Origin of the sequence: Spirochaeta cellobiosiphila DSM 17781 (genome assembly GCF_000426705.1) — a bacterium.
Classification (GTDB): domain Bacteria; phylum Spirochaetota; class Spirochaetia; order DSM-17781; family DSM-17781; genus Spirochaeta_E; species Spirochaeta_E cellobiosiphila.
In genome coordinates this window covers 230,825-461,510 of sequence record NZ_KE384554.1, presented here as the reverse complement: position 1 = coordinate 461,510, position 230,686 = coordinate 230,825, and the positions used below count along the sequence as shown (strand labels likewise).

199 protein-coding genes, 1 tRNA gene, 1 pseudogene and 1 other annotated feature (1 of these 202 only partly in view) are annotated in these 230,686 nt (G+C 36.4%); of the genes and pseudogenes, 116 read left to right on the top strand and 85 right to left on the bottom strand.

Annotated features, from left to right (window positions below):
* On the bottom strand, positions 1–118 hold the 5' portion of the coding sequence (locus K345_RS0108920; protein ID WP_028973866.1) for an extracellular solute-binding protein. 1,160 nt of this gene lie to the left of the window's left edge; 118 of the gene's 1,278 nt are visible here — the first part of the coding sequence; it begins with the start codon at positions 116–118; its stop codon lies beyond the left edge, outside the window.
* Between the two features lie 183 nt (positions 119–301).
* On the opposite strand from K345_RS0108920, the gene K345_RS0108915 reads away from it, so the two are divergent.
* Genes K345_RS0108915 through K345_RS0108905 form a run of 3 tightly spaced genes read left to right on the top strand, consistent with a single transcriptional unit; the run spans position 302 to position 3,711 of the window.
* Positions 302–1,216: an ArsR/SmtB family transcription factor gene (locus tag K345_RS0108915; protein WP_028973865.1), complete on the top strand. Its 915-nt coding sequence runs from the start codon at positions 302–304 to the stop codon at positions 1,214–1,216.
* A 1-nt stretch (position 1,217) separates the two neighbouring features.
* Positions 1,218–2,183: a glycoside hydrolase family 43 protein gene (locus tag K345_RS0108910; protein ID WP_053228174.1), complete on the top strand. Its 966-nt coding sequence runs from the start codon at positions 1,218–1,220 to the stop codon at positions 2,181–2,183.
* A 16-nt stretch (positions 2,184–2,199) separates the two neighbouring features.
* Positions 2,200–3,711, top strand: coding sequence for an alpha-N-arabinofuranosidase (locus tag K345_RS0108905; RefSeq protein WP_028973863.1), 1,512 nt, complete (start codon positions 2,200–2,202; stop codon positions 3,709–3,711).
* 56 nt (positions 3,712–3,767) lie between these two features.
* Here K345_RS0108905 and K345_RS20415 read toward each other — a convergent pair whose 3' ends face one another.
* From K345_RS20415 to K345_RS0108865, 8 genes are all read right to left on the bottom strand, one after another.
* Entirely contained in the window at positions 3,768–5,267 is a 1,500-nt protein-coding gene (locus K345_RS20415; protein ID WP_053228173.1) for an RICIN domain-containing protein, read from the bottom strand.
* 147 nt (positions 5,268–5,414) lie between these two features.
* Entirely contained in the window at positions 5,415–7,139 is a 1,725-nt protein-coding gene (locus tag K345_RS0108895) for a heparinase II/III family protein (protein ID WP_028973862.1), read from the bottom strand.
* Positions 7,139–8,656, bottom strand: coding sequence for an extracellular solute-binding protein (locus K345_RS0108890; RefSeq protein WP_037571668.1), 1,518 nt, complete (start codon positions 8,654–8,656; stop codon positions 7,139–7,141). The genes K345_RS0108895 and K345_RS0108890 overlap by 1 nt, the downstream gene beginning before the upstream one ends.
* Entirely contained in the window at positions 8,649–10,928 is a 2,280-nt protein-coding gene (locus K345_RS0108885) for an AraC family transcriptional regulator (protein WP_211227854.1), read from the bottom strand. Before K345_RS0108885 ends, K345_RS0108890 begins: the two co-directional genes overlap by 8 nt.
* 41 nt (positions 10,929–10,969) lie before the next feature.
* Positions 10,970–12,499 carry an extracellular solute-binding protein gene (locus K345_RS0108880; protein WP_028973859.1) on the bottom strand — a complete coding sequence of 510 codons (1,530 nt, stop codon included), beginning with the start codon at positions 12,497–12,499 and terminating at the stop codon, positions 10,970–10,972.
* A 37-nt stretch (positions 12,500–12,536) separates the two neighbouring features.
* The gene (locus tag K345_RS0108875; protein ID WP_211227853.1) at positions 12,537–13,433 is read right to left on the bottom strand and encodes a carbohydrate ABC transporter permease; all 897 of its coding nucleotides are present in this window, start codon (positions 13,431–13,433) and stop codon (positions 12,537–12,539) included.
* Between the two features lie 10 nt (positions 13,434–13,443).
* Positions 13,444–14,358, bottom strand: coding sequence for an ABC transporter permease (locus K345_RS0108870; protein WP_028973857.1), 915 nt, complete (start codon positions 14,356–14,358; stop codon positions 13,444–13,446).
* A 154-nt stretch (positions 14,359–14,512) separates the two neighbouring features.
* Positions 14,513–15,151: a hypothetical protein gene (locus tag K345_RS0108865; RefSeq protein WP_028973856.1), complete on the bottom strand. Its 639-nt coding sequence runs from the start codon at positions 15,149–15,151 to the stop codon at positions 14,513–14,515.
* Between the two features lie 247 nt (positions 15,152–15,398).
* Here K345_RS0108865 and K345_RS0108855 point away from each other — a divergent pair, with 247 nt between their 5' ends.
* Complete coding sequence (locus K345_RS0108855) at positions 15,399–15,911, top strand: hypothetical protein (protein ID WP_156888358.1); 513 nt, start codon at positions 15,399–15,401, stop codon at positions 15,909–15,911.
* On the opposite strand, the gene K345_RS0108850 is transcribed toward K345_RS0108855, so the two are convergent.
* The 7 genes from K345_RS0108850 to K345_RS0108820 all read right to left on the bottom strand — a co-directional run bounded on the left by K345_RS0108850 (position 15,897) and on the right by K345_RS0108820 (position 24,758).
* Complete coding sequence (locus K345_RS0108850) at positions 15,897–17,276, bottom strand: MATE family efflux transporter (protein ID WP_037571665.1); 1,380 nt, start codon at positions 17,274–17,276, stop codon at positions 15,897–15,899. The genes K345_RS0108855 and K345_RS0108850 overlap by 15 nt on opposite strands.
* Positions 17,277–17,416: 140 nt before the next feature.
* The gene (locus K345_RS0108845; protein ID WP_037571663.1) at positions 17,417–18,478 is read right to left on the bottom strand and encodes a lysozyme family protein; all 1,062 of its coding nucleotides are present in this window, start codon (positions 18,476–18,478) and stop codon (positions 17,417–17,419) included.
* Between the two features lie 82 nt (positions 18,479–18,560).
* A complete protein-coding gene (locus tag K345_RS0108840; RefSeq protein ID WP_028973851.1) occupies positions 18,561–19,979 on the bottom strand; it encodes a HAMP domain-containing sensor histidine kinase in 1,419 nt (472 codons plus the stop codon).
* Positions 19,972–20,658: a response regulator transcription factor gene (locus K345_RS0108835; protein WP_028973850.1), complete on the bottom strand. Its 687-nt coding sequence runs from the start codon at positions 20,656–20,658 to the stop codon at positions 19,972–19,974. The genes K345_RS0108840 and K345_RS0108835 overlap by 8 nt, the downstream gene beginning before the upstream one ends.
* Before the next feature lie 79 nt (positions 20,659–20,737).
* Complete coding sequence (locus K345_RS20410; RefSeq protein WP_053228171.1) at positions 20,738–22,018, bottom strand: family 8 glycosyl hydrolase; 1,281 nt, start codon at positions 22,016–22,018, stop codon at positions 20,738–20,740.
* A gap of 19 nt (positions 22,019–22,037) precedes the next feature.
* The gene (ptsP, locus tag K345_RS0108825; protein WP_028973849.1) at positions 22,038–24,404 is read right to left on the bottom strand and encodes a phosphoenolpyruvate--protein phosphotransferase; all 2,367 of its coding nucleotides are present in this window, start codon (positions 24,402–24,404) and stop codon (positions 22,038–22,040) included.
* Between the two features lie 153 nt (positions 24,405–24,557).
* Complete coding sequence (locus tag K345_RS0108820; RefSeq protein WP_028973848.1) at positions 24,558–24,758, bottom strand: YwbE family protein; 201 nt, start codon at positions 24,756–24,758, stop codon at positions 24,558–24,560.
* 110 nt (positions 24,759–24,868) lie between these two features.
* Here K345_RS0108820 and K345_RS20405 point away from each other — a divergent pair, with 110 nt between their 5' ends.
* The 3 genes from K345_RS20405 to K345_RS0108805 all read left to right on the top strand — a co-directional run bounded on the left by K345_RS20405 (position 24,869) and on the right by K345_RS0108805 (position 30,074).
* Positions 24,869–26,260, top strand: coding sequence for a histidine-type phosphatase (locus tag K345_RS20405; RefSeq protein WP_053228170.1), 1,392 nt, complete (start codon positions 24,869–24,871; stop codon positions 26,258–26,260).
* 179 nt (positions 26,261–26,439) lie between these two features.
* Complete coding sequence (locus K345_RS20400; protein WP_053228169.1) at positions 26,440–27,675, top strand: MFS transporter; 1,236 nt, start codon at positions 26,440–26,442, stop codon at positions 27,673–27,675.
* A 329-nt stretch (positions 27,676–28,004) separates the two neighbouring features.
* Positions 28,005–30,074, top strand: coding sequence for a methyl-accepting chemotaxis protein (locus K345_RS0108805; RefSeq protein ID WP_028973847.1), 2,070 nt, complete (start codon positions 28,005–28,007; stop codon positions 30,072–30,074).
* 51 nt (positions 30,075–30,125) lie between these two features.
* Here the strand turns inward: K345_RS0108805 and K345_RS0108800 are convergent, their stop codons facing one another.
* On the bottom strand, positions 30,126–30,668 hold the full coding sequence (locus K345_RS0108800; protein ID WP_028973846.1) for a TetR/AcrR family transcriptional regulator: 543 nt from the start codon (positions 30,666–30,668) through the stop codon (positions 30,126–30,128).
* 167 nt (positions 30,669–30,835) lie between these two features.
* Between K345_RS0108800 and K345_RS0108795 the strand changes: the two genes are divergently transcribed.
* From K345_RS0108795 to K345_RS22330, 6 genes are all read left to right on the top strand, one after another.
* Positions 30,836–31,411, top strand: a complete 576-nt coding sequence (locus tag K345_RS0108795; RefSeq protein ID WP_028973845.1) for an NAD(P)H-dependent oxidoreductase — start codon at positions 30,836–30,838, stop codon at positions 31,409–31,411.
* Positions 31,412–31,602: 191 nt separating this feature from the next.
* Complete coding sequence (locus K345_RS0108790) at positions 31,603–32,607, top strand: hypothetical protein (RefSeq protein WP_028973844.1); 1,005 nt, start codon at positions 31,603–31,605, stop codon at positions 32,605–32,607.
* Positions 32,608–32,681: 74 nt separating this feature from the next.
* The gene (locus K345_RS0108785) at positions 32,682–33,914 is read left to right on the top strand and encodes a S1C family serine protease (protein ID WP_028973843.1); all 1,233 of its coding nucleotides are present in this window, start codon (positions 32,682–32,684) and stop codon (positions 33,912–33,914) included.
* A 3-nt stretch (positions 33,915–33,917) separates the two neighbouring features.
* Positions 33,918–35,909: an excinuclease ABC subunit UvrB gene (gene uvrB, locus K345_RS0108780; RefSeq protein ID WP_028973842.1), complete on the top strand. Its 1,992-nt coding sequence runs from the start codon at positions 33,918–33,920 to the stop codon at positions 35,907–35,909.
* Positions 35,906–36,274 (top strand): SH3 domain-containing protein, encoded by a 369-nt coding sequence (locus K345_RS0108775; protein WP_028973841.1) that lies wholly within the window; start codon positions 35,906–35,908, stop codon positions 36,272–36,274. The genes uvrB and K345_RS0108775 overlap by 4 nt, the downstream gene beginning before the upstream one ends.
* Positions 36,275–37,747, top strand: coding sequence for a DUF445 family protein (locus tag K345_RS22330; protein WP_053228168.1), 1,473 nt, complete (start codon positions 36,275–36,277; stop codon positions 37,745–37,747).
* Between the two features lie 2 nt (positions 37,748–37,749).
* Here K345_RS22330 and K345_RS0108765 read toward each other — a convergent pair whose 3' ends face one another.
* The 3 genes from K345_RS0108765 to K345_RS0108755 form a co-directional block, all read right to left on the bottom strand.
* On the bottom strand, positions 37,750–38,649 hold the full coding sequence (locus K345_RS0108765) for a carbohydrate ABC transporter permease (RefSeq protein WP_028973840.1): 900 nt from the start codon (positions 38,647–38,649) through the stop codon (positions 37,750–37,752).
* Positions 38,649–39,578 (bottom strand): carbohydrate ABC transporter permease, encoded by a 930-nt coding sequence (locus K345_RS20390; protein ID WP_037571655.1) that lies wholly within the window; start codon positions 39,576–39,578, stop codon positions 38,649–38,651. The genes K345_RS0108765 and K345_RS20390 overlap by 1 nt, the downstream gene beginning before the upstream one ends.
* Positions 39,579–39,641: 63 nt before the next feature.
* Positions 39,642–40,988, bottom strand: a complete 1,347-nt coding sequence (locus K345_RS0108755; protein ID WP_028973839.1) for an ABC transporter substrate-binding protein — start codon at positions 40,986–40,988, stop codon at positions 39,642–39,644.
* A 155-nt stretch (positions 40,989–41,143) separates the two neighbouring features.
* Here K345_RS0108755 and K345_RS22325 point away from each other — a divergent pair, with 155 nt between their 5' ends.
* From K345_RS22325 to K345_RS0108730, 4 genes are all read left to right on the top strand, one after another.
* Positions 41,144–42,031, top strand: coding sequence for a hypothetical protein (locus tag K345_RS22325; protein ID WP_028973838.1), 888 nt, complete (start codon positions 41,144–41,146; stop codon positions 42,029–42,031).
* A 580-nt stretch (positions 42,032–42,611) separates the two neighbouring features.
* Positions 42,612–43,100 (top strand): GNAT family N-acetyltransferase, encoded by a 489-nt coding sequence (locus K345_RS0108745; RefSeq protein ID WP_028973837.1) that lies wholly within the window; start codon positions 42,612–42,614, stop codon positions 43,098–43,100.
* A gap of 265 nt (positions 43,101–43,365) precedes the next feature.
* Positions 43,366–44,352: a phosphotransferase enzyme family protein gene (locus tag K345_RS0108740; RefSeq protein WP_028973836.1), complete on the top strand. Its 987-nt coding sequence runs from the start codon at positions 43,366–43,368 to the stop codon at positions 44,350–44,352.
* Positions 44,353–44,591: 239 nt separating this feature from the next.
* Positions 44,592–44,915: a DUF2834 domain-containing protein gene (locus K345_RS0108730; protein ID WP_028973835.1), complete on the top strand. Its 324-nt coding sequence runs from the start codon at positions 44,592–44,594 to the stop codon at positions 44,913–44,915.
* A 35-nt stretch (positions 44,916–44,950) separates the two neighbouring features.
* Here the strand turns inward: K345_RS0108730 and K345_RS23650 are convergent, their stop codons facing one another.
* From K345_RS23650 to pdxS, 4 genes are all read right to left on the bottom strand, one after another.
* The gene (locus K345_RS23650; RefSeq protein ID WP_281169311.1) at positions 44,951–45,085 is read right to left on the bottom strand and encodes a hypothetical protein; all 135 of its coding nucleotides are present in this window, start codon (positions 45,083–45,085) and stop codon (positions 44,951–44,953) included.
* A 49-nt stretch (positions 45,086–45,134) separates the two neighbouring features.
* Complete coding sequence (locus tag K345_RS0108720; RefSeq protein ID WP_028973834.1) at positions 45,135–45,401, bottom strand: hypothetical protein; 267 nt, start codon at positions 45,399–45,401, stop codon at positions 45,135–45,137.
* 274 nt (positions 45,402–45,675) lie between these two features.
* Positions 45,676–46,290, bottom strand: a complete 615-nt coding sequence (gene pdxT / locus K345_RS0108710; RefSeq protein ID WP_245584612.1) for a pyridoxal 5'-phosphate synthase glutaminase subunit PdxT — start codon at positions 46,288–46,290, stop codon at positions 45,676–45,678.
* Complete coding sequence (gene pdxS, locus K345_RS0108705; RefSeq protein WP_028973832.1) at positions 46,256–47,161, bottom strand: pyridoxal 5'-phosphate synthase lyase subunit PdxS; 906 nt, start codon at positions 47,159–47,161, stop codon at positions 46,256–46,258. Before pdxS ends, pdxT begins: the two co-directional genes overlap by 35 nt.
* A 105-nt stretch (positions 47,162–47,266) precedes the next feature.
* Between pdxS and K345_RS0108700 the strand changes: the two genes are divergently transcribed.
* From K345_RS0108700 to K345_RS20380, 3 genes are read left to right on the top strand one after another with little or no spacing between them, the layout of a single operon-like run.
* Complete coding sequence (locus K345_RS0108700; protein ID WP_028973831.1) at positions 47,267–47,956, top strand: YggS family pyridoxal phosphate-dependent enzyme; 690 nt, start codon at positions 47,267–47,269, stop codon at positions 47,954–47,956.
* Positions 47,953–48,312: a hypothetical protein gene (locus tag K345_RS0108695; protein WP_028973830.1), complete on the top strand. Its 360-nt coding sequence runs from the start codon at positions 47,953–47,955 to the stop codon at positions 48,310–48,312. Before K345_RS0108700 ends, K345_RS0108695 begins: the two co-directional genes overlap by 4 nt.
* A 2-nt stretch (positions 48,313–48,314) precedes the next feature.
* A complete protein-coding gene (locus tag K345_RS20380) occupies positions 48,315–49,238 on the top strand; it encodes an RluA family pseudouridine synthase (protein ID WP_053228167.1) in 924 nt (307 codons plus the stop codon).
* Here the strand turns inward: K345_RS20380 and K345_RS0108685 are convergent.
* Together K345_RS0108685 and K345_RS20375 are read right to left on the bottom strand one after the other, a co-directional pair.
* The gene (locus K345_RS0108685) at positions 49,218–49,784 is read right to left on the bottom strand and encodes an MBL fold metallo-hydrolase (protein ID WP_028973829.1); all 567 of its coding nucleotides are present in this window, start codon (positions 49,782–49,784) and stop codon (positions 49,218–49,220) included. The two genes, K345_RS20380 and K345_RS0108685, sit on opposite strands and share 21 nt — an antisense overlap.
* A complete protein-coding gene (locus K345_RS20375) occupies positions 49,781–50,263 on the bottom strand; it encodes a pentapeptide repeat-containing protein (RefSeq protein WP_053228166.1) in 483 nt (160 codons plus the stop codon). Before K345_RS20375 ends, K345_RS0108685 begins: the two co-directional genes overlap by 4 nt.
* Positions 50,264–50,344: 81 nt before the next feature.
* Here K345_RS20375 and murI point away from each other — a divergent pair, with 81 nt between their 5' ends.
* The 8 genes from murI (at position 50,345) to cysN (ending at position 56,899) form a co-directional block, all read left to right on the top strand.
* The gene (murI, locus tag K345_RS20370) at positions 50,345–51,151 is read left to right on the top strand and encodes a glutamate racemase (RefSeq protein WP_053228165.1); all 807 of its coding nucleotides are present in this window, start codon (positions 50,345–50,347) and stop codon (positions 51,149–51,151) included.
* Positions 51,145–52,062, top strand: coding sequence for a ribosome small subunit-dependent GTPase A (gene rsgA, locus K345_RS0108670; protein ID WP_083963693.1), 918 nt, complete (start codon positions 51,145–51,147; stop codon positions 52,060–52,062). The genes murI and rsgA overlap by 7 nt, the downstream gene beginning before the upstream one ends.
* 12 nt (positions 52,063–52,074) lie before the next feature.
* Entirely contained in the window at positions 52,075–52,254 is a 180-nt protein-coding gene (locus K345_RS0108665) for a hypothetical protein (RefSeq protein ID WP_028973827.1), read from the top strand.
* Positions 52,244–52,858 (top strand): hypothetical protein, encoded by a 615-nt coding sequence (locus K345_RS0108660; RefSeq protein ID WP_028973826.1) that lies wholly within the window; start codon positions 52,244–52,246, stop codon positions 52,856–52,858. Before K345_RS0108665 ends, K345_RS0108660 begins: the two co-directional genes overlap by 11 nt.
* A 4-nt stretch (positions 52,859–52,862) precedes the next feature.
* Positions 52,863–53,255 (top strand): hypothetical protein, encoded by a 393-nt coding sequence (locus K345_RS0108655; RefSeq protein WP_028973825.1) that lies wholly within the window; start codon positions 52,863–52,865, stop codon positions 53,253–53,255.
* Positions 53,256–53,351: 96 nt separating this feature from the next.
* A complete protein-coding gene (cysD, locus tag K345_RS0108650) occupies positions 53,352–54,257 on the top strand; it encodes a sulfate adenylyltransferase subunit CysD (RefSeq protein ID WP_028973824.1) in 906 nt (301 codons plus the stop codon).
* Positions 54,258–55,037 carry a 3'(2'),5'-bisphosphate nucleotidase CysQ gene (gene cysQ, locus K345_RS0108645; RefSeq protein WP_028973823.1) on the top strand — a complete coding sequence of 260 codons (780 nt, stop codon included), beginning with the start codon at positions 54,258–54,260 and terminating at the stop codon, positions 55,035–55,037.
* Positions 55,034–56,899 carry a sulfate adenylyltransferase subunit CysN gene (gene cysN, locus K345_RS0108640; RefSeq protein ID WP_028973822.1) on the top strand — a complete coding sequence of 622 codons (1,866 nt, stop codon included), beginning with the start codon at positions 55,034–55,036 and terminating at the stop codon, positions 56,897–56,899. The genes cysQ and cysN overlap by 4 nt, the downstream gene beginning before the upstream one ends.
* Here the strand turns inward: cysN and hisA are convergent.
* The 11 genes from hisA to K345_RS0108585 are packed head-to-tail and all read right to left on the bottom strand — an operon-like array spanning position 56,868 to position 66,345.
* Positions 56,868–57,629, bottom strand: a complete 762-nt coding sequence (gene hisA / locus K345_RS0108635) for a phosphoribosylformimino-5-aminoimidazole carboxamide ribotide isomerase (RefSeq protein ID WP_028973821.1) — start codon at positions 57,627–57,629, stop codon at positions 56,868–56,870. The two genes, cysN and hisA, sit on opposite strands and share 32 nt — an antisense overlap.
* Positions 57,619–58,266 (bottom strand): HAD family hydrolase, encoded by a 648-nt coding sequence (locus K345_RS20365; protein WP_053228164.1) that lies wholly within the window; start codon positions 58,264–58,266, stop codon positions 57,619–57,621. The genes hisA and K345_RS20365 overlap by 11 nt, the downstream gene beginning before the upstream one ends.
* 5 nt (positions 58,267–58,271) lie before the next feature.
* A complete protein-coding gene (cyaB, locus tag K345_RS0108625) occupies positions 58,272–58,814 on the bottom strand; it encodes a class IV adenylate cyclase (protein ID WP_028973820.1) in 543 nt (180 codons plus the stop codon).
* Positions 58,815–58,866: 52 nt separating this feature from the next.
* Complete coding sequence (locus K345_RS0108620; protein ID WP_028973819.1) at positions 58,867–60,447, bottom strand: glucose-6-phosphate isomerase; 1,581 nt, start codon at positions 60,445–60,447, stop codon at positions 58,867–58,869.
* A 59-nt stretch (positions 60,448–60,506) separates the two neighbouring features.
* Positions 60,507–60,836: a thioredoxin family protein gene (locus K345_RS0108615; protein ID WP_028973818.1), complete on the bottom strand. Its 330-nt coding sequence runs from the start codon at positions 60,834–60,836 to the stop codon at positions 60,507–60,509.
* A 51-nt stretch (positions 60,837–60,887) separates the two neighbouring features.
* Complete coding sequence (locus K345_RS20360; RefSeq protein ID WP_037571651.1) at positions 60,888–61,508, bottom strand: HAD family hydrolase; 621 nt, start codon at positions 61,506–61,508, stop codon at positions 60,888–60,890.
* A 58-nt stretch (positions 61,509–61,566) separates the two neighbouring features.
* Positions 61,567–62,838 carry an argininosuccinate synthase gene (locus K345_RS0108605; RefSeq protein ID WP_028973817.1) on the bottom strand — a complete coding sequence of 424 codons (1,272 nt, stop codon included), beginning with the start codon at positions 62,836–62,838 and terminating at the stop codon, positions 61,567–61,569.
* Entirely contained in the window at positions 62,838–64,055 is a 1,218-nt protein-coding gene (locus tag K345_RS0108600; protein WP_028973816.1) for an aspartate aminotransferase family protein, read from the bottom strand. Before K345_RS0108600 ends, K345_RS0108605 begins: the two co-directional genes overlap by 1 nt.
* An 11-nt stretch (positions 64,056–64,066) precedes the next feature.
* Complete coding sequence (gene argB, locus K345_RS0108595) at positions 64,067–64,837, bottom strand: acetylglutamate kinase (RefSeq protein ID WP_028973815.1); 771 nt, start codon at positions 64,835–64,837, stop codon at positions 64,067–64,069.
* 2 nt (positions 64,838–64,839) lie between these two features.
* Positions 64,840–65,871 carry an N-acetyl-gamma-glutamyl-phosphate reductase gene (gene argC / locus K345_RS0108590; protein WP_028973814.1) on the bottom strand — a complete coding sequence of 344 codons (1,032 nt, stop codon included), beginning with the start codon at positions 65,869–65,871 and terminating at the stop codon, positions 64,840–64,842.
* A gap of 3 nt (positions 65,872–65,874) precedes the next feature.
* Positions 65,875–66,345 carry an arginine repressor gene (locus K345_RS0108585; protein ID WP_028973813.1) on the bottom strand — a complete coding sequence of 157 codons (471 nt, stop codon included), beginning with the start codon at positions 66,343–66,345 and terminating at the stop codon, positions 65,875–65,877.
* Positions 66,346–66,479: 134 nt separating this feature from the next.
* Between K345_RS0108585 and K345_RS0108580 the strand changes: the two genes are divergently transcribed.
* Positions 66,480–67,811, top strand: coding sequence for a flagellar assembly protein A (locus K345_RS0108580; RefSeq protein WP_028973812.1), 1,332 nt, complete (start codon positions 66,480–66,482; stop codon positions 67,809–67,811).
* A gap of 63 nt (positions 67,812–67,874) precedes the next feature.
* Positions 67,875–68,948 (top strand): tRNA 2-thiouridine(34) synthase MnmA, encoded by a 1,074-nt coding sequence (gene mnmA, locus K345_RS0108575; protein WP_028973811.1) that lies wholly within the window; start codon positions 67,875–67,877, stop codon positions 68,946–68,948.
* Here the strand turns inward: mnmA and K345_RS20355 are convergent.
* From K345_RS20355 to zwf, 10 genes are all read right to left on the bottom strand, one after another.
* Positions 68,922–69,668 carry an ABC transporter permease gene (locus K345_RS20355; protein ID WP_053228163.1) on the bottom strand — a complete coding sequence of 249 codons (747 nt, stop codon included), beginning with the start codon at positions 69,666–69,668 and terminating at the stop codon, positions 68,922–68,924. The two genes, mnmA and K345_RS20355, sit on opposite strands and share 27 nt — an antisense overlap.
* The gene (locus tag K345_RS0108565) at positions 69,661–70,404 is read right to left on the bottom strand and encodes an ABC transporter ATP-binding protein (protein ID WP_028973810.1); all 744 of its coding nucleotides are present in this window, start codon (positions 70,402–70,404) and stop codon (positions 69,661–69,663) included. Before K345_RS0108565 ends, K345_RS20355 begins: the two co-directional genes overlap by 8 nt.
* Positions 70,398–70,997 (bottom strand): UbiX family flavin prenyltransferase, encoded by a 600-nt coding sequence (locus K345_RS20350; RefSeq protein WP_037571649.1) that lies wholly within the window; start codon positions 70,995–70,997, stop codon positions 70,398–70,400. Before K345_RS20350 ends, K345_RS0108565 begins: the two co-directional genes overlap by 7 nt.
* Entirely contained in the window at positions 70,990–71,871 is an 882-nt protein-coding gene (locus tag K345_RS0108555; protein WP_053228162.1) for a 4-hydroxybenzoate octaprenyltransferase, read from the bottom strand. The genes K345_RS20350 and K345_RS0108555 overlap by 8 nt, the downstream gene beginning before the upstream one ends.
* Positions 71,864–73,312, bottom strand: coding sequence for a menaquinone biosynthesis decarboxylase (locus K345_RS0108550; RefSeq protein ID WP_028973808.1), 1,449 nt, complete (start codon positions 73,310–73,312; stop codon positions 71,864–71,866). Before K345_RS0108550 ends, K345_RS0108555 begins: the two co-directional genes overlap by 8 nt.
* Positions 73,313–73,314: 2 nt before the next feature.
* On the bottom strand, positions 73,315–74,178 hold the full coding sequence (locus K345_RS0108545) for an ABC transporter substrate-binding protein (RefSeq protein WP_028973807.1): 864 nt from the start codon (positions 74,176–74,178) through the stop codon (positions 73,315–73,317).
* Complete coding sequence (locus tag K345_RS0108540) at positions 74,175–75,416, bottom strand: aspartate aminotransferase family protein (RefSeq protein WP_028973806.1); 1,242 nt, start codon at positions 75,414–75,416, stop codon at positions 74,175–74,177. Before K345_RS0108540 ends, K345_RS0108545 begins: the two co-directional genes overlap by 4 nt.
* Positions 75,400–77,259: a peptidase U32 family protein gene (locus tag K345_RS0108535; protein WP_028973805.1), complete on the bottom strand. Its 1,860-nt coding sequence runs from the start codon at positions 77,257–77,259 to the stop codon at positions 75,400–75,402. The genes K345_RS0108540 and K345_RS0108535 overlap by 17 nt, the downstream gene beginning before the upstream one ends.
* A gap of 107 nt (positions 77,260–77,366) precedes the next feature.
* On the bottom strand, positions 77,367–78,353 hold the full coding sequence (locus K345_RS22320) for a glucose-6-phosphate dehydrogenase assembly protein OpcA (protein ID WP_028973804.1): 987 nt from the start codon (positions 78,351–78,353) through the stop codon (positions 77,367–77,369).
* Positions 78,350–79,837: a glucose-6-phosphate dehydrogenase gene (gene zwf / locus K345_RS0108525; protein ID WP_028973803.1), complete on the bottom strand. Its 1,488-nt coding sequence runs from the start codon at positions 79,835–79,837 to the stop codon at positions 78,350–78,352. The genes K345_RS22320 and zwf overlap by 4 nt, the downstream gene beginning before the upstream one ends.
* 180 nt (positions 79,838–80,017) lie before the next feature.
* Here zwf and K345_RS0108520 point away from each other — a divergent pair, with 180 nt between their 5' ends.
* Positions 80,018–80,752, top strand: coding sequence for a biotin--[acetyl-CoA-carboxylase] ligase (locus K345_RS0108520; RefSeq protein WP_028973802.1), 735 nt, complete (start codon positions 80,018–80,020; stop codon positions 80,750–80,752).
* Here the strand turns inward: K345_RS0108520 and K345_RS0108515 are convergent.
* Entirely contained in the window at positions 80,749–82,353 is a 1,605-nt protein-coding gene (locus K345_RS0108515; RefSeq protein ID WP_028973801.1) for a hypothetical protein, read from the bottom strand. The two genes, K345_RS0108520 and K345_RS0108515, sit on opposite strands and share 4 nt — an antisense overlap.
* 170 nt (positions 82,354–82,523) lie before the next feature.
* On the opposite strand from K345_RS0108515, the gene groL reads away from it, so the two are divergent.
* The 5 genes from groL (at position 82,524) to secF (ending at position 87,622) form a co-directional block, all read left to right on the top strand.
* Positions 82,524–84,176, top strand: coding sequence for a chaperonin GroEL (gene groL, locus K345_RS0108510; protein ID WP_028973800.1), 1,653 nt, complete (start codon positions 82,524–82,526; stop codon positions 84,174–84,176).
* 67 nt (positions 84,177–84,243) lie between these two features.
* Complete coding sequence (locus K345_RS0108505) at positions 84,244–84,537, top strand: hypothetical protein (protein WP_028973799.1); 294 nt, start codon at positions 84,244–84,246, stop codon at positions 84,535–84,537.
* Positions 84,538–84,618: 81 nt separating this feature from the next.
* Positions 84,619–84,963: a preprotein translocase subunit YajC gene (gene yajC, locus K345_RS20340; RefSeq protein ID WP_037571647.1), complete on the top strand. Its 345-nt coding sequence runs from the start codon at positions 84,619–84,621 to the stop codon at positions 84,961–84,963.
* 20 nt (positions 84,964–84,983) lie between these two features.
* The gene (gene secD, locus K345_RS0108495) at positions 84,984–86,732 is read left to right on the top strand and encodes a protein translocase subunit SecD (RefSeq protein ID WP_028973798.1); all 1,749 of its coding nucleotides are present in this window, start codon (positions 84,984–84,986) and stop codon (positions 86,730–86,732) included.
* Positions 86,729–87,622 (top strand): protein translocase subunit SecF, encoded by an 894-nt coding sequence (secF, locus tag K345_RS0108490; protein WP_037571645.1) that lies wholly within the window; start codon positions 86,729–86,731, stop codon positions 87,620–87,622. The genes secD and secF overlap by 4 nt, the downstream gene beginning before the upstream one ends.
* A gap of 53 nt (positions 87,623–87,675) precedes the next feature.
* Here the strand turns inward: secF and K345_RS0108485 are convergent, their stop codons facing one another.
* Entirely contained in the window at positions 87,676–88,134 is a 459-nt protein-coding gene (locus K345_RS0108485; protein WP_028973796.1) for a YehS family protein, read from the bottom strand.
* Between the two features lie 214 nt (positions 88,135–88,348).
* On the opposite strand from K345_RS0108485, the gene K345_RS0108480 reads away from it, so the two are divergent.
* Positions 88,349–90,568: an amino acid permease gene (locus tag K345_RS0108480; RefSeq protein ID WP_245584611.1), complete on the top strand. Its 2,220-nt coding sequence runs from the start codon at positions 88,349–88,351 to the stop codon at positions 90,566–90,568.
* 7 nt (positions 90,569–90,575) lie between these two features.
* Here the strand turns inward: K345_RS0108480 and K345_RS0108475 are convergent, their stop codons facing one another.
* The 3 genes from K345_RS0108475 to K345_RS20335 are packed head-to-tail and all read right to left on the bottom strand — an operon-like array spanning position 90,576 to position 92,670.
* Positions 90,576–91,484, bottom strand: a complete 909-nt coding sequence (locus K345_RS0108475; RefSeq protein WP_028973794.1) for a dihydroorotate dehydrogenase — start codon at positions 91,482–91,484, stop codon at positions 90,576–90,578.
* The gene (locus K345_RS0108470; RefSeq protein ID WP_037571643.1) at positions 91,475–92,230 is read right to left on the bottom strand and encodes a dihydroorotate dehydrogenase electron transfer subunit; all 756 of its coding nucleotides are present in this window, start codon (positions 92,228–92,230) and stop codon (positions 91,475–91,477) included. Before K345_RS0108470 ends, K345_RS0108475 begins: the two co-directional genes overlap by 10 nt.
* Complete coding sequence (locus tag K345_RS20335) at positions 92,230–92,670, bottom strand: metal-dependent transcriptional regulator (protein WP_037571641.1); 441 nt, start codon at positions 92,668–92,670, stop codon at positions 92,230–92,232. The genes K345_RS0108470 and K345_RS20335 overlap by 1 nt, the downstream gene beginning before the upstream one ends.
* Positions 92,671–92,850: 180 nt before the next feature.
* Here K345_RS20335 and K345_RS0108460 point away from each other — a divergent pair, with 180 nt between their 5' ends.
* The 9 genes from K345_RS0108460 to K345_RS0108420 are packed head-to-tail and all read left to right on the top strand — an operon-like array spanning position 92,851 to position 101,791.
* On the top strand, positions 92,851–93,279 hold the full coding sequence (locus tag K345_RS0108460) for an RrF2 family transcriptional regulator (protein WP_028973792.1): 429 nt from the start codon (positions 92,851–92,853) through the stop codon (positions 93,277–93,279).
* A gap of 3 nt (positions 93,280–93,282) precedes the next feature.
* Positions 93,283–94,050 (top strand): Fe-S cluster assembly ATPase SufC, encoded by a 768-nt coding sequence (gene sufC, locus K345_RS0108455; RefSeq protein ID WP_028973791.1) that lies wholly within the window; start codon positions 93,283–93,285, stop codon positions 94,048–94,050.
* 10 nt (positions 94,051–94,060) lie between these two features.
* Positions 94,061–95,488, top strand: a complete 1,428-nt coding sequence (gene sufB / locus K345_RS0108450; RefSeq protein WP_037571639.1) for a Fe-S cluster assembly protein SufB — start codon at positions 94,061–94,063, stop codon at positions 95,486–95,488.
* Between the two features lie 4 nt (positions 95,489–95,492).
* The gene (locus tag K345_RS0108445) at positions 95,493–96,791 is read left to right on the top strand and encodes a SufD family Fe-S cluster assembly protein (protein ID WP_028973789.1); all 1,299 of its coding nucleotides are present in this window, start codon (positions 95,493–95,495) and stop codon (positions 96,789–96,791) included.
* 2 nt (positions 96,792–96,793) lie between these two features.
* Positions 96,794–98,020 (top strand): cysteine desulfurase, encoded by a 1,227-nt coding sequence (locus K345_RS0108440; RefSeq protein ID WP_028973788.1) that lies wholly within the window; start codon positions 96,794–96,796, stop codon positions 98,018–98,020.
* Positions 98,017–98,454: a Fe-S cluster assembly sulfur transfer protein SufU gene (sufU, locus tag K345_RS0108435; protein WP_028973787.1), complete on the top strand. Its 438-nt coding sequence runs from the start codon at positions 98,017–98,019 to the stop codon at positions 98,452–98,454. The genes K345_RS0108440 and sufU overlap by 4 nt, the downstream gene beginning before the upstream one ends.
* Positions 98,447–98,761 (top strand): metal-sulfur cluster assembly factor, encoded by a 315-nt coding sequence (locus K345_RS0108430; protein WP_028973786.1) that lies wholly within the window; start codon positions 98,447–98,449, stop codon positions 98,759–98,761. The genes sufU and K345_RS0108430 overlap by 8 nt, the downstream gene beginning before the upstream one ends.
* A 54-nt stretch (positions 98,762–98,815) precedes the next feature.
* A complete protein-coding gene (locus K345_RS0108425; protein ID WP_169714787.1) occupies positions 98,816–99,139 on the top strand; it encodes an STAS domain-containing protein in 324 nt (107 codons plus the stop codon).
* Positions 99,140–99,142: 3 nt separating this feature from the next.
* The gene (locus tag K345_RS0108420) at positions 99,143–101,791 is read left to right on the top strand and encodes a SpoIIE family protein phosphatase (RefSeq protein WP_028973784.1); all 2,649 of its coding nucleotides are present in this window, start codon (positions 99,143–99,145) and stop codon (positions 101,789–101,791) included.
* On the opposite strand, the gene rlmD is transcribed toward K345_RS0108420, so the two are convergent.
* Positions 101,792–103,063 carry a 23S rRNA (uracil(1939)-C(5))-methyltransferase RlmD gene (gene rlmD / locus K345_RS20330; protein WP_083963691.1) on the bottom strand — a complete coding sequence of 424 codons (1,272 nt, stop codon included), beginning with the start codon at positions 103,061–103,063 and terminating at the stop codon, positions 101,792–101,794.
* Positions 103,064–103,345: 282 nt separating this feature from the next.
* Between rlmD and K345_RS20325 the strand changes: the two genes are divergently transcribed.
* From K345_RS20325 to K345_RS0108400, 3 genes are all read left to right on the top strand, one after another.
* Positions 103,346–104,152: a hypothetical protein gene (locus K345_RS20325; protein WP_037571635.1), complete on the top strand. Its 807-nt coding sequence runs from the start codon at positions 103,346–103,348 to the stop codon at positions 104,150–104,152.
* A gap of 93 nt (positions 104,153–104,245) precedes the next feature.
* Positions 104,246–104,505, top strand: a binding site (T-box leader).
* A gap of 55 nt (positions 104,506–104,560) precedes the next feature.
* Positions 104,561–106,315: a threonine--tRNA ligase gene (gene thrS / locus K345_RS0108405; protein WP_028973783.1), complete on the top strand. Its 1,755-nt coding sequence runs from the start codon at positions 104,561–104,563 to the stop codon at positions 106,313–106,315.
* Positions 106,315–107,817 carry a carboxypeptidase M32 gene (locus K345_RS0108400; protein WP_037571632.1) on the top strand — a complete coding sequence of 501 codons (1,503 nt, stop codon included), beginning with the start codon at positions 106,315–106,317 and terminating at the stop codon, positions 107,815–107,817. Before thrS ends, K345_RS0108400 begins: the two co-directional genes overlap by 1 nt.
* 23 nt (positions 107,818–107,840) lie before the next feature.
* Here the strand turns inward: K345_RS0108400 and K345_RS0108395 are convergent, their stop codons facing one another.
* From K345_RS0108395 to K345_RS0108385, 3 genes are all read right to left on the bottom strand, one after another.
* Entirely contained in the window at positions 107,841–108,632 is a 792-nt protein-coding gene (locus tag K345_RS0108395; RefSeq protein ID WP_028973781.1) for a CDP-alcohol phosphatidyltransferase family protein, read from the bottom strand.
* Positions 108,633–108,734: 102 nt separating this feature from the next.
* Complete coding sequence (nifJ, locus tag K345_RS0108390) at positions 108,735–112,262, bottom strand: pyruvate:ferredoxin (flavodoxin) oxidoreductase (protein ID WP_028973780.1); 3,528 nt, start codon at positions 112,260–112,262, stop codon at positions 108,735–108,737.
* A gap of 104 nt (positions 112,263–112,366) precedes the next feature.
* Positions 112,367–113,893 (bottom strand): glycosyltransferase family protein, encoded by a 1,527-nt coding sequence (locus K345_RS0108385; protein ID WP_028973779.1) that lies wholly within the window; start codon positions 113,891–113,893, stop codon positions 112,367–112,369.
* A 77-nt stretch (positions 113,894–113,970) separates the two neighbouring features.
* Here K345_RS0108385 and K345_RS0108380 point away from each other — a divergent pair, with 77 nt between their 5' ends.
* The 3 genes from K345_RS0108380 to K345_RS22315 are packed head-to-tail and all read left to right on the top strand — an operon-like array spanning position 113,971 to position 117,695.
* Positions 113,971–115,704 (top strand): sugar phosphorylase, encoded by a 1,734-nt coding sequence (locus tag K345_RS0108380; protein ID WP_028973778.1) that lies wholly within the window; start codon positions 113,971–113,973, stop codon positions 115,702–115,704.
* 33 nt (positions 115,705–115,737) lie between these two features.
* The gene (gene pyrF, locus K345_RS0108375) at positions 115,738–116,556 is read left to right on the top strand and encodes an orotidine-5'-phosphate decarboxylase (protein ID WP_053228160.1); all 819 of its coding nucleotides are present in this window, start codon (positions 115,738–115,740) and stop codon (positions 116,554–116,556) included.
* A gap of 2 nt (positions 116,557–116,558) precedes the next feature.
* Positions 116,559–117,695, top strand: coding sequence for a mechanosensitive ion channel family protein (locus tag K345_RS22315; RefSeq protein WP_053228159.1), 1,137 nt, complete (start codon positions 116,559–116,561; stop codon positions 117,693–117,695).
* Here the strand turns inward: K345_RS22315 and K345_RS0108365 are convergent.
* From K345_RS0108365 to K345_RS20310, 5 genes are read right to left on the bottom strand one after another with little or no spacing between them, the layout of a single operon-like run.
* On the bottom strand, positions 117,688–118,155 hold the full coding sequence (locus K345_RS0108365) for an RrF2 family transcriptional regulator (protein ID WP_028973776.1): 468 nt from the start codon (positions 118,153–118,155) through the stop codon (positions 117,688–117,690). The genes K345_RS22315 and K345_RS0108365 overlap by 8 nt on opposite strands.
* Before the next feature lie 55 nt (positions 118,156–118,210).
* Positions 118,211–119,389, bottom strand: a complete 1,179-nt coding sequence (locus K345_RS22310; protein ID WP_028973775.1) for a methyltransferase — start codon at positions 119,387–119,389, stop codon at positions 118,211–118,213.
* Between the two features lie 2 nt (positions 119,390–119,391).
* The gene (gene efp / locus K345_RS0108355; RefSeq protein ID WP_028973774.1) at positions 119,392–119,955 is read right to left on the bottom strand and encodes an elongation factor P; all 564 of its coding nucleotides are present in this window, start codon (positions 119,953–119,955) and stop codon (positions 119,392–119,394) included.
* Between the two features lie 29 nt (positions 119,956–119,984).
* On the bottom strand, positions 119,985–120,944 hold the full coding sequence (locus K345_RS0108350) for an amino acid--tRNA ligase-related protein (RefSeq protein WP_028973773.1): 960 nt from the start codon (positions 120,942–120,944) through the stop codon (positions 119,985–119,987).
* Entirely contained in the window at positions 120,937–121,950 is a 1,014-nt protein-coding gene (locus K345_RS20310) for a M48 family metallopeptidase (protein WP_053228158.1), read from the bottom strand. Before K345_RS20310 ends, K345_RS0108350 begins: the two co-directional genes overlap by 8 nt.
* A 70-nt stretch (positions 121,951–122,020) precedes the next feature.
* Between K345_RS20310 and K345_RS0108340 the strand changes: the two genes are divergently transcribed.
* The 3 genes from K345_RS0108340 to K345_RS0108330 are packed head-to-tail and all read left to right on the top strand — an operon-like array spanning position 122,021 to position 125,005.
* A complete protein-coding gene (locus K345_RS0108340; RefSeq protein WP_028973772.1) occupies positions 122,021–123,133 on the top strand; it encodes a class I SAM-dependent methyltransferase in 1,113 nt (370 codons plus the stop codon).
* The gene (locus K345_RS0108335) at positions 123,133–124,341 is read left to right on the top strand and encodes a hypothetical protein (protein ID WP_028973771.1); all 1,209 of its coding nucleotides are present in this window, start codon (positions 123,133–123,135) and stop codon (positions 124,339–124,341) included. Before K345_RS0108340 ends, K345_RS0108335 begins: the two co-directional genes overlap by 1 nt.
* Complete coding sequence (locus K345_RS0108330) at positions 124,334–125,005, top strand: hypothetical protein (RefSeq protein WP_028973770.1); 672 nt, start codon at positions 124,334–124,336, stop codon at positions 125,003–125,005. Before K345_RS0108335 ends, K345_RS0108330 begins: the two co-directional genes overlap by 8 nt.
* Here K345_RS0108330 and K345_RS0108325 read toward each other — a convergent pair.
* The 3 genes from K345_RS0108325 to K345_RS0108315 are packed head-to-tail and all read right to left on the bottom strand — an operon-like array spanning position 124,989 to position 127,945.
* Positions 124,989–125,912 carry a hypothetical protein gene (locus K345_RS0108325; protein ID WP_028973769.1) on the bottom strand — a complete coding sequence of 308 codons (924 nt, stop codon included), beginning with the start codon at positions 125,910–125,912 and terminating at the stop codon, positions 124,989–124,991. The genes K345_RS0108330 and K345_RS0108325 overlap by 17 nt on opposite strands.
* Positions 125,905–126,585: a metallophosphoesterase gene (locus tag K345_RS0108320; protein ID WP_028973768.1), complete on the bottom strand. Its 681-nt coding sequence runs from the start codon at positions 126,583–126,585 to the stop codon at positions 125,905–125,907. Before K345_RS0108320 ends, K345_RS0108325 begins: the two co-directional genes overlap by 8 nt.
* Before the next feature lie 10 nt (positions 126,586–126,595).
* Positions 126,596–127,945 (bottom strand): tetratricopeptide repeat protein, encoded by a 1,350-nt coding sequence (locus K345_RS0108315; protein ID WP_028973767.1) that lies wholly within the window; start codon positions 127,943–127,945, stop codon positions 126,596–126,598.
* An 88-nt stretch (positions 127,946–128,033) separates the two neighbouring features.
* Between K345_RS0108315 and K345_RS22305 the strand changes: the two genes are divergently transcribed.
* Together K345_RS22305 and K345_RS20300 are read left to right on the top strand one after the other, a co-directional pair.
* A complete protein-coding gene (locus K345_RS22305; protein ID WP_028973766.1) occupies positions 128,034–128,822 on the top strand; it encodes a tetratricopeptide repeat protein in 789 nt (262 codons plus the stop codon).
* 12 nt (positions 128,823–128,834) lie between these two features.
* Positions 128,835–130,655 carry a tetratricopeptide repeat protein gene (locus K345_RS20300; protein WP_053228157.1) on the top strand — a complete coding sequence of 607 codons (1,821 nt, stop codon included), beginning with the start codon at positions 128,835–128,837 and terminating at the stop codon, positions 130,653–130,655.
* On the opposite strand, the gene mutL is transcribed toward K345_RS20300, so the two are convergent.
* The 6 genes from mutL to K345_RS20290 all read right to left on the bottom strand — a co-directional run bounded on the left by mutL (position 130,647) and on the right by K345_RS20290 (position 142,653).
* Positions 130,647–132,374 (bottom strand): DNA mismatch repair endonuclease MutL, encoded by a 1,728-nt coding sequence (gene mutL / locus K345_RS0108300; RefSeq protein WP_053228156.1) that lies wholly within the window; start codon positions 132,372–132,374, stop codon positions 130,647–130,649. The genes K345_RS20300 and mutL overlap by 9 nt on opposite strands.
* Positions 132,374–134,644, bottom strand: coding sequence for a FecR family protein (locus K345_RS22300; protein WP_053228155.1), 2,271 nt, complete (start codon positions 134,642–134,644; stop codon positions 132,374–132,376). Before K345_RS22300 ends, mutL begins: the two co-directional genes overlap by 1 nt.
* Before the next feature lie 12 nt (positions 134,645–134,656).
* The gene (locus K345_RS0108290) at positions 134,657–136,057 is read right to left on the bottom strand and encodes a hypothetical protein (protein ID WP_028973764.1); all 1,401 of its coding nucleotides are present in this window, start codon (positions 136,055–136,057) and stop codon (positions 134,657–134,659) included.
* 51 nt (positions 136,058–136,108) lie between these two features.
* On the bottom strand, positions 136,109–140,566 hold the full coding sequence (locus K345_RS0108285) for a hypothetical protein (protein ID WP_028973763.1): 4,458 nt from the start codon (positions 140,564–140,566) through the stop codon (positions 136,109–136,111).
* A gap of 69 nt (positions 140,567–140,635) precedes the next feature.
* Positions 140,636–141,349 (bottom strand): late competence development ComFB family protein, encoded by a 714-nt coding sequence (locus tag K345_RS0108280; protein ID WP_028973762.1) that lies wholly within the window; start codon positions 141,347–141,349, stop codon positions 140,636–140,638.
* Positions 141,350–141,387: 38 nt separating this feature from the next.
* Positions 141,388–142,653 (bottom strand): HD domain-containing protein, encoded by a 1,266-nt coding sequence (locus K345_RS20290; protein WP_053228154.1) that lies wholly within the window; start codon positions 142,651–142,653, stop codon positions 141,388–141,390.
* Positions 142,654–142,697: 44 nt separating this feature from the next.
* Here K345_RS20290 and K345_RS0108270 point away from each other — a divergent pair, with 44 nt between their 5' ends.
* Positions 142,698–143,345, top strand: a complete 648-nt coding sequence (locus K345_RS0108270; protein WP_156888352.1) for a hypothetical protein — start codon at positions 142,698–142,700, stop codon at positions 143,343–143,345.
* On the opposite strand, the gene K345_RS0108265 is transcribed toward K345_RS0108270, so the two are convergent.
* From K345_RS0108265 to K345_RS0108255, 3 genes are read right to left on the bottom strand one after another with little or no spacing between them, the layout of a single operon-like run.
* Positions 143,342–143,890, bottom strand: a complete 549-nt coding sequence (locus K345_RS0108265; RefSeq protein ID WP_037571625.1) for an ATP-binding protein — start codon at positions 143,888–143,890, stop codon at positions 143,342–143,344. The two genes, K345_RS0108270 and K345_RS0108265, sit on opposite strands and share 4 nt — an antisense overlap.
* Before the next feature lie 12 nt (positions 143,891–143,902).
* Positions 143,903–144,238 carry an STAS domain-containing protein gene (locus K345_RS0108260; RefSeq protein ID WP_028973759.1) on the bottom strand — a complete coding sequence of 112 codons (336 nt, stop codon included), beginning with the start codon at positions 144,236–144,238 and terminating at the stop codon, positions 143,903–143,905.
* 28 nt (positions 144,239–144,266) lie between these two features.
* Positions 144,267–146,207 (bottom strand): GAF domain-containing SpoIIE family protein phosphatase, encoded by a 1,941-nt coding sequence (locus tag K345_RS0108255; protein ID WP_028973758.1) that lies wholly within the window; start codon positions 146,205–146,207, stop codon positions 144,267–144,269.
* Positions 146,208–146,351: 144 nt separating this feature from the next.
* Between K345_RS0108255 and K345_RS0108250 the strand changes: the two genes are divergently transcribed.
* Complete coding sequence (locus K345_RS0108250) at positions 146,352–149,297, top strand: hypothetical protein (RefSeq protein ID WP_028973757.1); 2,946 nt, start codon at positions 146,352–146,354, stop codon at positions 149,295–149,297.
* Between the two features lie 56 nt (positions 149,298–149,353).
* Positions 149,354–149,426: transfer RNA gene (locus K345_RS0108245), tRNA-Met, on the top strand.
* Positions 149,427–149,485: 59 nt separating this feature from the next.
* On the opposite strand, the gene K345_RS0108240 is transcribed toward K345_RS0108245, so the two are convergent.
* A complete protein-coding gene (locus K345_RS0108240) occupies positions 149,486–150,442 on the bottom strand; it encodes a GSCFA domain-containing protein (protein WP_028973756.1) in 957 nt (318 codons plus the stop codon).
* 101 nt (positions 150,443–150,543) lie between these two features.
* On the opposite strand from K345_RS0108240, the gene K345_RS0108235 reads away from it, so the two are divergent.
* The 10 genes and pseudogenes from K345_RS0108235 to K345_RS0108190 all read left to right on the top strand — a co-directional run bounded on the left by K345_RS0108235 (position 150,544) and on the right by K345_RS0108190 (position 160,882).
* A complete protein-coding gene (locus K345_RS0108235; protein WP_028973755.1) occupies positions 150,544–152,190 on the top strand; it encodes a DEAD/DEAH box helicase in 1,647 nt (548 codons plus the stop codon).
* Positions 152,191–152,239: 49 nt separating this feature from the next.
* Positions 152,240–152,785: a DJ-1 family glyoxalase III gene (locus K345_RS0108230; protein ID WP_028973754.1), complete on the top strand. Its 546-nt coding sequence runs from the start codon at positions 152,240–152,242 to the stop codon at positions 152,783–152,785.
* A 223-nt stretch (positions 152,786–153,008) separates the two neighbouring features.
* Positions 153,009–153,722 carry an HU family DNA-binding protein gene (locus K345_RS0108225; protein ID WP_028973753.1) on the top strand — a complete coding sequence of 238 codons (714 nt, stop codon included), beginning with the start codon at positions 153,009–153,011 and terminating at the stop codon, positions 153,720–153,722.
* Between the two features lie 252 nt (positions 153,723–153,974).
* Complete coding sequence (gene aroB / locus K345_RS0108220) at positions 153,975–155,081, top strand: 3-dehydroquinate synthase (protein ID WP_028973752.1); 1,107 nt, start codon at positions 153,975–153,977, stop codon at positions 155,079–155,081.
* A 51-nt stretch (positions 155,082–155,132) separates the two neighbouring features.
* On the top strand, positions 155,133–155,645 hold the full coding sequence (locus tag K345_RS22880; RefSeq protein WP_083963690.1) for a serine hydrolase: 513 nt from the start codon (positions 155,133–155,135) through the stop codon (positions 155,643–155,645).
* 192 nt (positions 155,646–155,837) lie between these two features.
* The gene (locus K345_RS0108210) at positions 155,838–156,635 is read left to right on the top strand and encodes a hypothetical protein (RefSeq protein ID WP_156888351.1); all 798 of its coding nucleotides are present in this window, start codon (positions 155,838–155,840) and stop codon (positions 156,633–156,635) included.
* 152 nt (positions 156,636–156,787) lie between these two features.
* Positions 156,788–157,861: a PQQ-dependent sugar dehydrogenase gene (locus K345_RS0108205; protein WP_037571622.1), complete on the top strand. Its 1,074-nt coding sequence runs from the start codon at positions 156,788–156,790 to the stop codon at positions 157,859–157,861.
* Between the two features lie 317 nt (positions 157,862–158,178).
* Positions 158,179–158,322: pseudogene (locus K345_RS23850) on the top strand (helix-turn-helix domain-containing protein); the annotation flags it as partial.
* 80 nt (positions 158,323–158,402) lie between these two features.
* A complete protein-coding gene (locus K345_RS20280) occupies positions 158,403–158,813 on the top strand; it encodes a hypothetical protein (protein WP_028973748.1) in 411 nt (136 codons plus the stop codon).
* 767 nt (positions 158,814–159,580) lie between these two features.
* A complete protein-coding gene (locus K345_RS0108190; RefSeq protein ID WP_028973746.1) occupies positions 159,581–160,882 on the top strand; it encodes a hypothetical protein in 1,302 nt (433 codons plus the stop codon).
* Between the two features lie 290 nt (positions 160,883–161,172).
* Here K345_RS0108190 and K345_RS23845 read toward each other — a convergent pair whose 3' ends face one another.
* Both K345_RS23845 and K345_RS0108185 read right to left on the bottom strand, forming a co-directional pair.
* Positions 161,173–161,319, bottom strand: coding sequence for an integrase core domain-containing protein (locus tag K345_RS23845; RefSeq protein ID WP_425423290.1), 147 nt, complete (start codon positions 161,317–161,319; stop codon positions 161,173–161,175).
* A gap of 260 nt (positions 161,320–161,579) precedes the next feature.
* Entirely contained in the window at positions 161,580–162,131 is a 552-nt protein-coding gene (locus tag K345_RS0108185; RefSeq protein WP_028973745.1) for a nitroreductase family protein, read from the bottom strand.
* A gap of 223 nt (positions 162,132–162,354) precedes the next feature.
* On the opposite strand from K345_RS0108185, the gene K345_RS0108180 reads away from it, so the two are divergent.
* The 6 genes from K345_RS0108180 (at position 162,355) to K345_RS20275 (ending at position 167,108) form a co-directional block, all read left to right on the top strand.
* A complete protein-coding gene (locus K345_RS0108180) occupies positions 162,355–162,924 on the top strand; it encodes a hypothetical protein (RefSeq protein ID WP_028973744.1) in 570 nt (189 codons plus the stop codon).
* 167 nt (positions 162,925–163,091) lie between these two features.
* Entirely contained in the window at positions 163,092–164,099 is a 1,008-nt protein-coding gene (locus K345_RS0108175) for a hypothetical protein (RefSeq protein ID WP_028973743.1), read from the top strand.
* Positions 164,100–164,261: 162 nt separating this feature from the next.
* Positions 164,262–164,738, top strand: a complete 477-nt coding sequence (locus K345_RS0108170) for a TrmO family methyltransferase domain-containing protein (RefSeq protein ID WP_028973742.1) — start codon at positions 164,262–164,264, stop codon at positions 164,736–164,738.
* Positions 164,739–164,753: 15 nt separating this feature from the next.
* Entirely contained in the window at positions 164,754–165,614 is an 861-nt protein-coding gene (locus K345_RS0108165; RefSeq protein WP_028973741.1) for an AraC family transcriptional regulator, read from the top strand.
* Entirely contained in the window at positions 165,583–166,017 is a 435-nt protein-coding gene (locus tag K345_RS0108160) for a DUF5655 domain-containing protein (protein WP_156888350.1), read from the top strand. The genes K345_RS0108165 and K345_RS0108160 overlap by 32 nt, the downstream gene beginning before the upstream one ends.
* Before the next feature lie 263 nt (positions 166,018–166,280).
* On the top strand, positions 166,281–167,108 hold the full coding sequence (locus K345_RS20275; RefSeq protein WP_053228153.1) for an SPFH domain-containing protein: 828 nt from the start codon (positions 166,281–166,283) through the stop codon (positions 167,106–167,108).
* An 89-nt stretch (positions 167,109–167,197) separates the two neighbouring features.
* On the opposite strand, the gene K345_RS0108150 is transcribed toward K345_RS20275, so the two are convergent.
* Positions 167,198–167,815, bottom strand: a complete 618-nt coding sequence (locus tag K345_RS0108150; protein ID WP_028973739.1) for a Pr6Pr family membrane protein — start codon at positions 167,813–167,815, stop codon at positions 167,198–167,200.
* Between the two features lie 230 nt (positions 167,816–168,045).
* Here K345_RS0108150 and K345_RS0108145 point away from each other — a divergent pair, with 230 nt between their 5' ends.
* From K345_RS0108145 to K345_RS0108125, 5 genes are all read left to right on the top strand, one after another.
* Positions 168,046–169,155 carry a DUF5700 domain-containing putative Zn-dependent protease gene (locus tag K345_RS0108145; RefSeq protein WP_028973738.1) on the top strand — a complete coding sequence of 370 codons (1,110 nt, stop codon included), beginning with the start codon at positions 168,046–168,048 and terminating at the stop codon, positions 169,153–169,155.
* 252 nt (positions 169,156–169,407) lie between these two features.
* A complete protein-coding gene (locus K345_RS0108140) occupies positions 169,408–169,635 on the top strand; it encodes a DUF6897 domain-containing protein (RefSeq protein ID WP_211227852.1) in 228 nt (75 codons plus the stop codon).
* A 356-nt stretch (positions 169,636–169,991) separates the two neighbouring features.
* A complete protein-coding gene (locus tag K345_RS0108135) occupies positions 169,992–170,201 on the top strand; it encodes a hypothetical protein (RefSeq protein ID WP_156888349.1) in 210 nt (69 codons plus the stop codon).
* A 136-nt stretch (positions 170,202–170,337) separates the two neighbouring features.
* Positions 170,338–174,348 (top strand): CheR family methyltransferase, encoded by a 4,011-nt coding sequence (locus K345_RS0108130; protein WP_028973735.1) that lies wholly within the window; start codon positions 170,338–170,340, stop codon positions 174,346–174,348.
* A 23-nt stretch (positions 174,349–174,371) separates the two neighbouring features.
* On the top strand, positions 174,372–175,568 hold the full coding sequence (locus K345_RS0108125; RefSeq protein WP_028973734.1) for a hybrid sensor histidine kinase/response regulator: 1,197 nt from the start codon (positions 174,372–174,374) through the stop codon (positions 175,566–175,568).
* Positions 175,569–175,619: 51 nt separating this feature from the next.
* On the opposite strand, the gene K345_RS0108120 is transcribed toward K345_RS0108125, so the two are convergent.
* Positions 175,620–176,960 carry an acetate kinase gene (locus K345_RS0108120; RefSeq protein ID WP_028973733.1) on the bottom strand — a complete coding sequence of 447 codons (1,341 nt, stop codon included), beginning with the start codon at positions 176,958–176,960 and terminating at the stop codon, positions 175,620–175,622.
* Positions 176,961–177,078: 118 nt separating this feature from the next.
* On the opposite strand from K345_RS0108120, the gene K345_RS0108115 reads away from it, so the two are divergent.
* Positions 177,079–178,257, top strand: a complete 1,179-nt coding sequence (locus tag K345_RS0108115) for a hypothetical protein (protein ID WP_028973732.1) — start codon at positions 177,079–177,081, stop codon at positions 178,255–178,257.
* On the opposite strand, the gene mgtE is transcribed toward K345_RS0108115, so the two are convergent.
* Together mgtE and murB are read right to left on the bottom strand one after the other, a co-directional pair.
* Entirely contained in the window at positions 178,254–179,594 is a 1,341-nt protein-coding gene (gene mgtE / locus K345_RS20270) for a magnesium transporter (RefSeq protein WP_053228152.1), read from the bottom strand. The genes K345_RS0108115 and mgtE overlap by 4 nt on opposite strands.
* A gap of 3 nt (positions 179,595–179,597) precedes the next feature.
* Complete coding sequence (gene murB / locus K345_RS0108105) at positions 179,598–180,485, bottom strand: UDP-N-acetylmuramate dehydrogenase (protein WP_037571614.1); 888 nt, start codon at positions 180,483–180,485, stop codon at positions 179,598–179,600.
* A 73-nt stretch (positions 180,486–180,558) separates the two neighbouring features.
* Here murB and cysS point away from each other — a divergent pair, with 73 nt between their 5' ends.
* The 9 genes from cysS (at position 180,559) to K345_RS0108060 (ending at position 194,992) form a co-directional block, all read left to right on the top strand.
* Entirely contained in the window at positions 180,559–181,968 is a 1,410-nt protein-coding gene (gene cysS, locus K345_RS0108100) for a cysteine--tRNA ligase (RefSeq protein WP_028973730.1), read from the top strand.
* Between the two features lie 28 nt (positions 181,969–181,996).
* The gene (locus K345_RS0108095; protein WP_037571612.1) at positions 181,997–182,515 is read left to right on the top strand and encodes an RNA polymerase sigma factor; all 519 of its coding nucleotides are present in this window, start codon (positions 181,997–181,999) and stop codon (positions 182,513–182,515) included.
* Positions 182,505–183,044: an anti-sigma factor family protein gene (locus K345_RS0108090; protein ID WP_028973728.1), complete on the top strand. Its 540-nt coding sequence runs from the start codon at positions 182,505–182,507 to the stop codon at positions 183,042–183,044. Before K345_RS0108095 ends, K345_RS0108090 begins: the two co-directional genes overlap by 11 nt.
* On the top strand, positions 183,041–183,505 hold the full coding sequence (locus K345_RS0108085; RefSeq protein ID WP_028973727.1) for a hypothetical protein: 465 nt from the start codon (positions 183,041–183,043) through the stop codon (positions 183,503–183,505). The genes K345_RS0108090 and K345_RS0108085 overlap by 4 nt, the downstream gene beginning before the upstream one ends.
* Positions 183,489–185,006: a transglutaminase-like domain-containing protein gene (locus K345_RS0108080; RefSeq protein WP_028973726.1), complete on the top strand. Its 1,518-nt coding sequence runs from the start codon at positions 183,489–183,491 to the stop codon at positions 185,004–185,006. Before K345_RS0108085 ends, K345_RS0108080 begins: the two co-directional genes overlap by 17 nt.
* Before the next feature lie 56 nt (positions 185,007–185,062).
* Positions 185,063–186,286, top strand: coding sequence for a Crp/Fnr family transcriptional regulator (locus tag K345_RS0108075; protein WP_028973725.1), 1,224 nt, complete (start codon positions 185,063–185,065; stop codon positions 186,284–186,286).
* The gene (locus K345_RS22290) at positions 186,219–191,063 is read left to right on the top strand and encodes a PAS domain S-box protein (protein ID WP_211227851.1); all 4,845 of its coding nucleotides are present in this window, start codon (positions 186,219–186,221) and stop codon (positions 191,061–191,063) included. Before K345_RS0108075 ends, K345_RS22290 begins: the two co-directional genes overlap by 68 nt.
* A complete protein-coding gene (locus tag K345_RS0108065) occupies positions 191,060–192,286 on the top strand; it encodes a hybrid sensor histidine kinase/response regulator (protein WP_028973724.1) in 1,227 nt (408 codons plus the stop codon). The genes K345_RS22290 and K345_RS0108065 overlap by 4 nt, the downstream gene beginning before the upstream one ends.
* Positions 192,287–192,349: 63 nt before the next feature.
* Complete coding sequence (locus K345_RS0108060) at positions 192,350–194,992, top strand: valine--tRNA ligase (protein WP_028973723.1); 2,643 nt, start codon at positions 192,350–192,352, stop codon at positions 194,990–194,992.
* 29 nt (positions 194,993–195,021) lie between these two features.
* Here K345_RS0108060 and K345_RS0108055 read toward each other — a convergent pair whose 3' ends face one another.
* Positions 195,022–195,786 carry a DUF6062 family protein gene (locus K345_RS0108055; RefSeq protein ID WP_028973722.1) on the bottom strand — a complete coding sequence of 255 codons (765 nt, stop codon included), beginning with the start codon at positions 195,784–195,786 and terminating at the stop codon, positions 195,022–195,024.
* A 62-nt stretch (positions 195,787–195,848) separates the two neighbouring features.
* Between K345_RS0108055 and K345_RS20260 the strand changes: the two genes are divergently transcribed.
* The 5 genes from K345_RS20260 (at position 195,849) to cmoB (ending at position 201,002) form a co-directional block, all read left to right on the top strand.
* Positions 195,849–197,624: a YgiQ family radical SAM protein gene (locus tag K345_RS20260; protein WP_211227850.1), complete on the top strand. Its 1,776-nt coding sequence runs from the start codon at positions 195,849–195,851 to the stop codon at positions 197,622–197,624.
* 1 nt (position 197,625) lies between these two features.
* Positions 197,626–198,546, top strand: a complete 921-nt coding sequence (locus tag K345_RS0108045; RefSeq protein ID WP_028973721.1) for an AEC family transporter — start codon at positions 197,626–197,628, stop codon at positions 198,544–198,546.
* A 68-nt stretch (positions 198,547–198,614) separates the two neighbouring features.
* Positions 198,615–199,229: a DUF6935 domain-containing protein gene (locus tag K345_RS0108040; protein WP_028973720.1), complete on the top strand. Its 615-nt coding sequence runs from the start codon at positions 198,615–198,617 to the stop codon at positions 199,227–199,229.
* 32 nt (positions 199,230–199,261) lie between these two features.
* The gene (cmoA, locus tag K345_RS0108035) at positions 199,262–200,005 is read left to right on the top strand and encodes a carboxy-S-adenosyl-L-methionine synthase CmoA (protein ID WP_053228149.1); all 744 of its coding nucleotides are present in this window, start codon (positions 199,262–199,264) and stop codon (positions 200,003–200,005) included.
* A gap of 4 nt (positions 200,006–200,009) precedes the next feature.
* The gene (gene cmoB, locus K345_RS0108030) at positions 200,010–201,002 is read left to right on the top strand and encodes a tRNA 5-methoxyuridine(34)/uridine 5-oxyacetic acid(34) synthase CmoB (RefSeq protein ID WP_053228148.1); all 993 of its coding nucleotides are present in this window, start codon (positions 200,010–200,012) and stop codon (positions 201,000–201,002) included.
* Positions 201,003–201,014: 12 nt separating this feature from the next.
* On the opposite strand, the gene K345_RS0108025 is transcribed toward cmoB, so the two are convergent.
* On the bottom strand, positions 201,015–203,489 hold the full coding sequence (locus K345_RS0108025) for an FAD-dependent oxidoreductase (RefSeq protein WP_028973717.1): 2,475 nt from the start codon (positions 203,487–203,489) through the stop codon (positions 201,015–201,017).
* A 124-nt stretch (positions 203,490–203,613) separates the two neighbouring features.
* Here K345_RS0108025 and K345_RS0108020 point away from each other — a divergent pair, with 124 nt between their 5' ends.
* Together K345_RS0108020 and K345_RS0108015 are read left to right on the top strand one after the other, a co-directional pair.
* Positions 203,614–204,210 carry a hypothetical protein gene (locus K345_RS0108020; protein WP_037571611.1) on the top strand — a complete coding sequence of 199 codons (597 nt, stop codon included), beginning with the start codon at positions 203,614–203,616 and terminating at the stop codon, positions 204,208–204,210.
* A 59-nt stretch (positions 204,211–204,269) separates the two neighbouring features.
* Positions 204,270–208,676, top strand: a complete 4,407-nt coding sequence (locus K345_RS0108015; RefSeq protein WP_037571610.1) for an acyl-CoA dehydratase activase — start codon at positions 204,270–204,272, stop codon at positions 208,674–208,676.
* Here K345_RS0108015 and glgX read toward each other — a convergent pair whose 3' ends face one another.
* Positions 208,677–210,794 (bottom strand): glycogen debranching protein GlgX, encoded by a 2,118-nt coding sequence (glgX, locus tag K345_RS20255; protein WP_037571608.1) that lies wholly within the window; start codon positions 210,792–210,794, stop codon positions 208,677–208,679. It abuts the gene before it with no gap.
* A 148-nt stretch (positions 210,795–210,942) separates the two neighbouring features.
* Here glgX and ileS point away from each other — a divergent pair, with 148 nt between their 5' ends.
* From ileS to K345_RS0107960, 10 genes are all read left to right on the top strand, one after another.
* Positions 210,943–214,062 (top strand): isoleucine--tRNA ligase, encoded by a 3,120-nt coding sequence (gene ileS / locus K345_RS0108005; RefSeq protein WP_028973714.1) that lies wholly within the window; start codon positions 210,943–210,945, stop codon positions 214,060–214,062.
* A gap of 3 nt (positions 214,063–214,065) precedes the next feature.
* On the top strand, positions 214,066–214,905 hold the full coding sequence (locus K345_RS0108000) for a hypothetical protein (protein WP_028973713.1): 840 nt from the start codon (positions 214,066–214,068) through the stop codon (positions 214,903–214,905).
* 11 nt (positions 214,906–214,916) lie between these two features.
* Entirely contained in the window at positions 214,917–215,528 is a 612-nt protein-coding gene (hisH, locus tag K345_RS0107995; protein ID WP_028973712.1) for an imidazole glycerol phosphate synthase subunit HisH, read from the top strand.
* Complete coding sequence (gene hisF, locus K345_RS0107990; protein ID WP_028973711.1) at positions 215,528–216,301, top strand: imidazole glycerol phosphate synthase subunit HisF; 774 nt, start codon at positions 215,528–215,530, stop codon at positions 216,299–216,301. The genes hisH and hisF overlap by 1 nt, the downstream gene beginning before the upstream one ends.
* Before the next feature lie 62 nt (positions 216,302–216,363).
* The gene (locus K345_RS20250; RefSeq protein ID WP_037571606.1) at positions 216,364–216,573 is read left to right on the top strand and encodes an FmdB family zinc ribbon protein; all 210 of its coding nucleotides are present in this window, start codon (positions 216,364–216,366) and stop codon (positions 216,571–216,573) included.
* Positions 216,574–216,674: 101 nt separating this feature from the next.
* On the top strand, positions 216,675–217,370 hold the full coding sequence (locus K345_RS0107980) for an ABC transporter ATP-binding protein (protein WP_028973710.1): 696 nt from the start codon (positions 216,675–216,677) through the stop codon (positions 217,368–217,370).
* On the top strand, positions 217,348–218,598 hold the full coding sequence (locus K345_RS0107975; protein WP_053228147.1) for an ABC transporter permease: 1,251 nt from the start codon (positions 217,348–217,350) through the stop codon (positions 218,596–218,598). Before K345_RS0107980 ends, K345_RS0107975 begins: the two co-directional genes overlap by 23 nt.
* A gap of 9 nt (positions 218,599–218,607) precedes the next feature.
* Positions 218,608–219,843: an ABC transporter permease gene (locus K345_RS0107970; RefSeq protein ID WP_028973708.1), complete on the top strand. Its 1,236-nt coding sequence runs from the start codon at positions 218,608–218,610 to the stop codon at positions 219,841–219,843.
* An 11-nt stretch (positions 219,844–219,854) separates the two neighbouring features.
* Positions 219,855–220,586, top strand: a complete 732-nt coding sequence (locus K345_RS0107965; protein WP_037571604.1) for an outer membrane lipoprotein-sorting protein — start codon at positions 219,855–219,857, stop codon at positions 220,584–220,586.
* The gene (locus K345_RS0107960; protein ID WP_028973706.1) at positions 220,580–221,560 is read left to right on the top strand and encodes a hypothetical protein; all 981 of its coding nucleotides are present in this window, start codon (positions 220,580–220,582) and stop codon (positions 221,558–221,560) included. Before K345_RS0107965 ends, K345_RS0107960 begins: the two co-directional genes overlap by 7 nt.
* 2 nt (positions 221,561–221,562) lie before the next feature.
* Here K345_RS0107960 and K345_RS0107955 read toward each other — a convergent pair whose 3' ends face one another.
* The gene (locus tag K345_RS0107955; protein WP_028973705.1) at positions 221,563–222,006 is read right to left on the bottom strand and encodes a DUF6882 domain-containing protein; all 444 of its coding nucleotides are present in this window, start codon (positions 222,004–222,006) and stop codon (positions 221,563–221,565) included.
* Between the two features lie 98 nt (positions 222,007–222,104).
* On the opposite strand from K345_RS0107955, the gene map reads away from it, so the two are divergent.
* On the top strand, positions 222,105–222,863 hold the full coding sequence (gene map / locus K345_RS0107950) for a type I methionyl aminopeptidase (protein WP_028973704.1): 759 nt from the start codon (positions 222,105–222,107) through the stop codon (positions 222,861–222,863).
* 567 nt (positions 222,864–223,430) lie between these two features.
* On the opposite strand, the gene K345_RS20245 is transcribed toward map, so the two are convergent.
* Positions 223,431–224,021, bottom strand: coding sequence for a Crp/Fnr family transcriptional regulator (locus K345_RS20245; RefSeq protein ID WP_169714784.1), 591 nt, complete (start codon positions 224,019–224,021; stop codon positions 223,431–223,433).
* A 70-nt stretch (positions 224,022–224,091) separates the two neighbouring features.
* On the opposite strand from K345_RS20245, the gene K345_RS0107925 reads away from it, so the two are divergent.
* The 7 genes from K345_RS0107925 (at position 224,092) to K345_RS0107895 (ending at position 230,570) form a co-directional block, all read left to right on the top strand.
* Entirely contained in the window at positions 224,092–225,309 is a 1,218-nt protein-coding gene (locus K345_RS0107925; RefSeq protein WP_156888346.1) for a DUF2322 family protein, read from the top strand.
* 4 nt (positions 225,310–225,313) lie between these two features.
* Positions 225,314–226,450 (top strand): pyridoxal phosphate-dependent aminotransferase, encoded by a 1,137-nt coding sequence (locus K345_RS0107920; RefSeq protein WP_028973701.1) that lies wholly within the window; start codon positions 225,314–225,316, stop codon positions 226,448–226,450.
* A 2-nt stretch (positions 226,451–226,452) separates the two neighbouring features.
* Positions 226,453–227,748, top strand: coding sequence for a diaminopimelate decarboxylase (lysA, locus tag K345_RS0107915; protein ID WP_028973700.1), 1,296 nt, complete (start codon positions 226,453–226,455; stop codon positions 227,746–227,748).
* Positions 227,745–228,797, top strand: coding sequence for a M20/M25/M40 family metallo-hydrolase (locus tag K345_RS0107910; protein WP_028973699.1), 1,053 nt, complete (start codon positions 227,745–227,747; stop codon positions 228,795–228,797). Before lysA ends, K345_RS0107910 begins: the two co-directional genes overlap by 4 nt.
* Positions 228,798–228,939: 142 nt before the next feature.
* The gene (locus tag K345_RS0107905) at positions 228,940–229,377 is read left to right on the top strand and encodes a MarR family winged helix-turn-helix transcriptional regulator (protein ID WP_037571601.1); all 438 of its coding nucleotides are present in this window, start codon (positions 228,940–228,942) and stop codon (positions 229,375–229,377) included.
* A gap of 66 nt (positions 229,378–229,443) precedes the next feature.
* Positions 229,444–229,878: an organic hydroperoxide resistance protein gene (locus K345_RS0107900; RefSeq protein ID WP_037571599.1), complete on the top strand. Its 435-nt coding sequence runs from the start codon at positions 229,444–229,446 to the stop codon at positions 229,876–229,878.
* Between the two features lie 140 nt (positions 229,879–230,018).
* Complete coding sequence (locus K345_RS0107895) at positions 230,019–230,570, top strand: GNAT family N-acetyltransferase (protein ID WP_053228145.1); 552 nt, start codon at positions 230,019–230,021, stop codon at positions 230,568–230,570.
* Positions 230,571–230,686 lie beyond the last annotated feature (116 nt).

The following is a 230,686-nucleotide window of genomic DNA, read 5'->3' as shown; positions in this document are numbered from 1 at the left end:
TATCTGTAACTTTCTTACCAGATTCATTTTCATTACCATTCTTTTGACATCCCGCAAATAGAATCATTACTCCTATGAGTAAAATCCTTAAAAGATTACAAATTGAACTCTTTATCATACATACTCTCCTTACAAGAACACTTTATGATGAGTTTTTTTTGTGGTCAACAGAAATCTAAACTAATATAGATATATCTAAATATAATCCCTATTTAATTACATAAAAGTCTTGTTCTAAAATTATATATGTACTAATTTATTAATATCTAAACTATAACTAGCAGAAATATAGGTGATAACTTTGATACATTTGAAAGATATTCGTGATGGCTCCATCATTTTTAAAGCATTAGGTTCTGATGTCAGACTGGAAATCCTGTCATTAATAGCAGAACACGGTCAGTTGAAAATAAATGATATAGCCACTCATTTGAATTTAACCAAGGGCGCCTTAACGAGTCATATTAAGCTACTCCAGGAGGCTAACCTCATTAATATTACAATGGCTACTGGCAAGAAAGGAACACAAAAGCTTTGTAGTCTCACTCATGAAACCTTAGTAGCTGATTTCAAACATTCTATAAAAAAAGATTCTGTTTATGAACTTGAACTTGATGTGGGGCATTATTTTAACTTTGATGTAACACCAACCTGTGGAATTGCCACAGTTGACCACGTTATTGGTTGTTTTGATGATAACAGATTTTTTACCCATCCTGATCGAATCAATGCAGGTATTTTATGGCTTGCTCAGGGATATGTAGAGTATCGGATCCCGAATTTTTTAAAACCAAAACAAGTCATTGAAGAATTGGAAATAAGTTTTGAATTAAGCTCAGAAGCTCCGGGTGTTAATGAGAACTATCCTTCAGATATTCATTTTCACATCAATGATGTCCTCCTTGGATTTTGGACCAGTCCCGGTGATTTTGGTGAACCTCGGGGCTTATTAACACCAAGTTGGTGGTATCAGGATCTCAATCAATTCGGGTTATTGAAAAGGTTAATCATTAATGATTCTGGTACATTTATTGATGGTTTAAAGATCTCAGATATTGATATCAGCCAAATAAATACAAATCATACAGCAGATATTTCATTAAAAATCGGTGTTCCTAATGAAGCGGTTAACTGTGGTGGATTAACATTATTTGGAAAAGGCTTTGGTAATTACAATCAGGGCATCCGAGTTCAAATCAAATGGAAGGAAATATAAGATGTTTACGATAAATGATTTAGTCATCGAAGGATTATCAAATCCATTTATCCCATTTCGTGCTGATCCCTGGATATATAAGCATAAAGATGGGTATTACTATTTTACAGGGACAGTCCCTGACTATGACTTAATTGAACTCAGAAGAAGTAAAACTCTGGCTGAGTTAGAACAGGCTCGTCCTGTCAATATCTGGCATAAGCATCCTACTGGAATGATGGGATCTCATATCTGGGCTCCGGAAATCCATTACCTGGATAATAAGTGGTATATCTATTTTGCTGCTGGTGATTCTAAAGATACATGGAACATTCATAAATATGTGTTAGAGAATAGTTCTGACAATCCTCTACAGGGAGAGTGGATAGAAAAAGGGAGAATTGATACAGGACAAACTCATTTTACCTTAGATGCCACTGTGTTTGAATGTAATAATAAAAGATATCTTGTTTGGGCTCAGAAACCTGATTCCACTCCAGATATTAGTAACCTTTATATTGCTGAAATGGAAAGCCCCTGGTGTATAAAAGGGGAACCCTTATTACTTAGTCAACCAGAGTTCTCATGGGAACAACATTTGCATGAAGTGAATGAAGGTCCTGCTGTTTTAATAAGAAATGGTAAAGTTTTCTTAACCTATTCTGCTAGCGGAACAGATCATCATTATTGTATGGGGATGCTCATTGCTAGTGTGACAGATGATTTACTTAATGTTGATTCATGGAAAAAGAGTTCGGATCCTGTCTTTAAGAGTTCAGAGGATAACCATATCTATGGTCCTGGACATAATAGTTTTACAAAGTCTGAAGATGATAGTGAGGATTATCTTGTCTACCATGCTCGTAATTATAAGAACACAGCCGGTGACCCTTTAGACGATCCTAATCGACATACAAGAATACAAAAAATACTCTGGGACGAGAAAGGATATCCCATTTTGGGGAAACCTATACCTGAGTCAAGATAAATTAAGGAGTGGTAAATTGAAAAACAAGGTAATAATTAATCTAGATGCACCTGGATCAACAATAAGCAGGCACATCTATGGTCATTTTGCTGAACATCTAGGTCGATGTATCTATGATGGTTTCTATGTTGGTCCAGATAGTCCTATTCCCAATAAAAATGGTATTCGTCTTGATATCGTGGAAGCTTTTAAAAAGCTGGGTATCCCTAATCTACGATGGCCCGGTGGATGCTTTGCTGATGAATATCACTGGGAAGATGGGATAGGCCCCAAAGAGACCCGTCCAGAAATGATTAACACCCATTGGGGTGGTGTCGTGGAAAACAACCATTTTGGTACGCATGAGTTTATGGAGCTCTGTGATCTACTAGGTACGGAACCATATATAACAGGCAATGTAGGTTCCGGCAGCGTTAGAGAGATGTCTCAATGGGTTGAATACATGACATTTGATGGTAAAAGTCCCATGTCAGAATTACGAAAGAAAAATGGGCGTGAACAACCATGGAAGATTAAATATTGGGGAGTCGGTAACGAAAACTGGGGATGCGGAGGAGGAATGAAGGCTGACTTCTATGCTGACCAGGCTAGAAGATATTCCACCTATTGTAGAAATTATGGGGATAATGAGTTGTATAAAATCATCTGTGGCCCTAATAGCGATGATTATCATTGGATGGAAGTGATGATGCAAAAGTTAGTTGCTTGTCCTTCTGGATTACCTGAAGACAGATTTTGCAAGGGAATATCATTACATTATTACACTATCAATGGTGATTGGGATAATAAAGGTCATGCCCTAGACTCGGATATCGGCTTATGGAAAGAACTCATGTTAAATAGCTGGAAATCCAATACACTGCTGGAGCGTCATAAAACAATAATGGATCATTACGATCCCCACAAAAAGATAGGTCTAATTTTCGATGAATGGGGTATCTGGCATAAAGTGGAAAAGGACACGAATCCAGGATTTCTTTATCAGCAGAATACAATTCGGGATGCACTAAGCGCTAGTCTTCATTTTGATATATTTCATAAACATAGCGATAGATTACACATGGCTAATTTAGCCCAGGCAGTGAATGTCTTACAGGCTCCTCTATTAACAAAGGATGACCAATTAGTATTAACTCCCACTTATCATGTAATGGAAATGAATAAGAATCACATGGATGCTACCAATTTGCCTATATTCTATGATGAGACGGAACATCAGGATTCTTATAAGGACCAAAAGTACTCAGACTTCTCCCTATCAGCATCCAGGAAGAAGGATCAGTATTTGGTTTCAATGACCAACCTTAATCCAGAAAAGAATAAGGATATAACTCTGGATCTACGGGGGGATCAGGTTAGGAATATATCTGGCAGGATATTGCATGGTGAAAAACTAAATAGTCATAATAGTTTTGAATCCCCATCTGTAGTAACTCCTCAGGAGTTTTCTGATTACAGTAGAGAAGGTTCTCTTCTGAATATAAAACTTCCAGCCCGATCCTTTATTACCTTGAGTATAAACGAATAAAAGACTCTGTTCTTATGGGCTGTTACAAAATATTTATGTAACAGCCCTTCTATGATTTAATAGGTACTGATGGTCCACAACTGATTCGTTGAACCATTAAAAGAACTTTGAATAAGTTGAGTTCCATTTTCTATGGAGTAATCAGGAACCGTAACATATAGAGAGCTATTTTTGTTTATGAGACCATAGGTCCCATCTCCTTGATCCTTTAATTGCCATTTCTGATTGTTACCACCATTAGAACTGTATTGTATCAAGCCTTTCCCTTCCATCGTTGATGAGGATGGAACATCCATCACTTTTCGGCTGTTAACATTCTCTAGATAAAAATAACCACCATTATCATAGACCAATTCCCAATGCTGATTTCCTAAGTCGTTATTATCGTATTGAGTGATAATTCCACTATCAGATGTTGATGCATTAAAGACTTCCATTACCTTTGAACTATTTACATTTGTAAAGGCTAGGGGATTATAGTCTCCTTCAACCTTTCCTGCACTGGTATTGATAACCAAATTATTACACCATTCAAGTGACATAGTGGTGGAAGTAGGAAATTCTAATGGTAACCAAACATAAGAAGATGTTAAATAGGGACCACTCCATGCACCAGCCCATCGGTCACCTGCATATATATATTCCGTTCCCTCAGTCCCTGCTACGGGAATAACATAGGTGGGTTGAGAATGGTATGTCGTAGAATCCCCAATATTTTTCATGGAGGACCAACCTGATGACAGGGATGTTGATACCGCGTACTTAGCCCGGTTTGGAGACCATCCTGTGCATCCTGAAGTTAACAAAAAGTAAGTGCCTTCGCGCTTGAAAAGTACAGGTGCCTCCCTCTGCTGTCCTTCAAATAACTTAGTTACTAAATAATCTATCTCCAAATAATCATCTGTTAGTTTATATAAGTGTAAATCCATGTTTTCATTGGAGGAGGAAATAAAATATCCAGTACCATCATCATCTACAAAAAGATTACAATCTCTGGACATGTATCCTGGTTTTCCATTATCCATCACATCAGTATCATCATAAGGTCTAAAGCTTCCATGATAGGTATAGGGACCTTCTACATTACTTGCACTAGCCACTGCTGTCCTCGCTTCTCCATAATGTTCTCCATTTTCCCAATGCATCCACATTACGAAGGTATCTGTACTAGCATTATATATAACTTTAGGTCTCTCAATATTCGTTCCTGTCAACTCTTCTTCCCCTCCAGAATTGAGAGCGGCGCCTCTATATTCCCAATTCATCAAATCCGTTGAACGATAACAGGATACTTCCTTGAAGGAATAATCACTATTACGATTTTCACCAAACCAATAATAGTAATTATCTACCTTTATAAATCCACCTCCGTGAGCATGAATAGGGGCTCCTTCTTCATCAGCCCATTGAAGGCCATTAATGATTCTTGATTTTGATCCACTAGTTTCAGATCTGGACTGGTCCACTTGCATCTCATTATTGAATAGATAATTACCATCACAAGCCAATATTAAGAAACTGACAAGTATGACAGAATAGAATCGTACAATGCTCATAGCATCTCCTTATTTTGAATAGAAATAAAAAGTCATGGCCATTGACTTGTCTTATTATCCCTCTATAGTGAAAAAGTTGAGAACTGTAATATTCTGATTTTTAGGTAATATTCTATGATACGGCTCTAAAATAGGCTTTGTCCTATTTTATTTCTCCCAATGGAATTGAATGAGAAAGGGATCTTCCTTTTCTGCTGTTTTCTTCTCATAATCGATAACCCAATATATTTCTTTGGAATCATTATGGCTTACATGTTCCTCTGAATGAACATGAATTTGTATGTTAGACAGCTCGGGAGATAATACTTCTAATAGTAAATTACCCCCGGATGTGGGAATGGTTACTACTTTCTCGTTCTGTATTGGTTGGAAAGGAGTGATAAATCTTTCCGTATAGTTATGACAATTAAGGTAAACGTCTTTGAGTGTCAGGACACTTTTATTGTAATCAAAATTAAAATATCGGGTGATAGATTTACCAGGAATTAGTTCATAAGCTTTGCTTAGATCCATCTTCAAGCTGATAGAACTTTCAGTGATATCATCTTCTAACCAAAGGCTCTTTATGTTAGGCCCCGAGCTTTGTTGTTTTCCTTCTATGATGGGTACATTATGACCTAAGGAGGACTTACAAAAGATGTCATATTGTCCTGTTCCAAAGTATTTTTTACTATATTTTCCTTGACCTATATCACATATCAATTGCCTGTTGTTGTCATTAATAATAAAGGAACCAATATCGTTGTGATTGTGAGGTTCATCATTATTCCCCCCTTTTGCTGCGAAGCCAAGGCCTGTATTGTCTTTTGTAATGGGGTAGATTACCCATTGTTGTTTTTGAGATATTAATCCATTTCCTTTTAAGTTTGAGGATGCAACATTGATATTATCCTTGTATTCTTTATACCATTTGAAATCTCGATAGGCCATTAGCCAACGGCCGTATGGATCTTCCTCAAGAAAAGCCATATCCTTAGGTGGCATGGATAATTGAGGATAACGATTCTTTAAATAATAAGTTAATCCAATACGGTAATGTTCATTAGGCAAAGAATCAGAAAAACTAAGTGTGACTTGGTCACCAATAAAACAGTATTCTTGAAACTTTGCAATCTTGAGGCATATCTCTTTAGATAATAAATCTAATTTAAATATAGGATTCTTCTTTAATTCCTCTGCAAAGGCAACAAAAAAGTAATATCCATATGACCAATAATAATAACCTTCAAGACTAATTCCATCAGGCATAAAACTATTCAGGTAAATATTCAGATTGGTTAAAATTCTATTTAGGGTTTTCTTAAGTAGATCTGGATCTTCAATAGAATACAAACTGATCAATCCTATAGAGGAAGAACAAACAGCATTCCAGTTATTAGGTAAAGATTCCCATTTCCATGAGGGCCTACTCTGATCTAGATAGACATGGAGAACACGCCTGTTTACTTCATTTTCAATTCTTTGCTGGAGAAATATGGGTAGTGTATTATGAAATAGTCTCTTGATCTCCAGTAAAGCTAAAGCGGTTTCACAATTAAAGAGATCAAGTAATTTGTCATGCTCGAAATCAGTTTGAGTCCCTCCTGAAGGTAGATGGGCAGGAAGAGCCCAGGTATATTCATTGCAAATATCCCATATGACATTCTCCAAGCTTTTTTCATAATCTTTTTTTTCTCGGGAATATAGTAGTAACAGGGCTAGCCCTGTTAATCTTCGTCTTTGGGCAAAATATTTTTTCTCATATTGGGCTCTATCCCCTGTCTCCTGATAAAGGATATAGTCCTGGTAACTTATATGACTTGACTGTTGATAGAACCCTTGTTTATCCAGTTCTTGATAGGGACTGAGTATAGAAGTACATAAATTCTGCATTACTGATATCCTTTATTTTTACAATAGTTGATCCATTGTTTTTTGTAATCCTCATGAATTTTGTCTAATCCTGCTTCTTTGGCTCTCTTTAAAAAATCACTTACTGATTGATCAACATCCTCTACAAAACCCGCCTCAATTGGGACGAGATATTGAGAAACTATTTGATAAAGAGCTGATCGTTCTGCTTCATAAGGAGAATAATCCTCTACAAATCCTGAGAATATATCTGGTTGTGCATAAGTGTCAAATTCTTTAAATAGCTTTAGTACTGTGTTATAACTTCTATCAAATAGCATTGATTGTGGATTTCTCCAAGCCCAGCTATTCATTGATTCACGGGTAAATCCATTAGTATCCTTATTGCCAAGCATTACATAATAACCTTCCTTGTCTATGGTGTAATGTTGATCTTGAATACCGTATTGGGTCAGTCTATTCCAGGATGAATTGAGTAAGAGTTCCTGATAAAACATAAGGGCTCTATCAGGATGTTTTGAGCTCTGAGGAATGGCCATGCCATTATGTATGGGACTTACTGGTTTTACCAGTTTATTATTTTGACTATAGGGATGATAACCAACTTTGATGCTTGAGTCTTCCCTTTTGAATAGAGTTGATATATTACTGAATTTCATTGGATTCTGACCATAAAGTATGGCCACACTATGTTGATTGAGAAAGGCTTCCTGTAAAGGGTTTTTATTAGATAGGGAACTCTTGGTCCAAAATCCTTTATCAGCCCATCTTTTAAACATTTTCATGTCTTCTCTAAATTCTGACGTTTCCCAATAACAATATAATTCATCAGGATTTGCATAATCGGCCACTAAACCATAGGGCATGTTTTTATCCACCCATGAATATTTCATTTCTAGAACACTCATGGCAGAAAAGAAGGGTCCGTAACCTGAGTCTATTACCATGGCTGCTGTAATCGGCTGTTCTGGAAGCTTTTGATGGATAGTGTCCAGATATTGTTCTATTGTCTTAAAATCTTCTGGGATAGGAAGGTTATATTTACTTCGTAAATCTTCTCTAAATAGAAAGCCCTCATTTACATATTCCTCCCAGATCGATGGGATTGTATAAATTTTATTATTAATTGCGACAGTTTTCCAATAATGGCTAGGTATGTATTCTAATAAATCAGAAGCATACATTGGTAAGAGATTATCCAACTCTAAAAAAGCACCATTCATTGCAAATTGACTAAAATATAACCAATCCGATGTAAATATTAAATCTATTGGTTCTCCTGAACTTAGTAGCAGTTGATATCTCTGCATATAATCTGACCATGTTGTGTACTGAAAATGAACAGTACAATTTAGTTTTTGTTGGGCCATTTCATTAAGTGTAGATTCAATTATTGGTAAATCCAGGGGAGGATCACCTACCATCTGAATGGTAAGATTAACCAAATCTAATTCCGAGGGCAGTTCTTTTGTCTCTTCTAATTTTCCATTACAACCAGTACAGATGAGAATCAGTAAAATGATAGACATTCTATACATGTAATTTATTCCTGATTACTGGATTGAATTGATTTTGAAATTGAAGGCGATAGGCACTGGGGGTTGCTCCATGTATTTTTTTAAATACTTTAAAAAAATAAGAGCTGCTGGAAAATCCCGTTTCTTCAGCAATCTCTGTTACTGTTTTTTCACTGTTTTCTAAAAGTTTTCGTGCTTCCTGCATTCTCACTTCAATTATTTTTTCCAATATAGTATAGCCTGTATGGGTTTTATAGACATGACTGATATAGGTAGAGGATTTACCAAGCTTGTCCGCAATGATTTCTATATAAAAATCATTCTGCCTAAAATCAGATAATATTATACTGTCTATCAGCTCTATCAAATCATCACTTTTGGATGCTTTCTTATCCTGAATAACTTTTAGAAGTTCATAAAAGCAATGTCTGAAAATATCAATAATATCAGTTATTGTTTCTTGTTCACTTATATTGGGAATGCTAATAACATGGGAATAATCATTAGTAAGAGCATTATTTTGTTGGATAACTCTGATAGCATCCTGGATAGAGAAGGTTAATTTAGGAATGGTAAGGTTAATGATATCGTCAGGATTATTGTGGGTAGATAAGTTTAATATCTCTTCTAATACACTAATCGCGTTATCTATTTTGCCAGTCATTAAATAATTAATTAATTGTTTTTCCTGTATAAGGGGATATGTATAGTCATGGAAGTTCTCTAAATAGATATCCTCCGTAAATAGTATGCAACCATGTCCATGGAATAGTCTATAAACAAAGGTCTTCAGTGATTCTTTATAAATAATATGTAGTTTATTAGAGTTTTTACATATTGTACTAATGCTATAGGAAGTCCCAAGGTTTAAATGGTTTTTATAAAAGTCGCGCAGAGATAAGAGAATATTACCTAAACTATCTCTTGTTACATCATTTACTTTACTATTAAGAATAAAAGCGATTCCATCTTTACCCATTTCTATTGAATAGGTATGTTGGAATTTACTAAGTTGTTTTTTTCCTTCTAATTGAATAATGTTCTTTATTTGACCTCGTTCCTGAGAACTCACATCTTGAATATATTTATTGTAGTTATCTATCTTCAAGAGAATGACTCTATAGTACCCAGTGCTCACAAATTCCAGCTTCCAGTGATCAAAAAATTCTTGTACATCCTCATCTGTTATTTCTTTTCGATGAAGTAATAGATCTCGGAATAAGACATCTTGAAGCTGTTTTGTGTTTCGATTATGTTCCAGTTGTAATTTATTCAAATTTATCATTATTTGGCTAATTGGTGAGTAGATTCGATGGGATAAAAAATAATCAACAATTAGTCCTATCAGAAGTAAAACACAAGCCATTAGTATGGTGAGGAATCTCATTCGTTTTATACTCAAAAAAATATTACCGGTAGAGGAGAACTTGAGATAGGTCCATCCATACTTGGGGGATTTAGTAGCTGTTATTAAATATTGAGAGTCAAAAACAGCTGTTATGGTAAACGGGGAAGTCGGTGATAGTTTTTTATACCAAGCCAGATCGGAGATCTTTTTGTTAAAAGGGTATAACTGACTACCTTCAACAATCTTATTTTGTGAATCGACAATTAAAACAGCACTATCCTGATCAAAATGAGCATCATACATAAATTGTCTGATCCAATCTGATCTTATATTTACAATGACTGCACTATTTAAGTGTTCTTTGTTAAGTAAGTCATAAACCAAAAAAGTGTAATATTGTTCTTCGATAGAGGATGTATTATGTAAGGTCATCACTCTTGGTATAGGAATATAACTTTGATAGTCTTGGTAATGTTTTAGCATTTCAATGATTTCTTTATCATCAAAGGACTCTAAATCCTGAATAGCATTTCTATAGATATTTCTTTTAGTGATAGAATTAATGTATATCTTTTTGTTAGATCCGTTATATATGTAGACCGAGTCAATAAATGGTATAGATAATCTATAATTGGATAGTTGTTCATCTGCTGCACGTAAAGATTCTGGACTCGGATTTTCATAATGCATGAGTTGACTGACATTAAGATCCCTATAAATCTGATTAGACAGGGTCACTGCTACTTCCAGCATAGAGTTGATCGATTGACTAGTATGAGTCAATCCTTCTATGTCTCTTTGAACTATCTGATCAAGAGTTACTTTTTCAAAGTTTTTATATAGAATCGTTGAGGTTGATAGTAAGGTTACAGCGAGAATAAGGGCTGTGTATACTAGTATTTTGACAAATAACTTCTTTCTATTATCTGACAATTCTTGTTGCATTAATAACATGATACACTGGCCCCTATCATCGGTCAAAGTTTTTATTGGATATTCATTTCATCGCAATAGGCATACCACTGGTTTAAATATTCAGACTGGATCTCTTCCATTCCGGCTGCTTTTGCTTCAACCATAAACTTATTTAGTCCAGCTTCGACATCCTCTACTAAACCAGCCTGTAAGGGAGCAAGATATTCTGCTATCACTTGTTCTAATGCCGTTTTCTGTGACTGATAAGGGGTATAGTCTTCGGCAAATCCATTATAAAGGTCAGGAGTGGAAAACTTATCAAATTCAGTAAAAATCGATTTTACTAGATCAAAACTAGGATCGAAGAGCATGTATTCTGGATTTCGCCAGGCCCAGGAATTCATAGACTCCCTTTTAAAGCCTGATGTTTCAGCGTTCCCTAGCATTTTGTAGTATCCATTATCATTGGTATAATGAACGCCCTCAATACCATAGTTTGTTAATCGATTATACTTTTTATCCATGACTAATTTTTCAAATAGGGCGACAGCTCTTCCTGGGTACTTACTGCTCACGGGAACGGCAAAACCATTGTGTGTAGGATGAACAGGATGTACGATTCTAGTGGCATAACTAAAGGGATAATATCCAACTTCCCAATCAGGATGATTCTTACCCATCACAATGACATCCTGACTATACTTAACTGGATTTATTCCTGATATTTTGGCGCCTAATTTTCCAGCTTGAAAAGCAGCTACGGGATCTTCTGTTGAGGATAAAATGCTTCTTGACCAATAACCATTATCAGCCCATTTCTTCCATCGTTTGAGGTCATTTAGATGTTCTTCTGATCCCCAATATTGATACATGACTCTGGGATTAGCATTATCTGACACAAGTCCATAATTATCCATGCTACGATCAGACCAGGGATGAAGCAATTCTGCTGTAATAGGATAGACCATTAAGAAGCCTTTGGGGCCTGTTCCTCCTTCTCCCAGAGGCATCATGGATGGCTCGTTTTCCGCTATGGCTTCTAGGTACATTTCAATAGTTTCGATTGAGTTTATTTCAGGAAGCTTATATTTTTTCCTCAAATCTTCACGATACTCAAAGCCATCATAGACATATTCTTTCCAGGTATTTGGCATTGTATAGATATGACCTGCCACTTTGACCGCATTCCAATAGTTTTCAGGTATAAACGTATTTAACTCAGGAGCCGCAATAGGGACGATATTTTCCAATTCCAAAAAGGCTCCACTACGGGCATATCTCTGGTAATCTGTCCATTCTGACGTAAATATCAAATCAATTTGCTGTCCAGAGGTTAGTAGTAATTTGTATTTTTGAGACCAGTCCGTCCAAGTTGTATAATTAAACTTAACTGTACAATTTAAGTCTTCCAAGGCGAGCTTATTGACTTCTTCTTCTATTAATTTTAGGTCTCCGGGGGCATTACCTAACATCCAGAATTGCAGTTCTACTTTCTTGGATAAGTCCAACTTTCCATTCTCTACATCACTGTGCTGTCCCCCACTGAAGACCCAGCTCACCATTATTGCAAATAATAGTGAAAACAAGAAAATCCTTTTCATATTCTACTCCTTTTTTATGTTTTCTGATTTCTCAGAATTAACCTTTAACCGCTCCTATAGTTAATCCTTTGACAAAATAACGTTGTACAAAGGGATATAGCAGTACAATTGGTCCTGTACAGATTACTGCCATAGCGAGACGAACTGATTCGGTAGGAACTTCCATACTGACAGAGGCCCCCGTTTGCGATAATTCTCTCATTGCTTGAGTATTGTTCAATGTGTTATATAGGAAAAACTGCAAGGAATATTTTGACGGGGTGGAAATGAACAATGAAGAATGAAACCAGTCATTCCAATAGGCCAGAGCTAAAAATAATCCAATAGTAGCCAGCCCGGGAGTGGCTAATTTGAGAACGATCTGTGTGAAAATAGTAAAATCATTAGCACCATCAATAATCGCGGCTTCAATAATGTCGTGAGGTACGGAAGTTTTAATGAAATTCTTCATTAAGATAATTAAAAATGGATTCATTAGAAGGGGCAGAATAAGAACCAGTCGATTATCTTGTAGCTGATAATATCTTGTGATCATTATGTACCAGGCGATGAGTCCCCCTTGGAATAGGGTTGTAAAATATATGAAAAAGGAAATCCTATTTCTATATTTACAATCGGGACGTTGAAGAACATATCCTGTCATCGCAATAATAAATAATCCTATAGAAGTTCCTACTGTAGTATTAAGTAAGGTGACTCCGTAAGCTTGAAGCACAGGACCGGGGATTTCAAAAATGAATTGATAGGCTTCAAGGGAAAACTTACCGGGTAAAATATTGTATCCGTATTGTAGTATGTAGTCATTATCTGTTAGAGATCCTGAAATGACTAGTAAAAAGGGGAGCAGACATAATAGGGCTGCAATGCCACAAACAATAATAGCTACGATTTGAATAATTAATTCAGATACAGGTTTCTTTATTTTTTTCTGCACAGGGGCACTCCTAAAATAATGCATAATCTTCATTTATATGTTTAATAATGCCATTAACAATCATGATGAGAGCAAAGCCAAAAAGGGATTGGTATAATCCAGCTGCAGAACCAAGACCAATATCAAATGTCTTAGCTACTGAGCGATAAACAAAAGTATCTATGACATCAGTAGTAGAAAATAAGACACCATTATTTCCTATAATATTAAAAAACAAATCAAATTGACCTCTCAGTATTCTACCTATACTAAGTAGTAGCAGGGTGATAAATGTGGGTTTTAAAGAGGGAAGGGTTATATAACGAATTTGTTGAAAAGCATTCGCTCCATCTATATTAGCCGCTTCATAGTATTCTTCTGGAATTCCTGATATAGCGGCTAAATAGATGACAGTTCCATATCCTAACCATTTCCATATATAAGCGGCAATAAGTCCAAATATCCAGAAGAGGGGAGTATTGAAGGCATCAAACCTTTCCATACCCCATTGAATAAGCAGACTATTAACGAGACCTTTTTCATAGTTTAACAAATTGTAGACAAACACTCCTAATATGACATAGGAAACAAAATAAGGTAGAAACATTAAGGATTGTGTTGTCCGTTTGACAAAGCGGTTTGCTATTTTTGATAATAATATAGCTGTTACAATCTGTAATGAATTTCCAAGCAGAATGAAGACAAGATTATAGAGAAAGGTATTACGGGTAATGCGGAATAAAGTACCAGATTCTAATAGGTATTTAAAATTTTCAAATCCAATGAAGGGGCTTCCGAAGATTCCTCCCCTAAAATTATATTTAGTAAATGCTAAATATATTCCAAACATCGGTAAGTAGGAATTAAGAATAAAAAAGAGACAAGCTGGAATAGCCATCAAATACAGCAGACCATGTTTTTTTAATTCATTCGTCTTATTTCTCATGGAACCCCCTCGTGAAGTTGAGTAAGATTACCACCTGTCTGAGAGTTGAAAAGACGAAAGATCGTGCAGCTTGTGTACTATCTTGCTATTTTATTATGTAAATTCCTATTATAACTGTAATTTACATGGTCTTTTTGTTAAATATTCTGTTAATTCAATGATTTTCATTAGTATTAATTAGTACATTAAATAAGTATCTTGTTAACATAAATCTATACCGGGCATATCCCACAAAGAATAAAATCATAAATAGAAAAGTCACGATAGCTAACATACTGTAGTATTTGAAAACAATTAAGGAAGCGATAGTAATGACTAGCATTGCTATACTTAGGTTCCCCATTAATTCCATAAGATATACATATCTACTATGTGAAACACTATTAAGGATAGCTTTATCATAAACCAAATCAGGAATAGACTTATGTGGGATCTCTTCCTCAGGTAGTTGTAGTGTTTTTATTAACTTTTCTTTATTAAGAGAATCAATATCCCTAATATTAAGCAAGGCTTTTGTAAATTTGCTCATAGAACTATTGGTACTGGAAAATATTTTTTTATCATCACCAAAGACTAAAACAGATAGCTGGCCATTTATTTGATTTTGAATAACTGCTAATGATTGTCCCAGTACATAAGAGGATAATAGAAGCACCATCCACTCATAAGAGCGTGTCCATACCAAGTATTGAAGAGGATCATAAATCTCTAGAAAGAAGTAGGATAATATAAAACCAGGTATTCCATAACTTAATATTCGTGTCACAAATGTATCTATTTCATTAAATCTCATAGCCTATGATTGTCTCCTTTAGATCATATAAAGTCAATATTATCCCTCTTCAAAGGTGGAAGCTTGGATACAGGATCATTTGACCTAATGTCTTATTCTTTTATATATCAAATTTACCAGAAGTCCAGTAGTATTCCCTACTTTGAGACCTCAATTGATGTATGGAAATATCATACCAATGGTTCCCTTTGCCCATTAATTAATAAAACATTTGTTATTTGCCTAAATAGACATAGACTTCTAATCCATGAGAATAGGATTCAGTTTGCTAGTATTATGGTTTAGTCTGCCAATATGTTATGCCTATAACACCCAGCTTCCCCCTGAAATTGAAAGCTATTATAAATCATTTAACTTTATCGTTTTATGGAGTACAGAAGAGGAAAGGTTTTATTTATCTCAGTTAGTGGATGATGATGGCGCTTCAACTCTTGTTCCTTTTCTTTCCAAACGCTATCAGGCTCTGATCAAAGCCCATCACATTATACAATCATCCATGTGTACAAAGTCTTCCCATACTTTTAGTGAAGGCTCTCATGAGATAATAAGTAAGAAGATTTTAATACTGACTTCTTCCCTCATATCACTTAAAATTGAAATGGGTATAGTTCATTCTGATATCATTCAGACTAATATTTCTCAATTCAGTATGCTTCCCTATATATCCGAACCTCATATCCAAAGAAAGGTAGGAGAACAAAATAATCTTATCCATGAATGGAAATTGATTAATGGACATTGGATTCTAAACATTTCCTGAATACAAGAGTTGTAATTTAAGACGGGCTTTTTTGTGACTACTTAGTAATCTTCTTAAGCAGAAGTAAAAGGCTGGAATAAGAAATAAATCTGCTAGTAACCAAGCCATAGGAGAAGCTATACACACAGCTGAGAACCCAAATATGGGCACAATATATAAACCCATGACAGCTCTTGCTATCATTTCGAATACTCCAGAGAATATGGAAAAAGTTCCAAACCCCATTCCCTGTATCATGAATCTAACGATATTAACTATCGCAAGTAGACAGAAGAAGGCACTCTGGAAGATAAGGAAGATATAGATTTCATTTAGAATAGTTATTTGAGAGGAATCAACAAATAGAGTTCCCAGATGTTTTCCAAACAAGATCATAAATACAAAAGCACCAATCGAATATACAAAACCAATTTGTAGACTTTCTCGTAAACCTTTCTTTAAGCGTTTCCATTTTTTGGCCCCTACATTTTGTCCGGCAAAGGTTGCCATCGTTGTCCCTAGTGCGTCAAAAGGGGCACAGAAAAAGATATTTATCTTACTGGCCGCTGTGACTGCTGCAACAATCTCCGAACCTAACGTGTTAATGGAAACCTGAAGAAGAACAGAGCCTATCGCTGTCACAGAGTACTGAAGCCCCATGGGTAGACCTGAATTAGTTAAATTTAATAATAAAGATTTGTCGAGTTGTCTATCTCGGTGTTCCGGTATAAGGATGGGGAATTTCTTTAGCATATATACTAAACAAGCTATTCCTGATATTCCCTGAGATACGATAGTGGCTATTGCCGCACCGGCAACACCCCATTGGAAGACAAGAATCAACAGGAGATCCAGAAAAATATTAATTATGGAAGCAACAACTAAAAACACGAGGGGAGTCTTGTTATCTCCTACAGCTCTCAATATGGAAGCTACAAGATTGAACAAAAGGATGAAAGGAATACCCATAAAAATAATACTGATATACTTGGATGCTTGATCGATAATATCATATGGTGTGAGCATGATTATTAATAATTGTTTACAGAATATAACTGTAATGATTGTGAATACAACAGCCACTGATGCCATAAGAATGACAGAGTTATAGATGTATTGACGCATTTTACTATAGTCGCCTGCACCAAAACATTGAGCCACAGGAATAGAGACTCCTGTACTAATTCCTACGCAGAACCCAATAATTAAAAAATTAACTGATCCTGTTGAGCCTACTGCTGCCAGTGCTCCTACACCAATTCCTTTTCCTACAATAATAGTATCAACCAAATTATAAAATTGCTGAAAAAGGTATCCCAATAATACGGGTAAAGCAAAATTGAGTATTAAGTTAAAAGTTTTTCCTTTTGTCAGATCTTTAGTCATTATCTCCCCGATTAAAACCAGCAGACTCTAATGGTTTTTGTCAAAATAAGGAATACTTTTATTCACAATTTTAGATAAATAAATTTGTAACGAATAAGCCCCTGATTCTTGATTGATCAGGGGACAGGGCAACATAAATATTAGTTAAAACAGGGTAAAACATCTTTTGTAAAATAAGGTTCTTCATTGGACCAAAAGATGTAATTAACTCCTAAAAAATCTCTGGCAAAAGCTTCAAGCATAGGAACGATGTTTTTATGAGTATTGATTATTTCCTTTGTTACTGAGTAAGTGCCTGTTTCTCCAAGATAATTACCATCTTGAACAGCTATCGAGAGAGGTACAGAATATTCATGTTCATGCATCATAGTAATGACATGATTCTGTTGTCCTTTTCTTGTTGGCATCAAATCGGGAGCTCCTAACCCTATACCATGAGCTTCTCCAAAGGCATATATTGAACGTAGATAACCTTCATCTTCCCAAGGTAGCCATTCTCCCGGCATAAAATTTGCATATTGAATGGTTGTGGATAGGGGAAAGGCTCTCTTGAGGGCAAGCATATTGGCTTTTATGGCCTCTACATAGGCTGTTGTTGAAAAGCTTGGATCCGATTCTTGTGATACACCAATACTGGTTTCTTGTAAATTAACCCCTTCTATGCGACCATCTAATGCTTTTCCCAAGGCTAAAAGAAGCTTGGCAAAACGTTGCCTAACTTTAGGATTCCAGCGTTTAGCTACCCAGCCTTCTTGTAGACCATTATCGTCATATTGACCTGTTATTCCATTATCATATTTTTTATTCAATAGATAATTAGGAATCGCCTTATAGCGGTTATAAAAAGTCGTATCTTGTATTTGAATGAAAAGCTTTTTTCCATATCCTTCCAGGTAAGCAAGATCCTCTTCAATGGGGGAAAAATCATAGATATCTTTTTCAGGTTCCAGTTCTTTCCAGGTATACATAATTTGAGCCCCTGCAAATCTAGGATTCTTAAGAAAAGGATGATTTCTTAGTATCTTTCTATCTCTGGCGAAATAGACAAAATTCTTTACCTCACTTTGGGGAATCTTATTAGGAACATTTTCATAGGCTTTGTAGGATCTGGCGTATTTTTCACTCGGATTTTCCCATTGCCCATAAGAGGAACAGAGGACAGTAAAAATTGTAAATAGTAAACAAAAATATTTCTTAGTCATTTTAACTCCTTTATTCATGATGAATAAAAAAAGCTTCTAAACAATTGTATCTTTGTTACTATTTTATTACCAAATGATGACATTAGGAGAAGGTGGGGAAATACAGGAGGAAACAAGTCCCTTCTGGCTTATTCTCTTCACAGATAATGGAATAGCCATAGGAATCTATGATTCGCTTGACAATGGCTAGTCCTAGGCCGGAATGTTTATTTTTTATGGTTTCACCAGGTCGATAACTGTAGAAACGATCAAATATTTTGTTCTTATCAGCAACACCAGGACCTTTATCACCTATTTTAAGTATTGTTTTTTCCTTATCCTGTTCATAAGTGATATGAATAGATCCGGGTTGGGGTGAAAAACTGGTGCCATTATCCAGTATATTGGTCATAATAGATATAAAGTCATTTTCTTTCATATTGATAGCTTTTTTGCAGTTACAGGAAAGCTGAATATCATAACTATTATATAGTTTAATGATTTGTAGCAGAATGAGATGAGGATAGATAGTCGATGATATGTGTTTATTCTCCTTCTCAGTTCCAAATAAACTATACTCCCGTATTTCATGTAACAATAATTCCATTCTTCCTGTTTCATTCTGTAGTATTTCAATAAGATGATCCTGATCTGTTATCGAGGTGGTGTGATCTTCCAATAGCTCCAGACTATTCCGGATACTAGCCAAAGGATTCTTCAACTCATGAAGGACATCCTCTGTAAAGGATATAATTTCTTCCCCTTTTTGATGGATAACACGAGATTTTCTTATAAAGGCTCTTGTTAGTTGTCCTAACTCATCTTTCTTTTTAGTTAGTCCCTGTATGTAAGGTTCTGAAGATAGTAGATGTGATTCTTGAATAGCTTTGCTTAAAATATTAAGGGGCTTAATAAGTTGTCTATAGTAAAGACAGGAAGATAAAAAAGCGAGGAGTCCACTAAATATAGTCAGTATAAAGAGTTCTCCTTTGGCTAGAAAATTATTGATTTGAATATCTGATTTATCAACAATCGTAAGGGCCATCAACCCCCTTGTGTGATCCTTCTTAAATGGTATCATTCCATAGAGGTAACGTCCTTTCAGAGTGCCTGTTTGTCTTTTGTTCTTAGTGATGGATTCTTTTAGTTGCTCTATTATCATAAAGGAAGACAGGGTAGGTCTAGAGGGTCCGCTAAAAAATCCTCTGATAAAAGAGGGGACCTTATCTAACTTTGGTTGATAGGTGAAAACATCATTTTTTATCCAATCACTATCTTCTTTTATATCCAGATTGAGTGGGTCAATGATTAATGTTCTTTGATAGGGGGCAATGACAGGGACACTAGCGTACGCTTTATAATAGTTTATTTCCTGTGCAGATAATAATCTTATGTATTGAGCTTGATAATTACTGGAGCGAATCACTGTAAAACCGTAGAGGGGAATGATTATAAGTAAAATATTAAGGGCAATAATGAATACAAACTTACTATTAAGATAGGTTTTCCATGTTTTAGACATATTTATATCCCACACCATATACGGATTCAATGTCATTATATTCGGGATAAACTCTTTCAATTTTTCTACGTATTCTGGTTATATGGGCATCTATATTGCGATCAGAAATAAAGGCATCATTGGGATAGGCGGCATTCATTAGTTGATCACGTGTAAACACAATTCCCTTATTGTCATATAAAGTAGTGAATATCCTGAATTCTGTAACCGTCAGATTGATTACCTTATTTCTATGCCTTAATTCATAGGACAGTTTATTTACTTGAAATGGGGAAGTCTCTTCTATGGGCATTATCCTACTTGATTCCATTAGTAGGGATCTTCGTAAACATACTTCTATTCTTACCAACAGTTCTTTTAGAGAAAAAGGTTTGATGACATAATCATCCCCTCCATTTTGTAAGGCCTCAATCTTGGACACCTCATCATTTCGACTTGATAAAAAGATGATAGGTGTACTTTGATTTTGGGAACGAAAAACTTTGCAAAAATTTATACCATCCATTAAAGGCATCATGATGTCCAGAATGATAAGGTTTGGCTTTTCCCTTGTGATATTAAGTATGGCCTCAGCGCCTGTGGAGTAAGTGACAACCTTATAGCCCTTCTTCTTTAAGGCTATAGTAAGAGTCCCTTGCAAACTTATATCGTCATCTATTATGGCAATTAATGTTTCCATTTCTAAATAGTATATCCGAATTATTGCGAGAATATGACATTCTTATGGCAAAACAAAAAGGAGTATCTAATCAGGAGGCTTAAGGCTTCGTCCAATGTCCTGTTATTGTGATCATGGCGAGAAGTTTAAGGGTATTGCCATAATAGTCTTCATCACTGATGCTTTTTTCATTTATATCCTGCCATAGGTCATCGAGCCATTGCTGATTAGACTCATCGATTGTAGCAGCCACAGCAAACATAGAGACAAATGCCATTGAGTCAAAACCACTTTTTCTTGAGTACTTACCATTCAGGCTATAGGTATCTGCAATATTTTCAGGAAGGCCATCACTAACTCTTTTGATCCATACGTTAAGGGGCATAAGGGCTTGAAAGGCCCTATCATCATCGTAAAGTAAATAATCAAGGGCAATACGCCAGGGATAGCGGGCTGCATTCCATGAATACAAGCCATCATCACTTCCTTCCAGGAACCAGGGATCCGCAGGTTGTGGATTCTCTGGAAGACCCACTATAAAATCCGGAATCAGATAAGTATCGCTACTATAGGAACTGCTAATGCTATCCATGATAGAATAGGTTGTGTCCCTTACAGCATACCAGCTGCTGTCACCTGTAAAATCACCAAAAGCCTTAAAATGGGAAACCATAAAATCTGAAGACCTGGTCGTATAAGCATACTGCCCTTCATCAACACGATTGACCCAGTCTCCAATACGAACAAAGTGATTGTCAGGATCAATATCCAGTTCCTTAATAGCAGAAATGACCTTGAGGGCTTCCTTCTTATAGTTGAATGGCCCCTCACTTCCCCATTTTCTGTCGGCTAAAAGAAGGGCATAGGCTATGTCGAGATCCCCGTCACTAGCACTATTGTATCCTCCCACATCATCACCTGCATCCTGACAATTACTCAATTGATTCCATGCCATAAGCCCTGGATTTGATCTTGCAGGATGGTCATGAAAGTAAGACACCATACCATCAAATATTTTCTGACTTTCAGGGTCAAAATCGGCCATCATGACAGAAATAAGCATACCGTAGCCATGGGCTTCTGAAATAGTTAAAGTTTCAGGAGCTGTTCCCCCTTCCACTTTGTTACCATCAGCAGAGACGTCAACAAGGTAGCGATTAGGTCCACATCCTTGTTTTAAGTAAAAAGATTTCCACTCTCTATAAAAGTTGAGGAGTTGAGCATCAAGCTTGGATTGTTCAAGGGATGGCTTAATAATAGAAGTAGGAACGAAAGGGCCGGAAATGGCCTCTGCTATCCTATCCTGGGGGATACTACCGGCACAGGCCATAAAGAAGGAAGAAAACAGGCAAATGATAAAAACTCTCTTAATACTATTCATGATATTTCACTATTATCCTTTATTCAAAAAGCTCATGGACTCTTTCTTCTATCTCCTGAGCTACAGATTTAACATAGGCATTCATTTCAGCACTATCTCTTATGGCCAGCATTCTATCATGGATTTCCTCTACTTTTGCCTGATCTAGAGCGGCGATGTATTTCCTGACCTTAATCAGATTGTCAGGAGAGACACTAATGGAAGAAATCTTAAGAGCTAGATAAAAGGGCAACATAGCTGGATCTGAAGCAGAATCCCCGCACACACTTATTTCCACGTCATACGTGGATAAGCGCTTAATCAAAGAATCGAGGGTTATTAAAACAGCGGGATGATGGATACAGTATAGGTCAATCAAATTGCCATTCGTTCTGTCTGCTCCTAATAGGTACATAACCAAATCATTGGTACCAATTGAGAAGAAATCTAATTCTTCAGCTAATCTTTCTGCTATAATGACAGCAGAAGGTAATTCAATCATAGCCCCTAATTTAGGGTTTCTGTTACAGTCGTATCCTTCCTGAACAAGACAATCAATAGCTTTCTTAATATGTTCCTTGGCTGAATGTATCTCTTCTACTCCGGATACCATAGGGAACATGATTCTAAGATCCCTTTCATAACCAGCACGTAACATCGCTCTAAGTTGATCTTGAAACATTTCTGGGTTGGATAAAGAAAAACGTATTCCCCTTACCCCTAAGAAAGGGTTCGCTTCATTTTGCTTGTTCCAGGATAATTCTTTATCTCCCCCAATATCAGCCGTTCTAAAATAGAGAGGTGCTTCTGGAAAAGTATCAGCAATACGGCTATAGATGGCATATTGGTCTTCCTCTCCCAGATAATCACTACGGATAATGTAGGGGAATTCACTTCGATAAAGACCTATTCCTTCTGCACATAAGGTTTTAGCTCTTTGCGCATCATGATAGAGATTGACATTAGCCCTGATCGCTGGAATAACATCTAATAAATGTTGTTCCAATCTTAAATGAACAGCTGATAATACAGAAACATCATCAATCTCCTGTTTTCGCTGCTTCTCATAGATTCTTAATTGTTGAATATGCTCAGGTTGGGGGTTGAACAGAATTTGACTGTTATAAGGGTCTAATGCCAATCTTGTCTTATCAGGTATTTTTAATAGACTGCTATCCAAAGTCAGCATTGTTGGGATTTCAAGTGACCTGGCTAGAATGGATAAGTGAGAGGTCATTCCTGAATCAATTAAGATAATGGCCCCCACATTTTGAGCTGCTAATGCTACCAGTTCAGAAGGGAACATCTCTTCGGCCAGGATGACTTTGTCCGAATACCTTAGCTCCGATACTGTTGAGTCTCCCCGCAAGTTACGAATCAGGCGGGCGCCTAAATCCTTTATATCCTGGGCTTTCTCCCTAATTCCCTTGTCTTCCAGGGATTGAAAGACCGACTCCAGCTCCTGCACTACATCACGAATGGCTTCTATAATGGGTTTTCCCTTTTCTGACTTTTCCTTAATTCTTCCATAAAACTGGGCATCAGATAGCATAAGAAGGTGGGCATCAAAGATAGCTGCAACAGCATTATCTAATTTTTCTGAAGCTTCCTGTTTTATTTGAATAAGTTGGGATTTTGTCGCTTTATAGGCTTCTTCCAGGTCTTCAACCTTTAGCTCTTTGTCTCCTTCCATATCTATATCCAGATTTGATTCCCACAGGATTGAATCCCCTTCAAAAAATCCACTGGATACTGTCTCGGCAAAGATTGGCGATTCAGGAATAGAGGAGGAGCTATCTTCGTCCATTTCGGGTAGGGGAGGTGGAAGTTCTAATTCCGCATTTGTATCATCAAAAAAATCTCTATAGGGATAGGGGCGACGTTGCTTGCCATAGAAACGTAAGCCTCTCCTATCCATATCTCTGGAGAAGGGGTCCCATCCCTTTTGATCAGGAAACCTCCCTCTCATTTGTAGTAAAAGGCCATTCTCAAAAATAAGGGATATTCTATGGGCAATACTATGAAAGGCTATGACCTTTCTTATATCGTTAAAGTCCGGTTCATTAGGAGCGTTAGTGTCAAATGATCCCAGGATAGCTCCAATTTTATTTCGTCCACGTTTTAGAACAGTCCCAACTTCGCCTTTATACGTTTTTTCTTTGCCTAACCAAAAGTTGTATATATGATCTTTTCGTTCTTTATTCTCAAAAGACTCGGGCCAAACGGTATAAATATCCTGAACATGGGAATGTAAATAAATGGTTATGGAATTAGCATTGAGGAACTTGGTCAGTATCTCTGCTACCTTTTTGGCTCTTTGTTCAAAAGGAACGGAAGGATTAATAGTAGCGGCCATTTCTTCGATAGCTTTAATTAGCTTAAGTACTTGCTGGTTGGGCTTTATCATTGTTCAAATATAGTCTAGGGGAGTATATTGAATCAAGTTTTTCCCGTTTCTTGTTTATTATTGTTTACTAAAGACCACTTTGACTCTACTTATAAAAGCATAATTCTTAAGTTTCTCTAGGCTAAGATATCCAAACCCTTTACCTCATCCATTCTAATCATCCTGTACAATAACTTGAACCCTTCCCACGTCCCCAGATTCTAATCGCACCTTTATTCCATGGGGATGGTAGGATGATTTTGTTAACAGATCCTTTACGATTCCCCTCGTTAGTTTTCCTGATCTCTGGTCTTGTTTTAGTACGATATCAACAAGTATTCCAGGTTTAATGTTGTCTCTATTTTGTCCATTCATACTCTTATGCTATCCTATATTTTGAGAATTGTGTTAATTAGATGCTAAAAAGTTGATCTCCTTTTCTAATCCCGCTAGGTTGAATTATCCAACAACAAAAAGGAATAATAATGAAAACAAAGCCTATTGCTTATGTCCTATTAATGCTTCTCTTACTGCAATCCTGTGCTACCAATAGTGATCATTGGACAAGCAATGATTCTTCTTCCCCTGAGTATTTAACTTCAAAAGCGCCCTATCCCTTCAAAGGAACAGAGTACACGCCGGTCCCCAGAGGGTATGAACCTGTCTTTATTGAATATGTAGGTCGCCATGGATCAAGACATTTATCCAGTGCTAAATATGATATTACTCTTTTAGAGTTATTAAATATTGCCAGTGAAGATAACGAGATTAGTGAAACAGGTAACGAATTGCGTCATGAAATCGCCCAACTTATCAAAATCGAAACAGGTAATTATGGAGAATTAACGAAGCAGGGGCGTTTAGAGCTACAGGGAATCGGATTAAGAATGTATCAGAATTTCCCAGAATTGTTGAAAGCCAAAGGGATGATTCGCACTGAGGCCACCTTCAAAAGCCGTGCCCAAGATAGCCGGGATAATTTTGTTAAAGGATTAAAGGAAGGGGGCAGTCAAATCATTACTGAGAATGTAGTTTATGGGGAAGAGGAAGACCCCTATTTAAGACCCTATGATATAGCACCCCGTTTCATGGAACATGAAGAAGGAGAGGGCTGGGAAGATCTATACAAAGCCTATGAAAAGAATCCTAAAGGCACACAGTATACTCACGAAGTTCTTACACAACTGTTTTCTCAAAGCTTCTACGATCGATTAGAAAGGGGAGAATTCCAGTTAAAAGATGAAAAAGGGCGAGTTAAATTAGACAATCCAGAATCTGCTGCCAGTAACCTGTACAACCTATATATCATATCCGCTAATCTAAGAGCCGAAAGTGATCTTAACTTCAGGAAGTACTTCACTGATGATCAATTGGAATGGTATGAAAGTGTTTTGGCTATCGAAGATTTCTATGCAAAAGGACCCTCTTTAAGTGATTCGGATATACAAATTAATATCATTGCCCCCCTTGTTAAAGACATGATCAATTCTGTTGATAATGATGCTTCATATGCTGGTGTCTTTCGATTTGCTCATGCTGAGACTATTATTCCCTTGGCTGCTTTCTTGGATATCAAAGGTGCTAATATTAGTTGTGATGATCCTAATCAAGTTATGGCATTGTGGGATATTAAGAATATTTCTCCTATGGCCGCCAATATTCAATGGATCATTTATAGCAATGATCAGGATAAGCTTGTGAAAATGACCTACAACGAAGTAGAAATCAATTTCCCTGAACAGATTAAACCAGTCTCTGGATATTATTATTCTTGGGAAGATGTTAAATCATATTATACTCAAAAGATAGAAAAACTAGGCTTTTCTATGACAGGTGAACTAACAGATGATATACAGATATTAAAAGAACAATATTAGATTCGTTTTTCCAACAACCACAGTCCAAGTCCGCTTGGGCTGTGAGTATTGGTCTATTGAAAAATCTTCCCTGTTTTCCCTATTCTTATTCCCTTGCCTTAAAATTTCCTTTATCCTTTCTCTGTTCTTGATCCCAATAGCCATGCATAAGGCTTATGAAGAAGTGGAGAGTTCAATTAATGAAAAATAGCTTAACAAAAACCTTCAAGGATAACAAAATCCTTCCTTTCCTTATGACCGTATTGTTGTTTGGATTGATATCTGGAATGTATACGGGTATTCTGAATAACTATCTTCATGAAGTATTGGGTATTGGAAAAACAGGTAGAGGCTTATTAGAATTCCCTCGTGAGATGCCCGGTCTTCTCATTTTTCTTGTTATGGCCTTATTGTACCGTTTTTCCGAACTAAACCTTGTTAAAATAGCTTTAATCTCCACTTTTATAGGAATGACTGGATTCTTTATTAAGGGAGATATCATGGTTATCGGTATTATCATGGTATGCTTTTGGAGTATAGGGGAACACTTAATGATGCCTGCACGTAAGGCCATTGCTCTGTTCTATGCAAATCCCGGTCAGGAAGGGGCTGCCCTAGGAACTTTGAGAGGATTTCTTAATGGTGGTCAAGCGGCAGGATATTATGTAGGCCCTGTGGTTATGCTTATTCTTACGTCTTTGGGTATTAATGAGGCCTTCTCCCGTTATCGTGTCATCTTTTTTATAGGTATGTTGCTGATTCTTTTAGCTTTCCTCATGACTTCCCTTATTAAAGAAACTCATAAATCCCTTCCTCGAAAACGTTTGTTTATTAGCAGGAAATATAAAAAATACTACTTATTGGAGATCTTTTTCGGTGCACGTAAACAAGTTTTTATTACCTTTGCTCCTTTTGTTTTAATACTACAATATGGAGCAAGTGCCGCTTACATATCCTTGTTGTATGGAATCTGGTCTATTGTGAATATGTTCTTAGCTCCTTTTATTGGCAAAATGCTAGATAAGGTAGGGTATAAGAATGTACTTATCTGGGATTCTCTAGCCCTCATTGTATTGTGTTTTCTCTATGGATTCTCAGGGCATTTATTTAGTAATCAGATGGCCTTGGTGATCACTAGTGTTGTTTTTGTTTTGGATTCTATTTCTTTTGCTATGGGAATGGCCCGTGACTTATACGCTAAGACAAAATCCGAGACAAATGAGGAATTTACAGTAACCCTGTCTACAGGCTTAAGTATGAATCACCTAGTTAGTATCATTATAGCTATTTTAGGGGGCTATCTATGGGAATTTATGGGTGTTGAATATTTGTTTAGTGCTGCGGCTCTTATAGGAGTGGGATCTTTTATTATCTCCATGACCTTGGAAGTTCCTGGCTCTATAACAAACATGAACAGGATATCTATGAAGCGGTAGAAGAATTATATGACCCTGATGACCACAGACAGATCAATCCTGGACTCCATTTGTACCTTTGAGGAAGCTCCTGTGCTCTCTTTTATGAAGTATTAGTAAATATTTATTATCTTAAATAAAACTACCTCACCAAGGGAATCTTTCATACCAGCTCAGTTAAGTCTTTTTATTATAGTGATATACTCATATAAAATCCGAATGAATCCAAGGTTTTGCTAAATCGTTATATTATAAAAAATTAATTGATGTTTTTCTTGTGTATCGATTACACTGATCAAATAAAAAAGTTATCAATAGCAAGTAAGAAAAACATCTATGTGAGGGAAATGATGAAACTTAAAGGTAAGATCCTTCTGCCTACAATAGGCATTGTGGTTACTGGTGTGTTAGCAGCTCTCGTTTTAATGATTAGTCTAATGACACAGGAAATTTATTCTAATCAGAAATTTGAATTGGAACAGCTTGCTGAAGTTAGTAGTGAACAGATCAATAACTGGTTGGTTCAGAGTCTGAATGCGGTTAAACTTATCGCCCATTCCTATGAGGTCAAGGAAGTGCTCCAAGCTCCCGATGATAGCAATGCCGTAATGGCTGTCAATGAAAGTCTGGATGATATAAGCCAGTTGTATAAGGAATATGACACGATTTCTATAGCTGATAGTACGGGGCATATCGTGAATGGGACTAGTAATCTCAATGTGTCTGATCGGGAATATTTTTCTAAAGCCATGGCTGGATATGCTGTCATATCCGATCCTTTACACAGCTTAAGTGATAATAATAGTATCATTAGCGTCTTGGCTTACCCTGTATTGATTGGAGAAAACAAAGTTCCTCTTGGTGTTGTGATTGTCAGTATATCCTTAACCACTTTATCAGATGAAATGGTTACAGATATCGACGTGGGCGAGCATGGTTATGCTTATCTGACGAACTCCGGCGGCCTTGTTGTGGCTCATCCTGATTCCTCCCAGATCAATCAGCTAGATATTATAGACTATGAATACGGACGGAAAATATTATCAGAACAAACAGGTTTTGAAGATTATCATCTAGAAGGTCAGCACCTACTTAGTAGTTATCATATAGTGCCTTCTTCCGATTGGATACTTGTAATCACTGCAGATTACAATGAAGTATTCAGGACTCTTCATTATTTACAATTATATATTATATCCATATTTGCAGCCATTCTCCTGGTTATGACCTTTGTCTTGTATTGGAGTGTGGAATCAATCATTAAGCGCTTAGCTGGGACCGTTAGCAGCTTAATGAAACTATCCGAAGGAGCAGGGGATTTAACTCAACGTATAGAAATCAAAGGATCAGATGAGATTGATCAAGTTGGACTTTATGTGAACAAAACAATGGAAAGTATGCAGTCGATTGTTAATTCCATAAAGGAAGAATGCCGTAATCTTATCGAGGTTAATCATGACTTAGCTTCTCATATGACAGAAACAGCAGCGGCTACACAGCAGATAAGTGTAAACATAACTAATATAGAACATAGGATTATTAACCAGGCCGCAGGTGTGGAGGAAATGGCTGCAACTATTGGTTCCATTACAGGAGGCATAGATAATTTAGATGAACAGATCGAAAATCAAATGTCTGATATTACTGAGTCTTCCAGTGCTATTGAAGAAATGACTGCTAATATTAATTCCGTGAATAGTACTCTGGAGATGAATGCCGCCAGTATGAAGGAGCTTCTTAGTGCCAGTTTGTCTGGGATGGAAGCTATAGAAAACTCAAGCTATATAGCTCAACAAATGCTTATTGATTCAGAAGGATTAGGTGAGGCCTCTGAAGTGATACAGAGCATTGCCGCACAAACCAACTTATTGGCTATGAATGCGGCTATTGAAGCAGCACATGCCGGCAATGCAGGTAATGGCTTTGCTGTTGTTGCTGAAGAGATTCGTAAATTAGCAGAAGACTCTAGTCTACAGGGCGGTCGTATTTCCCAGGTTCTCCTTTCCCTTCAGGAAAGTATCAAGAGTATAGGTGATGCTCTTAATGTAACGACAAGCCGTTTTGAAGTCGTCAATAAATTAAGTGAGCATGTGGCGAATCAGGAAAAATTGATTAATCAATCCATGGAAGAACAGGTCGTAGGAAGCGGACAGGTGTTAGAGTCTCTTATGCAGATCAAACAAAAAGGCTCTGTTGTTACCTCTTCCTCCAAAGCCATGGCAACGGGAGCAGAAGAAGTTCTAACTGAGATGAATCAGCTCAATAATGTAACCGAAGAGATCAAAGTAGGAACGAGTGAGATGGCTGCCGGTGCCTTACAGATTAATGAAGCCGTCCAGTTTGTCCAAACACTTGGAGAAAGTTCCCGTAATAGTTTAGATACTCTAGTCGCCAAGATAGACGGCTTTAAGACTGCCTAAATCGGGGAGAAGGAAAAGCTCATCTAATAAAGGAGCTTTTCCTTTCCTGTTTTACTCAAAGAGTTCATAGAATATGCTGGTGAGCTCTTCGTTAGTTTCTTCTTTGCCTGTTGTTATCCACCTTCTAATCATACTGGCCATGGTATTAACATAAACAGAGTTCGCATATTTCTTTGCCCTGTCAGATATGGTGCATATATCCTCTAGATAGGAGTTAATATGGAGTTTGTCTATATGGAATTCAAAGGAATAGAGAACATCTAATAGATCCTGTTTATAGAGAAGTTCTAGAAACTCCAGGTTTTCACTCCAAAACTCAAAATAGATGGCTATCCAATCGATCTCCTGAGATTCCCAAGCCAGATTTAAGTTCTCTATTTTGGCCTTGAACAAATCAAACATGTGATAAGAGAGAACATCCTCTTTTTTTTGAAAATGGGAGTAAAATGTATTCCTCACTAATCCCGCCTGCTTTGTTATCTGGGATATGGATATATTTTGAAACGATTCCTTTAACATAAGTGATAATAATGTGTCCCTTATTAACCTTATAGATCTTAGGGAATTTCTGTTGCTAGGTTCTTGCTTTAGCATTTATACCTCTTTGTTCAAATTCATACACTTAGACTCATTTGTATTAATACTTTTCTCTACATTGACCTGAAGTACTGGGGCGATTATATTCCTTTTGAAACATATGAACAACTGCTCAAAAATGCGCAGTTGACAAATAGAGATAAAATAACAAGAGAGGTTGTTAGATGAAGAGTACCATCGTGTTTGCTCACCCCTGGCATGGAAGCTTTAATAAGGGGATATTAGATCAAGTTGAGTCCCAATTACAAAAGAAAAAAAAGGACTATCAGCTTATTGATCTACATAAAGATAATTTTAATCCTGTACTGGCTGAAAGAGATCTAGCTTTGTTCTCAAAAGGCAAGTCAAAGGATGAATTAGTAAACAAATATCAAACCATGATAAAAGATTCTGATGAGTTGATTTTTATTTTCCCAATCTGGTGGTTTGAAATGCCGGCTATTGTAAAGGGATTTATAGATAAGGTTATGTTAAAAGACTACGCCTATATAGAAACTTCTGTGGGATTAAAAGGGTTATTGACCAATATTCGGAAAACAACGGTCATTACTACTTCTGAGTTTCCTACATGGTATTTAAAACTATTGGCTGGTAATGCGATCCAAAAGACTTTTATAGGCAGTACACTTAAGAGCCTTGGTTTGAAAAAGGTTAAATGGTTAAATAACCCTATGACCAGTAGTGGTTCAAAAGCCAGCAGAGAGAAATTTCTTCAACGAGTATCGAAACATTTATCTTAAAAAAGGACGAGAGGATATAAGCACTGTTTGTGAATGATAATAATCCTCCTGTTTAACCATGATAGGTTTTCCGGGGGGATAGTTTTAATATATAAATATAGTACGATTGAAGCCTAACATTATTGTTAAATTGCGTATATAACTGTATACTTTGTTATCTATTAATAAAATTAAAGTTAGGTAATAAAAGAATGAGTGATTGTCCAAAAACGAATATTCATGACTGGTTCCTTGAGGCTTCTTTAGAAATATCATTAAAACAGCTCTTGCTCTTATTCAGTATAGGAATAATTTTGATTGTTCTAGGGCTCTCTCTTCCTATTGGAGAACTATTCCAAATAGGATACTGGAGAGCTAATATTGTTAGATCCATTATCATTTTGATGGGTATTCTATTAGATGCTGTTGTTATCTATAAAAAATATATGGGCAATTACAAAGTCCTTATTGATAACAAAATCATACTTCTACAAGGTTTATTTAAAGGACAGACCCTACCTTGGGCTGACGTAACAGATGTAGTTCAATATCAGATTAATGATCAGCATTATCTGGGATTTGCCACCCAAAAGATGATGAATGAAGCAGGGGAGTCTGGTTTTCTCTCTTCTGTTAATGCCATAACCAGTGGTTATTCAGAATTATCTATTCCTCTTGACCATCTTAAGGGGATGGATAAACAGGATTTCGTCGATAGGGTTCAAACCTTCTTTAATAACTATCAATGCCATATCCATCAAAAAGACTTGTCTGTCCCTACTTTATCACCGGAGTATTCAAACTGGTTTAAAGGATTGGGATATTCCTTTTTAGGATCTCTTGTCTTCGGAGCCCTCTATGGTCTTATCCTCTTTTTGATTAATGTTAATGTTGTTTTCATTCCTTTTCTTGGTGTATACGTATGTCATTACTATCTATTCCGATCGATTAAAGAGAAAGATTATGGCGTTCTATCCCGAATGTGGATTGCCCTTATGGGGATCAATCAAATCATTTTAGCCAGGATGATAGGTTTATGGGGGAATCTGGCTTTGACATTGAATGTTCATAATATGGCCCATATATTTGTAGAATATTTCCTTTCCTATTTACCAAAATATGGAATGTCAGAACTGATATGGGGTGTTCTTTTACTAGCGACTGGAGTCTTTGGTTTCCTTACAGGTCCTTCTCTTTTAGATAGGAATAGAAAATAGAGTTTTTTGTTCTTCCTACTATCTCCTCTTCTCACAAATTTGCTAGTGTATTATAGTTAGAAAAGGAGGGGTGTATGCGATTGTATTCTCGTGGACAAGTTGTATTATTTTCGATCAGTAGTTTTTGCCTGGCTTTGCTTCTTGCGTTAGGATTCGGTGTTATTAAATTTCCAAAAGATAACAGTGAACCCCTCGATAATATAGATCCTATAGCTACTGTTAAGAATACAACAGAGATGCTTCCTGAAGATCCTCCTTTACTCCAGCCTACCAATAATGGTCTACAACAGTACTCCTCTGATGAGCGGGAGAATATTCAAGTGTATAATAGTCTGAATGCCGCTGTTGTTAATATTAATACAGAAGTTATTACTTATAATTGGTTTCTAGATCCTGTTCCTCAATCAGGGGGATCCGGGTCGGGTATTATTTTCGATAAAGAAGGCTATATCCTTACCAATCAACATGTTGTGGATAAGGCCTATAAAGTCTATGTCTCTATGGCTGATGGTCATCAATTTGATGGGAAAGTTATTGGTACTGATGCTGAAAATGATCTCGCTGTTATTAAGATCCAGGCAGAAGATGTTGACCTGGTAACTATCCCCTTAGGATCCTCTGAGCAATTGAAAGTGGGACAAAAGGTATTAGCCATAGGTAATCCCTTTGGTTATGAACGAACCCTGACTACGGGAATCGTCTCTGGTTTAGGACGACCACTCAAGAATGAGAAGGGCTTGGTCATGAGAGATATGATTCAGACTGATGCTTCCATTAATCCCGGTAATTCTGGTGGGCCTTTATTGAACTCCCTTGGTCAAATGATTGGTATCAACACAATGATCTATTCTCCTTCTGGTGGTTCCGTAGGTATTGGCTTTGCCGTACCTGTTAATACTGCTAGAAGAGTTATTCCTGATCTTATTAAGTTTGGTAAAGTTAACAGAGGCTGGATTGATATTATACCCGTACAATTGTTTTCCTCCTTAGTGCAATATGCTAAGCTTCCTACTTCAAAGGGAATTCTGGTTAGTCGGGTTACTCCCGGTGGTAATGCAGACAAGGTAGGGATCAAAGGAGGGGACAGAACACAAGCTGTTCGCTCTGGACAAACAGTTATTTATCTGGGGGGAGATATTATCACCCATATTGATGGAGATGAAGTTAAGAATCTTTATGACCTTTATGCGGCATTGGAAGATAATAAACCTGGTGAAACAATAAAAGTTGTTGTACTAAGAAACAAAAAATCATTAACTTTCAACGTGGTGCTATCAGAGCGTCCCGAACAATTTCAATGGGAGTAATTAATGCCTAAATTCGAAGTCGTCAGTGAATATTCTCCTTCTGGCGATCAAGGTCCTGCTATTGAGGAACTCACTAAAGGTGTCCTTGAAGGTAAACAGTATCAGACTTTAAGAGGCGTGACTGGATCAGGTAAGACTTTTACTATGGCTAATGTGATCGCCAGAGCGCAAAGACCAACTTTGGTCATTAGTCATAATAAGACATTAGCCGCCCAATTATACAGGGAGTTAAAAGAATTCTTCCCCCATAACGCGGTGAACTATTTTGTAAGTTATTATGATTACTATCAACCGGAAGCTTATGTTCCCAGTAAAGATCTCTATATAGAAAAAGATTCGTCCATCAATGACGAGATAGACCGAATGCGATTGGCTGCTACAGCTAACCTAATGACGAGAGAAGATGTAATCATCGTCTCCACCGTCAGTTGTATCTATGGTCTAGGTAACCCCAAGAGCTATTTTGATATGCGAATCACCCTTCACGTAGGGGATGAATTAGATTTAGATGATTTCAAACGTCATCTTGTAAGCCTACAGTACGAGCGTAATAACACCATCTTGGATAGAGCCGCTTTTAGAGTCCGGGGAGATATTATTGAGGTCTATCCTGCCTATGCAGAGGATGCTTTCCGTATTGATTTGGAGTTTGACGAGGTTGTCAACATCAAGCGCTTCGATCCTCTAACTATGGAAACATTGGAAAACCTTGATTCCTGTATTATTTATCCCGCCAAACACTTTGTTATGCCTGAAGACCAAATCCACAGCAGTTTGGAGATCATACGCCAGGAATTGAAAGATCAAGTGGATTACTTTACAGAGAAGAATATGATTGTCGAGGCTCAGCGTATCAAGAGCCGTACAGAATATGACCTGGAAATGATGGAAGAGATGGGATACTGTAGCGGTATCGAGAATTACTCCCGACATCTGGCCGGACGCCGGAAGGGAGAACGCCCTTCTGTTTTATTAGATTATTTTCCTGATAACTTCCTTACCATAATTGATGAAAGTCATGTAACTCTGGGACAGATCCGGGCAATGTATGAAGGGGATAAGAGCCGTAAAAGCAATCTTGTTAATTTCGGTTTCCGTTTACCTAGTGCCTTGGATAATAGGCCCTTATTCTATAAAGAATTTGAAGACCTTACTCAACAAACCATCTATGTTACAGCAACTCCTGGTAAAGAGGAGATGGATAAGGTAAATGGCCATGTTGTCGAACAGCTTATACGACCTACAGGGCTTCTTGATCCTGAAGTGGATGTTCGACCTACTGAAGGTCAGATTGAAGACCTTTATGGAGAGATCCAAAAACGAATTAAGTTGAATGAACGGGTACTCGTTACTACCCTTACAAAGAAAATGTCAGAAGACTTGAGTGATTATTTTCTCGGGATGGGAATGAAAGTCCGTTATCTCCATTCGGAGATCGAGACCATAGAGCGTGTTGAGATCCTAAAAGACCTTAGAGCGGGTATCTATGATTGTATAATAGGAATCAACTTATTACGGGAAGGCCTGGATTTACCTGAGGTATCCCTGGTCGCTATCCTTGATGCTGATAAGATTGGCTTCCTTCGTTCAACGACAGCTCTTATTCAAACAATTGGCCGGGCGGCCCGAAATCAGAATGGTCATGTTATTATGTATGCCGACCGTATGAGTCCGGCTATGGATGAGGCCATCTCTGAAACCAAAAGACGCCGTCAGGTTCAAATCGAGTATAATGAGAAACATGGCATTACTCCTACAACCATAAAGAAAGCTCTTCATGATATTCTCGAACGGGAAATAGAAGAGGATACTAAGGACACAGAAACTTCTATCGATGATATTAAAGATGGATATAATATTCTGGTTCCCAAGCAGCGTGCTGCCCTTGTGAAAGCCCTTGAGAAAGAAATGCTTGAACATGCTAAGAATCTGGAATTCGAAAAGGCTGCCAAAATACGAGATGAAATTAAAAAACTACAAGGAGCTGATAATTGAGGCTTTTCCTATCCTTATTTATTTTATTTGTATTGTTATCTTGTGATAAACCAGAACCAATCGGACAGATTGATTTACCAAGTAATCCCATACTAACAAAAGATTATGAATATGGGGTGATCAAATCAGCTTACCTAAGGGTCTTTGCAGAGCCCACACGGGATTCGGAAGTAGAGACCAGGTTACGACCGGGGTATGTTGTGAAGATTGTATCAACAACAGCCTGGCAGGAACGCTTAGATAATATTAATGCCCCTTGGCATAAAGTAGAATATAAAGATGTAAATGGCTGGGTCTTCGGGGCCTATGTGGATAAGTACGATTCTATCTTTCAGGCAGAAGCGGCCTCAGAGGCGACTCGATAGATGGAGTGGATAACTTACGTTCTTCCTCCTTTGTTAGGTGCTATCATTGGCTATGTTACTAATGCTTTAGCAATCAAAATGTTATTCAGACCTTTTACCAAGAAGAAAATATTTGGTATTCCCCTTCCTTTTACACCTGGTATCATCCCCAGACAAAGGGAAAGCCTGGCCCGTAATATTGGTAAGATGGTATCTGAAAAGCTATTAACAGAAGAAGTTTTATCCAAACACCTGGAGGGAGGAGGCTTTGAAGCTACGGTTCATGAACAGGTCAGTCAATTTACCACCCAGATCCTATCTACAGATTTAGGCCAATATCTACAGGGTAACGGTGATTGGTTTAAGGATTTCTTAACCCAAGCAGACACTCGTAAGTGGATAAGTGAAAGGATTAATATCCTCATTCAAAACTGGGAAGATGATAAAATAATTGATCTTCTCAAAGGTTTTGACCCTCATCAGGATTCACAGACTCTTACAAATACTCTTATCCATTCTAATATCTGGTATCAGATTACTGAGGTCATTAGGGATCGTGTCCTCCTCTGGATCAAAGAGGATTATCCCCTCGATAGAATCATTGGGGATGATAAATTCCATAAGGTTCAGTCCCTACTGGGCTTCCTTTGGGAACCTTTAGGTCATCTGGTTTTATATTTATTGAGTCAAGATAAAACCAGGCAGGACTTAGCCCTTCGGGGCCGTTTCTTCATCCAGGATGTTCTACAGAAATTAAACACTATGCAGAAGTTCTTCGTATCTGCAGCACAGTATGATAAGACCCTTCATGAAAGGATGCCCGATATCATTGAGGATTTCATCTCTCAAGCAGAGATGTTATTCAAGGATGGTGAACAAAAGTCTCTCTTCTTACAGAACATGAACAAATATTGGGAAGAATATAAAGGTAAGACCATAGCCCAGATTATTGGTAAAGACAAAGAGGACCTGGTTTCTATGGTTATGAATGCCCATGAAAGGATTCTTAATGCCATTACTTCAGAAGGTCCTCAGAATCAGTTATATAATATGGTTCACAGTGTTGTTAATAAATTAACAAGCACAGACATTAAAAGTCTGATTCATTTATTCTATGGCAAGGACTACCAAGTCTTGTCAGAACATCTTTCTCGTCGAATCACTACCATTTTAGCTGATAACCAAAATAAGGGTGGTTTCCATCTTGAATTAAAATCCTGGCTACCAAATACAGGATCTTTAAAAGAAACTGTGGATAATCAATTAACGAAGGGGGCTTTGTCTTTAGTACGTCAGAAAGCTCCCCAAGCCTTGGCCAGTCTTAATTTGCAAGCTCTTGTTGAAGATCGTATTAATACTTTGGATATAGAACAGGTAGAAGAACTTCTTCTAATTGTTATTAAAAAGCACCTCAGATATATCAATCTTTTCGGTGCTTTATTAGGGGGCGTCATTGGAGGATCCCAGGTTTTATTAAAACTACTGGGATACTAATTCTATTTACTTTCTGTTAGAGCAAAGCCCTTAATAAATTGTTCATGGAGTACAAGGAAGACCAGTAGGGGAGGAATCATGGTGATGATGACTCCTGCCATGACCACATTCCACTGTATTCCTTCCCCCACACCAATCAGTAGGTTAAGTCCTACTTGAACCATCTGCTGTTCTTCTCTGCGGATGATGACTCTCGGCCATAAGTATTGATTCCAGACATAGACAAATTGAATCACACTCAAAGCACCAATGGTATTCCAACTCATAGGAATGAGGACGTGCCAAAGGTATCGTAAGGGGCCGGCGCCGTCCATTCGGGCCGCGTCTCCTAAGGCTTTTGGAATAGAGAGAAAGTGTTGCCTAAAGAGAAAGGTTCCTGTTGCAGAGGCTAAGAAAGGAACAATAATAGCCAGATAACTATTATTCCAACCCAAGCCATATTCCAGAGGATGGACGAGATAATTCAGAGGATTAATGAGGTAAGTCATTAGTTCTGTCAATGAACCGGGTGGCTGCAGACTAATAAGATCAAACAGACCTACGATTAAGATTTCTGTAGGCATTAATAACGTGATGAGGATGAAGACAAATAGGGCATTTTGCAAGGGGAAGGAAAAATAGACCAAGACCAAAGCAGCTCCTAGGGACAAGATAGTTTTCCCTATAGTCACTATAAGGGCAATGATAAAGGTATTGCCCATAAACTGGGACATATTTGCCGAATCCCATACCCTTATTATGTTACGGAATAATTCCTTACCGGGCATAAGGCTAGGGCCTAATACATAAGCCTCCGATTGGGAAGCCTTAATAAGAGCATAGAGGATGGGGAATACTATAAAGAAACAGGCAACACTAAGAATGATATGAATAAAAAAGTGATTCAACTTATTATGCTTCATCATTCACCTCCATAATAAACTTTTGCAGAACCTAATCTGAACTGGAGAAAAGTCAGTCCTGCAATGATGATCAGAAGTATGACTCCCTGACTGGCGGCAAATCCAATATTACTGGATCCTCCGAATCCATCCTGGAATATCTTATAGATTAAGTTCGTCGTCACTCCTGTGTTATCAAAAACACCCGATCCAATAGGGCCTCCTTTTGTCAGGATGTCGACTAATCCAAATATCTCAAAGAAACTGTAGGATAGATTTGTAAAGATGAGGAAAAAAGTGATTGGTCCTACCAGGGGAAATCGAATGAAAACATTACGTCTAAGCCATCCTGCACCATCTATTTCTGCCGCTTCCATTAATTCCTTAGGAACATTACGAAAGGCGGCCAGATAAAAGACAATATTATAACCGAGGTTTTTCCAGATACTAGCTCCTACGACTAGGAAAAAAGTAAGGATTGGCGTATCAAGCCACCTGGGTTTGATGTGGAACACTGGTTCGAGTATTTGATTAACAATCCCAACTTCAGGATTAAAAATAAAGGACATAATGGTTCCTGCCACAGCTGGTGACAGGGCAAAGGGCCAAATGAGAAGTATCCTATAGAGCCTGGCCCCTTTTATGGGTTGATGAGCAAGAAGGGCTAAGATATAGGACAGGGCTATCCCGGGAAATATAATAAATACAGATAACAGGATAGTCTGGAATAGGGCTTGAAAATAAGCGGGCGATAGAGGTGGTCGCCAAAGGTTCAGATAATTATCCCAACCTATGAATTTACGAGTACCCAGTAGTAAGTTCGCTCTGTGAAAACTCAATGAGATACCCTGAAATACAGGTATGTACAGGAACACTATCAATATGATGATAGTAGGGACTAGACCAATGATAATGGTCTTTTTGCTCTTAAATAGGGGGTTCTTTTTCATAGTTGTTTCATCATTGAATAAAAGCCTGTTCCCTTTGTCCTAAGGAACAGGCTTAGGAGATTATTAAAGAGAATCGTTATATTCTTTAAGTTTTGTATCCGCCAAAACTTTTGCTTCCTTAAGTGATTCCTCAACACTTTTACCGGAGATAACCTTTTGTAAGGCTTCTTCCACTATGGTTCTAGTATCCATGAAGGAGCCCATTAAAGCACCGGCAGTGTAACTGTTAGGAATGGTTTCAAGTAATTGCTTAAAAGCTATCGTTCTTAAAGGTTCGGTTTCAAACCAGCCTTCTTCTTTTAGTTTGTTAACAGAGCTTGTGCGCACAGGATAGTAACCTGTTAATTTATGCCAGCTGATCATATTATCGGTGTTTGTCATAAAGAGAACGAAGTCACGGGAGGCCTCCAATTCTTCATCAGAATGTCCTTTAGTGATCCAGACACTAGCTCCTCCAATAACGGTCCCATTTCTTTTGGTTCCAGAAGGGATGGGATATAAACCAGTACCCATTTCAAACTTACCAGATACGTTAGTCTCTACATTCCCTACATCTGCTGTTGATGTGATAAAAAACATCGCCTTACCTTCTTCAAAGATAGCTTCTGAACCATTCCAGTCTTCTAGTTTACCAGTGTAGGAATAGAGCCCTTTGTCATTCGTATCTTTGAACCAGTTAAAGATTTTCTTAACAGCTTTGCTTTCGAGAAGAACTTCCGTTGCTCTGCCTTTTCGGCCATTATCATTATTAACTAAGGGAGCTCCTTGTTCTGCCAGCCATTCTTCTACATACCAGCTATGAAGGGCGAATGTGATTTTTGCATTTTTGATTCCTGCAGCTTGAGCTTTTTCACAAGCCGCTGTTAGTTCTTCCAATGTTGTAGGAGGATTGGATGGATCTAACCCGGCTTGTTTCATCATATCTTTGTTGTAATAAAGGATGGGGCTAGAACTATTGAAAGGAATGGAATTAACAGTTCCGTCAAGGGTATAGTAATTTAAAACAGGGGCAATGTAATCGGAAGTATCAAATTGTCCGATGTTACCTACCGGTTCAAATATCCCTGAATCTTTAGCTAGCTGACTACCGACTTCAAATAGCTGGACGATATGGGGAGCATCTCCCTGTCGTGCGGCTAATACGGCGGCTTGAAGTGTCTCTCGATAACTTCCCTTTCGAGCGGGAACTACTTTGTAATCCTTGTGTTGTGCATTCCATTCATCCGCACGTTCTTGAATCCAATCGGATCGTGGGGCATCACTGAAGGCATGCCAAAACTCTATTTCTACAGGTCCATCAGATGATTTCGAGACTGTTTGGGGTGTTTGTTTTTTTTGACACCCCATCAATGTTAGGGCTGTGATAAGTATTAAAGAAGCTGTTTTTAATACACTAGCAAGGCTTTTCATAAAAGCTCTCCTTTCAGTTTAAATGATGTGACATTGTTGAACGGCCTTGTTAATTGTGAATTATCTGATTGTTAGATTTGCGTATTGTTTCTAACAGAAAATGTAGGATACGATGGGTATAAGTGTGTTATTGAAATCATTTTAAGGAAAAAAATATGAAAAGAAATACCGTACTAATTGTGTTGTTCCTATCAATGCTTGCTTCGGTGTATGCACAGGAGAAACTAGCTGTATTAGATAATTTATTCAGTGATTACAAGATTGATGAGGGTATTAAACAAGCTAATCAAGATCTTAGTTCCGCTTCCCGTTCTAAAGAAAAAGCTGAGATCCTTTGGAGAATCGCCCGCTTCTATAATCAAGCAGGATTCCTAGAAGAGCAGGGGAGCGGTGATGAAGATAAAGCCCTTTCCTTATATGAATCAGGTCTAGAAGCTGCTGATAAAGCCATCGCCGCTGATCCTGGTAATGGATTAGGTTACTTCTGGAGAGCTGGTAATGTGGGAAGGATAGCTACCATCAATGGTATTATGGATTCCTTATCAAAGGCCAAGCCTATGCGTGATGATCTTCTTAAGGTGGTTGAATTGGATCCGGACTTCGTCGATTCTTATTTTGTCCTCGGGCAAATGTATGAACAAGTACCAGGAGGATTAATGTTTGGTGATAAAGTGTGGGCAGTAAGTTATGGTTACTATACTTTGGCCTTATATAAGGAACAAATACAGAAACAAGATGTAGGATTCTTCCGCTATGACTATAACATCCAATTAGCTCGTCATCTCTATGCTAGAGGCTGGAGTCTTAAGAAACGATTAAAAGAATGGGAGGACATTAAGTCTGATTATAACAAAGCCTCTAGTCCTAATGAAAAGGCTCGGGCTTATGAAGCTCAGGTTAAGCCTACTATGGATGACAAAGAGGAAGCTTTGACCATTATATCAGATGTTTTTAATAAACTAGAGGGACAACAATCCTCCTTAAATATCGATCAGCAAGCCTATGCTAAAGAGGCAAGGATGTTGCTGAAAGAATGGTCTTAGGGACTGCTATCATGGCTGTCACAAGGATAGTTTGTGACAGCTTATTTTTACTTTTCAAATCATAATCTATTGACTTCTCCTGTAAGCATTATTCAATTAGAAAGGGCATCTAAAAGTTTTAGAAGGGCCTTCTAAAAAAGTTAGCTGGTCTTTCTAAAGTTGTTAGAAGGCCCTTCTAATATTGAAAGGTAAGTATGAAAGAAGTAAAGAGGCTATGATGAATGACCAAGTTGTCTATTATGAAACAGGATCGAGGATATAGGGAAAGGGGGGCAATGGGAGGAGAACTATGAAGCTGTGCCCCTACCTGGACATTGTTGTTAATTAGAAATATTCATGATCTATAAAGTGTTTCCTGGTTGAACTCTTCAGTTATATACTTTCATAATTGCAAATTTTATTTAGCAGATTCAAATATCTTGAATTCAATGAGGACTATAACGGGTTAATTAGAGAAGTTACAAAGGAAATGGATAGGATTGAGAGTTCCTATAAAAGCTTGGAGCCTAAGTAGTTCTTGTGTATACAGAAGAGTTTGAATTATACCTTGGAATAAAAGATATAAAAAAGGGGAAGCTATATGAAAATTGAGTTTCGAAAACCGAGTGATTTTAAAAGAGGGATATTGTTCAATCTCCTTGAAAAGGCCTATTCATTTGATATTAGATACAAGGAACATTTTCTGTCTAATTGGCAAGAATGTGATGACTTCTTTTATGACAACCTAACAATAGCTGATAGCTGTTGTATTATCACTTGTTTAGAAGATAAGGCTATAGGTTTTGTTTGTTGGGATCCAAGAAATATTCCAGAGTATGTGGAGTTAGGTCATAACTGTATTATTTCAGAATACAAAGGCTTAAAATATGGAAAGCAACAACTTCAAAATGCTATTTCAAGAATCTTTGAAAATACTGTGAAGAAGATTAGGGTCACAACAAATAGGGATCTAATAGCTGCTCAAAAGAATTACGAAAGTGTCGGATTTAATAAGATTCGTGTAAGGGAAAATAATACTGATACGAGTTTCAGTGGATCATATATTGACTATGAAATTATTTGTTCATGAATGATAAAGAAACTATTAGGTTGTTACGATTCTTCTTATATCTCAAAAACATGACATGTTATACTCAGGTCTAAATTAAATTCAAATCGGTTTCTGGCTATTCCTGGCTGGGAAAATATAAGGAGGCAGAAAATATATGAATAGTACTACTAATAATTACATAAGAATAGTTAAACGGTGGAAAGACGAATAGTATAATAAATATTATAAGTCTTTCCTTTAATCAAGAGAACTCTAAAACATCGCAAAATTATAGGAGCGACTTATGATGAAATTATCTCTAATGAGAGATGTATTTTCTACTGTAAATTCAGATTGGGATTGTGAATTGGCAGCAGAGTTGGCAAAGTATTGGAAACATGAAGAAAACTGGATTAAAATGTGGCGTGCTAGCGCTAATTTTGTATGCTATATTAAAAAGGAAGAACAACACTTTGTTCTCAGATTCAATAGTGATTCAGAACGTTCATTAGAAAGCATTGAATCAGAGATTGCGTTGTTACAGTATTTAAAATCTAAAAAGATCCATATCTCAAGACCTATTCTTTCCATCAATGATAAATATGTTGAAAGCATGAAAACTCAATATGGTACTTTTCATACCTGTGTATTTGAGCGTCTATGCGGAGAGCATAAAGATATTGATAGTATGGATAGTAATGACTTTCTTATTTGGGGGGAATCCCTCGGAAAGCTTCACAACGCATTCAAAGAAATGCCTAAAGAGATTGCAGTCCATAGAAGTTCGCATATGGATATAATTGAAGAATATTTAAATGAATCTCAATCAATGGATTATGCAGAATTAAAGGAATATGAATATCTTAGTAATTGGCTAAAGACTTTAAGAAAGAACAAGGAAAATTATGGTCTTATCCATTACGATTTCGAGTTAGATAATGTGATCTGGAACGAAAAAGGACTATATACGATCGACTTTGATGATTCCCTTTATTCATGGTATGTCGCAGATATTGCTTATGCATTAAGAGATTTATTTGATGATGGAAAAAAGCTCCAGGAAAAGGATGAAAGATTTCTATCGTTTATTAAAGGCTATAGAAACGTAAATAATATCTCTAGGGAAGAACTCCTACAGATGCCCAATTTCTATAGATTGCATCATTTTATATCTTATAAAAAGCTACAAAGATCTATTGACCTAGCTGTCTGTGAGGATAATTCTGATTGGATGAATGATCTTATTAGAAAATTAACTGATAGGAAGAATTCATATTTTATAGGATTTTAAAAAGGAAATATAATTGTAAGCCTGAAGGAAGTATAAACAGGTACTTCTTTCAGGTACACCTAGAATGTTATATTCTATTAGCTTGTCCGATTTATTTCTAAAAATAATGAAAGTCAATGAAGATTCAATATCAGTTGCAAAAGGGGGAAACCAACATATTATAAATGGGAAAGCCCATTATTGAGTAGTATGTTTGTACTAAGCTGAATCACGAAATTGGACCATCCATCGGAGGAAAAATGAAAAAAAGAATTTATTTTACATTAGCAATCATCGGATTAGTCGTTCCCTATTTCTTTCTTGTTTCCTTTTTTATTAAAAATGGATTTAATTTGGAATTATTAATATCTCAAATCTTTCAGACTAACGGAAGTCGTTTCTTTGCTGTTGATGTAATCATATCGGCCATTGTTCTAGTCATATTCATAGGGAATGAAAATAAAAAAAGAAAGATTAAATTTTCCTGGATATCTATTTTGGGAACATTTACTGTAGGTGTCTCCTTTGGCTTACCAGTATTTTTATTTCTTAAGGAACTATCAAAACCTGAGGAATTGGAATAAGCATATCATCTCTGAAGGAAAGACCAAATAAGATATCAACCGATGCTAAGTACCCTAAAAACTTCTAATACGGTTAACTTGATGTTATCTACTTCTTTGGGAAAGTCAATTTGTTCAAAGTGAACATTATCTTCAACCAATACCTTCTTTATTATTCTGGCATTGTCCATGTACAACTCAGGATGATCGAAATCAAAAAAGCCATTTAACAGTACTAGGTTATCTAAAGGTAGATAAAAGTCTACTGAGATTCGTTATTTTTGTGGGTTTTGTAAAGGTTTCATAGCTATACTCACTATTTACTTCCTTATTATCAGTGTCCCATATTTCTTCCAAAATATCCTTACGGCCGAACTCTGTAGATTTCTTTGTGAATAGAATGTCATCGGTTACATAGCCACCACCAAAAATAAAATGTACAGTATTATCGCCAATGTCATAACTGAGATATCCTGTGGAATCAAAGTACAGGTCTTCTTGATCCAATACTAATCAAAGATTTAGATTGTTGTAAAATATCTTGTCTTTACTGATTATTACACCATATCTGGAACCATTTTCTATTACCCTGTTAGAGAAGGATTCATACTCATCCAGTTCAGGAACGTCATTAATCTTAGGTTTTTCATATTGATTCTCATAATATATGAAAGCAATAGGGTAGGGGCGGAGAATTGGCTAGAGGTCCGGGCATGAGAATAAGAAATCTAATCTACAAGGAAGAATCAACATATTTTCCATTAATAAAAAAAGCTGATGTTTAAACATCAGCCCTATTCTTAACCATCTCCAAAAAATATTGATGGATTCTCTTATCATCAGTTAGTTCTGGATGAAAACTACCAGCTAATACATTGCCTTCTCGTACGAGAACAGGAACGTCTTCAAAACTAGCTAGTACTTCCACTTCTTTTCCAATATTAGTTATTCGAGGTGCTCTAATAAAGACACCTCTCACAGGAGTATCTGTAAAAGAAGAAGGGATCTCTGCTTCGAAACTTTCGATCTGTCTTCCATAGGCATTTCGTTCTACACTGATGTCAAGCGCATCAAGTTTGAATTGACTATAACCTTTGATATCTTTCGCTAATAAGATCATACCTGCACAGGTTCCATACACGGGAAACCCATTAGCTAACTTATCCTTTAAAGGAGTAAGCATCTCAAAACGATCTAGTAGTTTACCAATGGTAGTGCTTTCTCCTCCGGGTAGTATCAAACCGTCTACTTGTTCTAATTCCTCCCTTGAGCGGACATATCTAGTATCCGCTCCCAGGGCAATCATGGATTCAGCATGTTTGGCATATCCCCCTTGGAGTGATAATACTCCAATGATCATATTACCAACCTCTTTCGGCCATTCTTTCTTTGTCACTTAAATCATCACAATTAATACCAGTCATAGGTCCACCAAGATCTTCAGAGATCTCAGCAAGTTTTTTGGGATCATTGTAATAGGTAACAGCTTCAACAATTGCCTTTGCTCTTCGAGCTGGGTTATCTGATTTGAATATACCAGAACCAACGAAAACGGCTTCTGCACCTAATTGCATCATTAACGCTGCATCAGCAGGAGTGGCAATACCACCAGCTGAGAAGTTAGGAACAGGTAGCTTCCCTGTCTCTGCTACTTCACAGACAAGGTCATAAGGAGCCTGAAGATCCTTGGCTGCTGACATCAATTGTTGCTTAGGTAAAGTCGTTAATCTCTTGATTTCATCTACCATAGTTCGCATATGTCTTACGGCTTCAATAACATCACCAGTACCAGGTTCCCCCTTGGTTCTGATCATGGCAGCTCCTTCACCAATACGTCGAAGGGCTTCTCCCAGGTTCTTAGCACCACAGACAAAGGGGACTTTGAAATCATCTTTATATACGTGGAATTGATCATCTGCGGGAGTTAAAACTTCACTTTCATCCACAAAATCGACACCTAAAGCTTCCAATATCTGTGCTTCAGCAAAGTGACCAATTCGGCACTTAGCCATGACAGGAATAGATACTGCTTCCTGGATTTCCTTAATTAATTTAGGATCGGACATTCTGGCAACACCGCCATCGGCTCTGATGTCTGCTGGAACACGTTCTAATGCCATTACTGCACAAGCTCCTGCTTCCTCTGCAATCTTTGCATGTTCGGGAGTTACAACATCCATGATAACTCCACCTTTTAGCATTTCTGCTAATCCGACCTTATTTCTCCATGTCGCTTTTTGGCGATCAGTAAATTGTTTTTCACTCATACTTAAGACTCCTGTTCGGTCACAATACATTAGTCGGATTGATTAAGTCAAGATTCGACTCTTATCACTCTTCCCTGGGGGGTGACCATATGTTAAAATTAAGAAATGGAACAGGTTAAAGTCAACTTGAATATTGTCCGCAATGGACTAAAAGAAGCATGTCATAAAGCAGGACGATCTTCTGATGAAGTCCGCCTTATGGCTGTGAGTAAGAATCATCCCTTAGAAGCGGCTATGGCTGCTTATGAAGAAGGTCAAAGACTCTTTGGTGAGAATAGAGTCCAGGAAGCATTGGATAAATTTACTAATCCACCCGGGGACTTAGAACTACATATGATTGGTCATTTACAATCTAAAAAAGCCTCTAAAGTTCCTGGTTTGTTTTCAGCCATTCAAAGCCTGGATAAGATAAAAACAGCTACTCTCCTCGATAAGAAGGCAACTGACCTAGGACTGCAATTGAATGTCCTTATTGAAATGAATACTTCAGGTGAAGCCAGTAAGAACGGACTGGAAGGTGAAGATAATCTGTGGAAATTAGTGGAGCACGTTAATGGTCTGTCCTCCCTTCATTTAAAAGGCTTAATGACCCTGGCTCCTTTTGTAGGGGAAGAAGTTCCGATTAGAAGAAGCTTTGCTGCCCTATATGATATGTATCAAAAGGGAATAGCTAAAGGATATGATTGGGACACTCTGTCTATGGGAATGTCCGGAGATTACCAATGGGCTATACAGGAAGGCTCGACCTTAGTGAGAGTGGGAACGGCAATCTTTGGTCATAGGGTATATGCTTGAAACGCCTTATAACGCTGGTCATAACAGGTCTGTTATTACTCAATCCCCTTATGGCTGCTGATGAGGATACTGTTACCTGGGATCGGGATGATTTTCCCAGGTGGGCTTTAGATATGCGTCGTTTTGAATCTATTTTCTTAGGGGCCATACCTTTTGCCTTATTATTCATTAATCTGGGATACAATAGCTATGCTGATGCCTATGGGGCCCCCTATGTTCCCTGGGTAGCGAACCAGAGCTTGTCATCCTCGGAGAAAGAAGCTTACTCAAAAATTTATATAGGGGTTTCAGTTGCTGCTGTAATCGCTATAGCTGATATGATCGTCTTTAAAATAAAAAAACACAGGTCCAGATAATTATGTTAATAGAAGAACATCAGGTAGAATGGGATGATCACTATCCCATCAGAGTCGATAAATATATGAGTGATATCTTAGGATATCTCACAAGAAGCCAACTTAAGAATCGGACAAGGGAAGTCTATATTAATGGGAAGTTAGCCAAGCTTTCAAAAACAGTTAAAGATGAAGACTTTATACGTTTGTGTTTAACCGACCCTCCATCCCTGGATATCAAGGCAGAACCCATTCCTTTAGATATACTCTATGAAGACAAGGATTGCCTTGTATTAAATAAGGTTCAGGGAATGGTTGTTCATCCCGCTCAGGGGAATTATACAGGGACTCTTGTTCACGGATTGCTTTATCATTTGAAGAATCATGAGGACAACTTTGAAGAGGCCAATCTGAGACCCGGGATTGTTCATCGTTTGGATAAGGATACCTCTGGGGTAATTATAACGGCCAAATCACAGGACTCACTAGAATATTTTGCAGAACAATTCCGCAATAGGGAAACCCACAAACAGTACCTAGCTATTATTAAAGGTCTTTTGCCTCAAAAGGAAGGACAGGTCGAAGGGTATATTAAGCGGGACGAAGTAAACCGTAAGATATTTGAAATGCACGACGCGAAGGGAAAGCATTCTTTAACTAAATGGAAGGTCTTAGAAGAATGGTCGGATTATTCCCTTGTAGAGTTATCACCCGTTACAGGACGTACTCATCAGTTACGAGTACATATGAAGGAATTAGGTTGTCCTATATTAGGGGATCCTCTTTATGCCCGGAAGGATAAAATATACAAGGACGCCAGTCTTTGTTTACATGCTTTTCATCTTGAGATACGCCTACCCATAGATGGCCAGGTTCATAGCTTTGAGGCTTCCCTGCCTCTACACATGCTTAATTTGATAGATCAATTAAGAACTATGGGAGGCTAGATTCCATTTTGTCTCTCCCTCTACTGTTGTTGGAGGTCCAAATCCGGGAAAAAGTTGAGTCTTAGGCTCCATTTTAAATAATCCCTGAGTAAGGGCTAGTTTTAGGTTAGAGTTCTTAAAAAGATTCTCTGTGTGCCCAAAATTCCCGGCACTTAAGACATCTCCTGTAAAGACCCAGTCATTGAGATGATACATAACAGAGTCAGAATAATGTTCTGGGATAAACTGGCATTGCACATTAAAGTTGTTAAAAGGAAGTACTTCCTGGTCCTTAACTGGATAATAACTCCCTTCATAAACAGCATTACGATGGGCATAGACCTGAGCATCATAGACTCTTAGTAATGTCCTTAATCCATGAGTATGGGCAGGACTGAATCTGGTTATAAGGACACCTTTAATATAAAAGTTATTATCTTCTATCATCATGAGAAGGTTAGTATCCAGTTGACCAGGATCAATGAGGATAGCTTCTCCACCCTTATCAGGACCTATAAGATAGGAGTTTGATAACATTTCTGGACTGAAGTAGGGGAATATTTTCATTGGGAGGACTCACTATCAAAAAAGGCTTCCTCAAAGTTAGAGTATTTGAAGGTTACTTCATGTCTTCTACATCCCTGAAAATCTACTCGCTTTAAGTTACAGTCAACAAACTTTATGTTCCGAAGTTGGGAAGATCGAAAGCGACTCAGGTACAGATCTGAATCTGAGAAATCAAGATTGTTACCTTCTATCCCATTAAAATTAGAATGAAGAATATCTGATTCTACAAGAGAACAGTTCTGTAGGACACTTCCCGAAAAATCAGAATACTGAATGAAAGCTCCATCGAATTGGCAATCTGCAAATTCAGAGAAGGGGGACATAAACAGAGTTAATTTGGCACGTTCAAAGTTGCAGTTATAAAATTTACAATGGGATAACTTGACCATATGCCATATTTTATCTGTAAAATCTTTATCCCTGAATACTTTATCACTCACTGATAAATAATTGATGATGGGTTTATTAAAGTCATCCATGTTTGTAAAGCTAATCTATACTTGTAAAAGTCGCAAGTAGGAATTGAATTAGACTGCCTTTCTATATAATATGGGATTCATGTGTACTATCTGGATAAAATGTTGAATCAACCTGTTGTGATTATTGATTCAGGGGTAGGTGGTCTGCCGTATTTAAAAGATATCAGGAAGTCTTTGCCCCTGGAAAACTATATTTATGTGGCTGATACAGCCCATTTTCCCTATGGGGATAAGAGTGAAGAGGAATTAAATCAGGTTGTTCTCGATCTGGTGACTCATGTTACCCAAAAATGGAATCCCAAGTTATTGCTTGTTGCTTGTAACACGGCCTCTGTGTCTTCTTTAAAAGTGTTAAGAGATCATTTTTCCTATCCCATCGTTGGTGTTGTTCCTGCTGTTAAACCAGCTGCTAAACAATCCAAGAATCGAATCGGTGTTCTCGCTACAAAGGCTACAGTAAAGGCCTCTTATGTGGATCGCTTAATTGTCGATTTTGCTTCTGACAAGGAAGTCATAAAGGTTGGTGCTGGTGATATTGTTAAAGCTGTTGAACAGCGCTATCTCAATGAAGTTAAAGTATTAGAAAATGTAGTTTATGAATCTCTCAGACCTTTTACAAATAGTGGAATAGATACATTAGTATTAGGTTGTACCCATTTTCTCCATGTAAAAGACCTGATAAGTGATTCTCTTGGATCATCGGTCAAGGTTATTGATAGTTGTGAAGGAGTTACAAAACAAGTGCATTGTGTTTTAAACAAGGAACGTAAATTAAATAATAAAAAAACAGATAAAGATTTTTTCATTACAACTTCTTCTGTTGATCATAATCAGTATGATGGGTTTCTGAAAGAATTTCAGCTAACTTGGGGTGAGGCCTTGTGTTGATAGGACGGGTTATATTAGGTATTAATAATATTTTTACTGTTGAATGCCATGAGGAAAGATATGAATGCCGTATCAAAGGTAAGATATTAAAAGACGTTGTAGGCGCCTATAACCCTCTTGCTGTAGGGGACCTGGTTAATTTTGAGCTAGATGAACATCATCCTGGAAAAGGGATGATACTGTCAAGAAAAGAAAGGAAGAACTTTTTCGCCAGATGGAATAAAAAGCGGCGGGCCCCCCAGACTATTTGTGCTAACCTAGATCAGGTTCTCTGTGTAACGTCTCCTGAATCTCCTCCTTTCAGACCTCGTTTTATCGATCGGGTGGTTATAGCTGCAGAACAGGGTAATGTTCCTATGGCTATTGTTGTGAATAAAATCGATCAGAATATTGATGAAAACATGCAGATTCGTCTACATCATTTTGAACAGCTTGGTATCCCTATTTATTATTGCAGTGCTAAGCAGGGTACAGGGATGGAGACTCTTGAAAAGGCTATTTTTGGTAAGTATACAGCTTTTGTAGGGCAATCCGGTGTTGGTAAGTCTAGTATTCTGAATGCTCTGGAACCAGGACTAAAACTCCAGGTTGGCCAACTCAATGAGAAGTATAACAGAGGGAATCATACCACCTGTTTTGCAGTAGAAGTCAGTCAAATAAATGAGGCTGGTATTGTTGATACTCCAGGTATCAGGGAATTAGAAGTCAGCGAATTGGAAAGTGATGATTTAGTGCATCATTTTGAAGAGTTTATTCCTTATATCAGTGAATGTGGTTTCCAGCCCTGTACACATACTCATGAACCGAAATGTGCTGTTAAAAAGGCCGTTGAATCTGGCCTTATATTGGAAGATAGATATCTGAGTTACTGTAATATATTTGATAGCTTGAAAGAACACCAAAAGTGGTGATACCATGGGGCGATGATTGGTACGATTTTTCAGGTCCTGGCAAGCTGGCAGGTACAAATTGTTATTGGCGCTTTACTAGTGATACTGCCCTTACTCTTTTTTTTAGGCTCAGCTCCTGTATCTAAAAAAGAAAATTATGGTGTAAAGAAAATGTTTGAGAACTTTGGAGAAGAAAAAGATAATGAGGAATAAAGGAATTATTATATCCCTACTGGCTAGCTTATTGTTGTCTGGTTGTCTGAACCTGAAGACAGTAGTGAATTTGAAATCTGATAATACAGGAACAGTGGAGCTTGCGTATCAGGTTGATAAGATATTCATGAATATGGGAAGGATCGATCCTAATGATCCTGTATATCCCATACCTGTTGGTAAAGGTGATTTTGAAGATACTGTGAATCGTATTGAAGGGCTAACCCTTAACAAATGGGATAAGTCTGAAGATGATAACTATGTAAATATCTCTGCTGAGTTGTCTTTTGACAGTTTGGATAGCCTTAATCAGCTCTTTACCGGTTCTGACGAATATCGGATTGAGTTTAGTTCTGGTAGTCCTGATAGATTGGATATTAATTTTGCTAAGTCAAATCCGGAAGAATTTGGGGAAATGGCTAATGAAGTTATAGAAAATTTCTTTTCCGATGGGACTATTGATTTCCAATTAAATGTTCCTAGTGATTTTATAGAGTTGACTCCAAACGATGTGGATCATGATGATAGAAGTTTGCATTTTCAAATGAAAGTAAAAGATATACTCCTAAGTACAGAAGATATATCTGTAACGGCAACCTGGTAATAAAATGAGACATCCAAAATTAGTTGAATGGGACAATAAATTCAAATCTATGTTTGATGAGATAGATGACTATTTGGAAGACAAATATCATGGAAGATTCTCCCTGCATCCTAATAGAGCTGAGAGAGGACAAACAAGCAATAAATCAGCAGACGGTTTGTTTAATGTTGGAGTATCCTTTTCTGCAGGCTATGGTTCCGAATATGGTCGTGGCTATGTTGTCGAGATAAGTCTATCTACCCTTGAAAACATTAGCAATGAGGTTAGAAAACAAATAGAGGATGAAGTCGTTCAACAGATTGAACAACGGCTCCCCCATTTTTTCCCGGATCGTGAGCTACAAGTTGACAAAGATGGTAGAGCTCTCAAAATATATGGTGATCTATCGTTGAGGTAGTAAATATGGGATTTAACTAATTCCTAAAGAGATAATGATCATTATATAACATCTGTTTGACATTTTTTCCTCCATAAGACTACAAAGGAAGTAAGAATGTCATACGTTCAGTCGACCATTAAGAGTTTGGAGTCTCAATCGATACATATTATCAGGGAAGTTGCTTCAGAGTTTGATAATCCTGTTATGCTATACTCTATAGGCAAAGATTCTTCGGTTATGTTACATCTTGCCAGAAAGGCTTTCTATCCTGGTAAAATACCCTTTCCCCTTCTTCATATTGATACTTCCTATAAATTCGATGAGATGATTAGCTTTCGCGACCAATTAGCTAAAGAGCTGGATATCAAACTCATTGTCCATAGTAATACACCTGCTCTGGATAAAGGTATGAATCCCTGGTCTGAAGGCACAGTAACCTGTTGTGGTGCTTTAAAAACTAAAGCTCTTTTGGACGCTTTGAAGGAAGGTGGTTTTGATGCTGCTTTTGGAGGAGCGCGAAGGGATGAAGAGAAGTCCAGAGCTAAGGAGAGAATCTATTCCTTTAGAGATCGGAATGGTCAATGGAATCCTAAGCGTCAAAGACCTGAGTTGTGGCAGAACTATAATGGTAAAATTGGTTTTGGGGAATCTATCAGAGTCTTTCCCTTGTCTAACTGGACTGAACTTGATATTTGGACCTATATACGTTTAGAGCAGATACCCATATCGGACTTGTATTTTGGACAACCTCGTCTTGTGATAAAACGAAATAATCAGCTTATTCCCTATGTTGCAGGTAAGACTCCTTTACAAGGAGAGGAACAGCCACAACTTGTCAACAGCCGTTTTAGAACCTTAGGATGTTGGCCTTGTACAGGTGCGGTCCCCTCTAATGCTGTTAGTATTGATGATATCATAGAAGAAACTATGACTGTACGCCTTAGTGAAAGGACAACAAGAATCATCGATCATGATCAGGATAGTTCCATGGAACAAAAAAAAAGGGAAGGGTATTTCTGAATGTTAAGTGACAAGGATAAACAAGTTATTATTAATATAGCTCAAGAAGCTGGTCGGCTTATCATGCAATATTATCATTCAGAGAATAATGAGGTTCAATATAAAAAAGATGATAGCCCTGTAACTCTAGCTGATAAAGCAAGTCATCAATACATTGTGAGTGGAATAAAGCAACTCAATAAACAGTATCCCATTATCTCTGAAGAGGATAAAAACGTATTGACTTATGAACAAAGGAAAGACTGGGATAGTTTCTGGCTTGTTGATCCCTTAGATGGAACAAAGGAATTCATCAAGGGAGATCAGGATTTTACTGTCAATATTGCCTTTGTCTATCAGAATAAACCCTATTGGGGTGTTGTTTATGCTCCTGCTCGACAGTGGTTATATTATGGGGGTATAGAAGATGAATCTATTGTTATAAAAGGCTCTGTAACACAAAAATTACCTATTAAAGAATATTTGAATAGAGAAGATATTATTGCAGTAAAGTCTAAATCCCATAGTAGTTCCCTGGAGGATGAATTCTTCAAATCCTGTGGTGTCACCAAGGCTGTCAGCATGGGATCCAGTTTGAAGTTTTGCCTTGTGGCTGAAGGTCGTGCTGATATTTATTATCGTTCTGGACCAACTTGGGAATGGGATACAGCAGCAGCTCATTCGGTTGTTATGGGAGCTAAGGGGATTGTCTATAATGGCATAAGTCAAACCCCCTTAGATTATAATAAAGAATCTTTAAAAAATGAAGATGGATTCCTTTGTCGAAGGGGTAGGGCATGAGAGATGTGCATTATATCATTGAACAAAGCATTAAATCGGATATCTTAAGATTAACAACAGCAGGTTCTGTTGATGACGGTAAGTCTACCTTGATAGGTCGATTGCTTTATGATTCCAAGAATATTTTTGACGATCATCTTCAAGCTGTAAATGAAGATTCTTCTAAATGGGGAAGGGATTATGTTGATTATGCCCTATTGACTGATGGCCTCAAAGCTGAGAGAGAGCAGGGGATTACTATCGATGTTGCCTATCGGTATTTTTCTACACCCAAGAGGCGATTTATTATTGCTGATACCCCTGGTCATGAAGAATATACCCGTAACATGGTAACAGGTGCATCAACTGCTGATCTTGCTATTATACTAATAGATGCCTGTAAAGGATTGGTGACCCAATCCAAACGTCATAGTTTTGTTTCCTCATTATTAGGAATCCCCCATATCGTTATCGCTGTCAATAAGATGGATTTAGTTGATTATAGTGAGTATCGCTACAATCAAATAAGGGAGGAGTATTTAGATTTTGCCAGCAAACTGGAAATCGATGATATCACCTTTATACCTTTGTCTGCTTTAAAGGGAGATAATATCGTTCATTCTTCTGTACATATGCCATGGTATGAAGGACCATCCTTGATGTCATTCTTAGAAAATGTTTATACAGGTGCCGGACGAAATCTAGTTGATTTCCGTTTTCCTGTACAAATGGTTAATAGACCACATCTGAATTTTAGAGGTTTTGCCGGTAGGATTGCCTCAGGAACTGTAAAAAAAGGAGATGGAATCAAAGTACTTCCCTCTGGACAGTCCAGTCATGTGAAAAGCATCGTCACCATGGATGGTGAATTAACGGAGGCCTTTATGGGAATGTCTGTGACCATAACATTGGAGGACGAGATAGATATTTCAAGAGGAGACATGATTGTTCATAGTCATAATTTGCCTCATGTTGACAACAAACTGGAAGTGATACTTGTGTGGATGGGAGATGAACCTTCAGATAAAAATAAAACCTATCTTATCAAACATAGTTCTCATTATGAGAAGGCGCTCATTACCTGCCTTAATTATCGTGTTAATCCTGATAACCTCCATAGGGAAGATGTAGAGTTCTTACAATTAAATGAAATCGGTAGGGTATGTCTGGAATTATTTAATCCGATTCCTTTTGATGAATATAGTCGCAATAGATCTACAGGGGGGCTCATTTTAATTGATCCTGATACAAACATTACCATTGGTGCAGGAATGATCATTAATCGTTCTCTAACTTATGGTAAAAATATCTATAAACATACAGGCGTTATTGGCCACTCTGAACGTTGTCTATTACTGAATAACCAACCTTTAACTTATTGGCTGACAGGATTGTCGGGGTCTGGTAAATCGACCATTGCTTTTGCCTTGGAAAAAGAATTCTATCAAAAGCAGAAACCAGTATATGTACTGGATGGTGATAATGTTAGGCATGGGCTAAATAAGGATTTGGGATTTTCTATAGATGATCGGCATGAGAATATTAGGCGAATAGCTGAAGTGGCCAGGTTATTTAATGATGCCGGTATTACTGTTATAGCTTCTTTTATATCACCCTTTGAAGAAGATAGAATCAAGGCTCGAGCGATTATTGGACCTAGAAGGTTTTGTGAGATATTTGTGGATACGCCCCTGGAGATCTGTATACAAAGAGATCCTAAGGGTTTATATAAGAAAGCTATTGATGGAAAAATAAAGGATTTTACTGGTATTAAATCCAGCTTTGAGGCTCCTGCGCATCCTCAAATCACCATTGATACAACGAAGACCTCTATAAAAGAGGCTGTTGATATCATTCAAAATTATGAGATTGGGATAGATTAACGATAGTGGAATAAGGAAGAGTTCCACCAAAAATATCTAAGGCACTACCTACTGTTAAATCTAGAGAACCATGACTCAATTGGTAGAAGTTGTTAATATCATTTTCATCTCGTATACCGCCTGCATAGGTAATGGGCTTGATGGGATCTTCGGCTAGAAGCCGGACAACTTTTTCTTGTATACCCTGTCTTTTACCTTCTACATCAGCCGCATGAATGAGGAACTCATCGCAATAGGGACTTAAGAGCTTTATTAATTCTCTATCCAGTTTTACCTGACTTATCTTTTGCCATTGGTTTGTAGCCACATAAAATTCTTCGCCTACCTGTTTGCAACTTAGATCGAGAACTAAGCGTCTGGCTGATATTTTTTTGGCAAAGGCTTTGAGACGATCCCAATGTATTATGCCATCGGTAAAGATATAACTAGTGACGATGATATGAGAAGCTCCAGCCTCAAGGTAGGGAGTGCAGTTATCAGGGGTTAATCCCCCTCCTATTTGCATCCCCTGAGGGAATGCTCTAAGAGCTGTTAAAGCAGCAGTTTCGTTCCCGGGACCAAGCATGATGATATGTCCACCATCAAGATGATCATTACGGTATCGTTCGGCGAAGTATTCACTGGAATAGGCACTAACATGATTTTCTTCCACATGGGAAGAGGATAATGTTGAGCCGACGATTTGTTTAACCTGCCCATTATGAAGATCTATACATGGTCTAATTTTCATTTGCATCACCTGTGAGAAGATTAACTAAATTATAGATATCATCCCTATTTTCTAATAGTATGGCTCCCGCCCAATTGTGGGTCATGGGGTATTCCAAGTCAACATGGTAGCGGTCGCCAATACTAATAGTTTGTTCCGGTTTAAAGCCAGTTAACTCAATAACTGTTTCAAAAGGCAGAGGATGGGGTTTGCTTTTATTTGTTGAATTAAGCCCCACTAGCTGTGGAAAAAAGTCACTGACCCCTAGAGCCTGGAGAATACGTCTTCCAATATCTGTAGGATTATTGGTAAGAGCAGCCATTTCATAGTATTTGATTAATTCATTTAGTGTTTGAATCAGACGTTTATCTTCTCTTAGATATCGTTCCGGTTCAATTAATTGAGATCTCATTTGAACAGACTGTTCAATAGAAATATCAAACATTTCTTTTAGGCTATTGCCTAAGGACTTTTTGTTTGTTTTTTGGTAAGTCCTCACTTGATTCACTAACAGTTCTTGCGGTTTTGATAAGCGGCTAGCCACTTCTTGTAATTGGACCATTTGTTGGTATTCATAAAACTCTGGATGATAGTACAGGGTCATATCAATATCAAAAACAAGGAAACGACTATCTGTATGATTAAAATATGTTTTCATAGGCCTTACAATTCTTTATTGGCTAATAGCATTTGATTGTAGTATCGAGTTTCTATATCTGAATGTGATATCTTCAATTGATCAAACAAAGACAGTATTTGTATATCTGCTTCCTTAATCTGTTCTGGTGAGGGGTCTGTCAGGAGACATTCTATTTCAATAAAATCTCCTAGATCGCTAATGTGACTTAGTTCTAGAATCCACTGATCTCTTTGAAAACGATAACCTTTCTTTTCCTTATTGATGAATATTTTAAAGCCAAGGGCTTCCATCATTCTTTGATAGGACTGGACATCGGATATTTGGAACTCGATTTCATCATTGACTTCAAGGGTCTCCAGAAGAGATTTAAACTTGTAGGTAACCCAATACTCGTTACCATCCTGGCGTATTCTAAACTTCTTCTTTGATTCTCTTGTATAACCTTCCATGAGAAAATATTGATCTTTTTTATGATATTCTTTGACAAAGTTAAAGTTTCTATTCAATAGCTCAAGGGTCTGATTCCAATCTCTAACCCATGCTTTACGTTCTATCTCTTTATGCATAGCCCTTCATCTTGTTAAACAAAAACCGGCTGAAACCAGCCGGTTTTTTTATCTAGATTTGTAATAGATCAGAGAAGCTTTTAAGAGCTTCATCCATATCACCTTTAGCCAGTACTTGTTTGGCTAATAGCTTTCCTAGTTGTACACCCTCTTGATCGAAGGAATTTATATTCCAAGTTAAGCCCTGGAAGAGAATTTTGTTTTCAAAGTGAGCCAACAGGGCTCCCAATGCTGTCGGGGTTAATTGTTTTCCATAGATCAAAGAACTAGGTCTTTGACCTGCGAAGTTTTTGTTCTTATTACTGTCGTCTTTACCTTTGGCAAAAGCAATAATCTGAGCAGCAAGATTTGCTTTTAATTTGGCCTGACTGGTTGAGCCTTCTATCTCTAGGTCAAAGGCATCCTGTGAATCTATAAATCCTATAAATTGTAAAGGTACAATATCAGTCCCCTGGTGTAACAACTGGTAAAAACTGTGTTGTCCATTAGTTCCTGGTTCTCCAAAGATGACTGGTCCTGTTTGGTAGGAGACCGCTTCACCCCTACGGTTTACTGTCTTCCCATTAGATTCCATATCAGCCTGTTGAAGGTGAGCAGGGAATCTGCTGAGGGCTTGGCTGTAGGGTAGAATAGCAGTTGTGGGGTAACCAAAAATGTTCCTTTCAACAACTCCTATTAGAGCATCGAGAAGGGCAGGGTTCTTCCGTACATCTTTCTCTAAAGATAATTTATCAACTTGAGCTGCTCCTTGAAGGAACTCTTCCACTACAGATTGTCCAAATGCTAAAGCCAGAACAGCACCACCAACAGCACTAGTAGAACTATATCGTCCTCCAATGAAATCATCTATATAAAAGGATGCCAAATAATCAGGATTACCAGCGAGAGGGCTTGTTTCTGAAGTTACAGCAATCATATGACCCTTTGGATCTAATTGAGGGATACCTGCTTTTAGCATGCTTTCTTTAACAAAGCTTTCATTTGCAAGAGTTTCTTGAGTCGTCCCGCTCTTAGAAACGAGAATAAATAATGTTGTTTCAAAATTAATTTTCTTCAGGATACTGTTGGCATCATCAGGATCAACATTACTAATGAAATGGGCTTGCATTTTAATGCCTGTATTAGTACGAACATAATTCTCCAATGCCAAATACATAGCTCTAGGTCCTAAATCAGATCCACCTATTCCGATTTGAACAACAGTATCAAATTTTTTGCCTGTTGAAGACGTAATTTGTCCAGAGTGTATTTGGGCTGCAAACTCATAGATCTTTTTCTGTTCACCAGTATAGAACTTATGTAAATCTTTGCCTTCATGAACAACAGCTTCACCTTGCTGGCCTCTTGTTAAATGGTGAAGTACTCTTCGATTCTCACCTGTGTTCATGTATTCACCATCAAGAATTGCTTTGTACTTGTTAATTAAATCTTGTTCATTGCTTAGTTCTTGTAAGATGTCAATTGCTTCAGCGCTAATTTGTTTAGCTGCATAGTTATAGATAAGATGATCACCAATATTTGCAGAAAATGCTTTTACACGATCTGCTGTTAAAACCTTTTTAAGATCTTCAGGTTTAACTTCCTTTCTTAGTTTTTGAAAGGAAGCTAATTGATCGAGGTTTTTAAATTCCATTGCCATTTACCTCTCCTTAATTTGCATAAGAAGACTATAAACAATGGAACTGGTAATGTCTAGCGAAGTAAAGATTCTTGAAAAAAGTTAGTGATTTCTTCTCTGGTCTTACGATCTCTATTGACGAAACGGTTGACTTCTTTCCCACCTTTAAAGGCTACAAAGCTAGGGATGCCCATGATTTCATATTGACCGGCAATATCATTGAATTCTTCTATGTCAACATTGAAGGTTTGAATCGTGTCTGCATATTCTTTTGCCACTTCATCAATAAAAGGATCTATAAAATGGCAATCTCCACACCATTCTCCTCTGAATATCGCTATCGATACTTTATCATCAGAATTAACCATATCTGTGAACTGTTGTTTGTCTTTTAAAGCTTCCATATAGTCTCCTATGTATATAAAAATACTAATATTTATCAAAAACGCAAAATGTTATAGATAATCAAGTAGATCTTCCATTGAATTGAAAAGTATATAATCTGAGGATGATTTATGTATTTGATGACCTTTTGTAAATAAGAGGCAATCTGCTTGTATGGTCTGTGCTAATTCCCAATCATGTAGTGTGTCACCAATGACAACTATTTCATCTGTTTTGTGATTCTTAATCCAATGTTGTGCTAGTTCAATCTTAGAGGCTGCCCATATGTTGTTAAGTCCTAATATCTCTTCTACATATCTGTTTACACCAAAGTGATGCACTTGTGCATCTAATCGCTCTTGGGATGAGGCAGATAATATAATTTGCTTGTATCCCCTGATTCTTAGGGTTTCCATGATTTTAGTGACATCTTTAGTTAAAGGGCAATTCAAACTTTGAGGTTGATAGAGATTAATAAATTGTTCTGCTATCGTCTCAAAGGGAACTTTATCAAAATCAAAACCTATTTTGGTATAATAATTTCGAATAGGGAAGGTGAATACTTGTCTGTAGTCATCTGTATTCTTAAAAGCGGGAAGGCCATGCTCTTCAAGCATTCCATTGGTTATATCGATACAAAGTTGAAGATCATCCAATATGGTACCGTTCCAATCCCAGATAATGTATTTCATTGATTTGAGGTCCTAAAGATGAGGACAGACCATTTGAAACGGTCTGTCCAATATTAATTTATTCGGCGTGATAGGAAGCAGCTGTTCCTAAAATTTCGGCAGATTGACCTTCTCCGGCTTCCACCCCTTTGCGGACCATTGCCGCAACACCTGTTGATAAACCAAACAGATTGATAAAGCCATCAGCATCTTTATGGTCATATGAGCTTTCCCCGAAGGATGCTAGATCTTCCAAGTACAGGCTGTACTTAGACTTTCTTCCTGCTATAATAACGTTTCCTTTATAGAGTACCACCCTAACAGAACCTGTTGTGTACTTTGTAGCTTGTTGCATGAAAGCATCAATGGATTCTCTTAACGGTGTATACCATTTACCAGCATAGACAAGGTCGGCATATTTCTGACTCAAAGAGTTCTTGTAGCTTAGGGTATCGAAGTCCATAGTAAGCATTTCTAATTCTTTTATGGCTTTATAGAGGATAGTGCCGGCTGGAGTTTCATAAACACCACGGCTTTTCATTCCTACAATTCGATCTTCTACGATGTCATCACGACCAATTCCGTTTTCTCCACCAAGTTTGTTAAGCTTAAGAAGGACTTCAATCGGAGTCATTTTTTGTCCGTCAATTCCTACAGGAAATCCTTTTTCAAAATCAATAGTGATTTCTGTTTCTTTATCAGGAGCTTCTTTAGGGGAAACAGATAACTTGAACATGGGGTCTGTTGGTCTATTCCAAGGGTTTTCAAGGTCTCCCCCTTCATGACTGATGTGCCAAATGTTCCAATCTCTAGAGTAGATATTCTTCTTGCTAATATCTCCGATAGGAATATTGTTGGCCTTGGCATAGTCAATGGCTTGCTCTCTGGACGTAATATTCCAAACACGCCATGGTGCTATTACTTTTAATTGGGGGGCCAGGGCTTTGTAAGTAAGCTCAAATCTGACTTGGTCATTTCCTTTACCAGTACAACCATGACATAAAGCATCCGCTCCTTCTGCAAGGGCAATTTCTACTTGTCTTTTGGCCTGAAGTGGTCGTGCAATGGAAGTTCCTAAGAAATACTTTCCTTGGTATAAGGCTCCGCTTCGAATCATGGGAAAGAGAAAGTCCTTGGCGAAATCTTCCTGAATATCTTCTATATATATTTTAGAAGCACCGGAAGCGATGGCTTTCTTTTCGACTGCATCCCAATCTTCACCTTGGCCAACGTTGGTACAGATGGCAATAACCTCTGCTCCTGGGTGTTGTTCTTTTAACCATGGGATAATGATGGAAGTATCTAATCCTCCCGAATAAGCTAGTGCGATTTTCTTTATTTTGTTGTCCACTATGTTAATCCTCCGTTTGTTAGGTTGTTTAAGGATGTTCTTAATAAGGCTAATGCTTGATCAATTTCTTTTACTGTAATGACTAAAGGGGGTGCTAGCCTGATGACATTAGATCCGCATCTTAAGATTAACAATCCCTGATTTCTGGCTTCACCAATTAATTCGGCAATGGTAAATCCAGCTTTAGTCTCATCTAGTTCTATTCCTCTTAGTAGGCCCATTCCTTTAGTTTGTCCCAGACAAGAATAGTCTTGTTTGAGAAGGTCTAATTGTTGGACTAGATAATCTCCTTTATCTGTTACCCCTTTCAGGAATGTTTTGTCATTAACGACTTTCATAACCTCTAGTGCTACTGCGGAAGTCAAGGGACCTCCACCAAAGGTAGAACCATGATGACCAGGCTTTAGCAAGTCATTGATTTTTTGAGGTATTAAGGTCGCTGATAAGGGTAAGCCACCCCCTAAAGGCTTGGCTAAGGTAATAATATCTGGCTTTAAACCTACTAATTCAGAGGCAAACATGGAACCCGTTCTTCCTAGTCCTGTTTGAACCTCATCAGCGATTAAGATTATATCCAAAGATTTGCATAGCTCATTAAGGACCTGTATGAAGGCAGGATCAAAACTATTTAATCCTCCTTCTCCTTGTAATGGTTCAATAATGATCCCAGCAAAGCTATCATCCAAAGTATTTTTAAGTAACTCTATATCGTTGGGGGCTATAGTATAACAATCAGGTAATAATGGTCCAAAGGGATCTTTGTACTTAGGAGTAGGTGTTAGGGTTAGGGCCCCTAAGGTTCTCCCATGAAAAGCCCCTTCAAAGCTAAGTAGTTTAGTGTGACCTTTTCCTTTCTTGCTTAAGGAATAAAGTCGGGCAAACTTTATAGCGGCTTCGTTTGCTTCTGTTCCACTATTGCCCAAATGTACGGCATCAAATTCACCCAGTGATGTTAGTTCTTTGGCTAAACGAGTGGTCGGTTCTGAGGTATAGAGATTGGATGTATGAATTATTTTCTTTGATTGCCGCCGGATCGCACTTAATATCCCTTTATTGGAATACCCTAAGGAATTCACTGCAATCCCCGAACCAAAGTCGAGGTACTTTTTACCTCCCTTGTCCCAGAGAAACACTCCCTTGCCTTTTTCTAATTCCAGGAATGAATCTCCAAAGCTTTTAGGTAAGGAAGTTTTTGACGTTATGTATGATTTTTGCATCCTGTAACCTCCTAATGCTCAAGATGTATTTGAGTCCCCTCAGAGCCTTCAATGAGGTTGAGTAGACTATTCTCATGTGTATATTGGCCAATGACTACCTGGCCTATTCCCTCTTCCAAGCCCTTAATGGCTGATTGAACCTTGGGGATCATTCCCCCTATGATGATTTTGTCTTTAATGGCGGTATTTATAGCCATGGGAGTCATGGAAGGAATCAAAACACCATCATTTAATATTCCCGGAATATCAGAAATAAAGAGCAGGTGAGAAGCTTTAATAGCTGTAGCTAAAGCTAAAGCGGCTTCATCAGCGTTTATATTGAGAGGGTTTCCCTCTTCATCAATAGAAGGTGGTGCCAATATAGGGAAATATCCCCCTGATAGTAGATGTTTGATGAGAGAGATATCTACGTGATCAATTCTTCCTGTATAATTGCCGGAGCCTAAAGCATGTCCTTGAAAGATAGGCCCGTCGCTCCCGGAAATTCCCACAGCTTTAAGATGATTTAGTTGAGCCTTTCTCACTAATAGTTTGTTAAAACTACCTCCTAACACCATATCTACAAGGGTCATTTCCTCTTTACTTGTCATTCGTATCCCCTCTTTAAAATAGGGTTCAATTCCGAGTTTTTTGGAAAAGGAACTAATTTCATGACCTCCGCCATGAACGAGAATTATTTTGTAGGTTCCTGATATCAGGGAGATTTCTTTTAAACATTGCTCTAACTGGTTTTGGTTAGATACAGCTTGGCCGCCCATTTTGATAACTATAGTTTCTGTCATCTTTATACCTCAGCTGATAAAGGAAGGCCTAAAGAATCATCCCAGCCGAATCGAATATTGAAGTTCTGGATAGCACTACCACTAGCACCTTTCATAAGATTATCAATGGCACTGAATAGGAAAATTTGATTTCCCGATTTTCTTATGGCAATATCACATCTATTAGATCCTGCAACATCCGCTGATTGAGGTAAGTCTTCTCTAAGACCAATGCATGGCTGATCTGAGTAAAATTCCTGTAAAAGATCCATTGCTCCTGTCTCACTTAGGTCTGGTGCATAAAATGTAGATGTTACAGTCATTCCTTTAACCATTGGTACCAAATTGGGAGTAAAATAGACTTCTTCTGAGGAGCCTTCTCCATGAATATAATGTTCGATTTCATAGCTATGACGGTGCACCTTTCCAGGCGCATAGGGACCACAGTTTTCGTCTCTTTCAACATATAGATAGTTTTCTGCCAGTTTTTTACCGGCTCCACTTATGCCAGATAAGGCATTAACAATTATACTTCCCTTGATTAAGCCTTTGTTAGCAAAAGGAAGGAGGGGGAGTAGGGTTGCTGTAGGATAACAACCGGGTACAGCAATAATATTGCTTTTTTTTATATCTTGCCTATTCCATTCACACAAACCATAAACTGAGTCTTTTAGTCTAGTTTCAACAGGAGGTCTTTGACCATAGGCGATGGCAAAGACTTCAGGATCTTTTAAACGATAATCAGCTGATAAATCTATAAGTACACTTTTATCTAAAAAAGGTTCCGCAAATGGAGCACTTTTTAGATGGGGAAGTGCCGCAAATACTACATCAGGTGATTCCTTAAGGGCCTCTTCTCTACTAATGAAGCATCCCTTTGTCAACTGAGTTTTCCTGTTTAATGAGTTACCTAATCTTGGTAGACTCTTACTTATAGATTGTCCTACTTGACTTGTTGTCACTGGCATTATCTGATCAATTTTTTCGTGATTGTTGAGTAATTTTAATAATAATTGTCCAGTATATCCTGTGGCTCCTAAAACAGCTGCTTTCATTATTTATAGCTCCAATTCGGGTATTTTACTTTTGAGACTGTCCAGAAAATCATCTTGAGTGAACCCTTCTCGTATTATGATCATAATCGTATCATCACCGGCGATGGTTCCTATTTTTTCATCAAGATTAAAGTTGTCCAATGCAAGGGCTACTGAATTAGCGTGCCCTGGATAGGTACGAATTACAGCTATATTTGTGCTGAACTCAATTCCTATAAATCCTCTTTGGAAATCCTTTATATAATCCTTTTCCGTTTCTCGAATGTTGTCTTCGCCAGGCAATGTATAGTAATATCCGCTTTTTCCATCAGATACTTTGCCCACTTTTAGTAGTTTCAAATCGCGGCTAAGAGTGGCTTGAGTAACTTGAACACCTTCTTTTTTAAGAAAACCGAGTAGATCTTCCTGGCTTGGTATTCGGTGGTTCTCAATAATTTTTTTAATAATTCTTAACCGTGCTGATCGTCCCTTCACTTTTCATCCTTGCATAATTATTCGTAAATAGGGAATAAAATTACGTTTTTTTTAAAGTTTTATCAAGACTTATTCAAAAAATATTAATTCTTTTATTCCAATCTTTATCCGATACTTAAAGTAAGGTATAACCAATGTCAGTAGAATCTGTTCAAAATAGAAATGGCTCAGTCTCATTGCAGGTACGTGAAGATGGTTTAGAGGCTTATATGGATTTCATCCCCGCTCTTGGATCGGGAATGGATTTGTCAAAGGATTATATAAAAAGCTTTTTAGCAAGCCAAGGTATTAATGAAGGTATTAACTGGGATATTATCGATAAAGTATTACTTGAAATCACAGAACATAAGAAAATACTAAAAAACGTGCTAATAGCTGTTGGCAAAGCTCCTCATAAAGAAATCCCCGCCTATTTTAAGATAGAAAAAAGGTTTTTCGTTGATCCCATGGATACTTCTAAAGTTAAAGGTTCTGTTGATTACCGTGACGTTCATAGCTTTAGAGTTGTTAAGAAGGGGGAAGTCTTAGCTGTTCTTATCAAACGAAAATCCGGTGAAAATGGAATGGATGTCTTTGGTAATGTAGTTAATTATGAAAAGAAGTCCGTTGTTCCTTTGATTCCTGGTGAGAATACCTATTTTAAAGCTGGATACGTAAAAAGTAAAATTAATGGGCGTTATATCAATAATCATGAGAAATTTTGGGTGGAAGAAGTTTTGGACATTCAAAACGGGGTGGATTATCGTACAGGTCATATAGTATTTCCTGGGGATGTACACATAAATGGGGTCATACAGGATGGTTTTAAAGTTATATCTGGTGGAAATATCCAGACTAGTGGAACTCTGGATGCTACTGAGGTCCTTTGTAAAAAAAATCTTCAAGTTCATGGTGGCATAATAGGCCGGCAAAAAGCCATTGTACGTGTTGGTGGTGATCTATATTGTGATTACATTGAAAATTGTCATATTGAAGTTAAAGGTGATATCTATATAAAGCGCAATGTTATGAACAGTGAACTATATTGTCAGGGCAGTATTCACATGTCAAATGATAGTGTTCTCCTTAGTTCTTTAATTAAAGCTAAGAATAATGTTGAAGCCCATGATATCGGACATCCTGGTAGTCCTCGATCAACCTTGTATTTGGGAATGGATTTTGTTATTGAGCGTCGTATGAAACATGTACAGGAACAGCTGGAGAAAAATCAAGTTATTCTTGATAAAACACAGGATACAGATGAAACCATATCGAATCTTCAAAATGACCAAAATGCTTTGATAGAAGAAATGAACGAACTATCTGCACAATTGCTTAATCCTGAATCAATTTTGACAGTATCTGGTAGTATTGAAACAGGGACTGTTATTTATATGGAAGGTGCAGAATATCAGTTTGAGAAACCGGCAAGTCATATTAAAGTGTGCTTGGAAGAGAATAAAATACTGCAGAAAGAATTGACCTAATCTTTACCTTTCTTAGTAAAATGATTACCTTAGCAAATTGATTGTCAATATAAGGAGTTCTCAATGGCTAAGGTTCTAGCTGTCGCTTTAAGCGGTGGGGTTGATTCTAGTGTTGCCTTACAACTACTCAAAAAAGATTGGTCACAAATAGTTGGTGCCAGTCATTATATATGGAAAGATTCCCGTTGCTGCACAGTGGAAACACTAAACAGAGCAAGATACTTGTGTAAAATTAATGATATTCCCTATTATAAATTAGATTTATCACCTCAATTTAAAGTTAAAGTTGTTGATGATTTTTCAAATACTTATTTGATGGGACAGACACCAAATCCTTGTGTGCGTTGTAATGAACGTATTCGGTTTAGTCTTTTTTATGAAACATTAAAAGAGAGGCTAAGAGAAGAAGGGAGATTATCTGAAGGGGATGATTTGTATTTTGCTACTGGGCATTATGTTAAAACGGAAAAGACGGAAGATGGTTATTTTCTTAAAAGAGCAAAGGATACCTTAAAGGATCAAACATATATGCTTTATCGTATTCCAAAGAAAATATTAGAAAAGATGGTTTTTCCTTTGGGGGATATGACAAAAGCGGAAGTGGTAAGTATTGCTAGAGAGGAAAAAATGCCATCTGCTTCTGCAAGAGAAAGTCAAGATGCTTGTTTTCTTGATGGTGGTGAGTACTCGGATTTTCTAACAGAATATACAGGAAGAGACGATTTAAGCGTTCCTGGAATTATCATGGACACAAATGGCAATGCATTGGGACAGCATAAAGGATATATCCACTACACAATAGGTCAACGTAAGGGCCTTGGTTTAGGTAATGGACCCTGGTATGTTACAGAGATCAGAGCTAAGTCGAATCATATTATCGTTGGACGTCAGGAAGAATTAGGTAAAAGAGAGTTCACCATTAATGATACTAACTGGTTCTTCCATGATGAAAAGGAAAGCTTTAGTGGGTCTGTCAAAATCCGTTATCAAAGCAAAGATGTGCCCTGTTCTGTTGAGAAAGTAGGTGACGATACGTATCATGTCATTCTTGAAAAACCTGCCTCTGTTACACCCGGACAGTCAGCTGTTTTCTATGATGGTGAATATTTATTAGGCGGAGGAATTATTGTTGCGTAACCATGGACAACAAAAGTATTCCCCTACGTTAATAAGTTCTACAAGTAGGAACCCTGTTAAACCTAAAAATACTATTCCTGCATACATTTCTATATAAGAAAAGCGGGACCAGGCATCCATTATATACCAGCCTATGCCACTTCTGGAGGCATAGGTTTCTGTCATAAATAATACAGCTATACTTGTTCCCATTGTTAGGCGAAGTGTTGAGAAAACCCTTGGGAGAGAAGCTGGTAGGATGATATGAATTATACTTTGTACTGTGGAACCTCCTAAACTAGAAAAGGACTCAAAATACTTTTTGTCAATATGGCGAATACCATCTGATATGGTTATGTAGAATTGAAAAAACACAATAAGTGCGACTAAAAATATTTTTGATAAGTTCCCCAATCCAAGAAATAACAGAATAATCGGTAGTAAGGCAATCTTCGGTACAGGAAATAACATATATATTATTGGATTGAATAATTGGCTTAATTTAGTGCTTCGACTTGTTAATATGGACAATACCATGGCTGGTGTGAAAGCACATATCAAGGCGGTTACAACCCTTCCTAAAGAGATAAAAACATTTGTGACTATGGTATAAAATATTTTGGGATTTACCAGTATATGCAGAACGTCTATAGGAGAGGGGAAGAAATTTAAACTAAGGTTATAACTAACACCGAACCAGAGTAGGAGTAAGATAAAGAGAGAGGCTAATTTCCTAAACATTCATACTTCTCCTTTCCAGCTCTTCTCTGATTCTGACACATTGATTGAAGTATTGCTCTTTTAGTCTGTAGTCCTTTCCTTCTGGATGATTAGGTAGGGAGTGAAGCTGACCCTCGTTATCCATAATATGAATATAGTCAGCTAAAAATACAGCCTCTTCAATGCTATGTGTTACCATGATGATAGTGGGTCTATTCATTTGGTTTTGTAGAATGAGGAGTAAGTCTTGCATAGATTCTCTGATCATAGCGTCTAAAGACGAAAACGGTTCGTCTAAAAGTAAGAGTGTAGGGTCTAAAATAACAGCTCTTCCTATAGCTAGGCGTTGTTGTTCACCTCCAGACAATTGGTGAGGATAGGAATTTTCCCTGCCTGATAGATTTAAAAGCTTCAATATTTTATTGATCTTGTCCTGGCATACTTCTTTTTTAATTCCTCTTAGTTTTAGTCCCAAGAGCAGGTTATCATAGGCTGTCTTCCAAGGAAATAATCCAAATTCTTGTAATATGATACTTATATCTTTTCGACCTGCCTGAGCCTCTTGACCTTCTATTTTTATCTGTCCCTCTTGTGGCCGTTTTAAACCTGCCAATAAATAGAGCAAACTTGATTTTCCACATCCTGATCGTCCAATGAGGATATGAATCTTGTTGGCCTTAAATTGGTAATTCAGAGCGTGGAATATTTTTGTTTTTCCTTTGTTATAGGTGAGGGATAAGTCTTGTAGTTCTACCATTCTCTCTCATCGGGTTGCCAGCTATAGGGGTTATTTATTTCTAGTCCGGCAAGTTGTAAGACTCTGCAAACCGTGGCCTGGACTAGCTCCTCAATGGTTTGTGGTTTTGCATAAAACGCCGGAGTTGGTGGGAATATAATCCCTCCTGCTTCATTGATAGTTAACATATTTTGTATATGAATTCGATTCAAAGGTGTTTCTCTTGCCATAAGAATAAGAGATCTTTTCTCTTTAAGGGTAACATCTGCAGCTCTTTCTAATAGATTGGAAGATATTCCTGAGGCAATACGACCTAATGTTCCCATACTACAGGGAGAAATAATCATTGCCTCTGTGGAATAGGACCCGCTTGCAATCTTGTGATAGATATTGTTCAGCGGGATATCCTGGACATATTCATTATTCTGATTGAATTCACTGTACCATTGCTCCCAGGATTTTCCCGTTTCAAAGGGAATAACTTGTTTAGCTGAGTCTGTGATTAGTGTGTATACAGTTCGATTATGTTTGATCAATTCCTGGATCATTCTAATCCCATAGAGGGACCCTGATGCTCCCGTTATAGCTATAATAAAGGGTTTGCTCTCAACCATTCAGATTTCCCAATAGATAAATATCAAGAATAGTGAAAATCATAAATAAGGGGGAAAGCAATTGATTTAGGTGATAGCTAGCTAGAGGTATCCATTTAACATTGCCTTTCCATGCTATAACATGTTCCATTACTAGAATTATTCCGGAGATTGTTACTCCTATATAATATAGTTCATGTAATTGATATAGATATCCGTTAAGAATAAAGGCAAGAATTGTCACCATATGAGACAGGCCGGCAATGTACAAAGCTCCATTTTTTCCAAATCGTGAGGGAATAGAATGAAGTCCTACTGTCCTGTCATGTTCAATATCCTGAGTAGCATAAATAATATCAAACCCCGCAACCCATAGGGCAGCACCTATGGTAAGAGGGAAGTATTCCCAGGCAAAAGATCCTGATATAGCCAAAAAACTACCCATGACAGCTACAGAAGTAGTAACTCCCAACCAATAATGACAAAGAAAAGTGAAACGTTTCGTGTAAGAATATCCAAATATTAAGATAAACGCTACTGGCACTAGAATTAGGCATAGGGGATTTAATTTATAGGCTGCCAATAAGAAAATCATTAGGCATAGGATTGTGAATATCCATAATTGGTAAGGTTTTACTTTTCCAGTTGGGAGATCCCTTGTGGCTGTACGGGGATTTTCTTCATCAATATGTCTGTCGATGAGACGATTGAGAGCATTGGCGGCATTGCGTGCCCCAAAGACAGCGAGCAATATCCAAATAACTTTAGCTATTGGTGGATGACCTGCTGTTTCTAATAAAAAAGCTGAAATGGCTAGAGGGAGAGAAAAAAGAGTATGTTCTATCATGACAGCAGAGCCTATGTTTTTCATTCCTCTTAGAGATTGTCTAATCAAGTTCTAATTCCTTCCAAATTGAATCAATTTTGTTTTTTACCTCTTCCGACATAACAATGTCATCAGGCCAAGGTCTGTGGTGATTATCTAAAGGGCCTTTCTTCGTGGCATCAATTCCTATCCTTGTTCCAAATCTGGATCTAGGAGAAGCATGATCAAGGGCATCCAATGGTCCTTCTGATAAAATAAGATCTCTAGATCCGTCTATATTGTTAAATACTTTCCACATAACTTTGCTAAGATCTTGAACATCAACATCATGGTCTACAATGATAATCATTTTGGTGTACATCATTTGACCTAGACCCCAGAGGGCGTATAACACTTTATGCACATGTCCAGCATACCTTTTGCGAATGGACAGGATAGCACAGTTATGAAAAACACCTTCTAATGGTAGGTTCATATCGACTATTTCTGGTAACATCTTCTTCAGTAATGGAAGAAAAAGTCTTTCTGTAGCTTTGGCCATATAACAATCTTCCATTGGAGGTTGTCCTACTACAGTGGCGGGAAATACAGGGTTTTTTCTATGAGTAATACAAGTAACATGAAAAACTGGATATTGATCTTGTAAGGAATAATATCCAGTATGATCACCAAAGGGCCCTTCAGTCTTTAATGGTTCGTTTGGATCTACATAGCCTTCCAGTACGAATTCCGCATTCGCAGGAACTAAAAGGTCATTGGTAATGCATTTAACTGTTTCTACTGGTTTACCCCTCAGATATCCTGCAAAAAAAAGTTCTGAAATACCCTCAGGAAGGGGAGCTGTCGCTGAATAGGTAACAGCTGGATCGTCTCCTAATACAACAGATACAGGCATTACGTCCCCTTTCTTCTTGTATTTTTGATAATAGTGGGCTCCATCCTTATGAAGATGCCAATGCATGCCAGTTGTTGTACTATCATACACTTGCATACGATACATTCCCATATTTTGAGATCCTGTCTCCGGATCTTTTGTAATAACGAGGGGAAGAGTAAAGAACGGGCCTCCATCTCCTGGCCAACAAGTAAGAACAGGTAGTTGGTTCAAATCAGGATTGTGATTGATGATTTGCTGACAAGGAGCTTTTAACACCTTACTGGGAAAGAATAAACGAGCCCATTTTGCTTTTGGAAAGAAACTTCCAATATCTAATTTGACCATTTGAGAGAATCCCCAATCGATCAAATCTTCCAATTCCTTCGCTTTTGTATCAATGGACTCACTACCAAGAGCTAAAGCCATTCTTTCATAAGTACCAAAGGCATTGATCAAAACAGGATAGTCAGATCCTTTTACGTTCTCAAAGAGTAGGGCGGGGCCATACTTTTTACTGACCCTGTCAACAATTTCTGTTATTTCAAGGTGAGGACTCACTTCTTTTTTGATTCTTTTGAGTTCACCTCTTTTATCCAATTCATCAATAAAAGATTGTAGGTTTTTGTAGGCCATAATTATTTTATTACCACTTCATTGTAAGTAACGTCTATATCATTACCATATTTGTCAATCATCCAGGATTTAACGAGATCAAAGGTTTTCTTATTAGGTAGAGTAATTGTTTTGTATTGAGGCATAGGATAATTGGAAGACGCTGGCAAACGTACTTGCTCAATTAAAGTGTGACGATATTGATCTGGATTCGTGTTAATCTCATTAACTGCATTATTCCATTCGTCCTTTAATATTGATACGACTTTTTCATTCTTTGATAAATATGCTGGGCTTAAGGCTAGTACTGCCGGTGTTAAGTCCGTATTTTGTTGATCTTTAATTATGGTGTATCCTTCTTCAAGCAATGGCCATGCCATCCCTTCTGTTAAACAGGCTAAGGGAAGTTTGTTATTTTTGAGCATTTCCATTCTGACAGGGACTTGAGGTATTCCTAGTTTATTAAAACTCCCATCAGGCCATAAGGCATCCACCATAAATTCTATGACAGTGTTCTCAGAGATACCAATATCAGGGGTCGTAATACTTGAGCTATATCCTTTTGCTGCAACAATCATAAATCGACTTGTGGTGGTGGTTAGTACTTTTAGGTTGTTTCCATTTTTCCAAAACTGTAATAGACCTACTAAATCACCAGATATTCCGTCTATTTGTCCAGCCATAAGAGCTACATCCCTTTCTTTGGCACTCATAAAAGGTACTATTTCAACATGGTCCATGAGTAATAATGGTAAATTCCCTGCATCTGGCATTACACCTATTCTAACTTTATATGTATCTTTGTCCTTTTCCTGTTTTTGACCAGAACCGAAGAGTACTGGAATAATACAAATAGTAATCAGGATTAATGTTAGGTATCTTTTCATAGGATCTCCTTGAATGTTTCATTAAGTGAGGTAAGCATCATATCTATTTCTTTCTTTGTTATAACTAAAGGTGGTTGAAAGGCTAAAACATTTCTGTTTAAACCATTTTTACCAATAAGAAATCCTTTGTCTTTCATTGATTCCAGGATTAAATCAGTCACTTCCGGGGCTTGTTCATGTTGAATTTCTACTCCTAACATTAAGCCAAAACCTCTTACTTCTTTAATCCATTGATATTCTGATGCCAGTGTTGTTAATCGAGCTTTTAAATATTGACCTAATTCTTTAGCCTTATTGGTTAAGTTCTCTTTTTTGATGTATTTTAAAACGGCTAATCCAGCAGTCGCTGATACGGGGTTTCCCCCTAATGTTGAAGCAGATGGTTTTGTAAAACAATGACCTATCCCATCTGTTGTTGCAAAAAAACCAATAGGAAATCCGTTACCCAATGCTTTGGCTCCAGTGATTATATCTGGAATTATTCCATAATGTTCTGATGCAAACATATAACCTGTTCTTCCAAAACCAGTTTGGATTTCATCAGCAATGGCAAGAACTTTATGCTTGTGTAGTAAGGGAATTAATTCAGAAATAAAAGAATGCTCTAGTGTTTTAATTCCCCCATTACCTTGTATAGGCTCAAAAATGAATCCAGCAATAGATTGAGAATGTTCTTCTAGTACTTCTTCTAATTCCTTCCTATTCTCAACAAAATACATTGGTAAATGATTCAAAAAAGGATCTGTTCGCCACATTGGTATTTCTGTGATTCCTGAAGTGAGATAGGTTCTTCCATGTAAACTACCTTTAAGTGCGACAAAAGCTTCTTTTCCTGTATACATACGAGCCAAAGTCATGGCCCCATCATTGGCTTCTGACCCAGAATTACAGAAAAAACTTCGTTTGATGCTCCCAGGAAGAACATGGCTTAATTCTTCTGCCAGATTAACAACTGGTTCTGTTAAATATATGGATGTTGTATGTTGTAACTGTTGGATTTGGTTTATAACCTCTTCATTAATATCATCATTACAATGTCCGCAGGACATAACAGAAACACCACCAAAAAAGTCAATATACTCCTTATCATTATGATCCCATAGTCTTGTCCCTTTACCTTTTACTAGTTGGGGAGGGTTCTTATAAAAATGAAAGGAACAGGGTAATAGATACTCATTTTTTTTGCCCAGTATTCCTTCTGGTCCCAGGTAAGTATTTGATCTATCGCTGAGCGCCATAGGTAAGTCCTCTCTTTTGTGAAATAGACATCAATATCTGTTTCATATTCTTTTGATTTTGAATTAGGTCCTGTATCTGGTATAACAGTTGAGATGTTTCACTGATATCATAATCTTGTAATTCTAAACGAAACTCTCTGTATCCTGATTGTAGCAATTCCGATATTCTGGGGAGTAGGGTATAATCTTTGGCAGATAACATATGATAGCGGTTCCAAATATCCTTCTTTACATGTAATGATTCTGCTTCTGTGACTAGTTCTATGTCATCTGCTTCCGTTGAACTTATATCATGTTCCATATACATCATAGTGGGTCTACCATGTATCATAATCTCAGGTGTTGCATAATCCGGGTTATAGATATTTATTTTTGCTAAAGTATGAAAGCTAGAAAAGGGCATTTCTATAGATAGATTGGCAAGGCTAACACCACAACTTTTCAAGTATTTAAGAGATAAGTGGTTATAGGTATTAAGACCAGTATCACCTGCTAGATCATATTGTTGGTTATCTAAATATTCCAAACATCCTACATGATTAATGTAAATACCTTTTACAGAAATATTTTTAGCAAAATAGTTTTTAAAAAGAAGATCATCTTTATCTTTAGTCATTCGAGGCAGGGCTAGGTATAAATCTGTTTTATCTCCTATCCTGTTGGCTAAGTTTTCTATGTCATTGATAGAAGGTAATTGTGCGGGTGCTAAAGGTTCGAGGGTTAATATAACTCGATCAGCTCCCGCTTTTGATGCAACTACAGCTTGGTCAATGGAATTAACCTTAACATTTAAATGGTAGTCCTGTCGCTTAATATTAAAAATTGAATATGCAGCAAAATTATCCACGTTTAAATCTATTTCTTTTTCAGCTGTAGGTGTACTAAACATTTTACCTGTTGAGTAAAACTTTCCAGATCCTTCACCTAGGGTATTAATATTTGATATTCCTGGTTTTCCATAGGCGTATCCCGTAGAAAAGTCTCTTTTCTTGAACTCGTCAAGATTATCTACTCTTCTATATAAAGGATCCTCAAGGAATTGATCTAATGCGTCTCCATATTTATTGACTAAACTTACAATAAAATCTTTTTCCCTCATCCTTCCTTCTATTTTGAAGGACGTTACCCCTGCCAGTATCATATCTCCCAAATGTTGATACATATTCATATCTTTAACAGCCAAAGGATAAGGAGGGGCCTCTGTCACTCCTTTTATTTGATATGGCCATCGACACGGTTTCAAACATCGTCCCCGATTAGAAGACATTCCAAAAACAAAAGAGCTATACAAACACTGGGCTCCATGGGCAACACACATGTCTCCATGGGTAAAGTATTCTAGTTCAACATCACTATTACAATGAATATATCTGACTTCATCAAGAGTCATTTCTCTTGATAAAACGACTTTAGATATTCCCCTTCTGGATAAGAAATCTACCATGGTTAAGTTATGAACATTCATCATAACTGAACTGTGTAGAGGTATTGTTATTTGTCTTTCCTGTATAAGTTGAAGAAGCCCTAAATCTTGAATGATTAAACCATGAGGCTTAATCGTGTCTAGATAATCGAGGTAATCAAGTGCCTCATTTACTTCTTCAGGGTCTATAAGACTATTTAATGTAATATAAATTTTTTTGTTATGATCATTAGCTATGTTAATAGCATCTTTTAATTCCTGATTAGTAAGGTTATATCCTTTCCTAATCATACGCATGTTCAAGTGTTGGCCACCTAGATAGACAGCATCACATTTTGAAGTAATTACAGATTTGAAGATTTCAAATGTTCCGGCAGGAGCAAGTAATTCCAAATCACGATCGTTCCATTTCCTACTCATGACTGAGGAGTATAGACCAAAAATAACTTTCATAAAAGGTCATAATTAATGCCAATTAAGGGTTCTCTTTTGTACAATAACCCCCATCGTTGGACAGGGGGTATCGCTTAGATATTATTATTCAATTTTAGCCATTCTAGGGATTCATTATAGATTCTGTCTGAATACATCTTATCCACTTCTTGTAAGATAATAGATCCTATAGAAATGGAGGGGTTGCTAACTTGATAAGAAGATTTATTACCCCTAATCAGATTAACAAGTTCTTTTTTATCATCAGAGATAATGGAATAGGTATACTCTGTCGTAGTACAAAAGTCGATTTGCTTATTACTACCTTTAGTCCATGTTAATATAAGCTTTTTATTACCAACTTCCACTTGAATATCATTCTCATTATTTTGAAGAAAGGTCCAATTAAGCTTTGACCCCATCCAGCCTAAAAAGAGATATACCTGGCTTTGAGAAAATCCTTGAAGATTTATTGATTTTATATGATATAGATTATCAAGATCATCTTCTGGGTTGAACAGTCTTGCTGTTAATCGTATGAAGGGAATTAGATATTGCCAGCTTATATCTGTTAAGCAAAGATTGTATTCTTCAATTTTGCCTGATATTTCTCCAAGTAAGGCAAGATCAGCCATCTGTGAGTCTATGATTAGTTTATCTGCAAAGTTTTCAGATTGAGTCAATAATTCAGGAAAATGTTTGAATCCATCATCCCACCATAAAAAGGTAGGTATATCCCTTATCAATAAAGGCGTCCATGCTCCTGGATCTTCTCCTGTCTTGTCCGTGCCGGAATAAATGGATACTTCCTGAAAACAAACACCTCTATGTTCAAAATCTTCAATACAATGGGCACTTATTTCGGTTCTTGTTTTTCCTGGAGTGCCCAGATAAATATGTATAATACGTGCGGGACGTTTACCTAATAAAGATGACAAGGCCTCTTCTGATCTGCTAATTGTTCCATGTTTTGAGAAAATAACAATATTGAATAGACTATTTCTTGAGTCATTAGGGGCTTGTTCTCTCTGTATTTTATTCAGTTCTTTTTCAACAAAAGAAGCATTAGGTATTAGATTCATAGTCTTCTCCATTTACCTTTTTCCATTAGGTCATTGCTTTCTTCCGGTCCGGCACTACCTGACCTGTAACTATACATAGGTGGATTTTCATTAATCCAGCCATTGATGATTCGTGTAATGTAAGACCAGGAGGTTTCTATTTCATCCCTTCTTGTATAAAGGCTTGGATCACCGGTTATGGCATCTAGCAATAGTCTTTGATATGCTTCAGGAGTTTGTTCACCAAATGCATTACCATAAGCAAAATCCATATTTACTCTTCTCATAGAAGTTGATAGGCCTGGAATCTTTGCATTGATATTGAATGTGATTCCCTCTTCCGGTTGAATGTGAAGTATCAGAGTGTTCGCATTGAGAGAGGGATGGCTGTTGGGGAATATTTGGTGAGGAGGATTTTTAAAGTGTATGGATATTTCTGTTAATTTACGAGATAGTCTTTTTCCTGTTCTTATGTAGATAGGAACACCCGCCCAGCGCCAGTTTTCTATAAACACCTTAAGGGCCACATATGTTTCCGTTAATGACTTTGGGTCTACACCTTCTTCTTCCTTATAAGATTTGACTTCTTCTCCCTCTACAATACCTCTATTATATTGCGCTCTTCGTGTGTACTGACCAACTTCTTTTGATGTTATTGGCTTTAGTGAACGTAGCACTTTGACCTTTTCATCACGAATAGAGTCGGGGTTAAGATCTGCTGGTGGTTCCATGGCAATCAATGTTAATAATTGAAAGATGTGGTTTTGAACCATATCCCTCAATATTCCTGATTTTTCAAAGTAATTAGCCCTTGTCCCCACACCGATTCCTTCGGATACTGTTATTTGAATATGGTCAATGTGTTTATTGTTCCATAATGGTTCAAATATACTATTCCCAAATCGGAAGATCAGTAAGTTCTGAACCGTTTCCTTCCCTAGGTAATGGTCTATTCTATATATTTGTTTTTCTTCAAAATAAGTGCTCAAATGGGTATTTAGCTTTTTGGCTGTGGCCAGATCCCTGCCAAAAGGTTTTTCTATAATGATACGCGCATAAGCTGTGTCAGGATTGGCTAAGCCATTCTTTCCCAAGTTTTCTATAATCGCTTCGTAGGAAGTCGGTGGTGTTGATAAATAGTAGAGAGTCCCTCCAAAACCGTTTATTTTGTTAAGCAATTCCTTATATCCTTTGGGATCTTCAAAATTACTGGAAATATATTCTAAACGGCTTAGGAAAGCTTCCTTTTTATCAGAAGATATGGAGTCAAATTTGCCGCCAGATAGCATTTTTCTACCTTCATCTCTGAAAGTTTCATCTGTCCAGGTTCTTCTGGCGAAGCCTATTATCTTAAATTGATTGATTCTTCCCTCAATAAAAAGATTAAATAAGGCAGGTATTAGTTTCCTTCTTGTTAGGTCTCCTGTTACTCCAAAGATTACCAAAGAAAAGGATCCTGTTTCCTTTGTAAATTCTAAACCTGATAAAAGTGGATTATTATTCATAAATTAACAATATGAATAGCTGAATAAAAAATCAATTAAAATCTCTAAGTAACTTAGCTAAAGGGCCATTAGTATTGCAAAAAAAAGATACAATGCATATAAAATATGCCTATCGTAATGTGATTTATTAGGTATTATCCTGAATCACACATCGAAATAAAAGACCTCTAGGTTTGTAATATGGCTAATTTTTCCGATTTGGGATATAGGCAACTTTTTGATGATGTCTGGTATATAGATAATACTGGTTCGACTATGGATGATGCCCGTATACTCATAGGCTCTGGTGATAATTCAGATTTTTGTCTTGTAACAGCTTATCAATCAAATGGTGTTGGTCGTGGTAGTGGACGTGTTTGGGATAGCAGGGAGGGGATGAACCTATTGTTTACACAAACTATATCTGAATCACAGTTAGTATTATCTTCCCAATTAATCCCTTTATGGGTCGCTTTTAACCTAAAAGCAGTCCTTCAGAATATCGTTAGGAAAGAACTGTATATTAAATGGCCCAATGATATTTTGTATGAGAATCGAAAGATATCCGGCATCCTATGTCAAAAGTATAAGAATCGTTATATCATAGGCATTGGTCTTAATGTTAACCAAACCTCCTGGCCTAGTTCTTTGGAGAATAAATCTACTAGTCTAAAGCTTATTGATGGATTAGAGCGTAATACGCACAATATATTAGAAGATTACCTGTTCTATCAAAAAGATCACTATGATTTCGATATTAAGAAATTTGCCGAATCCCTATGGGGTCTCAATCACCAAGTTACTTTTACAGCAGGAGTCTCAACTCGCTCAACAGAAGGTATTATCAGAGGTGTAAATCCTGATGGTGGATTAGTACTGGAATGCTCAGGAAGGGAGAAGGTTTATTACTCAGGTGAAATATCCTTTCATCGTTAATAGGCTTTTTGGCGGGAATAGGGAGGTATGATTTCTTTTTTGACCGTTTCTGGTATCTTATAACTATCTGGTTGTAAATGGCGTTCCCATTTAATGTAGAAACTAAGATGTTCTTCCCAGCCTTCAATATTTGATCCACTAATAGTTGTTGTGCTTCCTCCAGGAAAGGCTGTTAAGTATTTCTTGCCACTAATTCGTGTTGTGCCCAAAGTGATGGGGACAATGTTTTGTCCTCCTAAGTTCGGGAAGATTAATGATATATGTTGTTGGCCTGAATTAAAATTAAAGGCATTGCCCCAAAGAATCGATCCCTTTACCGGATCAATTTTTTCTTTACCACCTATCCCAGTAGTATCTCCCGTTTGAGCTATGACAGGAACAAATCTGTTCAAAGGAATGAGTGGTAACTCAATAGGCGCTAAGGTATCTATTCGCCCTTTGAAGCTGGGCGGGTAACTTACTGTGTAGCTGATGAATAAATGAGGAAATTCTACAAAAGATAAATACTCAATAATAAGCTTTGCCTTGGAGGTGTTTGTTTCTAAATCAAGGACTTCTCTCATCCCCCAATAATTATCCCCTGTTATAGAAAAACTACTTCTTGTATGAAAATTTTGGACTCCCTGTTCTGTTTTAATATATGAGCTAATTGGACCTAAACTTGTATAGCTCGTAGGAGGAAAGCTTACTTTTGATAATCTTCCATCAACAAAATGGACAAACTCAGTTGCTAATTGGAATTGTGTACTCCCTTGCATGTTGAAAGACAAATCTCTATCAGGTATTCCTCCCACCATACCCTCAGGTATTTTATGCGGGTTTTGTTTTGGGAAGTAATATTTTCTTAATCCTTTATGTATGTTGACTAATTTTGAATCGCCCCCATTCTGTAGGCTGTCTTCATATGGTTGGAAATAGGGAGCTTTGCTGGCTGGGCTTAAGGAGGGAACTCCCTTTTTTAAAGTTTTTGAGGATAAGGGTACTAAGTTTGAAGAGGGAAGGAGGTTAAAACTTGGTAAATCATCTGTTAGAGATATATCCCGTGGTGATAAACAATAAAATATTGTAGATCTTGACCATCTCTTCTTATCTAGGACCTTGCTTATATCATTAGGATCAATGTGCACATGATAATAGTATTTTTTATTAATCTCTATAGTTCCCACTGCTTCTTTACTCTCTTGAGAATTTAAGAAATAGATAGGGGTTTTAACATTCCACTCTTTTGTGTTGTAATTTTTATGTGTTTCAAGAATCAAACCTTTAATAGCAGGCATTTGCAGTGCTTCACAGACTTCAATACCTCTCTGGGTTTCAATAATTCTCTCTTCTTTTGATAAATAAGATAGATTACTCCCTGAATAACCTGCAAGGTAAAAGGGGGAATCGATAATACGCTTATATAGAGTGGAAAAGTCCTTATTATCCATAGTAGATTTTAATTCTAATAGTGATAACCCTGTAAACAACCAATAAAAAGATCCAGAGTACTCTGATGATTCTATATACTGTATAAACTTACCCAGATATTCAATGTTTTTATAATTACCCGGTAGAAAGCGAAGATCTATCAGTAGTTGGGATTCTTTTACTTGTGTCATAAATATACTTTTCTCATTATTTTAGTCCCTAGTCAAGGTTATTAGTTTTTATCTTATAGGTCTTGATGATTGGTAAAAGAATTAGTATCTTGTGTTCCGGACAAACGTCCATTATATGTTACTATGAAATAAATAAACTTTTAAAATCTTTTATCAATAAGGGAGAAAAGATGGCTAAACAGTTGATGTTTGAAGAAGAAGCTCGACGAAACCTTCTTCGCGGCGTTGAAAAGCTGTCCAACGCTGTTAAGGTTACTTTGGGACCTAAGGGACGAAATGTTTTACTAGACAAGAAATTCGGTGCCCCAACAGTAACTAAAGACGGAGTTTCCGTTGCACGTGAGATTGAATTAGAAGACCCCTATGAAAATATGGGTGCTCAACTTCTTAAAGAAGTTTCCATTAAGACTAATGATGTTGCTGGAGACGGTACGACAACTGCCACAGTTCTTGCTTACTCTATTGCACGAGAAGGTCTTAAAAGCGTAGCAGCAGGTATCAATCCTATGGGAATTAAACGTGGTATTGATAGAACCGTTGAAGCAGCCGTTGAAGAAATTGGTAAGCTTGCCAAAGAGATTAAAGATAAAGAAGAGATCTCTCAGGTAGCAACAATATCTGCAAACAACGACAGAGTTATTGGTGATGAGATTGCCCATGCAATGGAAAAGGTTGGAAAAGATGGTGTAATCACTGTTGAAGAATCTAAAACAATCGAAACCACAACTGACTTTGTTGAAGGTATGCAATTTGACCGTGGTTATGTATCACCATACTTTGCTAGTAACCGTGATACGATGACTGCTGTATTAGATAGTCCTTACATTCTAATTTTTGATAAGAAGATTTCAAACATGAAAGATCTTCTTCCAATCTTAGAAAAAGTAGCACAGGCTTCAAAACCTTTATTGATTATAGCAGAAGATGTTGAGGGCGAAGCTCTGGCGACTCTTGTTGTAAACACATTAAGAGGAACTTTGAATGTTTGTGCAGTAAAGGCTCCAGGTTTTGGTGACCGACGTAAAGCTATGTTGGAAGATATTGCAGTCCTAACTGGTGGAGAAGTTATCTCTGAAGAAGTTGGCCTTAAATTAGAAAATGCCGAGATTGCTCAGCTTGGACAAGCAAAGATGGTTAAGGTTGAAAAGGAAAATACTACTATCATAAATGGAGAAGGGTCTGCCAAGGATATCAAAGAAAGAATTGGACAGATTAAAGCTCAGATCGAAGAAACCAGTTCTGATTATGATAGAGAGAAACTTCAAGAAAGATTAGCTAAGCTTGCTGGTGGAGTTGCCGTAATTAATGTTGGAGCCCCAACTGAAGTTGAACTCAAAGAAAAGAAGCATAGAGTAGAAGATGCTTTAAGTGCTACAAGAGCGGCCATTGAAGAAGGTATAGTTCCTGGTGGTGGTTTGACTCTTATTCAGGTAGCTAAAGCTCTTGATAGTTTAGATCTTGCAGGTTGGACTGAGGAAGAATTGGTCGGTTACAGAATTGTAACAAGATCACTTGAAGAACCTATCAGACAAATTGCAACAAATGCTGGATTAGATGGATCTATTATTGCAGACAAAGCCAAGAATGAAAAGAAAGGTATTGGTTTCGATGCCTCTAATATGCTTTGGACAGATATGGTAAAAGCTGGTATCATTGATCCTGCTAAGGTTACAAGATCAGCATTACAAAATGCAGCTTCCATATCCGGACTGCTTTTGACAACAGAATGTGCTATTACAGACCTTCCTGAAAAAGAAGAGGCTGCTCCTATGGGTGGTGCTCCTGGTATGGGAGGAATGGGTGGCATGGGCGGCATGATGTAATCTGGCCGACAAGCCCGGAAAAGTTTAAAAGCCGGTTTTATACCGGCTTTTTTTTATAGGAGGACATATGAAAGGTGTTGATTTTCCTTTTACAATTGGTTACTCAGAGGGATCGGCAGTCATGGATAAGAACTCCAAGAACCGATTCAAGAATTCCAATATAGAGGATCTTCTGGATAAAGGGTTATATAAAATAGCATTTAGCAAAGCGCTCATGGACAACAACCAGGAAGACATGCAGAAGATTCTTGATTATTACAATAGTAAAAGTCCAAAAAAATATCCTAATACTGAAGTTTTAAAAAAAGTATTTGGAGTTTTTTCTGTTCCTGAGGGAATTAATAAGACGATCATTGTTTAAGCTTTCAAGTTTCCTTGACGGCCTATAGCATTCATGATACTTTTTTTCAAACTTGCAAAATCTTAAGGATTGGTAACTATTATGTTTTTAAACCAACTATTACTCCAGACATCCGGGACTCCTGGTCCAGAGATGATGGGGACATTGATCACATTTGGTCTTGTATTCTTAGTTTTTTATTTTCTGATCATTAGACCTCAAAACAAAAAGCAGAAAGAGACTAAGAAGATGATTGCTGCTATTAAGAAAGGGGACAAAGTCACTTCTATTGGTGGGATCAAAGGAATCGTTCACACGGTAAAAGAAGATTCTGTTCTTGTTACTGTAGATGACAATACTAAATTAGAGTTCACTAAGGGTGCTATATCTGATGTCGAAGTAAAAGATGCCCCTAAACCAGTAGAAAAGAAAAAAGATAAAAAATAAGTATTCTGGAGAACAAGAGAATGAACAAAAGAAACAGATTCTTGATCACTTTACTTGTTATAGCTTTTGCTGTTTGGTTTCTCTATCCAACGGTTAAATGGTATGCTTTTACAGGTGAAGATGAGCAGACACTAGCAGGAAGCTCAATTGATCAGATCAGAACTTATGCACAAGGTATGAGTCAAAAAACACTCAGTGATTTGCTGAAAAAAAATAAAAACGCTCCTGATACTCTCCTTAGTAGTGATTTGGACTTCCTGATAAAAGCAGCTAAAGATAATTATAAACTAGCTGATCAAGAATATCCAAAGACCTGGACCGTTGAAGCTGTCTTTAAAGGTTTTCAGAATAAAGATGAGATCATCACTGTACTGGAAAGACATTATAGAGACTATGCCCTTAACTTAAAGTCTCAAAAAAATAAGATTCTTAAATTAGGTTTGGACTTGTCTGGTGGTATGAGTGTCGTACTTAAAGCAGATATGGATAAGTTAGCCAAAACTTTAGGCAAAAAAACTTTGACTAATGAACAAAGAGAAGACGCTATGAACGGTGCTCTGGAGATCCTTAATAACCGTATTGATAAATTCGGCCTAACAGAACCTCAAATACGAAGAGAAGCTGGTGGTGAACGTATATTTATTGATATTCCTGGAGAACCAGATCCTTCAATTGTTGAATCTTTCATAAATGATTCAGGTTCTTTACGATTTCAAATCGTAGATTCTGAAGCCACGGCTACATTACAACAATATATAGCCACACATCCTGGTGATTCTTTTGATACAGAAGGACAATTAGACCTCCCAGAAGGTTTATTACCCATTAATACTACCGTTCTTAATATGTATGATAAAGATGATTATGGTATGGATGTTTTCTCAGGTAGGATAGTACTTCATTCAGAAGATAAGTATAAACTTGACGGTTCTCATATCACAAATGTACAAATTGGTTCCAATGCTATAACCTCTCAGCCAACAGTTAATTTTCAGTTGGATCCTGAAGGGGCCGAGCTATTTTACACTTTAACCAGTGAGAATACAGGTAAATCTATGGCTATTGTTATGGATGATAAAGTTAAATCACGAGCCAATATTACAGAAGCTATTGCTGGTGGATCTGTGCAGGTTTCCGGGTTTAATGCCTCTGAGGCTAGTGATCTAGAAATTATCTTGAAAACTGCGTCTTTACCAGTAAGTCTTGTCATAGAAAATTATGAGACTGTAGGGGCCTCTTTGGGTGCTGATGCTATTCACTCAGGGGTCAAAGCAATAGCTTTGGGATTTGTCCTTGTTATTGTTTTCATGTTTATCTATTACAAAGGTGCTGGTTTAGTAGCAGATATTGCTTTGCTTCTTAATCTCGTGTTTATGGTAGCTATTTTAAGTACCTTCGGTTCAACCCTAACCCTTACTGGTATAGCTGGTATTATTCTTACAGTTGGTATGGCTGTCGATGCTAATGTAATTATCTTTGAGAGAATCAAGGAAGAATATCTATTAGGTAAATCAGCATCTGCCAGTGTAGAAGCTGGATTCAAAAAAGCTTTCTGGACGATTATGGACTCAAATATTACAACTTTTATAGCTGCTGTCTTCTTATCCTATCTAGGATCAGGACCTATTCAAGGTTTTGCCCTTACATTAGCAGTGGGTATCATTAGTTCCATGTTTACAGCCTTATTCGTGTCCAGACTGATATTCGATTTTGGATTGGAAACACTAAACATGAACAAGCTTAGTATAACTTGGAGGAAGGTGAAATGATTCAATTTACAAAAATCAGATGGATTATGATATCACTTTCCTTTGTGCTCATATTCAGTGGTATTGGTACAACAATCGCTAAGGGTGGTTTCAATCTTGGTATTGACTTTGAAGCTGGTTTGACTCAAAGACTTGTCATTGACAAGGATGATGTGAATATCGAGGAGTTAAGATCTGCACTAAGTGGTTTTGAAGGACTTCAAGTTCAAACTATGGGTGGGGTCAATGAGTTCCAGATCCGTGTTAAAGACACTGGTGAAGAGAATTTTCAGGAAATGGCAAAGGCCAAGATTGGTGAAGAATTAAGCTCAGTATTTGGAGCTTCTTCAATTACCATTCGTGGTTCAGAATATGTTGGACCTAGATTTAGTCAAGGTTTGACAACCAATACAGTTTGGTTAATTGTGTTAACCCTTTCTATAATTCTTATCTATATCTGGTTTAGGTTTAAATTAGCTTATGCTGTTTCTGCTGTTGTTGCTACACTTCATGACTTAATCATCATGATTGGATTTATTGGTGCTACAGGTATGGAAGTATCAACAGCAACAATCGCGGCAATACTTACGATTATTGGTTATTCTTTGAACGATACAATTGTCGTTTTTGATAGAATCAGAGAGAATAGAAGTATTATGAAAGATAGCGATCTTCCAACAATTGTTAATACTAGTATTACTCAATCTTTGAGTAGAACTATTATTACATCATTGACGACTTTGATTGCTGTTTTAGCTATCTATTTCTTCACCTCTGGTGATATTCAGAACTTTGCATTGGCTTTAGTAATTGGAATAGTTGTGGGTACTTATTCTTCAATCTTTATTGCTAGTCCTGTATTCATGGGATTAACAAAATTAATTGGGGAAAAGAACGTAGAAAAATCCTGATAATTATATAAATGAGAGAAAGGAGCTAAACCATAGGGGTTAGCTCCTTTTTTTTATTTCCTTATTTCTAAAACAAGTCCATTTAAAAAATTACGTAGAACTTGGTCTCCACATTCCTTGTAGTTACGGTGACCTTTTTTACGGAAGAAAGCTGATAATTCACTTTTTGAAAGAATAAAGTCTTTGTTTTTAAAAATCCTTAAAATATCCTCATCCTTATATTCAAAAGCTATCTTTAGCTTTCGAAGAATGACATTATTATTAAAAAAATTAGATGCATTCTTATTCTTGTTATCACTAGGTCCTCTTTTCTCAACAATCAGACCATCCAAAAAAGCTTCCAGAACTGAGGTTGGACATTCTACAAAGTTTGAATCTGTTTCTTTAGCTGTATAATTTTTAATGTTCTCTGTTTCGATTTTTACACCAGACAGCTGACATATTTGGACAAGTTTGATGTCATTATAGTCTAATGCATACCTCAGTCTGCGCAAGACATCGTTGTTAATCATGTTACTCTCCTAAATAATAACAATATAAAATATATATTATTATGAGTATAGAAAGAGTTAATTGAATTAGTTGATATTTGGGGCCAATTATTAAATTCTTGTTCTGCTACTTCAAAAAAGCAAAGACTGGCAGCAAATAGATATAGATAAGGAAGGGGTGTTTTTTCGTTGCAAAGGATTTCAAATTCCTCTATCTTGATCAAGTGGAGGAATGATGAAAAAATTTGGAACCTTCTCGGGAGTATTTGTCCCTTCCTTTGAGGCTATCCTAGGAGCAGTACTTTTCCTGATTTTGCCTAACCTGGTTGGTAGAATGGGAATCATAGAAATGATCGCTATTATTGTATTGAGTAATACAGCCACTTTGGCCACAGCTTTCTCAATAAGTGATTGTACGACTAATTTACAAAATGTTGGACCAGGAGGAATGTATGCGATTGCTAAACGTTCACTTGGCAAGGCTTTTGGTGGATCTATTGGTATACAATTATTTTTAGCTCAGTCTGTTTCTATTGGTTTTTATTGTATAGGTTTTGCAACACCTTTACAGCCCATCATAAGTAAGTTACCTTTCGTAGCTCAATACGTAGATCAGATGGGACTAACAATTTTAGAACAGAAGCAAGTGATAGCCACAATAATAGCATTGATATCCTTTATCGCGGCCATTGCCGGCGCTGATTTTATTGTAAAAATCCAAATGGTTATATTCCTTATTTTATCTGTCTCAGTCGGGGCTATTATGATCAGTCCTTTGATTAATCCTGTTGGAGTCCAAGGAAATCCCATATTTACAGATACAGTCAACTGGCGAGGAGTTATGGGAGGATTAGGCTTTTGGGCTGCCTTTACCATGTTTTTCCCAGCTGTAACAGGTATAGATGCTGGTGTCGGCATGAGTGGCTCTTTAAAGGACCCTAGGAAAAGTTTAGGTAAGGGTACTTTTACTGCTATTGGAATTACCACTTTAATATATTTAGCTGTTGTTGTTGTCTTTAGCTTAGTGGAGCAGCATCGTTTGATAGGTGTTGGAGAAAATGTACCTGACGTCGTTGACCTATTTAGAGGTGTGCCTTTTATTCCTGTAATATTACTAATGGGAATTCTATTTGCAACCGGTTCTAGTGCTCTTAGTTATTTTATGACAGCACCTAGAACTTCACAGGCTTTGGCCAATGATAATATACTTCCCAAGTTCCTGAATTTTCTAGCAAGGGATTTTACTCCAAATGGAAAGGAACCTAGATGGGCTACTGTCTTAACCTTGGCCATTGTTATCCCCATAATATGGTCTGGTGATGTAGGTACCATTTCAACCGTAGTAGGTATTTGTTTCCTTGTTGTCTATGGATGGGTTAATTTAGCTGCTTTCTTCGAAAGAATAAGTGGTAACCCTTCTTTTAGACCAACTAATAAAGGTCATTGGTCTATTAGCTTATACGGATTCTTAGTCTGTATGATGGTCATAGCCATGTTTAATATTATAGTTGGTGCATTAGTCTTTGCCAGTCAGTTATTGATATTCCTTCTTCTTCTTAGATTTAAATCGAACAATAAATTAGAAGGAGTCTGGTGGGGATTACTTTTCCGTATCATCAATTGGGGGAATACCCGAATTGGACGTATCATTCAGGGGACTAAGAACTGGCGTCCTATTGTGGGAATCTTTTGTTTTTCCGATAGAAGTGAAGAATCAGAGCAAGCTCTTATAATGTCTGAACAAATTTCTCGATTCAAAGGGATGAGTTTGGTCAATGTTCTTAAAGCTGCAAAGGATGATGAAATGTATTTCACTATGCCCAAAGGTGCTCAGATCCTGGATGTGGATGGTGATGATTACAGTCGTTCCATTATTTCAGTATCACAGGCCGCAATTCCTGGGGGCTTATCCATGAATACAGTAATATTGCCAGTAGATTCTCGTCTGAATTTTACGGCAATTATTGAAAAACTTGTGCATTTGGGCAAGAACGTCCTATTAATGAAACCAGGGAAAATTGCAGATGCCGCAGAAGATCGTATTGATGTATGGTGGAAAGGTAAAGAAAACGGTAATCTTATGGCTCTTCTTTCCTATATAATAAGTGAATCAGAGCATGGTCATCGACGGCATATAAGGGTCATCCGTAAGTTGTTCCATGGAGAGCTAGAGGAAAAAGCAAGACAGGAAATGACGACTTTATTGGATGGTGCACGTTTAAAAGGGGAAGTGCTTATCCTTCCTGAAAGTGATGAGTCATTTCAGACAACCCTAGAAGTTCATTCTTCTGATGCCAATCTGATTCTTATGGGGATGCCAGGCCAGAAAGCTGGTGGTTTAGCCAAAATGTTTTCATTAGATAAAATGTATTTCACAAAAGAGTTGGAGAAATATGAAAAATTGCCACCCGTACTTTTTGTAAAGGCGGCAAGTATAGTTGACCTCTTAGAATAGATAGGAATTAAGCAAGGAGAAACTGGTGGAAATCTTCGATTTTTTCTAGTTTCTCCTGTTTCATATAATTAATAATTCCTTCTAACACCTGTTCTGTAATAGTGGGATCTACAAAGTTAGCCGTTCCGATTTGAACTGCACTGGCTCCAGCCAACAAATATTGAATAGCATCATTAGCTGTCATAATTCCTCCTAAGCCTACAATAGGAATATCAACGGCTTTAGCCACTTGGTAGGTAAGTGCTATGCCTACAGGTAGTATGGCTGGTCCCGATAAACCTCCTGTAACATTAGATAAAACAGGCTTTTTTGATTTTGTATCAATAAGCATACCCTTTAAGGTATTAATACAACTCAGTGCGTCTGCTCCACCAGAAACAGCTGCTTTTGCTGTTATTGTTATATCTGTAACATTAGGAGTGAGTTTTATGATTAGGGGTTTTTGAGTACGCTTACGGAGTTGTCCAACCAGACTTTCTACTAATACAGGATCTGTTCCGAAGCTTATTCCTCCACATTTCACATTAGGACAGGAGATGTTAATTTCATATCCCCATACCTCTTCAAACCCATTCAGCCTTTCTACTACCTGACAGTAATCTTCTTCTGATCTTCCTGCCACATTTACGATGGTAGCACCCTGATATTTCTTCAAAAAAGGTAACTTCTGGCTAATAAAGTTATCTAATCCTACATTGGCTAAGCCAATGGCATTCAGCATTCCTCCTGGAGTCTCTACTATACGAGGGGTAGGGTTCCCTTCCCGTACTTCTGGTGTGATTGCTTTTGTATATATTGCTCCCAGATTATTGATATCCAAGAAGGGTGCGTATTCCTGTCCATACCCAAAGGTTCCAGAGGCTACACCTACTGGATTTTTAAGAGTTTTATTCCCAATCCGTACTGTTATGTCCATTTTATTGTTTTTCCTTCCATTATCGGACCTTCAACACATACCCTGGCTTTTTCTCCAGATTGTAGATCAACAACGCAACCCATACAGGCTCCGACCGCACAGGCCATATATTCTTCCATACTGACCCATACTTCATGATTGAAATTATTTAGTTGGCTCATTGCTTTTAACATACCTGCAGGTCCACAACCATAGAGACCGGAATCTTGATTGACCAATGTTTTTAATCTATCAATTGTCGTCCCATGGAAGCCTTGAGAACCATCATCTGTACATATTTCTAGTTGAACAAGCGGGTCAAGATTAAGTTGAGGAATAAGTTCCTTGGTCCGAACTCCCAGTATAAGAGTACTTTTTTTGCCCTTTGAAGCTAGATAGTTAGACCAGTAAACCATGGGGCCGGTTCCAATTCCACCAGCTAAGCTAAAAATAGGTTTGTCCGTATCAACAAAATGATTCCCCAATGGGGCCATGATATCAATGAAATCACCCTCTTGTTTTTCTGTAAGTAGTTGAGTTGATAACCCTCTGGTTTGGTAAATAAAAGAGGCTTCTCGATCTGTTTTATTATACCCACTAAAAGCAAAGGGTCTTCTTAATAAGGGAGATATGCCATCCTCCACTCGAATAGTGAAATATTGACCTGGCTGAGGCTGTTTATAAACCTCAGGCCAATAAAAATTCATTTCATAGTAGTCACGAGAGATTTTTCTCTGACTTGTTATGGTTGTTTTAAAGATCTCCATCAGATAATCTGTTCCTTCCACTTGTCAAAATTAAAATGGGAAGCACTAAACACTTCCCTGTCTAAGTAAGTATTTAATTGATCAAAACGATCGGCTATCTCCGGATCTATGGTATGTTCCATCTTACAAGCAATATCTGAAGCCTCCTCTTCGGGATAGCATAGAACTTTATGAAGAAAATTAGTAAGAACTACATGTCGCTTTTTGACCGATTTAGCTATGTTTAAGCCTTCTTCGGTTAAACTGATAAAGGAATTCTTTTCATAATTCACAAGTTCTTTCTTTTTTAACGTTTTTAAAGCTCCTGTGACAGAAGGCATCTGTACTGATAGAGCTTCTGCTATATCCTTTACACGGGCAACTCTGTATTTAGTCTCTAAGGCCAATATTGCTTCCAGATAGTCTTCAAGACTTGGAGAAAGTTTTAAAGTACTTTTCATCATTACATATTAGCATAACTTAAATATTTATCGAAGATAGATATTTGTCTATCTATCCAATAGGGGCTTGTCATTGATACTAGGAATCAATGTATAATTTAATAAGACAAATAATGTCGTATTAATTGACCTTTTCTTTACTTGTGATTAGTATATTATGAAAAAGATAAGGTAAGGTGAATGCTAAAGATCCATAAAAGAATTAGTTATGCTCTTATTACCTTGAATTATATCAAGGAACAAGAAGGGCCAACAAGTTCAAGGGAGATTGCAGAGAAATTTAATTTGCCTTTAGAACATATTGCCAAAGTCCTGCAGAGTCTCGTAAGAGCTGGGATTATCAGTTCAATACAAGGTCCTAAAGGTGGATATTATCTAGAGCAGGATTTAAATTGCCTGTCTTACTTGGACTTAAATTCCGCTGTATTAGGGGAAAATGGTTTTCATAATTGCATACATTCGGACAGCTGTTTGCTATATGAAAACTGTGACGTCATGTTACCCATCCAAAGGTTGGGCAATCGAATCGAACAGTTATTGGGTCAAATACCTGTAGCTGAGTTATTGGCCGAGGCCAATACTTCAACAAACGCAATTTGTAAGGAGTAAAGTGTGTCAGAGACTATTTTGGACGTTAAAGGCCTACGGAGTCAGGTCGAAGAATCCCATACTGAAGCAAAGAAGGAAATCCTTAAAGGGGTTGATTTAACTATAAAATCCGGTGAAATCCATGTACTAATGGGTATTAATGGTTCCGGTAAAAGTACATTAAGTAATGTTTTAATGGGACATCCCAGTCATGAAGTGATAGGGGGAGACGTTACTTTTAATGGAAAAGATTTATTAGATATGGAAGTTGATGAACGGGCGAGAGAAGGATTGTTTTTGGCTTTCCAATATCCCGATACGATTCAGGGGCTTCCTTTAGGTACTTTTCTAAAAAGTGCTGTTGAAGCCACACGAGGTGAGGAAGTCCCCTTTAGAACTTTCAAAAATGAATTGGATGAAGTAATGACTCAGCTTAATATTCCAAGGGAATTCTTAAGCCGTTCTCTAAATGATGGTTTTTCCGGTGGTGAGAAGAAGAGAACCGAAATGGTTCAGATGAATCTTCTCAATCCTAAGTTGGCCATTCTAGATGAAACAGATTCTGGATTGGATATTGATGCTCTTAAGCTAGTGTTTGAAAACATAAAAGCTCAATCCGGTTCTGATAGAAGTTACCTTATTATTACTCACTATAACAAGGTTCTTGACTTTATAACTCCTGACAAGGTTCATATCATGAAAAACGGAAAGATTGTAAAATCCGGCGGTCCAGAGTTAAGCAAGAACATCATCGAACAAGGGTTCGAAGCTGTTATCGGATCTGATAATTAGGAGAAATACCATGTCACAAACAGATAACCAAGTTGCTGATATAAATAAGAATTTTGATGAACTCTATGGTTGGAAAACTGATTCATCAAAGTATTTGCTAGATACAAATAAAGGGTTAAGCGAAGATGTTATACGCGCCATCAGTACAAAAAAAGATGAACCCAAATGGATGCTTGACTTTCGATTAGGCGCTTTAGCCAAATTTAATGCTATGCCTGATCCCACATGGATTGATAGTAGTATCTTTGAAGGTATCAATTATGCCGATTTGTACCTTTATGCTTCTGCTTCTGATAAACAATATAACAATTGGGACGACGTTCCAGAAGATATTAAAGATACCTTTGACAGATTAGGGATTCCTGAAGCAGAACGTAAGTTCTTAGCAGGAGTAAGTGCACAGTTTGAATCAGAAGTAGTCTATCATAGTATTCAAGAAGATCTTGAGAAGAAGGGAGTTATTTTCCTTGATATTGATTCGGCTCTAAAAAAGCATGAGGACCTTTTCCGCAAGTATTTTGCTACCATTGTTCCCCCTGATGATAATAAGTTCGCTGCATTAAATTCTGCAGCCTGGTCAGGTGGAAGCTTTATCTATGTACCTGAAGGTGTAAAAGTTGACATTCCCTTACAGGCATACTTCCGAATTAATGCAGAAGCGATGGGACAATTTGAACGGACAATGATCATTGCTGATAAAGGAGCCAGTGTTCACTATATCGAAGGATGTACAGCCCCTACCTATACAAAGGACAGTTTTCACACTGGTGTTATAGAATTATTCGCTATGGAAGATGCCTACCTTCGTTATACAACCATTCAGAACTGGTCAACCAATGTGTATAACTTAGTTACTCAAAGAGCTTCTGCCAAAAAAAATGCAACTGTTGAATGGATGGATGGTAACATTGGGTCAAAAACCACTATGAAATATCCAAGTGTTCTTTTAGAAGAACCAGGTGCTTCCGGACGTATTATGTCTATTGGATATGCTTCCAAAGGTCAACGTCAGGATGCTGGTGGTAAGATGATCCATATGGCTCCCCACACAACCTCCTCCATAACAAGTAAGTCAATATCTCAGGATGGAGGAAGAGCTTCCTATAGAGGTAAGATAGAAGTTAAGAAAGGGGCAAGTCATATTAAGAGTGATGTTGAATGTGATGCTCTACTTCTTGATGATTATTCCGAATCTGATACGTACCCCACTATCGAGGTGAGAGAACGTAAGGATGTAAACATTGCTCATGAAGCAACCGTCGGAAAGGTCTCAGATGAAGCTATTTTCTACCTAATGAGTAGGGGAATACCGGAAAATGATGCCATGATGATGGTCGTAAATGGTTTCCTTGAGGAGTTTACTAAAGAGCTTCCCATGGAATATGCAGTAGAATTGAACAGACTCATTCAGCTTGAGATGGAAGGATCAATAGGTTAGATATATGACAACAACTTTTGAAAAGATCGGTAAAATAGATTACCAAAGTGCTGCTGACATGATTGATTCCTTTAATGAATCAACAGAAAGGAGTAACTGGCGCAAAAAATCTGCTACATCTTTTGTAGAATTAGCTATGCCTGGTAAACCTGATGAAGCATGGCGTCGAGTTCGCTTGAGCCCTGTGTTATTGGATAAAGCTCTAGAAGATTGCCAAATCGGGTATGATGGAATTCCTTCTGGAGTAAGTGTTTACTCTCTAAGTGAACTATCAGGAGATGGCTTCAAAGAGTATGAAACATATATTACACGATACACAGAATTGTCGAAATTAAGAGCGGCGAAAGACAAGCCTAGAGCTAATGATGTTAAGGAAAATAAGTTATTATCTCTTAACAAAGCCTTTAGTCAAAACGGTTTATTCATCGTTGCTGATGAAAATTTTAGTTCAGGTGATGTCTTAAGGTTTCAGTTCAGCACTCAAAGCGATAAAATTGTAGCGATACCTCAGATTCATCTATGGGCAAAGAAAGGAAGCAAGGGACAGATTCTTATTGAGTTTATTGCTAAAGAAGATAGTAAAAATGTAATCATTCCTTATTCAACAGGAGTTATCGAGGACAATGCTGAGTGGGAAGTTTTAACTAATCAGGAAACGGATGACAATAGCCAATTCTATATGTTTGATTCCTATTATATGCAGACTAAGTCAAAGTTTAGTTCTTACCTCTTTACACAGGGAGCTAAACAGTCTTTTGTAGATGGACATTATACTCTTCAAGGACGGAAAGCAGAATTCCACATGTATGGAATAAGTACTGCGCAGGGAAAGCAAGTTCAAGGAGAAAAGTTAAGCGTAGAACATCATGCTCCTGAGACTATTTCAGATACAAGCTTTCGTTGTGTTCTATATGATAGTGCTACTAGTATCTTTGCTGGTAATATTAAAATCCCTAAAGGGTCCTCAGGATCAGAAGGGTATGAAGAAAATAAAAACCTTCTTTTGGGAGAGGATTGCTTTACCCACGCTATTCCTCAATTGGAGATTATCGAAAATGATGTTAAATGTTCACACGGTGCTACTGTATCTTCTACAGAACCAGAGGAATTGTACTTTCTCATGGCGAGAGGGTTAACCCAAAAGGCTGCTGAAGAACTACTAGTACGATCATTCTACAGAGATATTCTCGATAAAATGAGCTTACTAAATGATCATCCGGAGATCAAATCTTATCTCTATAACTTGACTGAGAAAAAGACGGGATTAAACCTCAATAAAAATGTCTATAATTGGGAGGAATAATCATGAGTTACGACTTTAGTACTTACAGAAAAGACTTCCCTATATTAAATAAGGAGATGAGGGGGAACCCCTTCTCCTATCTTGATAATGCGGCTACTAGTCTGACGCCAAATCAAGTTATCCAGGCTGAGTCCGATTATTATCTGCATCTAGGGGCGAATATTAAGCGGGGTGTATACGAGTTTAGTGAAAAAGCCACATGGGATTTTGAAAATGTTAGAAGACAAGTAGCTGAATTTTTAAATGCCCGATCCGAAAGGGAAATCATTTTTACAAGAAATGCCTCTGAATCTTTGAACCTGGTTGCCTACAGCTATGGCGATGTGTTTATAAAAAAAGGTGATAAGATTGTCGCTACTGAGATGGAACATCATTCTAACCTTGTCCCTTGGCAAGAATTGGCTCAGAGAAAGGGCGCAACATTAGATTTTATTCCTTTACTTGATGATGCTACTTTAGATGAGGATTCTATAACTAAAGTCATCGATGAAAAGACTAAAATTGTGGCCATTACTGCTATGAGCAATGTAACTGGTTATATGCCTCCCATAAAGAAAGTTATTGAAGCGGCACATAAAGTTGGTGCTGTTGTGGTCGTTGATGGCGCTCAGTATGCGAGTCACCATAAAGTTGATCTTATAGAAATGGATGCTGATTTTTTTGCTATTAGTGCACACAAAATGTTAGGGCCTACAGGAGTCGGTGTTCTCTATGGTAAGAAAGATCTTCTTGATAAGATGAAACCTTTTCTTTACGGCGGAGATATGATTCAGTCTGTTAAAAAAGACAAAGCAAAATATCTTCCCACACCTGAAAAGTTTGAAGCAGGAACACCAAATATTGCCGGAGTATTAGCTTTTGGAAAGGCTTTGGAGTATCTTAATACTATTGATCTGGATAAGGTACTGGCACACGAAAAGACCTTATTAAATTATGCTCTTGAGTTAGCGGCTCAGGATCCGGATATTACCGTGTATGGTCCAAAAGATACCACATTCAGAGGGGGGGTCTTTAGCTTCAATGTAGGTGATATTCATCCCCATGATACAGGGAGTATTTTGGATAATCAGGGTATTGCTGTGCGAACAGGATTTCATTGTGCTCAGCCATTAATGATTCGATTGGGGGTTCCTGGAACAACAAGAGCCAGCTTCTATTTCTATAATACAAAAGAAGATGTTGATAGATTGTTTAAGGGCCTTCAGAAAGTAAAGGAGGTATTCAAATGAGTTTTGAAGATGATCTATACAAGGAAATCATACTAGAAAATTATAAAAGCAAGAAACATAGAGGTTCTATTGAAGCAGCTACTTTGGAACTGGAAGGTGCCAATCCTCTATGTGGTGATGATATAACTTTGTACTTTCAAGTAGAGGATGGTATTGTTACAGAAACAAAGTTTGAAGGTAGTGGCTGTTCTATCTGTATGGCTAGTACCAATTTATTGTGCAGCTCCTTAGAAGGGCGATCTATTAAGGATGTGGAAGGTATCATTACCCAATTCAAGGGTATGCTTCTTGATAATGAGACTCCTAATTTTCCTGAAGAGATTAGTGATTTAGAAGCATTAGAGGGAGTTAAAAACTACCCTGTAAGAATAAAGTGCGCTGTTCTTCCTTGGAATACAGCCACTGATATGATAAAGGAATTGAGCAATGGCTAAAGTATATACAAAGGAAAAAATATTAGAGATCATACATCCTGTCATTGATCCTGAAGTTGGTTTTTCTATTGTTGATATGGGTCTGGTCTATGAAGCAAGTATGTCTGAAAATGGGCTGGTGTATATTGAAATGACACTAACTACTCCTGCTTGTCCTCTTGGTCCGCAAATCGGACAGGAAGTAACAACAAGGTTGTTGGAGGATCCCTATATAACGGAAGTTGATTTTAATTGGACTTTTAGGCCCATGTGGGATCCTGCTACTATGGCTTCAGAAGAAGTCAGATGGGCAATGGGGATGTTCTAAAATTCTAAAATAAAAGTTCTTGCAGTAATGGCCAGTATCTCCAATAATGATAATATGATCATTGAGGAAAAATCTGGCTATACTGTGATTACACTAGAAATCGATCATTTAGATACTGTCAACACTAGTGAATTCATAAACAATATTGTTCCCACTATTTTATCCAGTAATGAGGTTATCCTCGATATGTCACGAGTTAAATTCGTGGATAGTTCAGGTTTAGGTGCTTTATTAAATGCTGTTAGAAGCTTAAAAAAACAAAATGGTCATCTAAAACTAGCTAATGTTCAAGAATCTGTAGCTGTGTTATTTAAAATGGTGCGACTGGAAAATGTCGTAAAATCATATCCTGATATTAATGCAGCCCTCAAGAAATAGAGTATGGAGATTTACAGTCGGGCAACAAGCCAAGTCTATGGTTTTGTAGTACTGTTTTTTGCCTGGTTTTCGTTGTTTGCCAGTCTTTTTCTATCAACAGGAATTACTAGTTTCTCTTTACTTACTGGCATTATTATAGCCCGTTTGATATTGCTTACAGGTTTAGGTTCTACTTTTTTGTTTATTACAGATCGAAAAAAGAGAGATACCCTTTTTTTTCTATCTCTTTTGGTTTTATTTGTCTCAAATTACCTAATAGAACTTCTTCAGGATATTCCTTACTACCATATCGAATTGTTACTTCTGTTATTAACCATATCAATTTATAGTCATCTAAAGGTCTTTCTCTTTTATTTCTGTATTAATATTATTTTCTTTATTCTTCTTTACTTTCTAGGCCCAAAAACAAGCGATATTAAATTCAATGTCTTCATTACTTTGGTTGGGGGGACTCTAGGCCTGTACACTCATTTAAATCGAAAGCATCTTAAAAAATTACTGAATCGAATTGAGGTCAAGCAAGTCGAGCAGAATAAAGAACTAGAACAACAGATAGAGTTTGAAAATATCATATCCGAAATCAGTGCTTCTGTTATCTATCTACCAGCCTCAGAGTTAGATTGGACTATAGATCTTATTCTCGAGACAGTGGGTTCCTATGAAAAAGTAGAGCGATGTTACGTTTTTACTTATGAGGATCATAAAGATCATTTGGCTCTTACTTATCATTGGAGTTTGGAGAACTCAGTTCTGGGTTTAAAATCCGGTGACCGCTTTGAGCTTTCCAGTTTTCCCTATATTGAACAACAGATTCAAAGCGGACAAATGATTATTGCTGTGAAGCCAAGTGACTTTCCTAAACAATTGCGTAAGGAATTGGATCAGATTACTGGAAATGATATCAATAGTATGTTGATGGCTCCCTTATTCTATTCTAACCGTGTGACTGGATTCTTTGGATTCGATTCTTCTCAGATAAGAGAAGAAGGGTGGTCTGAGAGAACTATGAACCTCATTAATGTTATAGGTCAGATTATTATGACCGCCATTGAACGAAAACGATCAGCGAATGTTATTCAAATGAATGATATTCGATTCAGTGAATTAGCCCGTTCCATTAAACAGGTTTTCTTTTTGGCCAATCGTGACTTTTCTTCCATGATTTATATTAGTCCTCCCTTTGAAAATATCTGGGAAATCCCTACTAAAAGTATTTACCATGATCCTTATGTATGGAAGGAGAGGATTCATCCAGCAGATAAGGAGCAATTAAATTTCGTACTAAAGGAAGACGTTCTAGCGGGCGAGTCTTTTGATATTGAGTGCCGACTCTTATTTGATAAGGGGCGTATTAAATGGATTCGCATGTCTGCTTTTCCTGTTGCTGATGATGAAGATACTGTTTACCGTTATTCTGGTATCATCGAAGATATAACAGAAGAAAAAAGTATATCACTTCGGCTGGCTGAAGCACGTTCTTATGAGTCCGATGTTAGTGCTCGTATACAGCAAACTCTTCTTCTAACAACGATAGATAGTCAGCTGGAAGGGGTGGATCTAGATGTCATGTCTATCCCCTCTCAATCTGTGGATGGTGATTTTTTTGATTTTTACCGCATGAATGACCACATACTTGATTTTGTATTAGCAGATGTTATGGGTAAAGGCATAGCCGCTGCATTAACAGGTGCTGCTGCAAAAAACAGTTTCAATCGAAGTCGCTTGGACTTAAGTATTGCTCATAGTGGAATTCCTAAACCAGAGGATATTGTCTCCAAAACTGATTTGTATGTATCTAAAGAACTAATCGATATTGGTAAATTTCTAACCCTCTACTACGTTCGTATTGATTCTAAAAGACATTCTCTTGATTTTGTCGACTGCGGTCATACTTCTATTATTCATTATTGTGGTCAATCTCAATCCTGCTGGATTATCAAAGGGGTCAATATGCCAATGGGCTTTACCGTTGGACAGGAGTATAAACAATTTCGGTTACCTTTAAGAAAAGGGGATATGTATTTTCTTTATTCAGATGGTATATCAGAAGCTGTTAATTCAGAAGGTGAGCTTTTTGGAGAGGAAAGACTTATCCATATCATCAGATCTCATGCAGACAAATCAGCAACAGAAATAGCCCAATTGGTAAAGGACTTGAGTTTTAGCTATGCTTATGAGGGGTTCAAAGATGATGTTACCTGTATTGCCTTCAAACCTCTATGGGAAGATAATACAGAGTATTGGAATCGAAGCTTCCCTTACTCTTCTGAGAGTATTAGAGATATCCGTGATTTTTCCCAGGAATTCCTGGATGATATTCTAAAAGACCTTATTAATGATGACAATAAAGCAGCTATAATCCTGGCTATTAATGAAGCTGTAGCCAATATTATGGAACATTCTAAGCCTAAGGATACATCCTTTGGTATTCAAATGGAGATGGGATTAGAAGAGGATTGGTTTTTTATTCGTATGACTTATATTGGTGACGAATTCAATTGGTTAGACTATCCTGAGCCTGACGTGACGACCTATCAGGATTCGGGATATGGGTTACATCTTATCCAGACTATAATGGACAGTGCTATTTATTATCCTGGAGAAAAGGGGCAATACCGTATATGTCTTAGTAAAAATCTAAGGCAAGATTAATTAGCCTTGATATTCTAACAAGGTTACCGCTTCAATATGATCAGTCCAGGGAAACATATCCACTGGTTGTACTTTTTTGGTCTGATAACCTTCTCCCTTCAATAATTCTAAATCTCGAGCTAAAGTTTCTGGATTACAGGATATATAAACGACTTTTCTCGGTTTTGCCTTGCCTAAGGATTGAATAAACATAGGAGTAGAACCACTTCGTGGAGGATCCATAAACACTACATCCAAAGGATGGCCTTCTTCTGCCAGGGCTTCCATAAATTGTCCGGCATCCCCTTCATAAAAGTAGGCATTACTGACTTTATTACGTTTTGCATTTCTTATGGCATCTTTTACCGCATCCCCATTTAATTCAACCCCAATAACCTGTTTGACATGGGAACTGGCTATGAGCCCAATAGTTCCAATTCCTGAATAAGCATCTAAGATGGTCTCATTACTTTTAAGTTGAGCTAATTCTAGAACTTTATTATAAAGGACTTTGGTTTGAACAGGATTGATTTGATAAAATGACTTAGCAGATATCTGAAAAGTCATACCACAGAGTTTATCTATAATATAGCCTTTTCCAAAGAGTACTACATCCCTTTTACCTAATACCATTGTTGTATCCTCATCATTCACATTTTGGATGATGGTTGTTATCTCAGGATGTTTATCACGTAATACTTTGATAAAGTTTTTCTTTCCAGGGAATTGAAGGGTCGTGACAACAAGTACAACCATCATTTCACCACTATCGAAACCTGATTTTATTAGTATATGTCTGAGGAAACCCTGTCTATTTAGTTCATTATAAGCTGTCATTTTGAAGGATTTCATTAAACCCTTAATAGTACTTACAATCTTGTCCCCTCGTTCATCCTGTATCAGGCACCTTTCAATAGGGACTAGTTTATGACTCTTTTCTGAGTATAAGCCATTAATCGTTCCCTTTCTTTTATCATAAGCAAAGGTAGAGTGCATTTTGTTACGATAGCTCCAGGGATGCTTCATCCCTATAATAGACGGGACAGTAGCAAAGGGGCTTAATAGTTGGCGTACTTTTTTATTCTTATATTCCAAGCTTTGTTCATAGGGTCTATCCAATAGTTGACAACCTCCACATTGCTTAAAATACGGACAAGGAGAATTATTTTTACTATGAGGATGAGCTTCCTTTTTGGGTGCTTCCAGGCTCACTCGTTTTGGGTATCTCTTAGGATGAGGCCCTTGTTTTCTACTGTTGCTCGTTTTTGCCTTTCCTGTGTGCTTTTCCTTCATTATTACCTTTCCTCTCCTTAACCTGGACAAGTTATACCAAAGCTATGGTCGTAAAGCAATGAGGAAGGTAAGGCTTTTCCTAATTTTTACGAGACTTCTGTAATTTGAAAGGGCTTGTAAAAGATTTTGAAAGGCCCTTTCAAAAAAATTGAAAGGACTAGTAAAAAAAGTTGAAAAGCCTTTTCGAAATGATAACCCCCTTTACATCTGCTCAAAAGAAGACTTGATTAGTCTAGGAAAGATGACTAAATTTGGTAGATCATTCATTATGGGAGTCATGCTTTGTTAAAAGATTATTTCGCTAATCAATCCTATGCCATCATTGCTGGGTATTGTGATAATAAGATTGTAGCCTTGATTGGAGGTATCCTTTTTAACAAAGAGGGAATGGTTATAATCTTTCCTAAAGCCAATCCCTATAGTGTGGGGCAAAAGATCACCATTCATTTGGATAGCCGTGTTGGTGTAGAAGAATTCGATATCAATCTCCGTGTTTATCGAAGTTCTGTTAAAGCTATTGTGACAAAGGTAGAAGAGAGAAGAATTTCAGTAATACTTGAAGATTATGAATTATTCTATTCTAACAATGTTGTTGATTCCTATAGAAAGGAAGGTTATCGATTTCCCGTTGATAATAGAAGTAGTATTACTCTTCCTGAAAGTACAATTGATCCTGTCATAGATACTGATCCTGTTATTCAGCGTAATAAGCTCGGTGTTCTTATTACCTCTGCTCCTGATAGACCTCATACTACTGTTATGGCGTTCCTCTCTACAAAACAAGATGATATTTTCATTATAAGCCAGAAGGGGTCTTTCAAATCCCATAATCTTCATAGGGATAGAAATGTGGCCTTTGCTATTGATCACAGACCAGAGTTTACCTTTGATAAAGCTATAGAATGGAATTATTCAATAATTATTGGTGAGCTTTTTAAAATATCCCCGAGTAATCCTGCTTTTAGTTCCATTCAATATGAATTTGTTGATAAGAATCCCTGGGAGACTGCTTTTTTTACAGATCCTTCTATCGAGATGTTTCATATTAAGGCCGTAGAGCTTCTTTGCCCTGAAAAACTCTACAAGTAGTTTATAACCTTAATTATTGTAACTAAATGGTGCTTCCTCTTGTCCAATCATAGTCATAATCTTGACAATAAAGACTTTACCATTCATATTACTAATAAGACTATGAAGGAGAAGAGTAGGTCAAAGAATTCTTGCTAGAGAGTAAAGGACATAGGCTGTAATCCTTTTCAAGGAACTTGATTGAAAACCACTCCTGAGTTGCCCACGGAAAGTTAAAGAATCACTTTGATTAGTATGCTGGGACGTAAACCAAACGATAGAGGTAAATGAAGTGCAGTATCCTTCGTTATAGTACAGAGAAGGACTGAATAAAGGTGGAACCGCGGAGAGCTTCTGTGCCCTTCGTCCTTATTTAATTAAGAGGACGGAGTACATGGAAGCTTTTTTTGTCTACAAAAGGAGAGATATATGTCAGAAAAATTAACTAAAGAAGAAAAAATATTCCGAAAGCGGCATTCAACTGCTCATATAATGGCAGAGGCTGTATTGCAAATATTTCCAGATGCCAAGATCGCTATTGGGCCTGCTATCGATGATGGGTTTTATTATGATTTTGATCTACCTCGAAAGCTTAAGGAAGAAGATCTTGAAGATATTGAAAACAGAATGCGGGATATTATCAATAAGGGAGCTTCTTTTGATAAAGAAGTCATTTCACGGGAAGTTGCCTTAGAACGATTTGCTGATCAACCTTATAAGGTTGAGCTTATTAATGACTTACCTGAAGATGCCGAGATCAGTCTCTACCATAGTGGTGATTTTGTAGACCTTTGCAAAGGTCCTCATGTGGAGAATTCCAGTCAGATTGATCCACGGGCTATTAAATTAATGTCTATAGCTGGGGCCTATTGGAGAGGTGACTCCACTAGACCTATGTTACAACGTATTTATGGGACTGTTTGGAATAATGCTAAAGAGCTTCGGTTTTATCTTAATAAATTAGAGGAACTCAAAAAACGGGATCACCGTAAGTTGGGTAAAGAATTAGATCTCTTCCATATGGTTGATGAAAATCCAGGTCAGATCTTTTGGCATGACAAGGGCTGGTCCATTTATCTAACTATTCAGAATTATGTACGTAATCGATTATCTGAACAGAATTATATTGAGGTTCATACCCCTTCTGTTATGCCTAAATCTCTATGGGAACGTTCTGGTCACTGGGCAAAATATAAGGAAAACATGTTTATAACAGAGAGCGAAAAGAGAGAATTTGCTCTTAAACCTATGAACTGCCCTGGACATGTAGAAATTTTTAAACAGGGGATTAAAAGCTATCGTGATTTACCTCTTCGTATGGCTGAGTTTGGGAGTTGTACACGTAATGAAGCTTCAGGAGCTCTTCATGGTATTATGAGAGTGAGAGGGTTTGTTCAGGATGATGCCCATATCTTCTGTACAGAAGAACAAATAGCTGATGAAGTAGTTCTCTTTGTTGATCTTTTAAAGAGCATGTATAAAGACTTTGGCTTTGGTGATGACAACATAATTGTTAAGTTCAGTACTCGACCTGAAAAAAGAATTGGTGAAGATGCCACTTGGGATAGGTCGGAAGGAGCATTAGCCAATGCTTGCAAAGTGGCTGGCCTGGAATATGAGATTGCTGAGGGAGAAGGTGCTTTCTATGGTCCTAAATTAGAGTTTACCTTAGTCGATGCTCTAGGTCGCCATTGGCAGTGCGGTACCATTCAAGTGGATTACCTCTTACCATCTAATGATAGACTAAATGCGTCTTATATTGGGGAAGATGACAATAAACATTCTCCTGTTATGCTCCATAGAGCTGTATTGGGATCATTAGAGCGATTTATTGGGATATTGATTGAACAATATGCAGGAGCTTTCCCTGTTTGGTTGAATCCTACTCAGGTCATGGTGATTCCTGTAGCTCAGAACTTTAACGAATATGCTCAGAAGGTAACAGCTCAATTAAAGGCCGCAGGTATCCGTGTGAAATTAGATGATTCTGATAACAGGATGAATGCTAAAATTAGGGCGGCTCAAAATGAGAAAATTCCTTATATGTTCATTCTTGGTGAACGGGAGGAATCGGAGAATCAAGTAAGTGTTCGTCTTAGAACTGGTGAACAGCATCAAGGGATGCCTTTAGAAGAAAGTGTGAACTGGGTTCTTGGTAAGATCAATACAAAGGAGTTAATATAGTGAATTCTGTGGAAGCGGTTAAAAAGTTAATAGAATTAGACAAAGAGTCACGAATTATTGAAGATATTGGAGCTATACTAGGTTGGGATCAGGAAACTTACATGCCAGAAGGGGCTGTAGAAGGAAGGGCAGATCAGGCCGCTTTTCTATCTGGTTTATCCCATCAACATAAAACAAATCCAGAGATAGCAGAATTGATCGCTCAGGCGAATAAAGATTTATCTTCATTAAATGATTTTGAAAAATCCTTTCTTGGTATAAGAGAAGAAGATTATAATAAGGAAACACGTCTGTCCAGTCAGCTCGTTAAGGATTTGACGAAGGCCACAGCTTTGGCTCAAAATGCCTGGGCCAAAGCAAGAAAGGAAGATGATTTTCAAAGTTTCGCTCCTTACTTGCAAAAAGTCTTGGACCTAACAAGACAAAAGGCAGAAGCCTTAGGATATGAAGAACACCCTTATGATGCTCTTTTAGAGGATTATGAGCCGGGAATGCGAGTCAACGAACTTAAGGCTATCTTTGGAGAACTGAAAGTGGGGCTTGTAGAACTTTTGGGTAAGATCCGTAAATCACCTCAAAATAGTGATGACTTAATTCGCCTGGACTATCCTGTTGATAAACAAGACGCCTTTGGCCGACAAGTTATGGCGGACCTGGGATTTGATTCCAACAGAGGTCGACTGGATCTGTCTACCCATCCATTTACCACGCAATTAGGCGCAAATGATATCCGCATCACAACAAGATACGACAAGAATTTTTTTAATGGTGGTATATTTAGTACCATCCATGAAACGGGTCATGCTCTCTATGAACAAGGTATTGGGGACAATATTAGTGGAACAACTGTAGGTGACGGTACTAGTTTAGGGATTCATGAATCACAATCCAGATTCTGGGAAAATATGGTTGGGAGATCCAAGGCTTTTTGGGAAGCCTATTGGCCTCAAATGCAGTCTTTATTTCCTGAGAATATGTCCTCTTTGTCTGTAGATGATTTATATAAAGCCTTTAATAAGGTTGAATCTTCCTTTATACGTACAGAAGCTGATGAAGTTACGTATAGCTTGCATATTATCCTTCGATTTGAAATAGAGTTAGCTCTTCTTGAAGGTTCTATTAAGATTCAGGATCTTCCTAGTATTTGGAATGAAAAGATGGAGGAACTATTAGGTATAGTCCCTTCCAATAATACAGAAGGTGTTCTTCAGGATGTTCATTGGTCTTTTGGTCTGATTGGATATTTTCCTACTTATTCTTTGGGAAACCTGTACAGTGCTCAATTTAAAGTCGCCATGGAAAAGGAGCTTGGTCCTATATCTGGTCTGACAAAGGATAAAAAGTTCAATATCATCCTTAATTGGTTGCACACTAATATCCATCAATGGGGACGCTTGAAGAAGGCAGGGGAGCTATGTAAAGAAGTGACAGGGGAAAATTTGAATCCTCAGTACTTTTTAGATTATCTTAATGATAAATACTCTGATATCTATGGATTTTAATATTAACTAATAAAAGGACGGTTTTATACACCGTCCTGCTTTTTTTTCTTTATTCCCAATAGAAACATAATTAATTTGTCAGCGGACCCCATTAGCAATATAAATGCTGTGGTAATCTCCAAGATATAGATGTAAGGTTCCAGGACTTTACCTAGGTCGGTTAATATAAACAATTCTGATCCATATAGGAACATCACCATAAAAACACTTAACTTCCCAAGAAACGAGGTTTCAAAGATTATTTTGCCTTCCTCTATTTTATATCTAAAAAGGTTAGGAAATTGGCTAAATCCGCGTACCAGAGTGAGTATAAAGATATAAACAGGGATAATCCTAAAATATAACATGAGTATTGATATGGCTAATATGACAAAATAATCAGCTGTACTATCGAGAAATTTACCTATCTTAGTTATGGTATTTGTTCTTCTTGCTATCTGCCCATCCAACAAGTCTGTCAGAAAAATGGCAGCGGTTATAACGACTGTGAGACGAGTTAGTGAATATTGAGAGGCTAGGTATACAAGATACATAAGTGATATTAAGGAAGATAATCGTAAAATGGTTAATAATGTGGCTAGATTTATGTAGGACATTTCTTCATTCGTTTTATCATAATAGAATAATCTGTCAAATTTTAATAATGTTATAAATATAATCCCGTTGTAGAGTACATTCACCGAACTAAAGATTAGGAAGTGATTAAGCTGTATGTAGTATTTGTATTGAAGAAGGTAGAATAGCAGTACTTCAAACACAGAAAATAGAAGAAGATTAATAAATAAGTTCCTATGTCTTCTTTGTTTAATAGTCATAGTCCTACTGTATGGTATGGATCCCTCTTGGTCAATCTATAATTTTTTATAAAGAAAAAGAGGCTGCATTAAGCAGCCTCCTTATATGGTCATCTCTAAAGATTATAGGATTTCACCCAATTTCTTGTAAGTTTCCCATGTGTTTTTCGCATCAGCTTGAGCTTCTTCAAACAATTTATCTGCTTCAGAAGGTGCTGTTTTCTTAAGTTGTCGGTATCTATTTTCACTCTTAATAAAGTCTTGGAAGTCACCCTTAGGCTCTTTTGTTTCCCAAGTGAATTTGCTTCCTGTTTCGTTAAGAGGATTGTATCTGTATAGTGGCCAGTATCCAGCTTCAACAGCATCTTTTTGTTTAGACTGAGTCTTGGACATATCGATACCATGTGCAATACAAGGAGAGTAAGCGAATATAATGGAAGGTCCATCATAAGCTTCTGCTTCTTGGAAAGCTTTAAGAGTTTGAGCTCTATTAGCACCCATTGCTATGGAAGCTACATAAACATAACCATAACTCATAGCCATGATACCCATCTTCTTTTTACCAAGACGCATACCAGCATTAGCAAACTTAGCTACAGCTCCAATGGGAGTTGATTTAGAAGCTTGTCCACCAGTGTTTGAGTATACTTCTGTATCAAGAACAAGGATGTTAACGTTTTTACCAGCAGCAAGAACGTGGTCAACACCTCCAAATCCAATATCATAAGCCCAGCCATCACCACCGATTATCCAAACTGATTTGTCTACAAAGTAGTCTGACAATTCTTTGATCTTAGCAACAGCTTCTTTTGTCGCTCCGCTAGCAGAACTTAAAGCTCCAGGAAGAGCAGCTTTAACAGCATCTTGAGCAGCATAAGCTTCATCATCAGTGCCTTTCCACAATTCCATTGATTTTTCAAGAGCAGATTTAAGTTCTGGAGTTGTTCCTTCAGCAAGAACTTCTTCAACTTTTGTCTTAAGTAGATCTCGGTTGCTGTCAACAGCCAGTCTCATACCAAAACCATATTCTGCGTTGTCTTCAAAGAGTGAGTTACCCCAAGAAGGACCTCGCCCATCTTTGTTTGTACAGTAAGGAATTGTTGGGAATGTACCACCATAGATAGAGGAACATCCAGTTGCATTCGCTGCTACCATTCTGTCACCGAATAATTGGGACATTAATTTAACATAAGGTGTTTCACCACAACCGGCACAAGCTCCAGAGAACTCAAATAGAGGTTGTTTGAACATTACACCCTTGAAAGTTGAAATTTTAACGCCTTCTGTTACATCGTTTGGCAGATTATCAAAGTATACAGCTTTTTCTGTTTCACCTTTCGCTCTCTGATCTTCAAGAGTAGAGAATTCAAGGGCTTTAACTTGTTTACGTCCAGGACATACATCAACACAAACACCACAACCTGTACAGTCTTCGATGTAAATCTGGATTCTGTAATCAAGATCTCTTTCATTCTTAGTACTAGACTTAAGAACTGTGAATTCACCAGGTGCAGCAGCTGTTTCTTCAGGAGTAAATTGTTTAGCTCTAATAACAGCATGAGGACAAGCCATAACACATTGGTTACACTGAATACAGTTATCTGCTAACCATTGTGGTACACGAGGAGCAATTCCTCTTTTTTCTAATTTTGTAGTTCCTGTAGGAATAGTTCCATCAAAGGACATTTTTGATACAGGAATATCATCACCTTGTTGGTGCATTGTTGGCTTAATAATATCTTTTGCAAAATCATTAGCATCGTCTGCAATTAATTTAGGTGCATCAAATGATTCTGTGATTGTTGATGGTACGGTTACTTCTTCAAGAGCTGCAGAAGCCATATCAACGGCATCCCAGTTCATTTGAATGATAGCATCACCTTTTCTTGAGAAAGTCTTCTTAATGTAGTTTTTGATAAGTTGTATAGCTTCTTCTTCTGGAAGTACACCAGAGATCTTAAAGAAGGCAGCCTGCATAACTGTGTTAATTCTTTGTCCCAAACCAACCTTAAGAGCAATCTTAAGAGCATCAATGTTGTAGAACTTAATCTTTCTATTGATGATTATTTCCTGCATATCCTTAGTAAGTTTGTTAAAAACTTCAGATGTTGGGATTTCAGAGTTAAGAAGGAAAACTCCTCCTTCTTTGATACAGCTTAACATGTCATATCGACCAATATACGCTGGGTTATGACAAGCAACAAAGTCAGCATGAGTGATTAACCAAGGCATGTTAACTGAGTCTTTACCAAATCGAAGGTGAGATACTGTGATACCACCTGATTTTTTAGAATCATAACTAAAGTAGGCTTGAGTATTTAGATCTGTGTTGTCACCAATTATCTTGGTTGAGTTCTTACAAGCACCAACAGTACCGTCAGAACCGAATCCCCAGAATACACAAGACTTAGAATCAGCTGCTGCAACAGAAATGTTTTCTTTTACAGGAATTGATTTATGAGTTACATCGTCATTGATACCAACAGTGAAACTATGGAAAGCTTCACCATCAAGGTGATCGTAAACAGCTTTTACATGGCTAGGAACAAATTCTTTAGAAGATAGACCATATCGTCCACCAATAACTTTAATGTCTTTGCCTGCTAGAGCTGCTACTACATCAAGGAACAATGGTTCACCAATGGATCCTGGTTCTTTTGTTCGGTCAAGTACAGCAATTTTCTTAACAGTAGAAGGAAGCGCTTCAATGAAGTGTTTTACACTGAAAGGTCTGTATAGTCTGACTTTAACCAGACCAACTTTTTCTCCCTTAGCTAATAAGTGTTTAACTGTTAAATCAATTGTGTCACAACCAGATCCCATAGCAACAATTACTTTTTCTGCATCAGGAGCTCCGACATAATCAAATAATCTGTAAGATCGTCCTGTAGCCTTAGATACCACATCCATATAGGATTGAACTATTTCTGGTAGTTCATCGTAGTATTTGTTAGTAGTTTCTCGACCCTGGAAGTATACATCTGGGTTTTGAGCCGCTACTTTTACGATTGGTTTTTCTGGTCGCATTGCACGATCTCTGAATCGTTCAATCAACTCAGGTTCAACCAATTCTTTCATAGTTTCATAAGAGATTTCTTCAACTTTCTGAATCTCATGACTTGTTCTGAAACCATCAAAGAAGTTTAAGAATGGTACTTGGGATTTGAGAGTTGCTAAGTGAGATACCAAAGCTAAATCCATTGTTTCCTGGATAGAGTTGGCTGCAACCATGGCAAAACCAGTATTTCTGGCACACATTACGTCAGAGTGGTCACCATAGATTGACAAAGATTGAGCGGCAATTGATCGTGCTGATACATGGAAAACTGTTGGCATCATTTCACCAGCAATTTTGTGCATGTTAGGGAGCATCAATAAAAGCCCTTGAGAAGCTGTGAAAGTTGTAGTCAAAGCACCCGCAGATAATGAACCATGAACTGATCCTGCTGCACCTGCTTCAGACTGCATTTCTATAACATCTACTTTTTTACCAAATAGGTTTTTTTGGCCTGCTGCGGCCCACGCATCTGAATACTCTCCCATTGGAGAAGATGGTGTGATGGGGTAGATAGCTGCAACTTCACTAAAAGCGTAAGCCACGTGAGCAGCTGCCATATTCCCGTCGATTGTAATCATCTTTTTATTGGACATGAAGATCCTCTTTCTATTGAAGATTTATTTGAACGAGTTTTATTGTACTCGCCATCAATTCAGAATGCAAGGTGGATAAAATTTTTGAGAGTTAGTCTCAACCTTCATTTGTAATCATAAAGAAGGCGGATAGTATCAAGGTCGGTGAACTTATCAACTAGATCAGAAGATATGTCTCTTGTCTTCACTTTTTTGTGAGACCTATCTGTAAAGCTTGCTGTCAGTTGATTAAATTTGTCAACAACAGCTTGGGACCCAAAATCTTTTAAAATATTATTTGTTATATCTTTATTTACGTTATTAGTCTCCCATCTATCCATAGATAGTCTGTTTCTGTCAATAATGGATTCTCTTAGCTTCTCATCTTGATGAGTGGTTTTGATTATATTGAGTTGATCATTCAAGGAAAGAAAGGAAAAGTCTATCCATCCCTCTTTACCTATTGTCTGTATTTTAATGCTAAGACTCTCCATTACTTGTGTATTAATATAAGCTTTAAGGCTCTTCAATTTATTAAGATAAGCGGTTTTGAGCCTGACAAGATCCTCTTTATTTATTGGAACTAACAATTCTGTATAAAAAGTCGACATCTGCCAATCAAAATATTTGTCAAAACCCTTCAGTATCGGTAATTGTCTTGCAAGTAAAGGTTTATTCCATATTTGAGAGTTAAGAAAAAGATAGCCAAAACCTTCTTGGACAGAAGTACTAATCACAGAGTGAGATGCACTAACAATATTTGTAAAGCTATACCCCTTTTGGGACAGAATAAGTCCTGCTGATGTAGCCGATGGAATGGGATATTCTTTAAGGAAGGATTCTATCTTTTGTGAGTAGTTTTTTTCTCTGTTTGATACCCCGGGAAGCGTGATAATAATATTATACTCTGGTTGAAGGATAGACCAAAACAAAGCTTCCCCAATATTTTTCCTTCTTATACTGCGTACAGGATAGAGACGAAAAGGGCAATCTTTTTTTATTCCTTTATAAAAAGTAGATAGATAACTCATCATATCATGAGATGTTTTAGGGTCCAATGGGGGAATGATCTCTTCCTTGATAGGATTGGGGAGAAAAAATACCTGGTCTTCATTTATACCATTTTTTCTCAAATAATCATAATCTCTGTAGTTGATCAATGCATATTTAACATGATTATTGAGAGGGTAAAGAGGCTTATTGAGATGTTTTCTCAGGAGGCTAAGATTGTCAAAACGTCCAGATTCCGGGAAATCATGGATATGGAGTAGAAATTTCTTATCCTTTGTTTGCTGTATTATGTCCAGCCAATAGGCTGTCAAAGGGATATTTTTACCCAGATGATAGTTATGTATCCATATTAAGTCATGTTGTCTTACAAAGGGGGTCAAAGACAGGGCAAGCTCTTGCTTGGAAGAAATTAATTCTTCATTAGAGGATACGTTTCTATAACCCACAGAAGGTAAAACTTCTATACTTACTTTATCGGATTTAGGAAAACACTTATTTACATTATCAATGTTGTCGGACTGACCAGATATGAGGGTAATATGTTCAACTGAGGCAAGGGTGAGTAAAGATTTAACTTGATCAATGATGACATTTGTTACTCCTCCAGGAAGTAAATGATAGTGTAGTATGAGTATTTTCATATTTATAGAATAACAGTTATGTAGTCTTTTTTTAAAGATTTGAAAATAAAAAATAAAACCAATACAATTGTCTTGTTATGAAGAGTAAAATATATCAGGAAATTGAGTATATCTATGGAAAAGGTCAAGCTGAAGGCCTTGTAGAAAGAGTTAGGAAAGTTTTACAGAAGTGGGAACCCTCTTTGCAGACTATAAACAAAGAATCAGAAAGTTCTTTAGCTGTGACTGAGGAGGACAGTGTGCTCATTACCTATGGAGATCAATTCCAAAGTTCAGGTCATAAGCCCCTTGAAGTATTAATGGATTTCATGACAGACCAGTATAAAGATATCCTTTCTACTATCCATATACTTCCTTTTAGTCCTTGGTCTTCTGATGATGGATTTAGTGTTATTGATTATAGAGAAGTTAAAAAAGAATGGGGGCAATGGTCTCATGTGGAACAGTTGTCACAATCCTTTGACCTGATGTTTGACTTAGTCTTAAATCATTGTAGTTCAGAAAGTTCATGGTTTCAGGATTTCTTACAGCAAAAGATTCCCTATGATGAGTACTTTATTTGTGTTGATCCTAAGACTGATTTATCGAAAGTCGTAAGACCCAGAGCTCTTCCTTTACTTAGTCCGTATCATACAGCGAGTGGAACAAAGTATTTATGGACAACTTTTAGTAAAGACCAGGTCGATCTTAATTTTGCTAATCCTAATGTGCTCATTGAGTTTATTGATATCATTCTGCTCTATATCTCTAAAGGGGCCAGAATTATACGCTTAGATGCCATCGCTTATCTATGGAAGGAGGTGGGAACCAGCTGTATTCACCATCCCAAAACCCATAGTTTTGTACGTCTAATGAGAGCTATATTGGATAAGGTTGCTCCTGGTGTTCTGATCCTGACAGAAACTAATGTTCCCCATAAGGAAAACATTTCCTACTTTGGAAATGGTACTAATGAAGCACATATGGTGTATCAATTTAGTCTACCACCCCTAACATTACATGCTTTTATCACAGGTAATACAGGTTTTTTACAGAAATGGGCGATGTCCCTTCCTCAGCCAGATGGCAAGAAAACTTATTTTAATTTTCTGGCAAGTCATGATGGCATTGGGGTTACCCCAGCTAAAGGGATTCTGGATGAGGAAGAATTAAGTAAAGTGTATAAGGCTGTAATGGAAAGAGGAGGTCTCATTAGCTATAAGGATACTACCAATGGACCTATTCCTTATGAGTTAAATATTAATTATTTTGATGCAGTTAGTGAGAAGGAGTTAGATAAGAGTCAGAGGAGTGCAAAATTTTTGACCAGCCAGGCTATTATGCTGGCCATGGCAGGTATCCCGGGAATATATGTGCATAGTTTACTAGGTTCAGAAAATGATCATGAAGGTGTAAGTCAATCGGGTATTAATAGACGTATCAATAGAGCGAAATTTAAAATGAAAGACCTTAATAAAGAACTAAAACAAAAAGGTTCCTTACGTTCTCTGATATCAGAAGGATATAAAACTTTATTGACAGCTCGTCGTAGAGAAATATCCTTTCATCCTAAATCTTTACAGAAAATCCTGAGAACCAATAATTCTGTCTTCGCTTTTGTAAGAGGAAGAGGAGATAGCTCCATCCTGTGTATTCATAATGTTACAGGTAATTATACTAATCTATTAATAAAAAAGTCAGATGTCCCTGATTTTAGAGGTTCCGGCTATAATATTATCACTCAGAAAAAACAGGAATTGGTTGAAAAAAAACAGGAATGGGAATTCGATTTAGAACCTTATGATGTCATATGGATGAGATTCACTCCATAATAGCTAAGATTGACAGGGGTTAACCCCCTTGGTATGCTTGTAAAAACTTCGGAGGCTCACTTGTATTTTGACAAATTAAAAGAAAAATGCGAACGCAAAAATAGTTTATTATGTGTTGGACTAGACCCCAGAATTAATGAAGGATTAACTGGCAAAGAAGCTAAGACTGCAATCATCAACGCAAATAAGGCATTGATTGAATCCACAGCAGCTTATACAGCTATTTACAAACCTAATTCGGCTTTCTATGAAGCTTATGGGGCGTATGGATTTGAGGCTCTAGAAGAAACTTTGACTTTAATTCCTGATGACATTGATGTTCTATTAGATTCAAAAAGAGGGGATATCGGAGCTACTGCCGAAGCCTATGCTAAAAGTGTTTTTGGGCATTTCAATGTAGATGCTGTAACTTTGGCACCTTATATGGGCATTGATGGTGTTACACCCTTTTTGGAATATGGGGATAAGGGAATCTTTATGCTATGTTATACAAGCAATCCCGGCTCTGCTGTATTTCAAGAAGTCAAGGATGCAGAGGGTGTTCCTCTTTATCATAGAGTCGCTGAAGAATCCCTTTCCTGGAATCCTAACATTGGCCTTGTTGTTGCCGGTAATAAATATAAGGCTCTCAGAGATGTGAGAAAAATTAGTGATAAGGCCTGGTTTTTGTCTCCCGGTATTGGAGCTCAAGGAGGGCAAATGGATGAAGCAATACAAGCTGGTCTAAATTCCGAAGGATATGGAATCATCCCGGTAGTTGTGAGAGCTATTGCCCATGCTGATAATCCTGGAAAAGCTGCAAAAGAGTATGTAGAACAACTAAATAGAGCAAGAGAACGCGTGTTAGGGTAATTGTGAAAGAATTATTTATATTTTTATGGCATGCGATCAATACCCCTATCCGAATATGGGATGGGGTTATCCTCTTTAGTTGGTATGATCTTATTCTTAAGGTTCTACTTCCATTAACTGTTTCTATCTTTGCCTATCGTTTATTGTCACGATTAATAGCCCAGGGAATTAATAAAGCTAGCTGGAATGATAAATTCAAAAAAAGTTTTCTTAAACTTTCACGGCTTATCCTACGTTTATCCTTTATAATATCCTTGGTTTTTGTCTTTTTTCATCTCTTTGGTGCTGAACTAGTAAGAATCGGTGATGTCTTCCTTAGAGTTCTTAATCAACCTTTTTTTACGACAGGTCAGACAAAGATAAATCTAATAACCTTATTACTTTTATTTCCCATCTTTTATCTAGCTAATTGGTTAGCAAAAATCACTAAGAATTTCTTTATTGCAGAAGTTTTTCCTACATTCAACTTGGAAGAAGAACGGATATCTGTTCTTGGATTGTTTATTAGATATTTTGTAGTGGCTGCTGTTAGCTTATTAGGTCTATCCATGATAGGTTTGGACTTGTCTTCCTTAACAGTTATCTTTGGAGTATTGGGACTGGGAGTTGGTTTTGGTTTACAAGGTCTTGTTAGTAATTTCTTTTCAGGATTATCGTTGATTTTTGCCAGACCTATCAGGGAAGGGGATCATATCTTTGTAGGGGATTCAGAAGGGATTGTTGATCATATCAAGCTTCTTTATACCAATGTCACCACGTTAACTAACGAATCCATTATCATTCCCAATTCTCATATTGTTAATGATGTAATTCATAATTACAGTTATAACGATAGGTCTATTATTCTTAAAATTGACTTTCAGGTAGCTTACGGAAGCAATCTTGAGCAGACTATTGAAGTGGTGGAAGAGTTGATGAACAACTGTCCTTACAAAGCCTATAACGAAACTCCCAAGGTTTATGTCAAATCCCTTGGGAGTTCTGGAATCGATTTAGAAGTATGGATTAAAATTGGAAATATAAAGAATAAAGTCAGAACTCGAAGTTGGACACTTCTAAATATATATGATGCTCTCAATAAAAATTCTATCAGTATTCCATTTCCACAAATGGACGTCCATTTCAAAGAGCCTACTTGATTTCGAAATCGTCTCCAGTTGATAAAGCCTTAATGATCTTGTCTTTTTGTTTTACTAGAATATCTTCAATGCTGATATTCGCAAAATAAGAAGTAATCTGATCTGTAGCATTGGCCCAGATATCATAGGTAAGACAATCATCACTGTTTTCACAGGTAGACATATTTTTTTCCTGACAAGCAACGCATGGAGTTAAATCCAGGCCTTCACCAACAGCATCAAAAACATCTTTAATGGATATTTCACTCTTGTCTCTATCCATTTTGAAACCACCACCAGGTCCTCTTACTGAAGAAATAATTCCGGACTTCTTTAGTCTAAAAAAGATTTGTTCCAGGAATTCTGGAGAAAGTTTTTCTTCTTCTGCGATAGTTCTTATGCTGATAGGTTTGTCTTTATAGTTAACAGCTAAATTAACAACAGCACGAAGAGCATATCGTCCTTTTGTAGTTACTCTCATATTAGTACCCTTATGTTTATAATAAAACTAATAAATAAATATCTATCTATTTATACTAATTCTTCTTTAACATTACAACTCTTTTCCCCTTATCTTTTAGAGAATCCAGAGTTACAACATTCTTCTTGTTTTTGAGTAGGGACGTGATATCCGCACTTTTTCCAATAATTAAGATATGTGATTCCTGCTTAAAAAGGGGAAGCCCATATTCCCAAAACTCTTCTACCCAATTCGTTTTCGTTATGGGATCAAGAGTTATTATCCCATTATCAATAGTATTGGGGGGAATAATCAAGGATAAATTTAGCCAATCTGCTACTGGATATTCTTTTTGAGGTTTATCTACCAAATTATAGGAAGCTATACGCAAGCTCAGTACATCACGGCTGGCAAATATATACTCTTTGATATTAGAACCTTTTTTCTCAGACAAATACTGGGATAAGTGTCCTTGGCCGGGATTATAAAATAGACAACTACCTCCCCAATTCTGTTTTCGAAGGAGTTTTCCTGCCAGGTTCATTTCGAAGGATAGGTTATCAAAGGCGGGAATATTGTAAACAGTGCTAAGTGTGTAATCAGTCTTTTGAATCTGAAATCGTCCCTTATGTCTAATATAGAGGCTAATATCACTTTGATAGGGAGCAGATTCTTGAGGTGCCTGGTAGATGACTACTGTATGCTGTTTTGTTGCTTCTTTGTGACAGATAGTATAACCACTGTCTTGAATATCCTGTATGACCATATCTGCTAAAGTGTTAACAATAACAAAGGCTATATAACCTTTATCATTAAGTAAACGGTTAGAATTATTTATAAAATCCTTAATGACCGGTTCTCCAGCTTTAGCTGGAATGTTAGATAATATTAAATCATACTTATCCTCAGGACTATCTATAAGGGCTAATCCAGTAGAAGCTTGTACATCGATTTTGTTTTTTTTGGCATTATGAAGGGTGAACTCTACTGCCAAAGCGTCTCTATCCTGTACAAAAACCTGTAACCTGGGAAACTTCTTTTTCAGACATAAACCGAGAGTCCCGACTCCACAGCCAATGTCATATACAGAAGTTATTTGAGACCAATCTATTTTTTGAGCCAGGGCTTTTAGAAAAAACTTTGAACCAGCATCTATGTCAAAACTGCTAAACAATCCATGGGAAAGACTGAATTTAAGGTCTTCCCCATAGAATTTAAAGGAAACCTCTTTGTTAACTTTATGAGGATCAAACATCCTTATTTGTTAACCCTTTCTACATATTCCTTAGTTTCCGTGTTTACCATGATCTTTTCACCTTGCTTGATGAAAATAGGTACTTTGACTTGTAGACCTGTTTCGATTGTACAGTTTTTGGTCGTTCCTTGGACAGTATCACCTTTTACGGCTTCTTCGGCTTCAGTAACGACGAATACCATTTTTGGGGGGAGTTTTATATCAAGAACTTCTTCGTTCCAAACAACTAAGCGGAAAGTTTCGCCTTCCATCATAAAGTACCCTTGGTCTTCAAACCCTTTAACAGGTACACCAAATTGCTCGTATGTTTCAGAATCCATGAAGTTATAAGTTTCCCCATCGCTATAAAGGAATTGAGCATCCTTATCAACTACATCGATTTCTTCTACTTGATCCTGAGTCTTTCTAACTTCTTTAAGTACAGAACCAGTTCTTACATTCTTAAGTTTTAGTCTAGAGAAGGCAGATCCCTTTCCTGGGTTAACAAATTCTCTTTCTGCCACGAAATAAGGTTCATTCTTATAGAATAAAAACATACCTTTTTCAATTTGGCCTGCTTTAATGATTGCCATTGATCTTCCTTAAGGTCAAAATTTCACAAGATTATATCAGATAGAGGAAAATTAATCACCCCTTGTATTTTTTCGATATCTAATAATACCATAATTAATCTGTCAAAACCTACTGCTACACCACTATTAGCGTGTTGTTCATTGCTTATCTTATTTATAAAATCAGAGTCAATACGAATACGTTCATCACGGGATAGTTTGGACTTTGTTTCTTTTTCATAGTAATCTTCCAGTAGTTCCTTGTTATACTCTTCTGTGTAACAGTTACCAATTTCGATACCATTGATATAAAGTTCCCATCGTTCGTAGTAGGGCTTATGGGCTAAAGGTTTTGCCAAGGTAGGAATTTGAATTGGATAATCTTTAATATATACCATTCTATCTTTTGGTATATTATCTTCTACCAGGCTCAAGAACAAACTATGGAAACTTTCTTCCCAGGTATCACCTGTCGTAAGATCAAATTGTATACAAGCTTTATTTAATAGTTCTCTATCAGGTTTAAGATCCAAATCAACCTGGGTATATTGTTTGAATATATCTCTCATGTTTAAGACTTCAGGTTCATTATTGGCCCAGGGGGCTTTATATTCTTGACCTAATGTATAAATGATCTCATTAGTAGTTTGGATATTATCCAGATAATTAGCCTTATCTCTATACCACTCGAGCATGGTGAATTCTGGGGAATGATGGTGACTGATAGATTCTTTATTGCGGTAGGATTTCGCAAACTCATATACAGATCCCCATCCCCGGGCCGTTAGTTGTTTGAGATACAATTCCGGACTGGGTAACAAAAAAAGAGGTTCTGCTTCTCTGTATGGTGATTCTAAATAAGTAACAAAGTTGTCAATATGACTTTCAGGGATAATTCCTTTGGCCATAGAAGGGGTTTCTACACTTATAAAACCCGATTCTTCAAAATAGTTTTCAATATATCTTTTAATCTTGTTACGAATGATCTGAGTCTGTCTAGTCATCGTTTCCGTTGTTGAAAATTCCTGATAATAGGTCTGATCCGTTTTTACCCAGCTTCTCAAACATTTTACTTACTTCATTAAGACCTTTTACAAGGGGATCATTGCTTTTATTCATATCAGCTTTATAACTATCACCAGCTTTCTGCCATATCTTCCATAGATCATCATCTTCTGGTTTTTGATGAGGATAATTGCCTTCATAAATCTTGTTATAAGCACCAGAATCTACCCAAGACTTTATCTCCGGTAATCGGATAACAGGAAAAGGATGGGTTTGCCACATAACATTCAATAATTTATGCACACCATCAATAGCATCACCTGAACCTTCATATTCTGCGGCCTGTTCTAAAAATTGGTTGATATCCATTTCTCCAATGTTATTGCCACCTGCTAATTTCATTAATGTTCTATAGGATACATCTGGATCCTGAACGACAAGCAGCTCTGCTCTGTCTGCACTTAATTCACTTTTTCTATCCCATTCCCGTAGGGCTGCTACAACAGGAAAAATTGCCAATTGAGCTATAGGTAAGGGCATTAATTGAGTAGAAAAATTCACTAGTAACCACATCAAGGTCTTATATAATACATGTCCACTTTTGATGTGACCTATTTCATGTCCAATGACTCCAAGTAACTCATCATCTGTTAAACTGGAGACAATAGCACTGTTAAGAGTTATAATAGGTGTATTGACACCAAGAGTTGTTGCATTCATGACAGGACTATAGACGACAAATGTCTCTGGAACCTCTTCCATATCAAGGATTTTAGATGCTTCTATGACAAGTTTGTGAACTCTAGGATATTGTTTCTCTGTAACTCTGACACCATTTGCCAAGTACAATAGTCGTAGAGATTTATCTGAAGTGAATTTCAAGAAGAATTTGATTAATTCCTTAAAGGCAGGTATTTTTTCCAAACTTTGAATTGCTGCAGTATCTGCTGGATGCTCCCATGCTCTAGGAGATATACCGGGGAAATATTTTCTATTTTGGCTCACTTTAACTTCCTTATGTTTATTTTAAAACAATATACTCATCAAAACATCGAAAATCTATTACATTTGCAGAATGAAGTTAGATTTAGGACACAAGGTAATAAGTTTCGATGATGATATAATTGATTTAGGACTAAATACGAAGGCCTGGAATGGGGGAGAAGAGTGTTTGATTCGAGATCTGGAAAATCAAGGCCCCCTTCCTTCCTGCCTTATTATAAATGAACGATATGGTGCTTTAAGTATGGCCCTTCCTATAGAAAAAGGGGTATCCCTCTTTGATAGTGCCTATTATAAAACAAAATCTGAACATAATTATAGAATGAACAATGCCCAGGAACGAATACAAAGCAAGGGGATCATGGATGATATTTCAGGGAACTATTCCGCTATCGTGATCAGTCCTCCTAAGGAAATATCATTATTACAACATTACATTACATTAGGCTTATATCATTTGCATGACAATGACTACTTATATATCCCTTTTATGGATAAGCACATGAGCAAGGCACATATACAATTATTTGAGTCTTTTTGTGATGAGGTTTTTGTTTCAAAGGGCTATAAGAAAGGACGATATTTAAGGGGGGTAAAGAAAAACTCTCTAAAAAAAAAGCCTCTCTTGCAATACACTAAAACCACTTACAGGAATATAGAGGTCATTAATTCGGAGGGCGTTTTTGCTTCAGGACGAATTGATAGGGGAACTCAATACTTATTAGATAATTTGCATATCATTCCTTATTCTCATAGAGTCTTGGATCTGGCCTGTGGTGATGGTATTTTGGGAATGTCCTATAAAAAGGAGCATTCCGATTGTACTATAGACTTTGCAGATGCTTCTCAATTTGCATTAGATAGTACTCAGTTAAGCCTAAAAGCAAATGGACTGGAGGCTCGTCATCTGTACTGGTCTTCCTCCTATGATGCCATTCCCAATGAGAATAAATATGATTTGATCTTATTAAATCCTCCCTATCATATGGGTAATTCAAAAACTACCCAAATCGCTATACAAATGATGGAAGAAAGTTACCATCATCTTAAAGATAAGGGGGAACTATGGGTTATCGCTAATAATCATTTAGGTTATGATAGGCATCTTTTTAGACAATACTCCCATTGTCAGGTTAAACTTAAAAACAATAAATACCATATACTAATGGCTAGAAAGGAAAGATAGTGGAGTCCGCAAATACAAAGATCTATATAATTAGATCAAAATCACAATCTAGTGATTCAAAGTTTATAGAAATAATATCTGATCATGAGTGGGAGCAGGATAAATATCTACACTTGTTTAGTGGTAAAATTATTTCCATCAAGTCAAAAGAAGGGAAAACCGCTTCTATCAAAGGTATTGCTTTTAAGGATCTTCGGGTAGATGACCTGTTAATTCCCTATGATGATAGCGTGAACTTTAGTTCAAAGTTCTATGGTATAAAGGTAAATCAGTTTAAATCTGCCTCCACAGACAGGTTAACTCTCAAAAAGTGGAATAGTATGGATCATCCTTATTGGGGTTCTGTATCAGTAAATATTGATTCGACACCTAAAAAAGTAGATAAAAACAGGATTATGACCCTATCCCTACGCAAAAAAATTGCCTTGGCCCCAGGGTATAATGTAGAACTAAGTGATGGATCTGTATATTACATTTTAGCCCCTTTGGATTTGGCGGCTACTAACTTGAATCGTTTTGCACAATTTTTATCTAATCACCGGGGAATCACTATATATTCTCTCTACTTTGCTCTCTATAAGATAAATAGGGTAGTTGCCATTCCTCAAGGTGAAGACCAGATAGTCTTCCCTCATACTCTTAAATATGGATGTTATATATGGGAAGAAGATTACCATAAAGGCTGTCTCTCTAAACTGATAAAGTTTTGCAGATATTTAGGAGGCAGGAATAAAAAGGAAATTCTTGAGCGTTTAGGCCTCCAGGATAACTATGTGAATAATCTTCTGTCCTATGGAATAGAAAAAGAACTTCTGAAAGTAAACAATATTGGCCATTATATTGTGGCAAATGAAGAGGAATCCTCTCTTTTGTCTCCCTTGGGTTCTTCTATTTTACAGAAAATAAAAGATTCTGGTCTCAAGGGGATTATGATTCAGGAAGACCGTAACCCCTTACATGCCCATATCTATGAACAATTAATGACTTCAGACTTAATAAGTACCCTAGGTAAAGAATATCTCCTAGATAAAGTGGTAGTTCAGAATCTTATTGATGAGCTACGACAAAAAGTGGGGGATCAGGAATTGACTTTGGACCATATAAAAGAACAGACAGATTGGGGACGTAAAAAGTCTTTTGCTCTTCTAGAATATCTCTATTCTGAAGGCTATGTAGATTGTCTGGAAGAAGGCAGACGTTTTGTCTAAAATCTCTTTTTTAGGCTTGATTCTATCTGTATGGCTATTAATGAGCTGTACTGAGCATAAGCCTCAAATTGTAGACACTTTTTGGCAGATTAACCTACGTCATAATCCCGCTACTCATGAAATGCAAGAAGAATTATCCCTATATGTAACTGGTGATGATTCTGATGGTATGGAAGATCTTAAAGCATTATATATCATCAATGATCAACATCACAGATACTGGAATATCCTTGCTTCTGAGTGGGATACTCATCAAATCAGGGAAGAACAGTGGGTTGGATCCAGTAGATTAGTTAATGGTAGGAAACCTCACTGGGATAGGGGTGTATACCGCCTCATCTTAATGGATACAGGAGGAAGCCAGGATGAACGGGATATTAATATCAATTCTAATATCTTTGAATGGCAAAGTATTCCCTTTCCTTCAATTCAGGTCTCACACGAGGGGATTCGTATTGAAGGTGATCAAAGGGAATATTTGATTTTCTATTATGATGTGGATGGAACGCTCATTTCTTCTATTCATACCCTTTCCGGGTATAGTACCTGGGATCAATTAAAACCTTCCTCACAGGATACCATCGATTATATTGAAGTATACACTCTCTGGGAGGAGGAAGGGCTTGGTTTAATTACTGGTCCTTATGTTATCCCTCACGCTTAAGGGCTTTAAATATCCTGACTATAATATCCTTTAATCTATCAAGAAAACCTTTACCATAGCGTTGTGAATAATCCCTTGCTGCATCTTTTACGCTTACACCATCACCGTACTTCCTTTTAAGCTCATCCCAATGTCGAACAATCCACACATAAAGGTCAGCCTCCGTACGACCAGGAAATCGGCTTAACAAGTCTTCTTCTTTGATAGCTTCCAGGATGGGAAGAAAAATATTATCAAACCAGGACTTTGTTGCTACTTTGAGACTTATTTCATGTTTATGTCCCATATTTATGAAATATTTATGGCCATGGATATGACGTATAAGTTCATCATAACGTCCGGTAGCTGTGAAATCAATTCGTTTCATATCAATGACTGAACTGATGTCCTTATATTTCATGAAAGACTGTCTTTCATACATAATAATGGCTTGTCTCAGATTATCGATGGTCATATCTTTTGTGACCTTGATATGACTGGATAACTCTGTTACTTCCGCATCAATAGCTTCTACTTTTTGCTGTTTGGCTACACTGACCCGGTGATTCCCATCACGTACAAAATACACATCACCAATCTTATATAGCTTGATAGGAGGCAGGATCACTTGTTTTAAGTGGGCTTTATCAATACTCTCCCATCGTTTTCTTAAGTGATCATGACGGGGTAAAAAGGCTTTGTTAAAATCAGAATATCTTCCTTCTGATCCTACAATATCCTTGATAGATACAACCTGCATTCCCCGATATACCTGATTGGTAGGTCTAACCAAATTCTTCACATCATCAAAAGATAGCAATTGCTGTTTTTCAGGTTTGATAATATTAAGGATTTTACCAAAACGTGCTCTTACACGGGCTTTGTTGAAATCATCACTCGCTTGATAGTTAACTAGGTTATCACTCATTCGGTACCTCTAGGTCAATGACAATATGATCATAGGCATTGATTATAATAGTTTCATAGTATCGGCTTTGACGCTTAGCATTTAATTCATAAAGGTGAATATGGCCGTGAATCAGGTATTTAGGTTTAAATACCCTCATAAACCACAAAAAAGCTTTAAATCCAATATGACAGGGATCAGGTTTATCATGAATTCCTTTCGGAGGGCTATGTGTCAACAATATATCGAGATATCTTCCATATTTTATTTTATTATAGATAAGTTTTGGAATGAGTTTGAAACAATTCAAGTACATTCCCAGATCGGTATATTGATTGTCATCCCCATTGTAACGAATACTACCACCCAGTCCTGCCATCAGAAGATTCTTTGGGGTTCTTATCACTTTGCCGCCCACATAGGTCGCACCAAAATGATGTTCATATTGTACCGTATCCATCCATGCCCTGGGATCCATCTCAGAGGACTTCTTTTTGTAGAAATTGAAACGCTTAAGGTGATGATTACCAAAGACAAAGTAGCATGGTTTGTTCAAACTACTTACAATAAAACCATAATATTCCAGGGGCAGATCTCCCGCCCCTAATATTAAATCTACATCTTCAAAACGTTTCTTGATAGAATTAGAGTAAACTAAAGGATCAATATGATCGGCTACAACTAAGATTTTCAAGCAAATACCCCTATTTTAAGTAATTCTGAAGCTTATCCTTATTCATCAAATCCACTGGTCTTGACTCTGCAAAAGTAATGGCCATTCTTGAAAAATTAGAACTTGAGAATATAATAGCACGGTTAGCCCCAAGGGATTTCATTTCTTCATGAAGATCACGGATGATATTTTCTTCAATCATATCCGGTATACGTAAGAAACGAATAAGTTTAGGCATCTTTCTTGTGTTACGCCACTTAGCAGAATCACCTTCGATGGCAATGATTTGCGATCCATTAGGAATTTCTTTGATATCCTGAACAACAAGACCCATTTTGACCACTGCGTTTTTACATAGTTCCATAAAATGTTCTTTACCGGCTGTCAGATAGTCTTTCATTTGATCATCAACACGTAAGTCCTGATAAGAACTTAACTTTTGAGACACATCTTTGAAATTCGGTTTTACACCATAAATCTTTTCCCATTGCTCAATAGCTTCATCAAATTTTCTTGTTTTCTCATAAGCTAAGCTTAGAAAGTAACGGGCATAAAGAGTCTCATTGGCTTTGGGATCAGTAGCGAGTTTTATAGCCCTTTCTAATTCACTTATGGCTTTTTCCGGAGTTTCTATGCTTAAGTAACAGGAACCCCGTTCAATAAGTGATTTTATCTTGAGATCTGGATCCTTTTGAGAGCTCTCAAAGCATTTGAGTGCAGCTGTATACTCCTGGCGTTCCTTTGCAATACGCCCCAAATAGAAGTGTGCCTGCCCATTTTCCCTGTTATACTTCAAGGCCTCTGTAAAAGCATTTTTTGCTTCCATAGAACGTTGATTCCTGTAAAGAATTAATCCCAGTCTAAAATGGCTATCAGAATGACGGGGATTGATCTCTAAAGCCTTCTTATAATAACCAACAGCTTTATCTCCTCTATTACGTTCTTCAAAGAGAACTCCAGCATTGTAAAAATGTTCCGATTCATGCGGTTCTAATTTGATAAGTAATAGATATTCTTTAAGAGCTTCTTCATGTTGGTTAAATTTCTGAAATAAAGTAGCGATTTCATTGCGAAACTTCTTTTCATCGCACATACCGTCAAAGTTCCCAATAGAGTTAACCGTCTTATACTCCATAAGGGCCAATTCATTCTTGTTTTCCATCTGATAAGCTTTACCAAGAAAATAATGAGCATCTAAACTACGCGGCTCTTTAGCTATAATCTGCTTTGCTATCCGAGCTGCTGATGCTGTTTTGCCTGACTTAATTAAATCGGCCAATGTAGATATCCTTTTGGGGGCTATAAGACTTTTCACGATATAAGCAACAAAAAATCCAATAGCGACACCAAAAACGATAACGAAACCTATTAGCGGTGACATTAATACTCCGAAATAGTGATATAATTTAATGAAAGATTAATTCCTTTTGGAAAAAGTGTCAAATAATCCGATATTGGGGATAATGGACATGAAACGTATTTTACTATTATTAGTTAGTGTAGTCTTTCTGAATCTAAGCTGTTATGGTCAGAATCTTGTAGATTCTGGTGAGCAGGCTTTGATGGAAGGAAATATGGAAAAGGCAGAGTCCTTATTCCTGGCAAGTTTGGGACAGAATCCTTCCCAAGGTAAACCCTATATCTATCTAGGGTTTATATACGAGAAATCTGGAGCTAGAGATAAGGCTGTGCAGATATTAAGCAGAGGTTTAAATCAGGCATCAAGCCATTTAGCTCAGATAAATTATAACTTGGGTAATGTTCAATTTGCTCAAGCTAAATATGACGATGCAGATAAAAGCTATTCTGAAGCGATCCGGATCAATAGCAGTTATGCTCCCGCTGTTCTGAACCGTGCTAATTCTCGGCTACAGCTTAAGGAATTCCAGGATTGTTTGAATGATTATATTTTGTATCTTAATTTAAAACCCGATTCCTCACAAAAAGAAAATATAGAAAAAGTCATTGCTTTGTTGCAGCAATATATGGCAGAAGAAGAACAGCGTAAGCTGGCAGAAGCAGAAGCCAAGCGAATTGCAGAAGAAGAAGCAAAAAAACAGGCCGAACAAAAGGCAAAGGATGAAGAACAAAAGAGATTGGAAGAAGAGGCTAGACAGAAAGAGGAAGCCGCAAGGCAACAGGCCCTTCTTGATGACATCTTAAATTCATTGCAGAATGCCGGTGATAATACAGAAGGGATATCAGCGGAATCAGAAGGTTTAGAAGATTATGATTATGACATTGATATTGAAGACTAAGGGAGGAAATGAATGGACAACAAGATCAAAATAGCTTTAATAATCCTAATTAGTATTCTATTGATTGGATTGGGAGTATTCCTGATTACTCATAGAGGTGGTTCAGAAGAAAATTCAGCAAGGGATAATGCCCTGGCCTTAGCTACTGAATACCTTGAGGAAGGGGAATTTCAACGGGCATTAGATTTGGTTGAAAAAATATTACTGGATAATTTTGATGATCAGGAAGCACGGGATTTAAAAGATAAGATTCTTGAAGCCAAGAGATTGGCAGAAGATTCGGAATATCAAAAGAAACTGGATGATGAAAAGAAGCGTAATGATCAACTAACGGAAAGCTTGAAGGATATTTCCAATAGAGTGCAGTCTCAGCCAGCAGTCACCACCCAGCCCAAGCAACCAGAAAAACAAAATCAACCAGCCAAAGAATCTGAAGAAGATAAATTAAGCAAGGAAGTCGCTGAGTTAATCAAAAAAGGTTTAGCTGCTTTGGATAAGGATGATTTTGATCAGGCTCATAGTTATTTTAATCAAGCAATAGATAAAGATTCTGATAGTGGAGAAGCCTATGCCTGGAAAGGGGAAACATATTTTAAGGAAGATAGTGATGATTCACAGAACCTGGAACAGGCCGTAAAAAACGCGAATTTAGCATTAGACAAATCTCCTCACTTCTGGGTTCCTTATTATACCTTAGGTCAGATTTATGAAAAAACAGATCAATGGGATGATGCAGTACGTTCCTTTAAGGATGCTAAGCGCTATAATCCGAATGATGCAGATATTCTCTATGAATTAGGAAAGGCTCAGTTCCGTGCCCATTTATTCAGTGATGCCTTATTATCCTTTACTGCTTGTGTCAAACTGGATCCTTCACGAAGTAAAGCTTACTTTAATAAAGGGGCCACAGAAAAAGTCTTAAAAGATTATAGAAGTGCCGCTGAAAGCTATGCTAGAGCTTATAAGATTGATCCTAACTATGGATCTGCCTATTTTGAATATGCACAGATCCAAAAATCACTAAGCAAGATGGATTCTGCAATAAGAGCCTACAAAAAAGCATCTGACTTAGAACCTACTAATGTTAAGTTTTTGCAAGGTTATGCTTTTGCCCTCTATCAGGCCTCTAAATATAGTGAATCAGAAAGCATTTTTGCTAAGGCCCTTGCTTTACAGCCTGATAGTCCTGAAACCAACTACAACATGGCCAATGTTAAACTAAGGTTGAACAAGGCCAGTGATGCACTTAATTATGCTGCGAAGGCTGTAAAGGCTGAACCTAGTAAAGCTAATTACTACTTTACCCTAGGTGAAGTAAGTGAAGCTCTTAATCAAAAGGATTCTGCAATCACCAGTTATCTGCAAAGTGCCAAGTTGGATCCTCAGTATGCCAGTCCTCTTATCAATCTAGGAAAGATCTATGATGACAGTGGTGACTATGATAAGGCTTTAGCTCTATTGTTGAAGGCTAGTTCTCTGGACTCTAATTCTGTGGCTGTACACAACAACTTAGGTAATGTGTATTTGCATAAAGAATTATACCCACAGGCTATCGAAAGTTATAATAAGGCTATTAAAAGTAAACCTGACGCAACCTTAATGCGTTACAACTTAGCCAGTGCTTATATAGAAACCAAACAATATGAATTAGCCCAAAGCGTACTTCAGGATTTGATCAAGATTGATAGCAACTATTGGGATGGGTATTATCAATTGGGTAAACTGTTCTTTACAACAGGACAAACAGATATGGCTAAAACCATCCTCCAGAGTTTGTTAGATAAGAATCCTAATTATGATAAACGGGCAGAAGTAGAACAAATCCTACAGTAAACGACCTAGTAACTGAAATAATTCCTCTCGGCTGATTTCATACCAGATGGGACGGCCGTGAGGACATCTATGAACAGGAAGACTAATAGCTTTATCGATGATATCTACAGCTGTTACAGCGCTAATAGGATCTCCGTCTTTGATTGCTTTACGACAGGACATGGTAGCATATAAATCAACCATTAAATCATCTGAATTGCCTTCGGGAGAGATAAAAAACTGGATTATGGTATTTTGTAAAGAGGCTACTCTGGAAGGAAGAGCTTCCAGATTCCATATCCCTTCCGATTCCTGTGATATTTTAAAACCTGCTTTATTTAAGGATTCCTTATAGGCCATTATCTTTTGTTCAGATTCTTCGGGCACTTCTATACGCTCAGGGATAAGCAGTTCCTGGATTGTCCCTGGATCATTTTTATATTGTTCAAACAATATCCGTTCATGGGCTGCATGTTGATCCATAATATAAAGTGTTGAGTCCATCTCAAAAATGAGAAAAAGGTTCATAGATTGACCTAGATAGGTGAATTTATTCTCAGGTTTAGTGGACTTCACATATTCGAAGGCTTGGCTAAAGGAACGACTTTCCTGTCGTAGTTCATATTTATTGGTATTTTGCTGGGGTAAATAGGAAGTCGGCTTTTTATAGACCTGTTTTACTTCCATATTGTTTAATTCTTTTTGATAAGTATTTAATGGTAATTGGGTCTCTTTAATGGAAAACCCTGCCAGATAATCCCTAATCATCGTCACTACAGAATGATGAATTTCATTCAAATTACGGAACTTGGCTTCTTTTTTCGCTGGATGAATATTGAAGTCTATCAAATGGGGCTCTATATCAATAAAGAGAAAAGTAACAGGGAAGACTCCCCCTGGTAGTACTTGCTCATATCCATAGGTGATGGCCTGTATAAAAGCGAATTCTTGAATCTTTCTCTTATTAACATAGACTTGAATGTATTTGCGATCCTTCCTGTTTAAGCCAGGTTTCCCCAATATGGCCTTAATGGAATAACCATTCCCTTGCCAGTCTAGCTCATCAAGCATGGACGTCTCTATCTTGTCATTATAGACATCTTTAATACGGTCGAGCTGAGTTGTCTTGAAAAGAAGATCCCTTTCTTTATTATCAATAGTCATTCTAAATTCTATATTGGGGAAGGGAATGGCCTTTTCATGAAAGGTGGTACGACATAGGGACGTTTCAGAGGCTGGTCGTTTGAGGAATTTCTTACGAGCGGGGAGATTGAAAAATAACTCCTTAGCTTCAATAATTGTTCCCTGTTGACAAGGTGCAGGCTGTAAAGACTTTACCTTACCCTCTTCAATCCTAAGTTTATATCCCAGATCAGAAGTATTTGACAGTATTTCAGTCCGGGCACAGGTCGCAATACTCGAAAGAGCTTCTCCACGGAAGCCCATTGTTTTCGTTGTCAAAAGATCATCTTCTGTTCTGATCTTTGATGTGGCATGAGGTAGAAAACATAGTTCCAGATCCTCTTTTGTCATCCCGCAGCCATCATCAGATACACGTATAGAATCAATACCCCCCTGTTTGATTTCAAGAGTTATTTTATCCGCACCACTATCGATAGCATTATCTAATAGTTCCCTCACAATAGAATAGGGCCGGTCAATTACTTCACCGGCCGCTATCTTGCGGGCTACATTATCTTTTAAAACTTCTACACGTTGTCTTTCATTCACAGTCTGCACTAAAAATTTATCCTGGTCTCAATAGTATAGGATGGCACAATCTTAGGATTTTTTTGAGAATCTGTTTGAATTTTATCAGGATTCTCTTTATCAGGCAATGTCGTTGTTCCTGCCATAAAAGCAATGTCTAAACCTTCTGTGACTGGGTAAACGATTTCACCCTTGATAGCTGTGAAAGCATCAAAAAGTGATAAATCTTTACCATTTCCCTTGTTTTGAATCGTAGGAATGAAGTAGGTCCTCTCATAGCTCACAGATCCGTAGAGTCCTAATACAGGGATGACCCCTTCCTTCACACTTAGTTCCAGTTTGAAGTAATCCTCATCCTTAGTTTTGAGATTATCACTTTCGTCGATCTCCCAAGGCCATAAGTATCCTGCAGACAAACGAATTGCATCAAATAGATTAATTCCTGATTCCCCATATATTCCCATTGTAGTTATATCATATTCGCTATTATCAGGATCGGATAAGTAGGAATACATTTGATAGATATACTTCCCTTTCGTCCTGTCGTAATTAGCATTGAAGTAGGGAAAGGCAAATGTATTACGTCCATAGCGATAATCTAAACGATAATCTACAATAAAAATGTGACCTATAGCACCTGTCATGGCTCCCCAGTTGTAAAGCTTACTATCCCTGTAGATATAATCTGTCTGAAAACCGTTGGAAAGGTGTTGACTGTTGTCACTTGGATTATCCATGCTTTCTTTTAGATAGGGGATAACCGTTCCTCCATCAACGAATAATTTGAACCCGAAGAGGGAAGTCTGAACATTAATTAATGACATATCCAGTGAGGTTCCTACCATAATAGGTTTACCGTAAGGATCTTTATTTTCCATTGTTTCTATTGTTTCTATTGGATCTGTATCTGCTATCACTGTATAACCCAATTCAAAACCAGACCATAAAGGACTGATACTAAAACGACCTCCCATGATGTCGGGATCTCCCAAGTCATCTACAACAGCTTCCATTCCTGCCTTTTTCCCTTTTAGGCCTGCATTAATACCAACTTTTCTAACAGCAGGAAAGTCTATATCGTTCGCATAATTGTTCATTAGGAAGCCATCACCAATGGTCATGGTTTTTAGATTTCCAAACTTCAAATAGAAGTTATCAGTTTGAGGATCACCATATTCAAGATATCTAATCTTAAGGGCTAAATCCTGAAATAAGTCTGTATATAAGTCATAATCATTATCTTGATCAGAACCAAAGCTCCATTCATTATTACCACCTGGTTGATACCAGTTACCCGGATCAAGAATATCTTTGGAATATACAATAGGCAGGTAGAGACCCAATTTTAACTTACCAAACACGAAACGAGGTTGTATTATAGCTTTAGAGTAAGTGGTTTCACCTACAGTCATCGAACCTATTTCAAGATCAAATAGATTAGCAAATCCTGCAAACATACCACCTCCCTCTGGAGTTGTTGTATTTCCAGGAGTTTTATCAATGGGTTGTTCTGTTATAATGGTTTGATCTGTTGGTTCTTCGGTAGCTGGTTCTTCCGGAGTAGGTTCTTCCGGAGTAGGTTCTTCTACAGTGGTTTTCGGTTCTTCTGGGGGCGTCTCCTCCTCACCTGTTTTTTGTTCTGTGGATACTTCATGTCCAGGAACATTGTCAGGAGATAAACTTTCGAAGTCCAGATTCTCTACCAGATTACTTAATTTGGCGGCAGGCCATACCGTTGGTTGAAATACTTCACCAAAGGTATCAACACCCTTTCCTGTAGGAACGGCAACAGAGGTACCTGTTTTAAGGTTGGTAACTTCTACTAATCCATCAAATACAAAAGTGGCATCAACAACCCCTTGGGTATACTGCATAGCAAAATCAGTTCCCCGTACACCTGCTATGGCGGTCTGTGTTTTTACTGTATAGGATTCATCACCAACAGCCCTTGCTGCAACAGCACGCATCTTACCACTCACTAAACTAAAGGTGTTAGAAGTAGCTTGTTCTCTTCCCTGTAAAGCATCAATAGAAAAGACCGTATCCGGTGATAATTTAACAATAGTACCATTCGGCTGCAATTCGATTTCCACATTTGATAATCCTGTGTCTATGGAATATCCCGGTGTAAGCTCCATTCCGAACTCAGGAAATAATTCTGTATTATTATCATCATAAATAATGAGCGATGTCTCATCATCATAGTACACAAGCGTTGCTACAGGATCCTGGTTCTGAGCATAAGTTAGTGTCCCTATTATCATAACTAATAAATAGATAATGTAATATTTCTTATTCATCTGTGAGGCTCCTTAATACAAGCTTATGGCTGTTTCGAGTTTTGTAGAAACGTCCCAAGCATCTTTGTCAGGTTCATGATCATTGTTATAAGTCAGATTATACAATAATGATACAACAGCTGGTCCTGTCTGGTAATTAATTCTGGCCCCTATAAGGGAGTTATCCAGTTCAGATAGATCTGCCCATTCTTTTATTTCCCTTTTATCATAGGAGGCTCCAAAGCTAAGATTGGGAAGTAATCCGGGCTTTACCTCAAAGTAAGTAATGAGATGAGGATAATTCAAATAAACCAGATCTGTAGTATCAGGATCCTTTTCATCCTTAATGACTTTTTGAAAGGGTGATTCTACGCTGACATTCATGACAAGGAGGTCTTCTATCATGGATAATCCCAGAGAGGCTAACCATGATTGGTAGGGATCCATTACATCCTTAATGATATTTTTGGTTATTAGGTATTTTGAAGCTCTGTCCAAATCGTAACTTTGGTTAAAGTATGTTGGTAGGAAGTCTTCTCCCATGATTCGTATCTGGCCACCATAAGTCACTATTTTAACTAATCGACCACCGGCTCCTATCATTCCTCCCAGCGCTCCTTCTTCGCTTGCAATATCTCCGAAGAGGGCTAAGGAAAGGGTATCACTCATGAGCAAAGGTTGCTTAAAGTCCAAGCCTGTAACAAATACAGTTTCTTCTTTATTATATAATTTGCTTTCATCAATCCCTGTTGTATCAGGATTATCAGATCTGTCTTCGACATAGTGGAAGGGGGCATTGTCCAAAACTATTGTATATCCTAATTGAAACTGTTTAAGGATTTCATTTTCCATAAATCCCATAGGACGGGCATATAATCTACCTCCTATAACATCGAAGGCTGCTAAGTTCCCAACGAAGGATTCAAAGCCAAAATAGGGCAAATTAAAAAGTGCTGAATCTAAATCAAAACTCAAACCTAAAGGTTTAATTTCAGGACGGAAGAGCATGTTAGAATAATTACCCATGATAAAACCATTACCGAGGGTGGCATCCGATATGGCTCCAAACTTAGCATATATGTCATCTCCCTTATTCCCATAACGAAGGTATAGGATTTTACTGAAATACAATTCTAGCCAATCTTGAAAATCCCCATCATCCTCAGGGACCCAGTCTTCCTGTCTTAAATCAAACTCAGGATTACCTACGGCATCACTTTTTAATTCATAGTTCAATACCAGATCTAAACCAATTCCTATTTTACCCATACTCAAATCAGGAGCTAAACTCAATGTGTTATAGGTAATGTCATCTATGCTTTCCACGCCTAATCCAACGCTAGCCCCAGTTTCGGTGGAGGCCGTTTGGGAATCAGACCACGCTGGCAGAATAAGAATAGTGATGGCTGCAAAAATTAGATATGTTTTTCTCATGCACTTTCTCCTTACTAATATATAACCTTAATAATAATAAAATACCAATATTTAATACTGAATAATTGACTGAATTCCCGTCCTAAAACCATAGGTAAGAATATCCTCCTGTGTATAATATCCCAGGTCAAGGTAAACTTTAATACTTCCTCGTTGCTTTGCAAGAATAACTTTGGTCTCATGTCCCAACCAGATTTCATAGCTCTTATCTCTTAACCAATAGCTATTCAGCCTTTCTGTATTCTGTACAGATTGTGATTGTATTAAGCTTTTGGGGACATACGGTAATACACTATGACCCATATAGGCAGTTTTTGTTTGAAATTGCCATTCCAAATCCATACTTTTCCACTGCCCATCAACAAATTCATATTCTATATTACTGAGGTATTTTTTACTCTTGGTGATTTGAAGAGTGACTCTGTTCATGCCTGAAAAAGTCACATCCTCCTTGTTCCATGAGATCCTGTATCGGTGGTTTTGTATATCTGTCAGGAAAAAAGGAATTTTCAACCAATGGCTTTGAGTCCCCAATAGATTAATACTACTGCTTTCCAAACCTAAACTATATTGATAGTCATAATTAATGCTATCTTCATAGGCACTCGTCTTTGTTTGGGCGGAGGCCGTTATAAAGTTGGGTGCAATTAACTCCCATGGAGAGAAGCCTATATCCCTCTTTATACTTACGCCCCCTTCAGGAGTGTATAGGATTTCCTGTTCCTTTTCCCTTTCCACATAAGGTTGATAGAATAACTCCCTATACCACTGGCTTAAAAACTGAGGCCAATCACTACGCCATTGATCGAATCCTGCCTCTTTTTGAAAACTAATCTCACGGTTGGAGGCATAGGTAACGCTTTTCTTTAAGGACTTACTATAATAGGGGGTTAAAGAAAAACCTCTGCCATATATGGGCAGGCTCATCTTGATTGCCTGGGTGCTTTGCTGTGTATAGGGGCTCTTCCTCAGGGTGTTGAGGCTTTGGCTGATACCAAGTTGGGGAGCCAAAACAGACCACCGGAATTGGGTCTGCAAACTGTCTGTATGATAGGATCTTTTATAGCTGGTTGAATAATCATATAAGTCATAGATAGTGGATTGCCATGGGTAAAATTCTTTATCCTTATCAATAGTATCTATTTGTCCCAATGACAAGGCGTTGTTGAGAGCAAAATTAAACTGTGGCTTTGAGTATTGTAGTTGAGATTTATAACTTTTACTGGTGCTATTGTCATAGTTAATGCCTTGCCGATAGCTCAGTGATCCTTGCCCGGGGATTGTGAGACTATATTTATTACTATGGCTCCCTCGTGAATCATAAGTATCTGTTAGACGTATATTTTTATCCCACAAAGCAAGGGTTCCCTCATTCTTTATATCCACATCGTTGCTACTGTCGTCATAGTAACTATGGTCTATGGATAAATCGTTCCAAAGGATATCCCATTTCGTATCAAGAGAATAAACACTATTATAATACTCCCCATTGTAGGCTTTGCCTGTCCATTCCACATTGGTATTCGGTATATAGGGATGCTTAGGGAGGGAAAGGAGGGTATTTAAATTGGTTGAAACATAGGTATCCACCATATAAATACTATCTTGCTTTCCCCCATAGAGCAGGAGCTCGTCGACCAATAATTCTATTGTATCAGCAGCTGTACTTGATAGGATTAGTCCATAGGCCTCTGTGTCATAGGGCCAGTCTTTTGTTGGAAATCGTAACTGTTCCCACTGGTTTAGTATTAACTCATCAGCTTCCACAGTCCAATCCTGGGTACGCCCCTCACTGTCAAAAAGGGTAAGGGTAATGGTCTCAGGAGAGGTAATGCCGTCTAAGGTATGAATATAGAGGGACCATTCTTCATAATCCTTAATGGGCATGGGAGAGGTGAAATAATATTTTGAATATGCTTTTACGGTAGTAGGATTGGATTTCTTCCAATGCCAAAGGATGTTGTTGGTTTTATTATCAATAGATAAAATCGTAAGGGCCGTATTTTGAAGGGATATTTGAGAGTTAAGGGGGCTCTCCCTAGAGAGCGAACTTTCTGATTCTGTGGAATCAATGACACCATTAAGGAGTCTTATCTCAATAGGACTAACTGCAATTTTTCCCGTAATAGCAGTAGCTGAACTATCGTAAAAGATGATTCGATAAGCGGTGGCATTATTCAGTAACTTTCTATCCCCATTATTGAGTTCTAATGTGAAATTCTGCCAGTCCATTAGGGAAGAATCCCAAGTCCCTAATTCATACGTAACAAGAGTCTCAGAGTTTTGAAATACATTATTATCATCAAAGTCTTCTCCCTTGTCATAATACTCTCCATAATTTAAACCTGTCTGGGTATAGAGATCATCATCATAGGCCCCGTTATCATTGACGTCTTCTGATAAAGTACCTATTTGAAGGTAAATGTGACTATTTGTGCTCAAATTGCTGTTATCAATGTTCTTAATGCTAAGGGTTATTTCAGATATATTATTGCCTTCATAGAGGGAGGGTAGCAGATGTTGGCTTCCTACCCATGATTGAGAAGGGGTTAGAGAGAAATCAAGAATATTAATATTATAAGGAATGTTATCATCACCATAGGTAACATAAGGACCAGACTTATCGCTTTCTTCATTATAAGAGGAGGATCCATAAGAACTTAGTATCAGGTTCCCATATTCATCATATTGAGAATAGTCTTTATACTTCAGGATTCCCTCATTAGTGCTTGTTAAACTATTCCCATATACTGTTGATACAGGAGGGGCACTGGGAATCTCATATCCCCAATAGTAGCTCAAGCGTATGCTGTCCTGATCGAAGGTTTCGAATTCGTATAAGCCGCTAGTATCTGTATAAATAGTATTGTATTGAGGGGTTACTTTAAAAAAAGTATTCCCATCATCATAACTCAGTTGCAAAGCAGAGTTTATATAGGCACTATGTTCTGATTCGAAGCTGGAATATTCTGAATTTGTTACATTGTAGCTTCCCTGAAGATTGCCTTGAAGGTTCACTCTATCGTTAATATCGTAAGATAGCCCGGATGAGGCATAGATGGAACCTTCCTTACCATCAGAGGTCTCACTAGTATAGGTAACATCGATTGTATCGTTGGGATAGATGATCTGGCTAAAAGTAATGTACCCTGTATCGGGGTTAAAACTATAGGACTCTGTTCTATGACCATTAATATAGATACTAAGGGAATCTTCAAGTACTCCAGATCCCAGATAGTACTGGTATGACTGTTGTGTTTCTGACAGGGCAGCGAGAAAAAAAGTAGGTAAGAAATTATTTTCAGGAGAGTATAGTTCTGGGACATCCTTCCCTAGGGGATAATCATTACTATCACTAGATTGAATACGTAATGCATTGGTTGATAGGATTGGTTCGTAATCATAACTTTCAATGGGATCTGCTGTATTACTGAGCGCATACAACTCAAAGCTTGTTATAGAATCATCAAAGTCAGAGTACACATTACGGGATTCAAAGGGGTTGAACTTGGACGGGTCATAAAGGACGTAATAGTCCTTTCCCTGACTGATCCCTTTCCATACGAGATTTACCAGTCTTCCACTTTGATCTGTTCCAAGGTAGGAGGTTATTGAAAAATTAAAATTTATATAGGGTAAGTCTAAGTCAATAAAACCGGAGTTACCATCTGGGAGGCTATTTAAGCCAATATTACTATCTCCGACGGTATATCCTGATTTTGTATAGAAGATTAATACTTTTCCTGATGATTTTGCGTTTAACACAAGGAGATTAGACGCTTGCCTGTACTGGTATTCCTCTGGTTCTAGTTTGGTATAATGATCGTCAGAGGCAGGATCTTCATCAATGTATTCTCCCTTTCTATTCTGAATGTAAATTTCCAGGTCCTGAACATTGTCGTCCGGGAGGTGAAAGTATTGTCCTTTGCTATAATCCTTCAGATTAATAGAGGTTGAACTTGTTTTCTGATTACCCTTGAACCGGGCCGTTTGTACTGTTTCTGGAGAATAACGGAAGATGGTTTCCCATTTCGCCTTATCCGTTTCTGTTTTTAGCTTAATCCCTGGAGAGTCATAGGTTTGAGAATTGGTTATCTGGTCAGCGTATTCATCCATATTAATACTGGTATTCCCAAGATAAAATTGCTTTACCAGCTGATCTTCTCTTCCTTCATAACCAAGCAAGTAGGTGTTATTGTCAAAACCACCTAGATAACTTACCTCTGCCAGTAATTGATCATAGATACGGAGGGATGCTGTAAAGTCTGGTGTTTGAGTAAACAAAAAACCTTCCTCAAAACTGGGAAGGTTCTGTAAATAGCTCCCTTTTGTAGAGGATTGTGTATAGCCCAGTCCCATTAGCATATCCAGTGTCCAGGAGCCTGTGACAAATAACTGATAATCTCCACCAGCATCCTGCCATAGGGTTTCACTGACTTCTTGTTCTTGAGAATATAGATTTATGAAGATTGATGGTATTAGTAATAAAACTAATAAATACTTCCTCAAGTAATCTCCTTTATTTATACGATTCACTTTGGTATGTTCAATTATAAAGAAATTACAAGAGGAATGGTATCATTTGAGACCAACTTCATTCTCAACAGGAAAGATGGTTAGATCCTTTATTTTATAGGATTCATTGATTTGGAAAAACTCAAGGAACGTATCCTTTGCTTCAATGGTCAAATCAAAGTAATGGTATAAAGGTTCAAATCTGTCATCTTCCACTTTGATTTCGAAGCTAAAAGTTTTGCTTTGACCAGCATAGGCAGCTTTAACAGGATAAGGCCAAAAAGTATAAGTTCCTGCTGTTGAAGGAACCATTTCATAAGGATTAAGCCAGTTATCGTCAATTGATTTTACTAATTCTCCATCAAGCCACAAGCTTATCTTTGTTTCAGAGATAGGACAGAAATTAGTACCGTTAAATAACCGTCCCATTATGGATGGAAAATTAAAAAAATCGCCCTGTGGAACGGAGGGTTTTTCTTTCATCGTTGTACTGGCGGAAGGCCTTTTTCCTTTTGACACAATTTCAATGGCTTCCCATATTAAGGCTGTAATGTCTGCTTCCTTCTGCAATTTATCCTGATAATTAACTTCGTGATGGGCTAAGCCTCTACCGGATATAACATATTCAGGTCTAACACGATTTAATACAAAACAAATGACATCTAGTTTGCACTGATAATTTCTACAGAAATCTGTATTACCTTTGGCTATCTCTTCTTGAAACAGGTCTTCTACCCGTTTAATGACATAGTCTTGCATTAAGTTATGGATTTGCATCAAACTTACCTCCCATTTATAGTTTAACTAGCTTTATATTAGCGTGCAAGGAAAGATTTTTCAGGACCAATTGCATTTGATAGGTTCAAAGGCATTAAAAGTCTTATCTTTCTGAGGGATGAAGTAAAATAATGAACATTCTGTTTGTTGAATACAGATTCTGAATTCTCAAAAGGAATGACGGAATTCGATGTTTGAATGGGGAATTTTACTTCAAAGTTAATATTCTCGGGTATATCCAGAATAATCTGGTTCTTAACATCTGTACCCAGTAAGTCTTTTATGCTCTGTTCTATCTCTTGTTCACATTTGTGACGTTCATCTAGCTGTGTTAATTGCTGATGAAGATTGTTGTTACTATCAAAATCCATTTCTTCATGAATTACATACTGTCCAGGATTTTCGCTAGCCTGAATTAATGTCTGAATGGGGGCTGATAGGTCTCTTGTCATGTAATGAAATTCTCTATCATCCTTGTAATACAGATTATCAGGATTGATCTCCCTGTTCTCTAATCCGAGATACACAGCTTTTTTAACTAAAGCAGTGGCAATTCGTACCTGGGGATGCCAGTAGACAGATTTGTACATCTGATATTTGGAGAAAAGTATATTCTCAATAGACATAATTCCTTTATTCGTTAGTGATATTCCATTAGAAGAGTGAAAACGCAGGTTATGGAATATGTGATCAATATCCTGTATGCCATAGGGTACACCACAATAAAAGGCATCTCTATTGAGATAATCCAGCTTGTCAGGGTCTAGTACACCTGAAAGAATATTACGATAAAGGAGAAAATCTGAATCAGCAGGAAGAGGGTGATGGTGATCGATGATGGATACTACATCTTTCGGCTTTATTTTAATCCGTTCAAGCAGTTGATGGATTTCAGAGTTCATTATGATACGTCCTGTTAGGATCTCATGATCGACCAGAGGAAGTTCTTTAAAACTATGTGTATAGGGAAAATGCCCTAAGTCATGAAGCAAAGCTGCTACAAGAAAAGCCTTCACATGGTAGATGTTTAACTCAGGACAATTAGGCTTAATGATAAGAGATTCAATAATCTGTTTGGCTAAATGGAATACCCCTAAACTATGGTTAGCTCTTGTATGGGTAGCTCCTGGATACACGAGATAGGTAGGACCTAATTGCTTTATATTATGCAACTGTAAGAACGGCTTTGTCTTGATAAGTTCAGCGAACTCACTAGTGAGATAAATATGATGCCATAGGGAATCCCTGATAGGGACCACAAAATCTTTGTCAAAATATTCATGTATAATATGATTTGAGTGCATATATAATCCTTATTAAAAACTAGTCCTATGTTATACTTCTGTCCATGAAATACACAGTGCTTATGGTGATTTTTACTATACTAATACTAGGGGGATGTACAAAAAAAGAGTCTCCATCTCCTAGAAATAACTCATCTACCTTAACGGAATCAAACTTAGATAATCAAGAACCCCCGGAGGGTATGGGAGAAGAAAGGGATAATGTCAAATCTCCTGATACCATGTTCACAGGACGTGAGGATTTTTTTAGTTCTGCTTATGTTATTGGTCCTGTGGATATGACCCTGGGAAATTTACCCATTCGTCAGGAAATGAGTCCATCAGAGCTACAGCGTTATGAGTTGCTTCAAAACTTTATATCAGCCCTAGAAAAAGGGAAATCCTGGACAGATTATATTATACCAGACAAGGTGTTACTGTATAAAACATTGTGGGAGGATAGACTTGTTCCCTCCTTAAGAGAAATTGTTATTGGTGCTGAGATAAATCAAAATGAAGTGTATAGCTATAATGTAAGATTAGTGGTGTCTGATTCCTCCTATGGAGAAGGTATCATTACTATTACAAAGGAAGAGAGTCACTATTACATAGATGACTTTTTATTCGATTCTGATGATTTTTCCATTGTGCGATCAGAAAAGGAACCCTTTCAACCAGAATACACGATAGATGTCAATAATCTTGTTTATTAGGAAATCTTAATCGATCTATTACGGGTGGGGAAGGTTTTCTTAAGGGCTATACAATTAGCCTTCTGAGTAAAAACCACTCCTTCATTCCAATATTCTATGGCAGCAAAAAGGGCATTGCCTCCATCATGATCATCACTGTCTTCTGTCCTATAGGATACGTAATTCCCTAGTTCTTCAAAGTCATGTCTGGCATAACAGGATAGTCGCTTTTCATTAAAATCATTCCATTCTTTGAGCTTCTGGAAGCCAGGCCCTTCATCTTCCACAATAATATGGGCACTTGATTCGGTAAACTCATACCATATTTTTACTTTTTTATTAGTATCATTGTGATTGCCGTGCTTAACGGCATTCTTTATAATTTCTGAAATCTGCTGTTCCAGAAGGTTAATTTCCTTTATTTCAGGAGGAGCGTTTTGTACGACCATAAGGGTAAAATATCTGATTTGTCGAAAATCACTGGGAAACTCCTTAAAAAACAAACCTTCCTTATTGAAAAGGGGATGGTCATTATCAATTTGAATTCTTTTTTTGTTATCACTCACGATTGATTACTCCTAAGATATCATTTGTATGGACTCATCTATGGAATTAGCCATGGGGAAATAACCTACCAATTTGGTTAATTCGATTACTTTAAGTACAGAACCATGTATGTTGCATATGACAATTTGGTGATTTTGTTTTTTGACAGTGGATACCACATAGATAAGAGCTCCTATGCCACTAGAGTCTATGTATTCCACTTCCTCCATATTAATAATGAAACGTGTAATTTTTTTTTCAAGCATTTTTGATACAAGCTCTTTTAGTTTGAATGAATGGTATAGATCTAGTTCTCCCTGTATATCTATTATGTAGGTTTCATTATGTTTTCTAATCTTTAGTTCCATGAATAACTCTCCTTCGCTTTGTAGGTGTCTAATTATCAACTTTGGCAATGATGATTGTTTGATCATCATGCTGTTTTGCTTGTCCTACAAAGGAATCGATTCTGTCTTTAATAAGTTTTAGTAGTTCGTGACATGAATAATCGTGATACTCTTCCAGAAGATTAACTAACTTTTCATAAGTGAATTGTTCTCCCTTTGTATTCATAGCCTCTATTATACCATCGGTATAGAGAATCATCATATCGCCATTATTTAATTTTGTTTGTGCTAAACCGTATTTGGAATCTTTCTCCAGACCAATAGGAATCCCTTCTGTATCCAGGGTCTCAACTTGTTTTGTTGCATTACGATATATCATAAGGGGGTGGTGGGCTGCATTACTATATTGGATCATATGAGTTTCGGGATCATAAGTGAGATAACTCATAGTTGCAAATCTGTCCAAGGCTATACGTCCGGTTATCCCCCTATTAACCCATGTTATAATCCTGTCTGCATTTCTGTCAGAGCCGACAACAAGGTGAATAATGGTTCTGATCATAACCATTACAAGAGAGGCGGGAACTCCCTTACCGGCAACGTCACACATAACAAGGGCCAACTTGTTATTGCGTATAGGGATGATGTCATAATAATCTCCACTGACGCCCTTGGCAGGATAGCTAAAAGAAGCTAATGACAAATCTCTAAATTGTGGAAGCTCTCTGGGGAGTAGTTGTTGCTGGATGTCCGCAGCAATGGTTACCTCCCTTTCCATATCCTTTTTTTCCAATAATTCTATATAGAGAAAAAGATTGTTAATACTGATCGATGTATAGTCTGTGAAGGTTTTGAGGTGTTCAAAATGATCTTCTGTAAAAAGCTTTTCCGGATGTTTGTTAATCACTACAACAACACCGAAGACTTGATTGGATACGATGAGGGGGATTGCCATTAAGGAACTGATATACATGGCATCATTTTTTGTGTTTTGAACCAAACGTTCCTCTAGACTAACTTGGCGAATGTACGAAGCCTTACCTGTTGCAGCTACTTCTCCCAAGAGTGTCTTTCCTATAGGGATGGGTGTGGAATGGATATAGTCCTGCAAATATTCATATTTGGTTCTAACCATATCAGGAACAGGAAAGGGAGGCGTAAACTTACCACTGATGGATTTGATGCTTAGGTTGTCTTCAAAATCATCCTTTAGGTAGATAGCGCCACCATCGGCTTTGGTATCGGATACGGCCGATTCAATAACAAATTCCAGTATCTTAGAGATTTCCAGTTTCTCGGATATGCTATAACCCATGGTCTTCATAAAATCATAGATTGTAGATAGGTTTGATGATAGGCTTTCTATCTCTTTTTGTTGGTTGGTTGTTTTTATATCTTCATATAGTAAAAGGATATAGGGTAATATAAGGTAAGGCAGGGGTAGTATGAAAATCATGGCGATTGTATTCGTATAACTAAAGAATATCATGACCAGGTTATAAGCAATAAGGATACGGAAAATAACCTTCCGGCATCTGATAATGAATTCATGATTCTCAGTATTATAAGGAGATACATCGTTATAGAAATACATAGTAACAAAGACATTAAGAAGAATGATAAGCCGGAATATAAAAGCTGAGATCATAGGATGATAGTCCAGGATCGTAACCAGTATAAAAAGTACCACAGCAATGATGTTAATGACAGTATTGATCTTAAGGGAAGGAACAATCTTTTGGGTGAAACGATAAAGGAATAGATACAGAGCATAGACCCACAGTAAGTCTGCTACTGCCATTATGGGATACAGATTAAAAATATAGAATAGGAAGTCTTTTACTACTAATAAAATAATGAGAAGAGTTAAGCCTTTCATCTCATCCCGCTTCGAATCCAGTCGAGAACGATGAAAGACGTATGTTAATGCCAAAACAGCCCATCTTACCCAGATAAGGGAAGAGAAAAAGCTTAATGCCAAATCTATCATAATGGTTTACCTTATTAAATGTGAACTTTGGAAAGACTTTATCAGTCTATCTTTGCATCCATAAAATGGTCAAGAAAAAATACAATATGAAAATCGGTTTATCATTGGCCCATCAATGTCCGATAATCGGCAGTAGGGAAATATATGTTTTTAGTAGTTTTGGATATTATTCACTTTAAACAATTGAGCAAAGTCGTTAGTCCTCTAACAACATCAATTGATGATAAAATAAATAGTCTACTCAGTATCAGAATGGGGCATACCATTATTGAAGACAATGGTTTGTATGGATTCACCTTTCCTGATAGCCAGGATGTGGACTCTGCTAACTTTGGAGAATTCCTTTGGGATATCCATGTTTATCTTAATAATCTGGAAAAAGATCTATATGGTTATAACTTATATATAACTAAGATAAGCCAAAGAGATTTGGACAGAGTTAGACAGGATATTGACCGGACTTTGATTGATATACCTGATAAGAATCAAATATGGGTACATGACGAGGCTCTGGAGAACTTCAAGTTGTACTTTCAGATTGAACCGGCCACTCCCTTTTCCAGGGTGATCAAACCAACGGTCACAAAACAATCCATATTAGGTCAGAGGGATTCTTATTATCTACGTCCTCATCTTCAGGAGAGCCTTAAGAGACCCTTAGAAAAGGCAAAGCATAAATTATATGATTTTGATTACATCCTCATTCATGGTGATGGAGGTTCCGGCCGTGTTTTTAACTTAAAACATGCTTTAGTAGAAGCCTACAAATGTGATATTGGGACCTTTAGCTGGATAGATTGTCCCATGCCTAATGGGGAAGACTTCTTTGCTCTGCGTCACATTGTCAGTTCGCACATTCTTAAAAAAGCGGCTGAGTACTTAAGTGGTACTGAGCTTAGTGAATGGCAATCCAATCCTTGTTATTATAATTTTTTAAAAGGTTTAGAACAGAAGAAGTATCTCCATATTACTTCTGTTGATATTTTTAGATCCCTGTATTTTTATTTTATTATCTATAGCCGCCACCTTAAAGTAATGAATATCCCCCCCCTTGTTATTATTCAGGACTTTGAACTGATACCCGACGCTATAAAACAATCTCTCATAGATCTAATGAATCTCCTCTGCCCTAGAAGTATTATTCTTCCTGTTTTTATTGCCAAGAAGAATAAGATAAAAGGCTTAAACACAGTACTTAAGAACTATTCCCTCTACTTTGAACCTATCAAAAAGAATGAATTAAAGGACAAGGAAATGATCCTGGATCAAACACCTTTGGCGGCACAGAACGCGGAAAGGCTTATTGAGATCACAGGTGGTCGGCTTATGCCGGTGTTTCACTTCCTTTTATTAGCAAAAAGAGGAGCCTGGCAGGATAAGCAATCCATTATGAGCTTTAGTTTTCAACTACTGAAGGAAAAGGAATTAATTCTGTCAAAAGTTCTTTATGTGATCATTGCCTCCACTGGTCTGGTTGATGAGGATGATCTCATTGAAATCTTTGATTCTATTGGATTCAAAGAAGCTTACATCAGGGATAAATTAAAATACCTCCGGATGATCGGACTCATCAGAGAAACGAACCCTTTATTCCCTGCAGTCCCTCGTATGAAGGATTTTCTACTGGAATATCTTAAGGAGGATATAAAGGATCTGGATGCTATTCTTATTCATTCTATTAAAGATCGTTATCAATCTGGAAAGCTTATTCCCTCTACATGGTTGTATTACTTCTTCGAACAACATGATGAGGTCGAATTAGCCTTATCTGTTTTGATTGCTTTGATTGATTCCTACTTCATTTGTGATAATAAGAGGGGATTAAATTACCTTCTAAATAGAACGACTCACTTCGAAAAGATCCCTCTGGATCAGAAATCAAAGGACAAACTTAAATTAGTGCTCTTCGAGACTAAGTTAAGATTAGCTTTGTACTATGGTAATGGAACCGAAGCTAATATGATTGTCAAAGAAGAAGCTCCAGTCTTTGATAGGCTTATAACAGAAAATCCTATGTTAGCTGCTGAGTACTATCTGGCTATGGGTATGGTTGAAGAGGGCTTTAAGATTTTGAAAGATTCTCTCTATTATCAGCAGGAGGAGGGCACAGATACTCTTTCAGTTAATTATTACCTATTTGGCTTAGCTTTACTCAAAAAGGGTCAACTCAGGGATGGTCTGGATTATCTGGATATGGCCTTAAATAGTTCTACCAAAAGCATTCATGTGTCTCTCTTGGCTAAATACTATGCTGGTGTCGGTTCCTTTCTGATTGGTAAGTATGATGTGGCAATGAAGCTAATCACCCAGGGAGAACAGATTGCAAAGGAGGAAGGGCACCGCTTTCTTCAGTGTGAGTTTTTATTTTTAATAGGACGATTGAATTTTGAATTAGGTGATTATCAAAGTTCTCTTAAGAATTTTAACTTGCTTGGACAGATCTGCCGTATCCAAGGGTGGAATGACTTTCAGAAGCTTAGTTATATATGGAAGGCCAGATGTCATACCTATATTGGTAATAGTGAGTTTGCCATTCAGGAGTTATCCAAACTTAATAGTGAAGAATCATTCTTCTTCCTCTCAGAAGCTTTCTATATGTCAGGTAACTATAACGGAGCCCATGAATCACTACTGGAACATATTAATGGGGATAATACGGTTTTGTTCCTGCCTATTAGTCGAATCAATCCAGTAAAGGGATCACGATTCCTGGAAGATCATTTATCAGGAACGACAAGAGAAGGTTATGTCTTTGATACCAAACAGAATCAGATGTGGATGAATTTGATCAATGCCAAGCGGGGATATTGGGATAGTGCGGTTGAGTCTTTTAAGAAACTCCTTAGTAATGAGGCCTTGACTGATCATGATCTGAACAATCCCCAGTATGTCTTTTTCTTCTATCATATACTGAATCAACTAGGGGATCAGGAGAAGCTGGATCCTATAACTGTTCTCAATAAGGGGTATAAAATCCTTCAGGAAAGGGCCAGTGAGAATCAGGATTCGCGGATCAAATTATCCTACCTGCGTAACTCTTATTGGAACAAAAGAATCATGGAAGAAGCCAAGAAAAATCGCTTAATATAAAATGCGAATATATATTGACATTTTTTAGGCCGGTTGATAAATTACGTCCATCACTTGGTGGCGTAGCTCAGTTGGTAGAGCATACGGCTCATATCCGTCAGGTCAGGGGTTCAAGTCCCTTCGCCACTACTGAGGTTGAGTAGCTGTTATAGTTTAACTATAGCAGCTACTTTTTTTTGTCTTCACTATTATTCTCCAAACTTGACAAAGGGATACTTCTTAAGGAATTGTTCCGTCTTTGCCTTTCGTGATTCTACGAATTGTCTGGATTCCTCTGAATGGGGATTCAATAAGATATGATTGTGTAATTTGCTGATTTTGAGAGCTTCCTTTTCATATTGTTGTAATTCTGGTGAGCCAATGTACTGTAAGAATTTTCTTCCAATGATCTGTTGGGCCTGCTTGTTTATATGTCGTAGATCCTGTTCATACCAGCGGTAATCCCGTAGTTCATCCATAACGATTTCATAGGAAGGAAAGTAGTGGGTACGGGAGCGTGAATGGATGATTCTATTAACAAGCTCATGTAAACGTCCCTTATTAAGACTGTTATCGATAGGATTATCAGTCATATAACGTACAGGGCTTATGGTTAGGATGAGTTCATAATGATCATTGATCCTGTCTAAGAGGTCCAGACTTTGACTTAACTTGTCATACATTAGATCGACAGAGGCCATCCTATGGTCAAAGAGAGAATTCTTCTGCTTTTGGCAATTAAGCACTGTAAAGCCTTCATAACTATAATAATAACTACTACCCAAGCTCAGGGTAAGGATCCGGGAGCTGGTCAGTGCCTGGAGAAGCTGTTTTTTACGGCTATCCAGTGTTTGCACTAATTGCTGTGATGATTCCTGATTGAGCTTCGTATGACATTCATAACTACCGAATAATCCCCCCGTTTGAACGATGAGGGGCTCCTTAATGGACTGCTCAAGGTAATGCTTATCGATCAACTGGGCTATAGAAAGGGGATTATAAGCCGGACCCAGGGGATTACTGACTACTGGAAGGAGACGATCCTTCAGGTAATTATATATATTGTCAGCAAAACAGGATCCTAACATCAGTAATGGCCCTTCCATCTTAAAATTTAAGGGGTGAGATAGGGGAATTTGGGTCATGTAATCTTCAATATATTCCATATATATAAAAACCTTCCTTTATGATGTATGTCCTTGTATCGACAATTTATTCGATTTTGCCTATACTGTTGCTGATTATAATTAAACCTAAATGAGGATACATGAGATTTACAGAATTTCCCTTTGATGAGGAAATATTACAAGGAATAGAAAAAGCCAAGTTTGATAATTGTACTCCCGTTCAAGAAGAAACCTTCAAAAACGTTATCGAAGGTCGGGATATACTCGCACAATCTCAAACAGGTACAGGAAAGACAGCAGCATTTTTGATTAGTATTTTTCATTTGTTGAGAGGATTGAATAAAGAGAATCCTCGAGCTGTTGTTGTTGCCCCTACCAGAGAATTGGCTGATCAGATCGAGAAAGAGTGTCTTCTTCTCGGTAGCAACCTACCATGGACTGTTGGTAGTTTTTATGGTGGAGTAGGATATGCCAAACAGGAAAAGTTACTTCAAGAGCATGTTAATATAATAATTGGTACTCCTGGACGACTTTTGGATTTTGATAAGTCGAAGAAGCTTAGCTTTAAAGATACGGATATTCTTGTTATTGATGAAGCTGACCGTATGTTTGATATGGGATTTTACCCTGATCTTAGACGTATTCTGTCAAGAATGCGACCTTCTTCTGATCGTAAGACTTTATTGTTTAGTGCTACACTTAACTCCCGTGTTGGCAATATTGCCTGGGAATTCATGAACCAACCTGCAGAGATCGTTATTGAGCCTGAACAGGTTACAGTCGACGCTATTGAACAGGAACTGTACCACGTTAGTACAGATGAAAAGATGTCCCTTCTCCTCGGACTTCTTCAAAAGAATAAACCTGATACTGTTATTATCTTCTCCAATACTAAGCACCAGACCATGAAGCTTGCCAAAAGGTTGGAAATCAACGGTTACCAGACGGAATACCTTATGGGGGATCTACCCCAGCGCAAAAGGCTTAAGATTCTGGAATCTATGAAGAAGGGTAACTTACCAGTTCTGGTTGCTACTGATGTGGCTGCCAGAGGTCTTCATATCAATGATTTGGATCTGGTTGTTAACTTCGACCTTCCTAATGATGTGGAAAATTACGTTCACCGAATCGGACGGACTGCCCGTGCTGGTAAATCTGGTAAGGCTATATCTTTAGCTTGTGAGAAATACGTTTATAGCCTGGAAGGTATTGAAAAATACATTGGAATGAAGATTCCTGTTTCCTGGGCCACAGATGAATTGTATATTGAAGATAAGAGTAAAGGTGTTAAGATCGAACTGGATCGAAGAAGTGGTAATCAACGTACCAATTCCAGAGATGGCAGAAGAGATCGAAATTCTAATAGTAGAAGAAAACCTATCGCTCCTCCTATCAAGAAGCAAGATAGAGCTATCCAGTCACTTGTTAGTGAAGTAGCCGCTGGTAGTGATGCTGTTCCTGCCAAGAAGGCTCAGGATAAGCCTAATCGCAAGACTAAGAGTAGGAAGAAGGAATATAGTAAGAGCAAAAGACCTGAGGTTAAGGTAGCACCAGCTGCCAAATCCAGTCCTGTTGCTACGAGACGGGTTCAAAAACCTAAACCTCGTAAGGGCACAGAGACTTTAGATCAGCGTCTAGAATACTATAAGAAGAAATATGGAGAAAATTTTAAAGCAGAAGAGATAAACTTTAAAGACAAAAGGTCTACTAGATCCAAGAAGGGTCAAGTGAAAGAGAAGAAGACTTTTCTGGGTAAAATAGCAAATCTTTTTTCCAAAAAGAAATAATTAGTTGTCTTTTAAAATTTCCCCATCTAAAATTATAATGGAGGGTGAAATGAAAACAGTCGCCGTTTTATTAGCTCCCGGTTTTGAAGAAGTGGAGGCTATCACACCAATAGACTTTTTAAGACGTGCAGGCATTCGTGTCATTATCGTTGGTGTAGAAGCTTCCCATATCGTTGGATCCAGAGGCGTATCGTTACATGCTGACGTTTTATTAGATGAATTACCTGATGGTGTCGATGGATTGGTACTTCCCGGAGGTATGCCTGGAGCTACTAATTTGTCTCTTAATGATAAAGTTCTTGATATCATTGAGAAGTATTGGAAGGAGAATAAGCTTGTAGCTGCTATATGCGCAGCTCCCGCTGTTGTCCTTAATAAGGTTGGCCTATTAGAAGGTCGCCAGTTTACTTGTTATCCTGGTTTTGAAGAGGGTCTTGAGGGAGATTTCAGTCAAGATTCTGTGGTGGTTGATAATAATTTGATCACCAGTCGTGGACCAGGAACTGCCGCAGCATTTTCTGAGAAGATTATTGAATATCTTCTCCATGTGGATAAAGCAGATAACGTACATCAAACAACTTTGCAAATGTGGTAATGGAAAGGCTATCCTTATGGGATAGCTCTTTTTTTTGTTCTCATCTTTTACAATATCCCACCTAATTCCCAGAACATCTCTCTTTCTTTGTATCCTTTTACAGTATGGATCGTTTAATTAGAAAGGGCATCTAAAAGTTTTAGAAGGGCCTTCTAAAAAAGTTAGCTGGTCTTTCTAAAGTTGTTAGAAGGCCCTTCTAACATTGAAAAGTAAGGAGCCTATTATGAATGAACAAGTTGTGTACTATGAAACTCTTAAGAACTTTGTCAATCAAGACAGAGGTTACCGGGCAAAGGTGGTGATCAAGGATCATCTTAATCCGGAAGATATTATTGATCGGATGGCCGCTAAGAATACCACTATTACCAGGCAGGATGCTTTGGCGGTAATTAGTTTGTATGAAGAGGTGATCGCCGAGTCTTTGCATAAGGGATATTCCTTGTCCACGGGAATTTTCCGGGCTTCCTTGGGGATGAAGGGGAACTTTAGTGAGGAAGGGGAGAGCTATGATGAAGCTAAGCATGAGGCTCATGTGACTCTTCAGGTAGCCAAGGGCTTTAATCAGAAGGTGACAGGGAAGATCAAGTTCCATAAGAAGAGGGATGAGAGGAGAATGGAGAATCTGACTGGGATTCTTGATTATGGGACGGGAGAGCGTCTGCCTGATGATGAGGGGCGCTATTCGATAACGAAGGGGAGTCCTTTTGAGCTGTTGGGGCATAACATGAAGATCTATAAGTATGAGGGGGAGTATTCTTTGGTTTTGAGGGATGGTGAAGGGCGTAAGTTAGCTTTGGATATTGTGAAGGTGGCTCCTGGGAAGGTGACTTCTTTTGTGAAGGGGGATGTTCCGGAAGGGGAGTATGAGCTTTGTTATGTTGTGAGGTATGGCACGGTGACTAGGGAATATGGGTCATTGAGGGTTAGGGTTTTGTGATGGAAGGGTCAAGGGAAGGGGCAAGACATAGGTAACACTTTGAAATAATAGAATATTCCTTACTTATGTTTAAAAAAATTATTATGTCCAATCATAGATATTTCTATTGATTATTAAAGTATGAGGTTCTATACAGAAAAAGCACTATCACTTATATATTTATTGAAATAATATAACATTTCAGACAATATTAATAATCGAACTACATAGTTGAAGGGTTCTATGTAATAATTATAGTACAACGAGGTTGATATGAAAATATTTAAGGTTGATTTAAAAAAAGAGGTGGATAACACATATGAAATTATTGTTGGTTGGGATTTATTTGAAAGGTTAATTTGTGATCTTAAAGATGCTGGCTTTAGTAAAGTAGATAAATTTGCACTAATAACGGATAGTATGGTATCTGAAATTTATGGTAAAGAATTGTTTGAACAATTGAAAGAAAATCAATTCAATGTTCATTTTATATCATTTCCTGCGGGTGAAATTTCGAAAACTCGTGAAACAAAAATATATATAGAGAATCGTATGATTGAAGAAGGTTTTGGGCGTGATAGTTGTGTTATAGCATTAGGTGGAGGTGTTGTATCTGATATTGCGGGTTTTGTTGCAGGTACTTATGCACGAGGTATTCCTTTCATAAATTATGCTACCACATTACTTGCTGCTGCTGATGCCTCTGTTGGTGGAAAAACTGCTGTTGACACACCTCATGCAACCAATTTAATTGGTTTATTTCACCAACCTGAAAAAGTATATATTGATTTAAGCATGTGGAAAACTCTTTCTAAAAGACATATTTGCAATGGTCTAGTTGAAACAATAAAACATGCAATAATTGCTGATGATCTTTTTTTTAATTACCTTGAAGAAAATATTGATAAAGTTATTACCCTCAATAGAGATACTATCGAATATATTGCATACAAAAATTGTGAAATTAAATATCGCATTGTTCAAGCGGATGAACACGAATCAAATTTAAGGCAAGTACTTAACCTTGGTCATACTATTGGACGAGCACTCGAGGCAATCTGTGATTATAGAATGTATCATGGGGAAGCTGTAGCAGTAGGTTTAGTTCTGCAAGCCAAATTAGCTTTAAAATATGGGTATATTAACTCAACACATCTAAAACGTATAGTTAATCTTTTCAAAAAATTAAATCTACCAGTTTCATTACCATCATATATTAACAAAGATGAATTAGTAAATAAGATCTATACAGATAAAAAAGTTAGAAAAAGTAATATAAAATTTGTTTTCCAAAGCGGGATTGGAAGTATGATGCAGTTTGAAGATGGAGATTACTCAAAAACTATTGAAGAGTCAGAAATATATTCAATAATAGAATAAAATTAATATTGGCTAGTAGTTGTGTAATCCCTCCAAGAATTAAGAGTCGATATTTGTAGAAAATTCAAATATACAACTGTAGCACTTCAGGTTCTATCGGGTATAATAGTTAATGCAACAAGCCAAACACTCATCGAATTTACTAATGAAAACCTTTTCGATCCTCTTGGAATTAAGAAAGTAAAAAATACAAGGATAAATAATAAAGAAGAGCATCTTGCTTTTCTTAAAGATAAAAATGTTACGGGTTGGGTTGTCGATCCGGTAGGAATTAATACTGCTGGATGGGGACTTACTCTTACGACTCTGGATTTATTAAAATTAGGAGAGTTGTACTTAAATGAGGGAGTGTGGGATAATAACCAAATAGTTTCATCTGAACGGATTAGGGAAAGTACAAACGAACATAGTAAATGGGGAGATAAACCATATGGTTATTTATGGTGGATTATTAAAGGATTTGGAGGAAATTGCTTTGCTGTCATTGGTGACGGTGGAAATATTCTTTTCGTATATCCAGAAAAAGAAATAGTTATTGCCATAACTTCTTGTTTTTTGCCATGAGCGAAAGATAGAATTGAATTGATTGGTCAAAAAATATTACCATTACTAGAAGTTTGAAAATAAATCGCGGTAGAACAAACGCATGAACCAGATTCTCCTATGGCACAAATTCTGCTTTTCTGCTGCACAGGCAGGATTTCCGCCATGTTCGAAAAACAGATTAGGCAGGCGTTAGGTCGTAAGGATATCGAAATGGATGCACATGAACTACTTATGAAAAGTTACTGGGGATCTTCCGGCTGGAAATCTCCTGAGTTTTCCGAAGCTGAAGAAAATACTCTCATTGATGCCAATTTGAGTAAGCCTACAACGTCGATGAGCCATGATGAAGTTGTTTCATGGGCTCTTGAAGTCTGTAGTAAGGTTTCAAAAGCGTCGGTTGCAAATGCATTTCTTTATAGCCTATCTACACGGAAACTTGAATACAGGTCTCCTCTAGGTTCATATGCTCATTTACATCATATGAAAGATCATAAATTCGAAAGAGCTGATAAATTTCATACTGCATTCTGTAAAACTTGTGGCTTTTTCAGCGAAAAAGAAATTGATATTAATTTTTCAGTATTCAGTTTTGAAAAGTATAAATGGGGTGGGGTTAGGCATGACGATATTATCTATATGGCCTATGACTTAGAACAGTTTCTCGAGATGGATGCTGTAATACCAACAGAAGAAGATTATATAATTCTATTATCTATCTTGAAAGCTGCAGTTGAATCAAAAAATTTTACGACTTTGAAGAAGAATATTTCAAAATTACTTAAATCTAATGACGCAGAGAGGGGTCAACTCTGTGAAATTTTAGGTTATTCTGGAGTCCTACAACCAAAAGATTGTCCATCGTATATTGATTCCTTTGTTGATTGGAATAAAAGAGGAGACGGTAAGCCTCGAAGTGATATGAGATATCCTTTGGGGTGGTGGGAAGGCAACCAATATTTAGAAGAAGCCATAGATTATTGGTTCCCTAGAATTAGAGAGTATACCTAACAAGGGTGTACAATCTGCCCTTTGGCAGTTGACGTCGGCGTTATTTAGATATCCTAAGCCGTCAATAGAAAATGATTAAATTTGCAAGAACTACGTGAAGAACAACTTGAAATAAGATGTGTATATGATAAGAATTTAAAAAAGGAGTTATTATGAATGAATTATTAAAAAAATCCTTCCTGATCATAGCATTAACAATTACAGTAAATATTTCAGCACTTGATATTATAAAATTGAACATTAGTCTAGAGTATCCATGGGGTATGACCTGGATAGATCCAACAACTATGCTGATAACCCAAAAAAATGGGAAATTATTCCTAATAAATACAGAGAATGAATCAAAAATTGAAATTGATCATAATATCCCCTTAGTAAATGTAGGTCAGGGGGGATTATTAGATGTTATTAGTGAGAATAATGATATTTGGCTTACAAGTACAATTAAAAAAAATGAAAAATATACAACTGCTGTATATTACGCAAAGTTAAAAGGAAACAAGTTAACAAATTTAAAATTACTATATGAAGTTACTCCCTATTCTGTAAATACGATACATTTTGGATCTCGCATAGAATTAAAAGATGATTATTTGTACATAACCATTGGTGAGCGAGGAGAAGGAATACTGGCCCAAGATGGAACAAATTCCATTGGTTCCATAATAAAAATAAAGAAAGACGGAACAATTATTAATAACGATAAGAATAATGAGCATGCAAATTGGCTACCAGAGCTATTTCAAATGGGAGTAAGAAATCCTCAGGGAATTAGTACTGATCCATTAACAGATAAAATCTATATATCAAATCATGGGCCTAAGGGGGGAGACTTTATTGGGCCTGTAATCTATGGCTCAAATTATGGCTGGAACAAAGTAGCCTGGGGAGGCACTAATTACAATGGAACAAAGGTTGGAAACGGAAAGGCATGGGAACCAGGATTTTTAAAACCTTCCTATACTTGGGTTCCATCAATTGGGGTAGGGGGTATTAAGTTTTACAAGGGTGATGCATTTCCTCAATGGAATAATCAATTATTAGTAGCTTCTTTAAAATTTAAATATTTATCAGTATTGTATAGAGAAGATAAAAAATTTATTAAAGAGGAAATAATCCTGAGAGATAAGATTGGTCGAATTAGGGATATAGAAATAAATAATAGAGGTGAAATATTCCTAATAGCAGATGAACAAAACACTTTTTTATATAAGTTAGTACCCTAAAAAGATATAAAATGGATAGATAACAAATATTTAAATCTGTCCGTATTTTTGTATGTTCTATGCTGCTACGTGTTAATGTAAAGTCCAGGCCAGCACTTCGTGACTATCCAGCTTGTTAAATTCACGTTATCTACTATTAATACAACCCTTGATTGAATTTTGCTCCAAGATATATGAATGTGTTTTGTTGTTAGTATCTCATAGACTATAGAGAACAAAACAAAGGACTGAACAGTGGAAAAGTGGGTGAACCGCGTTGTGCCAAGATAGTTGTCACATGATTTGAGTTATATCATGGAGGGAGTAGGCAAAGATACAGTGCACAGTTTAGGAATGCAATCCTGAAAAAGATGATGCCACATACAAGCCGGTCAGCATCCAATTTGGCAACAGAGTATGGAATTACAGTTGCAATGATATACAACTGGAAAGTCCATATGAACAATGGTTCTTTCAAATAGATGATTGTGCATTAAGTAACAGCAACCGCCAGAAGAAAGACCAGAAGGAGCCAGATAGAAAAGATGAAGCTCTTTCTGAGATGGCTGCGATCATTGATAAAGCCCTAGAAGAAGGAGCATGTTTGACTTTTGCTTGTGATGCAATAGGGATCCACCTTCGCACCTATAGGAGGTGGAAAGAAGATCCTGTTGATAGACGCAAAGGTAGTCAAAAAGCCAACTCCACAGCTTTGCGCGAACAAGAAAGACCGCATGTTCTTGAAGTCTGTACTTCCTCAAAGTATCGAGATATTGCTCCCACTGAAATAGTTACAGGACTTGCTGAGGAAGGAGTTTATATTGCTAGTGCGAGGCCGTTCTACCGAGTTTTAAGGTCCGCGGGAATGCTGAACCATCGAGGTAACGATCATCTAGCCAGAACGCTTTATATACCACCTGAGTTTAAGGCTACAGGTCCTGTTGATGATTGGAGCTGTGAGATAGTTGGATGAATGATCCACGAATCAGAATCAGAGGAGTTGCTAGAAGGTTATTTCGCCTCCTGAAAACCAAGAGGAATTTGAATGGGGTATGGGTGTACTCAGACAACGGTAACCCTATGAGAGGGGTAAGATTCTCTGTTTGGCTCGACAACAGGGGAATGTTCCTTTCCCACTCTCGTCCCCTAGTGAAGAATGACAGTCCTTATATTGAATCATTCTTCAGAACTTTGATATATCATATAGGTTTCTTAGATGTGACGACTTCCTTGACACACAGCGAAATTTATGATGATTATAAAGTGAAAGTTATCAACAAAATAAGATAAGATAATTTTAAATAGATTTGCAGAGAATAGAAATTTTGTTCGTCATAGATTAGATCAAAATTGTGTTCCATTTACATATATAAGAATATTAAATCCTGTTGATCAAAACTATCTCGTTGAAGCAATTAATAGTATAGAAACTGATGGATATATTGAAATACAAGGTAATGGAATGTATTTATGTTATTGACACAAAAAGGTAATGATACTATTTATCAAATTACATTTTTTTTCTAATATATGGAGAAAGAATCGAGATCTAACAAATTGCTGAAACTAACTAAATCTTTTTCAGACCTTCGACCATTTAAGAACTGATCGTTCTTCAACTCAAAAATCACGCCAAAGCTTTGGGACGATTTTACAGCTTAGGTCGGCGTTCTGTGGAGGTATATTAAAAATATTAAATACAAACTAATGTTAAAAGAAGTTAGAAACAAGGAGACTATTTTGAAAACTAAGATTATTTTAATGCTATTATTAGGTATGTTTATTATTGGAGGTTGTTCTCTTGACGGTTCAAATGATCCAAATGGTTCAAATGATCCAAATGGTTCAAATGATCCAAATGGTTCAAATGATCCAAATGGTTCAATAATTTCTAGACTAGATTTGAGTAATGCTCAAAGTCTTGTGATCTCTTCTTCATCTGATGCAAGAACTGTTAGGAGTGTATCTGACAATCAGAATACAATTTACAAATACACAGATGATGGAAAACTTGAGGTAGTTGATATTTATGATGAAAATGGTGAAATTATTAGTAATTCAACTACTTTAAATCCGACAGGTATAATTAGTCTTGATACAGTCATTGCTATTATCTTTGAACAAAATGATCCCACATATAGTATTGATGTTAATAGTATAGTATTTATTGATAAAAACACTGGTACCGCATATATGATTCCTGAAGGAAGTATATATGGAGATATTATGATCGACTACAATCCCAATAAAACTTATAAACAGTTATATGAAGATGCTAATAGGAATATTTATATGTATATCAAAGGATCAAAGAGTGGATTCTATAAAGCTTCCTTCAATAATCAAAATGCTGAATTATCATTACTATATGAGTATTCTGTAACATGTAACAAGCCGACATTCTTAGCAGACAGAAATGGTAATATTTTATATGAGGATTCATGCAAGCCTTGGAAAATATTTACTTCTAAAGGACGTTTAAGTACAATTACCCCAGATACATTTGGTTATGGGTCTTTCCTTGGATCAGATAATAAATTATATAAAGATAAGATATTGTTATCATCTGATGGTTTAAGCTACTCTCCATATACTGATTCATCTGGAATTTCACTTAGCCAACAAGATATAATTTCATATGGCGATAATAAAACATATGTCGCAAATGATTCAGGAGTTATTGTTTTTGATGAAGAGTCTATAGATTTAGAAAGTAATGTAAAATCATTTTGTCCAGCAGGCTGGAACGGCGATTCCGCTGATTACAACGATTTTCTTGTATTTAATAGTGAAGCTTTCATTGCAACAAACACAGGGATAAAGAAAATTTCATTAACAGATAATTCTTATAGTAATAATATTTTAAATGATGTTTACCAAGTTGATGAAATAGTCGTCGAAAGTAATTCCCTTATTTTTACAGGTAAAGACCCATATTTAAATAACATTCTTGCAAGTTTTGATTTAAATACGTCTACTCTTACAATTTTAGAAAACTATGGAAAAGAATCCTTTGGAACAAATCTTGTTCAAATAGACTAGATAATATATTGGATATTCATATAACAACGCTTTGAACCAAATTTTCTCCTATGGTATAAATCCTGCTTTTCCTACTTGGCGGCAGGATTTGTACCATGTACGGAAAACAGGTTATGGCAGCGTTAAACATACTAAAAGTAACGGATATATAAAATATTTCCTATATTCATACTGAGGTCACCCAAAGTTCTACCACTTTGTAAATTACTTTCGGCCTTATTTATTATAGAATCATCCCCTTTAAACGTTTTTGTGGTCTTTCTAAGTCCTATTCGTCCATCAATCCTGAATTATTGTCTAGCATTTTTTATTGAGCTAAAGTGATTTGCATCTAGACATCCATAGCGTAGTGTGCCAAAAAAACTTTCTATATGACAATTATCAGTTTGTTCTCCTAGTCTAGAGAAAATTAATTCGATTCCCTTTCTATAGCCCATATCATACATGGGTTTGTAGGTAAACAGCTTTCTTTTTTACTTCGTGTAGTAGTACCTTTTTTATGATATCCTTTTGAATCATATTGTTTGAAGACAGATCAGCTACTAGCCTTTTTAATCTTGCATTTTCTTCTTCAAGGTTTCGTAGTTTATTTACTTCACTATTAGATGTATCAAATGCCTTTATATGAGGGAAGCGTTATATGTATAGTGCTACCTAGCTAAGCTAAAAGCCCCCAAACGTCTAAATCTAGGACATTTTATTCTTCCCATTTATTGAAGAATATCACTTCCTCTAGAGGCTTTCTCACTCGTTCGTTATGTTCGATTGAAAGATGTTTTTCATTCAGCTCTGAATCATCTCCGGGATATCCAAGAATAATTAGTGTTAACAAGGTGTAGGAATCGGATATACCTAAGTCCTTTCGCAAGTCCACAGCTTTAAACCCGGCTATAGGGTGAGATATCAGACCTTCTTTTTGGGCCTGCAACTGTAAATTCATACACGCCATCCCTGTATCAAAAAAAGCGTAATTACGGTTTCCTTCAAGTTTGGCATCAAGATCTTCTCGAGTTATAACCGCTATAACGGCGGGACTTTTTTTAGCCCAGTAGTTACCTCCTGAGAGATGTTGTCTCACAATGTTCAAATTTTCCGGAGTATTCAAAACTAAAAATCTCCATGGCTGATTATTGGCACAGCTAGGAGCCAGCGTTGCTGCTTTCAATATATTTGTTAATGTCTCATTTGGTATTTCTTTTTCTGAAAGGGCTCTCAATGCTCTTCGTTCTTGAATTTCTGTCAATATCATATTCTATCTCCATAGATATTAAGATTAGATCTTCTTTTTATTAATATAAGGATAAAATAGAGGGATGCCAAATGTATATTAGTTGACTTGTGAGTCAGTGTTGTATAGATTGTTAAAAAAAGACGAAGGATTCCATGAAATACTTCGCATTGCATTAAAAGTTTTTCTTTCTAGTACATTAAATCTATACTGAGGAGTTTACTAAAAATGAAAAAAATATTTGATGAAATCATTACATTGTGAAGAGATTCTACATGGGGGATTTGCTTTTAATGGGTTAACAGATATGCTAACGATGCGTACTGATTTCTGGTCTGATAGTGTTAAAGAGTTTGGACAAAACTTAACAAATGATGAGCTGATTTTTTTGGACAAACTAAGTTGGTTCGAATCTCCAACACCACATTCTACAGCGCGCTACACTCCAATGTATGGATGTTATAGATTAGAAGACAACAAATTTCCTGAAGCGATATACTTTTATGATAGTGGAACTGTTTATAATTTGGATATGACACTTGAAACTTACATAGCCAATATGATTGAATCTGCAGCTGTAAATTGCTGGCAGTATTTCTACATTTCTCCTGAAGAGTTAATTAAAAAGAATAAAGGGGTTAATGGATCTTTATGGATGCTATCCTCATTGGAGGATTTTCCGGAAGACTCTGATAGATTAGGTAATATTCTTCACCATATGGATCATTGTATACAATACCTTCCGGATTCATTTCCTTGGAAAGATTTTTCCTATCATAATAAGCAATTAGAGCTCATTAAATCTATGATATAAAATTATATTCATCATTGTATTACAAGGGATTTTACTGGTAAATAACCTGTCCTCATCTCTGTCTGTGATCCCTTTACCCAACTGGCTATTGTCCAGTTATAAAACATCAGTATCTACTTTAATCAGTATAGATCAATAAAAAGAATATGACTAATAGAGGATAAATAATGAGTGATACAACATGGTATCGAAGTTCAGATTGGGATAGAGAATCACAAGTCCTTTTTTATCAAAAGATAAAACGAGCAAGAAATAGCAAGATTGATTATATACTAATTAAATCAAGAGTACTCTATGCAACAAATGAATCTGAAAAAATGGCGGGAGCTAAAAACTTACTAAAAAATGCTATTGAAGAATATAAAGACAAACAAGACAAAGTGATTGATTTGGCCCAAGTACTATCTCGTTGGTATCTCCAGGAAAAGAACTTTATAGCGGCTGAAAAGTATATTGATGAGTATTTTTCCTTAAGTCAAACGGCTTATTCACTTAGAAGGCAAAAAGGTTCCAATCCTCATGAAATAAAATCTGAATTGCTGCTTCTTAAAAAAGATTTGGAACAAAACATTTCTGCTATCAAATTAATCAATCAGTGGCACAAGAATAGAGATATGGACAATGGGAATGTAGAACCTTTTGTTCCCAGCTATTTGCGAGTTGAATCTTATTCTTCTATAGTAATTGCAGAATTAGGTATTAAGACCATTGGCGATGCTTGGGATTTATTTGAGATTCGTCATTCTGATTTGGATTATAACTTGATCCACAATAAAAATGAAAAATCTCTTCTTTATCTATGGAATTATCTAAGGGAAGGATCAAACTTAGATGAATATCGTTTATCCTCTTATTCTTGGTATAATCTTAGAGAAATCGAGGTAGATAATCAAAGAAAATACCTTAGCGAGGAAGGTGAATTATTTTCCTATATAATTGAGCTTGGCGCCTATATTGGGCAAACAATAATTCATGAATCTAATGGCAAATGGTTACTTAGTGACCTTATTATCAAATCCAGGATAATCATTCACGGGGATAAAATAAATCCTTTTATGATTGCATATATTATTGTAGTTTATCGCTTTCCCATTAAGGATGTCCTAGAAAGATTGGATACACTTAAGACTTTATGCAATATCATATATTCACAAATCAATTTACAAGGAAGATAGCAGATGGAAATCTTTTTCTAAACAATTAAGTTAAAATCCTTGATTGAACACAGTCAAGATTTACCAAAAACATCAAATCAATTAATAACTTTTAATAAATATCTCAAGAACCATCTAACTGACTCATATAGACTAATAAAAAATTAGAAGTAAGGGGTGTTTATGGAATTAGTAGAAATAGGAACAGTGGCAGAGCTTAGGGACGGCTATAGTATTAGAGTTACTGATGAATTTAAGAAAGGTCTAACGAATATAGATGGATTTACTTTTTTAAAGATTATATGGTGGGCTAATCATTCAACAGAATATTCTCATCCAGATAATTGGGTGATAGACAAACCTTATACAAACGGTCCTGATCGCTTAGGTGTATTCGCCACACGATCTCAGATCCGTCCCAACCCTCTCTGTATAACAAACATAATTGTGAAGGACATTGATTATCATAGGGGAATCATATACACCTATTACATAGATGCCTATCCAGGGTCACCAATTCTTGATATTAAGCCATATCTTCCTGCCTGTGATCGAGTATTAGAAGCGGGTATTCCTTCCTGGTGTCTCCATTGGCCATCTTCTGTGGAAGAGTCATCAAGCTTTGATTGGGAATCTGAATTTAATTTTAGTAATAATTAATAAGGATAGAATATTATGAGGAACCGTGAACTCGTCTATCAGTCATTAAATATCATAGAGGGGCATTTGAAGGAAAACATAAATGTATTCACCTTGTCCCAAGAGTTTGGTTTCTCATTATATTATTTTAGTCGAATTTTTAAAGCCGTAACAGACTTTTCCTTAAAAGAATATATTCTTCTTAGAAAGGTTCATGAAGCCTATCGTGATATCATAAATTCAGATAAGAAAATCATTGATGTGGCTTTTGAATATGGTTTTTCTTCTCATGAATCATTTACTCGGGCTTTTAGCCGATTATTAGGATTCAATCCCTCCCTTGCTCGTAAAAAGGAGAACATTGTTAGCTATTTTGCTCCTCTTACTTGGGAGGTTCTTGAGAACAAACAACAAAATCATATTCAAGAACCAGAGTTAATTCAACTAGGAGCCTTTTATCTGATAGGTATTCCTTTTTATTATGATATTGCCTTGCATAATGATTTATCCAAACCATGGCATAATTTAATCAGTAATGCTTCTCTCCTGAAGGATAGGATTATTCCTGAAAGATTCTATCAATTACAATATTGGTTCCCTGATCAAGAGGATGGCCTATACTATTTCTTTATAGCGCTTCAAATGCATAACATAACAGATATACCTATACAGTTTACCGCTAAGATGATACCTGCTCAAAGATATTTAAGATTTTTCCATAGAGGAAAATCCAATTCAGTGGGTGACACATATAAATACATCTATTATCAATACCTTCCCGATACTTCCTATAAACTTCCTCATCACTATAATTTTGAATATTATGGGAAGCAATTCTTAGGGCCATACGATGAGGAGTCAGAAAGTGAAATCTATATTCCTATCGAAGGAGAGTGATAACATGCTTATAGAACTTAGTGATGTTTATAAAATGGCTGAATACATTCATTTCTACCAAGAGCAGCATCAACAGTTGTCTTTATTATTAATTGAGCGCTTATCTGCACATTTGGATTTCAAGTTAAAGATACAAAAAGCCACCGTACATTTTGTTAAAGATGATTCTTTTGCTGTTATAGGATTACGAAGATCAAAAGCGAGTATCTTTGTAGAATTCCATGTGTCAAAGTTTATTAAGAATCCCAGAGTAGAAAAAACACTAACAGGAAGAAAGGGACAGCTCATTCATAGAGTAACGGTTCATAATGGGGAAGATATTGATGAAACTTTACTCACATGGATAAAGGACTCCTATCGGCTAAATTCTGATAGGAGTCTGTCTAGCCATTCTGATAATTAGAAGGAAGATTTGTTTCTGTCAAGTTTAGTAATGGCCTTCCTATCTTCCTCACTTAATTCAAATTCATAAAGTTCGATATTTCCTCATAGCTTCATGCGTGAAATTCTAATATAGATTCACTCATGAGAGCTTCAGCGGTCATACGATTAATATTTTTAAAACCCTCTAGCTTAATTACTGTATTCCATTGAAACCAATATTTATGAGAAAACTGTTTGATCCTGGAGAAATATGATCTATGATAAGGAAAAGGAAAAAATATTATGAGAACAATTAGAGGCTTATTTTTTGTAGTAAGACAATACGAAAGGGCTGTGATGGAGACTTTTGGTAAATATAGTAAGTATCTTCATCCTGGCTTACATATTCAAATACCCTTGGTTCAGTTAACGAGGACAAGAGATATCCGTGAACATACAATGGACATTGCTCCTCAACAAGTTATAACCAGTGACAATGTCGAGATCGAAGTAGATGGCATCATGTGGGTTATGCCTGGTAATGATGAAGAGTACATCAAAAGAACCTTCTATAATATCGATAGATGGAAAGATGCTGTATTGGAACTGGCTCAGACGAATCTTCGGCAAGAGTTCGGACACCTAACATTAGATGAAAGTCTTGTGGCTCGCGAACAAATATCCAAGAATATGCAAATATCTCTGGATGATTTAACAGAAAACTGGGGACTTAAAGTTACAAAAGTCGAGATTAAGTTAATTGATCCTCCTGAAGATATCAAAAAAGCCATGCACAAACAGAAGACGGCAGAACAAGAGCGTCGTGCCATGAAGTTAATTGCTACCGGACGCTTCGAAGCTGCTGAGCAGGATAAGTTAGCAGCTATACAAATAGCAGATGGAAAGAAAGAAGCAGAGATAAAAATAGCCGAAGGAAAAGCAAAGGCTATTGAATTAGTAAACGATGCAGCAAACAAATACTTCGTAGGTAATGCCAAGGAACTAAAACAATTGGAGATTACCGAAACATCATTAAAAGATAATTCCAAAATCATTCTCTCACAAGATGGAATAACTCCAACATTGTTAATAGGTGACTTACCAGTCAAAACTGAGAAGAAGTCCTTGTAGGAGAAAACATAAGACCTACAAAAAGAAGAATCTTAAAAACATGAGCTTGCTACAAAGATGGATCGAAATAATTCTACAATAGATAGTAATTATAGTGATGGTTTCAATATTCTAAATCGCTTTAACAATATCAAAATAGTTCCAAAAACAAATGATGATATGAAGAAAATAAGGCAAATAACAGCTATAGATATAAAACCATTCTTTGGTTCAAGAACAGCATAGGGAACCCATCCATCAATTAGAAAACGTATCCCCGTTACAATAAGCCAAAATAGAGGATAGAACCCTGCTATATAAACATTCGGCATTTGAACTGAGATTTTTGGTCCTTCTATAATCCAGTCAGCTAAAAGTATTAAACCAGTGATAAGATGAACCATATAATTTGCCCATAGGAAGCGTACACCAACATCATCTCCATTAACAAAAGACCAATATAATACAGTTACCATAACAATATTCACAGTTGCTATAAACCTGATAATTTCAATATGAAAGGGACGATCCTTTAATGTATATTTTGCTGATATTAGTAAAGCAATTGCTCCTAGAATATTTCCTTGATTTGTCCAGTATCCAAAAAAATTCAATGCCTCTAATGATCCGTTTGTCCATGAATCAATCCATAGAATTAGCTGAGTACCCAAGATCATTAAAGAAAATAGGAACCTAAAATATTTCCACATAATTTTCTTGCTTTCCATTAAAAGTCTCCTCTCCTCAATTTAGCAAAATTACAATATTTGTAGTAGTATCTTGGTTAGATTTTAATAATTAATGTAAAAAAGGCTATAATTTATCTGCTATGTATAAGAGCTTGTGATAAAGAGGGATATGGATATACAATAATAACATAAATCCTTTTTTCACTAAGCAAGAGGATTAGAAAAATGATAATTATTTTAAAGTTGAATACAAAAATAAAGGATATAATATGAAAGTTAGAACAATCGTAGTTTTACTTTTTGCCTTAGGTCTTTCAAGCTCCCTCAATGCGCAAAAGGTCGATTTCTCTTCTGTAGATGAGTTTTTCATCATTGCTTCAGAAATGATGGAGGGAAAAGAAATATCCCCACAACAATGGGCCATATTTGATAGTACTGGCGGCTATAAAGAATATGCATACAGACCAGACCAGGTAAGAATCGGTATAATAAGAACATCTTTGCAACTCTCTTTTGAGGAAAATAAAAATCTTGCGTTAAAGGATCGTATTTTAAATATCACAGAAGATGAAATGAAGCGTGATGATGATCATCAATGGTTGAAAAAACATACTTTAATTAACTTTATGGAAATGAAGGATAACCTTTCTCAAATACAATCTTTTAGAGAGAACTATGATTTTGACAATATGATTACTAAGGCAAAATCAAAATTGAGTTCTTTTTTAGGAGTTTCAATTGATTCCTCATTAGAATTTAAACCTTTGTATTTTCTTTGTCAGGAAGATGATGCTCAAGTGAGGGGTAATGGTATTTATATGGATTTCAATTCATTTTATAAATACACAGAAGAGGAAAGAATCAATTATTTGGCACATGAATTTTTTCATAACTATCGTGGCTATTATGAGAACAATGATTTTAATCACAAAAATGCACTAAACTACTACACAGATATGATTCAAAATGAAGGAATTGCAGACTTAATTGATAAAGAAAATGGTTATAAAAAGTATTTTCTCAGCACGGGACGCACTCAGGAAGAGGCTCAATATTGGGAAGACATGTATAATAACGCCGCAAATGATTTAATTAAGTTACAGGAACTGATTCTTGAATATTCTCAAAAGGGGATTCCTGAAGATACGTTCGTGAACAAGATAGAAGAAATTGTTAAGTACAATGGTCACCCTATTGGTTTTTATATGGCAAATCAAATTGTTAAGGGTGGGTATAAAAAAGAAATGCTGGAAAATTTTTACAGGCCATATGAGTTCTATAAACTCTATAATCAAGTAACCATAGAAAATGGTGAACCTGCTTTAACAGAAGAGTATTTAAACTATATTAAGAAGATAAGTGAAGAATACTATCACTAATATTTTCTTCCTGAAGTGTTTATATTGGATCAGCCAACATTTTATCATCTTCAGCAAAGTAAATACGGTATTGATTCTTCATATTTACTTATTAAGTAAGTCTGTCACAGTATCTATTATTGATCAATCTTTTCTTAAAATGGAAATTAACAGAGAGAAGTTCCGGAGTAAGGAAAAATCGGGAAGTATTTTTTTCGAGTTTCGCCTTGAAGAAAACGTTGTCATATTTCTTATCCCATCATGCATCATATTTTGATAAATAGAGTACCACGTGCTACCATGGAAAATAAGGGGGAACAAATGTTAGACAATCTTATTAATCGTAAAATATCTGTTTATTCTGTTAGTATTGATTTTTTCTTCGGTCCTACAAGAGGGGTTTTACTCTCGGTGAATGATAAGTGGTTAACCTTGAAGAAAGGGCGTGAAACCTTTTTTATTGCCGTCGATAAGATTATTCAAGTTAAGGCCGTTGATTAAATGTCTGTAGTTAATATCCTGTGAAATTTACAATGAAACATCAAATGATCATTTTGCTTTTGTTAAATCCTTCAAGAATTAATAATTTATCTGAACCTTGGAATGCTTTACTCTGTAATACCATATAGATCAGTTCATTGGGGTTCGTGATGATGAATCTATTAGTGAATTTATATTCCTATAAAAGAAGGTAAAGGGGTATAATAATTTAATTAGTATTGTTAACTCTATTAAGCTGATACAGGGGTAGTGGGACTTGGATTTTTTAGTTTAAAAAGTGAGGAATATATATCCATGTAAGATCGACTTCTGTCTAATAATCTATTAAAAACTTAAGATCTGTCTTCATAATGCATATGAGGAGGATAATAGGTTATTCCCTCTGCGCCATACATAATGAACGGGAAGCCATAGAAGAAGCTATCGAAGTCGAAAATATGTCATATCCCATTATTTGGGTAAATATCACTTATGATAGTAGTTATTTCTTTACAGAAGATTTAACTGTTTTAGAAAAAAGACTCTCAGATTTAGTATTACAGACAGATCGGAAGAATGATCAATGAGTGATCTAAATCGGTATAGGAATTCTCTTAAGATCAACAAAGGTGACCCCATTTTAACAGTTCAATAGTAGTAAAATTTGCAAATAAAAATTAATCCTTTACAATTCTAAGAGAGCATAATAAGGATGTTATTAATATGAACGAGTATGGCCAGGTGTCACAACCGGACTTACCATTTTTTGTAGCTGGGGTTGGGGCCTCCGCCGGAGGTGTAGCTTCCCTTGAGGCTTTTGTTCAAAACATTTCCTTCAAAAGTGGTGTTGCTTATGTAATAATCCAGCACTTGTCACCTGACTTTAAAACTTTTATGGATGAAATCCTTAGACGTTATACCAATATCGAAGTTAATATTGTCCAAGAAACCACCCCTATAGAAGCAAACAAGATATATCTCATTCCTCCTAAAAAAATTATGCGCCTGGAAAAAGGTCTGTTAAAGCTTATAGATAAGGGCAGTGGCTCCTTAAGCTATCCTATCGATATTTTTTTTGATTCTTTGGCTTTATCTCAAGGTGATCACGCAATCGCAGTTGTTTTCTCAGGTACAGGTTCTGATGGTTCACATGGAGCTGTTGCTGTTGCTAAGCATAATGGTTTTGTTATTGCACAAGATCCTGATACCGCCGCTTTTAGTAGTATGCCTGAACATTTGATCAATACCGGAATATGTCATTTAATATTAAATCCTGATACCGTTCCAGGAGTTATTGAAGAATACATCCAGGATCCTGTGATGTATAAGAAAAGCATAAAAGAAAGAGATACACAGTTAGATTACCAGAATTATGACAGTCTAGAAAATATATTTTCCATACTATACAAGAAGTTTAATGTTGATTTTGCTAACTATAAGAAGAACTCAATTAATAGAAGGATTAAGCAGAACATAGAGAATTTGAACTTGAAGGATATACACTCTTATATTTCCTTATTGAAGGAAAATGACGAACTTAAGGTTAAATTATTTTTCTCTCTGCTTTTGGGAATGACCTCCTTTTTTAGAGATACAAAGGTATTTTCCTATATTGAGGCAAATATTATTCCTTATGTTGTTAATAGAGGAAAAGAGAAAGGAATGTTACGGATATGGATACCTGCCTGCTCAACGGGTGAAGAAGCCTATTCCTATGCCCTATTAATTCATGAGTATCTTGAAGATAAAGGTATTCAATTAGATGTTAAAATCTTTGCTACAGATCTGAATGAAAAATCAATTGCCATAGCCAGGAATGGTTTATATCATGAAGATAAGGTTAATGATATTTCTTCCCATAGGCTTTCCAGATATTTTGAATATAATGATGGCTATTATAAGGTCAAATCAAATCTTAGGAAGTTAATAACTTTCACTCATCATGATTTATTAAAAAATCCTCCCTTCAAGGATCTGGATCTGATTAGCTGTCGTAATTTTTTAATCTATCTTACATCCGGGGCTCAGACTGTTGTAGGTTATAGCTTTAATTATGGTTTAGCCTTTGGAGGGATTCTTGTATTAGGATCCAGTGAGGACTTAGGTGATTATTCAGACTATTATGATTCCTATAGTAGACCGTTAAGGATATTTAAAAAAGTAAAAGAAGCTTCAAAAAAGATAGTGACAGACTCAAACATTATAAGTACACATAGAAGAATACATCCTTCAGTGAATGAAAAAAAGGATGTTCTCATAAGAAAAGAACTCCTTTTGGATTATGATAATCTATTGGATATCTATATGCCTGCCGGTATTCTCTTGGATTATGATTATAATCCTCTGCATTTTTTTGGTGATATTGATGATTTTCTTCAAATTCAGAAAGGTAGAACTCATAACTCAGAAGTTTTTAACTATGTAAAAGAAGAATTTCGAATATCTTTAAAGGTATCACTTGATAAGTGTAAGAAGGACAAAAAGGTTATCGTTTTAGGAGATCTGTCCTATGAATCCGATAATAAGCTAAATATCATTAATATTACAATACGTCCCATTGTTAAAAAAGATTTACCTACTTCTTTTTTCCTGGAATTTAAAAAAATATCTTCTCCAGAAAGCAATGTAAGAACTTCTATAGTAGATAATAAAACTAAAATTGTAACAATAAATCAGGATAGTCAGATAGAACTGTTAGAATCAGAACTCAGGCTAACCAAAGAAAATCTATCTACAACTGTGGAAGAGCTACAAAATAGTAATGAAGAACTACAAAGTACCAATGAAGAGTTACTTTCTTCCAATGAAGAATTACAAACTACTAATGAAGAATTGCATTCTGTTAATGAAGAACTCCATACAGTAAATGAAGAATACGATGAAAAGAATTATAAGTTGCAAATGTTATACAGTGAACAGGAAGGGTTATTATCCAATCTGGATATTGGAGTCATTTATTTGGATGAGAATTTACTTGTCAAAAAATTCAATAAGGCAAGTGAAATTTCATTTCATCTTATGGACTATGATATGGGAAGACCTATTGATCATATTGCTTATCAATTAGACGATGATAATACAGAATTTAAGAATAGACTTAGAAGAACACTTGAAAAGGGTGAGATTTTTGAATCAGAAATAACAACAAAAGATGGACAATCTTACTTAAAAAAGATAATGCCATATTATGATGAAGAGAGAGAAATCACCAATGGAGTGATTGTTACTCTAACTAATATTACAAAAGTATTACAAGCAAAGAATAAATTATCTATGCAAAAAATATTATATGAAACTATTCTTGAACAAACAATGGCAGGATACTGGGATTGGAAAATACAGGAAAATTCCGAGTATCTAAGTCCAGCACTTAAAAAAATGTTTGGTTATAAAGATGAAGAACTAAAAAACGCTCCGGATACCTGGTTAGGTCTTATTCACAAAGATGACAGAGTAAAAGTAAAAGAATCCCTGGATACTTATATTATGAATAAGGGGAGAGGTCCTTTTTCTTACCGTATACGTTTTATTCATAAAACCGGGGCCATAATCTGGGTCTTGACCACAGGCCGTGCAATGGAATGGGATGAGAAGGGGAATCCCACAAGAATCATTGGTGCACATGTTAATATAACAGATATTAAAAATGCTGAACTTGAGATTGAGCGACAGGCGAAAATGCTTGCAGAAGCTCAAAGAATAGCAAAGGTTGGATATTGGGACACTAATTTTTCCACTAATAAAGTCAGTTGGACTAAGGACATATACGATATGTTTCTTTTAGATCCGTCCCAACCAGCTCCTGATTATAATTTCCAACGTTCTTTGTTTTCTTCTGAAAGTTGGGACCTGTATACCTGTGCAATGAAAAAAACGGAAGAGGAAGCACTTTCTTTTGAATTGGAATTGCAAATTATACGTAGTAATGACTCGAAAGCTTGGATGTTAGTTCGAGGGGAGGCTACATATGACAATAAAGGTAATATTAGTGGGGCACAAGGAATTACCCTTGATATTTCTGAGCGTAAAAACGCGGAAGAACATTTAGCTGAAACCTTAAAAGAGTTAGAAATCCAAAAAAATGCAGCTTGTGAAGAAAGTCTTGTAAATCTTGATTTGTTAGATGAAGTTAATCATCGAGTAAAGAATAACCTCATTAGAATACTTGGAACATTTCAACTGAAACTCAATGAATATACACCCCAAAATAATGAATATTCTATTTTGAAAGATATGAGTATGCGTATAAACAGTATGCTGGAATTGCACTCCCTATTGTCAAATTCACGATGGCAACCTTTAGAGATAGGGCATTTGATTGACAGAATTATGTCTTCATGTGTGGAGATCGCAGTGCGACCTGATAAAATTAATAGTACAGTTCTATTTAAACCACAGGAGTTAAGAAGCTTTTGTTTTACTCCTCAACAAGCTACTTCCATTAGTTTGATTTTGAGTGAGCTAGTAATGAATAGTACTAAATATGCCTTTCCTAATAAAGAAGAAGGAGATATTAGTGTGCTTATTACGGGTAAGGTTTCAGATAGAGGTAAGAAAATAGTTTTTAAGTATAAAGATAATGGCGTAGGCTGGCCTGAGGATGTTCTTAGTCTTACACGAAAAGGACTTGGTCTAAAGTTAATTCAGGATTCTTTTAGGAGTTTTCCTGAGAATAATTACAAGTTATATAATGATGATGGTGCCATTTTTCAGTTTACTTTGGTTCTATATTAATCTAAGTCATGTGGGGACTCAATATGAATAAATTTAGTAAGAAATTAAAAGTCTTGATTGTTGAGGACGATCCAATAATCCATCGAGTACTAAAAGAACAAGTTGAACAAATAGGACATACCGTTATTGGGGGAGCCTATAGTCGAAAGGAGGCTTTTGATATTTTAGAAATCGCCAATCCTGAACTTCTTATTCTTGATATTGTAATGCCTGATGGAATAACTAGTAAAGAGGACAAAATTGCAGGAATTACCATCTCAAAAAATGTTATGGAGAATCAGCCTATACCCATAATATGGCTTACTGCTTATGATACTCCACAGATCTTACTGGAAGCAGAAAAATTAGGTATCGGTGCTTATTTGGTAAAACCAACAAAGATCAATGATTTAGCTAGATCTATTAGTATAGCCTATGCCAGATTTGAAGAACTCAAAAAAATACAAAAACTGAATCAAAAGCTTAATTTGGAAATCAAGCAACATAAGAAAACAGAAGAACAATTGCTTATATCTAATAATACAAAGAATCGATTATTAAAGATAATTGCTCATGATTTACGGAACTTGTATCATTCTCAAAGTCTTGGAATTGAAAGCTTATATGCCAGTATGACTGTACCAGAAGATATTCCTCTTATTGCTAGAGAACTATATAAGAATTCTGTTAATCAAAGGGATTTATTATATAATCTATTGGATTGGGCAGACAAACAGGATAATAATTTTTATTCCAACCCCGTAAGTGTAGATATTGTTCAGGTTGTTCAAGAGACCATATCTCTTTATGAAAAGAATAGTCAGCTAAAAGACATTCAAATTAAATTTGAAAGTTCAGAAGAAGCAATCGCAAAAGTTGATTTAGAAATGTTAAAAGTAATCCTTAGAAACCTACTAAGTAACAGTATAAAGTTTACCCCCAAAGGTGGACAAATTACTATAAAGCTAACAAAAAGGAATAACAATGTTGAATTGCAAGTTAAAGATACCGGCATTGGAATAAGTCCTGAAAAGCTTGATATTCTATTCGATAACAATTCCCATATAAGTTCTAGTAAAGGTACAAATGGAGAAAAAGGGGCGGGGCTAGGCTTAGAACTATGTAAGGATTTTATTCAAGCAATCGGTGGTACGATTAGCGCTACTAGCGAACTAAATAAAGGATCAACATTCATTGTATCCTTCCTGGAAGACAATTCTACCTTTAATAAGAGTTCATAAGTTAGGAAAGGATGTTGTGGTTTTAGCTTCACAACACCCTTTATAATATGATTACTTAGGCGATACGATAATATCTTTTAGCTTGGGATTCTTTTCAATATCCTTTGGTAAGCTGTGAGATCGTTCTTTGTTATCATAATCCTTAGATTGGAAAGAGTAAGTGAAATTAGTATGAACATCATAAGTTCCGTTCATTAATGCATAAGCGTCTTCAGTCATTACTAGTTCTTCATCAGTAGGAATAACAAAGATTTTGATTCGAGAGCTGTCTTTAGAAATACAGAATTCAGCGTTACGTGAAGTACATGTCTTGTTCTTTTCTAAGTCAACTTCAATTCCTAAAGCTTCTAATCCTTCCAGGACAGGACCACGAATGTGAGGAGCCATTTCCCCCACACCGGCAGTAAATACTATGGCATCTACGTTACCGTCAAGAGCTGCCAGATAGGAGCCAATGTATTTTCGGATTCTGTAACATTCCATTGAGACAGCTAACTGACATTGTTTATCCCCAGCAGCGGCACCATCACGAATATCACGTCTATCAGTATATTTAGTTGAAATACCTAATACACCTGATTTTTTGTTTAAGATTGTCTCGATTTCTTCAGACGAATAACCAGCATTGTCCTTGATGTAGTTAATAATAGCAGGATCCAGATCACCACTTCGTGTTCCCATGATAAGACCTTCAAGAGGAGTTAATCCCATGGATGTATCAAATGATTTACCATTCTTAACAGCATTGATACTGGCACCATTTCCTATATGAGCAATGATGAGGTTCGTGTCTTCAGGTTTTTTACCTAATAACACAGCTGCTCTTTTTGCTGTATAAAGAAAAGATGTTCCATGGAAACCATATCGTCTAACACTATATTTTTGGTACCATTCATAGGGAACTGCGTATAAAAAGGAAGTTTCCGGCATAGTTTGGTGCCAGGCTGTGTCCATAATAGCTGCATGAGGTACATCAGGTAGTACCTTTTGAGCTGCTTCAATACCCATAACATTGGCAGGGATATGTAAAGGTCCTAAACCTTCGATTTCCTTAAAAGTTTTAAGAACTTCATCATCAATAAGAACTGATTGTTTGATCTTTTCACCACCATGAAGAACACGATGGCCGACGGCTTTGATCTCAGAAATATCGCTTAATACTCCCATGTCTTTATCGAGGATACAGCTTAGAACCAAATCGATTGCATCTTTGTGGTCTTTGCAAGCCTTTTGAATCTCAACTTCCTCTTTTCCTTGTGCTTTGTGACCAATAAAAGCCTCATCTGTACCAACTCTCTCTACTGCCCCTTTGGCTAGTACTTCTTGAGTTGCCCAGTCATATACTTGATATTTTACTGAAGAACTTCCACAGTTCAGGGTTAAAATAACCATTAAAAATAAACCTCCAACTTATACCTATCTCTAATAATAATCACACATTCTACCACGTTCTTTCAAGTAATTACTAAGTATTTTGAATGAGTCTCAATTTTATTTGTGTTTATTAACTATGATTATTTTACTATTCCTCCTTTGTTTATGTGGTGCCGGTTGGGCTGATAATTCCCTTTCAGTCCAAACAAATTCGGATATGGAATATAAATTAGGACTACGTTTATCCCATGTACAGGCTAATTATTACTATTCGAAACTTCAGGAACGGAAGAAGTATTATTTAAACATCTATAGACTACATATTGGTGATCTTAATCCAGGGGGATGGTTATCCAGAGATTTTTCTTCTGAAAGTTCTTATGATTTTACTTCTGTATCATATCTATCAACACCTGGAGCTAATGCGAGTACTAATCGCCAGGGATTAGCTTATGAAGGTCAGTATCTTCAATATTTAAATATATATAATGTAAAAAGTAATGAAGCTTTACGAGCGGGCATGTTAAGCTGTGGTAGCCTTGTTAAGCTGCACTTCTTTGGTTACTCCTATTATAGGGAGTTAAGTGTTGATGATGATTGGTATAATCCCGATAGGTCTGATTCTCAGGATATTTTTCGTTATGGTTGTATCATGGACCTGGGTTCTATAGTCCCCATTCAAATTAGAAATTCATATTCTGATAAAGGTCATCTGGATAAGTATGGATTTAGTATTAAGATTAAGCCCCATCGAACCTATCGTATTATTGCTAATTATGATATCTGGAATGACTTTGTTATCAAAAGTGCTGAATATTGTCAGACAGGATTCTCTTTGAATCATAGTCTCAATTCTCAGAATATTGAGATTAAGCACTCTTATCTCTATCGTAACTATTCTGGTAGTACATCCTACTATGATAATCAACGACAACAATATGGTATAAGGCTAAGCTGGAAAACTCTTAGTTTGTATCTTAATACCACTCATGATATTAAGCGTTTTAAATATTACATCCAAAAGGAAGATATCTATAATTTTACCTATTATTCAGGAGCAACATTCGATAATCGATTGTTCCATATTGGACTGCGGAAATGCCAAAATATTTCCTCATCTTATTACCTGTTGAATCTAAAGCTCACTTATAAAAAAGGTAGTTGTCAGTTAGAGTATAAAGGAGGAGAGGACTATCAAATATACAAATCTATTCTGGCTTGGGATAGTTCTCATATAAAAGCTTCTACCTCTTTTCAATATGATGTAATTAATTCAACCAACAGGTTCTCTTTGGGTGCTTCCTGGAAGTTTTAGTGAAGTAAAATGATTTTATTTAATTCAAAATAAATCGTTAAACCAAGAACATCAATAACTGTTGCCATCAAAGGACCTGCGGCAACTGTAGGATCAAACTTCAACTTATGTAATATCAAGGGAACCATTGCACCAATGAGTGTTGATGTGATGACCACAAAAATAAGACTAAAACTAATTGTGAATAATTGTAGTATCTGAAGATCATGAAAAAAGAAATAGTTTCTCACTAACATGATGGTAGCCATGATTATCCCAATAGTGATACCAACAAAGAGTTCCTTTATAACGATTTTACCAAAATCCTTAAAGTGTACTTCCCCTGTCGCTAATCCTCGAATCATGAGGGTCGCTGATTGGGTGCCACAATTTCCTCCTGTTTGAGTGATACTCGGTACAAATAAGAAGAGAAAACCTAATGTTGCACTGAGGTAATTATAGAGGTCCATCACATTTGCTGTGAACAAACCAGCAATGAGGAGTATGCTTAACCAGGGAAGACGTTTTTTTACTAAACCAAATAAAGATGTATCTAGATAGGGATCAATATTCCCATCCATAGCTCCCATTTTATAAATATCTTCTGTTTGTTCTTCCCTTATTACATCAATAACATCATCGAAGGTAACGATTCCTAATAGGCGATGATATTTATCTAATACAGGAATGGCTATTAAGTCATGGTTCTCCAAGGTTCGAGCTACCTCTTCCTGGTCTGTCTCATCTTGAACGAAGATAATATCCCTTTCCATGATATCACCAATGATTTTATTGTCTTTAGCTGACAAGAGTTCCCTTAAGGATACAACACCCATAAGACGTTTTAATTGATCTACCACATATATATAATAAATAGTTTCCACTTCTTCCAAGTTTCTTCGAACAAAAGCCAGAGCCTGAGATACAGTGATACTGGCTTGTACTGCTACATAGCGGGGCGTCATGAGTCCAGCTGCATCATCTTCATCATATTTGAGAAGGAATTCGGTCTCCTTTCTCGATTCATCAGACAAGCTTTCCCATACAGAACTTCGTACTTCTGGACTAATGTTCTGTATAAAGTCTACAAGGTCATCAGGTTCCATTTCTTTTAGTAGAGTTTTCGTGTTTTGGGCTGATAAGTTTTTAATCAGCAATTCTTGATGATTTTTTGATAGTTCTCTTACCAATTCTGCACGTCTGTCTTTGGCTAATTTAAGGAAAAGTCTAAGGCGTTCTTCATCCTCTAGTTCATCCCAATGAAATAGTATGTCTTCTATTGACATAGTGGACAAGTGTTCATCTATATTGGAATAGAAATCTTTATAATTCTTAATGTTTTCCATTTCAGTAGACACTATTTACCTACCTATAAAGATAATTTCTGGTTCTAAGTTAAATCCAGTAGCCTCTCTAACCTGTTCTATTATAATGTTAACCAATGATTTTATATCTTCAGAACTTGCACTTCCTTCATTAATTATAATGTTTGCATGCCAATCGGATATTTTTGCTTTTCCTACCTTCAAACCTCTAAGACCTAGGTCATCAATGATTTTACCTGTAGGAGCACCAAAGTCATGATTATTCTTAAATGCCGAACCAGCACAGGGAGCTCTATAATGCCCTTTTGAAGCCCGATCATTATATCTTAAATCCATCTCTTCTCTTATGAGAGCCTTTTCCTTATGTTCTAGTTTAAAAGCCGCTCGAAATATAAAAAGGTCGCCTGATTGAAAGGGACTAACTTTGTATTCCCAATCAGTTGGATTGTAGTTATATCTGACTAAGCGACTTTTCTCATCCAAATAGTCAACCCATAGGAGATGATCAGATATTTCATGCCCATAGCACCGGGCATTCATTCTCAGGGCTCCTCCCAAGCTGGAAGGCATACCATAAAAACTCTCTAAACCAGAGAGCTGAGCTGATTCTAATTGATCTATTAGAGTAGATATTTCATTTCCTGATTCGGTAATGACTATATCTGATAGGATTTCAACATGATTGAGTTTGTTTGTGTTGATAACAAGCCCTTCAATGCCATCATCAGATATAACCACATTAGCCCCTGCACCTAGAATAGTAATGGGTATTTTGTAATCATTAGCCCATTTTAACAGGCTTTGTATTTCTTCATAATCAGTTGGTTGGGCAAAATAATCAGCTTTGCCACCGATTCTGAATGTTGTATATTCTTTAAGAGACACTTGAGGTACAATCAAGTTATGATTGATTTTTTTTCCCATATTCAATAACTTAGTCACCTGATACAATCTATCGTTAGTTGAAAAAAAAATCTACCAGGCAGGGAGGATTGCTTTGGCCTTACAATTCTATAATACACTACATAGAACCATGGAAGACTTTAAACCTATTAATAAGGATGAGGTCGGTTTGTACTGTTGTGGGCCAACGGTATATAATTTTGCTCATATTGGTAATTTGCGAACTTATTTCTTTGAAGATATTCTTAGAAGAGTCTTGGAAAGAAATGGATATACTGTAAAACATGTAATGAACGTAACCGATGTTGGCCATCTATCTGATGATGGTGATGACGGTGAAGATAAAATGATAAAGAGTGCTAGAGAGAAGGGGTGGAATGTTTGGCAAATTGCAGAACATTTTACCAATGCTTTTTTTAGCGATATTGATTCTTTACATATAAAAACTCCTCAAGTGGTCTGTAAAGCCACTGATCACATTAAGGATATGCAGAACTTAATATCACAATTGGAAGAGAAGGGTCTGACCTATGTAAGTGAAGGTAACGTGTATTACGATACCGAAGGATTTACTAGTTATGGTGAGATGGCATTATTAGATCGTCAGGAATTAATGTCTGGTGCTCGTGTAGATATTGATACTGCTAAAAAAAATCCCAGAGATTTTGTTCTCTGGTTCACTAAGTCCAAGTTTGAAGATCAGGCTATGCAATGGGAGTCTCCCTGGGGAAAAGGATATCCTGGATGGCATTTGGAATGTTCTGCCATGAGTACTAAGTATTTAGGAGAACAATTTGATATTCACTGTGGTGGTGTTGATCACATACCTGTTCATCACACCAATGAGATTGCTCAGACAGAAGGGGCTACTGGGAAATCTTGGGTAAATTACTGGCTTCATGGGGAATTTTTATTAGATCAAACAGGTAAAATGTCTAAGTCCAAAGGTGATTTCTTAACTTTGCAAAAGCTCAAAGATATGGGTTATGAAGCAATGGATTACCGGTATTTTCTATTAGGTGCACATTATCGTTCTCAGCTGATATTCACTTATGAAAGTTTGGATAGTGCAAAAAAAGCCCGTAAAAACTTAGAGAAGAAGGTTTTGGAATTCAAATCCAAAGTAACAGGATCTATTATCCTGGATGAGACTGGAAAGCTTATCATTGAAGAGTTTAATGCTGCTTTGGATCAGGATATGAACATGCCTAGAGCGCTAAGTGTTGTATGGAAAACAGTTAAGGCAAAAAATATGTTACCAGAACAAAAGTTAGCTGTTCTCTACGATATGGACGGAATATTGGGACTTGGATTAGAAGCACTAGAAAACGTTGAGGTTGTTGAAGAGCCTCTCGATGATAAACTGTTACAATTGATAAGAGAACGGGAAGACGCTCGAAAAAATAAAGACTTTCTTAAGTCTGATCAATTAAGGGATGAATTGTTAAAACAAGGAATCCAAATAATAGATACTCCACAAGGTGCACAATGGAAAAAAGTGTAACCTGCTGTGTTAGGGTTTGTTGTTTAGTATGAGTGATGTATCCGTATTTGAAAAGATATATCGAGACAATTATTCTCTTCTTAATAAAGTTGCCATTAAGATATGTGGTGATCAGGATGTTGGGGAGGAGGTTGTTCAAGAAGCTTTTATAAAGTACTACGAAAGGATGGAGTCATTACCACAGGGAAAAGAAGCTCTTTACTGGCTTATCCGGGTAGTCAAAAACTTGTCACTCAATAAAGAGAAACGTAAGGGGCGAGAAAGAAGGGCCTATGAGCGTTATTTTAAAGAACCTAAAAAGGACTCAAAAAACGAGGGAGAAGAAAATACGCTTAAAGATGAAACAAAAGAGATCGTTAAGGAAGCCCTGCTTAAGTTGCCTCATAAGCTTCGAACTATTTTGATTTTGCGTGAGTACGCTGGTTTTTCCTATCAGGAAATAGCTGATTCATTGCATATATCAGAGGGAAATGTGAAGGTGCGTATGTTTAGAGCAAGAAAACAATTAGCTGATCTTATTGATCAAGGAGAAGTCTATGTGCCCTGATAAAACTTTACTATCAGCCTATCTGGATAATGAAGTTCCTACTCCTTGGGATCATCAAATAAAGGAACATATTGACTCGTGTCCAGAGTGTAAACAGGAATACTTAAGCCTGAAGAATCTAAAGGTTCTAATGAGTGAGGATAATGAAGCTCTTACAATGAAGGAACCTGATATGGATAGATTCAACGATATTGTTAGATCCTCACCAAAAAGGGGAATGTTCTGGCATAAATCCATCAATATTCCAGCTCCCTTGGTAACGGTTGCCGCAGCAGCTTTGTTTGCTCTAGGAGGGATTAATTTTTGGAATGGAATGAATTCTTCAGCCCAGAATTCAGGGGATCTTTTGAATAATCTTTCCATGAATGCTAATGTTCAGGATGTAGATCTTGCTTTAGAGTTGATGGAAGCCGAACAAGGCCTTAACTCCAAGAACACTATGGAAATCCCTACAGATATGCCTATAAAAACTTACGGTAATCCTGAGTTCTTACGATCCGCCTCTTTTAAGGGGAATTCTGGAAAGTGAGTAGACATTTCTTAATCAACACTTGCCTATTACTTTTGACAGTTATGAATGCCTTTGGTCAAGATGTGGATAAAGATTTATGGGATGAACTAAAATCTAAAGCTGTTGTTCTGAAGGTGGAAGCTGAAATGAACATCCCTGAACAGGGGCTTTGGAGTGGGGAAATATCCAAAATAACTTTACCAGGCAGAGCCGTCCTATTTACTTTGGAAGGAAAAACCTTAAAGCTAAAAACATCCTTAACCCCCTATCTTCAGGAGGATGGTTCTTATTTATTAATAGCTCAGGGTCAGATGTGGTATAAAGAGGATAATACAGCTCAGTACAAAACTGTATTTAAGAGTCTAAAAATACATCCTAATGAAGCACTTTTTTACTATCCGCTAGGAATTTCAGCGACTGGCGACTATATAATTGAACTTGAAATTATTCTACGGAAGCTTGATGAAAAAGATCCCTAAAATATCACTAATTTTTATAGCCATTGTTATTGGTATATTTCTTATTAATCTCTATATCACTAGACAAAAGCCTCATATCTTGTCGGTTGAACCAAAAAGTATTCAGCCGGGAATGGATGTTCAAGTGAGAGGTAATTCTTTTGGCAGAAAAGGATACTTAACTATTGATGGAGATAGAATATTAAAAGAGCAAATAACAGAATGGGATAAAAATCTTATTAGATTTGTAGCTCCCGACAATTTTAGCACTGGAGTATTGATTGTTAATACTGATAATGGTGCAAGTCGAGGTGTTATAGTAGCTAATAATGGTGAATTTCCAAGTTTAGTCTCTATAAATGAAAATATTCCTTTATTAACCAAGATAGGACCTTCTTCCGCTCAACTAGGTAGTTTTGTCACATTGGAAGGGGATGACTTAACCCGTTTTCGTTCTGGTAAAATCTTTCTAAGCGGTGTAGATAATAATTATGTCATTCCTATTGAGTGGATACATTCCTGGACAGATAATTCTATCGTTTTTACCTGGTTAGGTGATTTTGCGGCTAATGGCATAAGCCTGGTACAAAATAATAAATCTTCTAACATTATAAATTTTGAAACAAAAATTAATCAGTATGTTCAAAAGGAAAACTTCAAAACGATAATATATAATAAACATTTTGTATTGTCCCATCCTAAGGGTATTGTTAGAATTAATGCCCAGGATGATTTTGTGGGAATTGGGAATTGGGAAATCATTGGTGCTAATAAAAGTTATGAACTAAGGGGACATTATGTGCAGTCAAAGACTTCTCAATCTAATAGAGAAGAATTTAGTTACAACATGATGATCGAGCTTCAAAGGGTCTCCTGGCACGATTTAAGCTCTCTTCCTAACATCCTTATAGATAAAAATGATGACTATTTTGCTCCTTACCTCAAAAACACAGAGATTGTACCTGCTGGTAATGCTTCTATAACTTCTATAAGGGAATATACGCAAGGAAGGTATACTAATCCTTATAACATAGCGGTTAATAGTTATAACTACCTGTTAAAAAGACAAGCCTATACCACAGACGAACTTCCTGTAGATCAACAGATTAGCACTCGTCGTAGTAATCCAATGGGATATAATCAAATATACGCTGCATTAATGCGTAATGCTCATATTCCTGCTAGAGTTATTTCAGGGATGATTATGGACATGGAAGGTAATACTAAGAACCATTCTTGGGTTGAAATATTCCTGGTTGGAGCTGGGTGGATTATAGTAGATCCCAGTCAGCAAGCTGTTGATTCTAATTATTCAGGATTTGCTCCCAGTAATAAAGTTTATTTACCTTTTGGCTGTTATGATGAAATCATTGAAGGTACACAGATTAACAACAATGACTGGAATGTGCATTTGTTAAATCAATATGGGGATTACTTTGAGGGGTATAATAATTCCATCGAATCCTTGGAAGATACTGAGATCAAATTAATAGGTGACTTTAGCGTTAAGGTTCCACGTTGACAAAGGATTTTAGCCCCCCTATACTTCTATATGAATCCGTTAAAAACAGGTAAGGTATGCATAACCCATTACAACTGGCACTTCAATCTTTCAAAAAAAACTCGTATATCATAGTAGAAGGGAAGCATAGGGCTGAATACTTTTACATCATCCGTTCTGGTACTGTTAGGGTAAGTAAAGAAGTTGAAGTCGTTGAAGAGGAAGGGGGAAACATCCTGGAGCCTGGTGACTTTTTTGGTGTTGTATCAACCATGTCCTCCCATAGTCATATTGAGACGGCTCAAGCTTTGACAGATGTTACATTGATTGCCGTTCATCAAGAACAATATGGATTACTGATAGAACGTAATACTCCAGTTGCTATGAAAATTATTCAGAGTTTTTCTAAACGTATGCGTTTCCTTGATGAAGCATTAACCCGCTTAACTTTTAAGAGCACAGCTGAAATCGATCTAAATCATCTATTTATTGTGGGAGAATATTATGCCAAAAACAATAAATATAATCAGGCCTACTTTGCCTATCATCAATATTTGAAATTCTGTCCAGATGGTAAGAATGTTAAAACAGCTTTAGATAGGGTTAGGAGGATAAAGCCTTATGCTAAAAGTGTTTATCTTGAAGATGATAGCGAGGTTTTTACTAGGGAATATCCAAAAGAAGCAATGATTTTTTCTGAAGGGCAACCGGGAAATGAGCTATATATAATCCAAAAGGGTAGTGTGAAGATTTCCAAGATTGTAGATAATCAGGAAGTCATGTTAGCCATATTAAAGACTGGTGATATTTTTGGTGAAATGGCTTTGATTGAAAAAAAAGCTAGATCAGCATCAGCTGAAGCCTATGAAGATGCTGTCTTATTAGCTGTGAACCAAGCTAACTTTGAAAGAATGGTAACGACGCAGCCACAAATTATTTCTCGCTTAACTACTTTATTAGCAGAGCGTATATGGTTTATATATAAACAGTTAGCTAATGCTATAATGGAAAAGCCTTTAGGAAGACTATATGATGCTCTGTTAATACAGCTCGAAAAAGCTAGAGTACCTATTAAAAGTGGAAGTAGTTATACCTTTGAGTTTGGTAAGGAAGATCTTATAAATATGATAGGGGTTCCTATGGCCGAAGGTAGGGCTGTAATGATTGATTTGATGAAAAATAAAAATCTTAGAGAAGTGGATAACAAAATATTTATAAGTGATATTGAAGAAATTGAAAAACAAGCAAAATATTTTAGAAAAATGGAAAAGATTACTCGATCACGTAAAGCTTCATTCTAACAAAGTAATGAATAAAAGAATAATTGTTGTAGCACTATTAATATTCAATACAATTGTTGCTTTCTCTCAAAATATTGAAATATCAAGAACTCCAAATGTCTTTAGTAATCAGAGCATTCTGGATATTAAACGTACTGAAGATGGTATGGTCTGGCTATTGACATCTAAGGGGTTGTTACGATGGACAACTAATCATTTTGAAGTATTTAAGTATCGTTATGATGGGTATTTAACAGAAATAGTAATTACAAATGATGATAATATACTCATCTTAAATAATGAAGGGACTCTCTATGAATTTAATCAATTATCGGGACAGTTTTATTTAGAAAGGGATATCAATCTATTTGGTAAAAATATTAAACATCTCTATTATGATAAGAGTTCTGATTTATTGTATTTAAGTACACCGACTGATTTATACAGATATGCTGATGGACCAATTATTAACATCTATAGTGATAATTCCAATAAAACCATATTCTTATCAAATGGCCAGATATATATTAGTAAAAATGGGAAGTTATTCTGGTTAAATAGGGTAACCCCTATAGAGTTGTTCCCTGAAGACTGGAAGGAGTATAATGACTTTTATGACGTCTACATTGAGTCTCCAAGTTCCTTATATGTTGCGACTGTCAATAATGGACTAGTCCATCTTACAGATAACAAGAATTTAACTATCGATAGTGATTATATCGTCACACAAATAAAAGGCTTCGATCAAGATAGACTAATTTGTACAACCTTGGATGGAAATGTCCTTATGTATAGGGACGACAAACTGGAAAAAGTTTTTAATGGAAATATCTATGACGTAGAAGGGCTTTTTATTGATGAATTTCAGACGATATGGAGTTATTCGGATAATAATTTTAGTTACTTAGCTATCAATGGGATGAGTAATGTCAACAAATATATTCTTAATTCCGATGACTATAAAGCTGTCCTACATTTTGATTCCAAGAACAATGACATTTATTATATCGATAGTCTCTCCAATCTCGTTTTGCTTAATTTGCAAGATAATAAAAAGCAAATCATGTATCCCGATTTAGGTGTACCTCTAAAAACGTTGATATATGACAGGGCTATGATTTTACAGTATCCACATTCAATTATATACTACAGTTTGGATACTAACACCATTAGGACTATGCTTGAAGTAGATAAGGCATTCATTAAGGAATCTGTGTACTCGGATGATCTTTATGTTTTGACTAGTGACAATACTATTTTTGAAGTTGCTTATAATCGTAGTCGTAAATTTTATATTGATAATAAGATTTTGAATATTATTCCATTTCCCCAAAATGGTATTTGTATTTTTACTGAGAACGATAGCAATTATATCTTGAAAAAGGGTAGGTTGAATGAGTTCAGAAATATTTCTTTTGATCTTTTTCCTAGTTCACCGATTGATAGTTATTACCTAGATAAAGAAGACCGTATTTGGATGTCTTTTAAAGCTGCTGGAATTGCAGTGTACAACTTCAAAACGGATAAGTTTAAAAAGGTTGATAAAAATATACGTAACAACAATTATCAATTGTTGTGGAGGGGTGACCAGCTTCTTTCTTCTTCTCTCGATAGCATAAATGTTTACAAAATGGATAATTCCTTAGATACGATATCAGTGCAAAGCTATATGCATGATATGGAGATAACAAAAGGGATTTCTTTTGCTGATATGGGTGATGATCATCATTTAATAAATACTAGAAAGGGATTATTAATAGATCGCCTTAACGAAGACAGGCATCAGGAATTTCATAAACCTTCTATCTATATAGATAAAGTATCTTTAATGAAAAGGAATATAACAGAGGAATACTTTAATACTTTAACACAGGGCTTTGAACTGTATAGTGATGAATCAATAATGATAAGGTACGGTTATCTAAAAGACCAATCACTTCAGCATTTTCAATTAGCTTTCCGTCTAAAAGGGTTTGAAGATCAATGGCATTACTCAGACATTAATGACTATGTGGAATATAAGAATTTACGTACGGGGAATTATACTTTTCAATTAAAACTAAAAGATCAAAATGATAATTGGTTAGATGAATCAAAAGAGGTTTACATAAATATAAAGCCTTTCTGGTGGAGAAAGATAGTTTTTATTTTATTAATTATCTTCATTATTATCACAATCATTATCATTTATTTACAGTATCCGTTGCATCGAAAAAAAGAAAAGTATGAAGAGCTTGAAAAGAAATTTAAAGCTATATCTGAATCTGCTACTGATGCAATTTTGTTTGCAAACCAGAGTGGTAAAATATTCTTTTGGAACTCTGGCGCAGAGAATATATTTGGATACAAATCCGATCAGATTATAAATACAAATGTTGAAATCATTCTACCTGAGTGGTTAGATTATACTCAAAAAAAAGGGGAAAACGGCTTATTTGTAGAACAAATATATGAGTCTTTTGCCTATAGAAAAAATGGATTACGTTTTGATTGTGATTTGTCTTATAGTTCCTGGAATATCGGCAAGAAACAGTATCATACCTTTCTGATTAGAGATATTTCTGAACGTAAGGAAAAGGAAAAGGCTCTTGTTAAATCTAATAATTACCTAATAGGGTATAAGACTGCTTTGGATGAATCAGCGATGGTTATAGGATGCACTCCAGAAGGTATTATAACCATTGCTAATGGTCAGTTCTATGAAATCACAGGTTATACCATATGGGAAGCTATTGGCAGGCCTATAGCTGATTTTATTGGTGATGATACTGCTAAAGAAATATTTCATCCCACTCAAGGAATCACTAGCAGTAGAAAGAACTGGCATGGTGTTATTGAAAATATCAATAGAGATGGGGAACTTTATGTCCTGGAATCAAGTGTTATCCCTATCTATGATGAGACAGCTGAGGTCGTTGAGCTTGTCGCAGTTAGCCATGATATAACCGATTTACACAAGGCATTGAAAGAAGCAAAGGCAGCAGAACAGGCTAAGTCAAGTTTTCTGGCTAATATGAGCCATGAAATAAGGACTCCTCTTAATGGAATTATAGGATTTATAGGTCTTCTGAGTAACACCAGTTTGGCGATTCAGCAAAAGGAATTTGTGGATACGATTAAGTCCAGTGCTAAAAATCTGCTTGCCATTATTAATGATATTTTAGATTTTTCAAAAATAGAAAGCCAGAAACTTGAGATAGAGTCTATACCTTTTAATCCTATTACAGAATTTGAACACATTGTCGAGCTTTTTATAGCTGGAGCATTGGAAAAGAATATTGTTATTCATTTTTTTGTTGATCCTGGCTTACCTATTCTCTTATTGGGAGACCCCTTAAGACTCAAGCAAATTATTACCAATTTGTTGAGTAATGCCGTTAAATTCACTAAAAATGGGGGTTCCATTCAAATTTCTATACGTTTAGGAGATATGGGAGAAGATTATGCTGTTTTAGAATTTTCTGTTAAGGATAATGGAATAGGAATCCCTAAGGAACAACAGAAGAGTATATTTGATAGTTTCCATCAAGCAGATAGTAGCATTAGTAGAAAGTTTGGAGGTACCGGGTTAGGTCTGGCTATCTGTGCAAGCTTAACAGAAATTATGGGTGGTAAGTTAAAACTTAAGAGTGAGCAGAATGAAGGAAGTTTATTTTATTTTGATATCAAATTCGATAAACCAGAAGCGGCCCTATCTTATCAATCAAGTATTGGCATTAAAGCTCAAAGGGTCGCCTATATAGATAGTGAAAGCTCAAAACTTCCTACTTTTATTAAGCATTATTTAACAGTGTTTTCAAAAGAGTTAGAAACTATGAAAGAAATACCTCTTGATATCAGCAGTTATGATTTGCTTGTAATAGAAAATATCCCAGTAAATACTGATAAAATAAAACAATTAAACAGTAATAATGTTCCTCTTTTTGTTATCAATGATCATCATGTAAATACAAAAAAATCTGACTCCCTTGTACTCAATTATCCACACTTCTTAACCAATATAGTTGATTGTATCCATACTGCTATTAATGGAACTCATACTGTAACTCCACAAAGTACCAATACAGAAGATAATTCTCAATTAAAAGGTCATGTATTAGTAGTAGAAGATAATGAGATCAATCAAAATCTTATGAAAATAATGCTAGAAGAATTAGGTTTAACTGTAAGTTTAGCTCCTAATGGATTGCATGCCATTGAGTCCAGACAGAATAATGATTTTGATATGATTTTTATGGATATCTCAATGCCTGAAATGGATGGTGAGGAGGCTACTCAACTAATTATAGAATATGAAAGAAAAGCAAAACAGCAGCATTGTCCCATTATTGCTCTAACAGCTCATGCTATCAAAGGAGATAAAGAAAGGTTTATGAATATAGGTATGGATGATTATCTATCCAAACCTATTGAAATGGAATCTTTAGTAATGATAGTTCAGAAGTATTTATCAGTTGAGAATCAGGGAGACAAACTCAATCGACAGGAAACAGCTAAAGTCCTAGGGATCTCAATTGAAACACTTGATCTACTCTTTCAAGAGTTTATCTCACGTAAGAAAGAATTCATTGATGATTTAGGTTCTGCTATCGAACATGAAGATTTGGACCAAGTTCATATGATAGCCCATAAGCTTAAAGGTTTGGCATTAAATTTGCGTTTAGACGATATTGGTTCCATAGCCAGTGAAATTGAGCTGGCTGCCAAAAATAAAGAAGATCTTGAATATGATAAATTGTTTGGGCTACTTCAGTCTGAATATCAAATAATAGAAAAAATGTTATTGGAGATTTTATGAAGAAAAAAGTTGTAGTTGTTGATGATGATGTCATTACCCTGAAGCTTATAGAAGATATTCTAGTGGGTGCCGGATATCATGTGGAAATCTATGAGGATGCCCGGATTATTTTAGATCTGGTTGAAGAAAGGGATGATGTAGATCTTATCTTATCAGATTATTTTATGCCTAATATGAATGGACAAGTATTTCTAAAGAAATTAAGAGAGAATAAATATGCAATTCCTTTTGTGTTTTTAACATCTAATTCTGACCTGGAAACTGCCATTGATATGATGCGTTTAGGAGCTCAGGATTTTGTAATGAAACCTATCCGTAAGGATACTCTCTTATTTCGTATTGAAAAGACAATTGAGGAATTCAAGATAAAACGAATTGTAGATAGAGTGGAAAAGGAAAAAGAGATTCGGCATTTAGAGACCCAATCCATAGTTAATTGGAAGGGGCTATATGCTAACAAGGATATAAAACAAACAGAACAATTCATGGAATTGTTTACTAGAACTATCCATCAATCGGGTGCCTTCTTTTTATTAGAGATGCTTAAAAATGGTATAACGAAAATAGACGATGACCATTATCAAATACAAAAATCTTTAGTAGATATGATTATCCAGGGTAATGAAAAATATCAAAGGGTCTATGATCAGATCAGTTTTATTTCTCAGATCAATTCCATCAAGTTAAGTGAAGATAAAATATCTGTTTTAGAGTCATTTCATGAGATGAAGCAATACATTGATAATCTGGATGATATGTTCAAAAAATATGGAAGAGACATTAAACTAAATAGATGTTCTACTTTTTCAGAAGGTTCTCTCCAATTAGATTTATCTTACTTTAAACGAGTGTTTCATGAATTAATCATTAATGCAATCAAGTATTCTCCTGATAATAGCGAAATCACCTTTTTATGGGATGTTAATTGGCACCAAAATAAAGCTTTTGTGGAAATATCTGTTAGGAATTTACCTCTAACTCATGGGACAATTGTAGGTATACCTTATGAGTATTCAGAAATGGTTTTTGATTTGTTTTATACAATTCCAAAAGAACCTAAAACACTGGCTGAAGAAATTTGGAGTGATGGTATGGGATTATATGTTGCTAGACAATTACTAAAGAGGCAGAATTCGTGGATTGAAGCAAAAAATGGTATTGATTATACAAAAGATGCCCCTGAATCTTTTGTGTCTTTTACGATTTATATTCCTATTCAATAGTAGCTTGAAGGTCCCTATCAAATTTGTTAGTATTCATAATATTTTTCTTACTAGGAGCCGGATATGAAATCCTCAGACTTGGCAAAAGCATTTAATCCTTCAGAATTTGAAGATAGGATATATCAGGATTGGATGAATAACGGTGTTTTTAAACCAAAAGCAAAAGAAGGTGTTGACCCTTTTACCATCGTTATTCCTCCTCCTAATGTTACCGGCGTCCTTCACATGGGACATGGATTAAACAATAGTTTACAAGATATATTGATTAGATATTATCGAATGAAAGGTCGACCAACGCTTTGGGTCCCGGGGACTGATCATGCTGGTATAGCCACACAAAATGTTGTGGAACGTCAATTACGTGCAAAAGGCTTATCTCGACATGATTTGGGCCGTGAAGAATTTGTAAAAGAAACATGGAAAGTTAAGGAAAAACACCATTCTATTATATCAAAGCAGCTTCAAAAGATTGGGGCGTCCTGTGATTGGTCTCATGAGCGTTTCACAATGGATGAAGGTCTCTCAGATGCTGTTAGAGAAGTCTTTGTAAGTTTGTATGAGAAAGGATTGATCTATAAAGGGAATTATCTTGTTAATTGGTGTTCTTCTTGTGGTACAGCCATAGCAGATGATGAAGTTGAATACAGTGAAAAATCGGGAAGGTTATATAGATTCAAATATCCTTTTGCAGAAGGAAATGGGTCTATTGAAATTGAGACTACACGACCGGAAACTATGTATGGAGACACGGCTGTAGCTGTTAACCCTGATGATGAGCGATATCATAAATATATTGGTAAGGAATTAATTCTTCCCTTAGTTAACCGAAGGATAAAGATCATAGGGGATCCTTATGTAGATAAGGCTTTTGGTTCTGGTGCCGTAAAAATTACTCCAGCTCATGATCCTAATGATTATGAAATTGGAAAAAGACATAATCTTGACGAAATTAATATTTTAACTCCAGATGGAAAACTAAATGATAATGTGCCAGAGGCTTTAAGAGGGTTAGATATACAAACAGCTCGAAAAGAAACCCTCAAGCTAATGGAAGAGGCTGGTCTTTATATAGATAGTAAGGATCATAATCATCAAGTTGGACACTGTTACAGATGTAATACTGTTATTGAACCTTACCTTTCTGAACAATGGTATGTGAAGATGAAGCCGCTGGCAGAAAAAGCTATGGAAGCTTGGGAAACAAATGAGATTACTTTTTATCCTAAAAAGTGGGAGAATACATATAAAAGCTGGTTGTCTGGAATAAGAGATTGGTGTATTTCTAGACAACTATGGTGGGGACATCGAATACCAGTATGGTATTGTAAAGAATGTAATAACCAAATGGTTTTACGCCATGATCCTGAGAGTTGTGATAAGTGTGGAAGCCATAATCTTATTCAGGATGAGGATGTTCTTGATACATGGTTTAGTTCTTGGTTATGGCCTTTCTCCACTCTAGGATGGCCCGAAAAAACACAAGATCTTGATTCCTTTTATCCTACAAGTGCTCTAGTTACTGGTTACGATATTATCTTCTTCTGGGTAGCCAGAATGGTTATGGCAGGAAAAGAGTTTATGGGAAAGGCTCCTTTTAAAGACATTTATATTACTAGTTTGGTCCGAGATAAGCAGGGGCGTAAGATGTCCAAATCTTTAGGGAATGGTATTGATCCATTAGATGTCGTTGGCGAATATGGTGCAGATGCAATGAAGTTCACCCTTGCCTATATGTGTGCTCAGGGGCAGGATATCCTAATAGATACGGAGAGCTTTAAACTAGGTTCAAAATTTGCTAATAAAATCTGGAATGCAAGTCGCTATATTCTAATGAATCTGGAGGGTCGACAACTGGTTAATCTTGCAGATATTGAATTATCGGATTTGGATAAGTGGATTTATCATCAGCTAAATGAAGCGTCCAGAGCAGTAGATAAAGCCATCAGTCATTATAGATTCAATGATGCGACCCATATCATTTATGATTTTTTCTGGAATGACTTCTGTGATTGGTACATTGAAGGTTCTAAGCTCAGTTTGTATTCTCAAGATGAGCAGGAAAAAGATAGGTCTGTTACTTTATTAATATCTGTATTAAAAGATAGTTTAAAACTTATGCATCCCTTTTTATCCTTTATAACTGAAGAGTTATATCAATATTTACCTGATACTGAAGGTTTTATAGCAGAAGCTTCTTATCCAGAGTTTGATGAAGCTAGGTGTAATCCAACAATCAATGAAAATTTCTCCATTGTTCAAGATTTGATTAAGTCTATTAGGACCATCCGTTCTGAGTTTACCATCTCTCCTGAAAAGACAATTCCTGTGAAAGTAAAATCTGATGATGTTAAAATTATGGATGTTTTTGAAAAGAATTCTCTATTAATTAAGGAGTTTGTTAAAGCTAGTTCTATAAGTTTTGATGCCTCTGATAATGATAAGACTGATGCAATAGCTGCAATAGGTAAAGGATTTGAAGCATATATTTATATCAAAGACATAATAGATATGCCTGCAGAGATAGCAAAATTAAAGAAGAACATTGCTAAGACAGAGAAACTCTTTAAATCAACCGAGGGGAAGCTTAAGAATGAGAAATTCCTAAATAACGCTCCTGATGATGTCGTAGCAAAAGAAAAAGACAAGCTTGAAGAGTTTTCTTCAACTCTTGATAAACAAAGAAAATACTTGTTGGAATTACAATAAATTATTAAATAGCAGGTGTTTTGCGCCTGCTATTCTTCTCTTCTGAATAGTCCAACTAGACGTTGAATTGTTCTGTAAACTGCATCTTTTGCTGTACCCCATGGTTTGTCAATATATTGGGGATCAAATTTCTGGGTATACCACAATATCTCAGACTCTATCCTATCTCGATTAGTTTTTTGGATAGTCATTATGTCTCTAAGAAAGAGAATCATATCTTTTGTTTTGAGTATATTACTGGCTAAGCTAATCAGATCTATGAAGTGACGATCACAAAATCCTTTTTGTGATTGTATCGTTTGTCTAAATCCTTGATCATTTTTCTGCCACAATATTATAAAGGTGTAATAGTAACGTTTTAATCTTCCTTCCATTTTATCGCAAATAAGGCATTCATCCTTAGAAGTTTGAATGGACTCTAAAAAGCTATTTATTTGTCCTAATAAGACCTTGTTTTTTCCGATCTCAGGAACTAGATTCTTCTTGTTATAAGTTTTAAGCACTTGCTCGAGCTTTTTTTCATTCTTAGAAAGTTTATCGTTATATTCTGAGTAGTGGGTATGTAGCATGAGACCCAAACCATGTCTATTGCCTCCATCTAACATAATGTTGTAATGATCGTAACAAAAGCCATGTTTGTTAACTTCCAGGCGTATTTCGGGAACCATAACAGAGTCCCCTAAATAAAACTTTACATAGTCTTCTTCAGCTTTTTTATTTAAAATACAGAAAGGACATTCATCATTTTGTCTGACAGCATCCCATACGGGAATCGTTTCTAATTCATACTTCATATTAGTGTTATAGCATGAATTGGGTCTTTTTTGAAAATCAAATAATTGGTATTGTGCGGTATATGAATTGGTTCCCCACTAATATTACAGAAATGTCCAAATTAGGTTGGACAGAATGCGACTTTATCTTTATCTCTGGTGACGCTTATGTTGATCATCCGTCTTTTGCTACAGCTTTATTATCTAGGTGGTTAGAAGCTCATGAATTTAAGGTTGGTATTTTGGCTCAACCAGACATTAACGATATTGAGAATTTTAGACTTTTAGGCCGACCAAAGTATGGATTCTTGATTAATTCTGGCAATATGGACTCTATGGTTAATCACTATACTGCAAACAAAAGGTTGCGTCGTAGTGATAGTTATACACCCGATGGTCAAATTGGAAAACGTCCAGATCGTGCCATCATTAGATACACAACAATGGCCAAACAAGCCTATAAAAATATTCCTACCATAATAGGAGGAATAGAATCCTCTCTTAGACGATTCAGTCATTATGATTATTGGTCTGACAAAGTTCGTAAATCTATACTTCTTGATTCAAAAGCCAGTCTTTTAGTCTATGGTATGGCCGAATATACATTACTTCATATAGCAAATAGATTACGTGATGGACAGGATATAAATGATCTAATAGATATTCCAGGAACGGTATATCGTCAAACGCAGTTACCTAATATTGATAGCAGTGTTCTATTACCATCTTTTGAAGAGGTAACTTCGGACAAAAGAAAGTATGCAGAAAGCACAAAAATCCAGTATTACAATCAAGACCCTATATGGGGTAAGACTTTGATTGAACAAGCGGGATCTCAATATGTAGTTCAAAATCCACCGTCTATTCCTCTAAAAACAAAGGAACTTGATAAAATCTATAATTTGAAATACTTCAGGTTGCCCCATCCTTGTTATGGAAATCAAAAAATACCCGCCTTAAATGAGGTTAAATTTAGTTTGACTAGGAATAGAGGATGTTATGGTTCTTGTAGTTTTTGTGCTATAGTTTTTCATCAGGGTAAGATTGTTCAAACTCGTAGTGATAGTAGTCTTCAGAGTGAAGTTGATGAGTTTGTCGCGCATAAGGATTTTAAAGGTGTTATTAATGATGTAGGAGGACCCACTGCGAACTTTACAGGTCCCTCTTGTGATAAGCAATTAACAAAGGGTACTTGTTATGGGAAGAATTGTTTGTATCCTACTATGTGTAAACATATAAAAAAGGACAATAAACCTTTTATTCAGACACTAACAAAATTACGAAATAGGAATGAAGTTAAAAAGGTATATGTCAGGTCTGGAATACGTTATGATTATTTGAAAGACGAGATGGATTCCATTAGAGATTTTTCAAATCACCATATTAGTGGACAATTAAAGGTAGCACCAGAACATTGTAGTAAAGCTGTATTGGATTTGATGGGAAAACCCAGTATTAATGTATATAATGATTTTAAACAACAATTTACTAAGATAAATACTAAGAAAAAGCAGTACCTTATTCCATATTTTATATCCAGTCATCCTGGATCTACTCTGGAAGATGCATTGGAATTAGCTCTGTTTTTAAAGTCTGAAGGTTTTGTCCCCGATCAGGTCCAGGATTTTTATCCTACACCTGGTACAATATCTACATGTATGTATTTTACTGGAATAGATCCTATATCAGGTAAGTCTATCCATATACCTAAAGGTGATAAAGAACGAAAACTTCAACGGGCCTTGTTGCAATTCCATAAAAAAGAGAATAAAAAGTTAGTAATTCAAGCTTTAAAAATGTTAAATCGTAGGGACCTTATTGGAAATGGTTCCCAATATTTGATCTCACCAGGAAGGTAGTATGTTTTACTCAACTTTTGAATCTGTTTTTACTTTGTTTGTACTCATAGTCCTGGGATATTATCTTAGGAAAAAAAATGTATTTGATGGAGATATCACGCGGGGAATGATTCAATTATTACTCCATTATACTCTCCCTGCAATGATATTTGTTTCCATGCTTCAATCAAATAGCAAGGATATGCTCAATCAAAGTATTGAGATGTTTGTTTTATCTGTTATTGCTTATGTCTTTTTTGGGATTGCTGCATTAGTTTTTACTTTTGTTTTGAAAGCACCAGAAGAGGATAAAGGGGTATACAGGTTTTGTTTTTTGTTTTCAAATGTTGGATTTATGGGATATCCTGTCATTGAAGCTGTCTTAGGAGAAAAGGGTGTCTTCTATGCTGCAATTTTCAATATTCCTTTTAATTTCCTTGCCTTCTCATTGGGTGTTTTATTGTTAACTAAAGGAAAGAGTGAAGGACAATTATTTAGTTGGAAAATCCTAATAAGTCCCCCCTTAGTAGCGACATTTATAGGTTTTATCTTTTTTATCACAGGTTTCACTTTGCCAGAGTTTATCCTTAAACCTATTGATTTAATAGGGAGTATTACTACACCTCTCTCGATGATTACAATTGGCTCCTTATTGGCAGTTCTACCTGTGCGAGATATAGCCAAGGAATGGAGATTATTTGTAGCAACTGTAATTAGGTTACTTTTGATCCCCTTTACTTTATGGTTGATTTTGAGGCCTTGGTTTAGTGGTGTTTCCTTATATATCCCTATTATAGTATCTGCTATGCCAGCAGCAGCTAATGCTCCCATTCTCAGTGAAAAATATGGGGGAAAAGGTTCTCTTGCTAGTCAGTTTGTATTTGTGAGCACTCTTTTTTCATTGATCACAATTCCAATTTGGAGCTATTTACTGTTAAAATAAAAGAAATTGCAACAATATCTTTGATGTAATATGATCTAGAGGGCATACAGATAAGAGGATTTATTTTTTTGAGATATAAATTAGGATTAAAAGAAGGTCTGACACTGTTGTTCGTGTTATTTTGTACTATAAAGGGATTTTCAGATGAAACTCCTATTATAGTAGAAATACCGGGCATACCGACCAATCTAGATAGCTTTCTGGCTTTAAGAGATAGATTATCTCTATCACCAGAAGGTGGGGCCTCGATGTTTATTGTATCGATGGTAATGTATACTCAAAATCAAAACTTAGGACAGGAAGCTTTTACTATCAGTCTGGATAGGTTCAACCTGGTAACTGACCCTTCTGGATATAAGGGGTACAGTCCTAGTCAAACTTTTATGTTACGTGCTAAAAACTATCTTGAACCGCGTCCTTATATTGCTTTTAGCTATCTTATGGGGACTAGTCCGGAAAGCCGGTATGTTCTTCCTAAAAAACCTTATAAAATTATGTATAGTACAAACGCATACAGCTATATTAGTGACACAGAGGTGAAGTTGTTTGTCCATTCTACTGGTTCTGAAACCCCCCGTCCTATTGTTCTTAAAAAAAATAATAGAGGTCTGTGGAAAGTAAAAAGCCATAGTTTATTCCTTGGTGTCCTTGCTCCTACTGAACTTGTTGACGATGACCTATAGATTAGATTAGACTGCGCCCCTGAGGTTTTCGAATGGATAAATCTGATTGTATATATGATACACCTTTAAAAAATGTACCCCCCTTTGAATTTAATTCTAAAGTTGCTCATGTTTTTGATGATATGGCTCTAAGAAGCATTCCTTTCTATTCAGAAGTGCAAAGCATGATAGCTACATATGGACGAATATTTTATAGACAAGATACGGCGATCTATGATCTTGGTTGTTCCACAGGGACTACTTTGTTAAGCCTCTATCATAGTTTGAAAGATGCTGGGCATGATAAATTCAAATTGATTGGTCTCGATCAATCTGCTGCAATGTGTGAAGAAGCTAAAGAGAAATTCAATAAAGCCGAAGTTGAAGAAGCTTCTGTGGATATTCGTAATGAAGATATTCTCACTGCAAAGATTGAAAATGCTTCCGTTATTGTTTTAAATTACACTTTGCAATTCATCGATCCTTTACTTAGAGAAGAAATCCTGAAGCATGTATATAATGGATTAACTCATAATGGGATATTGTTAGTAAGTGATAAGATGCTTCAATCTTCAACAGACATAAGCAGAATATTTGTTGATTATTATTATGCTTTTAAAAGATCAAATGGTTATTCTGATATGGAAATTAGCCAGAAAAGAGAGGCCTTAGAGAATGTTCTGATTCCGTATACAGTTAAGGAGGAACAGGAATTGTTTTATTCTTGTGGGTTTAATTCTGTTGACATCTTTTTTAGTTGGAATAATTTTACCTCCTTTATATGTATGAAGAAGTAGGGATATGAAAGAAATATTTGATCACTTTGTAAATAGTTATTTAGATACACAATATCCAGAGGAGTATGGTTTTCGTTGTTTAGACCAGATTAGAAAAGCTAGACAGGAAGCTTCTGTTAAGCTAACAAGACCTCATACTGAAAAGTGGTTTAAGACTTTTATTAATATGCCTGATTTTGTCCCTTCGTCAGTAGATTTTTCTTCTTCGATCATCCGCTTTGGTGATAAGAATGATATTGATGATAATCAGTCTTCTCTTGTTTTGCAGTCCTTAAAAGATCTTATACCTTGGCGAAAAGGTCCATTTGAATACTTTGGTCATAGAATTGATGCAGAGTGGCGCTCTGATTTGAAGTGGCAAAGATTAATAGAGTGTGGTCTCCCCCATTTGGAAGATAAGATCATTGCAGATATCGGTTGTAATAACATGTATTATATGTATCGTATGCTTCATCAAAATCCAGCTTTAGTCGTAGGATTTGACCCCATGGACAAATATTTCTTTTTTAATGAATTCAATAAAAAATTCTATAATGATCCTCGATTGGTTTTTGAATTATTGGGAATAGAAGATTTTCCCCTCTTTGAATCTTTTTTTGATGTTGTCTTTTTTATGGGCATTATATATCACCGTAGGAATCCAGTGGACAGTTTACAAGCTTTATTAAAAGGAATGAAAAAGGGGGGTGTTTGTTTTCTTGAGACTATTGGTATTCCTGGAGCTGAACCGCATTTTCTTTTTCCTGAAGGACGATATATGAAGGCTCCTGGTTATTGGTTTTTACCGACATGGAAGGGCATGGAAAGTATGATGAAACGAGTAGGGTTCCGTAATGTAGTCACATTAGATGTATCTCCCACAACTTTAGATGAACAGAGAAAAACAGAATGGATTGATACCCAATCCCTAGATGATTTTCTAGATCCTGATGATCCAAAGAAAACGATTGAAGGTTACCCCGCACCAGTTAGATTCCTAATACGGGGTGAGAAGTAAAAAGCTATGTTACTATATGAAGAAAGTTCCTGCACTGGTATCTGCTTTTTCCAGCATTGTTGCCACTCCTCCAACTTCAACGCCATCAAGTAGTTCCGCTTTGTCCACACCCATTACATCCATACTCATTTGGCAGGCTACGAACTTTATCTTGTTAGTCATAGCATTTTGAATCATCTGCTCAAGTGAATCTATTTTTTGTCTTTTCATAATCCCACGCATTAGATTTGTTCCCATTCCGCCCATATTCATACTAGATAAACTTAATTTCTTAGAGTTTTTAGGTAGCATAATCCCAAACATTTTGCTTATAAGGGTCTTCTTCGTTTTAACTTTTTTATATTTTTTTATCACATTTAGTCCCCAAAAGGTAAAGAACATTGTGACTTCCTTACCAGACGCAGCTGCTCCATTAGCGATGACAAAAGATGCTAGTGCCTTATCAAAGTCATCACTGAATACTATCAGGGTTGTATTTGTTCCTCCGGTTTTTACAAAATGGGCAGGCTCTTTGGTTTGTTGTTCTTTTTTCTTTATAACAGCTGTTATGATACCATTTTCTTTATCTAGATTGACTAGTTCATTTCCTGTCATTTTGCACCAACTAACGACATCCTTTTCGAATCCTGGATCATTAGCTTTTTCTTTTAATGTTTGCTCTGCTGTTAATTTGTCAAGATTCTCCTTTAATTTCATAATAGGACCGGGGCATTGCAGTCCACAGGCATCTATTTCGATGGTAGCAGTATCAATGGAAGGAATCTTGGGTGATTCTTTTTGATATATGTGATCATCTTTATCAATATAATCATTGGCGTAAATATCTTCATTACTTTGCTTACTTACTGCATGTTCATAGGTTTTCATACCACCATCTAGATTATAGACATTAGTAAAGTTATGACCAATTAAAATTCTCTCTGCCATATAGGCTCTTAATCCTACACCACAAAAGAGTATAATTTTTTTATCCACAGGGAATTCGCTAATTCGATCTCTAACTTGCTGTAATGGAATATTGATAGCACCATTTATACTACCTAAATGAAATTCGTCTGGTAGCCTAACATCAACTAAGAAGATTTGTTCTGAGTTTTCTTTTAGTAATTCCTTCCATGAGATATGATGAGTTCTATTATTTAATAGGTTCTCAGCTACGAAACCTGCTATATTCACGGGATCTTTTGCTGAACTATAGGGAGGGGCATATGCGTGCTCTATCTCTTCCAGGCTTTCGATTGTTCCTTTGTGAAGTATGGTTGTAGCAATCATATCTATTCTTTTATCAACACCTTTGTAGCCGACTATTTGAGCTCCTAATACTCTGTGATCTACTGGTGAAAATAATAGTTTTACACTTAATGGCATCGCACCTGGATAATATCCCGCATGACTAGATGAATGAGTATGACAACATTGATATTCTATGCGGTCTCTCTGTAATTGTTTTTCTGAACATCCTGTTGACGCTACTGTTAATTCAAAGATTTTAGCTACAGCCGTCCCTATAGAGCCTATGTATTCTTTGTGCTCCCCATAAACTATATTATCAGCACATATTCTTCCTTGTTTGTTAGCTGGTCCTGCTAGATTAGCTAATGTAGGTAAACCAGTTATTGGATTAGGATATTCTATGGCATCTCCCACAGCATATATATCTTTATTGTTTGTTTGTAAATATTTGTTAACTACAATTCCACCTCTGTTCCCAATCTCTATTCCTGATTCAATAGCTAATTTTGCGTCAGGTTTAACACCAATACTTAGAATAACTAAATCTGCAGAGATGGAGCGACCACTGGCTAAATTAACATCTATTAGATCTCCTTTGCTGTTGAAGCTAGAAACTCCATCTTTTAAATAGAACTCAATACCCATTGTTTTTAGATGTTGATGGACTAAAGCTGCCATTTCGTAGTCTAGCATTGTCATAACCTGTTCTGACATTTCAACAATAGTTACTTTCATACCTCTGGAATGTAGGTTCTCAGCCATTTCTAATCCAATAAAACCGGCACCAACAATGACAGCATGCTTAGGAGAATTCACTTTGATATATTCAGTAACTGCATCTGTATCTACAACATTTCGTACTGTAAATATTTTGTCATCCCGAATTCCTGGAATGGGTGGTATTACAGGATTAGCTCCAGGACTCAGAACCAATTTATCGTAACTTTCATTGTATTCTTCCTGGGTAAGTAGGTTTCTAACAATTACTTTTTTTTCAGCAGGAACAACTTTGATCACTTCGGAATTAATTTTAACTGTAACATTTAACATCGCATTGAAAGATTGAGGATCTTGAACAAATAAACGTTCTCTATCTGTTATTACTTGTCCTAAGTAATAGGGAAGGCCACAATTGGCATAAGAGATGTATTCACCTTTTTCTAGAAGAATGATTTCTGCATTTTCATCATTTCGTCTTAACCGTGCTGCAGTGGTAGCTCCACCAGCAACACCTCCAACAATTACATACTTCATATATAACCTCGTATATGTTTAAAATAATATATAAGAATTAATAATTATTATCATTTGTTTGCATCTAGGTCAATAAAAAAATATATATAAAAAAAGATTCATATCTGGGGCTCTTGAAGAAATAATGAGTGAGTTGTATTTTATTATTACTTTGATAAAATATTTTTTACTGCCAATAATTATATTAATTACAACAAATGCTTGGTCTGATACGACGGTTAATATTTTAGGATGGTCACAAGACGGATTAGTTGCTTATTCTTTAAACAATACTGATAAACAAGAGCCTATTAAGGTTATTTTTGACTTAGTTGATGACAAAGTAATCTATAGAGATATGAGTAATGAAAAAAACATTTCAAAATGGAATAGAGAGTTACGTGATCATAAAATTTGGTTAAATATGGATGAACAGCCATTACAGAGTATTAAAAATTGGAATATTATAACTGATATAGAAACATTTGAAAAAAATTTCGGTGTGGGAAGTTGGATCAGTGAATATATATTACACTTAAACAAGAATGGAAAGACAAAAGATGTTACCCATCAATTGGGTTTACGGATTGACAATGTTGTTATCTTGGGAACGGCAAAAAATCCATTTGAAAATCGAATTGTGATATTTGTGCTTGAAAAAAAGAGCTCATGGAACAACCAAGGACAGGAAAAACAAACAATAAAAGCCTTTGGTAGTCATTTGAATCTTGGTTTTAATTAGAATTCGAACTAGAAGATTTTCACCACCTTGATTACAATCATTAGTAAAAAGGAAAGATTATGGAAAAATTAGTAGGTATTGATGTAGGTTCAACAACAGTAAAAATAACAGTTGTTGATAAGGAATCCTTGGAGATTCTCCATTCCCGCTATGAAAGGCATAACGCAGAACAGGGTAAAACGGTTCAAAGATTGTTGATTGAAGCCCATTCGAGTTTTCCTGATGATGAATTTAAAATTGCTATATGTGGAAGTGCAGGTCAAACATTTGCTAAGGCTATTAATGCCTTTTACATTCAGGAAGTTGTAGCAAATACATTGGCTGTTAAAGAACAGTTTCCTGAGACACGTGTTGCCATCGAATTAGGTGGGCAAGATGCTAAGGTTATTTTCTTTGAATATGAAGAAGAACGTAGGCAGCTGATAGCCAGTGATATGAGAATGAATGGTTCCTGTGCTGGTGGTACGGGTGCTTTTATAGATCAGGTAGCTGAATTATTAAATATAAGAACAGAAGAGTTTAACAAATACGCCTCAAAAGGGAAAACCTTATATGATATATCTGGCCGTTGTGGTGTATTTGCTAAAACAGATATACAACCTTTACTTAATCAAGGTGTCAGCAAGGAAGATATTGCTTTATCTTCTTTTCATGCTTTAGCTAAACAAACCATTGGTGGATTAGCTCAAGGAATGACCATTAAACCAAAGGTTATTTTTGAGGGGGGACCTTTAACCTTTAATCCGAGATTGATTGAAGTATTTAAAGAGAGATTGGGCTTAAGTAGTAATGATGTTATTATACCACCGAATCCTGAGATTTTAGTAGCCTATGGTGCCGCTTTGAGTCTAACATCTATGTATGTAGATGATGCTAATGAATATAAAAAAGATGAAGCTTTAAAGAATTTAGAAGATCTTGTAGATAAAAAGCATTTAGTATTCCAAAGTGTTGATGAACTTTTTTTCAATTCTAAAGAAGAACTAAAAACTTTTAAGGATAAGCACAAATTACCGGAAATACCTTCCTATGAACCTAAAAAGGGAGAAGCTGTTCAGGCTTATCTTGGAATTGATGCTGGTTCTACAACAAGTAAATTTGTTCTTATTAATGATAAAGAGGAAGTTTTACATTCTTTTTATTCATCAAATAAGGGTGAGCCTATATCTGTTGTAATCGATGGACTAAAAGAATTAAAAAAATACTATGATTCTAAAGGAGCTACACTGGATATTCTTGGTGTAGGTACAACTGGATATGGTGAAAACTTATTCGCAAAAGCCTTAAAAGCAGATTATCATAGTGTTGAAACCGTAGCCCATGCAAGAGCCGCCCAAAAATACGCACCCAATGTTAGTTTTATTTTGGATATTGGTGGCCAGGATATGAAAGCCATTAGCCTTCAAAAGGGAATTGTCTCTGGTATTGTTCTCAATGAAGCGTGTAGTGCTGGCTGTGGTTCTTTTGTTGAAACCTATGCCCGTTCCCTCGGTGTAAAAGTAAGTGATATAGCGGACTTGGCTTTTGAAGCTAAAAACCCTAGCCGTCTTGGATCTAGGTGTACAGTTTTTATGAACTCAAGCATTATCACAGAACAAAAAAATGGGAAAACATCTTCAGATATATTAGCAGGGATCTGTAGATCAATCATTGAAAATGTTTTTACAAAAGTTGTTCGTGTATCTAATTGGGAGCAGCTAGGTAGTACAGTAATGGTGCAAGGTGGGACTTTCAAAAATGATGCAGTTTTGCGTTCTTTAGAACAGTATACAGGAAGAAATGTTGTTAGAGCTCCTTATCCTGGTGAGATGGGTGCCATTGGAATTGCATTATTAACTAAAGAGCACGTCAGTAACATGAAGAATATGGCTTCAACAATGGGTACTCAATGGCAAACACATTTTATTGGTTTTGATGGATTAAAAGATTTCACATATAAAAAGATGCCTGGAGTTGTTTGTCGGTTCTGCACAAATAATTGTATGCGAACAATTGTCGAGTTCTCAGATGGAACTTCCTATGTCACTGGTAATCGATGTGAAAAAGGTGAAGTAATTGGTGATATTAAAGATAAAAGCATTCAAAAAGAAGTTAAGTCTTTAGATGAAAAAGAAAAAAGTGTTCCTGATATGCTTGCACTTCAAGAAAAACTTTTGTTTAAAAAATATCCTTTTGAAAATTATATTAGTTCAAAGGGGATAAGAATTGGATTACCGAGAACCTTGGATTTTTGGAATAGTATGCCCTTTTGGAATGCTTTGTTTTCTTCTCTAGGTTTTGAAGTTGTCCTATCAGATAATTCTAGTTATGAATTATTTGATAAAGCACTTCCGTTTGTTCCATCTGATACCATTTGTTTTCCCGCTAAGTTATCCCATGGACATATAGAAAGTTTATGTGAAAAAGGTGTAGATGCAATATTCTTTCCTCAAATGAGCCGTGGTGAAAAGGAAAATAAGCAGGCAGATTCTAATTTCTACTGTGCCGTTATTCAAGGTTATGCAATGGTTACAGAAAAAAGTAATGAAACCTTAGAAAGATTCAATATTCCTATTCATAGACCTTTATTTCATTGGTTTAATCATAGAATTAAAGTGTTGCAGATATCAGAGTATTTTGAAGAACATTTTGATATTGATTCCAGTGTTGTCAAAAAGGCGATAAAACAAGCTGATAATGTTATGGATATTTATCGTAAGGAAATGCAATTAGCTGGTGAGAAAGCATTAGCACAGATGAAGAAGAAAGGTGATTTTGGAGTTTTAATTGCTTCTCGTCCTTACCATGTTGATCCTCTTATTAATCATAATCTATCAAAGCACTTTACAAGACAGGGGATAGCCGTATTTACACTGGACAGTTTACCCAATCCTCATGACGTCAATCTCAATGGTGTACGTATGGAGACAACTATTAACTTCCATACCCGAATGGTAGAAGCAGCCCTACAAGTGGCAAGGGATAACTCTCTCGAATTAGTACAAATCGTAAGTTTCGGTTGTGGTCACGATGCTGTAATATCAGATGAAATGACTAGAATCTTACGAACAAGTGCAAAAAAAGAAATGCTAGTACTAAAATTAGATGAAGGAGAGGCTGTAGGTCCTCTTAACATAAGAATTAAATCATTTGTTGAGACAGTCAAAGTTCGAAGATCTAAAGATATTCTTCCTAAAGCTGCAGAGAAAATCGAAGAACTAAAAGATGCGTTTCCCATTAAGTTTCGAAAACAGGATAAAAAAGATAAAGTTATCTATATTCCAAACTTAAGTCCGGCGTTTTCCTATTGTCTTTCAGAAATTCTAAAAGGAAGTGGATTCATGCTTGAAAGCCTTCCTGTCGCTGGAAATAAGGCTATAGAGTTGGGTAAAAAATACGTCCATAATGATATTTGTTATCCTGCACAGATTAATATAGGAGAATTCTTAGCTGGTCTTGATTCTGGTGATATAGATCCTAAGTGCGCTGCTATGGGTGTTGCAAAAAACTGTGAAGACTGTAGAGCAGGACAATATCCATTATTAGCAAGAAAAGCACTTGATGAAGCAGGGTATCCAGAAATACCTGTAGTCACTACAGGAACTGATAAAAAGCATATGCATCCTGGATTTAAACTATCAATAATACACCAAATCCATATTCTATGGGGTTTAACAATGATTGATGGTCTGGAAAAAATGAGAAGACGAATCAGACCTTATGAAAAACATTCTGGTGAAACTAATCGAATCTTTGATATTTATATGAAGCAAGTATCCCAAGTGGTTAGGAAGAATAAGAAACGGGCAATGGAGCTATTCCAACAAGCTATTGAAGCCTTTAATTCGATTGCCTTGATTGAAGAAGCCAGACGACCACGTGTTGGAATAATTGGGGAAATCCTCATGAATTATCACCCAGGAGCTAATGGTCATATAGAAGAATATTTGGAAAATCACGGTATGGAAGTTGTTGTACCTAATATGCATGATTTCTTTAGAAAATCTCATTATATTACACGGGAAATGGGTAAGAGAAAGGTGTCTCCCAATCCTGTTGTTGACTTTATGGTTAGCGATGTTACTGGTAAGATTTTTGATTATGTAAACTCTAAGATAGAGAAACTCATGGTTAAATTTAAATTCCATGAGGGGCATTCAACAATTCATCAGATTGCAGAAAATATTAAGGATATGATTGATGTAACCTACTTAGGTGGTGAAGGTTGGAAAATACCCGGAGAAATCATTGAGATGGAAAAGGAAGGGGTAAATTCCTTTATCATTATTCAGCCTTTTGGCTGTTTACCTAATCATATAACAGGTAGAGGTTTTACAAAACCTCTTAAAAAACAGTTACCACATATCCAAATGTTAAGTTTGGATTATGATCCAGATACAAGCTTTGCCAATATAGAAAACCGGCTTCAAATGTTAATAATTAATGCCAAGGAACTGGAAAAAAATAAGGCAAATGCCGACAAATAGTTATTTCTCGATGAGAATAACGATACTTCTACTGTGAAGTTTTATAGTCCCTTTCGATACAGGTTTTTCATGACCTGATCGGAAGTGACTTTTTTTTATGCCCGTATTTACTGTTGTATACCATTTTTTATTGGATTGATTTGGTGGAATTTGGAAATTATGTTCTTTCCAGTGGCCATTTATGGCTACATAGAAATTATTATCATCTTCGACGGCACCTGTTTCAGTTTTATTTCCATCAAGCATGAAAGCAAGCGTATGGGAATCATCTCTCCAGTCTGGTTCATTAAGATTGACTCCATGCCAGGAAATGTCCAGTAAATTATTGCCTGCTTTATCAGTTCCATCAAAGAAATGAGCTCTTCTAAGCACTGGATGGTCCATTCGGAATTGAATAAGGTGTTTAGTAAAATTCCATAAATTTGAGTATTTGCTTTTAAGTTTCCAGTTAAGCCAATTAAAGGTATTATCATGACAATAGGTATTATTATTGCCTTGTTTTGAGAACCACATTTCATCACCAGCCAGTAGCATGGGGGTTCCTTGACTAATAAAAAGTAGAGTTAATAAGTTTTTAGATTGTTTTAATCGAAGTTTTTCTATTTGCTGATTTGATGTGGGGCCTTCTTCTCCATGATTCCAACTGGAATTATCATCCATGCCATCACGGTTGTCCTCACCATTTTGTTGATTATGCTTATTATTATAACTCACTAAATCGTGTAGAGTGAAGCCATCGTGTGCTGTAATAAAGTTAATGCTATGATAGGGATTCCTATTGGGAAAGTGAAACAAATCTGATGAGCCGGTCATTCGTGTTGCAATAACAGGTACCTTACACTCGTCACCTTTGATAAAACATCTTATGTCATCTCTAAATTGGGCATTCCATTCAGCCCATCCAGGAGGAAAGCCTCCAACTTTATATAATCCCGCAGCATCCCATCCTTCTGCTATGAGTATTGTGTTACTTAATATGGGATCATGGCTTATATCATTAAGAATCGAATAATTAGGTACCCAGTTTCCTTCTGAATCACGACCTAGAATAGCCGCAAGATCAAATCGGAATCCGTCTACATGCATATCGACGACCCAGTATCTTAAACTATCTAGGATGAGTTGTTTTACTACTGGATGATTACAATTTAACGTATTGCCACATCCGGAATAATTTTTATAGTACTTTCCCTCTTCTAGCATATAATAAATAGAGTTGTCAAAACCTCTAAAACTATGGGTTGGTCCTAATTCATTACCTTCTCCTGTATGGTTGTATACAACGTCTAACAAGACTTGTATGCCTGCTTTATGAAGAGCCTTAATCATAGTTTTAAACTCTTTAACAGCTGTTAGACCATCATCAACGGTTGCAAACCATGAGTCAGGGGCAAAGAAACTCAAAGTACTGTATCCCCAGAAATTATACAATTGCTCTCCCGTTTCTGGGTTTTTTCTAATATTCTCCTTGTGATTAAATTCATGTACAGGTAAAAACTCTACTGTATTAATTCCCAATTGCTTTAGGTATGAGATTTTCTCAATAATACCAAGATATGTTCCTTTGTGTTTTACACCGCTAGAAGGGTCTTGAGTAAAAGCTCTGATATGCATTTCATAAATAACTGCATCTTTTAAGGGAATATGTAAAGGTTTATCATCTTCCCAATTGAACTCAAGAGGATCAATTACTACGCCCTTACCTGAGTGAGAATAACTTATACTATTTTGTACATCCTTTTGTTCTTCTGGATTCCATAAGTACTCTCCTGTAACAGCTTTTGCATATGGATCCAATAGAAATTTTGTTTTATCAAAACGATGCCCTTCAGGTTCAGGACTAAATGGTCCATTCACTGTATAGCCATACAGTTGACCTGTCTTTATCCCACGTATATATATGTGCCAAACATCACCAGTCTTATTTACTTCAGAATCTAAGGGAATTGAATAGCTAGGTAGATGATCTTTTATATTACTAAATAGATGCAATGTGACAGCTGTACCATTTTTTGTGAAAATTGCAAAGTTACAACCCCTATGATCAGAGGTTGCACCCAATAAATAGGGATTCCCAGGTTCTAATCGAAGATCTTTATATTTCCGTACCTTAATCATTAGTTCCTCTTATCATTAAGTGTGACAGTTTAAATAGTAGAAGCTTGTAGGGGAAAAAACCAGAGTTTTCTAAGAATAACCTAACTTGACAGCATAATTCATTATTTCTAATATTACGGTTAAGTTAAAATTCGCCAGGAGGATGAGTTTGTTTAAACCAGCAGATCCCAAAGTCAGCTTTCCCCAGCTTGAAGAAAGCATTCTAAAATTTTGGGAAGAAAACAAAATTTTCAAAAAATCTTTGGATCAAAGAGAAGGTTCAGAGGAGTATGTCTTTTTTGACGGACCTCCATTTGCAACTGGATTGCCACACTTTGGTCACTTCGTTCCTGGTACCATAAAAGACATATTTCCACGTTACTATACGATGAAAGGCAAAAGAGTTGAGCGTCGTTTTGGTTGGGATTGTCATGGATTACCTGTCGAGTTCGAGATGGAGAAACAGTTAGGTATTAGTGGCAAATCTCAAATTGAAGAATATGGAATCGCAAAATTCAATGAAAATTGTCGTTCAATTGTTCTAAGATATACTTCCGAATGGGAAAAGATAGTTGGAAGAATGGGACGTTGGGTTGATTTTGAAAATGATTACAAAACGATGGATCCTGAGTATATGGAATCCATTTGGTGGGTAGTTAAGCAATTATGGGACAAAGGACTAGTTTACGAAGGACATTCTATTCATGCCTATAGTCCTAAATTATCCACAGTATTATCTAATTTTGAGGTAAATTTAGGTGGATATAAGGAAGTAACAGATCCCGCTGTTACAATTAGATTTAAAGTCGATGGGCAGGATAATACTTATTTCCTAGCTTGGACCACGACTCCATGGACTCTGCCTTCAAATCTTGGACTTTGCTTTGGCCCGGATATTGATTACGTAAAAGTAAAGGATGGAAAAGATTACTATATTTTAGCAGAAGCTCGTTTAAATGCTTATTATAAAGATCCTGCAGATTATGAAATTGTTGATAAATATAAAGGTATAGATCTCAAAGGAATGAGTTATGAACCTCTTATGCCTTATTTTGCAGATCTCAAGGAACAGGGCGCCTTTCGAACATATGTCGATGAATATGTAACTATCGAAGATGGTACAGGTATAGTACACACAGCTCCAGGATTTGGAGAGGATGATAACAGAATCATGAAAGGGTCTGGTGTTCCTGTCGTATGTCCTATTGATGCGGAATGTAAATTTACAGATGAAGTTCCTGAATATAAGGGCATATTCGTTAAAGATGCAGACAATGCTATCATCAAACGATTAAGAGAAGAAGGCAAACTCATAAAACGAGAAAACTACCTTCACAATTATCCTCATTGTTATAGAACTAAAGGTCCCTTAATATATAGAGCTATATCTTCCTGGTTTGTCGATGTTGAAAAAATTAAAGATAAAATGCTTAAAGCCAATGACCAGATAAGATGGATGCCAGATCACATACAGAAAGGTCGTTTTGGTAAATGGCTTGAGAATGCCAGAGAATGGTCCATTGGTAGAAGTCGTTATTGGGGCAATCCCATTCCTGTTTGGAAAAACGATGAAACTGGGGAAATGATATGTATCGGAAGTCTAGATGAACTAGAAAAGTACTCAGGACAACGACCAAAAGATCTTCACAAGCATTTTGTTGATGAAATTACTTGGGAAGGTTCTTCTGGGGGAACGTTCAGGAGAGTTCCTGATGTATTAGATTGCTGGTTTGAATCAGGGTCTATGCCTTACGCTCAAGTACATTATCCTTTTGAAAATAAAGAAAGATTTGAAAAGAATTTCCCTGCTAATTTCATTAATGAAGGTTTAGACCAAACAAGAGGCTGGTTTTACACCTTAACCATATTAGCTGCTGCTCTTTTTGATTCACCCGCTTTCCAAAATGTTATTGTTAGTGGATTGGTCTTAGCGGAAGATGGAAAAAAGATGTCCAAATCAGAAAGGAACTTTACAGACCCTGTTCAGGTTATAAATAAATTTGGAGCAGATGCTCTTCGTTTGTATTTAATGGATTCTGCAGTAGTAAGAGCTGATGATCTTAAATATTCTGATGATGGTGTCAAAGATAGTCTAAAAAGTACTATATTGCCTTTATGGAATGCTTATAGCTTTTTTGTGACTTATGCTAATATTGATGGATTCGTGCCCAAAGGACTAACAGAGTTACCTGATAATCCATTAGATTGTTGGATTCTTAGTGAGTCTGAAAAACTATTGGAAGTATTTGAAGAAAATATGGCTAAATTGGAAATTCAAAAGGCGTTATCTCCAATAGTTGATTTTATTGATAGTCTTAATAACTGGTATATTAGAAGAAGTAGACGTAGATTTTGGAAATCTGAGAATGACAAAGATAAATTTCAGGCATATGAAACTCTATATTATGTGTTAATGAAAGTAATCACTGTCGCCTGTCCCATTGTTCCTTTTATCACAGAAGCCATTTATCAAAATCTTCGAACTTCAGATATGCCTCTTAGTATACACTTACAAGACTTTCCAACAGTCAATACAAGCTATAGAGATGTGAACCTTGAAAAGAAAATGTCCGTGACAAGACAAACTGTATCTATGGGACGTGCTATTAGGAGCCTACATAACTTAAAAATTAGACAGCCTTTGAAAGCATTACATCTAGTTACAAAGGATATGAAGGAAAGGTCTATTCTTAGAGAAATGGAAGATATTATCTCTGAAGAATTAAATGTTAAAGAAGTTATTTACCGAGAAAATGAAGATGAACTTGTAGAGTATTCTGCGAAAGCAAACTTTAAAGTTCTTGGTAAACAGCTTGGTAAAGACATGAAAGAGGCAGCTGCAAAAATAGAAACCCTTAAGGGAGAGGAAATTCAAAGTCTTCTAGAAGGGGCTACTTTAAGTATTGATCTAACCAATAGAAGTGTCGACCTAACCAAAGACAGTGTGATTGTAATTAGAACAGAAAAGGAAAACCTAAAGGTGTTGAACGAAGGTTCTCTCACAGTTGCACTTGATCCTGATATTACCGATGAGTTGTTAAAAGAAGGTCTGGTCCGTGACTTAGTAAGAGGATTTCAAAATCTCCGAAAAGAACGGGATTTACAGGTTACTGATCGAATCAATGTTTCTTTTGTGGGGCCTGAACTATTACAGGATGCTGTTAATGAGTTTGAAGGTTATTTCCTTGGTGAAATATTGGGAGCTGATTGGAGTTGGAATAAGTCAGCTACTGCAGTTTCTGTACAAGTCGGAGATGATGAAGCCTTTATTGATTTAGTAAAGGAATAATATGTGTTAAGAAAAAACATAAAGCGATCAGAAATCATTCTGGTCGCTATAACTATTTTACTTTTAAATAGCTGTACTTCTGTGGGTAACAATTCAGAACTGAAAGTAAACCATACAGAAACTAACTCCTTTCTATTAAGTCCTTCTAACTATGAATCTAATGTATTCATAGATATTGATGGGGACAGAGATACAATTACTGAACTTTTCGCTGGGTCTGACATAAATAAAGTAATTAAGAGAACTAATAATGTTAGGATGTATTATCAACAAGGTCGATGGGAGATGCAATTATTAGGTAATTATCCTGGCTGGGCCTTATCCTGGTTATTATTTTGGGATAGTCAGTGGTCAAAAACTGATAATAATCTTTGGTACAATGAGAATTCCAAGCTTTATCTAAAACGTATAAATAATAGAAATCTTATTGTTTCTAACGATGTTAGTTATAAGTTTGCACAAACAGGACTACTAGTGGAAGCACATACTCCAGTGGGATTGGGTGTTGAAAATGCTAAGTGGATTTTACAGTATAATGTAGATTCTATTATTGGCTCTTTAGGTATGATGCCACTTTTTAATAATAGTGTGTCTTTTGGTGCCTTTGGTAATGGTCTAGCCATGCCTACTACTCAGTCCATATGGATAGAGTTTAAGACAGAAAAACAGGCTAGTGGTGCAAAAACACTGGCGCGTATTGCCTTGCCTAGTATACTAGAACTCTTTAATTTTGCTAAAGTAAGTGAAGAAGGTATTAAATACAGTGTAAAGGATAACTTTCTTATCATTGCTGGTGTTGATATTGATTTCATTACAATAACAGATAGTTTATTCAAACAATAAGGAGGGGGATAATGCGCATCGGAGTAATTGATTATGATGCAGGAAATTTAAAAAGTGTAGAGACAGCCCTCCAGCATTTAGGTGTTGATTTCTTAATTAGTGACAAACCAGAAGAATTATCTCAAGTGGATAAGATTATTTTCCCGGGTGTTGGGGAAGCAAAGAGTGCTATGGAGAATTTAAGATCAAGAGGTATGGATGAGTTTATTACTAACTCTCACAAGATTGGAAAGCCCATTCTCGGTATCTGTATTGGTTCCCAGATCCTTCTTGATTCTTCCGATGAGAGACAAACAAAATGTCTTGGTTTGATACCTGGTAAAGCTATAAAATTTCAAAAAAAAGAAGGCTTTAAAGTTCCTCAAATTGGTTGGAACTCTGTTAAATGGGATAAAGATCATGAATTATTTTATGGAATTCCTCAAAATAGTTCTTTTTTCTTTGTACATTCCTATTACACAAAACCTACTAATCCCCAAAATATACTGGCAGAAAGTATTTATAGTGAGCCCTTTGTCTGTGGTTTAATTAAGGACAATTTGGTAGCAACACAGTTTCACCCAGAAAAATCTGGACCTCTTGGACTTCGTTTACTAAAAAATTTTATAGAACGGGTATCCTAATGTTTAAAAAAAGAATTGTCGTTTGTTTAGATGTACGAAATGGGAAAACAACAAAGGGAATTAAATTCCAAGGAAATATTGATATTGGTGATCCCGTAGAGATGGCTGCTAAATATTATAAAGAAGGCATTGATGAACTAGTTTTCTATGATATAACTGCTTCTAATGAAAAAAGAGGAATAATGCTTGATGTAGTGTCTAAGGTGGCTAAAGAAATATTTATTCCTTTCTGTGTTGGGGGTGGTTTAGGAAGTCTTGAAGATATCAAAAAAGTTATTGGTGCAGGAGCTGAGAAAGTTAGTTTGAATTCTCAAGCTGTAAAAAATCCTACTATTATTGAGCAGGGTGCCAACTTATTTGGAGCACAATGTATAGTTCTTGGTATGGATGCCTTAAGAGACACTAGTATGCCTAGTGGATACAGAGTTGTCATTAATGGAGGACGGACACAAACCAAATGGGATGCTTTAGCTTGGGCTAAACATGCGGAATCTCTTGGTGCTGGAGAAATAGTTCTAAACTCTATTGATGCTGATGGCACAAAATCAGGATATGAAGTTAATTTAACACGAATGATAAGTGAGAATGTCGGTATACCTGTTGTTGCTTCTGGTGGGGCCGGTAAGCCTGAGCATTTACGAGAAATTTTAACAGAAGGCAAAGCTGATGCGGCCTTAGTTGCTAGTATGGTTCACTATAATGAATATAGCATTCCTACAATTAAGAACTATCTTAATGAACATGATGTCTCAGTACGGATAGATGGTTATTAGAATATTGTCATTTCAGTAAAAAAACAATATATTACTTCACATTAATAAGGGAGGATTATTCAATGCCCACCTATGATTATGAATGTCCAGAGTGTGGAAATTTTGAATACTTTCAAAGTATGTCTGATGATCCTCTTACCCTTTGTCCTACCTGTAATAATCCAGTTAAACGATTAATTGGAGGGGGATCGGGACTTATTTTTAAGGGTAGTGGATTTTATGTGACCGACAGTAAAAAAGCCGGATCAAAAAAAGAGGGTTCATCTTCTTAGGATGAACCCTTTATTTTTTTATAGTTAAAAATGGAAGTTGTATTTCAGTATAACCTGTTTCATAATTGAAATTATCCTAGTACAACAGTGAGAGTCTCGTTATGATTCATATAAGAGATGTTATTAAAAATTACCAATCAGGAGATATTTCTGTACATGCTTTGAAGGGAATATCCCTGGATATCCCCAGAGGATCATTTATCTCTATAGCAGGGCCTTCAGGATCAGGCAAAACTACATTATTAAATTGTGTTGGCTGTATTGATACAGTTACAGATGGATTGATAACTATAAATGGTAATTCTATTGTTAAGTTTTCATTGAAAGAAATGACTGCTTTTCGTCGTGATAATCTAGGTTTTATATTTCAATCCTTTAATTTGATCCCTGTATTAACCGCCTATGAAAATGTTTCCATAGCTCTTTCTCTTAAAAACGTTCAAAAAAAAGAAATCCTAGAAAAGACTATGACCATTTTAAAGGAAGTAGGGTTAGAAGGATTAGAGAATAGAAGACCTTCTCAATTATCAGGAGGGCAACAACAGCGAGTCGCTATTGCTAGGGCTTTAGTGAAAGAACCTTCTCTCATTTTGGCTGATGAACCTACAGCTAATTTGGATTCAAATACAGGTTCAGAAATCTTGGATCTGATGAGAAATATTAATCTAAAATATAAAACTACATTTATATTCAGTACCCATGATCTTATGGTCATGGAAAGAGCTGACAAGGTTATTAACTTACATGATGGATTAATAGTTCCGGAGGCGGAAAATGGAAGTTCTGATATTTATTAGACATCAGTTATTTCTACTCAATCTTTCTTTAAAAAATCTTAAAAGATATGTAAGAAGAACGGCTATCACTGTCAGTGCTATAGCGTTTGGAATATCTCTATTTCTCTATGTGGATTCCATGTTTATTGGAGCAGATAGAGACTCAGAACGAAATTTAATTGAATATGAAACTGGTTTAGCACAGATTTTAGATCCTGAATATTGGGAGCATAAAGAAGAATTACCACTTGGTTATGCCGTAGATAAGTCTGAAACTATCATTCATTTACTCAAGAAGGAGCGCATTTCCTATGCTCCAAGAATTAAATCGGGAGCCGAAGTTATTTATTATAAAGATCCTTTTCCTAATGATGGTAATCAATACGTAATTATTGAGGGAATAGATTATGAACGGGATAATCAAATTTATGGTTTTAAAGAATCCATCGTAAAGGGTAATTATTTAACAGGAAAATCATCGGAAGCGGTTATAGGTTCTTGGCTAGCAGACGATATTGGTGCCGATATAGGATATCCAATTGTACTCTATACTCATACTAGAGATGGAATCCCTCAGACGATAGATGTTATCGTGAGTGGTATTTTTAAAAGTCCAAATCCCAATATAAACCGATCTACTATTCTTATTAATCTAGAAGATGCTAATTACTATCTGGACATGGAAAGTTCCTTGACCAGCATAACAATAGATAGATTAGATCCTGGAGAAGATATTAATAAATTAATCTCCCAATTTGGTTATACAATCTTAACTTGGAAAGAACTAGGTCGTGATTTTATATCTCTGAGTCAAGCAAAGAAGGGAGGTAGTAAGATATACCTTTTTCTTGTATTTATTATTGCAGCTTTGGGAATCAGTAATACTATGTTAATGGCTGTCTATGAACGAAAGAAAGAAATAGGAATGTTACAGGCTATTGGTTTTTCTCATGGTTCTCTTATTGCATTATTTATTTATGAGTCCGCTTTTATCGGGTTAATGGGGTTTATCATGGGGTTTATCCTTTTTATTCCCTTAAATATACAGTTAACGACAGTTGGATTAGATTTTACAAATATGTTTCGCCAAGCTGATATGGGGTATCGCTCGGTCATCTTTAAGGGGATTTGGAATATTACGACTATAATCATATCTGGTTTGAGTGGGATATTCATGTCCATATGTTTTGCCATTCTTCCAGCACTAAAATCCATTCATAGTAATATTGCTTTATCTGTCAAAGATTAGGAGCTTTATATGTCTTTAGGTTTAATAGCCATTCGTAATATAACCCGCAATCCGATGAGATCATCCTTATCTTCCCTATCTGTACTTATATCTACAACGGTTATTGTTTTCGCTTTTTCCATGATCAATGGAATGATGGACGAAATGAAAAATAATAATAGGAGATTTCTAACTGGTTCTTACAGCATCGAACAAGAAGAATATCATGAACGAATTAATCAGCATCCTCTACATCTTCGAATAGAAAATTATCAAGATATTATAGATAGTTTAAAAGCTAATATTGATATTCAATCTTATAGTCCACGTATTCCTTATTCAGGAGCTATTTATAAGGATAATATTAATTATAGCATTATGGGGTATGGTGTTAATTTTGCTTTAGAAAAAGATTTTCAACAGCTAAATTCTTTGTTGATCGCAGGTAGTACCATCCCTCAAGAAGATTCAAAAGATATTATCATAGGTGCAGGTCTGGCTCGTAAAACTCATTTACATATTGGTGATAAAATTACTTTAAATAGCATAACAATGTTTCGTGGTATTAATTATTACACTTTCAAGATTGTTGGTATAGCCGTATTTCCCATTCCTGGACTAAATAATTCTCTAGTTTTAACGCCAATGGCAAGTACCCAACAGTTCTTAAAAATGAACAACTCAGTAAATCAGATATTATTGCAGCTGCCTGAAAACTTGGAGACTCTTGAGATACAACAATACATTAAAGAATTATCCAATTCTCAAAGTTCTGTCTCTTTGAATATCAGGTTGTGGAAAGAAGCGTCTGAGAGTTATTCATTTATCTTATTAGCCCAAAAAATATACTATATAATAGCTTTATTACTTTTTATCCTGGGATCCTCCGTAATTATTAATACAACAATGATGGTGATTTTAGAAAGAACAAAAGAACTGGGAACATTAAGCGCCATTGGAATGACCTCGAGACAACTATTGTTCATGGTTTATATTGAATCCTTTATCATTAGTCTGTTCGGTGCTATGGCGGGCACTGTATTAGGTTGCGCTGTCACTTATTTTACAGGTCATTTTGGTATTAATTTATCTGAGGCAATGGAAGGTGTTGACTTTGATATTTCGTCTATTATTTATCCTCGAGTAAGCATTTATTCAACAATATTTGTTTTTTTCTATTCCCTTTTTATAGCGTCTATAAGCACTTCTATACCGGCTTTGCGAGTGTTAAAAATCAAGCCGGTAGACGCTCTAAATTCCTATTAAAGGAGTATGTCATGATAAAATATTTGTCAATACTATATTTATTAATAGCCACTTCTGCTATTGGGCAAGAAAGTGTTGAATCTATAATTACTAAAATGGATGATAATAGAACTTTTACTAATAGTAAAATGGTTGGCAATTTAACTATTACTGACCAATATGGAACAAGACATAGTGAGTTTATTGCCTATACCAGAGGTGATTATGACAGCTTGATTGAATTTACGAGTAAGGCCGAATACGGACAGAAAATATTGCGTACAGAAGATGCTTTATATTTATATTTTCCTGATTCAGAAGAAATAATAACCTTAAGAGGTTCAGCTTTAAAACAAAGTCTACTTGGATCAGATATTTCTTACGAAGACCTCACGGCTGATAGAGGAACCTTATATTCCTATGATGCCAGGTTATTAGGTCAAGAAGTAGTAGATTCTTATATGTGCCACAAAATAGAATTAATCGCTAAAAATAAGTCCGTTGCTTATTTTAAACAGGTAGTGTGGATCGATATTAATCGTTACGTTACTTTGAAAGGTGAATATTTCTCAAAGTCTGGTCGGTTGATAAAAAAAATGAATATTCTTGAGGTTATCCAGAAGGGTGGTCATTTCATCCCTATTAAAAGTGAATTAGTTGATCAACTAAAAAGAAACACTAAAACCATAATGTCAGTAGATACGATAGACATAAATAGTGAATTGGATAATGAAATTTTCACTTTGGAACATTTATCATGGTAGCAAAAAATGTTTTGCTATGTACTTCTTTATTAGTGTTTAATACTTTTATTTACGCAGATGTAAATCCCTTTATCGACCTTTCTTATTATAATGTTTTACGGGGAGAAGAACAAAATAATCCTTTTTATATTAGCTTAGCAATAGCAGACTTATCTTTTAAATCAAGTACAAATCCTTATATGAAGAGTGAAGTTTTGATCCATGGAGAACTCCAAAATGACGCTCAACAACTAGAATTGAAAAAGGCTTATTCTAAAATCAAATTACCCACAGGAAGATTGACACTTGGAAAGACGAGAACGACTTGGGGTATAGGTCAATATTATAACGCAGGAGATGTCATATTTGGAAATGATGAAGCAGATTTGACACAGGAAGAATTAAAAAAACAAACAAGATGGCTCAATTCCTACTATTTACCTTTAGGTTCTTTCTCCTTTATTGAAGCCCTTATAATAGCTCCTGAGGAAACTACAGATTCTATTGATAAAACGAGAGCTGGTGGGCGGTTGCAGATGGGTTTTTCTTTTATTACTTTTGAAACTGCTTATATGTATGATGGTAATGATTCTAATGTGACATTTAATTTCCAATCAGCCATAAAAAACTTGGAAGTCTACGGAGCAAGTCACTGGACATACACTTCTAATAATAATTCTGCTATATCTATAGGTCTTCAATCTCAATGGTCTTTGTGGGAAATCCATGCTCTTTCATTACGTAGTGAGTGTATTCTTTTTCCAGAGAATTTTGATCTTTCTCGATTTTATGGAGATATTCTTTACTCAAATGGTGGTCTAAATATATATTGGCGTAATGTATATATTTATAAAAAATCCGATATAAAATCTATATTAGGAGGATCTTGGAATATATTTCAAAATGTTTATTTACTTGAATATAATCAATGTCAATTTGTTGGTAATGAGATAGGATCCTGGTCTGTATCAGTAGGAGTAAAAGTTATCTATTAGTACTACATCAAGGCTAGGAAAAGATCACTTTCAGTCCCTGGAACACGATAGATTCCTTTTGCTCCAATGTGCTTTACTGACAAAGCAGATAATTCCCATGCCATTTGTTCGTCTGCTTCTAAATGGGGACGCCCAAAGACTGTGGTATTGGTAGTACTGTCTAAACTTTTAAATACCTCTGATACTTTTCGAACTTTTTCATTCATACTTTCATTAGCCCAGGCCCAATACCAAGAGTTTTGATATTTACCATAAGTACCTATAAACACAATAGAAAACTCCAATTCTACTCTTCCTTCATTAAAAAACTGGATTATCTGTTGATTCTGATCATACTCATACTCTGTATAGGCTAACAAATTATTTTGGTTAACTAATACTTCTTGCTTCTTCTGTAATTCTTCAAAACATAAACTTACATAGTTTTGGAATTCATTTTCGTTCATACCGGGGCTAGCTCCAATAGTTTTCTTACTATAATATAACACTTGCTACATAGATATTACTATAGAGCATTAAGTAAAAGTAAGAGAGGTCAGCTAGAATGATTATAACTAATGAAGAACAATTTCAGGGAATCTCTCAATCTAGTGAAGTAGCCGCTAAAGTTTTAAAAGAGCTAAAAGCTTATTCACAGCCTGGGAAAACAACATATGAATTGGATTTGCTAGCTAAGGATCTTCTGTATTCTTATGGAGCAAAATCTGCTCCAAAACTTGCGTATGATTTTCCAGGCTATGTATGTATTAGTATTAATAATGAGTTCTGTCATGGTATTCCCAGTAAGAAAAAATATCTAAATGAAGGAGATATCATCAATATTGATGTATCTGTCGAGTTAAATGGATACTGGTCCGATAATGGAGAATCCTTTCTTCTTGCCTCTCACGATACAAAAAAACTAAAGTTGATAGAAACATCTCGAATTATACTAAACAAAGCAATTGAAAATATAAAAAGTGGTGAGCCTCTGTCTTCTGTTGGTTTTACGATTGAAACTCTTGCCAATCGTAATTCCTATTATGTAATCCGGAATTTAGGTGGTCATGGTGTAGGTTTAAGTTTACATGAAGATCCTGATTGTATACTTAATTATCCTAGTTATAAAGAAAAGGGGATTTTTCTTAACAATTCTATAGTAGCTATTGAGACTTTCATCTCCACTAAATCCCATTATGCTGTAGAAACAAACGATGGATGGACAATGGTAGGTGATAATGGTGGGCTCATGGCTCAACATGAACACACCATTATGGTTACCGAAGGTAAACCAATCATATTGACGAAGGCTAATGGTATCTAAAATTTAATTACCATTTTACCTGTAGATTTTCTATTTTCAAGTTCGGAAAAAGCTTGTTCTATATTGTTCCATTTATACTCCTTATACAAAAGGGGAGATCTATCATGGGATAGGTATAATTGAATCAACTGTTTCCTTTTGTGTTGATACCAAAACTGATCTTTTTTGATGATTGCAGGAGTTCCACAAATGGAAAACCTTTTTTGTTCAATAAGGACCAACTTTTCCTAAAAGACTCAGAAACGCGTGACTCAAATACCGCATGAACCCCCTATGGATTTAATTCCTTAAACATCTCCATTCCAGATTCCCAGATTTCCCCTGAAAACTCATATTCTGGCGAGAAGGGCTTTGGTGGGGCTGAGAGATAATTGCCTTTCATAGACATTAGGTCGGCAAAAACCAATTCCTGCGTAATGAACTTTTACTCTTACATAACCTTTTTTCTTGGGGCTAATTCTTGTGACTCTGTGATATGGAGTTGCCCTTTATAGGGCACAATAATAGCTTTCATAGTAATCTCCATATGAGGAGATATTAACTATGTTAAAAAAGGGATTCCTTAACCTAGGTTATGTTTTTAATTTTTTTTCTTATTCGACTAAGAGCCACAGAGGTAATTCCCAGATAATTGGCGATATCATATTGGTGGACAATTTTTTCAATATTGGGAAAGCTGTCAATAAGTTGTTCATAACGTTCTGTTGCACTATTAAGAACGAGAGAACGTTCTCTTGCTTCTCCTATAATTTGGGATTCCTCTAAAATCTTAAGAGCAATATAAGCCCATGTTTTGTCCTTTAACATAAGTTCTGTCCATTTTCGATAGGAAAAGATTACAATTTCTATATCCGTTAAAGCTTGAATCGAATAAGAGGAGGGTTCTCCTTTTATGACAGATACGTAGGAAGAAACAAAATGACCTTTCTGACAAAAATATTTCGTGTATTCTTTTCCCGTTTCATCTAAGTAATAATATCTTAGGTTGCCCTTAATCATATATCCAATGAGGTCCGATTCCTCACCAGCAAATACTAAATATTCTCCTTTGAAAAGTTTCTTATTGTGAAATAAAGAACAGATATGAGATTCCTGTGATTTTGTTAAAGTGTGAATAGTGTTTAATTTCTCGAGAGTTATTATAAAGTTATCAATCATAAGGGAATTCATTTTCCTTCTTCTGTTGCAAATTATTGACTCTAAACGCTTGTTTACCTATCATAGAGCCATGAAATTTGAAGAGAAACTTAAAGATCTTAAATCTGCTGATAAAATAGCACAAATAGACATCCTTAAACAGGGAAAAGTTATACAAACCATTAAAAATCAACAAGATAGCACTGGAAGTTTGACTGTATTTGCAAATTTAGTTGATTTTGATAATGGTAATATTGGTAAATCATTATCGAATCAAGGGTTAGAATATTTTTGTGAGCATGTAGAAGATGCTAAATCAAATCCTGGAAAACACCCTTCAATTGATACTTTACTACAAATTAAAGATGAAGAATATGTGAAAGCTGTTGTTCATTATAAAGTCCCAGAAAACCTTGTATCCAGGGTTGAGAAGTTTACAGAACTAAAAAAATCCGGACGCCTAATGGATGAAAAGAAAGCAGCCCTTGAAACTTTTAATGAAGTGATGGATCTCTTGGAAACAGGTGTTTTACGAACAGCTCAAATTGTAAATGGAAGTTGGGATGCTAATCACTGGGTCAAAAATGGGATTATGTTAGGTTTCCCATTGGGACAAATAACCGTTTACAGTGGCAGTAACGATATTTGTTTTACTGATAAAGAAACCTTTCCTGTGAGAAAACTCACAGGTAAAGAAGGTTTTCGAGTTGTACCTCCTGCTGCAGGATTGCGAAGGGGTGCATTCGCTGGAGCAGGTTGTGTCTTTATGCCACCAGCTTATGCCAATGTCGGTGCCCATGTTGGTGCAGGTACAATGGTAGAAAATTTGGCTGGTAGTTGTTGTCAGATTGGAAGGGACAGTCATATTAGTGCAGGGGCTATCATCGGTGGAGTCCTAGATCCTATAGAGGCTACACCCGTAATTTTGGGTGATAATGTTCTTATGGGAGAAGGTTCTGGTGTAACCCAAGGAGCACGTCTAGGTGATCTTGTTACCTTAGCTCCCGGTGTTCATATATCTAAAGCAACCCCCATATTAGATCCCCTCAATAATGTTGCTTATACTTCTGAAGGAACTGTTGAATTAATAACCCATAGTCTTACTGATACTATTAAGACTTATAGCACAGGCAGAGTGATAATCCCTAAGGATTCCTCCTATGGTCCTGAAGTTCCTTCTGGAGCTCTGGTTATTCCTTCTATGTCTCTCTCTAGTGGTGGAACTTTCAAACTTACTCCTATGATAGCCAAGTATATATCCTCAACTAGTCAGAGAGCTTATGCCCTTGAAGAGGCATTAAGAGGATAATTAAGTGAATACAAAGAGTACTTTCTCAGGAGTTGAACTATCTCTCATTCGTCAAATGAATAGTTTGGCTAAATCAGACACTATAAATCTGGGTATAGGACAACTTCCCGAAAATCTTCCTGCTTCAGTAATGAACAAGGGAATAGCAGCCTTTCAAGATAATCAAACTCGTTATACCTCTAATCAAGGTCTTTTGGAGTTAAGAGAATTGGTTGCTTACCACCATTCAAAAAAAGCAAATAAAAGTGTCAGCATTGATCAGGTTGTTATCACTAATGGTGCTGAAGGTGCTCTTTGGAACATCTTTTTTACTTATTTAGAACCACAAGATGTTGTCCTAATCCCTGATATAGCCTTTTCTGTGTACCAAACAATTACCCAATTACAAGGAGCCAAGACTGTAACTTATAGACTAAATGAAGACTTCTCTATTGATTTTGAAGATCTCAATTCAAAATTAACAGAAGCCGTTAAGTTTATTGTTATTAATAGCCCTAATAATCCTACGGGATCCATTTTACCAAGTAGTGATATCAAAGCGTTGGCTAATATTGTAGATAAAAATGATATTTATATAATATCTGATGAAATATATAGCGATTTGTATTTCTCCCATTCAAGACCTGATACTCCATTAGCATATACAGATAAAGTTATTGTTGTGGATGGTATCTCAAAAAGGGCAGCCGCCACAGGACTTAGGATTGGTTGGACTATTAGTCCTACATCTATAGCAACTAATATGATAATAACTAATCAATATGTGGCCACCTGTGCTTCTTCAATATCCCAACACGCAGCTATTGCTTCTTTGAATGGTTCTACAGATGATTTTGTCCAGAGAATTTGTGTTAATCTAGAAGAAAAAAGTGAATATATATATAAATCACTTAAAGAGATTCCCCATGTTAATGTTGAAAAACCTCAAGGGGCCTTTTATATCTTTCCTGATATTTCTTATTATGGGTCTTCTACTGATGTCGCACATAAAATGTTAGATCAAGTCAATGTTTTAACAATACCTGGCATTGCCTTTGGTAAGCGGGGTGATAGTCATCTACGCATATCATATGCTACAGATATGGCGAAGCTAATTGAAGCTTGTAAACAAATACAAAAATTTTTTGCTAATTGGAAATAATTATGAATATTGAAGACATTAGTCAACATTTTAAAATGATCGATGATCAACTTTTTGTATCTGGAGTCAAAGTAGATGACATTATTGATACAGTAAGTTCTCCTTTATTTATATACGATTTAAATACTATAACCGATAAGTATACCTATTTAAGACAGAATATGCCTGATGAAGTGGACATTTTTTATGCTATGAAAGCAAATCCCAATTTGTCTATAGTTAGGCACTTAACTAATTTGGGTGCAGGTATAGAGGTCGCCTCTGAAGGTGAGTTATATGCATGTGAAAAGCTGGGTGTTAATCCGAGGAATATCGTTTTTGCTGGACCTTCCAAGACTGATGAAGATATTCGTAAAGCGATAGGAATGGGAATTTATGCCATCAATGCAGAAAGCATTGGAGAGATTCAGCGTATAAACAAAATTGCCACTGAGCAAAATAAGGTCATGGATATAGAGTTACGTATCAATCCAGAATTTGAAGTAGCAGGTGCTGCTGTTAATATGGGTGGTGGATCAAAGAAGTTTGGTATTGATTCAGAGGCTATAGATATCACTATTAATAATGTCAGTGAATTAAAGCATATTCGTCTTCAGGGTATTCATATATTTGCGGGAACCGGGATCCAAGATAGTGAAGGATTTCTAAGTAACCTTACTAATTGTTTTCGATTAGCTTCAGAGATTAATGATAAGCACTTTAAAGTTTTATCCATTGATTTTGGTGGCGGTATTGGTATTCCCTATTCTGATGATGATGAAGGTTTAAATATTGAAGGTATTAATGAGAAGATACTAGAATTAATTGAGAATTATCCTTTTATTAAAGAAAATAATACAAGACTTATTGCAGAGCCTGGACGATATTTAGTGGGGCAGAGTGGTGTGTATATCTCAAAAATTATTGATAGAAAGAACTCCCGTGGTAGGGAATATGTGCTTGTAGATGGAGGTGCTCAGCACCTGTTGAGACCAGCCCTTATAGGAACTGCTCATCCTACATTCAATATCTCTCGTAGGCAAAAAAATCTTATCCCCTTTGATGTTGGTGGTAGTCTCTGTACTTCCGTAGATTTTCTTGGTAAAGACATCCCCTTACCTGTAGAAAGTCAACAGGGAGATTTTATCGGTGTGTTCTGTTCTGGTGCCTACGGTTATACCGAAAGTATGCCCCTTTTTCTTAGTCATGATGTCGCACCAGAAGTATTAGTCTATAAAGATAAATACCTAACTGTTCGCCCTAAGATTGCTATAAAAGATGTTATTGATTTAATGCCTGTTCCGGATGATCTTGAATGATTAATTTAAAAGAGACACTACCTGATGTCCTAAAGTCATTGATAAGCTTTCAGAGTGTAACAGGGGAGGAGAAGGTCTTCGCTGATAGCATTGAGCTGTTACTCTCTTCCTATTCCGGTGACATGGTTAGAGTTCACAATTCTATCGTTTACAAAATTAATGCCAATGCTGATAGTCATATAGCTTTCATTGGTCATATAGACACGGTTCCAGTCGAGGATAGTACAACTGAAGCTTATGAGGAAGCGGGATATATCTATGGCCGAGGTGCTTGTGATATGAAGGCTGGATTAGCAGTAATGCTCAAAATGATTGATGATATTGAATCGAAATTCTTTGATCTTAAACACAATGTCTCTTTTGTTTTCTATGAGGGTGAAGAAGGTCCATTACCTAATGGAATTAATCTTCTGCTAGATAAAAGCCTTATTTCAGATATTGATTTTGCCTATGTATTGGAACCGACTGAAGGCTTATATTCAGTGGCATGTTTAGGATCTCTAACAGTCAAAAAAACGATAACGGGTGTATCTGCTCATAGCGCTAATCCACGGACTGGAAAAAGCGCAATGATTGAAGCACTTCAAGTATGTGATGCTATAACCAGGATGGATGCTGAAATAAATCAGGATGATAATATTTCTGGATATCCTTTTTATCAAACTGTTAATGTTACTACTTTTAATACTTCTAATGCCTTTAATGTAATACCCTCTCAAATTGAGCTTTTAATAAACTACAGGTTCAGCCCAAAATTAAATTCAGAAGAAGCTATGGATATTTTATTGAGCTATATTAGCGAGGAGAATATCGAAGTTATTGATAACTCTCCTTCCTGTTATGCTGGTGACAATAGTAAGGAGTATCTATTACCTCATATTAAAAAAGAAGTCATGCAGGCATGGACCGATATTGCTCAGTTAAATAATGCAGGAATTCCGGCTGTCAATTATGGACCTGGTTCTATTAAAAATGCTCACAAACCCGATGAAAGAATAAGAATTCAAGAGCTAAGTGACTACTATTCTAATATCATTTTACATCTTTAGGAGATAGGTGCTCATGAACAAATGGATTACATGTCTAATATTTACCACGATCTATTACTATAATAAGTAAAAAAGATAGTTAATTAGTCTTTTTCTGATATATAGCTTGCCATTTAATAGTGCGCTATGTATATTATGTATTATGAAGGATAAGTTACCACCAATTGATAAACACTTATGTTTTTCTCTTTATTCAACACAACTGGCGATGAGTAAAGTATATAGAAATATATTAAAATCTATGGGTATTACTTATCCTCAATATCTGGTTCTACAAGTACTTTGGAAAAAACAAGGTGTAGGCATTAACTACATAGGTAAGCAATTATTTCTAGACTCTGCGACATTGACACCATTGTTGAAAAGGCTTGAATCAATGGATTTTATTGTACGGAAGAGATCTCTGAGTGATGAACGTAACATGGAAGTATATCTAACCATTAAAGGAGAAAAGCTTCATGATGAAGCTCTCAAAATACCTCCCAAAGTAGCAGAAGCTGCTGGATGTACACTAGAAGAATATAAAGAACTATTAAAACGATTAAATGACTTGAGAGATCATTTATTAGACTATGTGTAATTTTAATTTTATCATATATGTAGCGCGCTATATAATACTGGGCGATACAAGTAAAAGGAGTAAGAGATGATAAGACCAAGTAAAGTGTTATACACAACATCAGCCATAGCTACTGGAGGTCGTGATGGTAAGGTTTTTACAACTGATTCTATTTTAAATGTAGCATTATCAACACCTAAGGAATTAGGTGGACCGGGGGGAGAAGCTACGAACCCTGAACAACTATTTGCCGCAGGATATTCTGCTTGTTTCTTAAGTGCTCTAAAACTTGTTGCAGCAAAGAATAAAGTAAATGTTCCAGCTGATGCCAATGTAAAAGGAACTGTTGGAATTGGGCCAGCAGGTGCAGGTTTTGCCATACAGGTAGATTTAGAAGTTAGTTTATCTGGTATTGAAACAGATCAAGCACAATCTCTAGTAGAAATGGCTCATCAGGTATGTCCTTATTCCATTGCAACTCGAGATAATATTCAAGTTAATATTAGTATTGCAGAGGATTAAAATACCAATGGAGAAGCCTACAAGTAACCTAAATACTTGTAGGCTTATTCTTATTTAGGGATAAAAACTCCTTCATTATGAGTATTGTTGTATTACTGTAAAAGAAATACAATAGTATAAAAATACATAGAGGGTGAGTTGTGGAGATTTCAGAAATCCCTGAATGTTTGGAAGGAACACGTGTTCTTCTTAAGAAACATGATATTAATAATGCAAAGTTAATGTATGAATTAGTTGTTAGGGACCGCGAAAGGTTAAGTAAATTTCTACCATGGCCAAAAAAAATTGAAAAAGTCGAAGATGAAGAGATGTTCATCAAATATTGTCTAGATAGCTGGGCTTCCTTTACCGCTTGTCAATATGCCATATATTTAAAGGAAACAAATCAATATATTGGGAATATCGGAGCTTTTAATTTTGACACGGTAAATGACTGTTGCGAAATAGGTTATCTTATTTTTTCTGAATTTGAAGGTAGAGGTTATATTATAGAGTCTTTAACTATTCTTGAAAAAACTTTGTTTTCCATGGGGTTTCATAGATTGTATATTTTATGTGATCCCGCAAATTCAAAATCTAATTCAATACCAAAGCGACTGAACTATTACTATGAAGGAATACAGAGAGAATCAGCTAAATATAATGACATGTATAATGATCTTGAAGTTTATTCAAAGCTGGCAGAGGGCTAGGGAGGAATTCTCTAAAGCTCGCTGAGGAATTCTCTAAAGCTCACTGAGGAATTCTCTAAAGCTCACTGAGGAATTCTCTAAAGCTCACTGAGGAATTCTCTAAAGCTCACTGAGGA

Excerpts from the sequence above, each read along its gene's own strand:
- K345_RS20350 (WP_037571649.1), bottom strand. The coding sequence starts at position 70,997 with ATGGTTGAGAGCAAACCCTTTATTATAGCTATAACGGGAGCATCAGGG.
- K345_RS0108430 (WP_028973786.1), top strand. The coding sequence starts at position 98,447 with ATGGCTAAAGTATATACAAAGGAAAAAATATTAGAGATCATACATCCT.
- K345_RS20360 (WP_037571651.1), bottom strand. The coding sequence starts at position 61,508 with ATGAAATACATTATCTGGGATTGGAACGGTACCATATTGGATGATCTT.
- K345_RS0108150 (WP_028973739.1), bottom strand. The coding sequence starts at position 167,815 with ATGGAAAGCAAGAAAATTATGTGGAAATATTTTAGGTTCCTATTTTCT.
- K345_RS20405 (WP_053228170.1), top strand. The coding sequence starts at position 24,869 with ATGAAAACAAAGCCTATTGCTTATGTCCTATTAATGCTTCTCTTACTG.
- rlmD (WP_083963691.1), bottom strand. The coding sequence starts at position 103,063 with ATGAAGGAAAAGCACACAGGAAAGGCAAAAACGAGCAACAGTAGAAAA.
- K345_RS0108180 (WP_028973744.1), top strand. The coding sequence starts at position 162,355 with ATGAAATCATTACATTGTGAAGAGATTCTACATGGGGGATTTGCTTTT.
- K345_RS0108125 (WP_028973734.1), top strand. The coding sequence starts at position 174,372 with ATGAATAAATTTAGTAAGAAATTAAAAGTCTTGATTGTTGAGGACGAT.
- K345_RS0108790 (WP_028973844.1), top strand. The coding sequence starts at position 31,603 with ATGAGTGATTGTCCAAAAACGAATATTCATGACTGGTTCCTTGAGGCT.
- K345_RS0108340 (WP_028973772.1), top strand. The coding sequence starts at position 122,021 with ATGAAGTTAGATTTAGGACACAAGGTAATAAGTTTCGATGATGATATA.
- K345_RS0108740 (WP_028973836.1), top strand. The coding sequence starts at position 43,366 with ATGATGAAATTATCTCTAATGAGAGATGTATTTTCTACTGTAAATTCA.
- K345_RS0108075 (WP_028973725.1), top strand. The coding sequence starts at position 185,063 with ATGCATAACCCATTACAACTGGCACTTCAATCTTTCAAAAAAAACTCG.
- K345_RS20280 (WP_028973748.1), top strand. The coding sequence starts at position 158,403 with ATGGCTGCGATCATTGATAAAGCCCTAGAAGAAGGAGCATGTTTGACT.
- K345_RS0108325 (WP_028973769.1), bottom strand. The coding sequence starts at position 125,912 with ATGAGTGATAACCTAGTTAACTATCAAGCGAGTGATGATTTCAACAAA.
- K345_RS0107965 (WP_037571604.1), top strand. The coding sequence starts at position 219,855 with ATGATAAAATATTTGTCAATACTATATTTATTAATAGCCACTTCTGCT.
- K345_RS0108515 (WP_028973801.1), bottom strand. The coding sequence starts at position 82,353 with ATGACACAAGTAAAAGAATCCCAACTACTGATAGATCTTCGCTTTCTA.
- K345_RS0108550 (WP_028973808.1), bottom strand. The coding sequence starts at position 73,312 with ATGGCCTACAAAAACCTACAATCTTTTATTGATGAATTGGATAAAAGA.
- cysD (WP_028973824.1), top strand. The coding sequence starts at position 53,352 with ATGTCATACGTTCAGTCGACCATTAAGAGTTTGGAGTCTCAATCGATA.
- K345_RS22325 (WP_028973838.1), top strand. The coding sequence starts at position 41,144 with ATGAAAAGAAATACCGTACTAATTGTGTTGTTCCTATCAATGCTTGCT.
- sufB (WP_037571639.1), top strand. The coding sequence starts at position 94,061 with ATGTCACAAACAGATAACCAAGTTGCTGATATAAATAAGAATTTTGAT.
- K345_RS0108045 (WP_028973721.1), top strand. The coding sequence starts at position 197,626 with ATGTTTTACTCAACTTTTGAATCTGTTTTTACTTTGTTTGTACTCATA.
- nifJ (WP_028973780.1), bottom strand. The coding sequence starts at position 112,262 with ATGTCCAATAAAAAGATGATTACAATCGACGGGAATATGGCAGCTGCT.
- K345_RS0108880 (WP_028973859.1), bottom strand. The coding sequence starts at position 12,499 with ATGAAAAGGATTTTCTTGTTTTCACTATTATTTGCAATAATGGTGAGC.
- K345_RS0108600 (WP_028973816.1), bottom strand. The coding sequence starts at position 64,055 with ATGCAAAAATCATACATAACGTCAAAAACTTCCTTACCTAAAAGCTTT.
- K345_RS0107910 (WP_028973699.1), top strand. The coding sequence starts at position 227,745 with ATGATTAATTTAAAAGAGACACTACCTGATGTCCTAAAGTCATTGATA.
- argB (WP_028973815.1), bottom strand. The coding sequence starts at position 64,837 with ATGACAGAAACTATAGTTATCAAAATGGGCGGCCAAGCTGTATCTAAC.
- K345_RS0108130 (WP_028973735.1), top strand. The coding sequence starts at position 170,338 with ATGAACGAGTATGGCCAGGTGTCACAACCGGACTTACCATTTTTTGTA.
- K345_RS22305 (WP_028973766.1), top strand. The coding sequence starts at position 128,034 with ATGAAACGTATTTTACTATTATTAGTTAGTGTAGTCTTTCTGAATCTA.
- pdxS (WP_028973832.1), bottom strand. The coding sequence starts at position 47,161 with ATGAGTGAAAAACAATTTACTGATCGCCAAAAAGCGACATGGAGAAAT.
- K345_RS0108090 (WP_028973728.1), top strand. The coding sequence starts at position 182,505 with ATGTGCCCTGATAAAACTTTACTATCAGCCTATCTGGATAATGAAGTT.
- K345_RS0108835 (WP_028973850.1), bottom strand. The coding sequence starts at position 20,658 with ATGGAAACATTAATTGCCATAATAGATGACGATATAAGTTTGCAAGGG.
- K345_RS0107975 (WP_053228147.1), top strand. The coding sequence starts at position 217,348 with ATGGAAGTTCTGATATTTATTAGACATCAGTTATTTCTACTCAATCTT.
- K345_RS20365 (WP_053228164.1), bottom strand. The coding sequence starts at position 58,266 with ATGAAAACATATTTTAATCATACAGATAGTCGTTTCCTTGTTTTTGAT.
- K345_RS20300 (WP_053228157.1), top strand. The coding sequence starts at position 128,835 with ATGGACAACAAGATCAAAATAGCTTTAATAATCCTAATTAGTATTCTA.
- K345_RS0108185 (WP_028973745.1), bottom strand. The coding sequence starts at position 162,131 with ATGATATTGACAGAAATTCAAGAACGAAGAGCATTGAGAGCCCTTTCA.
- K345_RS0108665 (WP_028973827.1), top strand. The coding sequence starts at position 52,075 with ATGATTGGTACGATTTTTCAGGTCCTGGCAAGCTGGCAGGTACAAATT.
- K345_RS0107905 (WP_037571601.1), top strand. The coding sequence starts at position 228,940 with ATGAAGGATAAGTTACCACCAATTGATAAACACTTATGTTTTTCTCTT.
- K345_RS0108385 (WP_028973779.1), bottom strand. The coding sequence starts at position 113,893 with ATGAAAATACTCATACTACACTATCATTTACTTCCTGGAGGAGTAACA.
- cmoB (WP_053228148.1), top strand. The coding sequence starts at position 200,010 with ATGAAAGAAATATTTGATCACTTTGTAAATAGTTATTTAGATACACAA.
- K345_RS22300 (WP_053228155.1), bottom strand. The coding sequence starts at position 134,644 with ATGAATAAGAAATATTACATTATCTATTTATTAGTTATGATAATAGGG.
- K345_RS0108055 (WP_028973722.1), bottom strand. The coding sequence starts at position 195,786 with ATGAAGTATGAATTAGAAACGATTCCCGTATGGGATGCTGTCAGACAA.
- K345_RS0108095 (WP_037571612.1), top strand. The coding sequence starts at position 181,997 with ATGAGTGATGTATCCGTATTTGAAAAGATATATCGAGACAATTATTCT.
- K345_RS0108895 (WP_028973862.1), bottom strand. The coding sequence starts at position 7,139 with ATGCAGAATTTATGTACTTCTATACTCAGTCCCTATCAAGAACTGGAT.
- K345_RS0108540 (WP_028973806.1), bottom strand. The coding sequence starts at position 75,416 with ATGGCGCTCAGCGATAGATCAAATACTTACCTGGGACCAGAAGGAATA.
- K345_RS0108170 (WP_028973742.1), top strand. The coding sequence starts at position 164,262 with ATGGAATTAGTAGAAATAGGAACAGTGGCAGAGCTTAGGGACGGCTAT.
- K345_RS0108785 (WP_028973843.1), top strand. The coding sequence starts at position 32,682 with ATGCGATTGTATTCTCGTGGACAAGTTGTATTATTTTCGATCAGTAGT.
- K345_RS20275 (WP_053228153.1), top strand. The coding sequence starts at position 166,281 with ATGAGAACAATTAGAGGCTTATTTTTTGTAGTAAGACAATACGAAAGG.
- K345_RS0108475 (WP_028973794.1), bottom strand. The coding sequence starts at position 91,484 with ATGGACATAACAGTACGGATTGGGAATAAAACTCTTAAAAATCCAGTA.
- thrS (WP_028973783.1), top strand. The coding sequence starts at position 104,561 with ATGTCAGAAAAATTAACTAAAGAAGAAAAAATATTCCGAAAGCGGCAT.
- K345_RS20250 (WP_037571606.1), top strand. The coding sequence starts at position 216,364 with ATGCCCACCTATGATTATGAATGTCCAGAGTGTGGAAATTTTGAATAC.
- K345_RS0108145 (WP_028973738.1), top strand. The coding sequence starts at position 168,046 with ATGAAAGTTAGAACAATCGTAGTTTTACTTTTTGCCTTAGGTCTTTCA.
- K345_RS0108795 (WP_028973845.1), top strand. The coding sequence starts at position 30,836 with ATGAAGAGTACCATCGTGTTTGCTCACCCCTGGCATGGAAGCTTTAAT.
- K345_RS0108620 (WP_028973819.1), bottom strand. The coding sequence starts at position 60,447 with ATGGAATTTAAAAACCTCGATCAATTAGCTTCCTTTCAAAAACTAAGA.
- K345_RS0108205 (WP_037571622.1), top strand. The coding sequence starts at position 156,788 with ATGAATGAATTATTAAAAAAATCCTTCCTGATCATAGCATTAACAATT.
- K345_RS0108280 (WP_028973762.1), bottom strand. The coding sequence starts at position 141,349 with ATGCAAATCCATAACTTAATGCAAGACTATGTCATTAAACGGGTAGAA.
- K345_RS0108865 (WP_028973856.1), bottom strand. The coding sequence starts at position 15,151 with ATGAGATTTAATGAAATAGATACATTTGTGACACGAATATTAAGTTAT.
- K345_RS0108520 (WP_028973802.1), top strand. The coding sequence starts at position 80,018 with ATGGCTAATTTTTCCGATTTGGGATATAGGCAACTTTTTGATGATGTC.
- secD (WP_028973798.1), top strand. The coding sequence starts at position 84,984 with ATGAACAAAAGAAACAGATTCTTGATCACTTTACTTGTTATAGCTTTT.
- K345_RS0108870 (WP_028973857.1), bottom strand. The coding sequence starts at position 14,358 with ATGAGAAATAAGACGAATGAATTAAAAAAACATGGTCTGCTGTATTTG.
- K345_RS20260 (WP_211227850.1), top strand. The coding sequence starts at position 195,849 with ATGAATTGGTTCCCCACTAATATTACAGAAATGTCCAAATTAGGTTGG.
- K345_RS0108890 (WP_037571668.1), bottom strand. The coding sequence starts at position 8,656 with ATGTATAGAATGTCTATCATTTTACTGATTCTCATCTGTACTGGTTGT.
- K345_RS0108700 (WP_028973831.1), top strand. The coding sequence starts at position 47,267 with ATGGAACAGGTTAAAGTCAACTTGAATATTGTCCGCAATGGACTAAAA.
- K345_RS0108470 (WP_037571643.1), bottom strand. The coding sequence starts at position 92,230 with ATGGAGATCTTTAAAACAACCATAACAAGTCAGAGAAAAATCTCTCGT.
- K345_RS0108060 (WP_028973723.1), top strand. The coding sequence starts at position 192,350 with ATGAAATCCTCAGACTTGGCAAAAGCATTTAATCCTTCAGAATTTGAA.
- K345_RS0108615 (WP_028973818.1), bottom strand. The coding sequence starts at position 60,836 with ATGGAAGCTTTAAAAGACAAACAACAGTTCACAGATATGGTTAATTCT.
- lysA (WP_028973700.1), top strand. The coding sequence starts at position 226,453 with ATGAATATTGAAGACATTAGTCAACATTTTAAAATGATCGATGATCAA.
- K345_RS0108840 (WP_028973851.1), bottom strand. The coding sequence starts at position 19,979 with ATGTCTAAAACATGGAAAACCTATCTTAATAGTAAGTTTGTATTCATT.
- K345_RS0107955 (WP_028973705.1), bottom strand. The coding sequence starts at position 222,006 with ATGAACGAAAATGAATTCCAAAACTATGTAAGTTTATGTTTTGAAGAA.
- K345_RS0108685 (WP_028973829.1), bottom strand. The coding sequence starts at position 49,784 with ATGAAAATATTCCCCTACTTCAGTCCAGAAATGTTATCAAACTCCTAT.
- K345_RS0108350 (WP_028973773.1), bottom strand. The coding sequence starts at position 120,944 with ATGACTAGACAGACTCAGATCATTCGTAACAAGATTAAAAGATATATT.
- K345_RS20245 (WP_169714784.1), bottom strand. The coding sequence starts at position 224,021 with ATGATTGATAACTTTATAATAACTCTCGAGAAATTAAACACTATTCAC.
- K345_RS0108545 (WP_028973807.1), bottom strand. The coding sequence starts at position 74,178 with ATGAAAAGATACCTAACATTAATCCTGATTACTATTTGTATTATTCCA.
- K345_RS0108845 (WP_037571663.1), bottom strand. The coding sequence starts at position 18,478 with ATGACTAAGAAATATTTTTGTTTACTATTTACAATTTTTACTGTCCTC.
- K345_RS0108655 (WP_028973825.1), top strand. The coding sequence starts at position 52,863 with ATGAGACATCCAAAATTAGTTGAATGGGACAATAAATTCAAATCTATG.
- K345_RS20335 (WP_037571641.1), bottom strand. The coding sequence starts at position 92,670 with ATGAAAAGTACTTTAAAACTTTCTCCAAGTCTTGAAGACTATCTGGAA.
- K345_RS0108210 (WP_156888351.1), top strand. The coding sequence starts at position 155,838 with ATGGATGCACATGAACTACTTATGAAAAGTTACTGGGGATCTTCCGGC.
- secF (WP_037571645.1), top strand. The coding sequence starts at position 86,729 with ATGATTCAATTTACAAAAATCAGATGGATTATGATATCACTTTCCTTT.
- K345_RS0108730 (WP_028973835.1), top strand. The coding sequence starts at position 44,592 with ATGAAAAAAAGAATTTATTTTACATTAGCAATCATCGGATTAGTCGTT.
- K345_RS0108535 (WP_028973805.1), bottom strand. The coding sequence starts at position 77,259 with ATGAGTAGGAAATGGAACGATCGTGATTTGGAATTACTTGCTCCTGCC.
- glgX (WP_037571608.1), bottom strand. The coding sequence starts at position 210,794 with ATGATTAAGGTACGGAAATATAAAGATCTTCGATTAGAACCTGGGAAT.
- K345_RS0107980 (WP_028973710.1), top strand. The coding sequence starts at position 216,675 with ATGATTCATATAAGAGATGTTATTAAAAATTACCAATCAGGAGATATT.
- K345_RS0108765 (WP_028973840.1), bottom strand. The coding sequence starts at position 38,649 with ATGAAGCATAATAAGTTGAATCACTTTTTTATTCATATCATTCTTAGT.
- K345_RS0108020 (WP_037571611.1), top strand. The coding sequence starts at position 203,614 with ATGAGTGAGTTGTATTTTATTATTACTTTGATAAAATATTTTTTACTG.
- K345_RS0108505 (WP_028973799.1), top strand. The coding sequence starts at position 84,244 with ATGAAAGGTGTTGATTTTCCTTTTACAATTGGTTACTCAGAGGGATCG.
- K345_RS0108065 (WP_028973724.1), top strand. The coding sequence starts at position 191,060 with ATGAAGAAAAAAGTTGTAGTTGTTGATGATGATGTCATTACCCTGAAG.
- K345_RS22320 (WP_028973804.1), bottom strand. The coding sequence starts at position 78,353 with ATGAATCTAATACCTAATGCTTCTTTTGTTGAAAAAGAACTGAATAAA.
- K345_RS0108135 (WP_156888349.1), top strand. The coding sequence starts at position 169,992 with ATGAGGAGGATAATAGGTTATTCCCTCTGCGCCATACATAATGAACGG.
- groL (WP_028973800.1), top strand. The coding sequence starts at position 82,524 with ATGGCTAAACAGTTGATGTTTGAAGAAGAAGCTCGACGAAACCTTCTT.
- yajC (WP_037571647.1), top strand. The coding sequence starts at position 84,619 with ATGTTTTTAAACCAACTATTACTCCAGACATCCGGGACTCCTGGTCCA.
- K345_RS0108380 (WP_028973778.1), top strand. The coding sequence starts at position 113,971 with ATGAAGAGTAAAATATATCAGGAAATTGAGTATATCTATGGAAAAGGT.
- K345_RS0108175 (WP_028973743.1), top strand. The coding sequence starts at position 163,092 with ATGAGTGATACAACATGGTATCGAAGTTCAGATTGGGATAGAGAATCA.
- K345_RS20415 (WP_053228173.1), bottom strand. The coding sequence starts at position 5,267 with ATGAGCATTGTACGATTCTATTCTGTCATACTTGTCAGTTTCTTAATA.
- K345_RS0108855 (WP_156888358.1), top strand. The coding sequence starts at position 15,399 with ATGAGAATAGGATTCAGTTTGCTAGTATTATGGTTTAGTCTGCCAATA.
- cmoA (WP_053228149.1), top strand. The coding sequence starts at position 199,262 with ATGGATAAATCTGATTGTATATATGATACACCTTTAAAAAATGTACCC.
- K345_RS0108315 (WP_028973767.1), bottom strand. The coding sequence starts at position 127,945 with ATGTCACCGCTAATAGGTTTCGTTATCGTTTTTGGTGTCGCTATTGGA.
- K345_RS0108015 (WP_037571610.1), top strand. The coding sequence starts at position 204,270 with ATGGAAAAATTAGTAGGTATTGATGTAGGTTCAACAACAGTAAAAATA.
- cysQ (WP_028973823.1), top strand. The coding sequence starts at position 54,258 with ATGTTAAGTGACAAGGATAAACAAGTTATTATTAATATAGCTCAAGAA.
- K345_RS0108850 (WP_037571665.1), bottom strand. The coding sequence starts at position 17,276 with ATGACTAAAGATCTGACAAAAGGAAAAACTTTTAACTTAATACTCAAT.
- K345_RS0108025 (WP_028973717.1), bottom strand. The coding sequence starts at position 203,489 with ATGAAGTATGTAATTGTTGGAGGTGTTGCTGGTGGAGCTACCACTGCA.
- K345_RS0108240 (WP_028973756.1), bottom strand. The coding sequence starts at position 150,442 with ATGGAATATATTGAAGATTACATGACCCAAATTCCCCTATCTCACCCC.
- uvrB (WP_028973842.1), top strand. The coding sequence starts at position 33,918 with ATGCCTAAATTCGAAGTCGTCAGTGAATATTCTCCTTCTGGCGATCAA.
- K345_RS0108480 (WP_245584611.1), top strand. The coding sequence starts at position 88,349 with ATGAAAAAATTTGGAACCTTCTCGGGAGTATTTGTCCCTTCCTTTGAG.
- K345_RS20390 (WP_037571655.1), bottom strand. The coding sequence starts at position 39,578 with ATGAAAAAGAACCCCCTATTTAAGAGCAAAAAGACCATTATCATTGGT.
- K345_RS0108565 (WP_028973810.1), bottom strand. The coding sequence starts at position 70,404 with ATGGTAGAACTACAAGACTTATCCCTCACCTATAACAAAGGAAAAACA.
- K345_RS0108885 (WP_211227854.1), bottom strand. The coding sequence starts at position 10,928 with ATGCAACAAGAATTGTCAGATAATAGAAAGAAGTTATTTGTCAAAATA.
- K345_RS0108460 (WP_028973792.1), top strand. The coding sequence starts at position 92,851 with ATGCTAAAGATCCATAAAAGAATTAGTTATGCTCTTATTACCTTGAAT.
- K345_RS20380 (WP_053228167.1), top strand. The coding sequence starts at position 48,315 with ATGTTAATAGAAGAACATCAGGTAGAATGGGATGATCACTATCCCATC.
- zwf (WP_028973803.1), bottom strand. The coding sequence starts at position 79,837 with ATGAATAATAATCCACTTTTATCAGGTTTAGAATTTACAAAGGAAACA.
- K345_RS0108270 (WP_156888352.1), top strand. The coding sequence starts at position 142,698 with ATGAAATACACAGTGCTTATGGTGATTTTTACTATACTAATACTAGGG.
- argC (WP_028973814.1), bottom strand. The coding sequence starts at position 65,871 with ATGAAAGCAGCTGTTTTAGGAGCCACAGGATATACTGGACAATTATTA.
- K345_RS0108660 (WP_028973826.1), top strand. The coding sequence starts at position 52,244 with ATGAGGAATAAAGGAATTATTATATCCCTACTGGCTAGCTTATTGTTG.
- K345_RS20375 (WP_053228166.1), bottom strand. The coding sequence starts at position 50,263 with ATGGATGACTTTAATAAACCCATCATCAATTATTTATCAGTGAGTGAT.
- map (WP_028973704.1), top strand. The coding sequence starts at position 222,105 with ATGATTATAACTAATGAAGAACAATTTCAGGGAATCTCTCAATCTAGT.
- K345_RS0108260 (WP_028973759.1), bottom strand. The coding sequence starts at position 144,238 with ATGGAACTAAAGATTAGAAAACATAATGAAACCTACATAATAGATATA.
- K345_RS0108115 (WP_028973732.1), top strand. The coding sequence starts at position 177,079 with ATGATTATTTTACTATTCCTCCTTTGTTTATGTGGTGCCGGTTGGGCT.
- K345_RS0108755 (WP_028973839.1), bottom strand. The coding sequence starts at position 40,988 with ATGAAAAGCCTTGCTAGTGTATTAAAAACAGCTTCTTTAATACTTATC.
- hisA (WP_028973821.1), bottom strand. The coding sequence starts at position 57,629 with ATGAAAATTAGACCATGTATAGATCTTCATAATGGGCAGGTTAAACAA.
- K345_RS22310 (WP_028973775.1), bottom strand. The coding sequence starts at position 119,389 with ATGTTTGATCCTCATAAAGTTAACAAAGAGGTTTCCTTTAAATTCTAT.
- K345_RS20355 (WP_053228163.1), bottom strand. The coding sequence starts at position 69,668 with ATGTTTAGGAAATTAGCCTCTCTCTTTATCTTACTCCTACTCTGGTTC.
- K345_RS0108580 (WP_028973812.1), top strand. The coding sequence starts at position 66,480 with ATGTCAGTAGAATCTGTTCAAAATAGAAATGGCTCAGTCTCATTGCAG.
- K345_RS0108250 (WP_028973757.1), top strand. The coding sequence starts at position 146,352 with ATGTTTTTAGTAGTTTTGGATATTATTCACTTTAAACAATTGAGCAAA.
- K345_RS0108230 (WP_028973754.1), top strand. The coding sequence starts at position 152,240 with ATGAAAACAGTCGCCGTTTTATTAGCTCCCGGTTTTGAAGAAGTGGAG.
- K345_RS20410 (WP_053228171.1), bottom strand. The coding sequence starts at position 22,018 with ATGAATAGTATTAAGAGAGTTTTTATCATTTGCCTGTTTTCTTCCTTC.
- murB (WP_037571614.1), bottom strand. The coding sequence starts at position 180,485 with ATGGGAAAAAAAATCAATCATAACTTGATTGTACCTCAAGTGTCTCTT.
- K345_RS0108820 (WP_028973848.1), bottom strand. The coding sequence starts at position 24,758 with ATGAATGGACAAAATAGAGACAACATTAAACCTGGAATACTTGTTGAT.
- K345_RS0108120 (WP_028973733.1), bottom strand. The coding sequence starts at position 176,960 with ATGGTTATTTTAACCCTGAACTGTGGAAGTTCTTCAGTAAAATATCAA.
- K345_RS0107925 (WP_156888346.1), top strand. The coding sequence starts at position 224,092 with ATGAAATTTGAAGAGAAACTTAAAGATCTTAAATCTGCTGATAAAATA.
- K345_RS22330 (WP_053228168.1), top strand. The coding sequence starts at position 36,275 with ATGGAGTGGATAACTTACGTTCTTCCTCCTTTGTTAGGTGCTATCATT.
- K345_RS0108805 (WP_028973847.1), top strand. The coding sequence starts at position 28,005 with ATGAAACTTAAAGGTAAGATCCTTCTGCCTACAATAGGCATTGTGGTT.
- K345_RS23845 (WP_425423290.1), bottom strand. The coding sequence starts at position 161,319 with ATGGGCTATAGAAAGGGAATCGAATTAATTTTCTCTAGACTAGGAGAA.
- K345_RS0108800 (WP_028973846.1), bottom strand. The coding sequence starts at position 30,668 with ATGCTAAAGCAAGAACCTAGCAACAGAAATTCCCTAAGATCTATAAGG.
- K345_RS0108440 (WP_028973788.1), top strand. The coding sequence starts at position 96,794 with ATGAGTTACGACTTTAGTACTTACAGAAAAGACTTCCCTATATTAAAT.
- cyaB (WP_028973820.1), bottom strand. The coding sequence starts at position 58,814 with ATGCATAAAGAGATAGAACGTAAAGCATGGGTTAGAGATTGGAATCAG.
- hisH (WP_028973712.1), top strand. The coding sequence starts at position 214,917 with ATGCGCATCGGAGTAATTGATTATGATGCAGGAAATTTAAAAAGTGTA.
- K345_RS23650 (WP_281169311.1), bottom strand. The coding sequence starts at position 45,085 with ATGGACAATGCCAGAATAATAAAGAAGGTATTGGTTGAAGATAATGTT.
- ptsP (WP_028973849.1), bottom strand. The coding sequence starts at position 24,404 with ATGATAAAGCCCAACCAGCAAGTACTTAAGCTAATTAAAGCTATCGAA.
- pyrF (WP_053228160.1), top strand. The coding sequence starts at position 115,738 with ATGCTTGTAAAAACTTCGGAGGCTCACTTGTATTTTGACAAATTAAAA.
- K345_RS20400 (WP_053228169.1), top strand. The coding sequence starts at position 26,440 with ATGAAAAATAGCTTAACAAAAACCTTCAAGGATAACAAAATCCTTCCT.
- K345_RS20290 (WP_053228154.1), bottom strand. The coding sequence starts at position 142,653 with ATGCACTCAAATCATATTATACATGAATATTTTGACAAAGATTTTGTG.
- K345_RS0108365 (WP_028973776.1), bottom strand. The coding sequence starts at position 118,155 with ATGAGAGTAACTACAAAAGGACGATATGCTCTTCGTGCTGTTGTTAAT.
- K345_RS0108395 (WP_028973781.1), bottom strand. The coding sequence starts at position 108,632 with ATGACTATTAAACAAAGAAGACATAGGAACTTATTTATTAATCTTCTT.
- K345_RS0108745 (WP_028973837.1), top strand. The coding sequence starts at position 42,612 with ATGAAAATTGAGTTTCGAAAACCGAGTGATTTTAAAAGAGGGATATTG.
- K345_RS0107960 (WP_028973706.1), top strand. The coding sequence starts at position 220,580 with ATGGTAGCAAAAAATGTTTTGCTATGTACTTCTTTATTAGTGTTTAAT.
- K345_RS0108165 (WP_028973741.1), top strand. The coding sequence starts at position 164,754 with ATGAGGAACCGTGAACTCGTCTATCAGTCATTAAATATCATAGAGGGG.
- K345_RS0108290 (WP_028973764.1), bottom strand. The coding sequence starts at position 136,057 with ATGAGAAAAACATATCTAATTTTTGCAGCCATCACTATTCTTATTCTG.
- cysN (WP_028973822.1), top strand. The coding sequence starts at position 55,034 with ATGAGAGATGTGCATTATATCATTGAACAAAGCATTAAATCGGATATC.
- K345_RS0108485 (WP_028973796.1), bottom strand. The coding sequence starts at position 88,134 with ATGATTAACAACGATGTCTTGCGCAGACTGAGGTATGCATTAGACTAT.
- mnmA (WP_028973811.1), top strand. The coding sequence starts at position 67,875 with ATGGCTAAGGTTCTAGCTGTCGCTTTAAGCGGTGGGGTTGATTCTAGT.
- K345_RS0108420 (WP_028973784.1), top strand. The coding sequence starts at position 99,143 with ATGGAGATTTACAGTCGGGCAACAAGCCAAGTCTATGGTTTTGTAGTA.
- hisF (WP_028973711.1), top strand. The coding sequence starts at position 215,528 with ATGTTTAAAAAAAGAATTGTCGTTTGTTTAGATGTACGAAATGGGAAA.
- K345_RS0108445 (WP_028973789.1), top strand. The coding sequence starts at position 95,493 with ATGACAACAACTTTTGAAAAGATCGGTAAAATAGATTACCAAAGTGCT.
- K345_RS0108235 (WP_028973755.1), top strand. The coding sequence starts at position 150,544 with ATGAGATTTACAGAATTTCCCTTTGATGAGGAAATATTACAAGGAATA.
- aroB (WP_028973752.1), top strand. The coding sequence starts at position 153,975 with ATGAAAATATTTAAGGTTGATTTAAAAAAAGAGGTGGATAACACATAT.
- K345_RS0107900 (WP_037571599.1), top strand. The coding sequence starts at position 229,444 with ATGATAAGACCAAGTAAAGTGTTATACACAACATCAGCCATAGCTACT.
- K345_RS0108225 (WP_028973753.1), top strand. The coding sequence starts at position 153,009 with ATGAATGAACAAGTTGTGTACTATGAAACTCTTAAGAACTTTGTCAAT.
- K345_RS0108910 (WP_053228174.1), top strand. The coding sequence starts at position 1,218 with ATGTTTACGATAAATGATTTAGTCATCGAAGGATTATCAAATCCATTT.
- sufU (WP_028973787.1), top strand. The coding sequence starts at position 98,017 with ATGAGTTTTGAAGATGATCTATACAAGGAAATCATACTAGAAAATTAT.
- K345_RS0108080 (WP_028973726.1), top strand. The coding sequence starts at position 183,489 with ATGAAAAAGATCCCTAAAATATCACTAATTTTTATAGCCATTGTTATT.
- K345_RS0108425 (WP_169714787.1), top strand. The coding sequence starts at position 98,816 with ATGATCATTGAGGAAAAATCTGGCTATACTGTGATTACACTAGAAATC.
- K345_RS0108255 (WP_028973758.1), bottom strand. The coding sequence starts at position 146,207 with ATGATAGATTTGGCATTAAGCTTTTTCTCTTCCCTTATCTGGGTAAGA.
- K345_RS0107970 (WP_028973708.1), top strand. The coding sequence starts at position 218,608 with ATGTCTTTAGGTTTAATAGCCATTCGTAATATAACCCGCAATCCGATG.